A 230,686-nucleotide genomic window follows, 5' to 3' on the forward strand; every position below is an offset into this window, starting at 1 on the left:
TGACCTCGACAGTGAAGCGGTCACCCGCGGCGACGGCGACCGTGGCATTCGCGACAGCCGGATTGGCAGTCGTGCCGGTGGCGATGACCGCACTGTTCTGCTTGAGGCGCACGGCGATCGAGCTCGGGTAGTTTCCCGACGTCCAGGCGACGCTGGCAGCGACAGTGGCAGACGCCTTGGCGCCCTGGGCCACCAAGGCATTGGTATCCACGGCCGAGCCGGGGTAGTTCGTGGTGTCGGCAGTCCAGTTGATCACCTGTACCCAGGAGTTCTGCGTGTTGGGACCGGGCTGGTTCCCGCTCTTGTTCATTCCCGATGGCATGAACCCGGGCACAGCGGTTGCCGCGAGGCTGCCACCACCTGTCAACGGGGCGGAAACCGCTACTGGGGGAAAGGTTTGCACTCCGGTCGCGGTGGCCGTGCCGTGGAACGCCGACACCGCACCGGAATGCGGCACGACGGTGGCCGACAGCTCGCCCGCGCCGCGCGCAATCGCGTTGATTGCGGCCGCACGGCCATCACTACCGAACCCGGCGGAAACGAGCACCTTCGCCGAAAGACCTACCGCGACTTGGGCATGCGCCGAACCACCGCTTTCGAAGTCGACGACACCGGACTGGATCGGGGTGTACTGCGCCACCAATTGTCCTGATGCACTGCTGATTCCCTGTGCGGAGACCGACGCGATGGCCGACGCGAGCAGCGCACCGCCGCCTGTCGCATCCGCACGAATGAACGGCATCACCAAGGGAATGTATTTGCCCGCGATGAATGCTACCGGCGCCGAGGGCAACGCCGAGCTGCTGGCGGGCGACGCCGGGATAGCTGGGGTAGCCGATGGCGACACAGGCAGTCTCGCCGATTTGAATGCAGGGTCCGCCACAGCGACTTCCTTCGAAACGATTGGTATCCAATAATTCGCGTCCCCGGTGCGGCAATTTCCGAGGACCCTCACGCTGGGCCGGCCGAGGCCGGGGGACGAAGACCTCGGGAAACGAAGTGCCGCGCCCGACCATCGGTCGAGCGCGGCACCTAAGGCGGCAAGCGCCGCCCCGATTCGCCCAGGGTCGGGGCTGACTACCCAGAAGTGCTGGAGACAGCTGCCGTGGCGGTACCCAACGCGTAGAACGACGGCAACGCATCGCAGTGCATCGCGGCTTCTGCCGAAAGCTCGCCGATACCGTCGAAGGTGGTATCGGCTGCGACGGCACGGGTGTCGGCGTCGAACCACGCGTTCAGCACCACAGACCCACCGGAACCGATGACCACACGCGCTGTGGGGGACGCGGTGTCACCGAAACCGGAGGCGACCGATTGCGACGACCGCGTCACGGCCGTCAGCAGACCAGCTCCGCTGGAGGCAACCGCTGCTCTCGCGGACGGAGTGGACAGCGCGGCCGGTCCGGCGACGCCCCCGAAGGCCGCGTACACGAAGGCGGGAACGACTGGGACCCGCGCCCCGTCGATGACGGTGACCGGTGTCCTCGGCAGCACCCCCGCGCCAGCCGACGGCGCAGGAACGGAAAGGGCCACTGTCGGCGGTGCGGGCAGAGCCGCCGTGATCACTTGACCTGGTGGTGTCATCGAACTCTCCGATTCGCGCCGGTCAGCTCATGGTGAAGGTGGGGGTGATGAGCAGCGTGCCCTGGGCACCGAGGGTGGTGGAGGCGATGGCGACCTTGTCGATGAAGGTGCCGCCGTTGAGGGCGCTCCACAGACCCGCGTGGGTGTAGGTGCCCGCGGGCAGGTCGATGGTGACCTGGCTGCCGGTGATCTGGCCGTTGGCAGGGGCGGACCAGGTGGTGGCGACCCGCTTGTAGGCGGGAGACCCGCCGGACGCCTCGTTGGCGCCGTTGGTGCCCGGGTCGGCGGTGTGGACCGAGACGTAGACGGTGGTGGCGATGTTCGCGTAGGCGGTGCACAGCGCGTTCTTGGTCGAGGTGACGGCGATAGCCATGGTCGAGCTCCTTGTCGATATGGTGGAAACAGAGATTCATCGAATCCCGAAGGCCGGGAGAGACTTCGGATCTAGGTGCGGATTACGCTGCCCGCGTACCAGGCGTACGTGGTAGCCGGCGAAGTGGGGTAGGTCACCAGCATCGTGTACCGCGAATTGGTCGGGATCTCGTCGCAGGTCGCGGCGGGCACGGTCCAGGTCGCGGTGGTCGAGCCGACGATGGCCGACCATGCGCCGAGCGACGTGCCTCCCGGCGCGGTCAGCACGATGGAAACTTGTGTGCCCTCGGGAAATACGGCTCCATCGGAGGGCTGAATGGTCTGCACGAAGCTGGCGCCGGTGGTCAGTTTCAGCGGCTGGAGGGTGGGCTGATAGCCCAGGTATCCGGGATCGTTCGGTGTGCTCATAGGATTCCTCTGTTTTGTTCGACCTCGTCCAGGAGTTCGCTGGACAGGTTCGGTCAGGGGTTCGGCCTAGCTGCGGCCGATTCGATGCGGATCGCGCACACGGCGGCGCGCCGCAGTCGGGTAGGCGCTTCGGCAGGCGGACTCGACTCAGGAGAAGGAGCTGAGCGTCCCGTCGAAATAGGTGTGAGTACCGGACGGATCGCCGTACATTTGGTTGGTGCCGGCAATGTAATAGCCTGGTGCCCAAACACTTCCCGCGCCTGCGAAAACGACGAACGTCCCCGACACGCGGTAGACCGCGTCTCCGGTGGTTTCACCGCTGTTGCGAACGACCTTCCATTGCCCCTCGGGACTCGGCGCGGACCACAACGAGACGTTGTAGTTGTATCCGGTTCCACAGGGCTGGGACCATTGGGCGCCGACACTCATCACGTACCAGCCGGGTTTGGTGATCTGGATCTGGCCCGAAGGCAGGTTGAGGACGTTGACCTTGTTCGCCTGACGCACGGTGTCGAAGATGCTGCCGTAACGCACACTTCCCGCGCTTTGCGAGACCGACGTCGTGCTCTGGCGATACAGCGACCAGCCGGTGCCGACGACAGGCGGTGACGAGGTATCCGCCGCGGCGAAGGATTCGAGGTCGAAGCCGAAGTACAGGGTTGTGCTCGACCAGGTCGTGCTGACATGGCAGGCGCTGAAGAGCCCGACCCATCGATTGCCCGCGCCGACCGGGGACGTGACAGCCGTGTCCTGGTAGCCGAGGCTGCTGACGCCGTTGACGAGCACCTCGTAGGACGAGCCCGTCGCGGCGACCGTGACCGTATCCCCTGTGCTCAGGGATAGATTCGTCCTCTCGGTCCAGACCGTCACGGTCAACTGACCATTGACCATCGTCGCGCGCTGGAGGGAGAGCTTGCTCGTCCCGACCTGTACCAGTACGAAAGTCGACAGGTCGACAGCCGCACGGATGATGACACCGCTGCCGGTGAAGTATCCGGCCTGATTGGCGCGACCCAGCACCAATGACACCGACTGCGAGTCGGTCATGAGCGGCGTTTTGTACAGTGCGAAATTGCCGCCCGTACCGGTATTTCCGCTCTTTGCGATCCCCGCCTGGTTGTTGACGACGACCATGTCGGGGACGGTGTAACTTCCCTCCGCCCACTTCGCGACCGACCACTTCGTGGTGTCCCAGGTCTCGAAGCTGTCGGTGACCGCCGCCCCGCCCACCTCGCTCTGCGTCCGGTCGGTTTGCAGATTGGCGATCGCCGCCGCGTTGGATGCCGACGTGTTCTGCGCCGCGTTCGCTGTCGACTGTGCGTCGGAGGCATCGGTCTGCGCCGAAGTCGCCGCGTTGAGCGCACGGTTGGTCGCGGAGTTCAGGTTCGCGCCGATGGCGTCCACGCCTGCGAAGGACTGCATGACGTTGGACATGATCGACGCCTGCGCCGACGCCCAGGTGACCTTCTGCAGATTGCGGATCGAGCCCCCGGTGTAGGCGCCAGGAGGAATCTTCTTGTCGGGACTCGTCATCGGTCGCCACCGGACGCGACGCTGTCGGCATCGCCGACCTGCGCGTGGTTGAGGTCCAGCTCGCGCGGATCGACCAGATGCTTGAGCTCACCCGACTCGCGCAACTGCTCGACCAGATGCGCCCGCTCGTCCGGGGTCAACTGGGCCACATCGGGGGCCGATGTCTCCGGCGGCCGCGGCGCGCCCTTCTCGGCCCACTGGCCCGCGCCGTTGAGCCAATGGGTGACGCCACGCGCAGGCGGGATGTATTCCTTGGTCTGCTCGTCGGCGTAGTGTCGAAAACCGAGATCCCAGAGGTGTTTCGACCACTGCCGCAGTACGTCTGGATGCACCAGCAATGGTGAGTTGCGCGGGCCGGGCAACCCGACGAGGGCCCACACGAACGCGTCGTACGGATCGTTGGGATCGCAGTCCTCGTGCAAGGGAATAGGCATAGTTCTCTCCGGCAATAGAAATGAGATTTGGCGAGACCGCCCTGTTCGACCCTCCCGAGCCCGCAGTGCGGCGAGCTCGGCCGGGATTACATCTGGACGGCGAGAGCGTGGATGTCGTCGACGATGTCGGCGACCACCCGCATGGACTTGGCGAACGGCATGTCGTGATCGCGGTCCGAACCGATGGTGATCTGCCAGGCGGGACTGGCCGTGCGCGACCATGCGAGCTCGAGCTCGGTGACCTGGTCGACATAGATCGAGCCCTCTGGCATGCCCTTGACGGTGGAACCGACGCGGTCGCCGAGGAAGAAGTGCCCCTGGCCCTGATCGCCGATCAAGTACGGTTCGCCGTTCGCGACGGTGAACTTGTGCGTGAAGTGGCGTCGCGTCTTCCACAGGCCCTCACCGAGGGTGAGCAGCGAGCCGAGTGTGTACGCGCGATCGGCACTGTTCTCGAAATGCTCGTAGTAGTGCGACCAGCCCGAATTGTTCTCCCGCTGCGGCGATTTGAACTCCATCCAAGCCAACAGCGTGTCGGAGAGCAACGCCATCGCGATGGTGTCCACCACCGCGGTCGTACCGTTGGCGACGCCCGCCAGGATGGGACCGACGAACGGCACCTCGCCGAGTGCACCGGCCGTGACCATACCGACGAACTGGATCGCCGAGGAGATCGCCTCGTTCACGCCGGGCATCGAATGACCGCCTGTGAGGATCTGCACCGCCGACGACGGATTGACCACGAACTGCGACGTCTGGATACCCGTGTGCTCGTTCTGCCGGTACACCACCCACGGATTCGACGGCAGCGTGCCCATCCATCCCGGATTCTTGTACAGCTCAGGCGCATTCAGATCGGGCAGCACGTCCGGGCTGTAGTCGAGCAGGGTGTTGTCGAGCACCTGCATGGTGTGCTGCAGGCCGTCCCACATGTTTCCGCCGGTGCTGGTGCCGGTCCAGAATCCGGACTTGTCGACGATGTCGACCACCAGGCAGCCGTGCCGCAGGTCGGCGCCCGGCCACGGCTCCGGGTCGCCGCGGAGCCAGCGCCGGGTCACAACGGCCAGCTGCGCAGTCTCCAAGGTGCCTGCCGCGGCCTCGTGAAAGTTCCGGAACCGGGAACCGAAGATCGTCCACATCGACGTATCGGAGACGAAGTCACCGGGTTTCACGACCACTGCCCAGTTCGATTGGTCGAGGTTCCCCCAGCTGCTGACGTCCATGGGATCGTCGGGCAGTGTCCACCCCGCGGTTTCCAATCGCAGCAGGTTCAGGTGCAGTGCCGTCTTGAGCACCCACACACCGGGCCCGGCCAGCAGGAACTCGCGCGGGAACTGCACCGCCGCAGGCAGAAACGGATTCGACCAGCAATAGATGTGCTTGAGTTCCTGATAGGAGTGCATGAACAGCAGCTCCACCGTCGTGACGCCGTGGTCGTCGGTCTTGATGACCGCCTTCTCCAATCGGCCGTCCCAGCGCGCGCCGTCCTTGTCGACGGTGATGTGCACGTTCTGCTTCGTGCGGCCGTTGATGTCCACGGCCCACTTGGCCAGGTAGTAGTCGTAAGGCAGCACCAGCAAGCCGGTACCGGACTGGTTGAGCACCCACCGGAAGTCGGCGCTGATCTCCGCGCCGCAGACGCCGCGCAGATTCCAGTCACCGTCCCACAGCCGCACCAGCGGTCGCGCGTAACGCTGCTGCTTGCGAGTCGATTTGGCCAGCTGCGCGTCCGCGTAGAGTCCGGGCAGATCGAGCGCGGTGGTCACTGCAACCCCCACGGACGCGACCAGTTCCGCGGCTGCACGACCATCACCGAAGCGCCGGTCGGCGCGCCGGACACCTTCACGGGAACATCCGTGGCGGGGGTGTACGCGGGCACCGGGTAGAGGAAGCTGACGCCGTTCATCAACGCCCAGATCTGCGAACTATTCGCCGCGACGATCATCTCCTCCATCGGATCGGTGTCGACCGTCAAGTCTTGCCCGGCGTTGGTCATCGGCAGCGTGATGACGCGCGCCTCGTCACGATCGACCGCGCCCCACGAGAAGTCGGGCAGCGTCCATTTGCCCGGCGCCGAGCACACCCACTTCAGCCACATCGGCTGATCGGTCGGGTTGGCGATGCTGACTGTGCCTTGCTGGCTCACGTTCGCGCCCGTGGTGTCGATGGTCGACGTCCACGTGCTCGTCACATCCGACTCCACCCACCAGGGATTGCCTGCGACACAGGTCATCACGACCTTGCCCTGCCGCCTCAGATGCGGATCCTTGTCCGGCTTGAAGTCCGGCTGCTCGGACATCCGCAGCTTCAGCGACCTGGTGCCGTAGTCGGTCGTGATCGTCAGCGTCGCATCCCGGTCATAGGCCCATGCTTTGCGCCACGCGGAGTCAACCGCCTCCCACGACCGCCCCGCTGCTTCGAAGACATTGACCGCGAACACGATGTCGCGCTTGTTGGTCCGGTATCCACCGAACGACGAGCCGATCTGGAACGCCGACTGGTTCCAGATCGTCGTCACCGGAGCGTCGTACAGTCCGCTCGGCGACGTAGCCAAATCCACATCCTCACGACCACTGCCCTGGCCGGCGATCGTCCATGCCGATCCATCGACTCCGGTCACCGTGATCATCGCGGCATTCGACGCCACACCTCACCTCAATTCTCTCGAAAATCTGAAATAGACTCGCCAACAGGCGATCTCGAACCAGTCGGCGTCGATACCGCCTACCGGGAATTCATCAGCTCCCATTGCGTCGACAGCACTTTCAACCGCGCCACAATGTCCTCGGAACTCGACATGGAAATGTTCACGGTCGCGGCCCTACCGCCGGCCGCCGGAACGTACCCGCTGGCATTCGCATTGGCCCTCGCCGCCGCAGCAGCATCCCGCTGCTCGAGCATCTTCTGCAGGAAGAACGGGTCAGCGTTGAGTGCCTGCAGGAATGGACGGTTCACCGATGTCGAGCGTGCGTTCATGACGAACTCGCCGTCGGACAGCCACGCCGGAATCTTGTCGCCGATGGACGAACCGGGACCTCTGATGTCGCCGCCCGCCGCTCGCTGGACGGGATATTGCGGGTCGCCAGGGTAGTTCATGCGCACGGGGTAGTAAGTGACGGTCCGGTCCGTAACGACCTTCTCCGTGTCCTCATCGACCTTGGGGATGGCCCAGAACCCGTGGTAGACATTGCTGCTGTGGTAGTCGACGAAATCGGCGTCCTCGAAGTTCTGGTACCTCGGGTTGCCGTTTTCATCCTCACCGATACGCTGCCGCGCATTGCCATGGCCGGCGTAGACCATGGTGTGGCTGAGGAGCGGGGACCCGTCCTCGTTCTTCTCGCCGAAACTAACGAATACCAGATCACCGGGACGCAGTCCGGCATTGGTCAACGCGTTGGGATCGGGATTCCCGGTGATCGGATTGACGCTGATCGGTGCCAGCTGCGTTCCCGTCGGCCCACCGTTCGCATTTCCGTGTCCGTTGGCGATATAGCTGTACAACGCTTGAACATTCAGCCAGGGACGCGGCGCCGAATCACCTGCTTCATGCGGCGCCTCATTGCCGAGGTGGTTGTATTTCCGGTTGTAGGGATGCCAGCGGTCGGTCACCGCGAAACTGTCGTCGGCCCGCGAGGGATCGAACTGAAAACCTCCGGCGTGCAAAACCTGTGACGCGAAGCTCGTGCAGTCGCCGCCGCTCGCATCGTAGTTCGGATACTCCCAGTTGCTCATGATCGCCCAGTCATCGGCATATTTCACCGCAGTCTGACGATTCGGGTTCGGGTCCATGCCACCAGCAATCGGCACGGCGCCCTGCGCGGGGCGCAGAATCGAACCGAGGATCGAAGAACCGGCATTCAGCCACGAGTTCAGCAGCGCGGCAGGTTGATACGGCGAATCCAGCGTTGCGCTGATCGGCCGGATGCCAGAGTGGTCCTTCCAAGTCCACATCGTCGATAGCAAGGACTCGGCGCGCTGCCACTGCTTGTCCCTGACGCGATCTCGATAGCCCCTCGAATCCCCTTGCCCGAGGTCCTTGCCCTTGATCCACTCCAACACATTGTTATCGCCATCGGCATCGAACTCCGCATTGTACGCCGAGGCCAAGAATTGATTCAGGGTATACTTCTGCTTGATTTCGTCCGGCAGAGCCCCGGCATACGTTTCCTGCAAGTACTTGAGATAGTAGGCGGTAGTACGAACAGCCAGAGCGTCGTCGTTCGCGAGGTCGGACCATTCGTGATCATGAAATACGCTGGGATATTTCTCTTTGACTTTTTCGAAGGTGCGCTCTTTGACGTTGGTAATGCCCAGAGACCAGCCGGCCGGGTTAGTCATCCTGCCGACCCACGGGGTGTGGCCCTTCCCCCACTGATTCAAATCGTGCAGCGCTCCATCGTCATCGTGCTGGTCTGCCGCTTCCTCCAGCGCAATAGCCAGCACCAAGCGCGGATCGACCCCAGCCATCGAACCGCTGATCACCGAATCCCAGACCAGCGCGCGCTGCCCCGGCCGGAGCCTGTCCACCTTGCTCTGGTCCGGCTTCCTGTCGAAACTCGGCGGCGGCGTGTCCCACGTACTACTCATAGCTTTCCTCCTCACGGAATCCACCGCGCAACAACGAGATCAGTCAGATGGGCGGTCGAATGCGGCTGCGGCTATGCTGGCCGCGTGGAACGACTGGTCTTTGTCATTCCGTTGGTGTGCTGGCTGTTGGCGGCGCGGTCGCCGCGGTATCGCCTATGGGTAGGCGTCGCACTGGCGGCGATCGCGGTGACACAGCTGGTGGTGTCGTTCCTCGCTTGGACGCTGCGCGAGGTGCAGTACAGCGTCGAGGTGTTGCTGACCTTGGCTAGCATGGGCATCCTGGTGGCGGGTCTGATCGCCGACCGGCGAGCGGGTGGTATGGCTTCGCGTCGGACCGCGCTCGGTGGCGTTCTCGTCGTTCTCTACTGTGTGGCAAGCCCACTCGGTGTTTTGCTCATGCTGTGGTTCTGGTCGGACGGCTCGCCGTCCTATGGCGCGAAACCGGTTCCGGTGCCAGCCGCCGATCAGGTGCTGCCACTACCCGATGGCCTTGTGGTGCTCGCGGATTCGTCCTGGTGCTCGGAATCGCGACAAGGCCCGTGGTGCCACCGTGTCCTGTCCATCGGCAGTACCGACGGCACGACCGATAGCGGGGTCGCCGACCGCCTGCTGCAGCATCTGCGCGACTCCCGCGGATTGCCACTCGAGTTGTATTCCAGCGGTAGCGACGGCCGCGGATGGGACATGTGCAGGAACACGGGATGGTGGCTCGACCGTGCAGTCGAAACCATTGATCTCACAACGAGAACGCCCGGTCCGCAGCACGGGGCTTCAGCCACCGGCTGGCCCGAGGGCGCACCGGAAGGCTCGGTCACCGTGGTGACAATCGGTATGAGCCATCTGCAATGCGAAGCATGATGCCTCCTCATCGCGACGCTGGCGCGGCATGGTAATCGGACCAGTCCTCGGCGTTTCCAATCCTCTGTTCAGCTGATGAATACGTAGACGGTCAGTCCGGTTCCGACTGCCTGGCCGGCCCCGTTCTGGTGCATCTGCACATCGATCACGTCACCCATCAGCAGGACCGGCTGCGCCGTGATCGGGATGGAGATCGGAGATTCGGGGACCAGGTTCGTGCCCTCTGTTGTGGTAACGGCAGCGAAAGTCTGCAGGACCGTGCCATTGCGAATGTGGCGAACCGAGACGGTCACATTGTTGGTTGCCGCTCCGGTGATCGCCGAATAGCCCGGTGGGGCAACGAGTTCGACATCGGTAATGGTGTCGCCACTATAGAAGCCGGGGGAATAGACGCCAGCCAGGACCGTGGCGTCCGCGGCACCGGCCGCCTGAGCGGGCAAGATTGCCGAGAAGATCATCGGTCCTCCCAGGTGTATGCGGTGAATTGGTCAATGAGGGTTTGCATAGAGCGATCGCGATGTTCGTCGCGTACCTGATCCGCCGCGGTGACGGGGCGGGGCATGGGGCGGATGGCCGGCGGGTCGCCGCCTGCAGCTGCGATAACCGCGGCTTGCACGGCTTGCAGGGCATCGATGATCGAAAGCAGCAGGTAGGTATCGATCGTGTAGCCCTCGGGCGTAGGTCCAGCAGGCCTCGCCGATTCGTCCTCGTAGAGGTTGGCCGCTTCTTCGGCGATGACCATCTGTTCGGCAAGTTCGCGGTCCATCGACAGCGCCGAACGATACTGTGAACCGTGCGGCAGCCGGTCTTTGAACGCCCAGATGGTGCGCCAGTCGCGCGTGCGAATCGTGTTGGGCCCGAAGCAGTCCCGGACGTCGATGCCGCGCTCGAGCAAGTCGTAGTCGAGCGCGGCACCGAAGCGTTCCCAGAACTCTACGAGCCCGACGATCCCCCCGGCAGCTCCGAAGAGCCCTGGCCGAAGAGGTGGGCGTAGAGATCTTTCTGGAAGGCCAACCACTCATCCAGCGGCCGATCGGCGAAGAGCGCTTCGACGGCTTCGTACTGGCCACCCAGCACAATGGCCATCTGCTCGTCGTCGTTGTCGGTCCGGCGAAGGGCGAGCAGCTGGCCCCGGGTTACGGGCGGGATAGCGATGTCGTCGGTCAGGCGGTAGGGCGCGCGTCTGCGCGGGGCGAGCTCTTGCCGCAGCTCGTGGAAACGCCCGCCGACTTCGGCCTCGGTGGCCGCTTCGTGAGTGGTGGTCATGTCAGATCTCCGGGAATGTGTTGTGTTACTTGGATTTCGAAGTGCTGCGGCGTGAAGCCGCCTCTTCGACCTTGACCGCGTGGCCGAGCTTGTAGACGGCGTTGACGTACTCGGTGGCGCTGGAAACGATGTAGTCGTTCTCGCCGTCGGTCATCGTGACGGGGAATTCGCTGGGGATGGCGGACACTGGTGGACCCGCTTTCTTCTCCGGAAATATGGACAGGAAATGATGTGGGGCGTGCCATGACCGGAGACACATGACAGGCCCCACGCCCAGGCCGGAACCTGGGTGATCAGGGAAGGATTCGCGCTGCGACGAGCGGCGTCACGCCGCGGGGGCGATGCCGGTCTGCGCGACGATCTTCTTCCAGCCGAGGCCGCCGAAGCCGTGCGCGACGGCGTAGCCGGCGGTGTCGTCCTTGAACGCGACCATGGTCAGCTTCTGCGCGAGCACCTCGGTGGGGTTCCACTGCTCGCCGCCGAACTTGCTGACGGCGACCTTCGGCAGCACCTTGAACACGTAGATCGGGTCGGCGTCATTGCCGTCCTTGCCGATGATGATCGCCGAGTAGTAGGTGATCTGCTCCGAGGCGGGCTGCGGGAAGAACACCTCACCGGAGGCGGCGTTCGACTTGACCTGGGCCAGGTTCGCGCTGGTGGTCAGCTCGAGGGTCAGCGCGGTGGTCTGCTGCGGCTGGAACTCGATAGTGGTGATGTCGCTGGTGATGTCGTTGCGCACCGGCTGCAGTTCACCGTAGGCCTCGATCGGCGCTGCGGTGATGCCGCGGGCGAAGGCCACACCGGTCTTCTTGTCGATCAGGCCGACCGGCTTGAAAGCCGTGGGCAGCGTCTGCAGGGCGCCGCTGGCGTCGGTGAACGCCGTCGGCGCGGCGGTGTACCAGGGCGCGATGAACACCGCGGCGTCGAGCGGCTTGAGCAGCAGCGAACGCTGAGCGTTCTTGAGGGCCGTGAGGTTGGTGGCAGGCATGTGTCTCCATTCGAACGCCCGCGAATGCGGGCAGGGATTGAGGGAAAACGGCACTGCATGGTGCCGGTGAAAGGCCCTATCCGAGACAAGGTTTCGGTCCGCCTATTGGCGGCGGGCTTCGATCGAGAAGGCGATCTCGACCATCTGGTTGAGCGGATCGAGGTCGGGGACCTCGGTCAGACCGCGGCTGCGCCGCAGGATCGGCGGATGGAACTTCGGCTCGTCGGCCACGACCTCTTCGGCATAGTCGACGAGCACACCGTTGACACGGCTCGCGGGTGCGCCGAGCATCGCCGCACGGATCTGCACAGCGAGCTGCTGCGCCTGACCACGAGTCGTGCCGAAGGCGACGACGTTCACCTTCGCCTTGTAGGTGATCGCGTTGATGTCCAGTGTCCCGCCGACCTTGCGGACCCAGATCAGCGGCAACGCCGACTGCAACGCCGCTGACGTGGCGGGCAGCGTGGTGACGGTGGTGGCGATCGGGGTGAACAGGTCGATCATGAACTGTTCGAAATCGGGGAACTCGCCCGCAACTGGATAGGTCATCACACCGCTTCCGATGCCTGGCCGAGCGAAACGGTGGCGTCGAGGCTGCCCGCTGTCGGCTGCGGCGCGGGAACCGCCGCGTCGACGGTCATGGCTACGCCCTGTGCCAGGTTCGACAAGACGTCGATATCGGCTTTCAGGGTCGCGAGGCGGGCGACAACGGCCTTGATGTCGGTGACGATTTGTTCGACGAGGCCGAGAGAATCTTCGGTGGTAGGCACGATTTCTCCAAGAGTCGGGTTCACGGGTGCTCCGTGGAAACGAATACGTTCAGGTATGGGCCGATCCCTCGACGGACGGCGATCGGGGCCCCTCGGATTTCCAGGGATACGCGGTAGCTGGCGCATCCGCCCCGCGAACCCTGTTCTGGCACTGCGGATCACAGCCCGAACAGTGGCAGCAACAGCGGAATCAAATCGCTGATCAACTTGACGACGTCTGCGACGACGGTGAGCATTCTCATCACCCCCTCTCGGATCTCATCGCATGCGAAGAGAACAGGCGCGGCCCGCACAGAAACGGAATGATTTCTCGCGGTGCATGTTCCGGACGTCAGCGCACGTGAGACAGATATGTCAGCACGCGACTACTCAGCGCGTCTTTCGACGTTGTGGGGCCGTAGCCGTCGGATTTGATCACGTTGATGGTGGTGGTCCGGTCGATATCGGGACCGCCGCCGAGCCGCCCTTCGAGGGTGCGCAATTGCGGCTGAGACGCCATCGGCAATGGAGTGAGCCGTCGCAGCGCTTCGGCTTGCGTCGAGAACTGTTCGACGACGGCGCCTGCCATGCTGGTCAGCGCGGTGACGGCCGCGGTCGCGGCCGCGCCCGCCGGTCCGGTGACGGCACCGGCGAACGCCGCGACCGCTGCCTCCCCGCCTGCCGCTGTCACCTGGTCCCTGGTATTCCGGTAGATGTTGTACCAGCTGTGCCACTGCAGAAATGGGAAGAGCGAACCTGTTTGGGATGTAGACAGGAAGCCGCCGTCACTGCTTTCGGGTCCGTGCTCTTCCTCGACCGCACCACCCGCGGCGAACGCCTTCGGCTGGAGCGCCTTGGCCAGCATCTCGCCCCCTGTCGACGCTATGGTCGACCACTGGAGAAAGGGAGCCAACCTACCGGGACGCGTCGTCGCCAGAAACCCGTCGTCGAAATCTGGACGTCGGCCCTCCTCGACTTCCCCGCCGTCGGCAAAGCGTGGGAATTGCGAGCTGTTTCGCACGTCTTCGAAAAACATTGTTCAACCGTCCATGAGCTTCTACTCGTTACCGTGATTTCACTGCTTGGTTGGGATGCCCCACCCCCGGCTCGTAGCAAAACCGGGGGTGGGGCGGGCGCCCCGCGGCTCGGACCGTCTTCGACCGCGATTGCGTTGCGGGAGAAGGGAGCCTGCGAGGCGGGCTGGTAGTTCAGCGGGTGCGCGAGGAGTCGGGGACGATGCGCCCTTCCGCTATCAGGGTTCGCCGCGCTTGGTCTTTGCGGTGGCAGCAGTCGGTGGCGCATTCGCGGTGTACGCGCATGATCTGGTGGGCCAGGTCGACGGTGGGCGGCGTCGGGAGGGCGGTGTGAACGTTCAATTCCAGTAATTCACGGAGGGCGTCGTCGTCCATAGTTGCCTCCTCACGGGATGCCGACCGGACTCCAGTCGGTGGGATGGAGGCCCCGCCCCCGGCCTGGAGGGGCACGCCGGGGGCGGGGCGAACCCGGACGCCTGCGCCGTCTGCGACCGCGCACAGGGTGGCGGGAGACGGGCAGCGCGCCCGGGGCTATGCGGCAAGCTCTGCCCCGCTTGTCGATCGACATCGGAAGGGTTTCGGGGGCGTGCCGCATGTTCGATGGGAGCCAATAGCTCCGGTATGGCAGTGGCCCTGTTGCGTCCGAGGCTTCGAACACAACAGGGCCACGAGGAAATAGATCGAAAAGATCTGAGAGAGTGGAATTCCCAGTTGCTTCCGGGTGAAGGCGCAGCTCTGGCGCTGCACCAATCTTCACCTAAGACGATCCGGATGTCAACACACAATTTTCGCCTCGACGTGAAAAAGCTGGTGAGAGTGCATATTTTGGGCAGTGCGTGGCCTCGCAGGGTCTCGCGATTCACCGCTCATCGGTGCTCGGATCGTTCGATCGACCGGGCGATCATGTTGCGGCGTAGGTACGGCGTAGGACGAGCAGACCGTCCGTCGTCAGCCATCTCGACGGGAGCGCGGGAGATTTCGATGGTGCACATAGTTTTTCGATGCCGCACAGCGCCGGTGCTTATGTGAGGCGTGTGGTCGCTGCGTGCCGATCAGAGCCGGTGAGCGGCGTGAATTGCACTGGGGCGATCAGTGCGCCTTGGTAGGGCACGTGCGGACACCGGCTCAGTGATCCGACGGTTCCGGCCACGTCCTTTGGCATGAGGACCCAGGAAAAAGAAAATTGCCGCCAACCGGAGTAACCAGTTGGACGGCAACCATATTCAACAACGTAGGCACGGCGCGATCGTGGAACACGGGTCTAGCCGGCGCTGCTCCCCGCCTTGCGCCGCGACCTGCTGGGATAGGCGAGATGCTGGTCGAGAACCTCTCCCACGACGAACGTCTCGGGCCAGTCGGGAGCCCACGGGCCGGGCACGGGGGCGATCTTGCCCGCGTCGCGCAGCGTCTGAACGCGGCGGACTGTCAGGTTTCGGTATTCGGCCCCGAGTTCCTTCGCCAAGGTGGCGATGCCGGAGGCGTTGAGCCGGTGGGTGCGCGCCTGCTCGACCATCGAAGAATCGAAGACGCTATCGGTCGCCGGCGGGCAGACGATCATTGTCGCCGCGCGCACGGCCTGGCCGACTTCCTGTGGCGCGCTCGCGACGCCTTCGGTCATCGCGAGAGCGATCAGGTTCTTGTCGAGCCATCGCGACAGTCCGGCGGTGGTGGTCGAACCCGTGTAGTCGAGACCGCGTTGTTCGCAGACCAGCCGGACCCAGCCGACCAGCACCGCGTGCAGATGGTCCGCCGCGCGTGCGGCCGCCGGGTTGAAGGGCAGCGGTTGCTCGCTGGGGCGGTGGCGCATGCGGTAGTCGCCGCGGGCGCCGAGCTTGGCCTGCCGGGTCCGTGCTATCGCGAGATCCTCTGCGAGCTCCGGGATTTCGCGAAACAGTTCGGCGAGCTCGCGAATTTCGGCGCGGCTCAGATACAGCCGATTCGGCTCGTCGTTCACGCCCGGCCCCGCGGTGCGATTTCGGCATTGATCCGCTCGGCGAGCCGCTTGGCGTGGCCATGCCGGATGTAGTCCTCGGTGTGCCTGCCATCGAAGAGGTAGCCGCGAGCAAACGCCACGGCGCCGGACCAGCTTCGCCAATTCTGTGGCGACCACCAGCGTTGCAGCTGCCGCCGTGTGGCCCCGTCGAGCAAGCTCTGCCCCCACCGCAGCGCGTCCTGGGGAGACGACAGGCTGAAGTACGCGCTGAGGTCGGCGATCGAGCGCAGCGGGTTGCCCGCGGGCAGCGCGGTGATCGGATCACCGGGCGCGGCTGCCCAGTAGGTCGGGATGTTCGGCACATCGCGTTGGCCCGCGATGCCGTAGCCACCGGGGTCGACGCCGAGGCACTTACCCACCGGACGGAGCGGGTCGGCGATGAGCGCGCATGCGGCGACCCTAGAGAGCTCGTCTCGACCGAGCGAGGCCGCGAGGTCGCCCGCGATGGCGGCCCCTTGCGAATAGCCTGCCAGCACAAGGTGACCCGGCGACGCCTCGATCGCGGCGATCAGCGCCTTCCGACCTGCCACCAGGCTTTCCGCGTAGGGCATCGTCCTGCCGTAGTCCGCCGGATAGGAGACGATTCGCGGGCGGAAGCGCTTCGAGTCGAGGGCGTCGGCGAAGGCGGCGCTGATGCCGTCACCGTCTGGGTGCCACGTGCCCGGCACGATCAGAACGTCGAACGGCTCGGGTGCCGAGAGGGAATTCCACAGTGCGCGAATACCTTTGGTGCGCGACATAGTTAGACCTGCGACCTTTCATCGCTCGCGTGCGCGTCGGTGAGCCGATCCGAATCGGCGGCGCGCATTGCCCTGCCAGACCTCGCCATGCCGCCGAGTTCGGGCGAGGCGCCAAGCGTCGGGGTGTGCGGATCGCGGACGAGGACGAATGACTTCGCCCGCGTCGGGCAAACCGGTGCGGAAGCCTTCCGCTCGCGGGTTTTGGCCGCCTGCGCGAGCTCACCGAAGACACTCTCGAGCACGGCCGAGGCGGTAGCTGATCGATCGCCCGGCGAGCGAAATTTACCGTTCGACCGTGAGTGATTCCAGTCACAAAAGGTTTGAGAGATGTCAGGCGCGAAGCCTTTTGCACGTGTACGGGACCGCAACTGCCGGCCAGCGATCACTTCTCCCCCATCCCCGGGATCAGCTCGGCAGTCCGGCATCCAGCAAAGGCGGCGATGCGGGCGAGTTCGCAGAGTGTGAAGGAACTGTCTGCAACCAACCGCCGCTTCAGTACCGCGGCGGGTATGTCGACGTGTTTGACCAGGTCATTCAGACCGATCCCCCGCTTCGCAAGAACGTGTTGCACACGCTCCGCAACCATGTCATCCAAACGATCCATACGGGACACCCTAAGGTCCATATGGACCTCCTGCAATCCCAAACGGCACTTACATAGCTCCGCAAGCTTCGCCGCGAAGAGTAGATGAACCCTGCGACATGTCGTTTGCCAGGTAGCCATTCGGACCTCAGAATGGTCCATATGGGTGCGAAAGAGACGGCTTCGGGTATCAATCGTGCAGTGGGGAACGAGCTGCGAGCAGCGCGAGCGCGCCGCGATCTGACCCGCCAGCAACTGTCGGAACTGACCGGCCTCGCCGTCAGCACGATTCAGCGCTTCGAGAACGGCGAACGGTCACCCGACATGCAGCAACTGCACGCGCTGTGCCAGGCGCTGGAGATTCCCATGCGCGATTTCGTCACGATGGCGCTGAAAGACATCGAGCGCCCCGACTGAGCCACCACACCCACATCGATTACTGCCCGGGCCGACCTACGGTCCCGGGCAGTCGATCCCCGACCATGAAACGGTGCGTCGCACGGGGTCGAGCGACCCGCGCGGTATTTCAAGCGCAGCGCGAATCCGCCACGCCCTTGACCGCGGACTCGATAGCCACTTCGGCGTATTCGACCACGGCCTGGACCGTGTCGACGCCCATCACCCAGGAAGCAAGCACCACATCGCACAATGTCGCGGTGCCGTGCAGAATCCGTTGCGCCGCATCGTCACCGATCGCCGCGCCGAGTGCCGCCGCAGCGCCTACGCCCCGCCCCGTTTCCAACTCCGATACCGAGCCGATCTGGTCCACGACCACAGTTCCCCTTCATCTCAATGCTCGACTTCGAGCGCGAGCCTGGGACGAAAACTCCACTGTCGTCCCAGAATCACGGTAGTTATATCCCATCGCCGCGAACGAGGCTCACCAAAGTTGCCCTGCAACAGAATGTTTCGCCGATGAATCAGTGACAAGCGTCGCCTCGAGCCGGTAACTGACGGTTCGCGGTTGCCCTTCGTCGATCGACGCCGCCGCACTGCCCTCGGACCTTGTAACCCCAAATCCGGTCGGCCACAATGCTGAAGCCGCGCGGTTCGAAACGTCGCGACACCTAGAAGCGCCACATGCCCGACAAAACCGTCCATCCAAAGGCCTGTCCACATTCATCACCCATGCGCCCCCTCGACAAAGCGCCATTCTTGGCCTGAACCACATGTTCGCTCGGCAACCGACATGTACTGAGCCGTACCGTATTTCGCGCGCGCGGGATGCTCGCACCACCGCGCGAGCGACGTCGGACTGCGGTCCGATCACCCGAATCGCGATCGGAATTCCCCACCGAACACCACTCCCCAGCCTTCCTCGAACAACATCACCACAAGGATGCGCACCCCGGTGCGGCTCTCCGATGAACCCGACACCCCCTACGGCGGCCCGCCCACCCGAATCGGTTTCGCAAGCCGAAGCGGATCCCCATGGAAACCCGCGCCGCCCGTAAGGGTTCAGCATCCGTACCGCATCGACTCGAAGAGCCGGAATCCGCCGCCGGAACCGCCCGGCCCAACCGATGAGACGAACATACTCGTACATACGTTCGAATATCAATGGCGTGCGGCATTGGCGTTGAATTCGCTGGTGAGCACGCCGCACAGCGGCAACAGGGCAGCAAGCATGGACTCGCCGGCCGCCAATCAGCCGCCAGTCAGCCGCGAGGCAGCGGGTGGACAGCTGCCTGACCGGTACAGAGGGCGATCGCCGTTCGACCGTGCGCGGCATGGTTCGTGCCGATCGGTGAGCCGACCGGGGATGCTACGAAGCGGCGGCCGTGCGGCGCGAACAACCGGTGGGAAACCGGAATTCGCGCCTCGAAGCTCAGATCACGTAGGCGAATTCGACCGTGCCCGATCACTCGCACTTCACGACGGGAATCGGGTCGTACTTCACCGTCCGCGTCGCACGCGAGACCTCGCGCCCGGTCTTCCGATCCTTGATCACCCGGGTGTCGGAGATGGTGAAGCCCGGAGCGCCTTCGGAGGCGATGCAGTCCTTGCCCTTCGGCAGGGTGATGGTGTTCGGCTCGGTGGGCTTGGTCTTGTCGCCGGTGATCGATTCGACGTCGACCGTCTTGGTGCCCCAGAGGCGGACGGTGATCTCCGAGCCGGTGGCGAAAGTTTCGATGTAGACGCCGCTTTGGGTGTTGTTGCGGAATTTGAGGTCGATGGCGCCGTCGAAGACGGTCGCCTCGCGCGCGGCCGGGTAGCGGGAGATGTAGTAGCTGTGTTCGGTGTGGCCCGCGTCTTCGAGTCCGGCGAAGTAGGCGGCGTTGTAGAGGGTGGTGGCGAACTGGCTGATGCCACCGCCGACGGCGGTGCTCGGGCGGCCGTGGTCGATGATGCCGGATTCGACGTAGCCTTCCGCGGTGCCGCGCGGACCGGTGAAGTCGTTGAGCGAGAAGGTTTCTCCCGGCCGGACGACGGCGCCGTTCACCTTCTGGGCCACGGTGCGGATGTTGACGCCGGACGGTCCACTGAAGCCGCTGGTGGTGAACGTGCCCATCTGTTCGACGATGCGGAGCCCTTGCGCGGCCTCGGTGGTGAGCTTGGGTTCGATCTTCTCGTAGACGGCGGGCGCGCTGCGCTGCTGGGATGCCGCGAGCAGCGTGGACAGCTGTTCGAGGGTCTTCGGCCAGTTGATCTTTTCGCCGACGACAGCGGGTACCACCTGTGGCGCTCCGCCGCTCACCGCGAAAGTCGCGTCCTTGGGCTCCACCTCGGATTTCGCCAGCTGCGGGGCGAGAATGGCGGTCGCGGCGTTCAGGTCGTAGTTCGCGGCGAGACCACCCTGCCCATCCGGAGCGAAACTGAGTACGGTCGCGATCTGTTCGGGGGTGAGTCGTGCGTCGCCGTCTTTGCCCGCGAACACCACATCGTCGCGCACAGCGGGTTCGGCGATCTCGTGCAGCGCACGCTCGACGGACTCGGGCCGGACGGTGAGCGGCGCTGGGACGACGGGCAATTCGAGGGTGCCGCCCTCGACCCAATTGTCGATCAACTCGTTTCGCGCGGCGGGGGTGTCCAGCACGCGGCCCAGTACGGGCGGGACGGCGACCGGCTTGCCGTTCTGGAACTGGATGGTGCCCTCGACGGTCGGGCGATCGTGCACCCGCAGCGCGGTCAGCTGACGGTCCAGCGCGGCGTCGTCGACGGTGCTGGCCACCGGGACCTCGCGAGTACCGAAGAAGGAGACCAGGCGGGCGAAGGGGTTGATGGGCTGGCCGCCGATGCGGTCCCAGGTGCCCTCCCAGTCGACGGCGAGGCCGGCGGCGGAGGGGGTGAGCTCGGCTCGCACGTCGCCGATCTGGAGCGGCAGTTGCTGCCCGGCTCGGCTGTCGAGGGTGGTGTGGAGCTTGGCGTCGGCTTCATCGACGTCCATCCCCCCGATGTCGATCCCGGCGACGACCACTCCGCGCGGAACGTCGCCGGAAGAGAGCACGGCGTCCACGGCGTAGCCGAGGCCGCCCACAGCGATCAGGGCTCCCGCGGCGATTCCGGCGCGACGGATGGCGGGTTTCCGCCACCACTGCCCGGAGTCGGCGGGCTCCGGTCTCGGTCTGGATCTGCGCGCGTTCTCCCAGCGCCTTCTGTTCTCGGCGACCGGCTCGGCACCGGTCGTGTACACGGCTTCGGTGGGGTGGCCATCCGTGGCCGCCCGCGCAACGTTGCTCTCGTGTCCGGCGTTCGTGACCTGCGTGGGGTGGTTCTGCCAGCCGCCATCGTTCGCCCACGCGGGGTTGCTCGGCTGCTGTCCGGCGTTCATCGCCTGCGTGGGGTGGCTCTGCTGCCCTGCGTCGGTCGCCCACATGGCGTTGCTCGACTGCCCGGTGTTCATCACCTGCGTGGGGTGGCTGTCCTGCCCGGCGTCCGCCGCCCACGCGGCGCTGCTCGGCTGCCCGGCGTTCATCGCCTGCGTGGGATGGCTCTGCTGCGCGGCGTCGGTCGCCCACATAGCGTTGCTCGGCTGCCCGGCGTTCGAAGCCTGGGCGTGGTAGCCCCCGCCCCCGGCGCTGCCGCCCGTGGCGGCCGTTCCGGGCCCCCGCGATGGCCGCCGCAGCGGCGCTGTCGGTGTGGAGTCGCCAACCCACTGCGGCTGCTGACCCGGCTGGGTCACGGGAAGTTGTGTGGTCTTCGCCTCATCTAGCGATTCACGGTTCGATTCGAGTAGATGACGGAGTCCGACCTCGCCGTCCTGCTGTCGGTCGCGGCCGCGGTGTCCGGTGCTCGACTCGCTGGTCACGAACCGTCCTCCCAGATGAACGTGTATTTCTGGACCGCGCACGGTGCGGGTCACCATCCCACGATAGTTGCCTCCGCCGGGGACGTCCGTTCAGCTCGGACGCGCAGCAAACCTTGTGCAATGAACCGTCTAGAACGCGGAAGAGCCCCGCGCAGTTGCCGGGTCGGGGGTCTGGCAACTGCGCGGAGCCGATCTGTTTATCGGAGCAGCGCACCCCGCGTTACACACTTCCCGGGGACAATCGAGGACGACCCGCCAGACAGCTCGCACACACGAGGAGATGGACGGAATGCAGCTGGGAATGATCGGCCTCGGGCGGATGGGCGCCAACATCGTCCGCCGCATCGTCCGAGACGGGCACACCGCCGTCGGCTATGAACGCCAGCCCCACCACATTGACGAATTGCGCGCCGATCTGGGCGAAAATTTCCGGGGAAGCACCGACCTGCCGGAATTCGTGAACATGCTGGAGACGCCGCGAGTGGTGTGGGTGATGATCCCGGCCGGCGCGACCGGCGCGGTGATCGACCAGGTCGCCGAGCTGCTCGAACCCGGCGACATCATCATCGACGGCGGCAACAGCCGTTACCACGAGGACATCAGGCGGGCCGAGAAGCTGACCCCGAAAGGCATCCACTACCTGGACATCGGCACCTCGGGCGGCGTCTTCGGCCTGACCCGCGGTTACTGCCTGATGATCGGCGGCGAGGCCGAGCAGGTGAAGTACCTGGATCCGCTGCTGAAATCCATCGCGCCCGGCGTCGGCGCCGCACCGCGCACCCCCGGCCGGACCGGGGATCCTTCCACCGCCGAGCAGGGATACCTGCACTGCGGCCCCGCAGGCGCGGGTCACTTCGTGAAGATGGTGCACAACGGCATCGAGTACGGCGCCATGGCCGCCTACGCCGAGGGCCTGAACATCCTGCACAAGGCCAACTACGGCGCGACGCACAAGGGCGAGTTCTCGGCGGAGGAGACGCCGCTGGAGCATCCCGAGTACTACAGCTACGACATCGATGTGCCGGAAGTCACAGAAGTGTGGCGACGGGGTTCGGTGGTCGCCTCGTGGTTGCTGGATCTCACGGCGGGCGCGCTGTACGCGGACCCGAACCTCGATTCGCTCGGCGGGCGGGTCTCGGACTCCGGCGAGGGCCGCTGGACCCTGGACGCCGCGATCGACACCGGGGTTCCCGCGCCGGTGCTCTCGGCCGCTTTGTTCGCGCGGTTCTCCTCGCGCGGGGAGTCGCTGTACGCGGACAAGCTGCTCTCGGCGATGCGTCAGGCGTTCGGCGGACATTACGAGTTGCCGCCGAAGTAGATCGGAGCACGATCGTGTGTAATCCGCTGACCGGACCTTGATTTCGAGGTCTCGCCAACACATTCGATCGCATGTCTGCCGAAAAGGTCTGCACCCCGGCCGAACAGGTGAAGAACAGTCCTCGCTGGCCGTAGCGCTCTTCGCCGGGGCTGCAGCACCTGTGAGGCGTGGGATAGGTCTGCGAGGCCAGAATGGAAGGTGGAGATCGAAAACCACTGAGGGCGTGGTTATTCCGTCAGGTACGCAAAAGGCGGCATCCGGGAGACCGGATGCCGCCTTCGCGCGGGTCAGCGCTCCAGGATGGCGACGACGCCCTGTCCACCCGCGGCGCAGATGGAGATGAGGGCGCGGCCGGAGCCCTTTTCGGCGAGCATCTTCGCGGTGGAGGCGACGATGCGGCCGCCGGTCGCGGCGAACGGGTGACCCGCGGCGAGCGAGGAGCCGTTGACGTTGAGCTTGCTGCGGTCGATGGAGCCGAGCGCGCCGTCCAGGCCGAGGCGCTCCTTGCAGTACTGGTCGGACTCCCACGCCTGCAGGGTCGCGAGCACCACGGAGGCGAAGGCCTCGTGGATCTCGTAGTAGTCGAAGTCCTGCAGGGTCAGGCCGTTGCGAGCCAGCATGCGCGGCACCGCGTAGGTGGGCGCCATCAGCAGGCCGTCGGGGCCGTGGATGTAGTCGACCGCGGCGACCTCGGAGTCGACCAGGTGGGCGAGCACCGGCAGGTTGCGCTCGGCAGCCCATTCCTCGCTGGAGAGCAGCACCGCGGACGCGCCGTCGGTGAGCGGGGTGGAGTTGCCCGCGGTCATGGTGGCGTCGCCGAGCTTGTTGCCGAAGACCGGCTTCAGGGTGGCGAGCTTCTCGATCGAGGAGTTCGGGCGCAGGTTGTCGTCGCGGGTCAGCCCGAGGAACGGGGTGACCAGGTCGTCGAAGAAACCGCGGTCGTAGGCGGCGGCCATGTTCTTGTGCGACAGGTAGGCCAGTTCGTCCTGCGCGTCGCGCGCGATGCCGAATTCCTTGGCGGTGATGGCGGCGTGCTCACCCATGGACAGGCCGGTGCGCGGCTCGGCGTTGCGCGGGATCTCGATGCCGACCATGCCCGGGCGCAGCTGGCCGACCAGCTTCAGGCGGTCCTTGTTGGTCTTGGCGCGGTTCACGTCGAGCATCCACTCGCGCATGCCTTCGCTGACGCCGATCGGCGCGTCGGAGGTGGTGTCGGTGCCGCCGCCGACGCCCGCCTCGATGCGGCCCGCCGCGATCGCGTCGCCGACGGTGACGATCGCCTGCAGGCCGGTGCCGCAGGCGAGCTGCAGGTCGTGCGCCGGGGTGTAGGGCGAAAGCTTGCTGCCAAGAACGCTTTCGCGGATCATGCCGTGCTCGCCGACCCGCTTGAGTACCGCGCCGCCAACGACCATGCCGAGCCGCTCGCCCTGCAGGTTGAACCGGCTCACCAGACCGTCCAGCGCGGCGGTGAACATGTCCTGGTTGGACGCGTGGGCGTACGCCTTGTCGGAGCGAGCGAACGGAATCCGGTTGCCGCCAACGATCGCGACCGGACGCGTCGTCTTCGCGGTCTTGGCCGTGCTCTTGGTTGAACGGGCTTTGTTTGTCACTCGAGTCTCCAAGGTCTCGTCGGGTGGTCCGGCGCCCGGGGGCGGTCCTTCGCAGATCGGCGCCCCGCGCGTTGGTTTACATTAAACTTACTCTGGAGTAAGTTTGTTGTCGACACCGTACCCCGCAAATGTGCGCTGACACGCCCACCGCGCGGTGCCTGCCACGCAGTCCAGGCCCTCGCGGAAACGTGCGGAACACCAGGGGCGAACCAGACATCCGCGAAATTCGAGACAGAAAAGGTAGGAACAGTGGCAGCCAAGAGCAAGGGTGCACCCAACCTCTACGGATCGTTCGTCCACTCCGCCCCCGGCCAGTTCCTGGCGAGCAAGCTGGGTCTGCCGCAGCCGGCGCACCTGCGCCGCTACGTCAAGGGCGAGCCGCCGCTGGCGGGCCCGGTGCTCATCGGCGGTAAGGGCCGCGTCGCCGAGCCCGTGCGTGCGCTGCTGTCCGACTACGCCTTCGCTGATTCTTTGTCGCAGGGCACCAAGTACGGCGCGCTCGTCTTCGACGCGACCGGCATCGGCTCGATCGAGGACCTTTCCCAGCTGTTCGAGTTCTTCCAGCCCGCGATGCGCAGCATCACCCCGTCGGGTCGCGTCGTCGTCATCGGCACCACGCCGGAGCTGGCGGGCAGCGTCGACGGGCAGATCGCTCAGCGCGCGCTCGAGGGCTTCACCCGCTCGATCGCCAAGGAACTGCTGCGCGGCTCCACCGCCCAGCTGGTGTACCTGCACCCGGATGCCCCGGCCACCGCGACCGGCCTCGAGTCCACCCTGCGCTTCCTGCTGTCGGCCAAGTCGGCGTTCGTCGACGGCCAGGTGATCCGGGTCGGCAAGGACGACGCCACCGCCCCCGCCGACTGGGACCGCCCGCTGGAGGGCAAGGTCGCCGTGGTGACCGGCGCCGCGCGCGGCATCGGCGCGACCATCGCCGAGGTATTCGCCCGCGACGGCGCGAAGGTGATCGTCGCCGACATCCCGGCCGCGGGCGAGGCGCTCTCGCAGACCGCCAACAAGGTCGGCGGCACCGCGCTCGCGCTGGACGTGACCGCGCCCGACGCGGCGGACAAGCTCGCCGAGTTCGCCACCGAACGCTTCGGCGGCATCGACATCATCGTGCACAACGCGGGCATCACCCGCGACAAGCTGCTCGCCAACATGGACGAGGGCCGCTGGAACTCGGTCATCAACGTGAATCTCGCCGCGCCGCACCGCATCACCGAGGGCTTGGTGGCCAAGGGCGTGCTGAAGGAGGGCGGCCGCGTGATCGACGTGTCCTCCATCGCGGGCATCGCGGGCAACCGCGGCCAGACCAACTACGGCGCCTCCAAGGCGGGCGTCATCGGCATGGTGAACGCCGAGGCCCCGAAGCTGGCGGAGAAGGGCATCACCATCAACGCGGTGGCGCCCGGCTTCATCGAGACCGCGATGACCGCCGCCATCCCGCTCGGCACCCGCGAGGCCGGTCGCCTGATGAGTTCGCTGCTGCAGGGCGGCCAGACCGTCGACGTGGCCGAGACCATCGCGTTCTTCGCCAGCCCGGCCTCGAATGCGGTGAGCGGCAACGTGGTTCGAGTCTGCGGCCAGAGCCTGATCGGAGCATGATGACCGAAACCATCGCGCTGACCGAAACGCCCAAGAACAGCCGCCTTTTCGTGAAGGCAGCGCTTGGCGCGGTGCCGCTGCTTTCGGCGCGCAAGTCGACGGTGCCGGATCGGGTGATTCGGCTCGACGGGGTAAAGGTTGATCCGGACCACCTGGCCGCCTACTGCCGGGCCACCGGCCTGCGCTTCGGCGACTCGCTGCCGCTGACCTACCCGTTCATCCTGAGCTTCCCGCTGGCCATGCAGCTGGTGGTGGCCCGCGACTTCCCGTTCGTCGCGGTGGGTGCGGTGCACGCGCAGAACCTGATCGAACGCACGCGTGAGATCTCGGTGAGCGAGCCGCTCGACTTCCGCACCCACATCGAGAACCTGCGCGAGCACCCGAAGGGCCTGCTGGTGGACGCGGTGACCGAGGTGAGTGTCGGCCGCGAGCAGGTGTGGCGACAGGTCACCACCTTCCTGCACCAGCAGCGCACCTCGCTGTCGGACCAGCCGAAGGCCGAGCCGAAGGAGGAGGAAGTGCCCCCGCCGCCGCTGCGCGCCCTGCGGGTGGATCAGAAGATGATCACCAGGTACGCCAACGCGTCCGGTGACCACAACCCGATCCACACCTCGGCGTTGGGCGCCAAGGCATTCGGCTTCCCCAAGGCGATCGCGCACGGCATGTGGTCGGCGGCCAATGTTCTCAGCAACATCGAGGGCCGCGTTCCCGAGAAGGCCAGCTACTCGGTGAAGTTCGGCAAGCCGATCCTGTTGCCCGCCACGGTGAACGTGTACGCGGATCAGGTCGAGGGCGGCTGGGATCTGTCGCTGCTGCACCCGAAGAAGGGTTTCCCGCATCTGACGGCGACGCTGCGCTGAGCTCGCTTGGCGGACGCCCCCGAATCACTTTGATTCGGGGGCGTTTTCGTGTTCGTCAGCAGTCGCAGCAGCCGCCGCAACTGCAGCAATCGCCGCAGCCGGAGCAGCAGTTGGAGCAGTTGGAGCAGTCGCAGCAGGAGCTGCAGCCACAGTCGGGGAAGGCAGGGTGCGTGCACCACGCGTCCTTGCGTTCGCCGGTGCACGGACTGGTGTGGTCGGCGCAGCAGGCGTAACCGGTGCAGTAGACGCCGAAGACGATGGTGAGGGCTTGACCGAGGTTGGGGCGCCGGGTCGGGGGGCGGTGGTCGGTGCGGTGGGCGCGGGGGTGGTGGGCTGTTTCGGCGCAGGCCGGGCAATGCGTCGACCTACCGAGGGCGGGGGCGTCCGGGTGCTCGGTGAGAGTTGGCGCGCCGAGGAAGGGGGCCCGCGGGGGGTCGAGGCGAGTCGCCACGACGGGGGCCGGGCCGGATGCTGACGCGCTGCCGGTACCCGGCTTGCAGGTGCAGGTGTGGTCGGCGTGGGAGATCTGGCCGAGCCCAAGGCGACCGGGCGACGACGAGAGGCTGTCAGTACCCGGCGCGTGGGCGCAGGTGCAGTCGGCGGGAGAGATCTGACCGAGCTGGAGGCGAACAGGCGACGACGAAAGGCTGTCAGCACCCGGCGCGTGGGCGCAGGTGCAGTCGGCGCGGGACCCCTGACTGACCTCCAGTCGACCAGGCGACGACGGGCGGCTGCCGGTGCCGGACGGGTGGGCTGGTGCGTCGTCGGCGCGAGATACGTTGCAGGCGTGGGCTCGTACCGCACCGATACCTTTACCGAGCCGATGCACCAGTGCGTGCAGTGGATCGAGCAGCATCCAGCGGACGGTCGGGACGTCGGCCAGGCGGGCGGCGGCGAGGGCCCTGCGCAGCTCCGCGTCGGACTCGCGCACCAGCTCGTACGACTCGGCGAGGGTGGTGCCTGTCGCGGCGAGCGGATTGAAGCGGCCGTGCGCGGCGTCGTCGTCGAAATCCGCGATGGCGTCGGAGAGGTGCGCGATGCGGCCGAAATGCCTTCCTGCGGTGCGTAGTTGGTCGGCGTTCTCGGGACGGTTCGCCAGAATTGCCGTGTGGGCGAATAATTCGGCCGCGCACAGGGCCGCCGGGGCCGTGAGTTCGTCGAGCGTGACGGGCAGCTCGCTGGAAGCAGCGCTGGGACCGAGCGAGACAAGCGGCTCGCTGAAAGCAGCTTTGGGATCGAGTGTGACGGGCAGCTCGCCGGAAGCAGCTCTGATACCGAGCGAGACGTTCCGCTCACCGGAAGCAGCGCTGGGATCGAGTGCAGCAGAAGGACTTCGGTCAGATAGGCCTCTGCGCACGTCGCGGCGCCCGCCCGCGGTACTCGTCGCCGGGCGAGTCGCGGGCCGAAGGGCGGCAGCGCGGCTCTCCACGAGTTGCTGTGAATCGATCGCGGCCACAAGTGGTTCCACGTCGAAATCGATCAATGCCGCCTGCCTTCGAGCGCTGTCCGCCCAGCGCGTCGACATCCTGGCCATGGGCCGTCCCGCGAGCCGCGAAGCGTCACCGTCCGCGACGTGATCCCGCAGCTTGGCCGAGCCGAGCAGCAGCGACGCGGTCGACGCGAGCAGGACGCCCGGCGAATCGGCGGCGGCGACCTCGGCACGCTGCATGCCGCGCAGCGGGCAGCGCCCCGCGGTGGTGCGCGCCGAAGGAGCGGGCAGCTGCGCTTCGGTCAATACGCTGAGCAAGATCGCGTCGGTGTTCGTCGCGGTGCGCGCGAGCTGGCCGTGCCCGTCGCGCAGGCCGAGACACAACCCGCACATGTGCGCTCGCCATTCGGCCGCGTCGATTCCATACTTTTCGGCGCCGTGCGCGCACGGCCTGAGCATCCCGAACATTGTTCCCCGTTTGTCCCCGAGCCGCGCGGGCCCTCCAGCTGTGATCCCGACAGAGAGTGGCAGAGCGGCGCGCGGCTGGCAAACGGGTGCGCCGCTTACTCCGGCTTCTTGCGACCGGCCAGACCGCGCCAGGCCAGATCGTCGAGCAGGTCGACGGCCTCGGCGACCTCGATGCGCCCGCTGGCGAGCCGGTCGGCGATGGCCTCGCCCGCGCCGATCACCGCGACCGCGACGATGTCGAAGTTGGTGCCGGGTTCGGCGTGTTTGGCGCTGGACTCGAGCAGCTTGGCGGTGAGTTCGATGACCCGCTCGCGTGCGTTGTCGATCTCGGAGGCGAAGGCTTGCTGACCGATCGCTTGGCGATAGAGCACCTGCCAGGACTTGCGGTTGCGGTCGACGAACCCGAGGAAGCCCTCCAGCGCGGTGCGGACCTGCTCGTGCGGGGTGAGCAGCGGATTGCCCGCTGGCGCGACGGCCTCGATGAAGCGCATGCCCTCGCGCTGGATGCACGCGCGGAACAGTTCGTCCTTGGAGCCGTAGTAGAGATACAACATCGGCTTGGAGATCTTCGCCTCGGCGGCGATCGCGTCCATCGACGTATCGTGGAAACCCTTGCGTGCGAACACCTCGACCGCGGCGTCGAGCATCTGCTGCTCACGAACCGCCCGAGGAAGTCGCTTCGTTCCGCCCGCCATCCACTCTCCTACCGCATGGTGAATCTCTTATATTACTCCAAGGTAAGTTCCGTCGGACGGATTTGCTCACCAGTCGCCGGTATCGGCTGTGCGCTCCGGCCCCCGCGCACGCTGGGGGACGGCACCGCCCGACAGCGATCCCCTCAGGTGAGCCGAACCGGTCGACATCGCCCGTGGCGGGACCGTCTACGGAAACGCAGCGATACTACGGGGGTGCGGCGCGGAACCCGCCTGTACGTCATAAGGAGTCGCACCTCCGCCTTCGCTCCGGCCTATGCGCGGGGCTGTCGACGGACTGTGTCGGGCTGCGTTCACCAGGCGTGCTACGCCTCCGCTCCAGGCCATGCGCGGGGCTGTCGACGGACTGTGTCAGGCTCCGTTCACCGAGTCCACCGCCGCCTCCGCTCCGGCCGGGAGTTCGTCCGGCTGCCGGATCGGCCGTCCCGCTCAGCAGGGCGGCATCGCCCCCTTGTACGCGCCCATCCGCAGCACCGACCTGTCGACCTGGGCGGCGGGCAGCCTACCGCTGGCCATCGCCTCCTCGAGCTGGTCCAGCACGGTCGGGACCGCGTCGGTGGTGATCCACAGGGCGTTGTCGGCGCCCGCCACGAGAGCGGCCTCGACCGCGTCCTCGATGGTCATCCGGCTGGTGATGGCCGCCATGCCGCCGAGGTCGTCGGTGAAGATCGGACCGTCGAACGGGGCGGCTCCGTATCCGGTGCCTTCGCGCAGCAGCGACATCGCCTGCGGACTGATGCTGGCGGGCACGTTCGGTTCGGTCAGGCCGGGCACGTCCAGGTGGCCGACCATGACGGCCGCGCCGGAACCGATCAGGTTTCGGAAGGGCACCAGGTCAACCGTCTGGAGCTGATCCAGCGGCGGGGTGCGCACCGCGCCGGTGTGCGAGTCGCCCGATCCGGAGCCGTGGCCGGGGAAGTGCTTCATCACGGTGCCGACGCCTACCTCGCGCATGGCGCGGATGTATGCGTCGGCGTAGCGGGTGACGACCTCCGGGTCGTCCGAGAAAGAGCGGTCGCCGATGACGGTGTCGTCGGGCTGGCTGCTCACGTCCACATCGGGGGCGAAGTTGACCGTCACGCCGAGTTCCTTCAGATCCCGGCCACGGGTCACGGTGGCGTCGTAGAACTGCTCCGGGGTCATGGTCTGCGCGGTGACGCGGGCCGACGGGACCGGTCCGATGAGATCGCGGACCCGCGAGACCCGGCCGCCCTCCTCATCGATCGTCACCATCAGCGGCGTCGTCGCCAACGCCTTCACCTCGTCCAGCGCGGGACCGGAAATCAGCGACCGGTCGGTCCAGCCGCCCAGAAAGATGCCGCCGACCTGTTCGTTACGCACCACGCTGGCCGCGTCGCCGCCACCGGTCACGCCGACGGTCAGCAGCTGCGCGAGCTTCTGCCGGGGGGTGAAACGGGCGAGGTACTCCGCGTTGCAGTCACGTTTGGGTGGGCTGGTCGGGGACGCGGCCAGTGTTGTTCCGGGGGATTCGGCCGGCGCAGTCGTGGCAGGCGTCGGGGTCTCGCCGCCGGAGCAGGCGGTCGCGACCGCGGCGCAGAGTGCGAGCAGGACGAGAGGCGTCTTTCGCATGGGTCAACGGTAGTGCTGGGGTGGTTGGTGGGGAGCGTTGGGGGTGCGTTGGCGGGTGGGGCTGAACTGCGGTTTTGGTGATCGATGTGAAGGGGCGGCGCTCCGATCGGGTGGGGTTGGGTGCGTTTCGGAACGTGGGTCCGGGGGTTCGGCCTGCTGTTCACGCTTGGTCTGTGAGTAGGTTTCGTTCGGTCCGGGTGGTGCCGTTGGCGAACGGGGTTTCCGGTGGTGAATGTGCTACTCGCGCACGGCTTCCCAGGTTTTCCTCGAACGGTGCTGGGCGCGTTGGGTGGGGTACCCGGCTTACCTCCCGCAGTCGGGCACGCGTCGTTCGGCTTCCAGCGTGGTCGACCGGCTGTGGTTGCGTTCTTCGGAGGAAGGCCCTGCGCCATTTCTGACGTCACACACTTTTCGTACGCCTCACACAGGCGGTGCCTATGCGAAGCGTGCACGCGATGTGTGGGAACGTCAGCGGTGGGGCTGTTGGGGTTTTGATGCTGACCGGGCGGAGTTGCTCCTACAGCGGGAACGGTTGCGGGGTGGTGCGCAGATCGACGGGAGCCAAAGGGTGGCCGAATCGACGGTAGTCAAATGGCGGCTAATTGATCTTGAAATGCCACCAAATGACTACCGTCGAATCCATTTCTCTATCGACGGTAGTCAAATGGTGGTTGGAGGGTTGACAGGGTCGAGCTCTCTTTCCGCTTGCGCTCTCTGAACGCAACCACAGCCGGTCGACCCGGCCGGAACCGCAGCATCGCACCCCTACTGCGGGAGGTAAGCCGGGTACGGCAGACGACGTGCCCAGCACCGTTAGAGGAACACCCGGGTAGGTCTTCCTCCTGAAAACCGCGAGCATTGGGCACCGTCGACCAACCGCACGCACTCGCACGAAACCCAGCCCGTTTCAACGAAACCCGATTCGGCGCACCCATTGCGAACCGCGAACAATGGAACCGTCGACAAACCGGATATGCCGCACAACTGGACACTCTCACAACAACCGGACATTCTCACACCAGGACCCGAGTACGGCGGGCGAGATCAGAAATGCGCACACCGTCGTAACCCATTACGGCACTGTGCAACGTGTCATGGAAGGGATCGGTCCAGTGCGCGGGCATCCGTTCGGCGCCCACGAGGATCCCGGCGACCGAACCGGCGGTGGCGCCGTTGGAATCGGTATCGGCACCGCTTTGCACCGTGAGTGCGATGGTGCGAGTGAAATCGCCTGCGCCCCAGAGAAGTCCGGCCGCGACACGGCAGGCGTTCGGGATGGCGTGAACCCAGTTGTAGGCGCCGTGCCTGGTTTCGATGTTGTGCAGAGCTTGTTTCCAGGACAGCGCCTGATCGTGGTCGGCACGCACCTCGGCGAGGGCGACGGCTAGGCGTGAGCGCGGTGGGAGCATGTCTTGTGCAACTGTGAGCGCGGCGGACGGGCCCGAGGCCGTGAATGCGGCGGCGATCAGCGCGGCGGCCCACATAGCGGCGAAAATGCCGTTGCCCGTGTGGGATACGGCTGCCTCACGGGCAGCGAGGGCGGCGGCGCGTTGCGGGTTGCCCGGGTTGACGTAGCCGAAGATGTCGGCGCGGATCATCGCGCCGATCCACTCGCGGTAGGGGTTGCGGACGGTGGCTGTCGCGGGCGGACGCAGGCCGTCGACGAGATTGCGGTAGGCGACGCGTTCGGCGGTGTAGGTCTGGAGGAAGGGCAGGCGTTCCAGCCACAGGTTCGCGACGTCTTCCGGCGTGAAGTTCAGGCCGCGAGATTCCAGTAGATGCAGTCCGAGCACGGTGTAGTCGATGTCGTCGTCGCGCGGGGCGCCGTCGATGCGGCCGCGTGTCGACACCGGCCAGGTCGGGTTCAGCGGAAACGGGGGTGGGAGCACAACGGGGACGTAGCCGGTCAGCGGATATGCGTCCACCCGTTCCAGATACGTGCGGATGTGCTCGCGCGTCCACACGAATCCGTTCTCCAGCGGCTTCCCGAGCGTGCAGCCGACGCATCGTCCCAGCCAACCGCCGTGGATACGGTCCAGGAGTTCGTCATCCGGAGCGGAGGTGGTCGCCGCAGCATCCGGCACGGTGGAATCCGACGCCGCCGGGCCAGCGGACGCGGAATCGGCCGACGCAGAATCGAAAGCCGTTCTAGCTGTGGAATGTTCGGCTCCTCGCCCAGGAGCAGTCGCCTCACCGCCAGCCCCACTACCAGATGAAAAGCCGGTCGACGACGCACGGCCCGCCGGATCGGCAGGCCAGGAACCAGTCGGCGCCCCACCGCCGGATGCCGAACCGGTCGACGCCGCACCAGCCCCTGACCCGAGAGACGCGGCATCAGCCAACTCCCCCTCATCGAACCCCCACTCCGGATCGAACGGCGCCGACTCGATCTCCTCCCGCAGCGCCGAACACGCGTCCGCGTCGGCCGGGTCGGCGGTCGCCAGCGCCCGAACCGCGGACTCGAACCGGGCGACGAGGTGTCCGGATTCGAGACGCTGACGCCATTCGAAATACAGCAGGGCGCGGGGGTCGGCCTCGTGCCTGCCGTAGAACACCGCCTCGATCGTCGGGTCCATCGCGCTCCCGGTTTCTGCTGCTCAACCGTGCTCCTATGCCCGATTATCCCTGCGCGCCACACCGGCCGCGGGCCTGCGCGCGGGGGTAACCTCGGTTCCATAGCCAGGAGACTCCGACCAGGAGGTCACCGTGCCCTGCGATCTGATGCTCATCGCCTACGACGGCTCCGAGAACGCCAAGCGCGCCATCGAATACGCCGGCCGGTTTCTCTCCGCGAACCGGGCCGTGGTGCTGACGGCCTGGGAACCCATGGTGCGCCAAGCCGCTCGGCTCTCCGGCTTGTCCGGTGTGATGCAGCCCGAGTGGGTGCCCGACGAGGAGCTCGAAGACATCGCCTACGTCGACGCGCGCAACATCAACACCGAGGGTGTGCGGCTGGCCAGACTCGCGGGTCTGAACGCCGAGCCGCGCACGGCCGAATGCACCTCCACCATCTGGAACGCGATCGTGGAATGCGCCGACGACTTGGACGTGGACATCATCGTCGCGGGCACCCGCGGCGCCACCGGCATCCGCGCGCTGTTGCACAGCAGCGTGGCCGACGCTGTGCTCAAACACTGTCACCGTCCGGTGCTGATGGTCCCGCCAGGCAGAGAACCACAGCGCGAATTCTGACCCGGTGATCTCGGTCGCTCAGGCGCGCCCGTGGCGGTCGCGCGGGTCTATGGTCGAGGAATCATGAACCGATTCCTGCTCGCCCAGCCCAATGGTGTGATGCGCGCGACCGGGACCCGGATGACCTTCGACAACGCGGACCGCGCCCGCTCGGCATTGCGGGACGGCGCGGCGGAGATCGTCGTCGGGGCCTTGCCTTTCGATCCGGCTCGCCCCGCCGCGCTCGCCGCGCCGCAGCGATCCGAATACACCGCGGGCCCTTGGCGTCCCGCCGCGTTGCCCGAATTGCCGACGGTGCGGGTGGTCACCGAAATACCGAGTCCTGCGGAACACATCGCGCGGGTGACGAAACTGATCGAGCAGATCAACGATCCGGCGCAGCCGCTGCAGAAGGTGGTCGCCGCCCGTTCCGTGCTCGCCGAGGCGGACAGCGAACTCGACCCGGAGCTCGTCGCCGCGCAGCTGCTCATCAGGCACCCGCACGCCAACGTCTACGCCGTCGATCTGACGCCAGCGGGTCGCGCAGGGACTCTGATCGGCGCGACACCCGAGGTGCTCGTCGCGCGGCACGGCGCCACCGTGACGTTGCGTCCGCTCGCGGGCACCCTGCCGCGGCGCGCCGATCCGGATGCGGACGCCGCGCAGGCCGCCGAGCTGCTGACCAGCACGAAGAACCGCGACGAGCACGCGTTCGTCATCGAATGGATCCGGGAGCGGCTGGCGCCCGTCTGCGCCGAACTGACCATCCCGGACGGCCCGCAGCTGGTCAACACCCACGACGTGTGGCATCTGGCCACGCCGATCACCGGCACCGTGCGCGATCCCGCGACCACCGCGCTCGACTTGGCAATGCTGTTGCACCCCACCCCCGCGGTCTGCGGCACGCCCACCGCACTGGCCCTCGACACCATCAACCACGTCGAGGAGGATCGCGGCTTCTACGGGGGTGCGGTCGGCTGGTGCGACGCGCGCGGCGACGGCGAATGGGTGGTCGCGATCCGCTGCGCGGAACTGTCGGCGGACGGACGCGCGCTGCGTGCGTTCGCGGGTGGCGGCATCGTCGCGGCCTCCGAACCGCGGGCAGAACTGGACGAAACGACGGCCAAGCTGCGCACCTTCCTCGGCGGTCTGCGGTGCGCGGTGCCCGAGTAACGGGGGCCACGCGGAAATTGTGAGACGCCGGATTGTCACCTTGCTCACCCTGCGGGCGTGCCATGCGGTAGGTTGACCCGGAATGTGCCTGTTCCGATGTATTGGAGAGCCGCGATGAAGTTTGCTGTTCCTGGTGTTGCGAGTGCGGTCGCCGGTGCCGTGCTCGGCGCGATCGCGGTGTTCGTGATCACCGCGGCGGTGCAGCAGAACACGCGCCCCGAGATCGACCGCAGTGGCGATGCGGAATCCTCGCTACTCAACAACGTTGAGTACGGCAGCCGCTGAGCCGCTGACTGCCGCTTCATCCGCCGACTCGCTCGGCTCCTCCGGTGTGGCCTCGGATTCGTCCGAGGCCGCGCCGCTCGGTAGACGATGGTTCGCCGCGACGGTCGTCGTGGCGTTTCTACTGACCTTCCTGCAGGCGCCCGGACAGACGGTCGCCGACACGAAGTACGACCTGGCGCAGAATCCGCTGGGGTTCCTCGACCGCGCCGCGCACCTGTGGAGCAGCCAGGCCCCGATGGGCCAGGTGCAGAACCAGGCGTACGGGTACTTCTTCCCGCACGGCGCGTTCTTCTCGGCCGGAGATCTGCTGGGCCTGCCCGCCTGGGTGACGCAGCGGATCTGGTGGGCGCTGCTGCTGCTCGCCGGGTTCTGGGGCATCGTCCGGCTCTGCGAGGCGCTCGGCCTCGGCAGTCGCGGGTCCCGGATCGTCGCGGCGGTCGCGTACACACTGTCTCCGCGCGTGCTCACCACGCTCGGCTCGATCTCCTCGGAGACCCTGCCGATGGTGCTCGCGCCGTGGGTCCTGCTGGCGCCCGCCGCCCTCGGCACCGCGTACCGCCGTCACAAGCGCGGCGGCGCCGCCTCGCCTGCGGGCAGCGCGCTGGCCCTCGCGTTGATGGGCGCGGTGAACGCCGTGGCCACGGTCGCCGCGTTCCTGCCCGCCCTGCTCTGGTGGGCTTCCTATAAGCCGAACAAGCGCTGGTGGCGTTTCACCGCGGCCTGGATTCCGCTGCTCGTGCTCGCCACGTTCTGGTGGGCCGTGCCGCTGCTGCTGCTCGGCAGGGTGAGCCCACCGTTCCTGGACTACATCGAATCCTCCGGGGTGACCACGCAGTGGGCCTCGCTGGCCGAGGTGCTGCGCGGCACCGACAGCTGGACTCCGTTCGTCTCGCCGGAACGCATCGCGGGCGCGGTCCTGGTGACCCAGCCCGCCGCGGTGCTCGCCACCGGCTTGCTCGCGGCGGCGGGCATGGCCGGGCTCGCCATGCGGTCGATGCCGTACCGCGGGCGGCTGGCGCTGATCCTGCTGGTCGGACTGGTCGGGATCTGCGCGGGTTACGTGGGCGAGCTCAGCGGGCCGTTCGCGGACTCGGTGCGGATCTTCCTGGATTCGGGTGGCGCGCCGCTGCGCAACGTGCACAAGCTCGAGCCGCTCATCCGCATTCCGCTGATGCTGGGCTTGGCGCATCTGCTGGCTCGGGTGCCGCTGCCCGCCTCGGCGCCGCTGCCGGTGTGGCGCAGCGCGTTCGCGCATCCGGAACGCAATCGGATGGTCGCGGTCGCCGGGTTGATCCTGACCGCGCTCGCGCTCTCCACCTCGCTGGCATGGACCGGCAAGCTGGCTCCGCGCGGCTCCTACGACGAGGTGCCCGCCTACTGGCAGCAGACCGCGGACTGGTTGGCCGAGCACGCCGCCGACACCCGCGCGCTGGTGGTGCCTGGCGCGCCCTTCGGCAGCCAGGTTTGGGGACTGACCCGCGACGAGCCGCTGCAAGCGCTGGCGAGCACCCCGTGGGCGGTGCGGGACGCGGTGCCGCTGAACCCGCCGGGCACCATCCGCGCGATGGACTCGGTGCAGCGGCTCGTCGCGGACGGCCGCCCGTCGGCCGGGCTGGCCGCGACACTCGCCGACCAAGGCATCGGAATTCTGGTGTTGCGCAACGATCTCGACCCCGAAACCTCGCGGTCGACCAGGCCGCTGCTCGCGCACCGGGCGATCGAAGGGTCCCCCGGCCTGACGAAGGTGGCCGAATTCGGAGCGCCGATCGAGACGAACACCATCGCCGACGACCTGGTCGCCGACGGTGATCTGCGACCGGCGTATCCGGCCGTCGAGATCTACCGGGTCGAACCGCGCGCGCCCGTCGATGGCGTCGAAATCCGTTCCGGCACAGGGGCTCCCGAATCGTTCCCCGGTGCGTACACGGTTCCGCTCGACGCCGTCCCGATGGTGCAGGGCGGGCCGGAAGTGCTCGAAAGGCTACACCGCGACGGTGCGCCGCCGCACCCGACGCTGTTCGCGGCCGACGCCGCCCGCGCCGGTCTGCCGATCGGACCGGTCACCGTCACCGATACGCCGATGGACCGGGAGGCCGATTTCGGCCGGGTCGACAATCACAATTCGGCGCTGCGCGCTCCCGAAGACGGACGCCGCACCCACAATCTGGTGCCTGATTACCCGGTGCCCGGCGCGGAACCGGTGCGGGGCGAATGGTCCGGCGCGACCGTGACCGCGTCCAGTTCGGCCGCCGACGCCACCCAGCTCGGCGGCGCGGCTCCCGGCAGCTCGACCGCCGCGGTGGTGGACGGCGATCCCTCGACGGCGTGGATCAGCAACGGCACGGAACGCGCTGTGGGCCAATGGCTCCGGCTGGATCTGGACCGGCCGATCAGGTCGGGCCTGTTGCGGTTGACCACCAGTTCGGCGGCGATCGGCGATCCCGTGAAATGGGTCGAGGTGCGCACCGCGCACGGAAGCGTCTCGGCGCGGATCACCGAACCCGGTGAGTCGGTGTCGATTTCGCTGCCGGCAGGCAGCACCGACTGGCTGACCATCACCGCCATCCGCACCGAAGGCGGCACCGGCGGAGGTCAATTCGGCATCAGCGAACTGACCCTCGACGATTACAGCGTCCGCGACGCACCGGTGCGGGTGGACATCCGCCACCTCACGGTGTTGCCCGCGACGCCCGCCGGCGCGCAGGTGACGGCCTGGGATCTCGGCCAGGAATTCCCCGGGCGCAGTGCGTGTTTCGACGCGCCCGACCGGGTTCGATGCAGCAAGGGGCTGGCGCTGGCTCCGGAGGAGCCCGGTCCCTTCGAACGCACCCTCAGCTCTCCCGGACCCATGACGGTCGCTCCCGAACTCACCGTGCGCACCAGACAGGGCCCCGCCTTGGAGGCGCTGCTCACCGACGACAGCAGGCCGGTGGCGCGCGGCAAGGCCGATGTCGGCGATCTGCGCGGCTCCGCGTTCGCGGCGACCGACGGCGATATACGCACCAGCTGGACGGCGCCGGAAGACTCGGTGCGCAACCTCACCGGACCCAAACCGACCCTCACCATCGAGCTGCCCGAACCGGCGTTGGTGAACGGACTCGACATCACACCGTCGCTGGGCGGGCTGCCCGCGGCTCCCCTTACGGTGTCGGTGAACCTCGGCAACGGTCCGCAGGTGCGCGAGCTCGACGACCGTGTGCCCGGCGAAGCGGCGCGAATCCCGCTGTACCCGACGGTCACCGACCGCATCGAACTCAGCGTGCAGAGCTGGAAACCGGTGCTGGACAAGACCGCACTCGGCTTCGCCATGAGCCAGCCGCCCGGCATCGCCGAGGTCGCCGTGCTCGGGCCCGACTACCCCGAGCAGGCCGGGTTGGACCGTGAGGTCACCGTGCCCTGCGAGCTGGGCCCGACGATCGCCCTCGGCGGACGCACCGTGCGCACGTCCGTGACGGCGACCGTAGCGGAGTTGCGTTCCAGCGCACCGGTTCCCGCGCGAGTGTGTGATGCCGAGGACGGGACCCTCGCCGTGCCGGAAGGGCGGGCAGACGTAGTCGTGGCGCCTACCGAACTGTTCTCCGTCGACCGGCTGCGCCTGAACCGCACGGACTTCGAGCCCACCGCCCCTGCCACAGACCTCCGTCTGCTGGTGCTGCCGCTGAGCACGAACGTCGGCTGGGAGGCGCACACCGCCGACGGGCGTTCGCTCGAGCCGATCGTGGTGAACGGATGGCAGCAGGCGTGGTTGCTGCCCGTGGACGCCCAAGGACCCATCACCATCTCGTTCCCGGTCGATCGGTGGTATCGCCTGGGCATTTTCGGCGGGTTGCTGCTGCTCGTGCCGTTGGTGTTGCTTGCGATACCGCGGCGGATTCGGGTGGGGGGCAGGCGCGTTCGTGGTGCGGGATCCGGTTCCGAGTCGGGTGCTGATTCTCGTCGCGCGGCGGACGCGGGCCGGGCCGACTCGTCCCGCCTGGCAGGCGTGCCCGATACCCTCGCAAGCGATTTCGCTGCGGACACTCCACCACGCCCCTGGCGCAGCCGCATCGTCGGCGCGCTCGGCCTCACCGCTGCCGCGACGATCATCGCTGGACCTGTCGGCGCCGCGCTGACGGTGGCCGGGTTTGCCGCAATTCATTTCGCCGCGCGCGAGACTGCGCGGTACCTCGCCGCGGTAGCAGGCCTCAGCACGGCCATCTCGGCCGCCGCCCTGTCCACCGGGCCGTGGCGCGCGCCCGACGGGTACATGGGCCACTCGCTGTGGGTGCAGTTGCCTGCCCTCATCGCGGTGATCGCCGTCGGCCTTGCCGCCCTGCCCTCCTGTCGGCGGGAGTGAGCCTGCGCTGCACTCGCGCCTCCGAGGTGAGGCGGCGGCGCACAGCCCTCGGCGCTTTCGATGCGGCTACCCGCACAGGCTGAGCACGGCTGCGTATGGGAATACGGCAACGTCTATGACGGCGCGATAGCCCCTCGGCCGGTGGACGAACGGCTGAGCCGACCGATGATGACCGCAAGACGACCGCCGACGCATGTCGAACAGAATCGTTGTCGCCGCGGTACGGCCGTCGGTTGGGCCTCGCGGCATTGCCCGCACGTCGGCGGGGGGTGCGGACGACCCGGCGCAGAGCGCCCCGCTTGCGCGACCTCAGCCGACCCGGGGCGCTCCCGCGATCGCCGGATCCGGTAGTCCCTGCGGACTTGGCTCCAGCTCCGCGACCGCCGCAACCCTCCGCCCACTCTTCCTGCGATCCATCCGCCGCGCCAGCTTCCGCGCCGGCTCCTCGACCAGCGCGTAGCTGGCCGCCGCGACGGGCAGGGTGATGGCGACAGTCAATACGAGGACGTGGACGAAGTTCCCGTGGAACGGCAGGATGCCGAACACCGGGAAGACGATCGACAGCACCGCGAGGTGCCAGAGGAAGATGCCGTACGACCAGCGGCCGAGGGTTGCCGCGGCCGAGGATTCCAGCCAGCGGTGCTTCCGGTCGCCGAGCACCAGCGGTGCGAGCAGGCCGAAGCCGATGATCGAGCCGAGCGCCATCTTCGCGGCGTACTGCCACGGCTCGGCTCGAGTGAGTCCGGCGGGCCCGCCGAAATCGGTGGACGAGAGCAGGAAGGCGATCAGCGCGACGGTCCACATCAGCAGCTGGTTGCCCGCGACACGACGCCAGAGTGATAGCGGATGCACATCGTCGACAAGTTCTGCGAGCAATATTCCGGCGGCGAACCACGGCAGATAAGCGGGCAGCCAGTTGTCGGCGTGGATCGCGTCCGGAGTCGGCACCGGAAGGAAATTCCAACTCAGACTCACTAGCGCCAGTGCGAGCACCACGGGGACCCGCCAGCGCGCCGATTTCCCGCGCAGCCGGACCACCGCGAACGCCAGCAGCGGCAGCACCAGATAGAACGCCACTTCGACCGAAAGGCTCCACATCTGAGTGAGCCCGTCGGTGAGTGTCAGCGGCACGAAGACCTGGAGCAGCGCCAGGTTGGACGCCCACACTTGCAGGCCCGCGGTGTCGGACGCGCCAGGCAGCAGCAACAGCACCGCACAGACCACCGCCCAGTAGGCGGGCAGGATGCGCGCAGCGCGATGTCGCAGGTAGTTGCCGGTCGGCGGCGCGGTTCCGAGACCGCGGGCCGCCTGCGCGTGCGGGCGCCACAGCAGGAATCCGGAGAGCGCGAAGAAGACCGCGACCGCCATGTCGAAGCGTTCCCAGATCCGGCCGAGAACTGGCGTGTTCGTCGCTCCGGTCTGGAACGCGACATGGGTGAGCAGAACGCCGAGCGCCGCCATTCCGCGCATGCCTTCCAGCGCGGGCACGAAACCGCGCGACCGCGCCGAAGTCGTGGCCGTTGTGTCGGCGGCGAGAGTGGCGGTCATCGGGCTCCAGTCTGCCAGGGAATTTTCCAGGTGAGAACTACACGTTTCACTTTTCGCGCTAAACTCGGGCGATTTCTGGTCGGATTCCGGCCTCGGCACGGCATGCTACGCCAACGGACTGTTAGTGTCGGGGCTCACGAGTGCCGCGGGCTGCCCGCAGTACTAGTCGGACCGACCTGTGTTCTACGACGAGGAGTGTTTGCATGGCACTGAGTGCCGGTACCAGAAGGACGGTGGCCTGCCTGCTCGTAGGTCTCGGCGCGTTGCTGATCGTCATGGCGCTGCTGATCCCGACCTATACCGTCGACAAACTGGCCAAGACTCCTCTCGACCTCGAGATCACCACCATCGCGAACAGTCAGCAGGGCTCGGAGAGCCTGGTGCTCGACTCCAGGTCGCTCACCTCGCCCGAGGGCGCGGCCAAGGTGGACACCAACGTTCCGCTGATCTCGCAGCGGTTCGTCACGGTCGAAGAGCCTTCGGACGCCACGGAGATGACGATCCAGGCCGGCCAGACTCTGCGTCGCATCGACAAGCAGGGCGACACCGGCCTGCTCACCGCGCTCGTCGACCGGGTCACCATCGACCGCAAGACCGGCATGCCGGTCGACAAGGACCCGAACGGCTCGATCGCGGTCTCGGCCAACCCGCAAGGCGAGAGCATCGCCGACCCCGTGCATCGCACCGGCTTGCAGTACCGCTTCCCGATCGGCACCGAGAAGAAGTCGTACCCGTACTTCGACGTCAACGCGCGCAAGACCTTCGACATCGACTTCGTCGAAGAGACCGAGATCAACAGCTTGAAGGTCTACCACTTCCGGCAGTCCATCCCGGTCACCAACCTGTGGGACGTCGTGCAGGCGCCGACCAACCGCCTCTCGCTGCCCGCCGCCAAGTGGGGCCTCGAGGGTGAAGAGCCGGTCACCATGACCCGCTTCTACACCAACACCCGCGACCTCTGGGTGGAGCCGCAGACCGGCACCGTGATCAAGGGTGGCGAGCAACTCCACCTCTACTACGCGCGCAGCGGCGACAAGCCGGACGTCACCGCGCTGAAGTCGAACATCATCTTCGACGAGAACACCATCGAATCGCAGATGTCGGTGGCTCAGGACAACATCGACCGGCTCTCGCTGTACGGCCGCATCATGCCGATCGTGCTCGGTGTGCTCGGCGTGATCCTGGCGATCGTCGGCGTGATCCTCGGTATTCGCGGCGGCAGCACGCCCGCCCCGGCCCGTCCGATGCGCGGCGGCAACCTGCCCCCGAGCGGTGCGGCCACCCCGCCGCGCGGCTCGGCTCAGCGCGGTGCGGACGATGCTCCGACCGAGCAGATCAATGTGAAGAAGAACCTCTAGGCGCTAGCGGTTCCTGGACAGCGGCTCCCCGGCCATTCGGTCGGGGAGCCGCTGTCGTTTGCGAGGATCCCCTTCGGCTCCCGTAGCCAGGTCTGCCGCCATTTCTCTGCCGCCGATTGCGCCACCCGCTGCCTGGGCTGGTCGACCGACTGGTGCTGCGTCCACCCGCTGACTACGGAAGTCGATCAGCCTCGACAAACCACCCGGTAGTCGTCATGTCCGGACCGGCCTCTCCCGCGTCGGTCATGCGCGTTCGTCCGGCAGGTCGCGCTCGGGGGCGCTGAGTCACCATCGGCCACACGCTCTGCCTCGCCTTGGCCATTGCACGTCAGGCCCCTTCTCGGCTTTGCCGCGCTCGCCCCTAGACCCTCGGAACCTCCGCCCAGCCGCGCTCAATCCGCCGCAGGGTTGTGGTTTGGAGCCCGGGCCCGGACGCGCTCAATCCGCCGCAGGTGGAGATTCAGAGCCCCGCCCAGCCGCGCTCAATCCGCCGCGGGTAGAGATTCGGAACCTCCGCCCAGCCGCGCTCAATCCGCCGCGGGTAGAGATTCGGAACCTCCGCCCAGCGGCGCTCAATCCGCCGCGGGTTGCGGTTCGGCGGGTTCGGTGTGTTCGGCGGTGCGCAGGACGACGACCGCGACCAGGATCGTGGTCGCGGCGGCGACGGAGACGGCGGTGATGATCAGGGCCGGGACCGAACGGGCGAAGGAGACCATGAGGGTGACCTCGACGGCGAGGCCGAGCCAGGTGACGGCGGCCAGCGCAGTGCGATCGACCGCGATCGCGGAGAGCACGGCGCCCTGGAGTACCGCGAGGATCGCGCCGTGCAGGGCGAACAACCAGAGCAGGCCCTGGATCGGCGCGTAGTCCTGACCTGCGAGCACGGGGGCGATGGGCGCGGCGAGGGCGGCGCAGAGCACCGCGACGATGCCGATGGCGGACAACACCGCGAGGGCGTCGCGAATGGCGCGGGCCGAGTGGGTCGGCTGGGCCATCCGCGGATAGAGGACGACGCCCACCGCCTGCGGCAACCAGAATGCGATCTTGGCGGCGATGGCGCCGAGGGCATAGCGGCTGGCGTCGACCTCGTCGAGGACCATCCGCACCACGATCAGGTCGGCCGACGACAGCGCCATCAGCGCGGCCTGCACCTGCGCCGCGCGCAGCACCGGCAGGACGCCGACGGTGTGTCCGCCGGATTCGCCCTCCGGCGCGGGCGTACCCGCCAGGACGCGCGCGAAGACCGCCGCCGCGACCAACCCGAGCGCCGCCGCCCACAGTGCCGCCCCGGCCCCGCCGCCGAACGCGAGCACGACCAACGCGGGCGCCACTCGCGCCACGCCTGCCGAGCCGAGGACCACCGCGAGCTCGCGGAATCGTCGACCGCCCTGCAGAATCCCCTGCTCACCGGAAAGCAGGACCAGCGCGGGCGCGGCGCACAGCGCACCGGCACACGCGACCACGCCGACGTTCAACGCGACCGTCACGACCGGAACGAGCACGGCCACCACCACCGCGACGATCAGCGCGCACCGCCACTGCAATCCGCGCAGCGCCGTCACGTCGGCGCCACGCACCCGCTCGCGCGCGACCACGTTCTGCAACGCCAGCGCAGGCACTGCGCACAGCAACTGCACCGCGAGCAGGCTCGCGAACTCGCTGTATCCCGTGACGCCGAGCCAACGCCCGGCCAGCAATTGCAGCAGATATCCGGCCACGTTGGCGGTCATCGCCCCGGCGGTCACCAACGTCAGATCCGCCACCACAGGAGGACGACGAACCACGGACATCCCGCAATCGTCCCACCCAATCCGAAACACCCGCGCGCGGGCCTGGTCACGAGCTCTCGAGGTCGTCCAAATGCAGCGTGCAGCGCGCTTCGACGGCCTATCCGATCGACACCAAGACAACTGCCGGCCGCCCGCAGGCAGCTCCGTCCGCGCCGGAGGCGTTCGCCATTCACGGCAATACACAGACCGCCCCGAGCGGCAACCACCGACCGACCGCGCGCAGCCAATCGCAGGAGGTCACCGCTCGCAACCAACGACACGCCCACCCCGCAACAGACCGGCCTGCGGTCGGTACGAGCTCGAGCCTGATCGTTCGCGGCTCTCCGGACATCGACCCCGTCCGCGCCGTAGGGTTCTCATCCGTGGGTGACGGCGGTGCGGGTCTGCGGGTGCGGGTGGTCGCGGGCGCGTACAGCGCGGTGCTCGTGGCGGTGCTGGTCGGGCCGCTGCTAGGTCCCGGATATCTGCTGCTGCGGGACGCGGTGAGCACGCCGCGCTCTTATCTCACCGGCTCGGCCCTCGGGCTCGGCGACTCCGCGCCGCGGGCCGTACCACAGGACGCGCTGCTCGCGGCGGTGTCGCCGCTGGTGGACGGCGGGTTGATCGTGAAGGCCATTCTCGTGCTCGCGCTGTGGGCGGCCGGGTACGGCGCCGCTGTGCTGGTGCGGGAGTTGTTGCGCGCGCCGCTCGCCGCGCAATTGGTCGCGGTGACGGTGGCGCTGTGGAATCCGTACGTGGCCGAACGGCTGCTCCAGGGGCACTGGAGCCTGCTGGCCGGCTACGCGGCGCTGCCGTGGACGGCGCTCGCCGCCTACCGTTTACGGGGGTCATCACATACCTTCCACACGCTTCGCACAGGCGGTGCCTGTGTGAAGCGTGTGAAACCTATGTGGGAGTGGCGGGTACGGGGAGCTGCGAAGGCGAACGAGGGCCGAGGCAGATCGCGCCGGGGTGCGACTCGGCGACCTTACGCGGAAACGCTGGGTGGTTGGGCGGCGCTCGCGGGATGTTTCGCCGCCGCCGGGCTGACGCCGACCGGTGCGCTCCTCGCGGGCATCACCGCCACGGTGACGGTCCGCCGCCGACATCTCCCCGGCACGCTCGCGCTGCTGGTGGCGGCGTCGGCTCCGTGGCTGACCGCAACGCTGCTGTCGGGCGCGGGAGCGGAGCCATCGGACCCCGCGGGCATCCCCGCGTTCGCCGCGCGTGCCGAACCCGGGCTGGGCACGCTGGGTTCGCTGGCCGGGCTCGGCGGCATCTGGAACGCCGACGCGGTGCCGGATTCGCGCACCACGCCTCTGGCTTTGCTCGCCACCCTCCTGCTGCTCGCGATCGTCGTCTCCGGCATCAGCGCGGTCGCCACGGCCGAGACCGGCGGGCGCGAGAGCCTGCGCATCCGTCGCGCCCTGCTCGCGCTGGCTGGGGCGGCAGTTGTACTGCCCGCGCTCGCCGCCACCGGCTGGGGCATGGAGGTCATGGAGTGGTTGGTGGTGAACGTGCCGGGCGCGGGACTGCTCCGCGACACCCAGAAATACGTCGCGCTGGCCGTGCCCGCCTACGCGCTGTGCGCCGCCGCCGGATGCGGCGCACTCGCCTCCCGGTTCCGTCGAACATCAACTGCCGCAACGAAGTCCAACGAAACAACCGCCACGGCACTGGCCGCAACGGCGTTCATCGCATTCCTCGTTCTCCCGCTGTTCGATCTCGCGTGGGGCGTCGGCGGTGCGATGCGCACGGTCCACTATCCGCCGGGCTGGCGACACGTCGCCGAACGCATCGACACCCCAGGCGATGTCGCGGTTCTGCCCGCGGGCATGTTCCGCAGGTTCCCGTACAGCGGCGCGGCCCCGGTGCTCGACCCCGCACCGCGCATGCTGCCCAACGACGTGCTGCAAACCGGAGAGCTCCCCGTCCGCGGACGCACGGTTTCGGGCGAAGGAACCCGCGCCCGTGAAGTGGAAACGCTTCTGCTCCAAGGTGGTTCGGCGCAGGACTTGGCGCGCCTCGGCGTCGAATGGGTCCTGGTCGAACGCACCACCCCCGGCCCGCTCGGCGAATCGAAAACCACACTCGCCCAACTAGAACCGGTCTACGCCGACGACCACCTCGCGCTGTACCGAGTCCCGGGCCCCGACCCCACCCTCGCGACACCGGACCACCGCTGGCTCGCCGTCGCCGCCCACCTCCTCTGGGCCGTGATGTTGATCGGCGGCCCGACGCTCGCGGTGGTCGCGCAACGCATGTCCCGTATCGAAAATCGGCCGCCCGCCGTCGAACACTGAGGCAGCGCGGCAGATTTCGCCGATGCGCAACAACGCAGACCGCCCGAAGACGCGCGGCCATGGCGTCATCACGAACCCGCCGCGGCGATAGGCGAAAGCCGCACGCCCCCAGATCAATCCGCGGGCGCCGCGACCAGCCCCGACACGTGCTCCCCGCGCGACACCGCCGCGAGCACCTCGTACACGCCGTTGCCGGTCTGCTCCCAGGAGAACTCCCTTGCCCTCGCGCGCGCCTTCTCCCCCATCACGCCGCGTGCGGCAGAGTCCTCCAGCAGGTCGCCGACGGCGGTGGTGAGCTGGGCGACGTCGTCGACCAGCAGGCCGGTGACGCCGTCGACGATCGAGTCGGTGAGGCCGCGGGAGCTGCGGTAGCCGACGGTCGGCACGCCGTGCTGGGCGGCTTCGATGACGGCCAACCCCCAGCCCTCCTTGCGCGAGGGCAGCACGTGCACCCAGGCGCGGGCGAGCAGTTCGTGCTTGCGGCGTTCGTCGACGTGCCCGTGGAAGGTGACGGCGTCGGCGATGGCCAGCTCGCGCGCGGTGGCCTGGAGGTTCTCGGCCCACCAGCCGCCGCCGACGACGTCCAGGCGCAGGCCGGGGATCCGGTCGCGCAGCCGGGCGACCGCGGTGAGGGCGTCTTCGATCTGCTTGTGCGGCACGAGCCGGGACAGCACCACGACGCGCGGCTCGGACGTGCGGGTCGTCGCCGCGCCGGTGGGAGCGTCGACGGGCACGGGCTCGGCGCCGTTGCGGACCACCGCGATGCGCGAGCGATCCACGCCGAGGGTGGCCAGTTCCTCCGCCGAGGGCAGCGACACGGTCAGGTATTGGTTCTCGCGATGCACGCGCGGGGACAACCGCGACTCGATCCACCAGCCGATCCGGCCGATCAGCCGACCCGCGACGGGCCACTGCTCCCGATGCCCGTGGTGCACCAGCACCACCGAGGGTGCGTCGGTCGCGGCGGCCGCGAAGAAGGGGATGCCGTTCTGGGTGTCGATCACCGCGTCGGGCCGCACTCCGCGCAGCGGGCCGATGCCGAGCTTGCCGAGCGCTATGGCGGCGAGGGCCCGCGGGTAGACGGTGTAGCGTCCGCCGCCGCGGCTGATGTCGATGCCGTCGACGTGTTCCCGTTTCGGCGCGCCCGGGTAGCGAGCGGTGCGCAGCGTGACCTTGACCCCGCGCGCGGCGAGCTGAGCGCCGACCTGTTCCAGGTACCGCTCACTGCCGCCGCCCTGCGGGTGCCCGGTGTCACGCCAGCAGAGCAGGAGGACTTCGCGCACAGTGGAGCTTCTCTCGGTAGGTCCCGGCGGGACACGGATGGTCGGGCTACACAGTAATAGACGGGACCCCCCGTCAAGTGCCCTAGCGCACATCCTGGCACCTGGCCGTCGATTCGAAGGGATTTTCAGGCAATTGTCTGAAACGTCCACATTTCACAGCTGGATCTGGATACCCTCCCGCCACCCCCGATTTTCAGGGGCAGGCCGGTCGAAGGCAGGCCGGCCATCACGATGAGGAGAACACCATGGAAATGGCACGGACGAGGACCGGCGGTGGCACCGGAAACGGCGGCGACCTGGACGGCCTGCTCGGCATGATCCTGGCGCTGATCACGTCGTCCACCTCGACCGGAAGCGGCGCGAGCAGCGGCGTCGGCTGAGCCGACCAGAAGCGGCGGTCCGGTGCGCGCGGCGCCGGACCGCTTTCGCGTGAGCAAACCGCGCCCGTGAGGACAGCCTGCGGGCCGGGGATCGGCCTGTGCGAAACTCGGCGCCGTGCTGAGAGCCGAAATCACGTCTTCCGACGCGCCCCGATTCGCGCGACGCGCGACGCTGCGCCGGTCACTGCGACTACTCGGCAGCTTCCGTTTCGAACAGTCCGATCCCGCGCGCTTCTACGGCGGCCTCGCCACCGACACCGCCGAGATGATCGGCGATTTCTACACCGACATCGCCGGAGCCGGCCTCGCGGGAACAACGATTCTGGACGTCGGCGGCGGCCCTGGCTATTTCGCGGACGAATTCGCCAAGACCGGGGCGCGCTACATTCCCGTCGAACCCGACCCCTCGGAGATGCACGCCGCCGGACTGTCGGTGCCAGGCGCCGTGCGCGGCTCGGGCATGGCACTGCCGTTCCGGGACGACGCCGTCGACATCTGCTTCTCCTCGAACGTCGCCGAACACGTGCCGCAGCCTTGGGCCATGGCCGACGAGATGGTCAGGGTGACTCGCCCCGGCGGACTGATCGTGCTGTCCTACACGGTGTGGCACGGCCCGTTCGGCGGACACGAAACCGGGCCGTGGCACTACCTGGGCGGCGAGTACGCCGCCCGCCGGTACCGCCGCAAGCACGGCAAGGAACCGAAGAACCGGTATGGCACGTCACTGTTCGCGGTCCGGGCTTCCGAGGGATTGCGTTGGGCGGCAACGACTTCGGCCGACGTGCACACCATCTTCCCGCGCTACCACCCACACTGGGCGTGGTGGCTGGTGGGTGTTCCCGCGGTGCGCGAGCTCGCCGTGAGCAATCTGGTGGTCGTCGCGACGAAATCGGCCTGAGCGACCGCTATTTCGCGAGCCAGCCCCGGCGCCAGCGGCGCCCGCAGGATGCGTCGTGCTCCCACGGCGACTCCTGAATGGCCAACCCGACTGTCTCCAGGGTGGTCAATCCGACCTGGTCGGCGAGGATTCCGACGACGGCGACCGCCTCCGCGGCCTGCATCGCCGCCGTGGCCTGCTCGATCGTCAGCGTGCGCCCCGGTAGGAACGACACCACCCAGCCACCCGCGCCGACGCTCTTCGCCTGGTGTTCGGTCTGATCGCTGGTCATCAACGACCGGCCGATCACTTGCACCGCCATGACTCGTTCACCCCAATTACGGTCTCTGATCAATGCTGGTCGGCCGCTGATTCGGCCGGAAAACGCGGGAGGGAGCTGATGAGTAGCTACAGCATCCACCGTCCAGCAACAGAATGCAATAGTGCGTTCTCGGAAGAAGCGAACCGACGGGTTGGAATCCGACCTGGTCAGACGCTTGTAGAGAAAAGAAACTGAAACAGGTTACAGACAAGCGGGCGGTAAAACTGTAACGTGTTCCCATGCATTACGACAGCTTGTTCATCGGCGGCCGCTGGACCGCGCCAGCGGGCACCGAGCGCCTTCAGGTCATCTCACCGGCCACGGTCGAGCCGGTGGGCAGCGTCCCCGTGGTGGAGCGGGCCGACGTCGACGCCGCGGTCGCCGCCGCGCGGCACGCCTTCGACCATGGGCCGTGGCCCGTGACCCCGCCGCTGGAACGCGCCGCGGTGCTCACCAAGGCCGCGCGCCTGATCGAGCAGCGTTCGGCCGACCTGCTCGCGACGCTCACCGCGGAGATGGGCGCGCCGCAGATGATCGCCATGACCCTCAACCAGATACCGGCCACCGCCGCGCTGGACGCGTATGCCGCACTCGCGCAGACGTTTCCGTGGCAGGAGACGCGCGTCGGCGGGTTCGGAACCACGCGGGTAACCCGCGAACCGCGCGGCGTGGTCGCCGCCATCACCGCGTGGAACGTGCCGCTGTTCCTCGCGGTCAACAAGCTCGCCCCGGCCCTGCTCGCCGGCTGCACGGTGGTGCTCAAGCCGGCTCCGCTCACCCCGCTGACCGCCAATATGGTCGCCGACATCTTCACCGAGGCGGGCCTGCCCGAAGGCGTGCTTTCGGTGCTGCCCGCCGACGCCGATGTCGCGGAATACCTGGTCTCCCACCCCGGCGTCGACAAACTCACCTTCACCGGCAGCACCGCCGTCGGCCGCAAGATCGGCGCCATCGCCACCGGGCAGCTCAAGAGCGTCTCGCTCGAGCTCGGCGGCAAGTCCGCGGCAATCCTGTTGCCGGACATGGATCTCGCGGCAAGCATTCCGGTGCTCGCCTTCTCCGGGCTGATGAACAGCGGTCAGGGCTGCGTCGCGCAGACCAGGATCCTCGCGCCGCGCAGCCGCTACGACGAGATCCTCGACGCGCTCGTCGAGCACGTGCGCACGCAGAAGACCGGCGACCCCACTGATCCCACAGTCCAGTTCGGCCCGCTCATCTCCGAACGCCAGCGCGAACGCGTCGAGGGCTACATCGCCAAAGGCAAGGCGGAGGGCGCGCGGCTGGTGCTCGGCGGCGGACGGCCCGCCGACCTGGACCGCGGCTGGTTCGTCGAGCCGACGATCTTCGCCGACGTCGACAACAAGTCGACCATCGCGCAGGAGGAGATCTTCGGCCCGGTGCTCTCGGTGATCCCCTACGAGACCGAAGACGAGGCGGTGGCCATCGCCAACGACTCGGCCTACGGCCTGGCGGGCTCGGTGTGGACGACCGATATCGAGCACGGCGCGCAGATCGCGGCGCGGGTGCGCACCGGGACCTACGCGATCAACTGGTACGCCTTCGATCCGACGTCGCCATTCGGCGGCTACAAGGCCTCCGGGCTCGGCCGCGAGAACGGCCCCGAGGGTCTCGACTCGTTCTGCGAGCAGAAGTCGTTGTTGATGCCGCTCGGCTGGACGGGATAGGCGTACCTCCGCCTCCGCGCCGTGCGCGGGGGCGGTCGGGCTCCGGCCTATGCCGTTCGGACATGTTCGGACAGAGGACACGGGGGCTGCCCCTGCACGGCTCCCCCGGTTCACTGGTCGGGCATCACGATCCGCAGCGCCGCCGTGTCGCCTCGACCCGGCAGGATCCGCGTGTTCACGACCTCGACCCGCCAACCAGGCGGCAGCACCTTCTGAAGGCGGCCTGCCTGGCGATGCAGCGGCGTGCTCGCCACCGCGCCCTCCGCCCCGGTCACCGCCGGCGCTTCGCACGCGTCGAACTCGAGATCGGTCATGCTCCAACCACCTCTCACGCGTCTCTACGCGCCGCTCGCCGGGGGTCGCGACGGCGACAGGGAAGTAGTTCCTCCGATCGGACGGGCAGAGCGTCGAGGCGCCGATCGGTTGTGAAGCAGATATCGAAATTAGAATAGGACACGACGTGGCGCGGGTCACAGCCACGGGTGCGCAAGCGGTCAGCGGCGCAGCGAACGGCGATAGCCGGCCGGGGTCGCGCCCGTCGCGGCACGCAAATGCGTCCGCAACGCGGTGACGCTGCCGAAACCGGATTGCGCCGCAACGACTTCCACCGGCAGGTCGGTAGTCTCCAGCAATTCACGCGCCCGCGCCGTGCGCTGCGCCTCCAGCCAACGCCGCGGCGTCGCACCCACCTCCGCCTTGAAACGCCGGATGAACGTCCGCTCACTCATCAACGCATGCCGGGCCAACGCCGAAACATCCGGCGCCGCAGCGGGATTCGCCGCCGCCCAGGACATGGTCGCGGCCAACCCCGACGCGCCCTCGCCCATCCGGCCGTACGCATCCGGAATGTATTGCGCCTGACCACCTTCCCGATGCGGCGGCGTCACGTTCCAGCGCGCCAGCTCGGCGGCGAATCCGGCGCCGAGCTCGCGGCGCACCAAGTGCAGGCACAGGTCGAGACCCGCGGAGAGTCCCGCGGAGGTGAGCACGTCACCGTCATCGATGTACAGCGCGCCGGGGTCGAGCCGGACCGACGGGAAGAGCGTGGCGAACTCCTCGCAATACGCCCAGTGCGTGGTGGCGGGCCGCCCGTCCAGCAGGCCTGCTGCGGCGAGCACGAAGGCTCCGACGCAGATGCTCACCATCGTCGAGCCGCGCTCGGCCGCCGCGCGCAGCGCGTCGATCACCTCGGGCGGGGGCGGCAAGGTGGGCAGGCCGATGCCGGGAACGACCACGACGTCGGCCTCTTCGAGCAGCTCCAATCCGTGTTCGACGTGCAGGTCGAAACTGTTGGGCGTCCACACCGGCCCCGGCCGCACGCCGCAGGTCCGCATCTCGAAGCCGCGCCCCTCACCGGTCTTGCTCGGCCCGTGCCGGAAGGCCTGGACCGCGCAGGCCAGGTCGTAGGTCATGACGCCGTCCAGCGCGAGGGCGACCACCTGTTTCACGCCTCCAGTTTGGCATGAATCAGAGCATCACTGTCATTCACGCCACTGGCCGGGGCGCTGGACGGGCGGTTCACTGAAGCCACCGAGACGGAGGAGGTCGGCGTGGGTGCGCCAGCAGAAGACAACCGAGCGCCAGCAGAGGACAACCGAGCGCCAGCGGAAATCAACCGGGCGCCAGCAAAGATCAACGGAGCGCGAGCGAAAGACAACACAGCGCCCGCGGGTATGGGCATGGAATGGGCCACGGAAACCGGCGGCGCACTGACCAGCCGCCAGCGCAGGCAGCTGACCGGCAAGCTGGTCTCGGCGCTGCCTGGCATCGTTGCCGGGCAGGTCCGCCTCGCCCTCGGCCGCCGCGGCGCGGGTCGGGTCGACTTCACCGAACTGCGACTACCCGACTCCCGTCTCGCGCGGGCAGCGGAAGACGAAGCGCGCGAATGCCTTACGCCGCATGTTCTCGAACACTCCTACCGGAGTTACTTCTTCGGGCGCGCGCTCGCCGAGCTCGACGGCATCCGCTACGACGACGAACTGGTGTACGTGTCGTGCCTGCTGCACGACCTGAATCTCGAACACCCCACGCCGGGAAGGTGTTTCGCGGTCACTGGCGCGGAACGTGCGGTCGAGTTCGCCGAAGGAGCCGGCGCGACACCCGAACAGGCGCGCACCATCGGCGCCGCCATCGCCGCACACCTGACCATCGGCGTCGCCGACCGGCCGGACGACCTGGGCCTGGTCTCCGCCGGCGCGAGCGTGGACGTGCTCGGCCTGCGCATGGCCGACCTGGCCCCCGACTGGGTGGCCGAGCTGCTGGACCGCCACCCTCGCCACCACTTCAAGCGACACATGATCGCGGCCATGCGCGCCGAGGCGGCCGCCGTGCCCGACGGTCGCGCCCGGTGGCTGCTCTCGGTAGCCCAATTCGCGCCACTGATCCGGCTGGCGCCGTTTCCCGAGTAGCACCGACGAGCGAGACGGTGTGTGATCCTGTCGCGATCGACCAGCGCAAGACGCGCAATCGCCCGCACCCGAGAGGGGGTGCGGGCGATTGCGAAAGGGATCAGCCCAGGCGCTGCTTGAGGGCCTCGAACTCGTCGCGCACGCCCGAAGGCAGCTTGTCGCCGACGAACTCGAACCACTCCTCGATCAGCGGGATCTCCTTGCGCCACTCCTCGGCGTTCACCGCGAGCGCCTCGTCGACGTCGGCCGCGTCCACGTCCAAGCCGTCCAGGTCCAGCTGCGCCGCGGTCGGCACGTGGCCGATGGCGGTCTGCTCGGCCTGTGCGGAACCCTCGATGCGGCCGATGATCCACTCCAGCACGCGGGAGTTCTCACCGAAGCCGGGCCACAGGAAGCGGCCGTCGGCACCGCGACGGAACCAGTTGACGTAGAAGATCTTCGGCAGCTTCGCCGCATCGGCGTTCTTGCCGACGTTGACCCAGTGGCCCAGGTAGTCGCCCACGTGGTAGCCCATGAACGGCAGCATGGCCATCGGGTCGCGGCGCACGGTGCCGACCTTGCCCTCGGCCGCGGCGGTCTGCTCCGAGGAGAGCGTCGCGCCCATGAACACGCCGTGCTGCCAGTCGAAGGACTCGGTGACCAGCGGAACGGTGGTCTTGCGGCGGCCGCCGAACAGGATCGCCGAGATCGGCACACCCTGCGGGTCGTCCCACTCGGGAGCCAGGATCGGGCACTGCGACATCGGGGTGCAGTAGCGCGAGTTCGGGTGGGCGGCCAGCGTCTCCGTCTCGCGGAGGTGCCAGTCGTTGCCCTTCCAGTCGATCAGGTGATCGGGCTCGCCCTCGAGACCCTCCCACCAGACGTCGTTGTGGTCGGTCAGCGCGACGTTGGTGTAGACGGTGTTGCCCGCCTCCATGGTCGCCATCGCGTTCGGGTTCGACTGGCGGTTGGTGCCGGGCGCGACGCCGAAGAACCCGAACTCCGGGTTCACCGCGTACAGGCGGCCGTCCTTGCCGAAACGCATCCAGGCGATGTCGTCGCCGAGGGTCTCCGCGCGCCAGCCGGGAACGGTCGGCTGGATCATCGCGAGGTTGGTCTTACCGCAGGCGCTGGGGAACGCAGCGGCGATGTAGTAGGCCTTGTTCTCCGGGGAGATCAGCTTGAGGATCAGCATGTGCTCGGCCAGCCAGCCCTCGTCGTGCGCCATCGCCGAGGCGATGCGCAGCGAGTAGCACTTCTTGCCGAGCAGCGCGTTGCCGCCGTAGCCGGAGCCGTAGGACCAGATCTCGCGGTCCTCGGGGAAGTGGGTGATGTACTTGGTGTCGTTGCACGGCCACGGCACGTCCTGCTGGCCCTCGGCCAGCGGCGCGCCGACGGAGTGCAGCGCCTTCACGAACGGCCGGTCGGCGCCGAGCTTCTCCAGTGCGGCGGTGCCCATGCGGGTCATCACGCGCATCGAGACCACGACGTATTCGGAGTCGGTGAGCTCCACGCCCAGCTTGGGGTCCTCGGCGCCGAGCGGGCCCATGCAGAACGGCACCACGTACATGGTGCGTCCCTTCATCGAGCCGCGGTACAGCTCGGTCATGGTGGCGCGCATCTCGGCGGGGTCGACCCAGTTGTTGGTGGGGCCCGCGTCGGCCTCGGTCTTGGAACAGATGTAGGTCCTCGACTCGACCCTGGCCACGTCCGACGGGTCGGAGAGGGCGAGGAAGGAGTTCGGCTTCTTCTTCTCGTCCAGCCTCTTGAAGGTCCCAGCGGCCACGAGCTGAGCGGTCAGGCGTTCCCACTCCTCGTCGGAACCGTCCGCCCAGACCACGCGGTCCGGCTGAGTGAGTTCGGCGACTTCTTGTACCCAGGCGAGTAGTTCGCTGTGCTCGGTCGGCGCCTGGCCATCGGATCCACGAAGACCAGGAATGGTCGCTGAGGTCATGAAAACTCTCCTGAGATGGGCGGCTGTCCGATGCTTCGCCGCCTGGCCCAAGGCCCATGACCAGCGCGAACACACCGAGCGCCACCGTTGGCGGGAAGGCAACCCGCTACGACCAGTCGAAAGCGCGCCCCGGCTGGACGGCGTACATGGACGAAGCGGACGCCCAGGTTCCTGCTTAGAGGTTAACGCGATGTGACGACCAGTACGGAATCGGGTTCCTAACCATGTACCCATTCGGTTGCCTATTCAACAGGCACGATGTGCCTGTCGAGCAGAGCGACATCGCGTTCGCAAGCCGCCAGTTGCCCCGGCTGCTCGGCCGCGGCCCGCCGAATCCGGGCCTCGAGTTCCGCCACTCGGCGGTCGGTGTCGACGATGCGCGTGGCGCTCGCACGCACCACGCGATCGGCCAATTCTGTCTCCGCTTCCACCAGCGCGGTCGCCACCCGCTGTTCTAGCTGGGCTTTCACGTTCACGAGCGCGTCGGCGACCCACTGCCGGACGTGCGCGCGGTCGGCGACCTGCCGCCGCGCCCGCACCACCCACCACGCCACGAGGCCGCCGAGCAGCAATGTGAAGGGAATGCTTGCCACATCAAGCGCTGGCACCAGCGACAACGGCGCGACGAGCAGCCTGCCGAGGCCGACGCCCGCCGAAGCGCCCAGCGCGATCATGAGGTGATCTTCGACACCCCGGTGCCTCGGCTCCGGATCGGGGCCGACCCGCGGCGCCGGATCCCGCCTGCGATGCGGCGCGAGATCAGTGCGGCCCGCGCCGTCCAGCCGGTGCGCCAGTTCGGTGAGCCGGTGTTCGATGCTCGCGTCCACCGCGCCGGTCAGCTCGGTCACCGACTGTTGCAGGCGGTCCGGGTAGTCGCCGAGCTCGGCGGGGCGCACGCGGTCGAGCTCGGTGCGCGCGGCGGTGTGCAGCGCCCTGACGTGCCCGCCTACCTCGGTCATCAGGTCGACGCGCGCCAGGTGCAGCTGGCCGCGCAGTGTCGACATGGCGGTGGCGCGGCCGCCGTCGCGGCCGGCGAGCAGGGTGGCGCGTTCCTCGCGCCAGCGCGCGGGTTCCGCGCCCGAGCGCAGCGCGGCGACCTGCTCCACGACCCGCTTCCTGGTGTCGGTGAGCACCCGCGCGAGCACGGCGGTCAGCCGCTCGTCGCCGGACGCCTCCGCGCCCGCCGTGGCCGCGGTCAGTTCGGCGTGCAGCGCCGTCAGCCCGGAACGGTCGATCAGGCCCGCGTCGCCGCCGGTGCGTCCCGCGACGGCGAGGCGCGCCGAGACCGGGAGAATGTCCAGGTCGCCGAAGCCTTGGGCGGCGAGCAGCTCGAGATTGTGCGAACGCACGACGCGCCAGTCCTGGTAGGCGTGCACGCCGTTCATGACCAGCAGGATCAGGGTGCCGTCGGACCGCAGGCGCCGCACCACCTCCAGCGTGTCAGCGCCGAGGCTGGTGCCCGCGTCGAGCAGGACGAGCGCCACGCCCGAGGGCGCGCCACCGGAGGGGGCAGTGGATTCCACGGCCGCGTTGGCGTCGGTCATCGGATCGGTGAGATCGATGCGGGGTTCGAAACGCGCCAGCTCGGTGCGCAGCAGGGTGGTGTTGGCATCGTCCGGGCCGATCAGCGCGACGGTCGAGGCCGTTCCCGCGCCGCGCACCGCCTTCAACAACGCCATGCCCTGGGGATTCCAGCGCGCGATCACCGCCTCCACGTCCGCCGACAGCGGTTCCGGCGGGGCCGGACCCCGCGGCATCGGATCCGGTCGATCAGAGTCCGGCACTGCTCATTCGCTCCCATAGTCGGATGTATCCGTTGTGCACCCGCAGCGCCGCGCGCCGCGCCGCCGGCGGCATGTCGCTGGCGACCACGGCGCGCCAGCGCGCCGCCCTGCTCAACGCGTCGTCGGCGTCGGCGGGCGCCGGCGCCGGGTAGCCGGCGGCCAGATGCGCGACCGCGGGATTCGCCAGTCCGGCGCACAAGGCCAGCCACATCGCGTCGTCGCCGTACAGGTAGTCCTCCAGGATGTCCCTGGCCTGTCCCGCCTCGCCGGGCACCGCGCGGGCGGCCAGCCTGGCCAGCTCGTCGAGCAGTTCGCCGCCGCGCAGCGCCGAGACCTGCTCGTAGCGGCGGTGCAGCAGCCGGTGCAGTGCGTCGATGCCGCTGGCGGCGTGCAGCAGTTGCAGGATCGCGTGCGCGCCGAGCTCTGGATCGTGGCGCAGGGCGCTCAGCGCACAAGTGATGCCGTAGAGCTCCCAGCGGTGCAGCAGTTGCTCGCGTTCGGCGACGTCGGGGCCCGCGGTCGGTGAGACGAACAGGTCCGGCGAGAGCGTCAGCGCGGGGTCCGCGTCGGCGGCGAGCCTGCGCAACGTAGCCATATCGGCGTCGGTGACGGCTCCCGCCCGCGTGCGGACGGCCAGCGCGGCGACCACCGGCAGCGTGAGAATGCCCAGCTCCCTGGTGTACTGCTCGGCGGCGGCGACCGCGTCGCCCCAGCGCGAGCCGATGGCGTCGGCCTTGTTCAACACCACCACCGTGCGCTCGGCCGGCAGTTCGGCGAGCACCCTGCGATCCGCGGGCAGCGGCGCGCCCGCGAGGACATAGACCACGATGTCGGCGTCGAGCACCGGATCGGGCGCGCCCGGCTCGTCCACCGGACCGGTCTCCGCGGCCGACATCAACGCCAGTGCGTGCAGCACCGTGGTCCGGCCCGCGTGCGCGCGCCCGGTCACCTGGATACGCGGCGGCCTGCGCCACGCGTTGACCGCGCTATTGGCGTGATGACCGATCGCGGCGGTCCGCCCGCCCGCCGATTGCAGATCGACGAGAAGCCGATCCAGCTGATCCCGTTCGCGCGTCGGCACGCCCCGTTCCCGCATCTGCCCGTTGAATTCGGTGGCCGTCGGCATGGCTACCCACCCCCTTGTCGAGGCGCAATTCTGTCAGACCGAGCGGTAACCGGCAGTGCCGACCGCTCAGGAACCGGAGAAGTATTTGTTGGCCGCGCGGACGGCCCAGCTCGGGGCGTACTTCGCGGCGGCGGCCAGCAACTTCGCCTGCGTACCGATCTCGTAGTGCACACGGGGCAGCCGGGGGCGCTTGCTCGTCGCCTCCCAGATGCCGTCGGCGACGTCGGCCGCGGTCAGCCGCACGCCGAGCGATTTCGTCGCCCCGGTGTCCATGCCGTCCACCATCGCGGTCGCCACGAACAACGGCCACACCGCGATCACCCGGATGTCGTGCCGCGACCATTCGAGATCCAATGCCTCTGTGAGGCTTTTGACCGCCGACTTGGTCGCGCCGTAGCTGGCGAGCTCGGGCTGACCGTAGATCGCCGAGGCCGAGCAGAGATTCACCACCTGGGAGCGTCTGGTGTCGCGCAGGTACGGGAAGGCGTGGTGGGCGCCCGCCAGGACGCCGCCCAGGTTCACGTCCATGATCGCCTGGTGGGTGGCCAGGTCGATGTCTTCGAAGTGGCCGGAGCGCAGGATGCCCGCGTTGTTGATCAGGATGTCCAGCCGGCCCGTCTCCTCGTAGAACTCGGCGAGCCGCTCGGTCCAATGAGTGTTGTTCGTCACATCCAGCACCCCCGTGCGCACCCTGCCACCTGCGGCGTTGATGTCCGCGGCGAGCCGGGAGAGGCCGACCTCGTCGATGTCATAGGCGCCGATGTGGTACCCGTGCCCAGCGAAAAGCAGTGCCGTGGCTCGGCCGATACCGGCCGCCGCACCGGTGATGAACACGGTCGGTGAGCTCATGTCGGCAGTCTAGTGCCGCCACCGGTCCCTGCTACTTGGCTTCACACAGATGCCGGGCTTCACTTACTCTGCACTGGTGGTCGGCACCATCGGCGGTGCGCAGCTTTGCTTTTCAAGCAAGCGCTCCGGCCCGTCGAGGAGGTTGCGATGACCGTCGACGCCATCGGTGTTGTCGACTGTGAACCGGAGGCCGTCGGCCACCGGTCGGCCCGCGGCGCTCAGGCGCTGCCGCCCGGTGACAAGCCGCTGCTGCCGAGCGCTGATCCGTTCTACCGGCCGCCACGCGGTTTCGCCTCCAAGCCCGCCGGCACCGTCCTCCGCAGTCGCGCCATCGACCTCGCACTCTTCGGTCTTGTGCCGCAACAGGTTTCGGCCTGGCAGCTGCTCTACCGCAGCCACGACCTGCACGGCGCGCCCGAGGTGGCCGTGACCACCGTGCTGCTGCCAGACGGCGCCGACCCGTCGGAAGACCGTCCACTGCTGGCCTTTCAGACCGCCATGGACGCAGTCACCGAGAAGTGCTCGCCGTCCTACGCCTTGCGGCGCGGCTCCCGCGCGATCGGCGCGGTCACCCAGGTCGAGTGGCTGCTGGTCGCGAACGCGCTGCGCCGCGGCTGGGCGGTCTCGATCGCCGATCACGAGGGACCGCACGGCAACTTCGGCGCACCGCGCGAACCCGGCTACCGCGTGCTCGACGGCATCCGCGCTGCGCTCGGCTTCGCCCCGCTCGGCCTGCACGCCGACACCCCGGTCGGCGTCTGGGGCTACTCCGGCGGCGGCATGGCCAGCTCCTGGGTGGTGGAGATGGCGCCGACCTACGCGCCGGAGCTGAACATCGCGGGCGCGGTGCTCGGCGCACCGGTCGGCGACCCCGAGCAGGTGTTCCGCAGGCTGAACGGCGGCAGCTACGCGGGTCTGCCCGCCATCGTGATCGCCGCGCTGCGCAAGCTCTACCCAGCTCTCGGCGCGGTGATCGACAACGAACTCACGCCGGAAGGGCACCGTTTCGTCACCACGGCCGAGACCTCGACGCCGCTCGGTGCGATCCTCGCGCTCGCGGGCAAGAAGATGGACGACTTCCTTCAGCGCCCGCTGCAGGAGCTGCTGTCGACGCCCGAGTTCCGCGACCTGTTCGACGACCTGCGCCTCGGCAACTCCACCCCCACCTGCCCGCTGCTCGTGCTGCAACCCGTGCACGACCAGGTCATCCACATGGAGGGCGTGGACGGTCAGGTCGCCCGCTACCGCAAGGGCGGCGCGTCGGTCACCTACGTCCGCGACCGGCTCAGCGAGCACTTCTCGATGCTGCCGCTGGCCACCCCGATCAGCCTGGCGTGGCTGGCCGACCGGCTGGCGGGCGAACCGCCGACCGCCGACTCCGACTCCACCGTCTGGTCGGTGCTCGCCTCCCCGACCGGACTGCGCGGGCTGCTGGAAATGGCGACCACCACGGTGAAGGTCGTGCTCGGGCGGCCGCTGCGCGGCGAGACCCCGCCCGCACCGAAGATCGTCGCCGAACGCGCCGCCTGACCTCGCGAAGACCACGCGGTCGGGGTTCGATTGCCGTGCTGTTCGCCGGATGCTGGACAATGGACGCCGTGAACGACGCCGCCAACCACACTGTCGAGTCGGTTCCGGGCAGGCCGTCCACAGCATCGGCCCCGCTCGAAGCAGGCAGACGATCGCCCACCGGCTCCCGCCTCTACCCGAGGGTGACCAGCTTCCGCTCCCGCCGGGGCGCGCTGACCCCGAACCAGCAGGGCGCCTGGGATCGCATGTGGCCGAAGATCGGCCGCGAGGTATCCGACGCACCGCTGGACGCCGCCGCCTGGTTCGGCCGCGAAGCCCCGCTGGTCATCGAGATCGGCTGCGGGACAGGCACTGCCACCGCCGAGATGGCGCAGGCCGAGCCGCACCTGAACCTGATCGGGATCGAGGTGTACCAGCCGGGCCTCGCTCAGCTCGTGCAGCGCATCGAGCGCGAGGACATCGGTAACATCCGGCTGCTCCGCGGCGACGCCGTAGATGTGCTCGAGCACATGATTGCCAAGGAGTCGCTGACCGGTGTCCGGGTGTTCTTCCCCGACCCGTGGCCGAAGGCAAGGCACCACAAGCGGCGGCTGCTGCAGCCTGCGACCCTCGCGCTCATCGCGAGCCGCCTCCGGCCGGGCGGTGTGTTGCATGTCGCGACGGACCACGCGGGTTACGCGGAACACATCGCCGAAGTCGGTGCCGCGGAACCGCTGTTCATCGGCCTGAACGAGGCGACGGGCGGCGTCAGCGCGGACAACGAGGAGAGCGCCCCGATCGGCTTCGACCGCCCCGTCACCAAATTCGAAGGCAAGGCACATCGGGCGGGCAGCGCCATCACCGAGTTCATATGGGGCAAGATCGAATGATGAGCGAGCGCAGCGAGCGACCAGTTACCTCGGCCGTCATGACGGTCGTGAGACGGCCGAGCGTCAGCGAGGCGACGGCATGAGTGTGAGTGAGATGGCTCACGAGGTGGTGGACGTCACCGCGGAGGGGCACGGCAGCGGATCGGAAGGACTCGGCGGCGCCGCGCCCGACGTGCGCCGAGTACTGCTCGTCTGGGACGCGCCCAACCTCGATATGGGTCTCGGCGCCATCCTCGGCGGCCGCCCGACCGCCGCGTACCGTCCGCGGTTCGACGCGCTCGGCCGCTGGCTGCTCGCACGCACAGCCGAACTGTCGGTCGGCAGCGCGACCCGAGTCGAGCCCGAGGCCACCGTCTTCACCAACATCGCACCGGGCACCGCCGACGTGGTGCGCCCGTGGGTGGAGGCGCTGCGCAACGTCGGCTACGCGGTGTTCGCCAAGCCGAAGATCGACGACGACTCCGACGTCGACGCGGACATGCTCGCGCACATCGAGTTCCGCAGCCGCGGCGCGGGACTGGCCGGGATCATGGTCGCGTCCGCCGACGGTCAAGCCTTCCGCGAGCCGCTCGAACGATTGGCCGCGCGCGGAGTTCCCGTTCAGGTGTTGGGCTTCCGCGAGCACGCGAGTTGGGCCGTAACATCCGATACCCTCGAATTCATCGACCTCGAGGACATCCCGGGCGTGTTCCGTGAACCGCTGCCCAGGGTCAGCCTCGACTCGCTGCCCGACGAGGGCGCCTGGCTGCAGCCGTTCCGGCCGCTGTCGGCGCTGCTCACCTCTCGCCCCGCCCAAGGAGTCGCTTAGTGTTCACACGCTGGGGCGATCTGGTCTACCGGCTGCGCTGGGCCGTCATCGGCATCGTCTGCGCGGCCCTCCTGGCATTGGGAGGCTACGGCCTCGGCCTGGAACACCACCTGAGCTCCAGCGGTTGGGACGACCCGACATCGGAATCCGCGCAGGCCGCGCGCACCGCCGACGCGGCCTTCGGGCGCGATCACAACAGCGACGTGATCGTGCTCTACACCGCCCCCGACGGCAAGACGATCGACGACCCGCAGTTCCGGGACAAGATCGTCGACAGCCTGAACCGGCTGCCGAAAGAACACCCGAGCGAGATCGCCAAGGTCAACGGCGCCTACTGGCAGACCGAGACCGGGCCAGGCGTCCCGCTGACCTTCGGTTCGAAGGACAAGAAGTACACCTTCGCCTCCATCGCCATCGTCGGCGACAACGACACCGAGATGGTGCGCAACTACCGGAAAGTGAAGGACGTCTTCTACATTCCGGGCGTCGACGTGCAAGTGACCGGCCTGCAAGCGGTGTCGGGCACGCTCAACGACACCATGGCCGCCGACCAGAAGCGCATGGAGATGCTCGCCATCCCCGCGGTGGCGGTGCTGCTGTTCTTCATCTTCGGCGGTCTCGTCGCGGCGGGTCTGCCGCTGGTCGTCGGCGGCCTGACGGTGATCGGCGCCAACGGCATCATCATGTTCCTGACGAAGTTCACCGAGGTGAACTCGTTCGTCTCCGGCGTCGTCTCGATGATCGGCCTCGGCCTGGCCATCGACTACGGCCTGTTCATCGTCAGCCGTTTCCGCGAGGAACTGGCCGAGGGGTACGACACCCGCGCGGCCGTGCGGCGCTCGGTGATGACGGCGGGCCGCACGGTCGTGTTCTCCGCAACCATGATCATCGCCAGCCTCGGCGGCATGCTGTTGTTCCCGCAGGGCTTCCTGAAATCGGTCGCCTACGGCACCATCGCGACGGTCTCGCTGGCCGCGCTCACCGCGATCACCATCCTGCCCGCGATGCTCGGCGTGCTCGGCAAGCGCGTGGACATGCTCGGCCTCAAGCGCTTCCGCAAGACCAAGACCACGGAGGAAGTCGAGAACGGCTTCTGGGGCAAGACGACGCAGTGGGTGATGAAGCACCCGCTCAAGATCGCCGTGCCGATCTGCATCGGCCTGCTGCTGCTCATCATCCCGGTGAAGAACCTGGCCTTCGGCGGCATCAACGAGCGATACCTGCCGCCGGACAACAAGACCCGCGTGGCGCTGGAGAACTTCTACGAGGTCTTCCCGCTGCGGAAGACCGACCCGGTGCAGCTGGTGATGGTCTCCGATGACAGCGCCGCGGTCGGCAGGGTGTGGAAGGAAGCGAGCGAAGCGCCCGGCCTCACCGGCAAGTTCGAGGTGCCGAGCCGGTCCACCAGTGATCCCGACGTCTACCGGACCAGCGCGACACTGGAGGATTCGGAGAACTACGACCCGACCATCGAGTACCTGCGCTCGATGGACGTGCCCGACAACGTCGAGCTCTATGTCGGCGGTCAGCCGACGATCCAGAAGGACAGCATCGACGCGCTGCTCGACCGCATGCCGTTGATGATCGCGCTGGTCATCTTCGTGACCACGCTGCTGATGTTCCTGACCTTCGGCTCGCTGGTGCTGCCGATCAAGGCCGCGCTCATGAGCGCGCTCGGCCTCGGCTCCACGCTCGGCATCTTGACCTGGATCTTCGTCGACGGTCACGGGGCCGGCCTGCTGAACTTCACGCCGCAACCGATCATGTCGCCGGTGCTGGTGCTGATCATCGCGGTGATCTACGGTCTGTCCACCGACTACGAGGTCTTCCTGATCTCGCGGATGGTCGAGGCGCGCACGCAAGGCGCGTCCACCACGGAGGCCGTGCGGGCGGGCACCGCGCATACCGGACGCATCATCACCGCCGCCGCGCTGATCCTGCTCGTGGTTGTCGGCGCGTTCGCGTTCTCCGACCTGGTGATGATGCAGTACATCGCCTACGGCCTGATCGCCGCGCTGTTCATCGACGCGACCATCCTGCGCATGCTGCTGGTGCCCGCCACCATGAAGCTGCTCGGTGACGACTGCTGGTGGGCGCCCACCTGGATGAAGCGCATCCAGCAGAAGATCGGCCTCGGCGAGCCAATCCTCGACGACGAGCGCCCCGGTGGCGGCGAGGTGGTCGACCTGGTCAAGACCACCCCCATCACCGATCCGGTGACGATGCAGATGCCCGCGGTGTCGGCGGGCAAGCAGCCGCGCACTCCGCGCAGGCCGCGGACCATCGAGGAGATCGAGGCCGAAGCGCCTACGCAGAGCATCGATTCGGTTCCGCCACCCGCGCCGCGTCCGGCGGCTCCGGGGGCGCATTCGGCGCCGCCCGCCCCGCCGCGCACAGTCGCTCCCGGCCCGCACGACCCGACTCGGCCGCGCGCGAGTTCGCTGTCGGGGCTGCCTGATCCGAACCACAGCCGGTCGGTGCAGCCGACTCCGGCGGAGCCGCCGCGGCCGCGTGCCGTGCCATTCGCCGAACCGGCGCGGGCGCAGGAAACCGCAGGCTCGGTGGACGATGCGACCAGGCCGCTCGAATCAGGGGCGACCTCCAGGGCGCGCAACACCGCGCCCGACTCGCCCCCGCACGGGTCGAGCGCCTACGATCCGGCCGTCGGCGCAGGAAACCGCACCTTTGCCGAGGCGAACCACCAAACCGCCTCCGCGGCACCGGGTTCCACCCAGCATCGGGCGCCCTCGGAGCCTTCCCATCACACGGCCTCGGACGACAGTGCGTCGGAGATGCCGTCCGACAACCGCACCAGCATCGAGAACTGGATGGCCGAACTCCGCTCCGCCCGCCGCCACGTCGCCGACTCGGACGAGGGCAGGCACCACAGCGGCGACGGACGCTCGGTGAGCGTCAACGAACTCCTCCGCCGCCACGACGAGGACTGATCGCTCGAGCGGGCTGCGGCGCCGCCCGCCGACCGCTACCGGAGCTCCCGCTTCCGCGACGGCGGCTCGTCGCGAGTTCCCGTGAGCAGCAGGAGGATTCCGACCACCAGGAAGGCGGCGTCGCGTCACTCGGTGTCCAGGTCCGCACCTGAGTGGGCTTCGGCGCCGCCCGGCAATGCGCTGCCGCCGCTACCCGAGGCTCCCGCTTCGGCGAAGGCGCGCGCGTAGCGGGTTCCCGTGAGCAACAGGAGGATTCCGACCACCAGGAAGGCGGCGACGCGGATCAGGCCGTCCAGGGTGGCCAGGTCGAAGAGGAAGAGCTTGGCCAGTGCGGCGGTGGTGACCAAAAGGCCGGAGCCGAGGGCGACCTTGGCGATGGCGGCGGAGCGGGCGAGGTTGCGCAGGCCGTAGAGCAGGGCCGCGGTGGCCGCCACCATCCACACGATCGTCGCGACGCTGTGGCCGACGACGAACCCGTCCGCAGCGCCGGTGGCGACTCCGACCGCGACGATCGCGGCCGTCACCAGGTAGAGCGCCGCGCCGCTCGCGGCGATCCACAGCATCGATTCCTCCGCCCCGCCCTTCTGCGTGCCCGCGAGTCTGCGGACGGTCCAGACCGCCACCGCGACGACGGCCAGTCCGATGACCGCCGCCAGCGTGGTCGAGATGGACAGGTACTGCTCGGCGCGATGTTGCGACGCAAGGTTTTCCGGCGTCGCCATGGCCGCGAAGGCGAGGCCGCCGATCAGCGCGAAGGCGAGACCGAGGCCTGCGGCGGCGCCGGAACGCAGCTGGCCTGCCACCCCGAGGAAGCCCAGCGCGACCAGCAGCGTCGCGATCGGGAGGGTCTGGGTGCTGGTCACGCCGACGCACGACTCGAGCAGTGCGAAGGACCCCGCGATCGCGGCGGCGATGGCGGTGTGTCCCGGAATCTTCACGCGCGCATGCATTTTCGGCGTCAAAGCCGTCGCCGCGACGGACAGGAGAACGACCGCGTGCGCGGTCGCGATGATGGCGGCGATACGGCGGTCGAACAGCGCCACCGCCACGAGCAGCGGGGTGGTCGAGATCGCGAAGGCCAGCGTCGCGGTGATGTCACCGGCGCGTCTGCGCACCACAAGCACGGTCCCGGCCAGCCCGACCACCGCGATCGCGATCGATGCTTCCAGCAACCACAGCTCGCGCGCGCTGTCGGACGGCTCGACCAGCGCGATGAGGATGCCCACCAGGGTGGCCAGCACCGCGGGCACGGTCCGCACGACGTGCAGGAACGGCCAGTCCCGCCCGAATTGCACCGGAGTGCAAGCCAATTGCAGCACGATGAGGAATCCGAGCAGCACCAGATCGGCGGTCACGAACGGCGCCAGCAACGCCGCGCCCAACACCACGAGCACCGCGAGCGGCTGCGAATTCCACCGCATCGCGAGTCCGACGCCGCCCGCCGCGACGACCAGCGCCACCGCAAGCCCGAGCACCGGGTGCAACCAGTGATAAATGGCCGTCACAGCGACCGCGTCGAGGTATGCACCCGCCACACCGGTTGCCGCCAGGGCTATTCCGCCGACCCGCCCACCGGCCTTACCGAAGACCCGCGCACCCGCGCCGATCAGCACCGCCGAGAACACCGCTCCAGCAACAACTCTGGGCACCGGCCCGAAGAACCCGGCCTGCGCGGCGAGCACCAACAGCATCACCACACCGATCAACGTGACCGCCACGCCCGCCACGGCGAGCACCCGGCTGATCACCCCGTCCCGCTGCCACCACGGAACCTGCGGCTCCCGCCGCGGCGGCACGGACGGCATCATCCGCCTGCCCACGTGCGGCAGTGCCCCCGGCTGCATCGGCCATCCCTGCGGCACACCCGGTCGCCGGGGGAAACCCGGCGGTGGCACCGCACCCGGCGGGACCGTCGCACCCGTTCCGGGCACCCAGCCCCAATTCCGCTCCGCCGCAGCCGCGTACGCAGCCCCATAGGCGGGCTGCGATGCCGTCGGCGGCAGGAATGGTGGCGGAGGTGGAACAGCGGCCGCGCTCGAACCGCCACCCGCAGCCGACGCCACACCTGGCCAATCCGCCACACCCGAAGTCGAACCCACACCACCAGGCGCCCCACCCTCGGCACCGGCCGAGCCCGGCCCGGGCGCAGCACCTTCGACACCCAGCTTCGCAACAGCAGCCGGACTCGTGTCGCGCGCGGCTCTCCCGGAGCCGTGCTCTCCGGTCACGGACGGAGATTCATCCACATCGGCGCGCGAATCCTCTTCGGCAGCAGCCGGACTCGTATCCCGCGCCGCGCGCCCGAAAGCGAGCGCCGAGGCCGGGCCGCCCCGGAGCGCCGCCGGAATCCCCTCCGCGACGCCCGGGGCCGCCAGGTCGCCTGACGCGCCCGCGGCCGGGGCGCGTTCCGGGGCCACTTGGTCGTGAAGCAGCGCCAGGTCCCGACCGAGTGCACCCATCCGCGTCCCCAGCGCAGTGAACTCACCGGACAATCGCGAGATCAGCGCCGGATCGATAGATGAAGTCATAACCCCATGCTCGGCCCCTCATACGTACCGAACATGAGTAGAAACCCCCGGCCGAGGGCCGATATCTACCCGATCTCGGCCAGACCGACCCCCAACCGGATGCCGGGTGGGGGCCGGTCACGCCGGGCGGTCATGAGGCGGGCGCGGCCCGCATGCCGGTCACCTGGTGGATGGCGCCGATAACCGCCGAACGCGGCGGCATGCGCAGCACGCCGGGGGCGGGTTCGGCCGCCCAATGCCAGCCGAGGCGGGAGTCGGTGCTCGGTAGCAGCATGTGACGGCCGCCGGGAATCACGGTGACCTGATGTCCGGCCAGGCAGCGCCGGACGTGCACGTCAACGGGGGTGACGGGGCTGGGCGGGGTCACCAGGAACGTCCACGTGCGGTCGCCCGGGTCGGCGACCACCGGTGCGGTCATCTGACGGTCCAGTGTCGCAAGCACTTTCCTGCCGAGTTCCGGCGGCATGACGACGCCACCGAGCAGGCTGCCCGTTGTCACCACGGGTCGCCCGGCGAGCAGCTGGACCGGCAGTCCGTACCGATGTCGGAGCAAGTGCGCCGCCTCGTGCGGGCTGTGACAGCGTTCGAACATGATGCTTCCCCTCAAGCGATGACGTTGCTGTGGCAGATCGGCTGTCGGCGTAATAGGTCGTGCAGGTCACGGCCCCGCGGGCGCAACTGTTCGGGTCGAGCGAGAGAAACTTGCGACGCGGTCGCGCGATCGGCGCGCCGGGCTCGCACAGTGGTGTTCGGCATCGTGGTCATTGCCGCCGCCCTTTGCATTCTCAAAGTTGCAGAAAGGCAACGGTATTCCAACCAGCGGCCAACGAGTCGTACGCAATGTCCCACTTCGGGTGAAGTCCATCCCGTAGCGTCGTACTCTGAAACCCAGATTTAACAAAGGACTCGGGTACATGGACGAATCGTCGATCGGGGTGCGGATCCGGCGCTTTCGCGGCAAAGCGCTCACGCAGCGCCAGCTCGCCGACCAAGCCGGGGTGAGCGTTGATCTCGTGCGCAAGCTCGAGCAAGGTGGACGCCAGACGGCCTCCATCGCGAGCCTGCAGAAACTGGCGCGCGCGCTCGACGTCGACATCTCCGATCTGATCGGCAAGCGCCACGGGATACCGTCCGGCAACCCGGACGCGGGCATCGTCGCCATCCGGCGCGCGTTGACCCCCGTTGACGATCTGCTCGGCGAGGTGCCCGAGGAGGAGGCGGTGAGCCTCGACGACGGCCGTCGCGCGGTCGACTACGCATGGGGCGCGTACTGGGCGGGCCGCTACGAGTTGCTCACCACGATCCTGCCCGCGAGCCTCACCCAGCTGCGCGCGACCGTGCACGCCGCGCGCAACGGCGCGGTCGCACCGGCCAACGAGCTGCTCGCACGGATGTGCTGGGTAACCGGTTGCACCCTGGTCCATCTCGGGCACACCGATCCGGCGTTCCTCGCCATCCGCCAGGCGCTGGCCGCCGCCGAGCGTGGCAACGATCCGTTGCTGCTGGCGACCATCCGCGGCTCGGTGGCCTGGCAGCTGCTGGTGCAGGGCCGCTACGACGAATCGCGCCGGGTCGCGCTGCGCGCCGCGACGGAACTGGAGCCCGCGGGCGAGGTACCGCCCGCGCACCTGTCCGCCTACGGTTCCCTCGTGCTCCAGGGCGCGACCGCGGCGGGCCGAGCTCAGGACGTGCCGGAGGCGCTGTCGTTGATCGAGGCGGCGAGCGAGGTCGCGCTGCGGATCGGCGGCGACCGGCAGGACTACGAAACCTATTTCGGCCCTTCCCAAGTCGTCATGCAGACGGTGGACGTGAACGTCTCCTCCGAGCGCTACCCGGAGGCGCTGGCCGCGGCGAAGGAGATGCCCGCGAACAGCGGTCTGCCGCAGGCCTCGCGCGCGCGCCACCTCGCCGACACCGCGGTCGCCCTGACCAGGACCGGACAACACCAGCGCGCCCTGGACGCGCTGCTGAACGCCGAACGCGTCGGCGGCGTCGACTGGATCAAATACCAGTCCCTGCCCCGCCACATCGTTTCCGAACTCCTCGACCACGACCGCCGAGTCCCGCTGCGCGCCTTCGCCCGCCGCATCGGCGTCAACACCTGATCCCAGGCGAATTACCAAGTAACCTCGGGCAATTCGATGTCGATCGGAAACGGCCTATCGACGACGACGCGGGTCCGGTGGACTCCGGTCGGCGCATAACCGCCCTCCGGCAGCAGCTCGAAGGTGTAGACGACGATGGCGTTCGACTCGTTCTCTATGCGCCAGAAGCATTTGATTCCGGCTTCGGCGTACTGAGCGGGCCGAAGAATCCTGTCCGTGGTCCTCGTGCCCCGCGACACGACCTCCACCACCAGGTGAACATCTTCCGGCCGAAAGGCCAGTGAATCCGCGGTGACGACACTGCGGGACACCGCGAGCAGATCCGGCTCCGGAACAGTCGATCCCAGATCGACACCCTGCTCGCTCGCGATGACCGCCCAATCCGGAGCGATTCGGCGCAAGGCGAACTTCAGGATATCGATGACCTCGTTGTGCCAGTGGGTCGACGGCGCCATCATGACGACTTCACCGTCCAGGAGTTCGAACCGCGTATCGATCACTTCCATCAGTCGGGGTAGATCATGAGCAGTGAACCCGCCAGGCGGTGGAGTCGGAACCAGCACCATGTGACCCCGAATGGGCTCCTCGAAGTGCTCGGCGGCGGTCATATCAGGAGGCTACCTGCAGGTCGGGGCCCACGGCCAGGGCATGGCACATCAGTGCCCGAACAGTTTGCGCCAGTGGGCGACGAACGGGTGCTTGGCGGTCACCGAGCCGAAGCGGACGCGGCCGTGCACGACCAGATGGAGGGGGCCGAGTGGGGGACCGGTGCGGACCTTGTTGTTGACACTCGCGCCGATGAGGTCGAGACCGTTCATGTCGACGGTGGCCTCGGCGGGCACCACCAGGGTGAGCGAGCTGCAGTAGTCGTCGACGTTCAACTCGACCACCTGGGTGGACATCACCGCCTCGGTGAAATCGAGGGTGACGCCCGCGAACCAGTTGTTCAAGAGCAGCGAAGGCGCGACCTGCCACGGCCCGCGCCTGGTCACGTTCGACATGCGGCCGCGAATCACATTCCCCGCCGGGGCCGGCGGCATCGGCGGCCGATTCGGGAACGAGGGCGTCGAGTTCACGAACGTCGTCGGCTTGGCGGCCGGCTGGCCGATCAGGCGGACGCCGGGCAGGTCGATGAGCACGGCATTGAGTTCGCCGCGGGTCTTGGCGGCCAGGGCGGTGTCCATCCGCTCGGTGAACTCGCCGAGCGAGAGCATCCCGAGCCCGACCGCCCTCTGCAGCAGCTGACCGACGTGCTCGCGTTCGGCGTCGGAGACGCGCAGATCCCGATCGCCGATCACACCATCGGAGCCGACACCATTGGATACCGATTCGGGGCCGCCCATGGGTTCGAGGCTACCGAGAGGCGCCGGTCTCGGCATCAGGGCGATCCCCGATTCCGGCGCGCGTCCGGGTCCTCCGTTGGTCGGACGACCCGGCCTACTCGAGCCCCTGTTCGATCGCGTACCTGGTGAGTTCGACCCGGTTGGCCAGCTGCAACTTCCGCAGCGTCGCCTGCACGTGGTTCTCCACCGTCCGGTGGCTCAACCCGAGCCGCGACGCGATCTGCTTGGCGGACAATCCTTTCGCCACCATCCGCAGCACCTCGGTCTCCCGTTCGGTGAGCGCGGGCCGGTGCGGTTCGTCTGGCTCGGCGGGCGTGGTCGCCATCCGGCGATACTCGCCGAGCACCAACCCGGCCAGCCCGGGCGTGAACACCGGCTGACCGGCGGCGGTCGCACGCACCGCATCGATCAGTTCGGCCGCCGACGCGCTCTTGACCAGATAACCGGACGCGCCCGCCTTGATCGCCTCCAGCACGTCGTCGCGCTCGGCCGACGCCGACAGCACCAGCACCCGGCTCTCCGGCGAGACCCGCAGCACCTCGGCGGTGGCGACGGCGCCATTACCGTCGGGCAGCTGCATGTCCATCAGCACAACGGCGGGCCGCACCGCCGCGGCGCGCCTGGTTGCCGAGCCGACGCCGTCGGCGGTCGCGACGACGTCGAATCCGGCCTCGGCGAGATCGCGGGAGACCCCATCGCGCCACATCGGATGATCATCGACCACCATCACCGAAATGGTCCCGGCCGCACCGTCATCGGTCACCGCACCACTCCTTTCGCCGTACCGTTCATCGTGCCAGAAGCACCAGGTCATCGTGCGTCGCGCGGGATACGGAATTCCCATTCCACGCCCTCGCCCGCGCTGCCTTCGGTGAGCAGTTCCGCGATACCGCCGAGCGCGCCGATCCGCCCGACGATCGATCGCGAAACCCCCATCCGCCCTTCGGCCTCCGCCTCGGCCAACCTGCCCGCGGCGATGCCGATGCCGTCGTCGCGCACGCTGACGATCAGCTCGTCGCCCGTGTCCTCCAGCAGCACATAGGCTTTCGCGTCCGGTCCGGCGTGCAGCTCGACGTTGACCAAGGCGGTGGCGACGGCGGCGGCGATTTCTCCTGCGGCCCAACGCCCCACCCGCACCGGCTCGCCCGGAGTCGCGACGAACACCTTCGGCGTCGCGTGCACGGTCAGCAGCGGACGCAGATCCACCTCGGCGCCGCCCGCGTCCTCGCGCACGCCCTGCTCGGAGATCAACACACGAAGCGCCACCTCCTGCTCCCCGGCGCGCAATGCCAATTCCTCGGTGGGACCACCGATTTCGCTGCCACGTCGTTTGATGTAGCTGAGCACCTGGAGCACGCCGTCGTGCACTTCCCTGGCGAGCCGCTCGCGCTCCTCGGCCGCGGCGGTCAGCCGAACTGCGCGCTGCAACTGCTCCTGCGCGCGCCGGGCAGTGTTGGCGGCCAGCCCGAGCGCGAGGCCCACCGAGACGAGCACCGGCGCCGTCGCGTCCGCCCACACGTCCTGTCCCCACTGGTCGCGCACGGTGATGATCACCGCCGCGATCGACAGCCCGGACGCGATGCCCGCGACCGGACCGCGCAGGATGGCCGCCGAGATCACCGCGTTGGCCGCCCACATGGTCGTCGGCAGGGTCTGGTGCCCGTGGTACCAGTCGTAGTCTGCGACCAGCCGGGTGGCGGCGACCAGCCCGATCACCACGATGTGGTCGCCGATCACCACCCAGACCCGCACCCGGGCCACGTCGTCCCGCCACTGCGAGAGCATCAGCGCCGACAGCCCGGACCAGACCACCATCAGCGCGATGAACACCCAGCTCAGACGCTGGTTCTGGTAGTAGGGCACGGACGCGATCTGCTGGCCGACCGCGTACAGCAGCGTGACGAGCCGGAACGCCTGCACGGCCCGCCACAGCGGCGCGGTCGCCGCGTCGGCGGGGTCGAGCTCAGTCGGCGCGGTCGGGCTCATCGGCATCCCGGCGTCCGACGTCGGCGTCGCCGCCGCGCGCCTTGCTCAGCAGCGCGACTTCCTCGGCGAGCGTCGCCTCGACGTCGAACCTCCCCGGATCCGGCCGGTCCGGTTCCGCCGAATACAGCCGGTGCTCGGCCGTCTGCAACTCGCCGAACGCCTCCTCCGGGCTATCGGCGAGCAGCGATCGGATGGCCGTGTTCATCACCGCGACGAACGGCACCGCGAGCAGACCGCCCGCGATCCCACCGAGCACCACTCCGGCCGCGATCGCCAGCACCACCGCCAGCGGATGGATGCTCACCGCCCGGCCGAGCAGCAATGGTTGCAGCACATGGCTTTCCAGCTGCATCACCGCGATGATGATGCCGAGCACGATCAGCGCTGTCACCAGTCCCTTGGTGACCAATGCGATGAACACCGCGATGAATCCGGCGAGGAACGCGCCGATGATCGGGATGAACGCGCTGATGAAGACCAGCGAGGCCAGTGGCAGCGCCAACGGCACCCCGAGTATCGCCAGCCCGGCTCCTATGCCGATGGCGTCGACGGCCGCGACCACGACGGTGGCCCGCACGAAGCCGACCAGCGAGCCGAAGCCGAGCTGCCCGGCCAGCCGGACCCGTTCCCGGTGCGCGGTCGGCACGATCCGGGTGACGAACTCCCAGACCTGATCGCCGCTGTAGAGGAAGAAGATCAGGATGAAGAGCGTGAGGAAGGTTCCGGTCAGTATGTGCCCGATCACTGTGGCCGTGGTGAGCGCGCCGGAGGTGAGACTGGCCTGATTGGACTGGATCGTCTTGACGATGGTGTCGCCCGCGTTGCGAATCTGGTCGTCGCTCATCTGCGGCGGGCCGTTGATCAACCAGTCCTGGATCTTGTGGATGCTGCCGGTGAATTCGTCGGACAGCTGCGGCACGCCCGCGACGAACTGCTCGACGGCGAAGGTCAGAATGCCAGCGACCAGCCCCAGCGAGCCGACCAGCGAGACGAACACCCCGACCCATCTCGGTAGGCCTAGGCGCTGCATCCAGTCCACCAGCGGAGCGAGCAGCGCGGCCGCCAGCAGCGCGATGGCCGTTGGAATGACGACGGTCGCCAGCCGCTGCACGATCATCACCAGGGCGATCACCGCGGCGAAGATGACCAGCAGCCGCCATGCCCACTCCGCGGTCTGCCGGACGATCGGGTGCACCGCGTCCGCGGCGGAACCCCGGCGCGGACCTTCCTCGAGCTCGGTCACCTCGTCGAGGGTAACGGGCTACCGAGCCCGAAGCGGGAGACAGCCCCACGTGGACGAATGATCGAAACGCTAGATTAGGGGGCGTGTCAGCGCCCTTGGAAGCGGTCAAGCAGACCATGCATACGCGCTGGCCGCTTTACCTGACATCGATGCTGCTGGCCAACGCCTTCGGCGCGGTGCTGGTGTGGGCGTTCATCCAATACGGACTCCCCGTTCCGGAAGGCGAGGCGGCCGGTACCCGACGCACCGGTCTGCTCATCCCCGCACTCGTCTTCATCACCGGCGGACTGCTCAGCCTCGCCGCCTCGGCGCTGATGCTGCGCCCGGTCATGCGCTGGCAGATGCGCGGCGGTCCGCCGAGCCGCCAGGAACAGATGGCCGCACTGCACGCGCCGCTGCGCCAGGCGATCCTGCATCTGGCGCTGTGGTTGATCGGCGGCGCGGTGCTGGCCGGCCTCATCATCTCCGACACGCCCGCGCTGGCGGGCGCGGTGATCGTCACCGAGTGCATGGCGGCCACCATCGTGTTCGGTTTCACCTACATGCTCGGCGAGCGCATCCTGCGTCCGGTCGCGGCGCAGGCATTGACCGAGGGCACCTTCGATCACACCCTGACGGCGGGCGTCGGCACCAGGATGGCGATGACCTGGGGCATGGGCACCTTCGCGCCGACCATCGCCATCGTGCTGCTGTGCGTCACCCAGATCTCCTCGGACGTGAAGTTCTCGGCCCAGTCGCTGGCGATCTCGATCCTGCTGCTCTGCGGCGTGGTGATCCTGCAGGCGCTCGCACTGTCGATGCTCACCGGTTCGAGCATCTCCGACCCGGTGCGCCAGCTCAGCCAGGCCATCGACCGGGTGCAGGAGGGCGCCCGCGATGTGCAGGTCGAGGTGTTCGACGGCAGCGAGATCGGCCTGCTCCAGGTGGGCTTCAACCGGATGATGGAGGAGGCGGCCAAGCGCCGCGAGCTCCAGGAGCTGTTCGGTCAGCACGTCGGCGAGGAGGTCGCCCAGCGCGCCCTCGACTACGGCACCGAGCTGGGCGGCGAGACCAGGTTCGTCGCGGTGTTGTTCGTCGACATGGTCGGCTCGACCGCCACCGCCGCCGAACGGCCGCCCACCGAGGTGGTCAGCCTGCTCAACGAGTTCTTCCGGATCGTGGTCGACGTGATCGACCGGCACCACGGGTTCGTCAACAAGTTCGTCGGCGATGCCGCGCTCGCCATCTTCGGCGCGCCGCTGGACCGGCCGGACGCGCCCACCGCGGCGCTGGCGGCGGGTCGCGAACTCCGCGAAGCATTGCGCGAGGTCTCCGGCCTCGACATCGGCATCGGCGTCTCCGCGGGTTTGGCGGTCGCCGGAAATATCGGCGCCGCCAACCGCTTCGAATACACAGTGATCGGCGACCCGGTGAACGAGGCTTCCCGATTGACCGAATTGGCCAAAGATCAACCCGGCCGGGTACTCGCCTCCGGCAGTGCACTGTATTTCGCGGAGGAAAGCGAGCAGGAGTTCTGGGTGGAAGGCGAAGAGGTGCAGCTGCGCGGCCGCCGCCGGAAAACCCGATTGGCCTGGCCGAAAGAAGGCGCCGACCCGCGCACCGATGCCGACGCTCGAACAGCAGATTCGCTAGGCTGACGAGGTGACGGCCAACGGGGATACAGCGGGCGAGCCTGCACCGCGAACGTCCACCGTCGAGCAAGGCCGGGGCAAATTCTGGTGGGTCAAGTGGTTGCTGGGCGCCGCGCTGTTGGCCTTGTTGCTCGGTGAAGCCGTCTATCTGTGGCCGCAGCTCAACGAATCCTGGCAGAAGCTCACCGAAATTCATTGGGGCTGGGTCGCGGCCTGTATCTGGTTTCAAGCGCTCGCCATGAGCGGATTCGGCCGCGTGCAGAAACAACTGCTGCACGCGGGCGGCGTCGATGTGAGTCAGCGCAAATCCGTGGCGGTCGTGTACGGCGCTACCGCGATGTCGGTGACCTTGCCCGCGGGCCAGGTGTTCTCCACCGCGTTCACCTACCGGCAGACCCGGCGTTGGGGCGCGAGTCCGATCGTGGCGTCCTGGCAGCTGGTCATCTCCGGCGTGATCGCGACAGCCGGGCTCGCGCTGCTCGGCGTCGGCGGCGCACTGCTGGTCGGCAATCAGGTGGGACCGCTGAAGCTCGTGCTCTCGCTCGCCGCGGTGGCTGCACTGATCTGGGTGGGCAACTACATCTCGAGCAATCCCGGCTCGCTGGAGAAGGTGCTGCGGCGGTTGCTCGCGCTGGTCAACCGGGTGCGCAAGCGTCCCGCCGACCACGGCATGAGCAAGGTCGCCGAGATCCTGACCCAGCTCGAGTCGGTGGATCTCGGCAAGCGCGACGGCGTCTGGGTAGCGGCCTGGGCACTGGTGCACCGGTTCGGCGACGTCGCCTGTCTCGGCGCGGCCTGCTACGCCGTCGGCGCCGAACCGAAACTCGCCGGCCTGCTCATCGCCTTCACCGCTGGTAAAGCCGTCGGCTCCATCCCGTTCGCCCCCGGCGGCATCGTCTACGTCGACGCGACCCTGATCTACGGCCTCACCGCGGGCGCGGGTCTGCCCGCCGCCCAGGCGGTCGCCGCCGCGTTCGTCTATCGGCTGGTCAGCTTCGTCCTGGTCGCCATCGTCGGCTGGATCGTCTTCGCCTTCCTCTTCCGCACACCCCAGGCCGACGACGCCGCCTACGAGCAGGAATTCGAGACGCGCCGCACCCTCTGAACGGCGTCCGGCGTCCCGGCCGAGTGACTGACCAGGGCCAGTTTCGGATCGGTGTCGAGATCGAGATCGAAACGATGCCGCACTACGCTTGCGCCCGTGAAGAGACTGGTTCCGGTGGCGGTCGACGCATTGTTGGTGATCTTGTTCTGCGTCATCGGCCGGCGCAGTCACGACGAGGCGGTGATAGCCGGTCTGCTGAAGACGCTGTGGCCGTTCGCGATCGGACTGGCGATCGGATGGGCCGTGGCGATCGTGGTGGCGCGCCGCACGGGACGCGCCGACGGAACCCTGGTGTGGCCAACGGGAGTCCTGGTGTGGCTCTGCACGCTCTGCGGCGGCATGGTGCTGCGCGCGATCAGCGGACAGGGAGTCGCGTTCAGCTTCGTGCTGGTCGCGGCCACCGTGCTCGCACTGTTCCTGCTCGGTTGGCGCGCGGCGATCCAAGCGCTGAACTGATCGGCCGTCGGCCGCGCCGAGCGAACAAGCGGTCGGCGCGGATCGATCAGCGCGCTGACCCGAGCGCGGCGATCACGGCTCCGGCGCGGCCAGCGACTGCAACATCCTGGCGGCCATCCGCGAGGTGGCGTTCCCGCTGTCGATGTCGTTGATGTGCACCGCGAATGCCAGATCGCCCATGTTCGCGATGAGCCAGCCGTCCTCGCCTGCTTTCGCCGCGTAGGCGATCACGGGGTACGGCCGCAGCGGCGCCAGATCGGGGGCGCCGGTCGCTTCGCGCAGCATGGTGCGCAGCCGTTCGGTCAGCTCGCCGCCCAGCGGCGTCAGCTGCGCGTCGGTGCGGCCCGTGTTGGCGACCTCGATCTTCGGTGCGGGCACCTCGCCGCGCGCGATCGACGCCGCCGCGATCGCCATCCCGAAGGGGCTGGCCAGCACCGCGTCCGACCCGCCGCCCTGGCGCACCTGCTCGGCGCTGCGTCCGGCGATGGCCAGCCGCCCGGTCACCTCGTCCAGCCCGGGCACCTGGAAGTCGATGCCGATGCCGAGCCTGCTCGCAGCCTCCGCCGCTTCCTGCACCGAAACGTCCTGCGGGGCCTTGCCGTTACCGATGGCCGCGACAGCCCGGAACAGCTCGATGTTGCCACCCACCGGGTACAGACCGGTGAACGCGATCGGTCCGTGCTCGCTGGCCTGGCTGTTCTGCGCGACAGCGACCACCGCGCCGCTGGACGGCTGGATCGCCACGATGGTCGCGGGCGTGCCGACGCTCACTACCGCGTCCTCGGCGGCGCGCTGCAACCGCTGATCCATGGTGGCGATGATGTCCGGCCCCGGCGGTCCCTGGTAGCCGGCGACCTGGCTGATGAATCGCCCGTCCGGCTCGAAGATCTGCACGCCCCAGCCGGAGTGCTCGTCCTGGCTGGTCTCCCAGACCTTGCGCAGCGCGTCCAGCTGCGGCGACCAGACCCGGCGATCCGAGGAGATCAGCCGCGGGTGCTTCTCCATCACCACGCCGGGGATCGGCGCCATGCGCGGTTCCAGGATCGCGAAATCGCCCTCGCGCAGGTTGACCGCCACGATCGGCTTGCCCTGCGAGGACGCCAGCTGCTGCCTCAGCGCGGGGCCGGTGATCAGCGGCGCGACCGGCTCGATGGCCTTGGCCAGCGCGTCGGTGGAGGCGACCTGGTCCGGCATCTTCGACGGGTCGAGCTTGATCACGTTGATGACCTGCTCGTGCATCAACGGCGCTCCGACCATGTCGAGGACCCGCGGCGGCGGCTTCGGCGTGGTGCGCACCAGCTTCACGGTGCGGTTGCCTTGTAACTGCGGCATCACGACCGACGGCTCCCAGGAGATCCGCCAGCCGATCGCGAGCTTGCGCACCGTGCCCTGGATGCTGTAGCCCCAGTTCTTGTTCTCGCCGAAGCTCCAGTCGACGTCCATGCTGAAGATCGCCGATTGCGAGTCGAGGCCGATGAATTGGGTCTTCTGGTAGTCGACCTTGCCCGGATGCAGACCCTCGAACATTTGCTTCAGCGTTGCCGAAGCGGCGTTCGGGTAGGAGGTGAGCTCCGATGCCTTCTTGTAATCCTGGTTGTCGAGGAGTTCGGTGAAGCGCTCGACGACGGCCGCGGGCTCGTTGGGCTCCTGATGAAACCCGCAGGACCCCATGGTGATTGCCACAGCCGCCGCTCCCGCGAGTGCTAGTGCGCCCCTAACCCGAAAGCGGCGAAATCCCCTCACATCCATGTCGCCCACTCTTCACTCTTGTCACTCCAGCAACAAGACCACCGTACCTGAAATGAACCTCTTTGCGACGTCCCGGTGACCGGGCCGTTACCCATGCTCAGCATTGTCAATTGTGCCCGAAAAGTGCGTCCGAATGTCCCGATCCATAACGTCGTCCAGTCACAAGGCGATAACCGGCGCCGCTACCGTACCTGCCGAAACGCGAACGTGGGCGAGAACCCTCCCGGTCGGTGATCCGTCCCGGACAGCGCGCGCCCGGCACAGTACGACCTCCCTGGAATACCCCTTTCCCACCCTGTTCACACAGAGCGAAACCACCGCGCATCCTTGCGGCGTAATCTTGTAATCATTGCAAGAAATGCAAAGGAGATTCGTCATGAAGCACGAACATCGCGGACGAGGTTTCGGACGCCCCGGCGGCTGGCAGCAGGCCGACCTCCCCGATCCCGCCGATGTGCCCGACTGGTTCGCCGGAAGATTGCCCGGCGACTGGTTCGTCGGCAAACCGGTCATCGAGGTGGACCGCGACGAGATCGTGGTCATCGGCGAACTGCCGCTGCCCAAGCCCGAGACCGCCGACGCCGAGGACGCCGAAGCGCCCACCGAGAAGGTCCCCGCCGCCACGAAAGAGGGCGCCATCGCCCGCTTCCGCGAATCCACCCGCCCGGCGCGAATGCAGATCGCGGGCGAGGCCCAGCGCCGCTACGGCCGCAACGTGGCGTGGGGCGTTTCGGTGGACGGGGAACGAATCATGTTCACCCAGCTCGCCGTTCCGGTGATGACGCGGCTGCGCCAGCCGGAGCGCAAAGTGCTCGACACCCTGGTCGATTCCGGCGTCGCCCGCTCCCGCTCCGACGCGCTGGCCTGGACGGTGAAGCTGGCGGGCAAGCACGCCGAGGCGTGGCTCGAGGAGCTGCGCACGGCGATGCGCAAGGTCGACGATCTGAGGTCGGAGGGCCCGAAGGGTTTGTGAGCGGGGGTTGCGGGCGGGGCGGTCCGGCTCGGCCCGGGCGCGGTTCGGCTTGCGGCCGCGCCCATTAGGGTTGGCCCATGGCCGACACCGCCCCGATCCTGGTCCTCAACGGGCCGAACCTGAACATGCTCGGCACCCGCCAGCCCGAGGTGTACGGTTCGGCCACGCTCGACGACGTGGTCGAACTGTGCGAACGGACCGCGGCGAGGTTCGACAGGAAGATCGTCGCGTTCCAGTCCAATCACGAAGGCGCGCTGATCGATCGGATCCACCAGGCGCGCGGTGCCGAGTCGGCGATCGTCATCAATCCCGGCGGGCTCACCCACACCTCGGTCGCATTGTGTGACGCGCTGGTGATCCCCGAAGTGCCGATCGTGGAGGTGCACATCAGCAATGTGCACGCCCGCGAGGAATTCCGGCACCACTCCTTCATCTCTCCCATCGCCACCGCGGTGATCGCGGGCATGGGGATTCAGGGCTACGCCGCCGCCATCGAATTCCTCGCCACCCGCTGATTCACGCAATACGGAAGACCGGGAAACCCGGTGCGATGGCGGCCAGTTCGGCGTCGCTCGCGTCCTTGGTGACGCCCTCGAAGAAGCGGTTGACCTCCCAGCCCCACTTCTCCAGGTACAGCCGCAGCACCGGCACCTTGTCCGCGTCGGCCACCTCGGCGGCCGCGAACGGCTGCACCTTGCGCCCGAGCCGCAGCTCCCCTTCGCCCGCGACCCGCAGGTTCCGCACCCACTGCGTATGCCCGCGCGGCGCGACCAGGTAGCGCGTGCCGGTCTCGTCGACGAGCAGGTTCACCATCGTGGTCCGCCACTCCCCGCTCTTGCGGCCGCGCACGGCGAGCAGCCGGGATCCCGCGATGCTGATTCCGAGCTTGGGCAGCCAGTTGAAGACGCGGTTCATGATGGGGTCGAGGCCGGTGGGGGCGATGTAGCGGGTGGTGGCGTTCATGACGACTCCTTTGTGAGCACTGCTCTCTGTTGAGACCAATGGTCCACCCATGCGCGCACAAAGTCAAGAGCACTGCTCTCGTTTTCACGGGCCCGCCGTCCGTCAGAGATTGCGGTGGATGCACACGTAGACGTCCGGCGGACGCCGAGGGCGTGACGAGGGCCTGCCGGCGTCGGCACGAGCCGAGGCGATCGCGACCCGACTCGCTCGACCGGGGCTACGGAACAATCTCCGTGCGCCGTATGCCAGCGCTCCCGGATTCGCCGAGAACCCGAAAGATAAAGACCCACCAGCCGAATCGCACACCGACCGCTATTGTCAACGGCAGTACGCCGTAAATGCTTCGACCACCAGCGGCCGAATTCCCGCTCAGCCCTCGGGAAGTGGAATCAGTTCGAGATGCTCCGCGGTCCTCCGCTCGACGGCGCTACCACGTTCGGCGACCAAATCCACCCCACCACCGTGCGAGACCAGCCATCTACCGCACACGCAGCGCAAATAGCGAACAGAGCGATGCGAGGAAACGAGCATCGGCGAGGACCACGAGCAGGTGGGGCAGGTGTCGGGCATAGCTAAGGCTGAATAACGAAGAGCCGGAAGGCAACGACCAGCGCGGCGTGGCGTCGAACTGGATCGAAAAGCGGGCGGTGACCGGAGGGCGAGCGGCGGCATCATCGACGACCCGAGATACTTTGCCCTTCATAAGCTTCCGAAAACGCAGTGGCGAATGCGTTCGGTCTGTCGAATTTCGCCTCGCGCTCGGGCAGATTCGATGCGGCATCGCCACTGCGCGGCGAGTTCCGTTGCCAGCGGCTGGATATACGAGGCCGTGACGGTGAAGCAGGCGTGGAGGCGGCTGGCTGGTGACTGTTCAGCAGGCGCCCAGGTCATCGGTAAGCCAGTGCGCCAATCGGTTCCGAAGGCGGCGCCCCAGTAGCGCGCGGCGAAGGCCGGGTCGGTGAGCGCCCGCCACAGCTGTCGAGCAGCCTGCGACCACCATGATCGGCCGTCGAATAAAGCATTGTCCCCTCGGGATGTAGTAGTTATGCTACGAATCATCCGGTCCACACAACGGGAGGGTGCCATGACTGTGGGCGATGGCGTCGTGATCGACGTCGAGGGTCTGCGAATGCGGTACGGCGCGAAAGACGTCCTGCACGGTGTCGGCTTCCAGGCTCGGCACGGTGAAGTGCTGGCGTTGCTCGGGCCCAACGGCGCGGGCAAGACCACCACGATCGAGATACTCGAAGGTTTCCGCATCCGGTCGGCGGGCCGGGTCGAGGTGCTCGGCGCCGATCCGGCGCACGGCGGCGAGGATTGGCGCGCCCGCATCGGCGTCGTCCTGCAATCCTGGCGCGATCACGGCAAATGGCGTGTGCGCGAGCTGCTTTCGAATCTCGGCGGATACTACGCGCCGTACGGTACCGAGCGAATCCGCAGGCCGTGGGACACCGACGAACTCATCGAGGCCGTCGGCCTGACCGAACAGGCGGGCACGAAGATCATGTCACTGTCCGGCGGTCAGCGGCGCAGGCTCGACGTGGCCATCGGCATCGTCGGCCGCCCGGAACTGCTGTTCCTGGACGAGCCGACGGCCGGTTTCGATCCCCAGGCCCGGCGCGATTTCCACGACCTCATCCACCGTTTGGCCGACGACCTGCACACCACCATCCTGCTCACAACGCACGATCTGGACGAGGCCGAGAAGCTGGCCGATCGCATCCTGATCCTGGCGGGTGGGCGGATCATCGCGGACGGTTCGGCCGACGAGCTGTCCCGCCGCATCGCGGGCGAAGCCGAGGTGCGCTGGACCCGCGACGGCCAGCGCTTCGTGCACACCACCACCGAGTCGACCAAGTTCGTCTACGAGCTGTTCAAGCAGTACGGCGAGGAGATCGGCGAACTGGAGGTGCGGCGCGCGTCGCTCGAGGACACGTATATGACACTGGTGCGGCAGTTCGAATCCGGTCAGCTGGAGAACGAGGTCCACGCCTTGGAGGAGGTGACGCGATGAACCCGATCACGAACGCGGTCCGCGCGGGCTTGTCGCGCGGAGCGATCGAGTTGCGGCAGACGGTGACCAATGGCCAGGATCTGTTCGGCCTGCTGTTCTGGCCGGTCATCATGGTCGTCGTGCTGATCTTCATGCGCAACGCGACGTTCGGTTCGAGCAGCTTCGGGCTCGGGACGCTCGCGCTGCCGAGCATTCTCGGCATGCTGGTCTCGTTCAACGGCATCTTCGGCATCGCCCAGCTGCTCAGTCTGGAGCGCGAGGACGGAACCCTGTTGCGCGCCAAGGCGACTCCGAACGGGATGGTCGGCTACCTGGTCGGCAAAGTGGTCACGGTGTCGGGCTGGGTGCTCGTGCCGTTCGTCATCGTGCTCGTTCCCGGATTGTTCGTGGTGGGCGATGTCGCGCTGGACACCGCGGGCGCGTGGCTGTCGTTGATCGGCATCGTGCTGCTCGGCATGCTCGCGACCCTGCCCATCGGCGCGTGCATCGGTTCGCTGTTCGCCAGCCCGCGCGGGATCGGGTTCGCGTCCATGCCCATCATGGGTCTGGCCGCGGTGTCGGGCATCTTCTACCCGATCACCTCGATGCCGGGCTGGGTGCAGGGGATCGCCCAGTGCTTCCCGATCTACTGGCTCGGCCTCGGCATGCGCGCGGCGATGTTGCCGGACGAGGCGGCGACCGTCGAGCTCGGCGGCTCCTGGCGGCATGTGGAAACCATTGCGGTGCTCGGCATCTGGGCGGCGGCGGGATTCGCCCTCGCGCCGATCCTGTTGCGCAGGATGGCTCGGCGGGAATCGGGTTCCAGCGTCGCCGCCCGACGCGAGAAGGCCATGCACCGTGCCTACTGAGGTCATCTACAACCGGATCGCCATGCTGCGCGCCGAGCGCGGCATCTCCCGGCGCGAGCTGGCGGAGGCGCTCGGCGTGCACTACCAGACGATCGGTTACCTCGAGCGTGGCGAATACAGCCCGAGCCTGCACCTCGCGCTGCGCATCGCGGAGTACTTCGAGGTGGCGGTGGAGGTCGTCTTCTCCACCGCCCCGTTCCCCCGCCTCGGCTCCGGGTCCGAAACTGCCTGAGCAACAATTCTTTTCGTACGACACATGCTAGGCATCGGTGCCGCGAAGCAATCGGTACGTCGGCACCGGTCGTCCGGCACGTTCGCTTTCCGCCAGCACCCGATCCCAGATCGCCCGCGCCGATCGGAGCAACGCGGTGTCCACGCCGAGCTGGTCACCGGTCTCGACGACGTGCGCCGCACCCGCCGCCGAGGCCGATGACCGTCACCGAGCGGGCCGCGTCCGGCCGGTTCACACCCCGTCCGCCGCGCGCTCACCCAGCATGAGCTCGTAGGTGGAGACCGCCTTGCCGCGCTCCTCGCTGGCGGCGATGGCCTTGCGCCAGAAGGATTGAGCGGTGTGCGAGAAGGTGGCGTCGACGCCGACCTCCTCGCTGGCGTCGATGATGTGCTGCGCGCCCGCCTCCATCATCTTCAAGCTGGCCAGGTCGGCCCAGCCGCCCGCCTGGTTGGCGGCGGAGAACTCCTGCATGAAGTAGGGATAGGCCTCGCTGGACCGCACCGCGAACGGCACGAATTGGGCGACGTCGTGGCCCGACTTCGCGATCACGGCGGTGGCCTGGTCGAAGGCGAGCAGCCACGGGTGGAAGGTGATGAGCAGCGCCTGGTAGAAGATCTGGGCCAGACCGTCGTCCTCGCCGAGATACTCCTGCGGGCTCAGCGGGCGCAGCAGCTCGGCGTGCGCGTCGAACACCTCGCGCGGACCGCTGTAGAAGATGTAGGACGCGGGATGGGTGATGTTGTCGCCCGCCGACATGACGCCGCCCGAAATGAACTGGGCGCCGCGCTCGCGCACCCACGCCGCGCCCCGGCGGGCCTTCTCCGGCGAATCCGACGACAGGTTGGCGATCACCTTGCCCGCCAGCCGGTCCTCGGCCTGGCCGAGCACGTCGTACATGGCGGCGTAGTGGGTCAGGCTGACCACGGTCACCTCGTTGGCGTCGAGCGCGTCGGCGACCGTCGCGGCCCGCTTCGCGCCGAGTTCGACCATCGCGTCGACCTTGGCGGTGCTGCGATTCCAGACGGTCACCTCGACGCCCGCGTCGAGGAAGGCCCGCACCATCGCCTGCCCCATTGGACCGAGGCCGATGACGGAGACGGAACGGGTGGACTGCTCGGACATTATGTGCCCCTTCGGTTCTGGATTGCTGGTTCGCGGCGCCGGAACCGATAGTCGTCCGCGCAGGTAGAGTCGACAAGACCGTACGTCGAGGTGGGGATACTTACCTCGAAGTCCGAAATATGGTCAGGAGGTCGGCGATGAACGGCAAGAGTGACACGGATCACGATGCGTGCGGCATGTCGGTCGCGATCGACGTCGTCGGCGGCAAATGGAAGCTGCACCTGATGTGGGCGCTCGGCGCGGGCCCGCAGCGCTTCGGCGAAATCCGGCGCCTGCTGCAAGGCGTCAGCGAGAAGGTTCTCGCCGAGAATCTGCGCCAGCTGGAGTCCAGCGGCGTCGTGCACCGCGAGGTGTTCCCGGAGATCCCGCCGCGCGTGGAGTACTCGCTGACCCCGATCGGCCACGAACTCGCGGCGGCGCTGCGCCCGCTCGAAGAGTGGGGCGACAAGCACCGGGTGGAACTGCTCGGAAATCTCGCATCGGTCGGCTGAGCGGGATCGTCGGGAGACCAATGGCTGCTCCACGGGTCGGTGGGGTCTCTCGAACAACGCGGAGTGCCGTGACGCGCGGGGGTTCGGGCCTGCGCCGAGAATGTGGGAATGACCTCCGCGCCACGGGTGCTGCTCGCTCCCGACAAGTTCAAGGGCTCGCTGCCCGCATCGGCGGTAGCGGGAGCGCTGGCGGCCGGGATCGCCGCGGCGCGGCCGGACGCGGAGCTTGTGCGGGTTCCGGTCGCCGACGGCGGTGACGGCACCGTCGACGCATTCGTCGCCGCCGGATGGGAGCGGGTCGAGTCGATCGCTCCTGGGCCGACCGGCGCGCCCGCGCCCGCGTCCTACGCGGTGCGCGGCGATACCGCGGTCGTGGAGTTGGCCGAGGTCGTTGGACTGGCGAAACTGCCTGGGGGACAGTTGGATCCGCTCGACGCGGGGACGGAGGGGCTCGGTGTGCTCGTCGCCGACGCCCTGGAGCGCGGCGCCACGCACATCGTCCTCGGTTTGGGTGGCAGCGCGTCCACCGACGGCGGCGCGGGTCTGCTGCGCGCACTCGGCGTCCGTGTCCTCGATGCCGAAGGCCGCGAATTACCCTCGGGCGGAGGCGCTTTGGCGCGTGCGGTGCACGTCGATCGAGGTGGACTGCACCCCGCGGCGGCCGCGGCCCGCTTCACACTCGCCTGCGATGTGGACAATCCGCTGCTCGGGCCGAAGGGCGCGGTCGCGGTGTACGCACCGCAGAAGGGCGCCGACGCCGCACAACTAGCGATTCTCGAAGCGGCGCTGACGAATTGGGCGCGGCTGGTCGGACCGGAATTCGCCGAACGGCCGGGCGCGGGCGCGGCGGGCGGCACCGGCTTCGGCGCGCTCGCGATGCTCTGCGCCCAGATGCGCAGCGGCATCGAGGTGCTTCTCGAACTCCTCGACTTCCCGTCCCTGCTCCGCGACGGCACGCTCGTGGTGACAGGTGAGGGCTCGCTCGATGCCCAAAGTCTGCACGGCAAGGCCCCGATCGGCGTCTGCGCGGCGGCGCACGCGGCTGGCGTCCCGGTCGTCGCGGTCGCGGGCCGCGTTCAGCTCGAACCGGACGCACTGCGCACCGCAGGCTTCACCGCCTGCTACTCGTTGAGCGACGTCGAACCCGACCCGGCTCGCTCCATGTCGAACGCCGCCCAACTCCTCGAACAGATCGGCGCCCGCATCGCCGAGCAGCAACTCTGAATCGCTCACGACGCCAAGCTCATTCGGCATCCGTACGGTGCATTTCCGCGAAGCGACCTGTCCTGGGCACCACATCACGCTGCTCACCGCAACCCCCCGAAGTCGACCACGGCCAAGCGGCGGTGCTCGCCGGATCGTTCGACGGGAATCGACGGACGAACGGTGAGAGTGTCGGACGGCCGGTTACCACGATTCGATCAGCGGGACATCATGCTCCTGCCGCTGCCATTCCTCGGTGAGGCGATCGAGTCGGCCCGGGGCGGCGATGCCGCGCACGCCTGCGATCTTGTCGTCACGGATCTCCAGGATCACGAGGCCCACGACCCGGTCATCGAGCGTGGCGAGCATGGCCGGGCAGCCGTTGACCACGGCGGCATGGATCGCGGGCGAGCCACCGGCGAGTCTCCGCTTGGCCGGCGACGGTTTGAAGCCGGCCCGTATCGCGCTGGCGATCCGCTCCGGGGTCGAGTACCGGATCAGCTTCGCTGCCAGCCCCAGCCCGGCGCCGTCGGAGATGCCGGTCGCGTCGTCGGTCAGCAGCGCAACCAGCCGTTCGGTCCGGCCCGAGGAGGCGGCATCGACGAACGCCTCGACGATTCGACGCGCGGAGGCACGGTCGATGTCGGTGCCGTTGCCTGCGGCGGCGATTCGACGCCGGGCTCGGTGGATGTGTTGCTGACTTCCGGACTCGGTGATGCCGAGAATCTCGGCTATCTCGGCGTGGCTGTAAGCAAAGGCCTCGCGCAGCACGTAAACGGCCCGTTCGACCGGCGACAGACGCTCCATGAGCGTCAGCACCGCCAGGGTCACCGATTCGCGCTGCTCGACGGTGTCGGCCGGGCCCAACATCGGGTCGCCGTCGAGGAGCGGTTCGGGCATCCAGGCGCCGACCGCGCGTTCGCGCCGCACCTTCGCCGAACGGAGCCGGTCGAGCGCCAGGTTGGTGACGATCTTGGTCAGCCAGGCCTCTGGCACCTCTACGTATTCCCGGTCGGCGGCCTGCCACCGCAGGAACGCGTCCTGCACCGTGTCCTCGGCGTCGGCGGCCGAGCCGAGCAGACGGTAGGCGAGCGAGGCCAGCCGATTCCGGCTGGCCTCGAAACGCGCCACGGTGGCAGTGTCCATGAGCACCAATCTATGCCGAGACCCCGTCGAGCGAGTGCTCCCGGGTGGCGGTCAAGCGGTACTTGTGACTCGGCTTTCCGAAGGTCGGGTGGCTCACGGCCCAGGCGGCGGTATCGAGGATTGCCGACTTGACGCGTGCGGCCGTCCGGCCGCGTAGGGCCCCCGGCTTCGCTCGCGCGTCACCGTCGACCAGCTGGAAGAGCCCGTCGTTGCGGCCGAGGCTGATGTGGTTGCCGATATAGGACAACGTGGTCGGCGCGACCTTGCGGCCGGTCAGGTCCCCGATGATCGCGGCCGTCGCCTGTTTGCTGGTGGGTCCCGCCGAAGCGCAGGACATCGGGTACGGCAGGCCGTTGTCGCCGATGACGAAGACGCTGTCGCCTGCGGCGTAGACGTTCGGGTGCGAGACCGACCGCATCTGACGGTCGACCGTGATCTGTCCGTTGGGTTCCACCGCCAAGCCGCTGGCGGCGGCAATCGGGTGGACGGCGAAGCCGGCCGCCCACACGATCGCGTCGGAGGCGAAAACGGTGCCGTCGGCGGCGACCGCCACGGCCTTCTCGACGCGCTCGATGGCGGTGTGCTCATGGACCGTGATATCGAACCGATCGAAGGCACGCAGCATGTGACGGCGGGCCTTCGCGCCCAGCCAGCCGCCGAGTTCGCCGCGGGTGACGAGGCTGACCCGAAGTCCTGGACGAGATTCGGCGAGCTCGGTGGCCGCCTCGATCGCGGTCAGGTTGCCGCCGACTACCAGCACCTTCCCGTTCTCGCCCAGCTCGTCCAGGCGTGCGCGCAGGCGCAGCGCGGCCGGCCGCGCTGCCACGTGGAAGGCGTGCTCGTCGACGCCAGGAACACCGTTGTCGGCGGCGGTGCTGCCGAGCGCGTAGAGCAGGGTGTCGTATTCGAGCCGGTCGATGCCCTCGCCGTCGACGACGGTGACCGTCCGTTGCTCGGCGTCGATGCTGGTGACCCGCGCCACGCGCAGCTGGATGCCAGTACCCGCGAACACCTTCGCCAGCGGCCGGTGGCGCAGATCCTGCCCGGCGGCGAGCTGATGCAGGCGCAGCCGCTCGACGAAATCGGGTTCGGCATTGACCACGGTGATCTCGAAGTCGTCGGAGTGGAGTTGGCGGGCCAGGAATGTGGCGGAGAAGGCTCCGGCGTATCCGGCCCCGAGGACGACGATGCGATGCTTCATGGTTCGCTCCTGTCTGGTTCGCGTGCTCTCTGAACGAGACAGCCCCCGAATTCCTGACAGCATCGACCAGTGACGTGGATCACCCCCGAGGCTCGCCCAGCGGACGAACGCCATTCCGAACCACGCTCGCCCGAGAAGGTCCTCGACCTCATCGACGGGTTGCGCTCACGAACCGCGCAAAGTGTTCGACGCACACCGTTCCAGCGGCACGGGAAGTGCCAGATACTGCGAGTCAGGACAGGACCTACGTGCAGCCGGGACGCACGAGTCAGCGCACCCGGAAGCGAGAGCGATCCGGGTGCGTCACCGGGTCGGCAGTGGGGCCTGTTCGGCGTGGCTGACGGTGACCTGTCCGGTGCGCAGATAGGTGAGCACCGCGTCGTCGACCGTGGGGTTTCCACGGCCGAAGGTGCCGTGGTCGCCGCCTTCGACGGTGATCAGAGAACCCTGGAGCGCCCGTGCCATTGCCGGGCCGCCTTCGTACTGCGTGAGTGCGTCGTATCTGCTTTGCAGCAGTAGCGGTTTCGTGCGCAGGGCGGCGCCGCTCAACGGAACCGGTTCGGCGACCGGTCGCCAAGATCCGCAGCTGAGGCCGGCGCGGACCAGGTCGGCGCGGGCGTCCATCGCGTTGCCGCCGGAGGCGATGGTGCCGATGGCGGCGCCGAGCAGTTCCGGGCGGCCCGGCACCGCGTTCTCGTTGCAAGTGATGGCGGAGAAGACGAAGCGGCCGGTGGGGTCGGTGGCGGTGGCGCCCTCGATGGCGAGCAGCCGCTGCACGTTGGCGGGATCGGCGTTGGCGTCGGACATCGCCCGCGCGAAAGTCGGCCAGAACGAGCGAGTGTAGGTCGCCACCGCGGTCGCGCCGACCAGCGGCACCTGCGCCGAGCCGCCGCCGGAGATCAAGGTGCGCACCAGGTTCTGGAGTTTGCCGCCCTGCTCGACGGTGCCGTTGAAGCCGTCGCGGGCGAGTTCGGCCAGCGGCTCCGGCAGTTCGCCGGGCAGGTCGGCCACGCTCGCGGGCGGCGGCGTCAGGTTGGCGTACCAGCCGCCGCCCTGCGCGGAGACCAGCCGCACCCAGTTCTGGTAGACGCGCAAGGCCGTGTCGCCGAGCCGGTAATCGCCGTTGTGCTCGGCGATCCAGGCGAACAGGTCGTCGAGGCGCTGCTTGCCCGCGGCCTGTTGCTGGGCGAACTCCTCGGTCCACACCCAGTCCGGGTGCACGTTGGAGTCGAGCACCATGCGATCCACCCGGTCCGGGAACAGCGAGGCGTAGACCGCGCCGAGGTAGGTGCCGTACGAGGTGCCGAGATAGCTGATCCGGTCGATGCCGAGGGCGGCGCGCACCGCGTCCATGTCGCGGGCGGTGTTCTCGGTGGTGATGGTGTCCAAGTAGCCGGGCTGCGCGGCGTCGCAGGCCGCTTTGATGGCGTCACGGCTGCCGCCGCCGATCGAAACCTGCTGTCCCTCGGCGTTTTCCGTGCCGGACGCGCAGCGCAGCGGGGTGGCCCAGCGCAGGCCGCGCGGCTGCACCGCGACGCGGTCGTAGTGGGCGTTCAATTCGGCGGGCACGACCTCGGCGCGCTGTGCCCAGAATCCGAGCGCGTCTGCGCCGGGTCCGCCCGGGTTGGTGAAGATGACGCCGTGCCGTTCGCCGCTGGCGGCGATCCTGCTGACGGTGAGATCGATACGCGGGCCGTCGGGTTCGGAGTGATTCATCGGCACACTGATCACGGCGCACTGCGCGCTCGAGCCCGCAGGCACCGAACCTTCCGGGCAGGATCCGAAAACCGGTGCGGCGTCGGCGAATCCCGTCACCACCGATCCGGCGAGCAGTCCCGCCGCGGCGAGGGTGGCGGCCACCCGTGAAATACGCGTCCTCATCATGTTCGCACCTCCGCCGAGCCGCCGCCCTCGGCAAAGCGCACGACGCGACCAAGAGCATTCTGGTCGGGCCGCCGCCGGGTAGACAAGTCGAACGGCCGATTTCACACCGGGGTGCGTCGCGATGTCTCGCCAACGGGCACACCGGAGTAGCGTCGAGCCATGTCGACCGAGATCCGCAACAATATCGCCCTGGAACGCTTCGAGATCTACGTCGACGGTGCCATCGCCGGATACGCGGAGTACCAGGACACCGCGTCCGAGCGCGCGTTCGTGCACACCGAGATCTACCCGGACTACGAGCGACAGGGCTACGCCACGCAGTTGGTCGGCACGGCGCTGGCCGGCACTCGCCGCGAGGGATTCGGCGTGTTGCCGATGTGCCCCTTGGTCCACCACTTCGTGCAGACACATCCGGAGTACATCGCCGCGGTGCCGCAGTGGGCCAGACAGCGCCTCGGCCTACCCCAGTGACTCAGTAGTTCGCGACGGCGCCGTCGAGCGCGAGCTGTAGATCCGCGTGCACCAGCCGCGCGATCTCCGCGGGCTTGCCCGGCAGGTCGCCGATCGGCGACTGGAAGTAGAAGCTCGCCGACTTGGCCTCTTCCTTGGTCGGCTCGATCGTCGGGTCGGGACGCGGGCCGTAGCTCAGGCCGAGGCTGACCAGGGTGGGCTGCACGCCGAGCTTCATGGCGCGGAACGCGATGTGCCCGATGCCGCTGCCGACGGACTGCACCTTGGTCGGGTCGACGTCGTTGCACGTGCCTTCCGGGAAAACCGCGATGTGATCGCCGCGCGCCAGCCGTTCGGCGCAGATGTCCATCATGCGCTGCCCCGCCGCGTTCACCGCTCTGATGCCGTGATCCTTGCCGCGGAAGACCGGGATGCCGCCCATCATGTCGACCTTGCGCCGCTGGTCGGGGTCGATGAACAGCTCGTCCTTGGCCAGCACCCGCACCCGGCCGATGATCGAGCGCAGCGGGCTGCGCCATGCCGCCGCGGCGACCGTATACGGATCGTTCTGCGAGAGATGGTTGATCGCGAAGATGATCGGCTTGCCCGACTTGGTCAGCACCCGCACCGCTTCCTTGGCCCGCTCGGCGTAGCTGATCCGGGGATGGTAGCGGCGTCCCAGAAGGGCGTACGCGGCCATCGCCTTCAGCCGGTTCTGCTGGTGATCGCGGTAGTAGTCGTAGACGGCGTCACTGTTCTCGAGGATGACCTCGGGCGCTTCCATACCGCCGACTCTACGACGTCGCCGCGTATGCGCCACATCGGGCAGCCGACCCGCGAACGGGGCCGAAAAATTGACCCAGACAGTTGCCGCCCTTTTTGTCCCGAGGTGAACTTCGACCGAAATCCAGGGGCCTGGAAACGAGCACTGAGGCGCACAAACTGCGATGATGTGCGAGTGGCACGCGGAGACGACCCGGACGATCGGAAAACTCACGGCGGGCACGGTGACCGTCGCCGTCGCGATTTCCGGCGCGGCGAGCAGGCGGTGCGGGCGGGCACCCTGCTGCTGGCGACGACGGATCTGGTCGAGCCGACCTTCCGAAGAACGGTCGTGTACATCATCGAGCACAACGACTCGGGCAGTCTCGGTGTCGTGCTCAACCGCCCGACCGACACCGCGGTCCACGACGTGCTGCCGCGCTGGGCCGATCTGGCCGCCACACCGCGCACCCTCTTCAGCGGCGGGCCGGTGAAGAGGGACGCCGCCCTGTGTCTCGGCACCTTGAAGGCAGGCGCCACCACAGCGGGCGTGTCCGGCCTGCGCCGGGTCGACGGCCGCGTGGTGCTCGTCGACCTCGACGCCGATCCCGATCGGATCGCCCCGCTCGTCGAGGGTGTCCGCATCTTCGCGGGCTACTCCGGCTGGACCTTCGGTCAACTGGAGGGCGAACTGGAGAACGACGACTGGATCGTGCTCTCGGCGCTCTCCTCCGACCCGATCAGCACCGGCCGCTCCGATCTCTGGGCGCACGTGCTGCGCCGCCAGCCGCTGCCGCTCTCGCTGCTGGCCACCCACCCGATTGAACTGGAACGCAACTGAGCTCGTGTACTCCTCAGACGAGAAGGAGTCCACATCGTGAAGCGCAAGAACTGATCCGGTGAGTGCATGGACAACTCACCGGGCACGCCGGACCAACCTCGGCCGACCGACGCGGCGCACCGCGAGACCGCGGGCGCGGCGGGCGACCAAGCCGAATTGATGCGCGTGCTGTACCAGGAGCACGCGCCTGCGCTGTGGCGCTACACCCTCGGCCTGGTGCACGACGCCGGTCGCGCCGAGGACATCGTGCAGGAAACGCTGTTGCGGGCGTGGCAGCGCCCGAACGTGCTCGATCAGCAGACGATGTCGGCGCGCGCGTGGTTGTTCACGGTGGCCCGCAACCTGGTGGTCGACGAACATCGCAGCGCCCGCAACCGCAGGGAGTTCCGCACCGACAACCCGCCCGAACAACCAGCGCCGGATCAGGCTGATCGGACGTTGGACGGCTGGCTGGTCGCCGATGCGCTGGCCCGGCTCAGCAGCGACCACCGCGAGGTGATCGTGCGCGCTTACTATCGCGGCCTTTCGACCCACCAGATCGCGGCCGAACTGGAGATTCCGCCCGGCACCGTGAAATCGCGCATGCATTACGGTATGCGGGCGCTGCGGCTGGCTTTGCACGAAATGGGGGTGACGAACCGATGACGGACATCGCCGACGACTTCACGACCTGGGACGCGCCCTACGTCCTCGGCTCCCTCACCGGCAGCGAGCGCCGCGCATACGAGGAGCATCTGACCCAATGCCCCGACTGTCGCGCCTCCGTCGCCGAACTCGCCGCCATGCCAGGCATGCTCGCGCTGGTGCCGTCGGAGACCGCGCTCGGCATGATCGGGACACCGGACGGTTCGGTACCCGAAGCGTCGCCTCCGGTGCCCAACCTGCTGCCCAAGCTCGCCGCGGCCGAACGGCGGCGCAGGCGGCGCGGTCGATGGGCGGCGGTCGGTGGTGCGGTGGCGGCGGCCGCGGCCGCGGCTGTCGTGGCCATCGCCATGCCGGTGATCAGCACGACGCCCCAATCGGAACCGCCGGTCACCGAGCAGGTGATCGCGGAGCGGTCGATGAGCCCGCTCGAGCCCACCCCGATCTCGGCCGACTTCAAGCTGATCGCCGACGGCGATCGCGCCCGCGTCGTGATGACCTGCACCTACGGGCAGAGCGACCTGCAATACACCTACAAGTACACGCTGGTGGTGACCGGCGCCGACGGCAGCCAGGTCGAACTGGACCAGTGGCCCGCGGGACCGGGCACCGTGCTGACCGTCGACCGCACCATCGACATGCGACCCGAGCAGGTGCAGAAGGTGGAGATCAAGTCGTCGGCGACCAACAAGGTCGTGCTCACCGGGACGGTCTAGGACTTCGAAGCGTCAGCACGACGAATCCCCCGCCGGAATCTCCGGCGGGGGAATTCAGCTGCGCCGCAGCGTGATCAGGCGACCTGCTTGCGGAACCGCGACATCGCCCACACGTAGCCGACCAGGCCGAGGCCCGCGCACCAGGCGATCGAGACGATGCCGTTGGCGCCGATCTCGGTGCCCATCAGCAGCCCGCGCAGCGTCTCGGTCAGCGGCGTGAACGGCTGGTACTCGGCGAACTGGCGCATGCCGACCGGCATGGTGTCGGTGGCGACCAGACCGCTGCCGAGGAACGGAAGCATCACCAGGGGAAACGGCATGTTGCTCGCGGCCTCTGGCGTGGGCGCGACAAGCCCGATCGCCACTCCCAGCCAGGAGAACGCGAACATCACCAGGCCGATGAGACCGAACACCGCGAGCCATTCGACCGGGTTGGCGTTCGGGCGGAACCCGACCAGCAGCGCCACCGAGACCATGAGTACGACGCCGATCAGCGCCTGGATCAGCGCGCCGACGACCTGCCCGGCCAGCATCGATGACTGCGAGATCGCCATGGTGCGAAAGCGATTCACGATGCCCTTGGTCTTGTCGGTGGTGATGGACACCGCCACCGAGACCGTCAGGTAGGCCGGGAGCATCAGCATCATGCCCGGGGTCAGGTAGTCGATGTAGTTGCCGCCGGAGGACTTCTCCAGCGCGCCGCCGAACACGAAGGTGAACACCAGCATCAGCACGACAGGCATCACCAGAATGCCGAAGGTCATGGTGGGATAGCGTTTGACGTGCAACAGGTTTCGGCGCAGCATGGTCGCCGAATCGGCGAGCGCAAACGAGGTGGTACTCATGCCTGTGCCTCGCTGACGCTCGGCTCCGGCATGCGCATGGCGCGCTGGCACATGATTCGCTCTCTACGTTCGCTCATCGCACGGTCTCCTTCTCGGCGGTGGGGTGCCCGGTGAGGGCGAGGAATACGTCGTCCAGGTTGGGGGTGTGCACGGAGAGGCCTTCGACCTCGATCCGCGCCTCGTCGAGCCGATCGAGCACGGAGCGCAGCGATTTCACGCCGCCGTCGCTGGGCACGGCGAGAGTCAGCTCGCCGTCGCCCTCCGAATCGAGCACGCGGGAGGCCTCGCCGAGTGCCGACGCTGCCGCGGACAGCGCTGCGGCCGTGGCGAATTCGAGGCGGATGTGCCCGCCAGGCACCAGCTTCTTCAGCTCGGCGGCCGTGCCATCGGCGACGATGCGTCCGCCGTCGAGCACGGCGATCCGGTCGGCGAGCTGGTCGGCCTCCTCCAGGTACTGGGTGGTGAGGAAGACGGTCACGCTGTAGTCGTCGACGAGGGCCCTGATGATCTCCCACATGGACCGCCTGCTGCGCGGGTCGAGGCCGGTGGTCGGTTCGTCGAGGAAGATGACGCGCGGGTCGCCGACCAGGGTCATCGCCAGATCGAGACGACGGGTCATGCCGCCGGAATAGGTCGCCGCCGTCTTGTCGGCGGCCTCGGCCAGGTCGAAGCGCGCGAGCAGATCCTCGGCCAGCCGTTTGCCATCGCGCCGCGGCAGGTGGTGCAGGTCGGCCATGAGCAGCAGGTTCTCCCGGCCGGTGAGCAGTTCGTCGACCGCGGAGAACTGGCCGGTCACCCCGATCACCGACCGTACCGAGTTGGGCTCGGCGGCGAGATCGTGTCCGCCGACGCGGATTTCGCCGGCGTCCGCGCCGATGAGCGTGGTGAGGATCTGCACGGTGGTGGTCTTGCCCGCGCCGTTCGGCCCGAGCAGCGAGAAGATGGTTCCTTCCGGCACCGTGAGGTCGATGCCGTCGAGCACCACGTGCTCGCCATACGCCTTGCGCAGGCCGAGCGCCGAGATCGCCGGCACGCGATGACCGTTGATCATGGTGGTCCTTTCGTGAAAAATTCATCAGCGAATGCGAATAAATGCATATCTCACCCGCACCGCCGCCCAATGGCGGTGCGGTGTTGCTTTTCGAACGTGCTGTTCGGTTGTCGCGGTGCGCTTTTCGCGCTGGCTGTGCGTACCTCCGGCTTCGCTCCGGCCGTGCCGGCCCCGACCGCCTTTAGATGTCGAGGTCCTCGATCTGCGGATGGTCGGCGATGTCGGCGACGCGCTTGTAGAACTTGGCGGGCATCTTGTCTTTCAGTTCGGCGAGCGAGTCGGCGATCTCCAGGGCGAAGTCGCCCCAGTCCTGCTCGCCGACGCCGAGGACGCGGCGCCAGTGCCGCCAATCCTTGAAAACATTGGTGTCAGTGGGGAACTCGGACCAGTTCGAGTACTGCGCATGCAGCGCGTACTTACCCTTGCGGGTCCGAAACACCCGCAGATGCTCCGCGCGCTTGTCGTTCATGTCACGCCATTCACCGAGCAGGGTCCCGGCGAACCGCACCTGCCGGACGCCGTTGTGGCCAACCCGGAGAACCACTTCGTCGTACCCTTCCTGACGCCCCTCCTCCAGCTCGATGAAACGGCGCAGCGCCGTGGTCACCGCGCCGGAGAGATTGCCGCCGACCAGCTCCTGCGCGCGCTGGAAGAGCGGTAGATCGTCGTCGGCTACGTAGATGGTCTTGTTGGGCATGAACTCACTATACGTAGATGTATACGTACACGCAAGCGCCCTCGTCGAACGTCTTTCTCGCGCGCGAGGCGTTCGCCGTTGAACCGCCCGCCGGACTGATTCGTATTCCTCGTGTACGAGGTAGGTGGTCGACCGGTGTGCACGCGATCGGCCGACCTCCGCGGAAGGGAGCGTCCATGCCGAACAGGGTCGTGGATCATCTGGTTCGGGCGGTTTCGGCACTCGGTGTGCGGCATATCTTCGGCGTCGACGGCGCGAATATCGAAGACCTCTACGACGCGCTGTTCGACTCCGAGGTCACCGGAGTGGTTGCCAAGCACGAATTCTCCGCGGCGACCATGGCCGACGGCTACGCGCGGGTCACCGGCGGGCTCGGCGTCGTCGCGGCGACCTCCGGCGGCGGTGCGATGAATCTCCTTGCCGGACTTGCCGAATCGTATACGTCCCGGGTGCCTGTACTGGCACTCGTCGGCCAGCCGCCGACGGCGCTGGAGGGCCGAGGGGCGTTCCAGGACTCCAGCGGGCGCGCGGGCGCGATCGACGCGGTCCGCCTGTTCGGCTCCGTCAGCCGGTACTGCGCCCGCGTGGAGACGGCGGACCAACTGCCGGACAGTGTGGTCAGGGCAGTCGCCGCCGCCCGGCGCGGTGGGCCCGCAGTCCTGCTGCTACCCAAGGACGTGCAGCAGTCCGGACTCGACGCGGTCCCGCCGTTCCGGCTACCGCCGCGAGCGCACCGTCGCGATGTGAGCGGACTCGCCGCGGTGCGCCGCGCGCTGGGCCAAGCGCGAAGCACAGGGAAGATCGTGATCATCGCGGGCGATCAGGTCGCGCGCGACGACGCGCGCGACGAATTGGCGCGTCTCGCAACGGCTCTGGACGCCACCGTGGGCGTGACCCCGGACGCCAAGGACACCTACGACAACTTCGACCCCGGGTTCTGCGGCATCGCGGGCAGCATGGGTCATCCGGAACTCACCGCCGACCTCCGGTCCGCCGCGCTCTGCCTGCTGATCGGCAGCCGGCTGCCCGTCACCGCGCGCACCGGGCTCGACGATCTGCTCGCCGGCCTCACCGTCGCCAGCGTCGGGGTGGCACCGCCGTACCTGCCCTCGATCCACGCGACGAGCACCGATCTGTCGGTCACCCTCGGCGAGCTCGCCGACGAATTCGCCACTCCAGCAAGCACATCGCATGTCGCACCGGAGGCGGGCGCGCTGACGCCGCTCCAGGTGCCGGCCGCGAACGGGCCGGGGCTGCGCTATCGGGAACTCGTCGAGATCATCGGCGCGGCACTGCCCGATGGCACCGACGTCTTCGCCGACGCGGGCAATACCGGCGCCGCGGCGGTGCATCACCTGCGCGTACCGCGCGGCGGGCGCTTCGTCGTCGCCCTCGGCATGGGTGGGATGGGCTACGCATTCGGCGCGGGCATCGGCGCCGCGTTCGCCCGACGCAGGCCGGGACGCACCGTGGTGATCGCGGGCGATGGATCGTTCTACATGCACGGCATGGAGGTGCACACCGCCGTGCAGCACCGGCTGCCGATCACCTTCGTGGTGCTGAACAACAACGCACACGCCATGTGCGTCACCCGCGAACAGCTCTACTACCGAGACCGCTACAGCTTCAACCGCTTCCAGCCCGCGTTCCTCGGCGACGGCATCGCCGCCATGTTCCCCGATCTGCCCGCCTACACCGTCCGAACTCCGGCCGAACTCGCCGACGCGCTCGGCCGGTGCCTCGGCACAGCGGGGCCGTCGTTCCTCGCGATCGACTGCGACCCCGACGAGATCCCCCCGTTCACCCCGTTTCTCAACACACTCGAGAACTCCAGGAGGACCCCGTGACGACCAGCGCCCTGCCCGCGCTCAGCGACATCCCGGAAGACGCCGTACCCGGCGTCCTGCGGATCGAGAACTCCGACAAGGACGCGACCACCCCGATCATCATGGACATGCTGCGGTCGGTGTACCCGCACGACCAGATCTTCGGCGACTTCTGCCCGGTCCAGGGTTACATCGCCGCGCCGCCGCGCGAGGTCTACGACTACCTCGCCGACACCAGGTCGCTGGAGGAATGGACCTACAGCATGCGCGGATTCACCGAGACCGAGGAGCCAGGACTGTGGCTCGCCTATGACCGGCTCGGCGACTCGACCCGGATATTCACTCGCACGGTGGCCAATCCGGACGCGATGACCGTCGACTATCACTGCGCGTGGGATCAGGGCGAACACCTGTGGATGATCTACCTGATGCGGGTGGTCGACGCGCAGGTAGTGCTGCACAAGCCGGGTTCGGTTGTGCTGTGGACGAATTGCCGCCACCCGTTCTACGACGAGAACCCCTATCCCGAGACCGCGCCCGCCGGGCGACCGGTGTGGGTCGGCGACTTCTGGGAGATGTTCTCCGCCGGTCACCAGCTCGAGCTGGACAACCTCAGGGCGATCTGCGAATACCGGGCCGCGCACGGGCTGCCGATCAAACCCGAGTGGATGAAGTGATAGCGCCGATGTTCACTACCGACCCGATGCCGACCGTCAGCCTGGCCGATGTGGCCTCCTATTTGCCCGGCGATCCCGTAGACACCGAATACTTCACCCAGTTCGCCCGCTCGGACCGGATGGCCAAGAACGTGATGTTCCGCGCGCCGCGCGCTCGCCACCACGTGAGCAGGGAGGAGACGGCCGTCGACATGATCGAGCGCGCCGTCGAGCCGTTGCGGCAACGCCATGGGACGCACCTTCTTTCGAACGTCGACGTGCTGCTCACGCACACCCAGTTGCCGGACAATCCGGTGCTCGGCAGCGGTCCCGAGGTCGCCAGGCGACTCGGCATGCGGCCGCGCGTCGTCTACGACATCCACAACGGCGGATGCGCGGCGTTCGTGAACATGATGGCGTTGGCCCGAATGATCTTGCAGACCACCGACGCTCGCACCGCGCTCATCGCGGTCGCGCAGAATTGTGCGGGCCCGGTGTTCACCCAGACCGAGATCCGCAAACTCGCGCAGGCGCCCGTGCCGGGTGACGGTTGCGGCGTCGGTCTGCTGGTCAAGGACGACAGCGCGCCCGTCCTCGACATCGAATGCCGCACCTACCCGGAATTCGCCGGGGACATGGACTTCTCGACCAACGGCGAGCGCAAGTACTGGGAGCCGGGCGCGGGTCAGGCCTGCGTCAGCTTCACCGAATCCAAGGTCACCAAGGTGTTCACCCGTGGCAACCGGCTGGTGCCCGAGGTGGCGCTCGCGGTGTGCGACCGGATCGGCGTAAAGGGCTGTGACATCGACACTTTCGTCACCAACCAGCCGAACCGGCTGTTCCTGCGCAACTGGCACGACGCGCTGGAACTGCCCGCCGAGCGGCACCCGGACACCTTCGATCGGTGCGGAAATCTGTTCGCGGCGGCCATTCCCGTCACGCTGGATGTGGAGAACCGGGCCGGTCGGCTGCGCAACGGGTCGGTGGTGCTGATGTCCGCGTTCGCGCACGCGGGTGATTTCGCCGCCGCCGCGGCGGTGCGCTGGGGCGCGGCGGGATGAGCATCGGGTTCACCGAGGACACCCGGCCCTCGCGGAACCACCGCCGACCGCCCCCGCCGGTGACGTTCGACCTGTCACTGAGCGAGAATCCGTTCCCGCCATTGCCTTCCGTGCTGCACGCGGTCAACGAGGCGCTGGCGCACGCGAATCGGTATCCGGAGTTCCTGCCTCGGCAGCTGCCCGAGATCATCGCGCGGCATGTCGGCGTGCGGGAGGACCAGGTGGTGGTCGGGTCAGGCGCGACGGGGGTCGCCATGCAGATCATGCAGTCCGTCGCCTTCGACGGCGCGGAGATCGTCACCGGAACGCCGACCTTCGACGGATACCCGATCATGGCCGAGATGGTCGGGATGACTCTCGTACCCGTGCCGTTGGACACCGCGGGCAATCAGGATCTGGCCGCGACGAAGCGGGCCATCGACAAGCGGACGGCGGTGGTCGTGGTGTGCCGTCCGCACAATCCGACCGGCGCCATCCTGTCCGCGCGCGAGTTGAAGTCGTTCCTGAACGCCGTGCCGAACCGGGTGACGGTGGTTCTCGACGAGGCATACGCCGAATTCCTCGGACCCGAGGAGCGGGTGGACACTCTCGCGCTGCTGCGCAAGCACGCGAACCTGCTCGTGCTGCGCACCTTCTCGAAGGCGTACGGGCTGGCTGGTCTGCGCATCGGCTACGCGTACGGGCGGCGCGAGCTCATCGAACGGGTGCGGCGGCTGCAACTTCCGTTCAGCGTCTCCGCCAGCGCCCTCGCCGCCGTGTCTGCGTCCTATGCGGCCGAACCCGAGCTCACGGCCCGGATCCGGCATATCACGGGTGAACGCGAAGCGTTGCGCGACGCACTGCTTGCCTGCGGCCACGCCGTCCCGCGCAGCCACGCCAACTTCCTCTACCTGCCAGGGCCCGGCGTGGCGACGGCGTTGCGGCGGGAGCGGATCGCGGCGAAGGCGTACCCGGACGGCAGTGCCAGGGTGGCCGTCGGCGACCGGGAAGCTGGGCGCGCGGTGTTGGCAGCGGTGGCGGGATTGCGCTGAGCGGCGCTGCCACGTGGCGCCGGGCTGGTTCGATGGAGTGGTGAGAATCCCGCGTCTGCGCAGCCTGCAACCGAATGCCGCGCCCGCGTCCGGCACCGCGAGCCGGGTGCTGGCGCAGTTCACGGTGGGAGGACGCGACCTCCTGCTGCGGCAGACGGTGATCGAACCCGGCGGCACCAGCGGCTGGCATTACCATGACGGCACGCTGCTGGTGCTCGTCGCTCGCGGCACCCTCGACCACCCCGGCGCCGACGGCACACCGGTCACCTACCACCGCGGGCGCGTCTTCCGCGAGCCGAGCGGACCCGAATACCCGCACGTCGCCCGCAACCGCGGTGCCACCCCGGTCACGCTGCTCGTCCTCTACCTCAACCCGAAGGGCAGTCCGCTCTCCCGCCATGTCAGCCCACCGCCTGGGGGCGACTGACCCGAGATCGGCGGGAGAGAAATGGCGGTTCCCGGCGCCGATTCGTCCGCCATCTCACTACCGTCGAATCCATTTCTCTATCGGCGGGAGAGAAAAATGGTGGTCGGCAGCAAGCGATATCGAAGTCAGCCGTCGGGCACCGTGGGGCTGGCGCGCCGAGGCGACGAGGCCAGTGCCGAGCACCTGTGCGGTCGCGCGCAGACGACGAGATCAGCCGCCGCCGCAACCTCCGCCGCCACCACCGCAGCTGCTGCCGCCACCACCACCGCAGCTACTGCCACCACCATCGCTGCCGCTGTCGCCGCTGCCGAAGAAGGCCGCCCCACCGGCACCTGCCGCACCCCAACCGCTACCCCTGCGCCCGCGATGCCGCGACGAGGTGGGCAATGGCGCACGCCGCCGAAGCTTGACGACCCCGGCGACAAGGAAGATGGCGGCAACGCCGAAGAACGCGACCCCCGCACCGGACCCGAACGGCCCGGCGACGACCATCCCCGCGACGAAGATCACCAACGCGAACCCGAAATACATCCGAACCTCCCCCGGACAGAGCCACCGAACGGCGAGCTGTCATCCAGGGTACCGACGACCACCGACAGCAACGCGTGAATTTAAGGGTCAGAGCACGCGTCGCGGAAGCCAGGGGATCAGTTCGCGGGCTGGCAGGCGTCGCGCAGGGAGCACGCGCCGCAGGACTGGCCGCAGCCGCCCACGTCCTCGGCGGGCACCAAGCTCGCGATGGCCTCACCTGCCGCGTTCGCGCCCGCACCCAGGGTGAACAGGGCGATGACGGCGGCGGCGCCCGCGACGATCAGGGCGACCACGCCGCCGGCGGCGAAGGCGACCAGACCGCCGGCGAAGAGCAGCGCGCCGGCAGCGACCGAGGTGGGGGCGGCGACGCGGTTCGCGATGCGGAAGGTTTCTTCGGAGGTGAGAGCGGCTTCGGTGTGCACACCGACGAAGCGGTTGCGCGGGAGCCTGCCGGTCAGTCCGAGCACGCCGGTTGCGATGGCCACGGCGGCCAGCACGAACAGGGCGAGGGCTACGACGAACACCTATGCAGGCTAGCGCATGCGCACGCGGCCCGATTTTCGGTCCCTCGGACCGGACGTTCTACCCTGTAATACGAAGTTTGTCCAGGATCGGCGAGAAACAAGAAGGCAGGACCGTGCAGGACAGTCGTGCAACCGAAAGCGATGTACCCCAGCACCGGTACAACGCTGACCTCGCGGGCCGCATCGAGCGCCGGTGGCAGCAGAACTGGGCGGAGCGCGGGACCTTCCACGCGCCGAACCCGACCGGCCCGCTCGCCGGGGACACCCCCGCGGACAAGCTGTTCGTCCAGGACATGTTCCCGTACCCGTCGGGCGCGGGCCTGCACGTAGGCCACCCGCTCGGCTACATCGCGACCGACGTGTTCGCGCGCTACCACCGCATGCACGGCCGCAACGTGCTGCACGCGCTCGGCTACGACGCCTTCGGACTGCCCGCCGAGCAGTACGCGGTACAGACCGGCGCGCACCCGCGCGACACCACCGAGTCCAATATCGCCACCATGCAGCGCCAGCTGGATAGGCTGGGTCTCGGCCACGACCGGCGGCGCTCGTTCGCGACCACCGACCCGGAGTACTACCGCTGGACGCAGTGGATCTTCCTGCGCATCTACAACGCCTGGTACGACCTGGAGACCGGTCGCGCCCGCCCCATCGCCGACCTGGAGGAGCAGTTCGCCTCCGGCGCGCGGCCCGCGCCCGAGGGCAAGGACTGGTCCACCATGTCCGCCGCCGAGCGCGCCGCGGTGATCGACTCGTATCGCCTGGTGTACCAGACCGATTCGATGGTCAACTGGTGCCCGGGCCTCGGCACCGTGCTGTCCAACGAGGAGGTCACCGCCGAGGGCCGCAGCGAGCGCGGCAACTTCCCGGTCTTCCGTAAGCGCCTGTGGCAGTGGATGATGCGCATCACCGCCTACTCGGACCGCTTGGTCGACGACCTGGACGCGCTGGACTGGCCGGAGAACGTGAAGGCCATGCAGCGCAACTGGATCGGCCGTTCGCGCGGCGCCCAGGTGAAGTTCGACTCGGACGCCGGGCCGATCGAGGTATTCACCACCCGGCCCGACACCCTGTTCGGCGCGACGTACATGGTGCTGGCTCCCGAGCACGAGCTGGTCGACCGGCTGGCCGCGGCGCGGTGGCCGGAGAACACCGATCCGCGCTGGACCAACGAGGGCGCGGCAACGCCCGCCGACGCCGTCGCCGCCTACCGCAAGGCCATCGCGGCCAAGTCGGATCTGGAGCGCCAGGAGTACAAGGAGAAGACCGGCGTCTTCCTCGGCTCCTACGCCACCAATCCGGTGAACGGACAGCGGATTCCGATCTTCATCGCCGACTATGTGCTGATCGGCTACGGCACCGGCGCGATCATGGCGGTGCCCGGCCACGATCACCGCGACCACGAGTTCGCGACCGCCTTCGGCCTGCCGATCATCGAGGTCATCTCCGGCGGCGACGTCGCCAACGGCGCCCACGCGGGCGAGGGCGAGCTGGTGAATTCCGAGTACCTGAACGGTCTTTCGGTCGAGGAGGCCAAGGCCACCGTCATCGGCAGGCTGGAGGCCGACGGGCACGGCACGGGCACCATCCAGTACAAGCTGCGCGACTGGCTGTTCGCCCGCCAGCGGTACTGGGGCGAGCCGTTCCCGATCGTCTACGACGAGCAAGGCGCACCGCACGCGCTGCCGGAATCCATGCTGCCCGTGCGGCTTCCCGAACTGGACGACTTCGCCCCGGTGACCTTCGATCCGGACGACGCGAACTCCGAGCCGTCCCCGCCGCTGGCCAAGGCCACCGACTGGGTGCACGTCGAGCTGGACCTGGGCGACGGGCCGAAGAAGTACCGGCGCGACACCAATGTCATGCCGAACTGGGCAGGCAGCTCCTGGTACCAGCTGCGCTACGCCGATCCGACCAATACCGAGGCGTTCTGCGCCAAGGAGAACGAGGAGTACTGGCTCGGCCCGCGCACAGCGGAGCACGGTGCGAACGATCCGGGCGGCGTCGATCTGTACATCGGCGGCGTCGAGCACGCGGTGCTGCACCTGCTGTACGCGCGCTTCTGGCAGAAGGTGCTGTTCGATCTGGGTGATGTGAGCAGCAGCGAGCCGTACCGGCGACTGTTCAACCAGGGCTACATCCAGGCGCACGCGTACACCGACGAGCGCCGCGCGTACGTGCCCGCCGCCGAGATCATCGAGCGGGACGGCAAGTTCTACTGGATCGACGCGACCGGCGGCGAGATCGAGGTGTTCCAGGAGTACGGCAAGATCGGAAAGTCGTTGAAGAACGCCATCTCTCCGGACGAGATGTGCGACCTGTACGGCGCCGACACCTTCCGCTTCTACGAGATGTCGATGGGTCCGCTGGACACCTCACGGCCGTGGGCGACCAAGGACGTCGTCGGCGCGCACCGGTTCCTGCAGCGGGTCTGGCGTCTGGTGGTGGACGAGGAGACGGGCGCGCTGCGCGTCACCGACGCCGCGCCGTCGGACGAGACGCTGCGCCTGACGCACAAGACCATCGCGGGCGTCGACGAGGATCTCGCCGCACTGCGCGACAACACGGCGGGCGCGAAGCTCATCGAGCTGACCAACCATCTGACCAAGAACTACCCCGACGGCGCCCCGCGCTCGGTGGTGGAGCCGCTGGTGCTGATGTTGGCCCCGCTCTCCCCGCACGTCGCCGAGGAGCTGTGGGAACGGCTGGGCCACAGCGTTTCCCTCGCGCACGGCCCGTTCCCGGTCGCCGATCCGGCGCTGCTCGTCGAGGAGTCGGTGGAGTACCCGATCCAGGTGAACGGCAAGGTGCGCAGCCGGATTCAGGTTCCCGCCGACGCCGACAACGCGGCCATCGAGGCGGCCGCGCTGGCCGACGAGAAGATCGCGGCGCTGCTGAACGGCGCCGCGCCGCGCAAGCTGATCGTAGTGCCGGGCCGCCTGGTCAACATCGTCGCCTGACGTAGGAGAGGCGCCCACCGCACAACGGTGGGCGCCTTACCCTCGCCCCGGTCAGCCCCGGTCAGTCCTGGCAGACCGACTCCAGGATCTGGGTTCGGTACCCGGTGCCGATCTGGATGGCGTTGTAGTCGGCTTCCTCGCGGGTGCGCCCGCTACCGGTGGTGTATTCGACCGAGCCCCAACGGTCGTTCTTGGCGTCATAACTGGTCGATTGCACGAGCGCGCCGCAATATCCGCTGGGTATCCAGATCTGCCAGGCGCAGTCGCCGCCGGTGGTGTAGGGGCCCCCGGAGCCGGTGGCCGGATGGTGCACCACGGGGACCACTCTGTTGCAGGCGGCGACAGCGGCGTCGACGGCTTCCCTGGAGGACGGATAGTTCCAGGCGCTTCCGGTTCCGCCTGTCGATTCCGAGAGCGCGATCGCGGCGTAGCGAACGGTGTCCGCCGAGGCGGTGGCCTGCGAGGCGGTCAGAGCGACACCGATCGTCGCAGCGACGATGCCCCAGCGAGCGAAACGGGCGGCGGACCGCGATGACGAGTTCTTCATGATCGCAACAGTGCTGGACCGCGCTTGCCGAAAACTTAAGGAGCCCTGGGCACATCGCCGCTCCCGGCTCAGCGGGCGATGGGCCGCAACACTATTTCGGTCGGGTGCGCGTCGCGCGGGGTCTCCACCGCGTGCCGCACCGCGGTCGCGACCGTCTCGGCCGTGAGGAACTCCTCCGGCCGGTACTCGCGTCCCTCGCCCGCGGTGATCTCACGCTGCATGTCGGTATCGATCCGGCCGGGATGGATGGAGGTCACTCGCAGCGCGGGCTCCTCGAGCCGCAGCGCGTCGGCGAAGGCGCGCAACCCGAACTTGCTGGCCGCGTACGAGGCCCAGCCCGCGTTGGCCCGCAGACCCGCGCCCGAATTGATCAGCACCACATGGCCGTTCGCCGCACGCAACGCGGGCAGCAGCAACCTGGTCAGCTCCGCAACGGCGATGAGATTGGCCTCCAGGGTGTTTCGCCACTGCGCCACCGAGGATTCCGCGATGGTGCCGAGATCGGCGATGCCCGCGTTGTGCACGAGCACGTCCAGCCGCTGCACCCCGGCGACCGCCGTGGCGACCGCGTCGTAATCGGTGAGCTCCACCGGCCACGGCGTCGCCTCGGGCAGCTCGGTGAGGATGTCGCGCAGCGCGTCTCGCGAGCGCGCGCCGAGCAGCAGCTCGTGCCCTGGCGCGAGTTCGCGGGCGATGGCCGCGCCCAACCCTCGGCTGGCTCCGGTGATCAACGCGGTCGGCTTCGGGGTGCTGGTGACGGCGGCGTTCATGCGCCTCACCGTAGTGGGTGCGCGAAATCCGTAGCACTGCGCGGACTCGTAGCGATGCACGCATACGTCGGTAGACCAATCTCCACGGACGGGGCATGCGAGAGTGAGATCCGCCGAACACCTGATGAGCCAACGAGCAGAACTCAGCGCCACAGCGGGATACGGCGCCACGGCAGTATCGAGCACCGCCACCCGACCCGACGCAGCTGAGCGGGCATATCTCCGCGTGGGATCGCAGAATAGGGGGATGGCACATCCGGGTTTCACCCCCACCCAGCTCGCGGCCCGCGCCGCCTACCTGCTGCGGGGCAACGACCTGGGCACGATGACCAGCGCGGCGCCCCGGCTCTACCCGCACATGTGGAGCTGGGACGCGGCGTTCGTCGCGGTCGGCCTGGCTCCGCTCAGTGTGGAACGCGCTGTCGTCGAGCTGGACACGTTGCTCTCGGCGCAGTGGAAGAACGGCATGATCCCGCACATCGTGTTCGCCAACGGCGTCGACGGCTACTTTCCCGGCCCGGCCCGCTGGGAGTGCCGCAAGCTGGCCGCCAACGCGCCGGACGGACCGGACACCTCCGGCATCACCCAACCGCCGGTACACGCCATCGCCGTGCAGCGCATTCTCGATCACTCCCGCCGCCACGGCCGCAGCACCCGCGCGACCGCCGAGGAGTTCCTCAACCGCCGCTGGCCCGACCTGGTGCGCTGGCATCGCTGGCTCGCGCACGCCCGCGATCCGAAGGAGAACGGCCGGATCACGCTCTACCACGGCTGGGAATCCGGCATGGACAACTCGCCGCGCTGGGACCGGGCCTACGAGAACGTGGTCCCCGGCGACCTGCCCCCGTACCGACGCGAGGACGTGCTGGTCGTCGCCGATCCGACACAGCGACCCACCGACCGCGAGTACGACAGGTACCTGTGGCTGGTCGAGCAGATGCGCCGAGCCGGATATGACGACTACCTGCTGGCCTCCACCATGAGCTTCGCCGTGGAGGACGTGTTCGTCACCGCGATCTTCGCGCTGGCCTGCGAGGTGCTCGCCAATATCGGCGAGGAGTACAAGCAGCCGAACGCCGACGTGCGCGAGCTGTACTCGTGGGCCGACCGCTTCCGCGCGGGCGTCGTCGCCACCGCGGACGCCCGCACCGGCGCGGCCCGCGACTTCGACGTGCGCGCGCAGCGCTGGATCAACACAGAGACCCTCTCGGTTTTCGCCCCACTGCTGTGCGGCGGCCTGCCGCGCGACACCGAACGCAGTCTGCTTCGCCTGTTCGAAGGTCCGCGCTACTGCGGCCACCCCGACCTGCGCTACGCGCTGCCCCCTTCGGCCTCCCCCGTCTCCAAGGACTTCCGGTCCCGCGAGTATTGGCGCGGACCGGTGTGGCCGGTGATGAGCTGGCTGTTCTCCTGGGTCTTCGCCCGCCGCGGCTGGGCGGAGCGGGCGTTCATGCTGCGCGCCGAAGGGCTGCGGCAGGCGAGCGACGGCGCCTTCGCGGAGTACTACGAGCCTTTCACCGGTGAACCGCTCGGCAGCATGCAGCAGTCGTGGACCGCGGCGTCGGTGCTGGACTGGCTCGGCTGATCGCCGTCGCTACCGCCCATTGGTAAATAGTCAGCAAACGTTTCACACGTAGCGCTGATCCCATCGAGCGCGGCCACCTAAGGTCGAATGGCATGGATAGCACGCGCTGGAGAGCGACCCGCATTTTTGCGTTGTCCGCGATCACCGTGGGCAGCATCCTTTTGGCAACCGGACAGTCGGCGCCCGCGCCGGTCGGGCCGGATGTCTCGTCCTGGCAGCACATCGACGGGCGGCTGATCGACTGGTTCGCGGTCAAGCGATCCGGACACGATTTCGCCATGGTCAAGGCCACCGAGGGCATCAGTTACATCAATCCCTACTTCGTAGCGGACAGCTTGCTGATGCGGGCGGCGGGCATCGCCCGCGGCACGTACCACTACGCCCGGCCGCAGCTGCCACCGGAACCGCAAGCGGCGCTCTACGCCACGATCGTGCTGGGTCAGAACGGTCCGCTCGACCTGCCGCCGGTGCTGGATCTCGAGCATTCCGGCGGCCTCGATCCCGGGGCGCTGATCAATTGGACGCACCGCTACCTGAACACGGTGCAGGCGCTCACCGGCCGGGTGCCGATCATCTACACCTACCCGTACTTCTGGAAGACGGCGATGGCCAATACCAGCGAGTTCACCCGCTTTCCGCTGTGGATCGCCGATTACCGCGGCAACGACCAGCCCGAGGTGCCCGGCGGCTGGCCGGCCTGGACGTTCTGGCAGACCACCGACCGCGGCAGCATTCCCGGTATCGCGGGCCGCACCGATCTCAACGTGTACAGCGGCGCCCAAGGCGATTTCGCCCGCTTCGCCAACATGGGCTGAACCACCGGAAGCAGACGATCACCCCCGGGTGGCGAAACCACCTGGGGGACAACCTTTTACACGCCGATCCGGCCGCCGTCCTTCTTCCACACCACCGCCACCGACGGCCTCGGCTGCGCGGAACCGCCGTCGGGCCAGTGCGACAACGGGTTCTCCGGCGTGGCGTCGTCGGCCTCGCCAGGGTGCTGCACGCACACGATGACCCGCGATTCGGTGACGATCGGACCGCAGGTCTCTCCGCCACGCGGCACCGTCAGGAACTGTTTGGTCTCACCGCGATTCGCGCCGTCGAGCACCACCGAGAAGAGGCCGTCGTTGGACTTCAGCGCATTGCCGTCGGTGGAGATCCACAGGTTGCCGTACGGGTCGAAAGCCAGGTTGTCCGGGCAGGAGATCGGGCTCACCTTGGTCTTGTCGAAACCGGCGTAGTAGGTGTCGGCCGCGGCCGGATCGCCGCAGACCAGCAGCAGCGACCAGGTGAACTGGGTGCCGGTGTGGTCGTCGTCGATCTCGAGGACCTGGCCGTTCTTGTTGAGGTTGCGCGGGTTCGCCTCGTCCGCACCGGCCTTGCCCTCCTTGCCGCGGTTGTCGTTGTTGGTCAGCGCGACGTACACCTTGCCGGTGAAGGGGTTGGCCTCGAAGTCCTCCGGGCGGTCCATCTTCGTGGCGCCGACCTTGTCGGCCGCCAGCCGGGTGAACACCGCGACCTCTTCGGCGGTCATGCCGTCGACCAGCGACTTGCCCTTGCCCTGCGCGTCGGTCTCCAGCAGCGGAATCCACTGGCCTTTACCGGTGAAGCCGTTGTCCGACGGCTTGGCGCCGGTGCCGTCGATCTTGTCGGCGTGATCGCCGGTGAGCTTGGCGACGTAGAGGGTGCCCGCGTCGAGGATGGTCATGTTGTTCCGCCTGCTCGCCGCGCCGGAGCCGGACTGCACCTTGCGGGAGGACACGAATTTGTACATGTAGTCGAACTTTTCGTCGTCACCGGTGTAGGAGACGACGTCGCCGCCCTTGGTGACGTAGATGTTCGCGCCCTCGTGCTTGAGCCTGCCCATGGCCGAATGCTTGACCGGCGTCGAGTTCGGGTCCCACGGGTCGATCTCGACGACGTAGCCGAAACGATTGGCCTCGTTGGGTTCCTGCGCGAGGTCGAAGCGCTTGTCGGCGCGCTCCCAGAGGTTGGCCGTCGCGCCCGCGGTGAAGCCGTAGCGCTTGGCGCGCGCCACCGCGGCGTCGCCACCCGCGGGCTTGTCGCCGTTGGCGAAGTAGCCGTGGAAGTTCTCCTCGCCGGAAAGCACGGTGCCCCAAGGAGTCACACCGCCCGCGCAGTTGGCGAAGGTGCCGAGCACCTTGGTGCCGGTCGGGTCGGCGGAGGTCTTGGTGAACTCGCTGCCCGCGGCCGGCCCGGTGAGGGTGAACTCGGTGGTCGCGGTGATGCGTCGGTTGTACTTGCCGAAGACGGGCGTCAGCTTGCCGGTACCGGATTCACCCTTGACCTCGACAACGGTCAGGCCGTGCGCCGCCATGGTGATGGCGAGCTGCTCGGGCGTCGGGTTGGCTTTGTCGTAGCCGCGGAACATGTGCGGCGCGGTGGTGTACTCGTGGTTGACCACCAGCAGGTAGCTGTTGGCCTGGCCCTCGATGGGAAGCAGGGCCGCGAAGTCGTTGTTGTAGCCGAACTGCTCGGCTTGGGCCGCGGCGGTCTGCCGGTCGAAATCGAAGGCGGGCGCGTCGGCGAAAAGCGGGTCGCCCCAGCGGATCACGACCGACTGATCGTAGCCCGACGGGACGACGATGGCGTCTTCCTTGTTCGGGGCGACCGCGACGAAGTCGGTTCCGGTTCCGGGCGGGCCCGCCGGGCCGGCGCCGGTGGAGCCGGCCTCGGCGTCGTCACCGCACGCCGCAAGCGCGGAGGCGGCGCCGACGGCGAGTACCGCCGCCGCGCCGCCCCTGATCAGACCGCGCCGGTTCAGTGAGCTGACGATGTCGCCGAAGTACTCGCCGCCCGAGGTGTTGGGCGTCTCGTGGAAGCACGCGTTGGCACATTTGTACTCGCAGGTCACGGCGGCGCGCGCGGAGCGGCCGTCGTGCTGCACGAAGAGGGCGAGTGGTTTCAAGGTCACGATCACTCCTGGCTCGGTCTGTCGGCCGCACGCTAAACGCCCCAAGCTATTCCCAGGAAACGCGTGGGTGAACAGCCGACCAAGTCTCAGGCGTTCACCGGAACCGCGATGACGACCTCCTGCTCGTTCTCCGGCAAGTAGTGCACCTGAACGATCCTGCCCACCTGCACATTGCCGACACTGGCCGGAGGCAGAAACTTCTCGGCGCGAGTACGGAAGGTGCTGCCGTCAGGCCTGGTGACGGCAAGCCCGATCTCGACCTTGGAGTAGCCGTTGCGGATCTCGCCCGGCACCGAAAGCGACTGCACCACCGCCTGTGCCGCGATGCCGCGCGCCGCGATGTCGAGCTTGGCCTCGGTGGTGAAGCCCTTGCGGATCATGGATTCGTTCATCGCCTGCTGCGCCTCGACGCTGTCACCGGACAGATCCACCTCCACCTTGTCGGTCCGGTCCGGCAGGTACCGCACCGGAAGCACCACGCCGGGACGCAGCAGCGCCAGCTCGGTGAGCGGCACGATCATCTTGGCCGCGGACTCGAAGACCTTGCCGTCCACGCCCTCGACGCTGAACTCGATGCGAATCTGCGGCTGGTCGTTCACGGTGAGCCCGGTCTGCCGGAACGACTTCACGGTGCCGATGCCGAGCAGCCCGCCGCGGAATTCCGTGGAGTTGCGCCCGGTGAACGCGGACATGATGCCCTCGCCGGTGAAGGCGAAGACCATCACCACCGCGGTGAACGCGATGATCGGCAGGGCCATGAATCCGTTCACCCAGGCGATGAAGCCCGGTTCGTAGGGGCTGGTCGGCTCGTAGGTGAGGCCGTGCCAGAGGTAGGGGCCGATCGCGGCGATGGCGAAGACGATCGCGGCGGCGCGCAGTTTGGTTGCCATGGTGTACTCCTGAATTCTCGGTTGTCGGACGGACTTTCCGTATTCCGGGCAGCCCCGTCGTTCCGGCCTGGCGCACCCCTCGGTAGCGCCGGGCTCGCGGGACGACGGGGAGCCGAGCACGCGGACCGTCCGTCAGGCGCCGACGATGGTCGAGCAGGCGAAGGTGATGTCGAAGGTGGAGGTCGACGGGCCCGCGAGCGGGTTGCTCAGGTCAGGGGTGCCGACGCCCTCGCCGGTGACCTTGTAGGTGTTGCCGTCCTTGACGACCTTCGCCGAACCGCCCGGCTGGCCGTTGCCGTAGCCCACCGCGTAAGGCAGACCCGAGGAGCCGCCCTTGCTGCCCGCGATACCGACGGCCTGCACGGTGTCGGCGTCGGTGATGGTGGCACTGGCCGTCAGCTGCCCATAGGTGGCGTTGTTGTTGTCGGTCAGGGCGAGGGCCAGCGTGTTGCCCTGCTTCACGCAGGTGGTGTCGAACGTGCCTGCCAGCGCCTTGCCGTCGACCAGCGCCGCGGACTTGCCCGCGGCCGGCCCGGCGGGCGCGGCGGCGGTGGTCTGCTGCGAGGTCGCGGGCGAGCTGCTCGCGGAGTCGTCACCGCAGGCGGTGAGGAAGCCGGTCAGCGCGAGGGCGGCGATGGCGGCGGTGCCGGTGCGGAAGTACTTGGCGTTCATGGTGATCCGTTCTCTCTCTCGGTTGGTCCGGCCCGGTGGTCGGGCCGTTGAGAGAAAAGGTAGGAATCGCGCGCCGCCTACCGATCCCAGGTTTCGGCGGCCCGAACCGGCCAAAGGTCCGTTAACCTGGTCGAATGCGACGACCGCGCGCCATGGTGCTCGACGAGGTGTGGCGCAGGCTCGACGGCGTCGAGGCACTCAGCGGCCCGCACGGCGGACCGCTGCGCCGGACCGTCAAACTCCTGCTCGACCCTTTGGTGATTCGTCCCGTCCAGCATCCGAGCTGCGCCGGGGCGATCCTGACCGCGGACGGCGCGACGCTGCTTGCCTCGCGCATCTTCGCCGCCGCCGACGTGCTGCGGGCCACCGCGGCCTGGTTCACGCTGCTCAAACAGGTCCGCCGCGCACTGCGTATCACCGAGGGCAATCCCCAGGACCTCTACTTCCAGCGCTGTTTCGAGCTGGCGACGACGGCGGGTCATCCGGATCCGGTGCGCGACAGGCAAACCGCGGAGGCCGCACTGCGCGATATCCACGAGTTCGCCGCGGGGCGGACCACGCAGGCGCTCAAGGAGCACCTCACGGACCCGGAGGTGGCGCGGCAGCTGGGCGGGTTGATCGAGATCGCCTGGCGGCGACGGCCTTCGGCGGGCACGGGCAGCAATGAGCACACCGCGGCATTGGGCGATCTGCTCGACGCGTGCGCGACCAGCAGGGTGACCGGCGACGGGCAGCCCGAACTGGACAGCCTCGTTGCGGCGCGCGTCGGCACCCACTCCGGTATCGATCTCTGGCACAGGGCATCCGGCAGCAGTGCGAACGAACTCGGGCTCACTGCGCATCCACTCCCGCACTCGCCCGCGCTGGGCAAGTCGGCGTCCAAGGCGGACCTCGGGCTTCCGTTCGACCGCACCATCTACGAACGGGTCTTCACGGTCCTCCAGGCCTCGAGCGAGCGCGCCGAGCTGCCGCCGATCCCGGAACTCGTCACCGACGAAATCGCCCGTAGCTGTTCGCCGTGGGCACTGCTGGACGAGACGCTGCGAGTTGCGGCCGCTACCGGAGCTGCACTGGCCGTGGGTCTTTCGCCGTTCGGAACGGCGTCGAACGAGCGCATCGGTGCGGCAGGACGGGTGCGTCACTTGGCCGATACAGCGAGGTCCGAGCGTAGCGGCGTGGTGGACGTGGATCGCGGCGGCGTGGCGAACGCGGCACGGGCGGGCCTCGGCGGGACGGCGGATGCCACACAGGCGGACCGCAGCAGCGCGCCGGATGCCGCACAGGCGGACCGCAGCGGCCTCGCGAACGCGGTGCGGACGGACCGCGGCAGCGCGGTGGAAGCCACACAGGCGGATCGCGGCGGCGTGGCGAACGCGCGAGCAGATCACAGCGGCGCGGATGCCGCACGGGTAGCGGCGCCGGGCAGCGGGGCGGACGCCGCACGGGCGGTCGGGCGGGTCGCAGCGCCGGACGGTGTGGCGCGCGGGACTGCGGCACACCAGGCGATCAACAACCGCTGGCGGCGCGAAGCCTATGTGCTGCAAGCACGGCGGCTCGCGGTGCATGACACCGATCGAGCGAGCGGGCCCCTCGCGCAGATCGCCGCGGAACTCCGGACGCCGTGGCGGCCGTATCTCCGGCGGCTATGGGTTCGGTTGCACGGCCGAGATGTTCGCGCGGCCCCGGTGGTCGAACCCGACGAGCTGTGGGATCTGCTGGACGGCGTGGCCCGCTCGGTCATCCTCGATCACCGCACCAAGGTGAAGAACGCGCTGAGCGCTGATGCCGTTGCCGGAGAGATCGGTTCGACGGAATCGAGGGCGAGCTGATGAGCACGGTGCTGCTGCGCGAAGACAGCGACGGACTCTGGACCATCGCGCCGGCGGGCGCGCCGACCTTCTCGGCCGACGCTCCACCGCTGGACACCATGGTGCTGGAGGTGGTCGGCGGTCACCTCGGCTGGAGTCTGCTTGCCGGAGAACCGGTCCCGGCCGCCGTACTGCACGACGTCGACCAAGCGCAGGAATGGTTGTGGGCCGTCTACGGCGAGCGCGTCGCACTGACCGCCGCCGACCCGCAGGCAGTTGAGCTTCCGGTCGAACCCGCACTGCCCGCCCTGGTCGCTCAGGCCAGGAAGTTGGCGTACGCGCACTGGGCCGCCCGCTGGTGGCCCGCCTCCACCATCGACGGCATCCCGGCGCTGGACCAACGGCTGCTCGACACCGAGATCGCCACGCTCACCGAGGCGTGCGAGTTGATCGTGGCTGGCGCCGACGCTGACCTCGAGCCGACGCCAGCCGCTCCCGTCACGCTTGGCCGCGCGGAGGACTACGCGCTGGCCGCCGGTTCCGGTGCGCGACACGGCGAGCTGGTCTTCGGGCGGGGCAGCGGCGGCTGGGACTGGCGGCGCTGCCCGCCCGGCCTGGTCGATGCTTCCGAACACGCGGTGTCCTGGGAGTTGACCAGGGCGGAAGGGGCGACGCTCGTCCGGGTGCGGGCGGTGGCCGCGCCGCAACTCGATGCCCCACCCGCGCATCTGCATCCGCGCGCGCTGCTCGACACCAGCGTCGGCGCGATCGACACCGAACTCCACCTGGTCGGCGACACCTGGCAGGGGATGACGTCGACCTCTGCGGAAGCCGTTGCCGGAGTGCATGTTTACGTGCCCGGCGTGGGTCCGGATGCGCTCACCTCCGCCGACCACGACGAGCGCGCGCGGATTCGGGATCTGGTGGCTGCCCGGCTGCGCCGCGCCACAACGGACGACGACTCCTTACTCCTGGCCGAGATCGCCGCCGCCGCATCGGATTCGGACTTCTGATGACACAGGACGAAGCAGCGCCGCCCGGCCTGGAACTGCTCTACGAGGGTGCCGCGGCGTATCAACGCGGCGAGGTCGCGGAGGCACTGCGCATCTTCGAGCACGCCGTGCTCACCACCTCCGGCGGTGTACGCGTCAGCGCGCTGGTGAACGCCGCGAGCATGTGCGACGAGCTCGGCGACCACGCGGGCGCGGCCGTCCGGTTCCGGTCGGCGCTGGCGGAAATCCCCGGCGACGCCGTCGAGAAGCGCGCGTCCACGCTGGTCAACTACTCGCAGGCACTGCAGCATCTCGGCGACCTCGACGCGGCGCAGGACGCGCTCGAGCAGGCAAGGGCGCTGCTGGCCGACCATCCCGAATTCGCCTCGCTGCGGGTGCCCTGCCTGCTCTCGCTGACGGCGGTGGCGTTCCACCGCGCCCAGTGGGTGCGGGTGGTCGAATTGGCCACCGAAACCCTCGACGTCGCACAGCGTTTCGCGCCGCACCTGACCGGCCATCCGCTGATGAACCTGGCGGGCGCGTACTTCGAGACCGGGCGCAGGGAACTCGGCATCGACTTCGCCGAACAAGCGCTGGCCGCCTTCGAAGCGGCGGGCGACCGCAACGCGGTGGCCGAAACCCAGCAGAATCTCGCCACGCTCTACACCAGGGTGGACCGGTTCGACGACGCGGAAGAGCCGCTGCGGGTGAGCCAGCAATACTTCGAACAGGCCGGACTCGAGTACCGCGCCGGGGTCGGGCTCAGGATCATGGGATTCGTCGCAGAACAGCGCGACGACGAGCAGGCCGAGGCGCTGTACCGGCGTAGCTTGGCCTGTTTCGAGGCGTCCGGCGCAGCGCTGGATGTGGCGGCCGTCCAGACACGTCTGGCGACAGTGGCTTTCAAAAGGTTTCGGGTCGACGAAGGACAGGAGTTGCTCGCGGCCGCGTTCGAGGCGTATGCGTCGCGCGGCCTCGGATTGCATTGCGCGCAGGTCGATTTCTGGCATGCCGTGCTGTTGGAAGCACTCACCGACAGGGCGGACGCGCCGACCCCCGAACTGCTCGCGCTGGCTCGCGACGTGGCGGTGCCCGCGGCCATCGCCATCGATGCCGTGCGATACACATTGCCGAACGGCAATCAGCGCGCCCAGTGGAATCGCGAGATCGCCGACCCCGCGATGCGCCTGGCGTTCCGGTTCGCGTACCTCTGCGGGGACGGGCCCCTCATCGCGGACCTGATCGAAACACAATGTGCCGGTACCACCTTGGATGTTGCCGCGACGGACATCCAGCCGAGCCCGCAGCTACCGCTGGAGCCGCTCTCACCGATCGAAGCACCCGCGCAGGCCGAGGGCTCCACGCTGCACCTCGGTTCGGCGTTGGCCAAGGTCGCCGCAGCCGCGGGTCTGCGGGTGGCCCCGCCACCGCGACTGTCCGTGGCGCCGGACGGGCACATCGCGCTCGCCGGGTACATCACCGCCGCCGAACAGCGCTATGGGCGGTCAGTGCGAGGGGAATGGGTCTTGACGGTATGAGTGCGTCGTTGCCGCAGCCGACAGTGACAGTGCGGATGGCCGACGCGGGTGACGTCTACATGTCGTGGCGATGGGACGGCGATATCGCGCCGCGCGGGGCCGCGATGTTGCCGGGCGATCCGATCGCTGAGGCGGTGCGAGCGCTGGCCGATGCGCTACCCGATCCCACCGCGCCCGAGGGGATCGGCCGCGCGCTCACTACCGGTGCGTTCGCCTCGGTTGATGCGGAATATGCCCTGGCACAGCAATTGTCCCGCGCCCTGCTGCCATACGGGCTGGCTGTGCAGTTGCACGAGCTGTACACGCGCGGAATCCGGCCGCACCTCCGGCTGCAACCCTCGCCGCGTGTGGCGCAGGTGCCGTGGGAGATCATCGCGCCCGACCCGGCCCTGCGGCTCGTCGACATCGCCGACGTCAGCCTGCTCGCTCCAGCGGGCGTCGTGCACGCGCCGGGTCGGCGCGCGCGCAGCTGGTCGGCCGATCGCGAGCTACCGGTGGTCGCCGTCCTCGATCCGCGGGTGCCGGGATTTCGCGCCGACTCCGCCCTCGGCTCGGTGCTCGGACGGATGAACGGTGCGGGCGCACTCTCGGAGCGCGTCGCGGAACATATTGCGCGGCAACGCCTCCGGCCCGATGCGCCGGACGCTGTCGAGGTATTCCGCCGCACCGACCTGGACCGGACGTGGCTCTCCGAGACCCTTCGCGCTGGGGCTTCGCGGCTGATCTACGTCGGCCACGTCACGGCCGCCGCACCGGAGTCCGGTCAGAGCGAAAGCGCCGAACTCCACCTGGCCTGCACGGCCGATGCCACCGGTTTCGCCGAGCCGCTCCGCGCGCACCGCCCGCTCTCGGCCAAGGACCTCCTGCTCGGCACCCACACGTTGGACCCCGAACCCGTTGCGGGCCCGGACCTTTGGCCGATTCCGAGCCGCGTCGCCCTGATCGCCTGCGAGAGCGGCGGCGACCTCCGCTTCACCGAGGCGCTCGGCCTGGTCGCCGCCATGATCAACGGCGGCGCCGAACTCGTCACCGCCACCCGCTGGCCGCTACCCACCGACCTGGCGTTCCAACGCCTCGCGCGCGCCACCGCCACCCCCTTGCAAGACCTCATCTGCGCCATCGACGCAGCCCACGACCACCCCGACCCCCTGCACTCCCTCACCACCTGGCACCGCACCCACCTCACCACTTGGCGCGAAACCGGCACCATCGAACACTCCCCCCTCCTCTGGTCCGCCCTCGCCACCTTCCACACCTGATAGGCCCCTTGACCTATCAGCGATTCCGCGGACCGAGTCCTTGATTCGATATAACGTCTGTGTTATGAATTGGGGAGAGGTGGAGCTGGAACCAGAAGTCGTCCGATGGTTCAGATCGCTGAGCCACGACGACCAGGAGACCGCGACGTTCTACGTCGATCCGCTGGCGCAGCGCGGCGCACTGCTCGGCGAGCCGTATACGCGGCAGCTGAACGGGAAGCTACGTGAGCTCCGGTTTCATCTCCAGGGACGCGGTGCGGATTACCTACTGGATAGCGTCCGGCAGGCGCATCATCCTGCTGACGGTATTCCGCAAGCAGCAGATGCGCGAGACCGCTGAGATCGAGCGGGCCGTGCGGGCGATGTCGCGATGTATCGCGGAAGCTCACACGGCGGAGGAGGACTGATTCCCATGGGTGAACGGAAGAGCTGGGCCGAAATACGTTCCGAGGCCATGGATCGCCCGGGTGCCGGGGCCGCCTACGAGGCGGCGCGGATCCGGTTCGAACTGGGCGCCGCGGTTCGCGCGCGACGGGAGGCGCTGGGGATGACGCAGGCCGAGTTGGCGGAGCGGGCTGGGTTGAAGCAGCCCGCGGTGGCGCGGTTCGAGGCAGGCGGCACCATGCCGACGATCCCCATGCTCGAGCGGTACGCGGAAGCGCTGGGGCTGCGGCTGGAGGTGCGGTTGCGAGAGGCGGGGTAAGGGTGTATCTCCGCCTTCGCTCCGGTCATGCGCGAATTTTGGACGGACTTCGAGGGGCAGCGCTCATCAGAGGTCAGGCGCGCGCCTGGGATCAGTGTTCGTCGTAGTGGCCGTCGTGGGGCGCGTGACGGTGGCCGTCGTGGATGTAGTCGACGTGGTCACCGTGCGGGACGGCGACGTGGCCGCAGCCCTCGCCGTGCACGTGGTCGTGGGCCGTGGCTTCGGTGTGGCCGGAGGGCTCGCATTCATCGAAGTGGCCGTCATGGGCGCGGTGCAGATGGCCATCGTGGACGTAGTCGACATGGTCACCGTGCGGCACGGCGACGTGGCCACAGCCTTCACCGTGGGTGTGCGTGTGGCCGGTGTGCTCGGAGTGTGCTGCAGTCATCAGAAAACCTTCTTCCATCGCAATGGACAGGGTGAATCTGTGAACAAGCAAACATTAGCACGTGCGCATGAATGGAGATTGCCAGCTGTGCGCTGCCGCCCTCAGAGCACCTGCGCGAGGAACTTGCGCAGCCGCGGCGTCTCGGCGGCGTCGAACAGCGCGTCCGGCGTCCCGGTCTCCACCACCCGACCCTGATCCATGAACACCACGTTGTCGGAGACGCTGCGCGCGAATCCCATCTCGTGCGTCACCACGATCATCGACATGCCCCCGGACGCCAGATCGCTCATCAGCGCCAGCACGCCCTTCACCAACTCGGGGTCGAGCGCCGAGGTGGCCTCGTCGAAGAACATGATCTCCGGCCGCATGGCCAGCGCCCGGGCGATCGCGACCCGCTGCTGCTGCCCGCCGGAGAGGTTCGCCGGGCGCGCGTCGGCCTTGTTCGCCAGCCCCACGACCTCCAGTTGCTCGATCGCCAGCGCCCGCGCCGCGTCCTTCGACAGGCCACGCAGCCTGCGCGGGCCGAGCGCGATGTTGTCCGCCACGGTCTTGTGCGGGAACAGATTGAAATGCTGGAACACCATGCCGATGCGCTGGCGCAGCCGGTCCGGATCCTCACGCAGCACCGACTCACCATCCAGCAGCACGTCACCGCTGTCGGGCTCGTGCAGCCGGTTGAGCACCCGCAACAGGGTCGACTTGCCGGAGCCGGAGGGTCCGATGACGGTGGTGGTCGTGCCGGCGTCGACGTGAATGTCGATACCGCGCAGCACGTGGTTACGGCCGAGGGTCAGGTGCAGGCCGGTTCCGGTGAGAGATGCACTCATGGTTCAGCGCCCTTCGGTGATGGTGGCCTGCTCGAGTTCGTCGATCGGCTGATCCGGCCTGCCGGTGCGCATCCGATGGTCGATGTAGTTGACCAGGTGGGTGAGCGGGATGGTCAGCACCAGGTACATCAGGCCGGCGGCGACCAGCGGCGAGAGATTTCCGGTCTGCGCGTTGAGATCTCGGCCCACCGCGAACAGTTCGCGCTGGCTGGCCAGCAGGCCGAGGAAGTAGATCAGCGAGGAATCCTTGATGAGCGCGATGAATTGGTTCATCAGCGCGGGCAGCACCCGGCGCACACCCTGCGGGATCACCACCAGTGTCATCGCCTGCCGGTAGCCGAAGCCGATGGCGCGCGCCGCCTCCAACTGCCCGGCCTCGACGGATTGGATTCCGGAACGGAAGATTTCGCCGATGTAGGCCGAGGCGAGCAGCGCCAACGCGATCGCGCCGAGCCAATACGGATTGTTGCCGGTGATGTTGCGCGCCACCGGGCCGACACCGAGACCGATGAGCAGGATGATCACGACGGCGGGCAGACCACGGAAGATGTCGGTGTAAACCCGTGCGGGCCAGCGCAACCAGCGGGTGCGCGAGATTCCGGCGACCGCGAGCAGCATACCGATCGCGGTGCCGAGCACGCCCGAAACCAGCGCCAGGATCAGGGTGTTCGGCAGACCGGTCTTGATCAGATCAGGAAAAGCCTTGCGGTACAGGGACCAATCGAAGAATGTGTCGCCCAGTTGTTCCAGGGTCGACTTCGGCGGGTGCTGCTCCTGCTCTTCGTCCGTCTGATTCTCGGCGGCGATCGCGGCGAAGTCGGGCAGCTGCGGCGTCGGCGCGGCCTTGGAACCCGGCTTCCAGCCCGGCGGCAGCTGCCGCGGCACCCAGTCGCTGTAGAGGCGGGCGTAGGTGCCGTCCGCGATCACCGCGTCCAGGCCGCTGTTGAGCGCGTCGGTGAGCGGCTTGTTGTTCTTGTTCACCGCCCAGGCGGCGAAATTGTCCAGACTGAAAGCGTTCTGGACCACCGAGGTGCCGTCACCCGGCTTGATCGCGCCTTCGGCCTGCGCCGAGGGAGCCACCCAGGCGTCGACCTGACCGGTCTTCAGATTGGCGTAGGCGGTGTTGTAGTCCGGGAACTTCACCGGGTCCAGGTGCAGGGTGTTCACCACGTAGTCGTCCTGCACCGTGCCCTGCACGACGGCGATCCGGGTACCGGCACCGAGATCGGCGAAGCTTCGGATCGGACTCCCGTCGGCCACCACGAGGGCGAAGTAGCCGAAGTCGTAGCCGTTGGTGAAGCCGACCAGCTCGCGGCGGGCATCGGTGGTGGTGATGTTGGAGGAGCCGACGTCGAAGCGCGCGCCAGCCACCTGCGCGAGCAGGCCCGAGAATTCGGTGCCCGAGAACTGCACTCGCAGACCGAGTTTCGCGGCCACCGCGCGCAAGAGTTCGTTGTCGAAGCCGGTGAAGGTCCCCGCGGAGTTCACGCAGATGCTCGGTGGCGCGTCGGAGAGGGTGCCGACACTGAGCGTGCCGGGCGTGATCAACCCGAGCTTGTTCACGTCGATCGATTCGAGCGGGGCGGTGTTGGCGGTGGTGTAGCGGTCCGGTCCCGCGGTGGCGGAGGAGGCCAGATTCGTCGGCGCCGCGGACGCCGCGCTCAACCCAGGAGGCGCGCAGAGATCCTCGAGCTCGGAAGGTTCGTCGCCGGTACCACAGCCTGCCGCCGTCAGTCCGACGACGACCAGTATCGAGGTGATCAGGGCACGACGCCACGCTGCGGGCAGACCAGCCATGGTCGAGAACCATAGTGCGGACACACCGCAAATCCACAGTTACATGCGGCCGACGCGACGAGGGTCACTCTCCGTCCGGCGCCGCGCCTGTGCGAGAATCGCTCGGAAATTTGCCCCGGGTACGCGGACATTCTGTCGCCTGCCCTGCACGACCGGTCGGCGCGGCGTCGGCGGCTACCCGCTCGCGGGGCTTTTTCAAGGTTCACACCGATCGAAACTGCTCGACGTTCCACCGATGCAGTCGGCGACCGACTTCGCCTCGGCACCACCACGATCGGACAGCGCGCGATCACCGCTGTTACCGCTTCTCGAGACTGCGTCGGGACTGAAATCAGAACCGCGACCTCGAAAGGACACAGGGCTAGTGAACTACCTGGATTCATGTTCGGTCTCGGGCGGCTCCGCGTCGCGGACCGGGGGCGCCGCGTGACGACCGCCAACGAGATCATCGAGCTGACCGACGACGACTTCTTCCGCGACCCGCACGCCGTCTACCGAAGTCTGCGCGAACGCGGACCGATCCACCGTGTCCGCCTGGATGGGGTGCTGAGCTGGCTGGTCGTCGATCAGGACGTGGCCAAACAGGCCTTCATCGAGCCGAATCTCAGCAAGCGGATCACCTCACCCGAAGGCCAGGCCGCCATCGCCAAGAACGGCGCAGCCGAGAAGTTCGCGGGCGCCGTCAACGACAACATGCTCGTCGCCGATCCGCCGCAGCACACCCGGCTGCGCAGCCTGGTGGCAAAGGCGTTCGCCAGCCGCGCGGTTCGCGACCTCGGCCCCCGCATCACCGCGATCGCCGACTCGTTGCTCGACGAGCTGAGCGCCAAGGACACCGCCGACCTGCTCGACGACTACGCGGTCCCGCTGCCGATCATGGTGATCTGCGAGCTGCTCGGCGTGGCGGACGACGACAAGGGCGACTTCCGCGCCTGGACCGAGGTGGTGGTCGACGAATCGGCCGGCGTCGAGGAACGCATCAACGCCGGAATCAGCTTCTTCACCTACCTCACCGAACTGATCGCGGTGCGTACCGACAATCCCCGCGAGGACCTGCTCTCGGCGCTGATCGTCGCCAAGGACGACAACGACCGGCTCGATCAGCAGGAACTCATCTCGATGCTGTTCCTCCTGTTGGCCGCCGGGCACGAGACCACCGTCAATCTGATCGGCAACGCGGTGCTCGAGCTCCTGCGCGATCCCGTCACGGCCGAGCGATTGCGCGCCGACCCGACCGGCGTCCCCGCCTACGTCGAGGAGATCCTGCGTTGCCAGGGTCCGGTGCACATCGCGACAGCTCGGTTCACCACCGCGCCGATCACGTTGGGCGGCCGCGAGATCGACGCGGGCGAGTTCGTCATGATCTCGCTGGCGGCGGCCAACCGCGACCCGCAGCGGTTCGCCGAACCGGACGAGGTCGACGCCGCGCGCACCGACAACCGGCACATCGCCTTCGGCCACGGCATCCACTACTGCGTCGGCGCGGCGTTGGCCAGGATGCAGGCCACCATCGCACTCACCCGGCTGCTCGACCGGATCCCTGCGATGTCGCTCGACGGCGACTTCGACGCGCTGAGCTGGCGCAAGAGCCTGCTCATCCGCGGTCTCGCCGCGCTCCCCGTTCGCCTGTCGCTGCCCGTCGAGGGGGCAGCGGCGGAGATCGGCGAGCAGCAGTACTCGATGAACTGACCGCGGTGGAACCCGGAACCGGGCTCAGGCCAAGCCGGTGACCTGTTCCGGGTTCACCTCGTCGCGCCAGCGGATGGCCTGCTCGAGCTGGCCGAAGTCGTAGTCGGGCCCGCTCACGCCCACGGTGAACAGTCCGACCCCTTGCTCGATGAACGCGGGCGCCAGCTCCGCGCCCGGCCACGGCACCGACCGCTCGATGCGGGACGGGTCGGAGCCGATGGCGGCGGCGTGCTCGGCGAGCACCTGGTTCTTGCGCCGCAGCGAGCCGAGGTCGGCGAAGCTGTGCCAGATGTCGGCGTACTCGGCGACCAGGCGCAGCGTCTTGCGCTCGCCACCGCCGCCGATGAGGATCGGGATCTCGCGGGTCGGCTGCGGATTCAGCTTCCTCAGTCGCGCGGTCAGCCGCGGCAGACTCTCTTTGAGCAGGTTCAATCGGCTTCCCGCCGTACCGAATTCGTAGCCGTACTCGTCGTAGTCCTTACGGAACCAGCCAGCGCCGACGCCGAGGATCAACCTGCCGTCGCTGATGTGGTCGACGGTGCGGGCCATATCGGCGAGCAGTTCCGGGTTGCGGTACCCACCGCCGGTGACCAACGCGCCGATCTCCACCCGCTCCGTCTGCTCGGCGAACGCGGCGAGCATGGTCCAGCACTCGAAGTGCGCGCCCACCGGATCGCCGCTGAGCGGATAGAAATGATCCCAGTTGAACACGATGTCGACACCGGCGTCCTCGGCCCGCCGCACAGCATCGCGAATCAAGCCGTACTTGGGGGCGTGCTGCGGCTGCAGCTGAACTCCGATCCGGATCGGCCGACTCATCTCATGCCCTCCTCGTTCGCTCGCTGATCCCCGCGATCGAGGCTACCGGCGTCGGGTGGATCCGGCGGGGTGAAACCGTTCGCCGTGGCTCGAATGAACGCACATCGGTCGGGTCGATCGGAACCCCTGTGCGCCAGCCGCGTCTGAACGCCGCTGGGTCGGCTCGGCCGCAATACGCGACCGGCGATCGGCCCCGAAGACCAACCTTCCACCTCTCCGTGCACCGAGGGCCGACGGGACGGCACCGGACTCTGCTGCGGCGGAATTGGTCGACCGATACGATCGTCCGGACCGTCCGCACGCCGCGTGCGGCGGTGACCCCTCTACTCGGATCGTCCGGCACGTTCCTGCCGGTGAAGGGATGTGATCTGCCGTGGCAACGGTAACCTTCGAGCGCGCCAGCCGCCTGTATCCCGGCGCGACCAAACCCGCCGTCGACCAGCTGGATCTGGAGATCGCCGACGGCGAGTTCCTTGTCCTGGTCGGCCCGTCCGGCTGCGGGAAGTCCACCTCGCTGCGGATGCTGGCCGGGCTGGAGGAGGTGAACGGCGGGCGCATCCTGATCGGCGCGAACGACGTCACCCACGCGGAGCCGAAGGAACGCGACATCGCGATGGTGTTCCAGAACTACGCGCTCTACCCGCACATGACGGTGGCCGAGAACATGGGCTTCGCGCTCAAGCTGGCCAAGGTCGCCAAGGCGGAGAAGGACCAGCGCGTGCGGGAGGCCGCCAAGCTGCTGGACCTGGAGCCCTACCTGGACCGCAAGCCGAAGGCGCTGTCCGGCGGTCAGCGTCAGCGCGTGGCGATGGGCCGGGCGATCGTGCGTCAGCCGCAGGTGTTCCTGATGGACGAGCCGCTGTCCAACCTGGACGCGAAGCTGCGCGTGCAGACCCGCACCCAGATCGCCCAGCTGCAGCGCAGGCTCGGAACCACGACGGTGTACGTCACCCACGACCAGGTCGAGGCCATGACCATGGGCGACCGCGTCGCCGTGCTCAAGGACGGCCTGCTCCAGCAGTGCGCGACCCCGCGCGACCTGTACCGCGACCCCGCCAACGCGTTCGTCGCCGGTTTCATGGGCTCGCCCGCCATGAACATGTTCACCCTGCCGGTGTCCGACGGCGCGGTCGCGCTGGGCGGACACGCGCTGCCGATACCTCGTTCGGTCTCCGATGCCGCCGAGGGCAAGGTCGTGGTCGGCATCCGCCCCGAACACTTCGAGCTCGGCGACGGACTGGGCAAGGACGGCATCGAGATGGAAGTGGACGTGGTGGAGGAACTCGGCTCCGACGCCTACATCTACGGCCGCACCGTCGCCGAGGGACAGGTCAACGGTGCGGGGGAAACCATTGTGGCGCGGGCCGATTGGCGCAACCCGCCCGCGAAGGGCACCCGCCTGAAGCTGTCGACTACCCCGGAACACACGTACTTCTTCTCGGCCACGGACGGCCGTCGTTTGAACTGAGCTCCCACGGTGTGCCGCTCGGAGAGGCGCAAAAGCCCGGCCTGCGGGCAGCTGATGCTGCGCCGCAGACCGGGCAATCGCTCGATGTTCGGGGCGCGTTCGGTCAGCGCGTGTCGGGCGGGCGATCGGCGCCGAGCTCAGGCACACAGGTGAACACGAGCGAGCGTTCGGATTCGAATCCGCCGGCATGGACGAGCAAGGTGAGGCGGTGCGTGCCCGGACCCGGGGCATCGAACCATTCGTCTTCGCCGTCGCCGAGATCCTGTTCGTCGAGGATCCAGTGGTACATGGCGTCGGGCAGCGGCCTGCCGTTCGCGTGGGCGACCGAGCCTACGACGCGCAACGGGCCGCCGGCGACCAGGACCCCGTCGGGTTCCGGCCACAGGATCACCACTTCGGGCGCCGACATCGGAACATCGACCGCGACCGGGTCGGATACTGCGGTATCGAAGTCGTTGTGGACCATGATTCGCACGAGGGTGGGTCCGCCGGGCAGCGATGCGGCGTCGACAGTCGAATCCGGGTTCCTGATGCCGATCGCAAGACCTTCCCAGGTCGCGCCGTCATCGGTGGAATACTGCGCCCAGGCCACCAGATCGTCCTTCGGCTGGTCTGTCCGCCAATGTATTTCGATGCTGTCACCGGTGGCGTTCGCGTCGAATTCTGTAATCCTCGGCTGCTGCGCGGGGGCCCTGCGCCGCCACAGGACGGCACGCTCTGTGTCCTCGATGCGGAGCTCGGCGCCTCGGTCGGTGTCCGGGAGATACGCCTCGAAGAAGTATCCAGATTCATCGAACTCCGCTGCGTCCCAACTACTCTGGTAGATCGACCGGCGCAACGCCGCGCGCGCGATCATCTCGCCATCGGATCCGACGAGTTGGGCGATCAGGGTGGTGAGTTCGCCGCTCGGAGGCCCCACCACGGAAATGCGCACCACCGATTGCACCTCGATATGGCCGGTGACGTCCACGAACCCGCTGACGGCGATGACCGGCTCAGGTACAAGATCATTCTGAAAATATTGTCTTCCCGATGTGCCGGAGACACCTTCTCCATCGGTGTACCGCCGCATCCGTAAATCCCACTCCGGCGGGAAATCGACCTCGACGTCTTCCGGTGCGAGGCGACGGTGCTCTATGAGTGCTTTGTGCCGGAACAGCGACATCCACCTCGGCTGGCACCGCGACATGAAATCACTCGTCGAATCGGGCGGGAGAATCGTTCCGTCGGCCACGTCCAGGCCGTACTCCCCGATCGACGCGACAGGATACGGCTCGTACGAGGGGTAGCCGGAGTCGATGCAACCGGTCGCCATGCAACCGGTGGTGTGGCAGAAACCGAGCGCGTGACCCACCTCGTGCAACAGCGTCGACTGGTTGCCCGCCGCGCTCGCGCCGAGCCCGATCTGACCACGGCCGATGACGCTGCCGAGCGGGATGTCGGCTGGCAGCAGGCCGTAATACACCGTATCGACGCGATTGCCGTCGTTCTGGCGAGCAGCGTTCAACGCCGTCATGAGCGCCAGCCAATTCGGCGTTCCACCGGTGGCGGCGGGCGGATCGTCGAGCGGCAGATTCCACTGGATTGTTCCAGCGAACCCCAGGTCCGCCGTGCTCCGCACCGGCATGGCACGAGTAGCGAGAGCGGCGGTGGCACGGAGGTCGGCCAGCGTGGGAGCTGCGAGACTCACCGTGGAGGTCGCGGAAGACGCGGAGGCCGGGCCGTTGTAACTCACCAGAATCCCACGCAGCCGCAATGTCTGGCGGAGCGTCGCGTAGAGCAGAAGGGTCTTGCGGTCGAGCCTATTACCGGCGAGATCGGTCAAGGTGAGGGTGAGGCGCATGCGCCCGTGAAAGTTGTTCGCCGGGATCACGAAATTGAGCGTGTCATTGATCGAGCGACGTCGGTCGGCGTAGCCACCGGCGGAGGGCTCGATCGAGGAAGGCCAGCGCGGTGTCAAGGTGGCGGCGTGGTGGTAGCGGAAATCGTTTCCATAGTTCTCGACTTCCAGAAGCCCGCTCACGCGTCCGCCGAACAGGCCGGGATCGACGTAAACCCGAACCCACGCGGGCTTGGACGCCATCAACTGGACGGAATTGTCCGGCCCCTGATCTGCCGGGTCGCCGAGATGCTCGCTCGCCCGGAAGTATTGGATCGATTGTGTGACCTCCACGCCCGCCACGGAAGGCAGCAGAGGAAAGATGGTCACCGCTCGAATGGGGCGAATCAAATCCGGACGCAACAGAGACTGACGAACGACTTCGCTCACTCGTGGCAGCACACGATTCAAGCCGAGCATGTCGACTCCTAGGATCGGGACGTGATACTTCCGACTCTTCTGCGGGTCTCACTCGATCTGGCCGGATAACCCGGATTCGCAGCGGATATCGCTCTCGATTTGTGTCCCACCCCCGAGAAGGAGAGTACACACCGACCGCGCTCTCCGACCCGGAATCCAGCCGACGGTGTTCCCAGGGCGGCCGCGCGCCTCACTCGGCCGCGCGCTCCCGCCGTTCCCGCAGATAGTCCGCGTTCACCCGGATCCCGAGCTCCTCGAGCTCGATCTCCTTACCCGTCGCACTCCGCACCTCGACCCGCACCGGCGCCCCCGTCGCCTCTTCGACCAGCAGCAGCGGGGCCGGGCCCGGCTGTAGGTACGCATCTCCCCACTGCATCAGAGCCAGCACGGCCGGGAGCAGGTCGCGGCCCATCTGGGTGAGGACGTATTCGTGCCGGGTGCGTTTGCCTTCTTCCTGATACGGCCGCTTTTCCAGCAGACCGGCCTCGGTCAGCTTGCGGAGTTGGGCCGCCGCGGCCGCATCCGTGATGCCGACCCGGCTGGCGAAACCGTCGAAGCGGCGGGTGCCGTAGTAGGCCTCGCGCAGGATGAGGACGGCCGAGCGCGTGCCGATGAGATCCATCGCTTTGGCGATGGAGCAGTCGACGGCCTGCCACGAACTGAGATCGGCCAACGGTCCTTCCATTACGGCTGCCATGACGCACATCATATCCATGACTGACTTGAGTCAACTATACCCAGGCGGTTAACCTGACTATAAGCCAATAGAGCCAGGGCGTAGATGCCCCGGTCAGAGGAAGGATCCGCCATGAGAGACGCGGTCATCGTCGAAGCGGTGCGCACGCCGATCGGCAGGGGCAAGCCGAACGGAGCGCTGCACAACGTCCACGCGGTGGACCTGCTGGCGCACAGCCTGCGCGAGGTGGTCGAGCGCAGCGGCATCGACCCGGCGCTGATCGACGACGTGATCGGCGGCGTGGTCACGCAGGTCGGCGAGCAGGGCGCCAATGTGACGCGACGGGCGGCACTGGCCGCGGGCTATCCCGAATCGGTGCCCGCGACGACGGTGGACCGGCAGTGCGGCAGCAGTCAGCAGGCCATCCACTTCGCCGCCCAAGGCGTGATCGCGGGCGCGTACGACATCGTGGTCGCCGCCGGCGTCGAGTCGATGGGCCGAATCCCGATGGGCGCCAACCTTGTCGGCTCCGAGGATCTATCGGGTGTCGCGTTCGCCGAGCGGTATCCGGAAGGTCTTGTACCGCAAGGCATCAGCGCCGAACTCATCGCCGCGAAGTGGGGCCTGACCCGCACCCAGCTCGACGAATTCGCATTGACCAGCCACGAAAAGGCGGCACAGGCAACGAAGGACGGCCTCTTCGCCGCCGAGCTCGCCCCGATCAACGGACTCACGGGCGACGAGGGCATTCGCGTCGGCAGCACCCTCGACACCCTCGCCGGCCTGCGGCCCGCCTACTACGACCCGGCCATGGCCGAGCGCTTCCCACAGATCGGCTGGCAGATCACCGCCGCCAGCGCCAGTCAGGTCAGCGACGGCAGCGCCGCGGTGCTGATCATGACCAGCGAACGCGCCGCGCAGCTCGGCCTGCGCCCGCTCGCCCGCCTGCACAGCTTCGCCGTCGCGGGCGACGACCCGCTCATGATGCTCACCGCGGTGATCCCGGCGACCCGGAAGGTGTTGCAGCGAGCCGGTCTTCAGCTCTCCGACATCGACCTCGTCGAGATCAACGAGGCGTTCTCGCCGGTGGTGCTCGCCTGGGCTCAGGACACCGGCGCCGATATGTCGAAGGTGAACGTCACCGGCGGGGCGATCGCCATCGGTCACCCGCTCGGCGCGTCCGGCGCGCGCCTGATGACCACCCTGGTGCACGCCATGCAGGACCGCGGCGCCCGCTACGGCCTGCAAACCATGTGCGAGGCCGGCGGACTCGCCAACGCCACCATCCTCGAGCGGTTGTGAATCACCGGGCGCCCGGTACCCGCCGGGCGCCCGTTCGGCTCGGACGGAATTGCGTCAACGGAGTACCCGGCAGACAGAAACACGCGCCTCCATGCCAGCTCAGCTCGAACCCGCGCACTACCTCGAACAGACCCCGGCACCGCTCAAATAGAACCCAGCACCAGCGCGACGAGGCAGCCCAGCAACCATGACTCGATGATCAACGGAATCGCCACCAGTGGCGTCCACCCAATCGCACTGCGCGTCCGCAATTTCGAAACGACCAGTACCGCCGCCGCCACACCCGCCCCGGCGATCCCCGTCCACGCGATGCCGTAGGCGACCGGCAGATACCTGCTGCCTGGCTGTCCGTCTTCTACGAGAAACTCGTACAGGGGAACGAGAACTGCGGCTGTCCAACCGAATCCGAGGGCGAGGAGCGCTGCGAGACCAGCCCGCATCAAGTCCGCCAATTGCCTCGATACCGCCGACCCCATACGTCCCAGGGTGCCCGGCTGTCGACCGACCAACCAGGCAACCGCATGCCGCCGATCGCCAGCCGGGTCGGTATACGCGACTGCTCGTCTCGACGCCCACCCCGTAGGCTGGCCAACGATGACCGCCGACGCCTTCCCCGAGCCTGTCGTCTACGCGATTCCGCTGCGCACGCGGTTTCGCGGGATCACCGTGCGGGAGGGGATGCTGATTCCGGGGCCGCTGGGCTGGGGCGATTTCTGCCCGTTTCCCGAGTACGACGATCGGGAGGCGGCGGGGTGGCTGGCGACGGCGGTCGAGCAGGTGACGACCGGCTGGCCGGACCCGGTGCGGGAGCGGATTCCGATCAATTGCACTGTGCCCGCGGTGGATCCGGAGCGGGCGCACCGGATCGTCAGCTCCTCGGGCTGCCGCACGGCGAAGGTGAAGGTCGCCGACCATCCCGATTCTCTCGGCGAGGACCTGGCCCGGGTCGAGGCAGTCCGCGACGCGCTCGGCCCGGACGGCGGAATCCGGGTGGACGCCAACGCGGTGTGGGATGTGCACACCGCGATCACGCATATCGCCCGGATCGACCGTGCCGCAGGCGGTTTGGAGTACGTCGAACAGCCGTGCCGGACCATCGAGGAACTGGCCGAGGTACGCAGGAAGGTCGACGTGCGCATCGCCGCCGACGAATCCATCCGGCGCGCCGAGGACCCGCTGCGCGTTGCCGTGGCGGGGGCTGCCGACGTTGCGGTGCTCAAATGCACGCCCCTGGGCGGAGTTCGGCGCGCGATGGAGGTCGCGGCGGCGGCCGGACTGCCCTGCGTGGTCTCCTCGGCATTGGAGACCAGCGTCGGCCTCGGCGCGCAGCTGGCGCTGGCCGGCGCGCTCCCGGAACTCGACTTCGCCTGCGGACTCGGAACGATCTCCCTGTTCGAGGGCGACGTGGTGGCCGAATCCCTGCGCCCGGTGGACGGTTTCCTCCCGGTACCGCGCACACCCCTGACGCCCGACCCAGCACTGATGGACCGATACCGCCACCCCGACCCCGACCGCGTCGCCTGGTGGCACGCCCGCTACGAACGCGTGCGCGCCCTGCTCCCCTAGAGGCCGACGTTTCCCACACACCCACCACACGCCTCACATAGGCACCGCCTGTGTGAGGCGTACAGAAGATGTGTGGCGCTCTCTAGCCGATACGGACGCCGCAGCTGAGCATCGTGGTTCGCAGCACGAGGGCGGCTTCGGGGCCGATGATTCCGTCCACCAGTTCCAGGTAGCGGGTGCAGAAGCCGGGCCCGTGCGGGGCGACTTCGCCGGGCTCGGGTTCCAGATGGTGAGCCAGTTCGTGCAAGACCACCAGTTCGCGCAGAGCCCACGCGGTGCCGCCGGTGTGCAGCGGCACCGCGAGGACTGCGTCGGCCGCTTCATAGTGAGCGGCGGTCGCTCCGGCACGCGACCGCACCCGAACCGGCACCTCGGCTCTATCCCATTGGGCCCGAACCCAATTGAGGGCGAGCACCTTCTCAGCATAGGTCTGGACGGACGCCACCGAGGCGAAACGGCGTTCGACGGGCAACGTGATGTGCGAGCCGTACAGTTCGACGGTGCGGTTGCCGTACTCGTCGGCGCGCTCGAACATGCCTCGGACCAACTGCTCGGCGTCGTACACCTTGGCGCGCTGAGTATCTCGCACACTCATCGCGGAATACTCAGCACGCGACGGTTCACCCCTCCGCACCGGAGGTCAATTGCCCTCGGGCCCCGCCCAATTCGGGCGACGTGCCCAACCGCGCCGCCCGACCCGCGCGGTCTCCCGCGTGACGGGCCGCGGCCGAATGTCCGGCGGAGGCTTGGGGACCGCGCCAGGTTCCGCGGGCCTCCGAGGTGCGGCCGTAGAAGTCGGTGAGTTCCAGTTCCTTGTCACGCAGCGCGAGCGCGGTTCCCGTCGCCGTCTCCGGCGCCACCGCCTCGGCTTCGACCTCCGACTTCACCTCTGCCAGCCGTCGCCCGATGCGCGCGGCGAAGGCCATCTGAAAATTCAGCCGGGCCGTCACGGGGGCCGCGGGCGCCTGCACCCGGCGTCGCACGGTGCGTCCCCAGCGCTTCTCGCTGACGATCTTCTCGACGGTCGCCGTGCGGTACTGGCCCGATTTGATGTAGTGGTCGGACGCGCGCACCATCTGCACGAGCAGGCTGGTGTAGAGCGCCTCGCAGGTATCGATGTCGGTGTCGAAGCCGTAGGCGTAGACCTGGGTCGAGGTGCGCGCAACATCGCAGCGCACGTCGTTGGCGTGCGCGATCGCGACGAACAGCTGCACGTAGGTGCGCAGTCCCTTCTTGCCCGGCTCGCCGATCGGAATGACCCGCTGCACCGGCGTCGGCCTGCGTTCCCGCCCCGCGACGTGCGCCCGCGCCACCGCTAGATCGATCGAGGACCGGGTCGCCAACCGCTGCGCCGCGGCGAGGAAGGCCTCCGCCTCGTGCTCGTTGTCGGTCGCCTCTGCCTTGCGCAGCAGGCCGCCGACGCGTGTGAGCATCCGATCGGGAACCGCGTTGGGCGAAGTCATCGGCAGCCAGGGTAACGGCACGTCCCGGCACAGGTCATCGTGAGCTCGGGCGGTCGGCCCGCCGACCGGCAGCGAATGATCCGCTCAACGCGCCCAGCGACCGGCGACATCCGCCCGGCCTGGCCTTCTGTACCGCTCTTCGGGCGCGGCGGATGAACACCATGTATCTTCCGTTGTGCAACCGGCAGGGTGTGCTGCTGCTCACGTCGTACCCATGGAGTGTTCGCAATGGCTTTGAAGAAGGTGTCGTCCCTACGTTCGTCGCTCGTACCGCGGGCCGCGCTGGCGGCTGCCTCGGTCGCGCTGCTGACGGCGACCTTCACCAGCGCGTGCGCCAGCGACAACGGCGGCAGCCCGACCAGCCAGAACCTCACCGGCCGCGGTCCGATCACCTACGTCGAGGGCAAGGACACCACCGAGACCGGTGTGGTCAAGCAGCTCATCGAGCGCTGGAACGCCTCGCACCCGGACGAGCAGGTGACGTTCAAAGAGCAGTCGAACGACGCCTCGCAGCAGTACGACGACCTGGTCGAGCACATGCGCTCCAAGCAGTCCACCTACGACGTGGTCGCCCTCGACGTGCCGTGGACCGCCGAGTTCGCCGCCAAGGGCTGGATCCAGCCGCTGAAGGACTCCTTCGCCATCGACACCTCGACGCTGCTCTCGCCACCGGTCGCCAGCGCCACCTACAACAACACGCTCTACGCCGCGCCGCGCAACACCAACGGCGGGCTGCTGTTCTACCGCAAGGACCTGGTCCCGAACCCGCCGAAGACCTGGGGCGAAATGCTCGGCCAGTGCCAGGTCGCGCGTGACAACAACATCGGCTGCTACGCCGGGCAGTTCGCGCCCTACGAAGGCCTGACGGTGAACACCTCCGAGGTGATCAACGGCTTCGGCGGCACCTTCGTCGGCGCCGACGGCAAGACCCCGACCGTCGACAGCCCGCAGGCACGCGCCGGTCTGAACACCCTGGTCACCGCATACAACAACGGCGACATCCCCAAAGAGGCGATCACCTTCAAGGAGCCGGAATCGGCGAACGCCTTCACCCAGGGCAAGCTGATGTTCCTGCGTGCCTGGCCCTCGACGTTCGGTGACGCGGGCGCCGAATCCTCGCAGGTTAAGGACAAGTTCGCGGTCGCGCCGCTGCCCGGCGAGAACGGCGTCGGCGCCTCCACGCTCGGCGGCTACAACGCGGCCATCAGCGCGTTCTCCAAGAACAAGGCCACCGCGCTCGACTTCCTGCGCTTCCTGATCAGCGAGGACGCCCAGCACATCATCGCGTCCGGCGCCCTGCCCTCGGTGCGCGCCTCGCTGTACGACGACCCGGCGCTGATCGCCAAGATGCCGTACCTGCCCGCCCTCAAGGAATCGATCGCCAGCGCGGTGCCGCGTCCGGTGACCCCCTTCTACCCGGCGGTGTCGAAGGCCATCCAAGACAACGCCTATGCTGCCCTGACCGGAAACAAGTCCGTCGACGACGCGATCGTCGGGATGCAGAAGGGCATCGAGACCGCGGGTTCGTGAACGAGCGTCAACGAGTGAACCATGAACGCAGCGCGTGGTGGCGCAGCGGACCCGACCAACCCGTAGGAGTGAGATAACGGTGTCGGATCCTTCGGGAGCGGCCACGCGCCTGCCGAGCGACGAATTCCTTCCGCGTAAACGCGGTTTCGGCGCGAGCCTGGCCTGGGAGCTGCGCCGCTCCGGCAAGGCATGGGTCTTCGTGGCGCCGGTGCTGATCGCGCTGGCGGTCGTCATCGGTTACCCGGTGATCCGCGCGCTGTACATGTCCTTCCAGAAGGACCCCGGGCTGGACCCGAGCACGGGCATGTTCGTGGAGGGCGGCAGCGCCGGATTCTCGAACTACACGCACTGGCTGCTGCAACAGTGCAGCCTGCCGACCGGCGAGACCATCGCCTGCCCCACCGGCAATCTCGGCTCACAGTTCTGGATGGCCATCGGCGTCACGCTGTTCTTCACCGTGATCACGGTGGCGCTGGAGGCCACCATCGGCCTCGCGATGGCGATCGTCATGGGCAAGAGCTTCAAAGGCAGGGCGCTGCTGCGTGCGGCGGTGCTCATTCCGTGGGCCATCCCGACCGCGGTCACGGCGCGGTTGTGGGAGTTCATGTTCCAGTACGACGGCGTGGTGAACCGGGTGCTCGGCACGCGCATTCTGTGGACGTCGGACCCGTGGGCCGCGCGGTTCGCGGTGATCGCCGCCGACGTATGGAAGACGACGCCGTTCATGGCGCTGCTGCTCCTCGCGGGCTTGCAGGTGATCCCCAACGACGTGTACGAGGCCGCCAAGGTCGACGGCGCCTCGGCTTGGCAGCGGTTCACCCAGATCACGCTGCCGCTGCTCAAACCCGCACTGCTGGTGGCGATCCTGTTCCGCACCATGGACGCGCTGCGCATGTACGACCTGCCCGCCATCATGACGCTGAACAACCCGTCGACCCGCACGGTGTCGATCCTGGTGGTCGACCAGGTGCGCCAGGGACCGAACAGCGCCGCCGCCCTGTCCACCATCACCTTCCTGCTGATCTTCGCGGTGGCCTTCGTGCTGGTGAAGATCCTCGGCGCCAACGCCGTCCGCACCCAGGAAGCGCAGCGCGAAGGGACGGTGCGAGCATGACGACCAGCGACCAGGTGCGCACCGAGCAAGACAGTGGAGGCGCGCCGATGGCGACGAAGGAACCGGCCCCGGCCCAGGCGGTGCCGTGGACCAAGCGGTTCGGATCCGCGCGCATCTACCTCGGCGTGCTCATCGTGCTGGTGTGGGGACTCGGTCCGTTCTACTGGATGGCCGTCACCGCGTTCCGCGACCCGGACTACACCTTCGACAACACGCCGTGGCCGACGCACGTCACGCTGGAGAACTTCCGCGACGCGTTCGACACCAGCCGCGGCAACGACTTCGGCATGGCGCTGGTGAACAGCGTGATCATCGGCGCATGCACCACGGTGCTCGCGCTGCTCATCGGCATCTTCGCCGCGTACGCGCTGGCCAGGCTGACCTTCCGCGGCAAGTACGTGGTGGCCGGACTGATCCTGAGCGCGTCGATGTTCCCGGTGGTCGTGCTGGTGACGCCGCTGTTCCAGCTGTTCACCAACCTCGGTTGGATCGGCCAGTACCAGGCGATGATCATCCCGAACATCTCGTTCGTGCTGCCGATGACCGTCTACATCCTGGCCTCGTTCTTCACCGAACTGCCGTGGGAGCTGGAAGAGGCGGCCCGCATCGACGGCGCGAGCAAGATGCAGGCGTTCCGGCTGGTGATGCTGCCGCTGGCCGCGCCAGCGGTGTTCACCACCGCCATCCTGGCCTTCATCGCCGCGGTGAACGAATACCTGCTTGCCCGCCTGCTCTCCAGCGACGCGACCGAGCCGGTCACCGTCGCGATCGCCCGGTTCTCCGGCAACAACCCGCTTGTGCAGCCGTACGCCGCGATCATGGCGGCGGGCACGATCGTCACGATCCCGCTGGTGATCATGGTGCTGCTGTTCCAGCGCCGCATCATCTCCGGTCTGACCGCGGGCGGCGTCAAGAGCTGAATCTTTGGCGCGCTGGCGCGCGCGGGTTCGCGGCCCCTATTGTCTCGCTTCCCAGCGATCGAGACTCGCGACTGCGTCGCATGCGCTTCGATCGCTGGGAAGCGAGACGGCCGCGAACGGTCGCTCGTCGGGCTCGCTCCGTTGTGGGTGGGTGGGGCTCGGATGTTTCGTGGATTCAGTGCGCTTACGTCTGGCTTCCTTGCATAGGTCGGGATTCGGTTCGGTGCGCTGAGACTTTGGGGCGCTGGTGTGGAGGTTCGCCGCCTCGCTTCTAGCTGCACACCGGACGAGCTCGCGTCCATGCGCTGAGATTTCGACGTAGTGGCGAAGGCACGTACGCCGCCGCTTTTGCCTCGCCGACGGTCGCTCGTCAGGCTCGCTCCGTGGTGGGTGGGTGGGGGCTCGGATGTTCTGTGAGGTTCAGGGCTTGCGAGGTTTCGTGTGCGGGTGACGGCGGTTTCGGCTGCGGATGGCCCTGGGCGTGGGCGCGGGTTACTTTGCCTAAGAAGCGGAAGGGTGGGGATTGTGGGCCGACTCGACCGGGCTGGCGGAGTAGAGTCCGGTCGTAGCTCGTTTCGGCGATCGTTGTCAGTGCAGGTGGGGTTCGACCGACAACTCCGGGAGGAGATGATCGTGAGCTCGTTCGGCAAGCGAGGCGGTAAACGCGATGCCGGGGGCAAGCAATCGTCACCGCCGCACGCCTCCATCGCGGGCTTCCGAGAGCGGAACACACCGCATACCCGGGAACGGAAAGCGCAGGCGCTCAGGAAATCCCGGGTCGGCGGCACCGCGACGACGACGGATCCCGAGCGGCCGCCGCGCAGTCGCGCCGAACGCCTGCGGCGGCTCGCGCTCGCGCTGTTCATTCTGTTCGTCGCGATGCCCTCGCTGCTGTTCGTGCTGGTCTACTGGAGCGCCGAGATCCCCGATCCGGCTGCGGTGCAGACCAATCAGGTCGCCACCGTCCTCGCCGCGGACGGCAGCACGGTGATCGCGAAAGTGATTCCACCGGACGGCAATCGGATCCCGGTGCCGCTTTCCGAGGTGCCCGAACCGGTACGCAACGCGGTGCTCTCCGCCGAAGACCGCGATTTCTACACCAACCCCGGCTATTCCACGTCCGGCTTCCTGCGCGCGGGCCGGGACAATCTGCTCGGCAAGGACAACGCGGGCGGCGGCTCGACCATCACCCAGCAGTACGTGAAGAACGCTTTCCTCGGCTCCGAACGCACCCTCACCCGCAAGATGCGCGAGCTGATCATCGCGGCCAAGATGTCCAGGCAGTGGAGCAAGGACGACATCCTCGCCGCCTATCTCAACACCATCTTCTACGGGCGCGGCTCCTACGGCATCGCCGCGGCGTCGAAGGCGTACTTCGACAAGCCGCCCGCGCAGCTGACGCTCGCCGAGGGCGCGGTGCTCGCGGCCCTCATCCGCACGCCATCGATCCTCGACCCCGAAACACACCTGCCGGAATTGAAAGCGCGCTGGCAGTACGTACTCGACGGCATGGTCGAAATGGACGTATTGGCGCCGGGCGACCGGGATGCCACGGTTTTCCCGCGGATAGTGCCGATCACCGACATTCCCGACCGCGACGACGCTCGCGGTCCGGAGGGCTTGATCCGCACCCAGGTGCTGCGCGAGCTGCGCGCTTCGGGCATCAGCGAACGTGAAATCAACACCGGCGCACTGCAAATCACCACCACCATCGACGCCAGGGCGCAGCAGGCCGCGCTCACCGCCGTGCACGACCGGCTCGGCCCTCAGCCGCCATACCTGCGCGCGGCGGTGGTCTCGATCGATCCGCGCTCCGGCGCGGTGCGCGCCTACTACGGCGGCGAGGACGGCATCGGCTACGACTTCGCGCAGGCGCCGTTGCAGACCGGGTCGGCGTTCAAGGTGTTCGCGGTGATCGCCGCGCAGCAGCAGAGCATCCCGCTGACGCGCGTGCTGGACAGTTCACCGGTCACCGATCGCGGCATCAGGATCACCAACGTGGACGGCGAATCCTGCGGCAAATGCAGCATGGCCGAATCGCTGAAGCGCTCGCTGAACACCAGCTTCTACCGGCTCACCATGTCGATGTTCGAAGGACCGCGGGCGATCGCGGACGCCGCGCACCGAGCGGGCATCCCGGAGGAGATCCCCGGCGTGGCGGGCAAGACGCTCACCGAGGACGGCGGCCCTCCGCTCAACGGCATCGTGCTCGGCCAGTATCTGGTCCGCCCGGTCGACATGGCCTCGGCGTACGCCACCATCGCGGCCTCTGGCATGTACCACCAGCCGTACTTCGTGCAGCGCGTGGTGACCGGCGATGGAAGGGTGCTGCTCGATCGCGGCGCTCCCGAGCAGCAGGTCGGCGACCAGCTGCCGCCCGGCGAGCAGCGCATCAAGCCCGCTTTCGCGGAGAACGCCATCGCCGCGATGATGCCGATCGCCGCCTACTCCAACGGGCACGCGCTGGCGGGCGACCGGCCGTCGGCGGCGAAGACCGGTACGACCCAGCTCGGCGATTCCGACAACAACAAGGACGCCTGGATGATCGGCTTCACGCCGTCGCTGTCCACCGCGGTGTGGATCGGCAGTGAGCATTCGCAGCCGATTCGCACCGCCGGCGGCGCGGACATCTACGGTTCGGGCCTGCCCGCCGACATCTGGAAGCAGATAATGGACGACGCGCTGGAGGGCACGCCTATCGAGCAGTTCCCTACCGCACCCGCAGGCGGCCCTTTTGGCGGCAATCCGCCGAAGCCATCGAACAATCCCTACGACATCTTGAATCCGAACCCGAATCCATCGCGCGCACCGCAGCAACAACCAGAGCCGTCGATCATCATTCCGCCCGCGCCGCCGCAGCCGACGCAGGTCGAAATCTTTCCGGGATTGAGCGTTCCGGTGCCCGGCTGACGTGCGCGCGGTAGATAACTGTGCCCCGTACCATCTTGAATCGATCTTGTGACCTAGCGCGCCTCCGGGGAACGCATGACATGGCAGCATCGTTTTGCCAGAGTGAGAGCGCGGCCCAGCGGTGCCGAGGCGAACGAGGGGCGACGCCCGTCCCCCGGTGACGATGCGGAAGGATAAGCGCTCGAGCGACGACGGCAGCGGCGCGAGCGACCGGCCGACAGGCGGTAGCGTGCGGACCACAGAGGGGCCCGGAAGCGCCGCCAATTGAAAACAGACTAGACATAGGGGCTACGCCGGTGGATTTCAATGTCGTTGACCGTCCCGAGACGCTGGTGGCGGGCACGGTGCTTCGAAGCCCAGCGCTAGCGGTCGAGGGGCCGCGCCGCGCGAAGGTGGAGGAAGCGTGGAAGCGCATCCTCTCGCGCCGCCTACCCGGCCCCCCGACCACCGCCTATGTCGATCATGCGCCGGAGATCAACTCCTATCTGACCCACATCGTCGGCTACCGCTGTCGCAGCATCGAAGACCTACTGCCCGGCGACGTGCTGGCCAGGGTGCCCGGTGGTCGCTTCGCCCGATTCATTGCCAGCGGCGACGATCTCGGCGATACGATCGTCAGCATTTGGCGGGCGGTATGGGATGCCGAGGCGGCGGGCCGGTTCGTGCGCTCCTATACCGGCGACTGGGAGCACTATCCCGACGACCGCACCGCCGAGGTCTTCGTGGCGCTGGCCGACGAACCGAGCGACGGGTAGGACACAGCAGTGGATTTCGAGATCGTCACCCTGGACGAAAGCCTGGTCGCCGGACTGACCATCCCGCTGGCGGGCCGCGAAGTGGCCGCACGCGACCTCGATCTGGTGAACTTCACCTGGGATCGCTATCTCGCCAGGGAAAAGAGCGTGCCGCGCGTCGCGGCGTACATCGGCCAGAACGACCACGCCGTCGCCGTCCTCGGCTACGAGGTGGGTTCGCTGGACGACCTGGACCAAGGTGACGTGGTGACCCGCATCCCGCACGGCCGCTACGCGAAGTTCGTCGTCTCCGACAAGCCCTACGACCTGCTGCGCACCGCGTGGGCGCAGGTCGCCAAGGCCGAGAGCGCGGGCATCATCACCCGCTCGCACACCGCGGAGATCGAGCGCTACACCGGCCCGACCTCCGTCGAGGTCTACGTCTCGCTGGACTGAACCGGCTTCCAGACCGAGCGAGCTTCGAACCGATCGAGCTCCGGTCTGAACGAGCTCCGGTCTGAACAAGGTCAGCGCCGAAGCGGCGTGTCCGTGGCCCCTCCTACAGGGCCGCGGACACGCCGCTCGCGAATCCGGCCGACACTGCACACTGTGTCGGCCGCACCCTCATATGACCCGCGAGACCTGGTACGCGACCCCGCCCTCGATCAGGTATCCGGAACCGACGCAGACGATGTCGTTCAACCAGGCGTACTGCTTCGCGCCGGTCTCGAACATCGGTGTCGTCCGGAAGTAGTACCTGGCCGGGTCGACCTGGCGGCTCTTGACCGGGTCGGCGATGTCCTCGCGCAGTTCGGCCGGGACGATCCAACGACCGCCGTAGGACATGTACACCAAGGCGCCGTCGTGCGTGCGCAGCGTCAGCCGGACATCCACCGACATTCCTCCGTCGGAACGGAACAGCGCCCAGTCCCCGCCACCTGGGAGCACCTCTCCGCGCAGCTCAGGGCCTTCGAACGACCCGCCAGCCGCACCGAACAAGATCCGCTTGCCGAACGGACCGTCACCGATGTTCAGCCGGGGATCCAAGTCGACCGCGATGTCGAACAGATGCGTGGTCGCGATCTCGTCGACGACCTTCAGCCGCGGATCGGATTTCCTGCCATCGCTTGTACGTGTAATCGTCACGCGATTAAACGTACGACCCATCGTACGTTTTAACAAGACATGGCATGATGGAGACGATGAGCGAATTCGAGCAGCCGCACAGCGCACACGGGGAGACCCTTTCGGCCGAACGACCCGAACAGATGATCACCGATCAACGCCTCCTGCGCGGCGCGCAGACCAGGCGCACCATCGCTCGCCATGCCGTCGACGTCGCCTCACTGGAAGGACTCAACGGACTCAGCCTCGGCAGGCTGGCCACCGACCTCCGGCTCAGCAAAAGCGGCGTCCAGACACTGTTCGGGACGAAGGAGAACCTGCAACTCGCCGCGATCGACTGCGCGAGAGAGGAGTTCATCGAAGCGGTCGTGCGACCCGCCCGCGGTACACCGCACGGCGCGGCGCGGCTGCGCGCGCTGATCGAACACTGGATCGGCTATGCGGAGAAGCCACTGTTCCCCGGCGGTTGTTTCCGTGCGGCAAATATCGCCGACTTCGACAGCAGGCCGGGCCCGGTCCGTGACGCGCTGGTCCGCGATCAGACGGCATGGGTGGACCTGCTCGCGGCCGAGCTGCGCGCTGCAGCGGACGCGGGCGAAATCGCTGATCTCGATGTCGATTTCGCCGCCTTCCAGATCGACGCGGTGCTGTGCGCCGCGAACACGGCGCTGCGCCTCGGCGACGACGACGCACCACACAAGGTGCGCAGGGTCGTCGAAGGATTCCTCGCGCCCCCACGCTGAACTCACCGAGTTCGCCTGCGGCACAACGGTTCCGGTCCGGAAACCGCAAAAGCCGGTCGGAGAGTGGCTCTCCGACCGGCTTCCATCGTCGACGGATCTACTCCGCGCCGATGATGAACGCTTCCAGCTGGGCGCGGGCGATGTCGTCCGCGAGCTGCTGCGGCGGGGACTTCATCAGGTAGGCCGAGGCCGGGATGACGGGTCCGCCGATACCGCGGTCCTTGGCGATCTTGGCCGCGCGCACCGCGTCGATGATGATGCCCGCCGAGTTGGGCGAGTCCCACACCTCGAGCTTGTACTCCAGGTTCAGCGGCACATCGCCGAAGGCCCGACCCTCGAGGCGCACGTAGGCCCACTTGCGGTCGTCGAGCCAGCCGACGTGGTCGGAGGGGCCGATGTGCACGTCGTTGGCGCCCAGTTCCTTCTTCAGGTTGCTGGTGACGGCCTGGGTCTTGGAGATCTTCTTGGACTCGAGGCGCTCGCGCTCGAGCATGTTCTTGAAGTCCATGTTGCCGCCGACGTTGAGCTGCATGGTGCGGTCGAGCTGCACGCCGCGGTCCTCGAACAGCTTGGCCATCACGCGGTGGGTGATGGTCGCGCCGACCTGGCTCTTGATGTCGTCACCGACGATCGGGACGCCCGCGTCCACGAACTTCTGCGCCCACACCGGGTCGGAGGCGATGAACACCGGCAGCGCGTTGACGAAGGCGACACCCGCGTCGATGGCGCACTGGGCGTAGAACTTGTCCGCCTCTTCCGAACCCACCGGCAGATAGGACACCAGGACGTCGACCTTCGCGTCCTTCAGGGCCTTCACCACGTCGACCGGCTCTGCCTCGGAGAGCTCGATGGTTTCCGCGTAGTACTTGCCGATGCCGTCGAGCGTCGGGCCGCGCTGCACGACCACGTCGGTCGGGGGCACGTCGGAGATCTTGATGGTGTTGTTCTCGCTGGCGAAGATCGCCTCGGCCAGGTCGAAACCGACCTTCTTGGCGTCCACGTCGAACGCGGCGACGAACTTGACGTCGCGGACGTGGTACCGGCCGAACTTGACGTGCATCAGACCGGGCACGGTCGAGGTCTCGTCCGCGTCCTTGTAGTACTGCACGCCCTGGACCAAGGAAGAGGCGCAGTTGCCCACGCCCACGATGGCCACGCGAACTTCGGTGGCGTTCTCAGCCGTATTGATGTCACTCATGGCCGATGGTTCCCTCTTTCTGTGGTGCCGCCTTCGTTGATTGCTCCGCCGCAATCAACTCGTTGAGCCAGCGCACTTCGCGCTCGCTTGATTCCAGACCGAGTTGGTGGAGTTGCCGGGTGTAGCGATCCAGCGACCCGCTGGCCCGTTTGATCGCTTCCCGCAATCCCTCTCGGCGCTCCTCGACCTGCCGGCGCCTGCCCTCCAGGATCCGCATCCGCGCCTCCGCGGGAGTGCGGCTGAAGAACGCCAGGTGGACGCCGAAGCCGTCGTCGGTGTAGTTCTGCGGGCCGGTGTCCGCGAGGAGCTCCGTGAAACGCTCCCGCCCCTCCGGTGTCAGTTGATAGACCCGCCGTGCGCGGCGCATGGTGACGCCCGCGACGTTCTCCTCCGCGATCAGTCCGTCCGCCTGCATGCGCCGCAGCGTCGGATAGAGCGACCCGTAGGAGAAGGCCCGAAACGGCCCGAGCAGGCCCGTCAGCCGCTTGCGCAGCTCGTAACCGTGCATCGGCGCTTCGAGGAGCAGCCCGAGGATTGCCAGCTCGAGCATCGGGCGTCACCCCCTGACTGTTGTGCAGACCTAACCGATGGATGCGACTTCCGAGTATATCGCGCCGATATAACCGAGCACAGCGATGGGCGATATATGGGGCGTTCACCCAGGTCGGATCAGCGGTTGGGCGGGCGGACGTTCAGCGGTTCGCCGTCGAAGAGCACGGTCATGAAGCCCGTCTCGCTCTTCTCGTTCTGCACGTAGATCTGCACGTAGGGTTGCGCGTCCTTCTTGGCCTCGCGCTCGATGTTCACGTACGAGATCGGGCTGCCCGGCAGCAGCAGCGACTGCGGGGCGCCCGCGAGGAGGCGGGCGAGCACGGGCAGGTCGATGGCGCCCATGTCGACGGTCGGGGTGTCGGGCTTGCGCGACCGTGGATTGCCGAACACGGAGAAATCGCCGTCGAAGTGGTAGTAGACGGACTTGCCCTTCTCGTTGCGATAGAAGAGGGCGTAGCCCGGATAGACGGTGACGTCGTCGGCGATCGTCTCGCCGAACTCGGCGCGGTACCGGTCGATGAAGTAGGCCAGGCCCGCACCCGTGGTCAGGTCGGGTAGCGGGTCGGCGACGACCCGGTCAACCGCACTGTGCGCGACGCAACCGACCAGCCCGCCCGCGACGAGGGCCGCGGCCAGGATCGCCGCGGGAATCCAGCGCGTCCGCCCGCGGCCGCCGCGCACCACGGGCGCGTCGACCATTTCGCCGGGGATCTGCAGGTCGTCGATCAGCTTGTCGAGTTCGCCGAACGACTTGGCGCGCATCGCAGTTCCGGTGCGGCCTGCGTGCTCGGAATCGGTCAGCTGGCCGTCGGCCAGCGCGGCGTCCAGCAGTCCGCAGACGTCGGCGCGATCGCGGTCACTGGCCCGCAGCCGGGTGTTCTTCGACGCCGTCATCCGACCTCCCTGACCTTCAGCACCTCGCCCGACGGCGAGATCAGGACGCTGCCGTGCTGGCTGCGATCGTTGCGCACGCGGATCTCGACGACGGGCCTGCCGTTGCCCGCAGTCGAATCGTCGGCGGAGATCTCGATGGAATCGACGACACCGCCGGGCACCTCGGTCATCGCGGGCGCCGTGGCCAGCACCGCGCCGATGGCCTCGATGTTCAGCGTGGCCAGGTCCACGATCGGCGCATCCGGCCTGCGCGTGGTGATCAGGTTGTCGTGCTTGGTGAATCCGCCCCAGTAGTCCCAGTCGACCGACCACCGCGGCCCCTCCGGCGCGATGCGCTGCACCGATGCGAAATCCTTGTGCAGCCACAACTCGTCGACGAGGGTGTCGCCGAACTTCTCCCGGTATTCGTCGCGGTAGAGGGTCATCCCCGCGACGGTGTACAGCTCCGGCCTCGGCAGCACCAGCGGCTGCACCGTGCCCGGCTCGACGGGGGCGGCCTGCGCCGAGACCGCGCGATCGTCGCGCCCCGCGGCGAAATACCCGGCCCATACCCCGAGCACGGCCGCGACGCCCACCGCGGCACGGAACCGCAGGTTCCGGCTCGAACGCGGGGGGCTCGGCGGCGGCGCTTCGGCGACGCGTTGCACATCGGCCACCAACGCACCCAGCTCGCCCAGGGTTTTCGCCTCGGAAGCCAGCTCGGTGAGCGCCTGGTGCTCGTCCGCGTCGAGCTGCCCTTCGCCGTGCGCGTCATCGAGCACCCGAATCGTGTTGGCGCGATCGGCATTCCGCGCCCGGGTGTGGTCCGGATAACTCGCGCGGGTTCGGCTTCGGCGCGAGGGTTTCCGCGTCTTGGCCGACCCGCCCGGCACCAGGTCGCGCGCGGCGGCGGGAATTTGCAGATCACTCGTCAGCCGCGCCAGCTCCCCAACGGTCTTGGCGCGCCCCGCTTTCGCCGTCCGCTCGCGATACTCGTCGGCTCCGAGCTGGCCTTCCGCGTAGGCCGCATCCAGCAGACCGCATGCATTCACGCGGTCCAGATCACGCGCTCGCATGCGCCCCTTGCTACCGGTGGACACACACGAATCGTAAACAGAACATGCCCGCCGAGAACGGTTCCCGCGAAACCGAACGAGGCGAAGACCACGCACGGCGCCGATTCGTGCACGTCGCCTCGGAAAATAGGGAGCGATCGGGCAACGAGCGAGTCCGGCGCCGACCTCCGCAAGGCCCCTGTACACCACGGAAACGGATCGCCTTGTCCTGAACCACCGTCTAGTGCGGACGGCAGATGCCGAGCGAAATGACGCGACATGTGCAATAAATGTCACGGATCTGCGCCACTCACGGACTGGACAAGCCGAGCAGAGCGAGGCGTCCTCGCTCGGCGACAAGTTGAAAGGCGCAGGTCGACCCGGGAAGCAGAGCGCCCCGGATCGGGAACCAACCTCCGGTGCGGCCAATGCAAGCCGAGCAGCGCGAGGCGTCCTCGCCCCCCGAAACATTGAAAGGCGCAGGTCGACCCGGGAAGCGGAGCGCCGCGGGTCGCGAACCGACGTCCGGTGCGGGCGACGAAAGCCGAGCGGAGCGAGGCGTCGTCGCCCGCACCCCGCTACTCTGGTTGGCGTGCGAATTCAGCGGCAGGTGGTCGACTATGCGCTCCGGCGCCGGTCGCTGCTGGCTGACGTCTATGCGGGCCGGGTCGATGTCGCCGAGGTATGTGATGCAAATCCCTATCTCCTGCGTGCGGCGAAGTTCCACGGTCGGGGGAGCGAGGTCACGTGCCCTATCTGCCGGAAAGAACAGCTCACCCTCGTATCCTGGGTCTACGGCGACGGCCTCGGACCGGTGGCTGGTTCGGCTCGCACACCGGAGGAGCTGATGCGGCTCGCCGAGACTCGCGAGGAGTTCTCGGTGCATGTCGTCGAGGTATGCCGGACCTGCAGCTGGAATCATCTGGTTCAGTCCTATGTGCTCGGCAGTGCCCCCGCGCCCACGCGTCGCCGTACGGGTACGCGAGCGAACCGACGTACCGCCGCCGAGTGATGTGCCTGGTCATCTGCCAGTCGGGTGACATGCGGAGCCTGCACGTGTCCGCCGCGGTGCCCGTGACCGCACCGAGCCAACCTGACCGATACGAGTTATGGAGATCTTGTCAGTGAATTCGCCTTACGAGACTTCCCCCCACGGCGATGAACCGCACGGCGGCCGTACTCAGCGAAGTTCACATCCGTCTCCGAACCCGACTTCCGGCCAGCGTCAAGCGCCCCCACCCGGTTTCCGTCCGCTGCCGCCGGGCGGTCCGCGCCCGGGTGGCCCGCAGGGCGGCCCGCGTCCCGGCGGACCGCAGGGTGGACCCAACGGTGGTCCGCGCGGTCAGCAACCGCCGCATCGTCCCGGCCCGCCGCCGCAGGGTCGTCCCCCGCAGGGTCGTCCTCCGCAGGGTCGCCCGCCGCAGGGTCGTCCCCCGCAGGATCGTCCGCAGCCGAACGGCACACCCGGCGGCGCCGCGGGCGCGACCCAGCGCATCGAGCGCCCCGGCCAGAATCCGCAGGGCGCGCCCCGGCCCAACTCGCTGAGCGAGGCGATCGCCGAGCGCGACCGGCGATCCGGTCCGAGCGCCGCCGTCCGTCCCGCGGGCGGCGCGCGGCCGAACACGGGCCAGCGGCTCGCCGTCGACCGCGACCGTCGTCCGCACGGTCCCGCCACCGGCGAGCGCCGCGCGCAGTCCGGCCAGCCGCCCTCGGGTCCGCCGCCGCGCCGCAACGGCGGCGGTGACGGTGGTTCCGGCGGGGCGGGCAAGCGGCCTGGTGCGAAGAGGGTTCCCTGGAAGATGATCCGCAGGACGCTCTACGTGCTCATCGCCCTCGCCATCGTGGTGCCGAGCGCCGTCTTCCTGGTCGCCTACTCCACGGTGTCGGTGCCGCAACCGGGCGATCTGAAGACCAACCAGGTCGCGATGATCTACGCCGCCGACGGCAGCACGGTGCTCAGCAAGGTGGTCCCGCCGCAGGGCAACCGCACCGACGTGACGATCGAGCAGATCCCGCCGCACGTGCGCAACGCCGTGATCGCGGCCGAGGACCGGGATTTCTACACCAATCCTGGCTTCTCCATCTCCGGCTTCGTGCGCGCGGCCCGCGACAACGTGCTGGGCAAGGAGAGCGCTGGCGGTGGCTCGACGATCACTCAGCAATACGTGAAGAACGCGCTGGTCGGTGACGAGCGCTCACTCACCCGAAAGATGCACGAGCTGGTCATCTCCGCGAAGATGGCGCGGCAGTGGAGCAAGGACGAGATCCTCGCCGCCTATCTGAACACCATCTACTTCGGTCGCGGCGCCTACGGCATCGACGCGGCGGCCAAGGCCTACTTCAGCAAGCCGGTGCAGGATCTGACCGTCGCCGAGGGCGCGGTGCTGGCCGCCACCATCCAGCTGCCCTCGCTGCTGGATCCGGAGAAGAACCCGGAGGGCGCCAAGACGCGCTGGAACTACGTGCTCGACGGCATGGTCGACGGCGGCAACCTGAAGGCCACCGACCGGCAGGGCATGCAGTACCCGCAGGTGAGCCCGCTCGCGCAGACCCAGGACAAGACGCTGGATTCCGGACCCGAGGGCCTGGTCAAGACCCAGGTGCTCGAGGAGCTCGCGTCCGCGGGCATCAGCGAACAGCAGCTCAACACCGCGGGCCTGCAGATCACCACGACCATCGATCCGAAGGCGCAGCAGGCCGCGGTCGACGCAGCGACGAGCAAGATGCAGGGCGAGCCCGAGCAGCTGCGGACCGCGGTGGTGTCGATCGATCCGCGCACCGGCGCGGTGAAGGCGTACTACGGCGGTAACGACGGTCAGGGCTACGACTTCGCCAACGCGCCACTGCAGACCGGCTCCTCGTTCAAGGTGGTCGGCCTGGCCGCCAACCTCGAGCAGGGCATTCCGCTGTCGCAGATGTACGACAGCTCGCCGCTGACGGTGAACGGCATCAAGATCACCAACGTCGAGGGCGAGTCCTGCGGCATGTGCACCATCGCCGAGTCGCTCAAGCGTTCGCTGAACACCAGCTTCTACCGGATGCAGCTGGACATGGGCAACGGTCCGCAGAAGATCGCGGACATGGGCCACAAGCTCGGCATTCCCGAGGAGCTGCCCGGCGTCGGCAAGACGCTGTCCGAGCCGGGCGGCGCAGGCCCGAACAACGGCATCGTGCTCGGCCAGTACCAGGCCCGCGCGCTCGATATGGCCTCCGCCTACGCCACGCTGGCGGCCTCCGGCATGTACCACGCGCCGCACTTCGTGCAGCGGGTGGTGACCGCCGACGGTCAGGTGCTGCTCGACCGCGGCGACGTCGCGGGCGAACAGCGCGTCTCGGCGGCGGTCGCCGACAACGTGACCGCGGCGATGAAGCCGATCGCGGGCTACTCGCGCAACCACGGCCTGGCAGGCGGTCGCGAATCGGCGTCCAAGACCGGCACCGCCCAGCTCGGCGACACCGGCGAGAACAAGGACACCTGGATGGTCGGTTACACACCATCGCTGTCCACCGCCGTGTGGGTCGGCAGCGTGGACAACTCGCCGCTGCGCAACTACGCGGGCGCCATGATCTACGGTTCCGGCCTGGCGTCGGACATCTGGAAGTCGACCATGGACGGTGCGCTGCAAGGCAGCCCGACCGAGACCTTCCCGAAGCCGGCGCCGATCAAGGGCCAGGCGGGCGTTCCCGAGTGGACCGCGCCGTACACCCCGCCGTCGACGGTCGACGCCCCGTCACCGCCGGTCGTGATCGCGCCGACCCAGGTGGAGATCCTGCCCGGCATCACCATCCCGGTCCCCGGCGTGCAGCCCAACCCGCGCCCGCAGCAGCAGCAACAACGTGAGCAGGACCCGGGCCCGCTGCCGGGCCAGCCGGTCGCGCCGACCGACGGCAGCTCGCCGACCCAAACGGGCTCGCCGCGTCCTGGCGGAACCGGAAACGGAAACAGCGGCCAGGAAGAGGGCTCGAACAGCTCCCAGCCGACGCGCAGCCGCTAGTCCGCACAGCGGACGACGTTCGTCGCGTAGTCCACACCCCGCCCCGGGTGGTGCCAACCGCCCGGGGCGGGCCTGCGTCTGGGGGTCGTTCGGCCGGACCTATTAGGCTCGGGTTCCGTGACCGATCAGCAAGTGGTGGACGTGCGGACAGGCCAGGCCGTGCGCTCCGGCGGGGGCTCGGGCGGCGGGACACACTACGCGGCGCCCGCGCCGTTGGCGCCCGACCTGCGCTCGGCCGATGCGCGGGATCGCCCGAGCCGCAACGATTCCCTCGCCGCGCAACTGAGCACCGTCGTCGGCGGGCCGGTGGGCGATCACGCGCTGATCGGCCGGGTCCGCTTCTGGACGCCGCTGCGGGTGATCCTCGCCTTCACCGTGGTGTTCCTGGCGCTGGGCTGGGCCAGCAAGGCGGGTTGCATCCAGCAGACCGAGGCGGGCAACGGCTCGCTGACGCTGGATTGGAACAACGGCCGCCAGTACGTCGCGATGTGCTATTCGGACACGGTGCCGCTGTACGGCGCCGAACGCCTCGACGAAGGCGCGTTCCCGTACAAGAAGGCCTGGGTCGAGCAGACCCCGGACGGCGGTCGCGAGACCAGGTACATGGAATACCCGGTGCTTTCCGGCTTGTACCAGTACGTGTCCATGCAGCTCGCCAAGACGTGGGACGCGCTGCCGCTGCCCGGCGCGCTACAGGTGGTCATCTACTTCAACGTCGTCGCGTTCGGCCTCGCCGTGGCCTGGCTGGTGACCGTGTGGGCCTCGGCGCTGCTCGCCGGGCGCCGGATCTGGGACGCGGCGCTCGTCGCGTGCTCGCCGCTGGTGATCGTGCACGCGTTCACCAACTTCGACCCGCTGGCGACCGCCTTCGCCGCCACCGGACTGCTCGCCTGGGCGCGGCGCAGGCCCGTGCTGGCCGGTGTGCTGCTCGGACTCGGCGGCGCGACGAAGCTCTATCCGCTGCTGCTGCTCGGCCCGATCGTGATGCTGTGCCTGCGGGTCGATCCGATGCACCGGGTGCCGAGCACCAGGATCGGACTGCGCATCCGCGATATCGACAGCCTGCGCGCGGCGCTGACCTGGCTGCGCGAAACGCCCTCCCGCATCCAGTTCTTCGGCTTCCGTCCGCTGGGCGCTGCCATCATCGCGGTGGTGGCCGCGGCGGCCACCTGGCTGACGGTGAATCTGCCGATCGCGCTGCTGTATCCGAACGGCTGGCGGGAGTTCTTCCGGCTCAACACCACCAGGCACGCCGACCCGGACTCCATCTACAACGTGATCACCTCGTTCACCGGCTGGCCCGGTTTCGACGGCGAACTCGACCACGGTGAGCCGCCGTCCATTCTGAACGCGGTCTCGCTGCTGCTGTTCGTACTGGCCTGCGCCGCGATCGCCTACATCGCCCTCGCCGCGCCGCGCCGCCCGCGCCTCGCCCAGCTGTGCTTCCTGGTCGTCGCGGCGTTCCTGCTGACGAACAAGGTGTGGAGCCCGCAGTATTCGCTGTGGCTGGTGCCGCTGGCCGTGCTCGCGCTGCCGCACCGCCGAATCCTGTTGGCCTGGATGACCATCGATGCGCTGGTCTGGGTGCCGCGCATGTTCTACTACCTCGGCCTCGACCGCAAAGGCCTGCCCGAGCAATGGTTCACCGGGACCGTCGTGCTGCGCGACCTCGCGGTGATCGGACTGTGCGCGCTGATCGTCCGCCAGATCTACCGGCCGGGCGAAGACCTGGTGCGCCGCGATTTCGTGGACGACCCGATCGGCGGCGTATTCGATCGCACCGCCGACCCACTGCTGCCTTGGCTGCCGGAGCCGTTGCGCCCCAAGGCGACTCTGGCGCGCACCGGCTAACCGTCACCGCACCGGCTGACCCGTCATCGCACCGGGTGACCTCTCACCCCAGCGGTTGACCCGTCACCACACCGGCCGACCCGTCAGCCGCAGCGGATCACCGTTGCAGCAGCGGCACGGCCGTGTGTCTGCGAGCGCGTCGGCGCCGCAAGCGGATTCGCGATGCGCCGACCGGCGAACGCGACCGCGCCGCTACTCCGAGCGCAACAGCTTCGCCGCCAGCTGCGGATCCCGCGGCAGCAGATCGAGTTCCAGCTGCCACGCGCTGCCGGTCCACGGATCGAACAGCGGCGTGTCCTCGACGGTCGGCAGATGACGGCAGGCCTGCGAGAGCGCCGCCACGGTACCGTCCGGCGATTCGGATTCGTCGCTGCCGACGATCACGATGGACAGCCCGATCAGATCGCCGCGCAGGGTCAGCGCGGAAATGCGTTGGGCGTCGGAGGCCTGGTACCCGTGCGGGAAGTCGGCGGCCAGCAGCACCCGATGCTCGGCGGGCGGGGTGAAAGCACCACTGGTGTAAGCCATCTCGGCCAGCTCCGCCGCGTCGACCAGGGCTTGCAGGCGCGGCGAGATCTCGCCGTGGTCGGTGATCGGCGGACCGTTGAGCACCGGCGCGAGCGGCGCGAGCAGTCCGGTGAACGCACCGGTCAGGTCGATGACATCGATGCGGGTGCGCTTGCCGGGATCGGATGCGAGCAGCCGGGCCAGCAGCGCGCCGACCACCGGAACCACCGCCGCCGACCGCTCCGTGTCGATCCACAGCGGCCGGGTCAGCGGCACCGGAACGCAGTACGGAATCCGCAGCGGGCCGCGTTCGAGCGCGTACAGCTCGCCGAGGCGGATGCCATCACTGACCTTGGCGTTGCCCTCCCATGCCGGTGACGACCAGGAGGCCAGCGCGGGCGGCAGCAACCGGTCGGCGTCGGCGAGCTCGCGCATCAGATGCTCGCTGTCGCGCCGGTGATTGCCTTCGGCGACGGCAACGAGTTCGTCGCTGCGCCGTTGCGCCTCACTGCGTTTCGCCTCGGCGATCGGCGTGTTCCTCGTCGCGGGATCGGAGACCGCGGCGGAGAGCTCCTCGTCCAGCCGTTTGGCGGCGTAGTCGCGTGCCGAGACGAGCGCCGCGGCCGAGCGCGCCGCGTCCTCGAAGATCATCCACAGCCGTTCCAGCCCGTGCGAGACCTCCAGCACGGGAGTCTCGGCCGGATGCTGGGACTGCCGGGGGCTTGCGATGGCCGCGCGGTCGCCCTCGGGATGCGGTGCGTGCGCGCTCGCGTCGGCTCCGCCGGACACCGCGACGCCGTGCGCGGGCAACAAAACCGGCAGCCCGCCCGCGTAGCCCTGACCGACGGCACGAACCTTCCACGCGTCGCCGCGCCGATAGACCTCGAGGCAAATCATTGCCGCCTCGCCAGCGGCGGGCAGGATTGCGAATTCGGCGGTGATCGTGCCGTTCTCGGCCAGCGACGCGGTCACCGGACCGAGCTCGCCGCCGCCAGGCGCGGCGGCATCGGCGCTGACCACCAGCAGCACCGCCTTGGCGTCGGCGCGCACCTCGGCCAGGGTGATGGTCACCTCGTCACCGGTCAGCGCGACGCCGCCGGTGCTCGGCTGGTTGTAGAAGACGAAGTCGACCGCGTCGAGAACGCGCAGGTTCTCCGCCACCACCAGTGCGGAAACATCCAGCGCGGTACCGGCTTTCACGCCGAATCGAAGCACCTCACCGGAAAGCGGGATGTTCTGGCCTGCCTTCAGCTGAATCACGTTGTCTGCCATGCTCTTCGCGAGTTACCCGGACAAGCCTTCCTCAGAGGAAGCGGCCCAGCTGGGGAATCGCCTCGCCGGGATGCTTGGCCGGGAAGCCCTCGCCGAGCGCCTGCATCTTCCAGTCGCCGCCGACCCGGAACACCTTCGCCATCGCCATCGCGGTGAACGCCATACCGCCCGCCATGGTGTACCTGGCGAGTTCGGCGTTGTTGGATCCGTCGACGAGGCGGCAGAAGGCATTGCGCACCTGCTCGAAGGTGTGGCCCTTGTAGGAGGTCACGATGAATATCAGCGAGGTGATGTGCGCCGGAATCCTGGTCAGGTCGACCAGGATGACCTCGTCGTCGCCCTCCCCCTCGCCGGTGAGGTTGTCGCCCTGGTGACGCACCGAGCCGTCCTTCGAGGACAGCTGGCCGTAATAGGCGTAGTCGGCCGGGTTGGCGTCGGCGAACATGATCACCGAGGCGTCGAGATCGATGTCGACCGTGCGGTTGCCGAACATCCCGCGGCTCTGCACCGGATCCCAGCCGAGACCCATCTTCACGAAGGTCAGCGCCTGGCCGCCTTCCTTGCGCAGCGTGACGCGCTGGCCCTTCTGCAAACTGACCGGGCGGTCCTTGCTCAGACTCACCTCGCCGGTGGGCTGCTGCGCGGTGGCCGGTCCGGGCGGCGGCGGGTAGCCACCGCCAGGCGGGGGCGCGTACCCGGGTCCGGGCGGCGGCGGGTAGGAACCGGTGGCCGCGGGCTGCGGCGACTGCTGGGCCGGGGACGTCGGCGGCGGATTGTGCGTCGGCTGTGCGACCTGGGTCTGCTGCGCGGTCTGGGTCGGCTGCGGCGGCGCCGCGGGCGCCTCGTCGACGGTGACGCCGTGGTCGGTGACGAGCGCGGCGAAACCGCCCGCGTAGCCCTGGCCGACGGCGCGCACCTTCCATGACCCCTGGCGGCGGTACAGCTCGAGCGCGATCACGATGGACTCGGAGGCGAGCCCTTCGATCCGGTACTCGTACAACTGATTACCGCTGGAATCGGAGACGACGGCGGTCGGCGGCGCGGACCTGCCGAAATTGCTGGAGGCGTCGTCGAGGGTGATCACCGCGCGGATCTGGTCGATATCGGCGGGCACCGCGTTCAGCGACACGGCCAACGAGGCGGGCTGGCCCGCCGGTGCGGGCTGCAGGTTCACGCCGGGGCCGGACGGCTGGTTGAAGAAGACGAAGTCCGCGTCCGAGCGGACCTTGCCACGCTCGGTCACCAGCAGCGCGGACAGGTCCGCCGGTGCCGACAACTGGACGGAGATCACCACGTCGTTGGTGGCCAGTGGACCGTTCTGGCCCTTGGCGAGTGTTGCGGACAAGGTCGACCCTTCGCTTGTCGGTGCGTACGGTTGCCACTCTACGAGAAACGGCCCGGCCACCGCCGGAGTAAACGCCGCGCACGGCGCAGCGAACCGCCTGTGTCCGTTACAGTGACCGCTGGCAGCGGAACGTGACGACGACCCATGTTCCCGAAGAGACAGCAGGGCAAACCCCAGATGGCACAACTTTTCGAACAGTCGAAGAAGGTGGTCGAGGCCCATCTCGCCGGAACGAGTGTCCGCGCGATAGCCGGGTCGATGATCGCCTACGAGGGAAACGTGCAGTTCAAGGCCGCCGGGTTCGGCGGAGGCGACGGCGTGCTCGCCGGGCTCAAGCGGCGCGCCACCGGCGAGAAGCTGTCGCTGATGGAATGCGGCGGGAACGGCAGGGTCTTCTTCGCGGTGAACGGCCAGCACGTGTCGGTGGTGAACCTGAACGGCGAAACCCTGCAGGTCGAATCGCAGCAGTTGCTCGCCTTCGCCGGGAACCTGCGCACCGACGTGCGTTTCGCGGGCTTGCGCGGCGCATCGACGGGCGCCGGGTTGTTCACCACCACCGTCACCGGGCAGGGCCAGGTCGCGCTGCTCTCGGCGGGCGGGCCGCTGATCCACCTCGAGGTGTCGCCGCAGTATCCGCTGGTGGTCGATCCGGACGCGTTCGTCGCGGCGCAGGGCAATCTGAACCAGTCCTTCGTCACCGACGTCTCCTGGCGGACCATGGTGGGTCAGGATGCGGGCGAGGCATTCTCGCTGCGCTGGGAAGGCCAGGGCGTCGTGTTGATCCAGCCCGCGGAACGGTAAGGGGCAGGGGATGTTCGAGAAAGTCAACGGCAAGGTCGTCAAGGTCGACGTCGGCATGGCGGGCGGCGTGGTCGCCCGCAGCGGCGCGATGCTGTTCTACAGCGGCGACATCTCCTTTGCGCCGCACCAGATTCCGGGTGCGCAGGGCATGGGCGGCGGCGGCCTGATGGGCATGGCGGGCCGGATGATGGCGGGTGAGCACGAGCGCACCATGCTCGCGCAGGGCAACGGCCAGGTGCACTACGGCTTCGCCGGGCTCGAGGTGCACGTCGTGCAGATGCAGCCGGGCGCGTCGCTGCGAGTGGAAGCCTCACGGCTGCTTGCCAATACCGCGGGTCTGCAGAGTTCGATCGTCTCGGTGGCGAGTTCCGGCGGCGGCGGCGGTGGCGGCGGGCTGATGGGCGCGCTGCGCGGCGCGGCGTCCGGCGCGCTGACCGGACAGGGCATGTTCACCACGCAGTTGTCCGGGCACGGCGCGGCGGTGCTGCTCGCGCACGGCGGATTCCTGGAACTCCAAGTGGGCGGGCCGAATCCGGTCGTGGTCGACCCGCAGGCTTTCGTCGCCGCGTACGGCAATGTGCAGACCGAATTGAAGACCGCGCTGAGCTGGCGTGACGCGGTCGGGCGCGGCTCCGGCGAGGCGATGCAATTGCATTGCGTCGGACAGGGAGTCGTCTACGTGCAGGCATCGGAAGAGAAGCTGTGACCATGGCCCAGATCCACAACCCGATGACGCTCGGCGAGAGCGACAACATCCCCGGAAACAGCTACGCCTACTGCATCGACCTGAACAAGCCGTGGTTCATGCGCAAGGGCGCGATGATCGCCTACTACGGCCAGATGAACTTCCAGCTGCTCACCCACGGCCTGCACGGCGGGCTGATGCACATGGTGTCGCAGCAGTTCTCGGCGCCGCTGTTCACCAACGACTACGTGGTGGCCGAGGGCCACGGCAAGCTGATCATCGGCGACCGCGGCTACGACATCAATTCCTTCGACCTCGACGACGGCAACCTCACCATCCGCGCGGCCAACCTGCTCGCCTTCGAGCCGGGTCTCGCGCTGAAGCAGTCGATCGTGCCCGGGTTCCTCACTCTGATCGGCACCGGCAAGTTCCTCGCCTCCTCCAACGGTCCGGTGATTTTCGCCGAGCCGCCGCTGCGGGTGGACCCGGAATCGCTGGTCGGCTGGGCCGACTGTCCCTCCCCCAGCCACCACTACGACCACCAGTGGGTCTCCAGCTTCCTGGCGGCGGGTGCGGCGCGCTTCGGCGTGAACTCCGGCGAGGAGCGGCAGTTCGACTTCACCGGCGCGGGAACGGTGCTCATCCAGTCCAGCGAGAAGGTCATGAGCGACTCGGCGCTGGTGCGCACGATCGAGGGCCAGCTGCAGAGCGGCGTCACCGTCGGCGGCCTGCAACGCCTCCAGGGTGTGATCGCCCAGCAGCTCGCGGGTCAACAGCAGCACTACTGAGTTCACGGACCGGCGCGACGTCCGAGCCGCGCCGGTCAAGTGCCGCGAGCATTGTCGGACGAGGTCCGACCTCGAAACCCGCCGCGGACGGCCGGGAACGATGCCGGAGCTATGTCTCGGCGGCGGGCGCCGACTTGATGAACCAGTTGATTATCTCCTCGCCCGCGAGAATGCCGCTGGCGCGGGTGATGGTGAGGTTCGGACTGGTCCAGTTGAGTTGCTCGAGTTCGCCGTGCCGGGGCCGGATGGCGGAGTCGGCGGCGCGGAGCATTTCGGCGTCCAGCGCGCCGTCGCCCGCGGCGAAGGTCTTGGCCACGTCGGTGAGCTCGCCGGATTCCATCAGGCGGCGGCGCACCTCGGCCACCGCGATGCTCTTGCACACCGTTTGCGGCATCGTGTAGATCTTGCGGCCCTGTTGGGAGGCCGACCAGCCGCGCTCGCGGCACCAGTCGTCCCATTCGGCGAGGAACCCCTCGGGCACCGCCTTGGGTTTGACCACCAGATAGCAGAAGAGATGGTCGGCGACGCGGAATTTGGTGACCCACGACTCGTCGATCCTGGCGCGCAGTTCCGCGCTCACCTCGGAGAGGGTGGCGCCGCTCTGACGGACCTTCACGTCGATGTCGATGCGCCAGCGCATGTCGGGGACGCCGTCGACCAGGATGTTGCCGCCGTTGCTCGTGATGGCGTAGCGCCAGGGCGCGCCCGGCAGCTGAATCCGGTTGAACTGCTTGATGGTCCGCGTGGTCGTCGGGATGACGGCCGCCGGTTCGGTGAGCGTCTGCATGCGCAGCGCCGCCGCCGTCGTCATGAACGACAGCGGCGCGCCCTCCAGATGCTCGACGCACACCGTCGGCACCTCCGCGGCGGTGCTGAAAGCGTTGCGCGAGTAGATCATCGTGCGGTCGAGATCGGTGGCGACTAGCGCTTGTCTTCGCGGTCTTACCAAGAGCATCTACTTCGGTACTTCCTTGATCAGTCCCATGCACGAGTACGCCAGATCGGGAACGACCTCGACAGGCACACCGCGCGCGGCGGCGAGCATTCGGATGTGCGCGTGCTCGGGGGCGTCGGCCGCACGGACCAGCACCCGCCACGGCACGCGCCGCAGCAGCACCCGGGTGGTCTCGCCGACCCCCGGCTTCACGAAATTCACACTGGTGATGCCGTATTCGGCACGCACCTGCTCCACCGAGGCCCAGCCGGTCCAGGTGGGCGTCCGGTCGGAGCCGAGCACCGCGGCGAGCTCGGCCGGCACCAGGGGGCGCACGGCGTCGAAGGCTCCTTCGACGGCCTCGAGCAGCCGATTCGAGACGTCGTCGCCTGCGAGTTCGCGGTAGAACTTCGCGCCGTGGAAATCGCCGGGACCGATGAGCGTGTCGTTCAGCACGGTCCGCGAAATAAGGCCCGACACAGTGGAATTCAGGCACGCGGAGGCGATCAGGAAATCGTCGCGGGTGCCGTAGGTCCGCACGCAGTGACCCGGGTCGGCAAGCACGGCCAGCCGGTCGTCGAACCGCGCGCCGCCCGCCGCGTGGTAGGCGTCGAGCGCCTCGGTCAGTTCCTTGGCGATCGCGCCCTTGCCGGTCCAGCCGTCGACGAACACCACCGAGGCCGGATCGTGATGGTGGGCCAGGTAATCCAGCGCGACCGCGTCGATGCCGCGGTCGCGCACGATGGACACCGCGTAGTGCGGCACGTCCAGACTCGGCAGCTGCGCGCCGCGCCCCGAGCGCAACCAGCGCTTCATCAGGATCCCGACCGGCGTGCCCGCGCGCGCGAGCGACACCAGCACAACATCATCGCCGCGCTCGGCGACCACCAGTTCCGAGACGGTCGCCACGGCGAGCGCCAGCCGTTCGGCGCTCTCGGCGAGCACCTGGTCGAAGAGGCTGCGATAGGCGGCGTCCGGCTGGTACTCGATCGGCAGCGATTCCGCGTAGTGCGCGACGCCCGCTTGGATGCGGCGCTCCCGCTCGGCCACGTCGGCCTCGAGATCGGCGTCGGACAGATCTTTGAGCAGCCAGCGCACCTCGCCGGCCGCGTACGACCCGAACTCGGGCCCGTACAGGGGGGCGGGGAACGGCCCGGAGAGCCGGGGTTCCCGTGTCGCTTCCGTCATCGTCTCCAATCCCACCGCGCTGTTCGTCTCGACCTCCCTGCCGACGGCGGCGACCTGCGCTTTCGCACGCCGCTCGACGTCCAACTTACGCGGATCGGCGCCGGGCACGAGCGCGACGAGCACATCCGCTCCCGACGCGGTGAGCACGTCGACCAGGCCGCCGTCGGCGATCAGCTCCGGCGTGTCGGCGGGCGGGTCGAGCACCACGATCAGGATCGGCTCGGCGGAGCGACCCTCCGAAGCGGGCTCTCCGTCGCCGCCGGCCGCGTCGAACGAGCCGTCGGCCGCATCGGCCGAAGTCAGCTCGCGCAGTTCCGCGTCGAAATCCTCTGGCCAGCAGGCGTTGTAGAGGTAGCGCGGCGCTTCGGCATCGGGTTCCGGTGCGACGAAACGGAATCCGCGCCGCAACGGGTACCCGGGCTCGTCCAGCACGTAGGCGGGCGAACGGGTGGTGGTCTGGTACCGGGTCGGAATGCCCGACTCGGCCAGCGCCGCCGCCAACCGCAGCGGCAGATACATCAGCTCCTCGTGGCCGAGCACGATGACCGGCCGATCCGGCGCGTCGATCGCGAGGCGCGCGGTCAGCACCGCGACCGCCCCGGCGACGGCCGATTCGAAGGCCGCGGTCTCCGCGTGCAGGATGCCGTGCCGCCCGCCTTCCGGCACCGAAGCAGGCCAAGGCAATTCGATTCTCCCGAACGAACCGCGCTGCGCCGTCACCGGATTCAACGCCGGATCGGGCATCGAGGTGACGGCTTCGACCAGACCGTCGGGCAGCTTGGTCAAACCCGAAGCCAGACACACGGTGTCGATGCGGGCGCCGAGCTCGGCCGCCGCGATCTCGAACCGGGCGCGGTCCTCGGCGGTGCGCATGTCCACCAGCGAGGCGAGCACGTAGTGCGAGCGCGGGGAGAACTCGTGCAGCGCGCGCACGGCGTCGATCGCCGTTGCGCCGGTGGAGATTTCGTCGTCCACCAGGACCAGCGGCAGCTCGTTGCGGAAGATCTCGGCGGGCGCGGGTTGCAGCAGGTGCGAGGTGGCGTGCGAGTGGCCCTCCTCGAAACCTGTCAGGGTGTCGGCCTCCGGCACGTCACGGCGCGTCGAATGCAGATAACACCTCGCGCCGATCCGCGCCGCCACCGTGTGGCCGAGACCCGTTGCGGTCTCGGCGAATCCGAGCACGACGGCATCCGCCGTCGCTCCGCCCGCGCGCTCGTCGAGTACAGCGCGCACCAGATCACCGAGTCGGTTGCCCGCGTCGAGCACCACCCTCGGGTCGGTGGGCAGGTGCTTGCCGAGCACCGTCGAGACCAGCAGGTGCGCCCGGCGCGGATTGCGCCGCAGGCCGGGCTCGATCAGCATCTCGATCGACAGCTCCGCGGGCAGCACGCCATCGGAGCTCGTGCCGTGGCAGGACAGGTGATGCAGTTCGATGCCGAGTGTTCGGGTAGCCCAGGGTCCACTCATACCTTCACCAACGCCGTGAGCAGATCCACGAACGACACTCCCTTGTTCGCCACGCCGAACACCCTGGCCCGCAGCAGCGTCTGGCGGGCCCAACTGCGGTGCGGGCGCATTTCGTTCATCTTGTTGCGGTAGCCCGAGGCAGCCACGCCGCCCACGTCGACCTGGAGGATGTCCAGCGCGTCGGAGTACTCCTCGTGCGACACCACCGACAGCGCGTGCACCGCGGCGACGTGCGACGGGTGGATCACCGTCTTGCCCTGGATGCCGTTGGCGCGGTCCAGCGTGATCTCGCGCAGCAGGCCGTCCAGATCCCGGCTGACCAGGTACTGCCGGAACGGCACCGCGTCGGACTCCTCGAACGGCGCGGTGCGCAGCAGCGGGCGGAACATCCGCTCGTGATCGGCGAAGTACTCCCACACCGGCCCGGTGATGACGAATCCGGTTCCGTCGGCGCGGCCCAGGTAGTTCACGATGTCGGCGATGACGTCCGCGACCACGCGCACGTCGTAGATGGTCAGGTCGCGGTCGCGGCGGATGCCGAAAGTCGAGCACATGTCGGTGGCGCCGACCCGCACCGCGAGCACCCGCTCCCGGTGTTCGGCCAGCATGGCCGCGATGTGCGTCAGCTCCTGATCGCGGGTCTGGCGGTGCACCAGCGCCGCCGACTCCAGCACCGGCATGCCGTAGAGCGGCCGCCGCAAACTCTCGACCGCGGACTCGAGCGCCTCCAAGTAATCCAGGCCGGTGCGGCTGTCGAACTTCGGGAAGACGAACCCGGTGAGCGCGGGCGCACCCGCCCCGAGCCGATCGACGATCTCGTCGATGGCGCCGGCCTCGCGCACACGAATGAACAGCAGCGGGTTGGGTTCCGGGCTCGCCGCCAATTCCGCCAGCGCGGTGACCGCCTGGCTCTTGGCGAATTCCACCTCGTGATCGGCGACGGCGTCTTCCAGATCGATCACCATCGAGCAGACGCCGCGCTCGGCGCGGCGTCTGATGGTCTCGGCGAGGTCGGGTCTGGTGGCAGGCGCGTACAGGGTGGCGCCCAGCCCGTACGCGAGCAGATCCCGGTCGGTGTTGTCACCGAACGGCTCGGGCTGCCGGTGGAACAGATGTCTGGCATCGGGGCCTTGCAGCTGCCGAAAGTGGCGCAGCGGCAGTCGCTTCCGCAGGGATACTTCCTGCTGGACGGCGACGGGAGCGGTCATCGGTGCTCCGTCCTCATTCTCGTCGTGGTCCTGCTTGCTTTCTCATTCGATCCACTACCCCGGCTATGAATTCGGTGACGGCATCGAGTTCCGCCACATAGGCCCAGTAATCGGGGTGCCGCCCCGACAGTGTTTCGGTGATTCTTTCGATTCGCTCGGCCTGGGCGTCCAGCACAGACCCCCATTCGCCCGCGAGGCCGCGACTCACCGCGAGCATCTGCGCGTCTCGCAATCTGAATCGTACGGCTTTGGCCTTGTCTTGCGGGTCCTCACGAACCGAGCGCAACAGCTCGAGCCGCTTGGTGACGGCGTCGATCAGCTGCTCGGCCCTGGCGAGGTTCCCCCGCGCGGTAGCGGTCAATTCAAGGGCTGACTCCGGGTTCTTCGCGACCGATGCGGCGCGCGCGCCGACGAGAGCTTCGGCGGCGGCATCGATGGCTTGCTGGCATTCCCGCCCATTGTTGGCCAGATCCGCCGAACTCGCAGCATTGAATTCCCGCAGCAACGCCGAGTAGGCGGGCCCGACCCCCTCGGCCCGGTTGCGCACCGCGGACAACCTGGTATCCACCGAGGTGAGCGCCGTATTCGCCGCCCCGAGCCGAGATGGGGCCTGCGCCAACGCTTCTGCCAATTCCTTGGTTGCGGCGTCCAACCGATTCGCGGCCGCGCGGACCGCACCCGATCCCGATCCGGCGCCGCTGCCGGCCGATTCCAGTGTGACCAGCGCCTCATCGACGGCGGCCGCGCGCAGGCGCACCGACGGATACTCGGCGTACTCGGAGTCGGCGGCCTGGCCGCGCACCGCGGCGGCCGCCACCTTCACCTGCTGCGCCAGCTGCGGCACCGACCGCACGATCGCGACGGCGTCCTCGAGACCGGCCTGATTGCCGCGATAGAACTCGTCCACCGCGCGGGCCGCGTCGACCAGCTGCCCGGTGACGGTATCGGCCCGCCGCTGACCGTCGGCGATCTCGGTCCCGTCCCGCTGCGCCGCCTCGAGTTCCTCGGTCAGCGCCAGATACGCGCCCGCCGCGTCGTAGCAGCGCGCACGCACCGGTTCCCACGCAGCGGGCAACCCGCGTTCGGGGAAGACTTCCCCCGACGCGTGCACCGCGGCCTCCGCCGCGCTCTGGCGCCGGTCCATGTCGAGGAACGCGTCCGCGAGTCCAGCCCGCGCGCGCTCGATCCATTCGCTGTTCCCGGACGACCGGAACCAGCCCCGCCTGCGCCCTACCACGCCCCGATGGTAGGAGATCTTCCTGTTCTCCGGGGTTGCCCCAGTTCCTACGCAAGTTCGCCGAAACCTACTACTGTCGTAGGTCGTACCCGGCGATTCGGACATGCTGGGAATCACAGACGGACTAATGAAAGGGATCCCGCATGGGTGTCAGTTTGTCCAAGGGCGGCAACGTCTCGCTGACCAAGGAGGCGCCTAACCTTACTGCTGTTTCCGTCGGCCTGGGGTGGGATCTTCGGTCCACTACCGGTACCGACTTCGACTTGGACGCCAGCGCGATCGCGACCGGCGGCGACAAGAAGGTGCTGAGCGACCAGCACTTCGTGTTCTTCAACAACCTCCGCTCCCCGGAGGGCGCCATCGAGCACGCGGGCGACAACCGCACCGGTGAGGGCGAGGGCGACGACGAGGTCATCAACGTCGATCTGGCCAACACCCCGCCGACCATCGAGAGCATCTTCTTCCCGGTCTCGATCTACGACGCCGACACCCGTCAGCAGTCGTTCGGTCAGGTGCGCAACGCCTACATCCGCGTCGTCGACCGCAGCAACGGCACCGAGCTGGCCCGCTACGACCTGAGCGAGGACGCCTCGACCGAGACCGCCATGGTCTTCGGTGAGCTCTACCGCAACGGCGCCGAGTGGAAGTTCCGCGCCATCGGCCAGGGCTACGCCTCCGGTCTCGCCGGCATCGCTCGTGACTACGGCGTGAACGTCTAACGAAGACACGCTCAACACGAGGGGGCTCGCACGACGAGCCCCCTCGTCGTGCAACCGGGGCAGCTATCGTGCCGGGCACATTCGTTGGACATCCGGCGGTCCAACGGCCACGCTGGTATCAATCTCGCCGTTTCAGCTCCCATTCACGAAAGGTCCACGCGTGGTCCTGCGCATCTTCGGCCTGTCCGGCCTCGTCACCGTGGTGTCCCTGGTGGTGGCGTTCTTGTACGGTGGCCCCACGGCCCTGGCGCTCTGCGCGATCCTCGGCATTCTCGAGGTCTCGCTGTCGTTCGACAACGCTGTCATCAACGCAACCGTCCTGCAACGGATGAGCGATTTCTGGCAGCGCATCTTCCTCACCATCGGCGTCCTGATCGCGGTCTTCGGCATGCGCCTGGTGTTCCCGCTGGCGATCGTGTGGATCACCGCGGGCCTCGACCCGGTGCGCGCGCTCGACCTGGCGCTCAACCCGCCTGCCGGCGACGCGCCCTACTTCCCCGACGGCAGCCCGAGCTATGAGACGTTGCTCACCGACGCGCACCCGCAGATCGCGGCGTTCGGTGGCATGTTCCTGGCGCTGCTGTTCCTGAACTTCATCTTCGAGGAGCGCGAGATCACCTGGCTCGGCTGGCTGGAACGGCCGCTGGCGCAGGCGGGCAAGCTAGACATGCTCTCGGTCGTCGTCGCGGGCATCGGTCTCGTGCTGACCGCGGAGTTCATCGCCCCCGACGACAAGCGCGCCACCGTGATGGTCGCGGGCGTTCTCGGCATGATCGTCTACATCGCGGTGGACGGGCTCGGCTCGATGTTCCACACCGAGGAACACGAGGGCGGACCGTCCGAGCTGGCCAAGGCCACCGGTAAGGCGGGCTTCTTCCTGTTCCTCTACCTCGAAGTGCTGGACGCCTCGTTCTCCTTCGACGGCGTGATCGGCGCGTTCGCCATCACCTCCGACCCGATCGTCATCGCGCTCGGCCTCGGCCTGATCGGCGCCATGTTCGTCCGGTCCATCACGGTGTACCTGGTGCGCAAGGGCACGCTCTCGGAATACGTGTACCTGGAGCACGGCGCGCACTGGGCGATCGGCGCGCTCGCGGCGATCCTGCTGATCTCCATCGGCGTGCACGTCAACGAGCTCGTCACCGGCATGATCGGTGTGGCCTTCATCGGCGCCGCGTTCATCAGCAGCGTGATTCGCAACAAGCGCGAGGGTGGCGACGAGGAAGAACTCGAGAGCGAGCGAGCTGTCACCCCGGTAGGCTGATTTCCGGCAGACAGCCGACGAACTCGAAGCGGCAGCGGATCCTCCCCGGAGGAAAGCCGTTGCCGCTTCTCTTTTCCGAGGGGGATCGCGCATGGCGTCCGAGCAGCAGTCCGGCGGTGTGAATCTGCCGAAGGTGACGTTGTCCAAGGCCACCCCGAGCATCAACCTCACCAAACCCGGTGAGCAGCAAGGGGTGTTGCGGGTCAATCTGAACTGGTCACGTGGCGCGAAGGGATTCCTCCGCAGATCCAAGCCGGTCGATCTCGATCTCGGCTGCCTCTACGAACTGGCCAACGGCGCCAAGGGCGTCGTGCAGGCGGTCGGCGAGAATTTCGGATCCCTGCGCGGCGAGCCGTATATCCAGCTCGATGGCGACGACCGCAGCGGCGCCATCGCGGCGGGCGAGAACATGCAGATCGATCTCGCGCGACCCGAATTGTTCAAGCGCATCCTGATTTTCGCCTTCATCTACGAGGGCGTGCCGAACTGGGCCGCCGCCGACGGCGTGGTCACCCTCTTCCCCAGCAACGGGCCGCAGGTGGAGGTGCGCCTCGATTCCCCGGTGAGCGGCGCCCGTTCCTGCGCCGTCGCGCTGCTGCAGAACAACGGCCCCGGCATCACGGTGCACCGAGAAGTGCAGTACATCAACGGAACCCAGCGCCATATCGACGAGGCGTACCGCTGGGGCATGCAATGGAACAGCGCGAGCAAATGATCCGGCGGGTCGTTGCGGCCTTTCGCGCGCGGCACGCGTCGGACTGATCGCGGCCTGAGCGCGGACTCACAGCATCCGGCGCGGCCTGCTCATCGCCTTGGCCCGACGCACGGAGACACGCGACCACACGGCCTGCTGAAACGCCAGGGTCGCCCATCCCGCCAGCGCCATGCCCGACAGATTCAGCATGAGCTGCAAAGCGCTCCCCAAGATCGCATCGCCGACGCCGAAAGCCACTCCGAGCGCGATGTTTCCGGCGGCGGGCACCGTGGTCACCGAGATGAAGACACCGGCGAGCCCGGACGCCTTCGCCGAGGTCAGCGCGAGCACGCCCGCGGCGGCAGCGATCACCGCGACGATGAACGACCATTTGTCCGGCGTGTAGATGAACGCCGTGCCCGGCCGCGGCCCCGTCACGTCCTCGATAGTGATCCAGCCGAGCCCGCGGCCGATCAGCACCAGTAGGAATGTCACGACGATGGCCGCCGCGAAACCGAGCAGCAGGGTGCGCACCGCGTGGCCGAACAGTACGGAACGGCGGCGCACCAGCGCGACGCCGAGCGCGGCGATGGCGCCGAACTCCGGGCCGAGCACCATGGCGCCGATGACCAAGATCTGTGAATCGAGCACGATCGCGATGGCGGCGATCATCGTCGCCATCGTCATGAAACTCAGGTAGGTCCAGTTGAGCTCGGTTTCCTCGTAAGAGCGCTGCGCGACCTCGGCCCACACCACCGCGTCCGCGCTGCTGCCCGGCGTGCGCATCTCGGCATCGAAACCGCTGCGCGACAGCCAGGTTCGCACCTGGTCGACTTCGATGCTGCCTTCCCGGTGCACCCCGAGCGCGCGCAATTCGTTGATGACGTCGTTACCCGCTTCCCGCGCGACTTCCGCCAGCACCAAATCGCCGGGCGGCTTCAGCGAGGAGCCGCGCACCACGGCCAGCCCACTCACCCCGGTGTCCCGGTCGAGGATGTCGATCACGTCGTCGGTCATCGCCGCCGGCGACAGGATCCGCATGTGCAGCATGGGCCAAGTGTGCCTTGTGGCAAGGCTTCCAGCGCGGCGACCGGCCCGATCAGGCGGCCACCAGGTCCCCTCGGTCCGTGGTCGTCCGCTCCGCCCGCACGCCCGGCCCGCGCAGGTCGGCCCGGATGAACAGGAAGAACAACGCGACAAGCAGGAGCGCGCGGCCCCACACGCCGAACTGAACGATGGCCTCCTGCACTTCGAACGGTGCGCCCGAACCCATGGCGTAGAAGTAGCGGAACACGCCGATCCCGATGGCCGCGTCGGCGAGCAGATACGCGCCGATCACCTGCCACGGCACCGCGAGCAGCACCAGGAAGGGAATCAGCCACAGTGTGTACTGCGGTGAATGCACCTTGTGGAAAACCAGGAATCCACACAGCATCGCACCGCTCACGCCGATCCACGGGAAGACCCCGGTCGCGCGATAGCGCTTCCACCCCAACCAGACCGCCAGCGCGAAGGCCAGCAGGATCAGGGTCGGCGAGGCGATGGAGACTCCCTCGTGCCAGGTCGTACTGGTCTCGGCCGCCCGCCCGTACAGCAGGTGATGTCCCCAGTACCAAATGGAGTTGGTGGTGATGTCGGCTTGGCGCAGCTGCTGGAAAGTGATCGACGCACGCCAGCCCTCGTAACCGGCCAGCGCGAACGGCAGGTTCACCGCGACGACCGTGCCGATGGCCGCGCCCGCGGTCAGCAGCGCGCCGCGCACGTCGAGGCCGCGCGCGTCGTCCGGATCGCGCTCGGCTCCGCCGGTGAGCACGTAAATCATCAGCGGCAGCACGAAGATGCCCGGATAAAGCTTCAAACAGAAGCCGAGGCCGAGCAGCACGGCGGCCAGCACACCGCGGGTCCGCAACGAATATCGGGTCGGCACGGTCACCACGTAGACCGCCGCGACCGCCGCGCAGACCACCGGCAGCTCCCAGTTGTGGAAGGCATAGAGCACGAGCGGCGAACCGATCGCCCACAGCAACGCCGCCCGTCCGGCGAGCCGGGCCAGGAACCAGGCCGTGAGCAGCGCGAAGGGCACGAGCAGTAGCGCCGAGAGGCGCAGGAAGTCGGCGTCGGTATGCGCGCCGATCGCGCCGACCCACATGAGGGTGCCGCTGAGCACCGGGTATTCGACCGCGCCGCCGGTCAGCAGGCCGTCGTCGGTGATGCCGCCGTCCACATACGGGAAGACGTGTCGATCGATGTCGCGGCCGAGCCAGAGGAACTGGATGTCGGAGTAGCAGACGTCCGAATCCTTGATCACGTCGAAGGCCGTGCTGCGACCGTTGTCGTAGAACGGGGCGCCCGCGCAGCGCGCCTTGTTCGCGTACGCGAGCGCCAACGTCAGCCCGCACAGCAGTACGACCACCACGGCAACCGCTGTGTGGCGGGACGCGCGCCGCGCCTGCACCGCGTTGGCGGCGGGTACGGTCGACATGCTGACCACCTTATGTGCCCCGGCGGCACGGCGTCATGGTGTACGGCGGCCGGATATCGCGGGCGACACGGAGGCCCGGGGGCGGATTTCGCAGGTCAGCAGGCGCTCATGTAGCCTTACCGGGTTGCTGACGCAACGAACCCTCCTGCCACGGACCGTCCGTGGCCGTTTCCTAGTCCACAGGAGGTGATTGGTCCGTGCGTCATTACGAAGTGATGGTCATCCTCGACCCCAGCCTGGACGAGCGCATTGTCGGTCCGTCGCTGGACACCATGCTCAGCGTCGTGAAGACCGAAGGCGGCAAGATCGACAAGGTCGACATCTGGGGCCGTCGTCGTCTCGCCTACGAGATCCGCAAGCAGGCCGAAGGCATCTACGCGGTGGTCGATCTGACCGCCACCCCGGCCACCGTGAGCGAGCTCGACCGCCAGCTGGGGCTCAACGAGTCGGTGCTGCGCACCAAGGTTCTGCGCCACGACAAGTAGTTCCACCGCACTCGTCAGCGTCGGTGCCTGTCTCTAGGCTCTAGCGCAACAGCGAGTGCACTGCGAATCGCGGCCGACGAGGCGTCAGCTCATGCGGCCACGCAGGCCCGCGAGAACGCAGAACTGGCACTGCACACCGAGCAGGAGGAACCCATGGCAGCAGGCGACACGGTCATCACCGTCATCGGAAACTTGACGGCCGACCCCGAACTGCGATTCACGCCCGCGGGGCAGGCGGTTGCGAACTTCACCGTCGCGTCCACCCCCCGCGTGTTCGACCGTAATACCAATGAATGGAAAGACGGCGAAGCGCTCTTCTTGCGCTGCAACATCTGGCGCGAAGCCGCGGAAAATGTCGCCGAAAGCCTGACCCGAGGCGCTCGCGTCATCGTGAGCGGACGGCTCAAGCAGCGCTCCTACGAAACCCGCGAGGGTGAGAAGCGCACGGTCGTCGAACTCGAGGTCGACGAGGTCGGCCCCTCGCTCCGCTACGCCACGGCGAAGGTCAACAAGGCCAGCCGCGGCGGCGGTGGGGGCGGCGGCTTCGGTGGTGGCGGCGGTGGCGGCTACGCCTCCTCCGGTGCGGCAAGTGGTGGTGGCGGCGGCAGTCGTTCCGGCGGCGCCGAGGACGACCCGTGGGGCAGCGCGCCCGCGGCAGGCTCCTTCGGGGGCAGCCGCATGGATGACGAACCGCCGTTCTGATACGGCTTCATAGGCCCGGATCACTTGGGCCACAATAAATTTGGAGTAAAAGACCATGCCTAAGGCGCCCGCGCGCGAAAAGGTGCTGAAGAAGAAGGCTTGCGCCTTCTGCAAGGAAGCCAAGTCCGGCACCGTTTCGATCGACTACAAGGACACGACGCTGCTGCGCAAGTACGTCAGCGACCGCGGCAAGATCCGCGCCCGCCGGGTGACCGGCAACTGCGTGCAGCACCAGCGTGACATCGCCGTTGCCGTGAAGAACTCGCGTGAGGTGGCCCTGCTGCCCTACGTGTCGACGGCTCGCTGAGTAAGGGAGGCACGCAAATGAAGTTGATTCTGACCGCTGATGTGGACAACCTCGGTGCCCCTGGCGACACCGTCGAGGTGAAGGACGGCTACGGCCGCAACTACCTGCTGCCGCGCGGCCTGGCCATCGCCGCCAGCCGTGGCGCGCAGAAGCAGGTCGAGGGCATCCGCCGGGCGCAGGACGCCCGCCGCGTCCGCGACCTGGACCACGCCAACGAGCTGAAGCAGGCCATCGAGGGCCTGGAGTCGGTCTCGCTGAGCGTGAAGACCGCAGGCACCGGCAAGCTGTTCGGCTCGGTGACCCAGGCGGACGTCGCCGCGGCCGTCAAGACCGCCGGCGGCCCCGTGGTCGACAAGCGCAGCATCGAGCTGCCGAAGGCGCACATCAAGTCGACCGGCAAGCACGGCATCGTGGTGCACCTGCACCCGGACGTGGTCGCCAAGTTCGACCTGCAGGTCGTCGCCGCGAGCTGAGTCCGCGCCGCCCCCGAGGCGGCGGATCACGCGCACGTTCGAAGACCACCCCTGTGATCACACGGGGGTGGTCTTCGACCTGCCCTGTCGTGCCACACCGACGCATTAGCTAGGCATTCGCCGAGGTCGGGACGCGGTGAGCTGGGACACCGCGGGTCGCGTCGGCCATGGCGCTTCACCTCCGGTTATTCAACCTGTGGATTACTGCGCAAACCGACCGATCGCTATGTGACGTAGCTCATACCGGGTACACGCACTGTTTACCCAACACGCCCGGCCGTTCATCCGGAGCGACACGCCGAGACTAGATCTATCCACACGTGCACAGATGCGGAAACTCGCATTCATCAGCGCATTTAGGCGATGTGATCTGGGTTTTCCCCAAGTTGTACACAGGGGGTGCACACGGTTTGGTTAACAGTCCCCAACTTATCCACAGTTGTGTGCACAGCTCGGTTTGGCGCCGCCCCATCGGGTCGCCTAGGTTCGTCGCATTGTCCGGAACGGGCCGCCCGTGCGGACACGATCCAGCGCTGTCGCGATGGTTGCTGCAACCGGTCGCAGCGGCCGCGGCGAACGTGTTCGTTGCTGTGTCGAAACGTGTCACAGCCTCGGAGTAGAACGAGTCATCGATACGGTGAGAATCCGGTCGTGGGGTAGAGAGGACGGTCGAGTCTGGTGACAGCCACCGATGACCGCGGGCACACGGACTTCCCGCCCGAACCTCCCGGCGAAGACTTCGGACGCCAACCACCGCACGACATGGCGGCCGAGCAGTCCGTCCTCGGCGGCATGCTGCTGAGCAAGGACGCCATCGCCGACGTCGTCGAGGTCCTCCGGCCCGGCGACTTCTATCGCCCCGCGCACCAAGCGGTCTACGACACCATCCTCGACCTGTACGGCCGCGGCGAACCCGCCGACCCCGTCACCGTCGCCGCAGGCCTGGACCGCCGCGGCGAGCTCAAGCGCATCGGCGGCGCCCCCTACCTGGTTACCCTCACCCAGACCGTCCCCACCGCGGCCAACGCCGGCTACTACGCCGAAATCGTCGCCGAGAAGGCCATTTTGCGTCGCCTCGTCGAGGCAGGCACCCGCATCGTCCAGTACGGCTACGCGGGCGCCGACGGCCAGGACATCGCCGAGGTCGTCGACCGCGCCCAAGCCGAGGTCTACGAGGTCACCGAACGCCGCACCACCGAAGACTTCCTCCCCCTCGAGGAACTCCTCCAGCCCACGATGGACGAAATCGACTCCATCGCCTCCCGCGGCGGCATCTCGCTCGGCGTCCCCACCGGCTTCACCGAACTCGACGAAATCACCAACGGCCTGCACCCGGGCCAGATGATCATCGTCGCGGCCCGTCCTGGCGTGGGCAAGGCGCTCGCCCTGGACACCCCCCTGCCGACCCCCACCGGCTGGACCACCATGGGCGAAGTCCAGGTCGGCGACGAACTCCTCGACGCCGACGGCCGCCCCACCCGCGTCCTCGCCGCCACCGAAGTCCTCACCGAACGCCCCTGCTACGAGGTCGAATTCTCCGACGGGACCGTTCTCGTCGCGGATGAGCTGCATCAGTGGGTGACCCGATCGGCATTGGACGTGGCCAGCCCGGTCGCGGTCCGCACCACCGGCGAGATCGCCCACACCCTGCGTGATCTCACCGGCGATCTCAACCACGCCGTAAGCGGCACAGCCCGTTCCGCGCCGCGCCGAATCGTCGACGTACGAAAGATCGACACCGTCCCGGTGCGCTGTGTCGAGGTCGACAACGCCGATCACCTGTATCTCGCCGGGCGCTCGATGGTCCCGACGCACAATTCCACGCTCGGCATGGACTTCATGCGCAGCTGCTCGATCAAGCACGGTCTGGCCAGCGTCATCTTCTCGCTCGAGATGAGCCGCACCGAGATCGTCATGCGTCTGCTGTCCGCGGAGGCGAAGATCAAGCTCGGTGACATGCGGTCGGGCCGGATGAGCGACGACGACTGGACCAAGCTTGCTCGGCGCATGAGCGAGATCAGCGAGGCGCCGCTGTTCGTCGACGATTCACCCAACCTGACCATGATGGAGATTCGCGCCAAGGCGCGGCGTCTCAAGCAGCGCCACGACCTGAAACTCGTTGTGGTCGACTATCTCCAGCTGATGACCTCAGGTAAGAAGGTCGAATCCCGTCAGCAGGAAGTCTCGGACTTCTCCCGAAACCTGAAGCTGCTGGCCAAGGAACTCGAAGTCCCGGTGGTCGCGATCAGCCAGCTGAACCGCGGTCCGGAACAGCGAACCGACAAGCGCCCCATGGTGTCCGATTTGCGTGAATCGGGATCGCTCGAGCAGGACGCCGACATGGTCATCCTGCTGCACCGCCCCGACGCCTTCGAACGCGACGACCCACGTGGCGGCGAGGCCGACCTGATCCTCGGCAAGCACCGTAACGGCCCCACCGCCACCATCACCGTCGCCCACCAGCTGCACCTGAGCCGGTTCGTGGACATGGCTCGCGGCTGATGCGCCGGTTTGTAGAGTCTCAGATTCGGCTGCACTTTCTCAACTGGATCTGCACTTCGATTGCACTTGTGCAGTTCGACTGAGATCACCCGAACCGGTTTCGCGCCTGACGCTGCGGTGGTATGTCTGTGTCCATCGAATCGAGCGGATGCGGGAAGGCAACCGACGTGGGCCAATCGGTGAAACCTGGATCGGCTTCCGCCGCAACACGTAGCTCACTCGACGGCTCGGTCAGGAGCACACCCTGGGACCAGGTAGAGAGTTGCAGGCTCGCCTCCGTGTCACCATGGAGGAACTTCCGATGGCGCAACGGACAACGGCACTACTCGGGAACATACTGGTCCTCAACTGGCTGCACGCACATCATTTACGAGTCCCGCTTGGAACTAGCTCGGCTGCTCTTCGCGGACTTCGATTTGGATGTGAATCACATTGTGGCGCAACCATTTCTGCTCAGCGCCGAAGTCGATGATCGACCACGAAAGCACATCCCGGACTACATGCTCTTCGGGTCTGGGTTACCGACAGTGGTAGATGTGAAACCGCAGTCTCGATTGGCCAAGGCACAGTTTACATTCGGGTGGACTCGTGAGCTGGTAGAGCAGCGGGGTTGGCGTTACCAAGTATGGACTGAGCCTACGGATACCGAGCTGGCCAACGTCCGGTTCCTCGCTGGCTTTCGTCGCTACCAATTATTCGACCCCCAGTTGTTAGAGCAGGTGCGCGCAGCGGATCTTGACGGCGTAGCCTTCGCCGAAGCATGCCGATCGTTCCCTGACTTTAGTGTGCCGCTTGTGCGTTCAGCCCTCCTCCACTTGTTCTGGACCCAATACTTCACCGTTGATCTGGCGCGGCCGCTGCAGTCGTCTGCCGTTCTACGGAAGAGGAATTGCGTATGAACCACGCACGGGTTCGAGTAGGTATCGGCACACGGATGTTCTACGACGGTGAGATCGCCGAAATAGTCGAGGTGACCGCGACCGAAGCAGGCATCAACATTGTGCTGCGATTGGGCCCGCGCGGACAGCGGGTTATCAGGGTTGCGCTGAGCGAACTGCTGGGCAGTGACCGTGCTCGACTCATTCCGGATGGACTCGCTCCAGACGATCCGCAAGAACTTGCCAGCGTGGTCCTCGCCGAACTCTCAGATCTGGCGCGAAAGAGCGTTGTTGAACGGGCAGGACACATCAGAGAGACACTGACCGGATATCGATCGGGCAGCGCCGAGCTCGCAGATCCCAGCGAACCCCGGCCAGCCTTCGATCCGAATCTGCCTTTGACCACTAGATACGAGGCGAAAGCAGCTGAACTCGGAGTGTCACTACGCACCATCAAACAGTGGGTGTCCGACTTCCGGGCCAATGGTGAGGCAGGACTTGCGCGCGCGAAGGGGCCCAAAGGCCTTGGCGCTCTGGGAAATACCGATCAACGCTGGGTAGACACAGCTGTCGAAGTAATAGTGGAACATTCGGATCAGTCGCGACCTTCACGGACCATGGTTATCGACCGGACCAATGCGCGTGTGGTGGCCAGGTTCGGACCAGATGTGGTGCAGGCACCATCGCGAGCGACGGCGTTTCGGGTGCTGGCGGAGCTCGAACGGCAGCATCCAACGTTTCGGTTGAGCACGAAACGTAACCGGGATATCGCAGGTCGCCCGACCGAAACCTACGGCAAGTTGCGACCAACACGCCCAGGTGAGTACCTGCTGATGGACACGAATCGGCTGGATGTGTTCGCGCTCGATCCGGTCACGTTGCGGTGGATGCAGGCCGAGTTGACTGTCGGAATGGACTGGTACACAAGATGTGTCACCGGTATCCGGGTGACGCCGGTATCCACGAAGTCGGTGGATGCCGCAGCGATGTTGTATCAGGCGTATCGACCACGCCCGCCCGGCCGAGACTGGCCCGCTCACGCGGTTTGGCCTGAACACGGGATCCCACGCGCAGTACTGATGGACGTTGACGCAGTGGACGGTCCGGTGGTCGGGGCTTCAGGGCCAGCGATCGTCCCGGAGACCATCGTGATCGATCATGGGAAGATCTTCGTTTCCGAGCATCTGACCAGCGTGTGCCAGCGAATGGGGATTTCGATCCAGCCTGCGCGGCTTCGGACCGGCCGCGATAAGGGCCCAGTGGAACGGTTCTTCCGCACCATCCGTGAGGACCTGCTGCAGGCGCTGCCCGGCTACAAAGGTCCGGATGTGCATTCGCGCGGCCTGGATCCCGAATCGGAAGCGTTCTTCTATCTCGACGAGTTGGAGGCAATCATCCGGGAGTGGGTGGCCGTCGTTTACCACCATCGCCCACACGATGGATTGGTTGACCCTCAGGTACCCGGATTGCGGATGTCGCCAGCAATGATGTTCGAGCACGGTATGGCTCGCGCCGGCTACATCGAGGCGCCTCGGGATCCTGACTTGGCGTACGAGTTCCTCAAAATCGAGTGGCGCACGATCCAGCACTACGGCATCGAGCTTGGTGGCCGTCGCTACAACGGCCGCGGCCTGGACCCTTACCGCAACATGGTCAGCACCTATACAGGAAAGGCTAAGGGCCGCTGGCCCATCCACCATGATCCAGACGACATCGCCCGGGTCTATTTCCGTGATCCCGAAACTCACTTCTGGCACATATTGATGTGGGAGCACGCTCCATCGATGGACATGCCCCTGAGCGAGGATGCCCTACGATTCGCTCGGCAACTCGCCGCGTCGAGGTACACCTATCCAGATGACCGGATCGCGGTCGCCGACCTGCTCGAACGTTGGGACCTCGGACTCGGCGCATCAGTGGTCGAGCGGCGAATGGCGTTGCGGCTGTCTCGCGAATCAGCACTTCTCGAAGACGTCCCGACCCACGAAGTCGTGGCGACACTGCCATCGGTGGCTCGTGTCCTGGCCACGCCTACACGCGCCGCTGACCAGAGCGCCGAAGCCAATGCGGAGGAAGCCGTCCCCGAAATAGGTGACGATGACGACTTCGACGATGACGACTTCTACGCCGATGCTTTGGAGGATGTGTGAGCCGAACTGCGGCCGCGCCCACTGAAGACACCGCGCGGCTGGATAACCTGACCCTGTCGCGGAAAGAGGGCTGGCGCAGCTTCGTCGAATCCCCAGCCCGGACTCAGCCAGAAATATTGAGCCGCAAGAGGCTTAAGGCGTTGGGTGAAGATGACCTAATTGACTACAACAGACGTCGCCGCGCGTGGCATGCCAATCTCGGTCCGCTGAAGACGCCACAACTGGCCGAACTGCACGAAGATCTTTGGGACATCATCGATTCCAATGCCCAAGACGGCGACAAAGCCAAGGGGGCTGTGGGCATCGATGCCTTCCCGGGGTTAGGCAAAACGACGTCGGTGCTGGCGTTCGCCAAGGAGTTTCATCGCCGTGAGGCAGTCGAAGCAGGTCAGTTCACCAGCAGTGGTCACGAGCGTTGGCCCGTGTGCAGGGTTGGGCTGACCGGCAGCACGGGGATGAAGGATTTCAACCGAGCGATGCTGAAGTTCTACGCCCACCCCGGAACAGAGCGCGGTACCGCTGCCCAATTCGCCGACCGTGCGTTGGATTGTGTCCTCTCGTGCGAGACGAAGCTGCTAATCGTGGATGACCTGCACTTTCTGAAGATGCGGGAGAAATCCGGCGTGGAGATCAGCAACCACTTCAAATACATCGCCAACGAGTTCCCTGTAACGCTACTATTCATCGGTGTTGGACTGGCCGCGCGCGGGCTGTTCTCCGAAGGCTCGTCCTATTCCGATTCAGTGCTCGGACAAAGCGGACGCCGCACCACACCGCTGGGTATGCGACCGTTCACCGTCGAGAACAACGCTGCCCGCCGCGAGTGGCGACAGATACTGTTGGCGATCGAGCAACGACTGGTCCTGGCTGACAAATATCCCGGCATGCTCGCAGATGACCTGTCCGACTATCTGTTTGAGCGCAGCACCGGCCACATTGGATCTCTAATGACGGTCATCAACCGCGGCTGCCAACGCGCGATCCGCACCGGTACCGAAAAGCTCGACACCGGGCTGCTGGATGGGGTAAAGGGCGACGCGGCGGCTGAGCAAGGACGCCACGAACTGCAGGCCGCGATCCGATCCCGGCGTATCACCACGACGCCGAAGACCCGCGCCAGATGACGTCCGTGCGGACGCTGCCGATCCGGGTGGCCCCGATCGAGGGTGAGGCGTTGGATTCGTGGCTGTTCACGATCGCGCACCGCACAAAGACGACATGGGCGGACCTGCTGACTGCACTGGCCCCAGCGGGACCGCAGCCACCAGAGCAGATGCGCACCCGAGGTAACTGCATCGTCTATCTGTATCCGGCCGAAACCGAGGCGATTGCGGCGGCCACCGGGATCACCGATACGGCAGTGGTCGATGCGATGACGCTGGCTCGGTTCGACGGCACGGCGTTGTCTATCAACCGGGACCGCCGCATGGTAATCCACGGATTCCCGTGGGGACGCAGCCGCGGGTCGCGGTACTGCCCGCAATGTTTGATCGATTCTGGGGGTCGGTGGCAGCTGCAGTGGCGGCTTGGCTGGGTATTCGCCTGCCTGACACATCACTGTCTGCTAGTCGACGACTGTCCGCACTGCCTGCAGGTATTACAGCTGAAAACAGTGGGCGGGATGGCGATCCCGAGACCCAGTCATTGCACACGCCCTGCCCCTGGCGCGACCGGCATTGCCGCACCTCGTTGTGACGGCGCGCTTGCCATCGCCCACACAGTGCATCTGCCAGCAAACCACCCCGCCCTACGCGCCCAGCAGGTCATACTCGATGTCATCACCAGCGGCACAGGATCATTCGGTGTGTATGCCGACCGGCCACTACCTGCACGGACGGTTTTGTCCGATGTGCGGGCCGTGGCCCGACGCGTCCTGGACTACGCCAGCGTCGAGCACCTTTCCGCTTGCCTACCTGCCGACCTCGTCGCCGTCTATGACTCCACCGGAGGCGAGCCTCAGCAGACCCGTATGACGGGACTGGCGTCTCCGGCGCGGGCGGTGACCACTGCGATCGGAGTGACCGCAGCGTTGGATGCGCTGACCGCACCTGACATCCCGACCGCAGGTGCGCGACTGCGGTGGCTGATAAGCCTGAGCAGGACCAAACACCAAGCCATGAACGCCAGCAGCGCCACGGGATGGGGCAATGGCACCTCTGCAATACTCGCCGCGGTGCAGTTGAGCGCGTTGGTGCCGTTCATGGATGTCAGCGACGTGCTGCGCTACCGCAGCCACACCGCCATGCCACGCCATCCCCAGCGTGAGGACACCAGTGCGATCCCGGATCACCGGGTGCCGACGCTGCTGTGGCCTCAATGGGCGCTGCGGTTCGCGGTACCGACTTGCGGATACTCGCAGATTCGGCGTGCACTTCCGGCAGCGATGCTGGTCGTCGGTTCGCGGCGCACATTGACCGCAGCAATCGCCCTGACCGAGGCGAGGATGCTGCCATCTGGCGTGTCACGCTGCCTTCGGCTGCTACGCAATAGCCTGCAGTGGAATGCTGTATTGACCGCGTTGACCCGGCTCTCAGACTACTTGAGTGCTCATGACATCCCTATCGACTATCGACGCCGCCGCAGCCTGGACTATCGGTGCTTGCTGTCCGAGGCTCGATGGCTGCAAATCTGCGGGCACACAGCCACAGCGCCAGGTACCGGCCACAGACTGGCTGTGATCCGGTCGTGGCTGTTCGAACGGATCAGTGGTCTGCCCGCCGAACGATCGCCCTTCGCCGAGAAGAAATCATGGTTCGACGCCCAGCTGTCGCTGTTGCCGCGGCAGCTGACCCCGCAATTAGTAACACATCTCGACCTCGCTGCACGCGAGTTTCTTGATCGTCACGGTGCGATCGACGAACCTCTCACCTGGCATCCACCCCGGCAACTCCTCAACGGGCTTGCCCTACCCGGCCCGGACCCGGACACGGTCGATGTCAACGAACTCCACAGGTTGATCCGAGTAGAGCAGTTGTCACTGACGGCTGCGGCCGAACAGCTGGGGGCCCGCGTCGAGGCGGCACGGTTCGTGCTGGAAAATAGTCCCGCCCCGGAAGCCTTGACTACCGCCCAGCGGCGGGCCCGGGGCAATATCTTCGGCGCGACCGCGGCGGCGCTGTCGCAATCTGAATTGCTCACCTTGTACTACGACAGCCACATGAGCATCAAAAAGATCGCCGACGCGATGGGCGTCAGCAAGCAAACGATCACTCGGCTGGCCGCACACTACGAGGTAGTGCTCGACCCGGAGCTGCGACGCGATCAGCATGGCATCAACCGGGACTGGCTGTATGAGCAGTACGTCACCCGTCGCCGAGCGCTGCCGGACATCGCCCGCGAATGTGGGATTAGTACAGCTAACCTCGCCCGATGGGCCAAAGTCCACGACATACCGATGCGGCCGCGCGGCGGCCCCAGTCAGACCGCAAATCTCAACGCGGCCATCGCTGCAGAATCGGCGGCAGATGTACTGCGACCGGCACTCGCTGGCATAGGAGGATGGCGACGTCTTGAACGTTTCGCTGCCGCCAGCCGCTATCCCACCCTTACCCTGGCCGCAAAAGCCCTCGGCGCCAGCGAATCTGGTCTCGTCACCCAGATCACCCGACTCGAACAAGAACTCGGCGGCAAACTTTTCGTACGTGCCGAACGGAACCGTCCGATGAAAATCACCCCGTTCGGGACGGAGGTCATCGCTGCCATAGAAGGCACGCGCGACTCGGCCCGATAGCGAATGAGCTCAATCGCTGTGGTGCGTCCACGTGGCACTACTGCGCCCTGTCTTCCGGTACGGGCAAGCCGTCCATTAGCTGGCCGGGAGTCGTCTTCAGCCCGGCCGCGAACCTCATGATGTTCTCGACTCGCGGACTACGCCGACCACGCTCTACCTGTCCGAGGTAGGTCCAGTGCACGCCACAGGCATGGGCCGCGACTTCTTGACTCCATCCGAGCTCGGTTCGCCGGGCACGCACTCGTGCTCCAAACGCCTTAGCGGTCGGATTGAGCGGAGGTTTGACGGGGCTGGACATACACGGCCAACCCCATATGTCCAGCGCGTATTGATCCAGAGCGTAAACGTCCTATGCACTTCCATCCCATGCGCAAACGTCGTACTATGCTCAACTCGATCGCCACGTGCGGCCCTCTCGACCGGACTATCTGGTAGTCCGCGCATCGGACTCGGCGGGCGGCCACCTAAGACCGACTCGCTTCGAGTGAATCGCCACATCACACGACGAGATCGGAGCTTTAGCGTTGTCCACAGTGATTCTGAAAGGACGCAATGAGGGCGTCGACCACGCGGCGGAATCGTGGCTGGCTACAACAGAACTAGCCGGAAACGCCGACGCCGCACTGCGTTTGTCCCGAGCGATTGACCCGATTCGCTACGGCTTCATCAAACGTGAGCCGTTGAATCTGGCAGACTGCATCGGGACCGCCGCCGACATCGTCATCGAACTGCTCATCGCGGGTCAGGTACCCACTCCATGCGCGATACGGGCCGCTGTGACGAACCCGCCGAATATGAAGTCGGCTGAGGCAAGGGAGGAAGAGCGAGCGGAGGCGAAGCTCCTTAAGGCGATGGTTAGCGCCGACTACGACACGCTCGGTGAGAAGTTGTCCTCCGCTGTCGCGCTCCATTGGGTCAACCATGGGATCGGTCCGACCTGGCAGGAGGCATGGCAATCCGATGCCGTCGTGAACTGGTGGATCTCCGGACTCGGCGAGGTGCCCGAGTACCGGCTGGCCCGCAATCCAATGTTTGCGATCCTCGATCGGGCTGGATGGCTCGCGTCGAATCGCAGTCCGCGTTCGCTGTGTGCCGGCCGACGGTTTCACGTTCGCTTCTATGGCGACCATGTCTCACTTGCCCCCGCGGCCACCGTTGGTTACCTGGTCGCCCGGCACATCGGGATCTATCGGCGGCTTCACGACGACCACAGCCCGACCTGGGACGAGTTAGCAGCCGCCGCCACTGACGCGAAAGGAATTCCCTTGTTCTTCAACACCAATGACGGCCGAGCCCAGCAGCGGTGGCTAGTGACCCAAGGGTGGGTACGCATCGAGAAGGACCAACTTCGGCGAGGCGACCGAGCGAAGGCTGAAACCCGACGCCGTACTGCTCTCCGAAAAGCTGCGGCGGCAGCGTTGCAAGCCGCCTGAATGCCGTGGTCATTGGCAGCACGTATCTTCGAGAGGAGCCGCCCGCCGAGTTTGCGGGGCTCGGATCGTGGTGTGGTGCTGCCAATGCCGACCGTGTTTCGTCGCTTCCGCCTCGCGTGGCCTCATGTGGCCACGTGATCCACCTGCGTCATTTTGTTCGATCAGTGAACGCTCTTGGTGATGAAGTGGATCTGGTGTCGGGTAAGCGTCGTGCGCCACGGTTGGGGTTCGCATTGTTGCTGCGCTTCTACACCGAAGTGACCCGGTTTCCGCGTAGCGGATTCGAGATCTTGGACGCGGCAATCGAAGTCGTTCTCGGTGAGCTCGATGATCTCGGGGTCCGAGACCCTGCCGCGCCCCTCCCGGACCCAGCGCGTGACGCACTCGATGGCCTCCACAGAAGCTGGGACGGCAGACAGCGTGGCTACCAGAACACTGGCAGGGCACTGATGTCGGCGGCGCGTTCCTTCTGCTCGGCCTCAGCAAGCTTGGGGAATTTGGCCACCCATTCGTCGCGACTGGGGAAGCCCGGGCGCCGGGTAACGCCGCCGTACTGCTCGTCCAATATGTCCCACTCGGCTCTCCACCTGCCGCTGGGCCTCCTGCCCCTACCCTGTCCCGTTATCAGCCTGCGTGGCATACCTTTATGTCATGGCGGATGGCACCGGCATTGAGTGGACAGAAGCGACATGGAACCCGACGACCGGCTGTGACCGCATCAGCCCCGGTTGCGACAACTGCTACGCCCTGACGCTGGCGAAACGCCTGAAAGCAATGGGTAATCCGAAGTATCAGCGCGACGGCGACCCGCGGACTAGCGGTCCAGGCTTCGCGATAACAGAGCACCCGTCCACGCTGGACATCCCTCGCCGGTGGTCGGCTCCGCGAGTAATCTTCGTCAACAGCATGTCCGACCTGTTTCACGCGCGCGTTTCGTCCTCCTTCATCCACGACGTCTTCCAGGTGATGGAGGAAACCCCACGGCACACTTACCAGCTGCTGACGAAACGCCCTCGGCGAGCGGCGAACATGGCAGCCGCGCTTCCCTGGCCGAGTAACGTCTGGCTCGGGGTCAGCGTGGAGACAACCGAGCAGCTGTGGCGCCTCGACGAACTACGCCGCGTGCCAGCCGCCACCCGCTTCGTGTCAGCGGAGCCTCTGCTCGGCTCACTTGCAGGGCTCGACCTGAGCGGCATGCACTGGCTTATCGCAGGCGGCGAGAGCGGTCCGAAGCATCGCGAGCTCGACGTGGAATGGGTCCGCGAGCTGCGGGACGCATGCCGCGACCAGAACGTCGCATTCTTCTTCAAGCAGTGGGGTGGACGGACGCCGAAGAGCAACGGTCGCGAGCTCGACGGGCGGCTGTGGAGCGAGATGCCGACGCCTACGCGGGCTTGAGCGGCAGACGCCACAGGTCCTTTGCACCCTTGGGGTCCGTCGTCGTCTTCCCCTCCTTCAGTACCTTGTTGATGGCCGCGCGAAAGTGGAGGGTACGGACGACCCCAGCAAGGTCACCGAGCACTTTCGGCCGCTCGATGATGCAGAACGTCTCGCCCTTCTCCAGCTCACCGCTGAGTCGGTCAGCGAGCATGTCGACCCATTGCGTCTTCAGGATCTTCTCTTGCTCTTTCCAATCCGCCTCCCACGCATCGTCATCGCCGAACAGCGTGCCGTCGGCGGCGACCTTGGCGAGGTACTTCCGCCAGGCCTCCAGGCCGAGCGACGCAGAATCACCGAAGGTGACCATGCCGTCGATGTACCGCGTCGCGAAGATGAGGTAGTAGACAGGCTTCAGATCGGCGCGCGGTCGTACATCGATGATCCAAGTGCCAGCGCCGCCCGCTCGGCTGCGGAGCTGCTTGGCGTACCCGACCACCACAGCTTCCTCAGCCGCCATCTTCTCGTCCTCCGAGGCATTCTTGGTAGGACACTTCTCGAGCCACGCGTTCCGCCACCATTCCCCGCCACACACCGCGTCGATGCGCCTCAAGGAAGCCTCTACCGGTGTGGCGCTATGCAGCATGCCGCCGAAACGACGCAGATGTGCGGTGAGGTTGATAAGGACCTCGGTTGCTGGGGCACCAGGACCGCTCGGTCGGTCGAAGATGCTGGCGACCTCATCGAGCGGGATGGGCAGCCCGCACGGGTCGAGATACGTGAACAGCGGGATGCCTTCGGCGGACTTCAGTAGCTTCGGAAGATGTGTCGAGATATCGCCATCGTCGATGGTGTACTCGACACCCGCGCCCTCCGCAGCGGCTACCTCGCGGAGCCGCTCCACGGTCGCCTCGTCGTCCTCCACGAAGTGGCACTCGACCTGGCGCGGGAAATGGGCCATATCGCGCGCCTTGCGGAGCAGCATGGCGCCGGACCCTTCCTCACCGTCCTCATAACGACCTGGTCCGGCATACCCGTCGATGAAAGCCACGCGATGATCGAGCGAAGTCTTGCCGGTCTTGCTCGCGAAGGGCGTCGCGTACTGGTCGAGGATCGCGTGCTTCAACACCGCCGCCGACTTCTTCGTCTTATGGAAGTTGTTCAAGTCCTCCCCCAGGAAAGCGATCCGCCGTGAAGTCTCAGGCTAGCTCGTCGGTCTTCGGCATGCCGACCAATCTCATCGGCCGCCAACTACTCTGTCGCGCAGCCAAACCCAGCGAGTCAGCTGTCACGGGATGCCCATCGATGCCGCGGTCCACATCGCCCGGGTGTACTCGATGGCCGGTGTCGCCGACGAAGCTGACGGCCTGCGCCGCCAGTAGTGCAGCTGCGACGCCGGCCCCGCACAGGCCGGGTTCCGATGGCGGTGCACATCGCCGACTTCCTCACCGACCTTCACAACGCCAACGCACTGGCGAACACGATCCGCGCCTACCGCGGAGACCTGACCGCCTTCGCCGAATACGTCGATTCGACCTCGCTCAGCTCGACGTGACGTCGGTGCGGGCGTTTCTGTCCGGGATCGCCAAGCAGGCCCCGGCTACCCGCAAACACAAACGCGCCGCGGTCTCAGCGTTCTGCCGGTGTCCGTGCGACACGACTTCCTGCCCGCGAACCCGATGGACCGGGTGGACACGCCCACCGTGCCCAAGCGGCTGCCGCGCCCAGCCGCAACCGCCGAGGAGACTCTGTACTAGTACTCCAGCCAACTCTTTCGCTGGTAGTACCGGTCCATCTCCTCCTCCTCTTCCTGTGTTGGCTCGCGGCTCTTCAACGGCAAGTTGGGGTGGCCCGCACTACGGCTCGACGGTGGTGGAGGTGGCGGGAAGTCCGATGGTGGCGGTGGCGCGACGCGCGTGACCGGCTTCTCTGGCCCGAGTGATACCTGGCTGAAGATTCGCGGGGTCGACGAAGGAGGCACTACCGGAGCAGATTGTTGAGTGGCTGAATTCAGGAGGCGGGGCTGGGACACTGGAATCGGTGATGGCGCCGGAGGGGTTTCAGGGGCTGGGAGGCGCTGGTTCAGCGCGTCAGTGCTGCGTTCGATGAGCGCTTGTAGTCGAGGATCGTTCTCGATCTCGGTGATCGCCGCGGAAATCGCTTTGCGGGATTCGATGAGGGCTTCGGCGTGTAGACGCACGATCTCGGCGCACAGCGTGTCGGGATCGAGTCGTCGTCCCATGTCGGTCAGGTGGATCGCTTGCAGTCCACCATCCTCGCCGACTTCGATTCGTGCGACTTGGCTTTCGGGTCTGTGACGTGCAGATTGAAGCGATGCTTGTAGCTCGTTGATCTGTCCGGTGAGCGGGTCGATATCGGACATGCAGCGAATCCTCCCCGGTCGTGCTTGACCTGTCCGCAGTTTATAGTGGCCGTGAGCGGGATACACCTGATCGACCTGAGGGGGCAGGCGTGGGCGCGTACGACGATCTAGAGCTGGATCCGGCGGCCGTTCGAGCATTGGCTGACGGACTTGGTACCAGCGGTCAAGACATCGGTGTTATCGGCCGTGGCGGTGCGGTCGCTGATGGGGTATTGGACGGATTCCCTGGCGCGGACGTCGGGTCAGCATGCCGAGACGGTGCACGGTCGGCAGACAAGGCGATGGGGGCGGTCGGTACTGCCCTGATGGAGATGGGCGGCTCCGCAGTGGCCGCGATTGTCGCCTTCCAGCAACGTGATTCGGCGAACGCGCAGGCGGTCACGAACGCGGAGGAGGGGATCCGTTGAGCAAGCATCTGACCGTGCCGCAAGTGTTGGAGTGGCGGCCAGAGGCTCTTGCGGCACAGGCGAGTGAGTGGGATCGGCAGGCCAACGACCTGCGTACCCGGCTAGACGCTCAGTGGCGGGCGGTGGATGGGTCGCATGAAACGTGGAAGGGCGCCTCGGGCGAGGCGATGCGGGCCCGTTTCGAGCAAGTACGCAGCCAGACACTGAAGGTTCTCGACGCGCTCGAACGGGCGCGTGACGCGGCACGGTTGGCCAATCTGAGTTTCGCGTCCGCGCGGTCTCGGGTGCAGTCGACCAAGGCGACCGCCGAGAGCAAGCTTCTGGAGGTCAAGCCGGACGGCACCTGCGAGATCCCCGAGCGCGTCAAACAGGCGATCTATTCCGCGGTCAATGGCGACGCGAACCGGTACAGCACCGCCATTGCCGCACTGATCGTCGACGCCGACACCCAAACCGCCGCCATGAAGCAAGCATTGGCTCATGCCGCCGACGCCGACACCGCGGCCAAGCAAGCTATCGAGGCAGCGTTCGCGAACCTCCCGAGTTCGGAGGCGCTCGGGAACAGCTCGCCGACTGTGAAACCGACGCCGAAGGAACCTCCGAAGAACGGAACCCCTGAGGAGAACCGGAAGTACTGGGATTCGCTGACCAATGAAGAGAAAGCTCTCATGCTCAGCACTCAGCCTGCCTCGATCGGCAACCTCGATGGGCTTCCGGCCGATGTCCGGGACCAAGCCAACCGTGAGGTACTCCGTACCGAGCAGGCCCGGCTCCAGCGCGAGGTCGACACGCTGACCAGCCAGGTCAACGCGAACCCGAAGGCCGTGGGCTTGGCGCAGCAACTGGAGGATCGTCAACGGCGCCTCGCAGACGTCAAGGCGATCCAGGCCGCGATCAACCCGACCTCCACACCTGATGGCACCCCTCAGACGCCACGGAAACTGCTGCTACTCGACACCGAGAGCGGGCGGCAGGTCCGCGCAGCTGTCGCGGTCGGTGATCCCGACAATGCCGACCACATATCCGTCACGACGCCGGGGTTGAGTACGAACGTACGCGAATCTCTCGGCAGCATGGTGGGCGAAGCTGAGACGCTGAAGCGGGAGTCGGAGCGCCAGTTGAGCCAGGACGGTCGGCCGGGTGAAACCGTGGCTACGGTCGCATGGATCGGTTACGACCCGCCGCAGAAGACCGCACTGGACATCGGCAACGTCGCACTCGAAGGGCGAGCTGATGAAGCCGCCAAACCATTGGCGAACTTCTATGAGGGTCTCGATACCGCGAGCAATAAGAACGACCCGCATCTCACGGCCCTGGGTCATTCGTATGGATCGCTGACAACCAGCCAGGCTCTGCAAGAGAACGGCAACGCCGTCGACGACGTCGTTTTCTACGGCTCACCAGGACTCGGCGCGGACGCACCTGTACCCACACAACTTGCGCAACCGTTGGGATGGTTGTCCAACGCCACGGGAATCAACGACGAAGTCGACTCCCCAGCCGATCTTGGTCTGCAGCCGGGGCATGTCTATGAGATGACCGAGCGGATAGACCCTGTTGCGAATGCCAATGGATTCGGTCGAAGTCCGAACCAGATCCCATGGATCACCCATCTGGGTACCGGTGAAGTGACTGTGGATGGCACCACCTACACAGGCGCGTCTGGTCATTCGGAGTATCCCCGGACCGACCCATCGACGGGGCAGCTGCACCGGTCGGGATACAACCTCGCTGCTGTAGTGGCAGGGATACCGGACAATGCCACGAACCCCAGCCGCTCGCGATGACGAAGAAGACCACAGCAATTCTGTTCGCGGTGGCAGCCATAGCAATAGCGGCTGTGCTGTCATTGGCGCTGATCGTAGGAGTTTGGGTGGTATCCGACAGCTCAGTAGAACCAACAGGCGAGAAGGAAACCGCCGAGGCAGCCGAAGCGTTGCTTGCCAGACCAACTTTGGAATCGTCGGTTGACCAGGTGCGGTCGGTAGTCGAGCAGATCGCTGCGGCGGGCTCGGAGATCGATCCGCGCCTGCAGTTCCGGTGGATACGCGAAAGCAGTTCCGTAGACTGCGCCAAACCATTCGACGGGACGAATGGCAAAGTCGCTCATTTGCGGGATCTTTACGCGGATGCCGTGGTGCCAGAGATCTCGTGGAGCGAGTTCCTCGAACGTGCGCGGAAAATAGCCGCGACGGTCGGAGCGACAACCTCTGAGGTGATGGCAGATACTCCGGCGGAGGGCGATCGGCCCGCATCGCATGACGTGTGGTTCACGAGCGCGGACGGGATCATCATCAAAGTCGCCAGCAAGCGGGCTACGGTCATTTCCGGATCGACCGGCTGCCGCCTGAAAGGTAGCGACTTCAGTTCGCCGATTCGGCCGAAACCGTAACCATTAGGAATGGAGGGCTGACGTCATGGATGTCGGAAGCAGCGCTGCGGCAGAGTTGTGGCAGGCCGCATCAGAGGGACGGTTCCGACTGAGTCCTGAAGCGGCTCGCGAGTGCGCTGCTCACTTCGAATGGTTCGCTGGGACTGTCGCCGAGCGGCAACGTGAGGTGCGCGACCTGGAACGACTCACGGGGTTCGGCGGCTTCGATTCAGCTCAGCAGCTGCAACAAGGGTTCCAACGCAAAGCCAACCAAGCTGTGGACGCACTTAAAGCAACCGAAGAGGCCGCCTGGCGTATGAAAGCGGCGGTTCTGCGCGCCGCTGGCCTGTTGGAAGAGGTAGACGCAGCGAATGCGGGCGCACTACGCGCGATCGAAGGGGCGCAATCATGAGAGTGCCTGCGTCTGTTGCAGTCATCGCCTTCGCCCTCATCTTCGGCGCCGCCTCGGGATGCTCCTCGCCGGATTCTGACGGATCCGCTGGGCCGAACGGAACGACGCCCGACTCGCCTTCATCGCAGGCGCGCCCAACCCTGACCGCATCGAAACTTCAACCGCCGGCACAGGACAGCCGATTCGCCGACCCCAGCCGCCATGACGTTGTTGTCGACCCATGTACGTGGATCGATGACAGTACGATTCAATCCGCAGGCTTCGAACCTGGAACTCGCAAACGAGGCAACGACATCGTTGCCGAATACACTTTCTTGGTTTGCCAGTTCAACTCCAGCACTCGGCTGCTGACGATCGAGTCTGGCAACGTAAGCCTGGACGAGGTGCGGCAGAAGTACACCGGACAGACTCGAGAAACGAAGGTCAACGACCGTGAAGCGTTGATCACCAGCAAGTCTGGCGACACTTGCTCTGTGGATATGCGGACTGATGTCGGATATCTAGGGATAGCCTTCCTGTTGACAAATCAGGGTAAGGAATCGCTGAAGCCGTGTGACGGCATCGTCGAGGCAGCAAACAAAATTGAACCGAGTATCGGCAAGGGGAATTAGCTCATGGGGGGCGACGAGTCGAGGCCAGGTATCCCGGCGATACAGATGCCCATCCTCTCGGGCAACGCGGGCTTGGATCCCAGTGTGGTCCCGGCTTTTCAGGGCGCACAGAGCTTCCAGCAGCGGGCGCGTGAGGCGGCCGAGGCGGTCGATCACGGTGGGCAGGACCCGGCTTACATCCAGGCGATGGAAGAGTTCGGCGGGATGTCGCACCAGGAGATCTATGACAAGGCGCAGCAGATGCAGCCTGGCGTGATGCATGAGGCTGCCAATGTATGGCGCAAGATCGCCGACGGTCTGCTGTTCAGCACCATGGGGTTGAACGGCCGTGTGGCATCCACCATCGCTCAGGGATGGGAGGGCGCGGCAGCCGACGCATTGCAGACGGCCACGAAACGCTTCATCGCGCAGGTCACCGATGTTCACAATGTCGCCCAAGGTGTCTCGTCGCGGATCGAATCAGCAGCTTTCGCAGCGGAAGTGGTGAAAGCGTCTGTCCCCGCGGTGCCGCCTCCTCTTCCGATCCCGATCCCGGCCGGCGCCGAGAATCCGGCAGACGCGACCGCGCAAAGCAGGCGCGAAAGCGATGCCCACCAGACCGCGATATGGGCGATGCGGAACAACTACGTGCCAACCTATGAACCTGCCGGTCAAGGAGTTCCGACGTTCGTCGCACCCCGGACCAATGACAGCGGTCTTGGCATTCCTGGCTCGCCCGGTGCGAACGTGCCCCCAGGAGGCTCGACACAACCGTCAGACATGGGCAACACGCCGACTCCATCTGGGAGCAGAGACGATTCGAGCCCTGCAACGCCTGCGGGCAGGCCGGATGATTCGTCCACCGATCCGTCGACGAACCCCACCGCGGCTTCGACCACCCCTGACGGCTCCGATCAAACGACGCCGAGCGGATTGAACTCGAACACAACACCCAGCAGCGTCAATCCTGGACAGCCCGTTGGTCCAGGATCGAATCCCACTCTCGGCAATCCCAACGCACCGGGTTCCCCAGGCGGCCCAGGCCCAGGGGGAATCGGAGCTCCGTCCACGCCAGGTGGACCTGGATCGGCGGTGAAGCCAGGTCCCGGACTTCCGTTGGCCGGAAGTCCATTGACCGCGCCAGGATCTGGATCATCCGGCACGCCGCATCGCACGGGCCGAGCCGGATCGCCCGGAATGATGTCGCCTGCCGCCGCCCGGCGACAGGAGGATCGCGAGTCCGAGCACAAGATTCCAGAATGGATGATCACCCAACGTAACGGCGAGGAGTTGATCGGTCCGCGCAATCCGACGGTCCCTACGGTCTTCGGTGCCGACCAAGCTCCACCCGACGATGGATGGGTCAACGTCAGAGCCACGCCACAACCGCCCACCAGCCAGGCTCCGTCCGGAATTCCGTCGATCTTCAACACGGATGCCGCAGGAGCCACGGACGGTTGGGCAAGCGAGCGACCACCAGCTGACCGCGAGCGGGGCGAATCATCTCGATGAGGTGGGAATTCACCCCCGATGAGTTCATCTACCTGTGGACAGCGATCGGATCGGATCGCTACCCGGCACCACTTAGCCTTCTCGCCTCAGCATGCTGGCGGCACGAATGGGAAGCAACCGAGCGCGACCTACGCGAGCGCCTCCCAGTCCTGGACGATCCCGACCTTTTTCCGGTACTGCGCACCGCCGCAAACCCAGACACCTCAGCCGTGCTGGTAGGAAACCGAAAGCGTCCACTTCGCGCGTACGGGGCGGTGATCGCCGACATCGGAGTAACGATTGTGCAGCGGGCTGGCACGGACCACCGGCATGGCGGAGCCGTCATCGTGCAGGTTGGGTCCGCGTTGCTCGTGCCTAAGGTGCTCACCGCGGTAGCAGGCGACTGCCCGCCGGGCCGTGCCGCCAGTATGGTCGAAACCTATGAACGCCTCCGATACCCACCCTCGTCGCACGAGTGGGGTTCCGAGGAAGCCACTACAGCCCAGAGAATGCGTCAGATCCTGGCGGCATCACGAACGGGCAACGGACACATCGAAATCCAGACAGAACGACGTACCGAAAAGCCGCCGCCGCCACGGTATCTGAGCTGGTTCGATGTCCACAACGATGGCCGATACGTCTACATGCGACGCTACAACGACTTCCACATCGATCCCTGTAGCAGTGATGGGCTCCGACATGGACTCACCCGCCTGATGGACTTGACCTGACGGTGTGACGCTGAGCGGCGGCTGGAGAAGCCGGAAGCCGAGAATGCCCGTGGGCATACCGGCCGCCGAATTTGAACAGCAGAAGGCCCGCCACTCACCCGCTGAGCGGGCCAACGCGCTCACCTCGTTGCAGCGAAACACTTTGCTAAGCGGCGTGTTCCGCCCGTCGGGAAACGATCGTTCGCGCGACGTGCTGCGTGACCGGACGTTTCCTGCAGGCGGCGCCTGTAACGCTCGCCCACCATCTACCGACACCTCCGCGGAGCACTCTGGGGTGGAGCTGCTCTGAAATGCGCGGCGGGACAAGAGCGTATGATCGAAAGCTCACCCTCGCGCGGGTTTTCCGTCTCGCGTGCGAGGAGCAAGTGTCCTCCTGATCCACCCACACCAGAGGCCGCAAGCTGCAGGAGAAGCAGGCGGGTCGACATGCTTTCGGAATGCCCCCATACAACTTTCCCTGAACTCTTTCGCCCTGATGAGGAGTGCTGGCCCTAGTGACGCGGATCTTCGACAACATCAAATCTGACCTGGGCACACACCTTCAGCAGACGCTCCATGTATCTGATCGCATGGATGTAGCGGTCGGATATTTCAATCTCCGTGGCTGGGCAGCGTTTGATGCGTTGGTCAAAGACAAAGTTGCTGCTGGCATGGCCGGTCCAGTGGTGCGGATCCTGATCGGCATGGTCATGAACGGCCCCCAACAGGAAGCGTTGGACGACCTGCAGGCCACCGTGGATGGGACGCCTCAGAACGACGCCGACGCGAACGCTGCCCGTGAGCGCAAAATGCAGCTGCTCGATCAGCTGCGGACCCAGCTGATGCGGGGACTACCGAGCAACGCGGACCGCGCCGCGCTGCAGTCGCTGCGGAACCTGCTTGATCAAGGTGCGGTGGAGATCAAGGTATTCACCCGACGCCCGCTGCACGGCAAGACCTACATCTGTCACCGTGAGGATCTGAACAACCCGATCACCGGGTTCGTCGGCTCCTCCAACCTCACCGCGCCGGGACTCTCCCACAACTACGAGCTCAACGTCGATGTCGTGGATACCGTCGGCGCCGCAACGCTGGCCCAATGGTTCGAGGACCGTTGGAGCGACCGGTTCAGCCGCTCGGTCACCGCCGATGTCCTGGATCTGCTCGACAAATCGTGGGCGCGCCGCGAACCTCGCCGACCATACGAGGTGTTCTTGAAAGTCTGTTACGACCTCTCCCGCGACGTTCGTGAGGGATTAGCCGAGTATTCTGTGCCGTCCGAGATACGCAAGCAGCTGCTTGATTACCAGGCCACGGCAGTGCAGACCCTGGCCCGGCGGATCATGACCAAGCGCGGCACAATGCTTGGCGACGTTGTCGGCCTCGGTAAGACACTCACTGCTATCGCGGTCGCACTAATGCTGCGCGACGAGCACGGATACATGCCATTGGTGGTGTGCCCGAAGAACCTGGTCTCGATGTGGGAAGACCATTTCGAGGCATACGACCTGCACGGACGCGTCGTCCCATACAGCATGGCGCACGCGATCCTGCCGGATCTGCGCCGGTACGCGTTTGTCATCGTGGATGAGTCCCACACTCTGCGCAACGACACCCGGCGCGACTACAAAGCGATCCAGGACTACATCCACGCCAACGACAGCAAGGCTCTGCTGCTCACCGCAACACCGTACAACATCCGATTCCAGGACGTGGCCAACCAGCTCGCCCTCTACATCGACGACGACGACGATCTCGGGATCTCGCCGGTCAACGCCATGGCCGCCGATCCCCGTCTGGTCGATAAGGTCGACGGCAAGACCACTACGATGGCCGCGTTTCGCCGCTCGGAAGACCCCGACGACTGGAAGCGGCTGATGAGTGAGCACCTGGTGCGGCGCACCCGCACCTTCATCAAGAGCAACTACTCGCTCATCGGCGAGGACGGCCGGCCGTACCTCGAGTTCGCCAACGGTGCCCGCTTCCAGTTTCCGCAGAGGATCCCGAAACCGGTCGACCATTCCTTCGGCCCGGACGATCCGGCCGCACTCATGGCAAGCGACACCACCCTGGACACGCTGACCGCTCTGATCCTGCCCCGCTACGAGCTTGGCAACTACATCTCCAAGACCGCGGTTCTCACCGAGGAAGAACAAGAGTTCGTCGACAACCTCACCCGCGGTCGCGGTCACGTCGCCGGATTCGTGCGTACCACCTTCTACAAGCGTCTGTCCTCGTGCGGGCACTCGTTCACGCTGTCCCTCAAACGGCACATTGCCCGCAACGAACTGTTCTGCTATGCGATCGATCACGGTCTTGCGATCCCGACCGGAACGATCGCCGAAAACACGTTCGGCGAAGACGAGGACCCCAATACCGACGACTTCTCCACCCCCGACAGGGTCAGCGAGGAACCCTCGCGGCGCTATGAGGCCCTGGCAGCTGCGATTCCTGCCAGTGTGAAGTGGATTCGGCCCGAGATCTTCACACCGGACTTGCGCAAAGACCTACACACGGACACCAACGCGCTGTGGTCGCTGCTCGCCTCCTTCGGCGACTGGGAACCCAGCCGGGACTCCAAGCTCGACGCCCTGGTCACCCTGCTCCGCAAGGAGCATCCCGACGAGAAGGTCCTGATCTTCACCGAGTACAAGGACACCGCTGACTACATCGGTGCCACATTGCGGTCGGCCGGCATCGACAAGGTCGGTGTGGCGACCGGAGACAGCGAGGACCCTACGCACCTCGCATATCAGTTCTCCCCCCGCTCGAACACCCTGCCCGGGCACGAACCTGTCACCGGTGTCGACGGTGAGCTGCGGATCCTCATCGCCACCGACGTGCTTAGCGAAGGCCAGAACCTGCAGGACGCGCACGTCGTGGTCAACTACGACCTGCCATGGGCCATCATCCGGCTGATCCAGCGCGCCGGCCGCGTCGACCGTGTCGGACAGACCTCCGATCAGGTGCTGTTGTACTCGTTCTTCCACAAATCGGTCGACAACGTCATCGCCCTGCGCCAACGCATCAGCGCCCGCCTTCACGCCAACGCCGAGACATTCGGCTCCGACGAACAGTTCTTCGGTAGCGACACCGAAGTTAAAGCCATCTCCGACCTCTACAACGGGACCCTCGACGACCAGGACACCGCCGACGATGTCGACGCATCCAGCCTTGCCTACCAACGCTGGAGCCAGGCACAAAAAGAAGACCCGGACCTCGCCGCCAAGATCGCGGCGCTACCAGACATGATCTCCGCCACCCGCGCCCGCCGACTCACCGACAGCGATGACGGCGTAATCTGCTATGTGCGAACAGATTCCGGCGTCGACGGCTTCGGGCGGGCAATCATGGACGGTCAGACACGGTTGCTCACCGGACACGAAGTGCTTAAAGCCTTCGAAGCCACTCCCGAAGAGCGCGGCCTTGAACACAGCGACGCCCACGACAGCCTGCTCGAAGCCCTCGTACGCGGTCCCCTCGCCACTCCGCATGTGGCAGCTGGCCGTCTGCGCGGGGTGCGCCGCACCCTGTGGCGGCGGCTCGGGGAAACCATGCACGACCATGAGGCCGACACTCAGGCCGCGCTCGATGACCTGTACCAGCACCCCCTGGCCAGGGACGCCGAGCACCGGCTGCGGCGTGCCCTCCGCAACGGGGCCAGCGACGACGACCTCGCCACCTTCGTCACCGCCTTGCACCGCGACGGACATCTCGTCATCACCGCCCGTACTGGTAAAGACCCGATTCGCATCGTTTCCAGCATGGGAGTTCGCTCGTGACCGAAAACCGCCTTCTCGACCTTGTCGACACCCGCGACTTCCGCACCCTGTTCATCGACGAACTCGGCTGGGACAACCCCGACCAACCCAATCTCGTCCTCGTCGTCGACGACGACACCTTCACCCTCACCCAGGTCGCCGGATACAAGGGAATGAGGATCTGGCACTGCCCCGTCCTCCCACCACGGAAGACACAACGGCTGATCGACGTCCTCGTCGGCAAGGACAACCACGAACGTCTTGTCATCTTCAACAACCAGCATAAGCAGGAATGGCGCTGGCCGCGCCGCGCCCAACTCGGCAGTGCCAACGCCAAACTCCTTGTACACGAACACATCGTCGGCGACCGCACCACGCACCTGGCCCAACGGTTAGAGGCGATTCGACTTGACTTCGACGATGACATCACCCTCGTCGCTCTGCTCGACAAGATGCGCGACGCGTTCGACCATGAAGCCGAAACCGCCTCCGTCGCCGCTGCCCGTCTCATGGGCACTCTCTACACCGAACTCGAAACTACCGGCGTCGACGAACAAGACGCCACCCTGCTCCTCGCACGGCTGCTATTCCTGCTCTTCGGCGACGACGCCGAGATGTGGAAGCCAGAAGGGCTATTCGAGCGGTACCTCCGTGAGCACACCACCGCACAGAGCCTTCACAAAGACCTGCAGCACCTATTCGCGGTCCTCGATACCGACGAGAAGAGGCGCGATCTTCCTGCCGACAGCCCCTATACACCGTTCCGCTACATCAACGGTGGCCTCTTCCACGACACCCTTCGGCTGCCCGCACTGACCTCTGCGTTCCGTGACGCGCTTGTCGATGCATGCAAGTTCGACTGGTCGATCATCTCCCCCGCCGTGTTTGGGTCGATGTTCCAGACGGTCAAGAGCAAGGAGGCCCGTCGGCACGGCGGTGAGCACTACACCAGCGAGGAGAACATCCTCAAAACGATCCGCCCGTTGTTCCTTGACGAATATCGCGATCGGCTAGAACGAGCCTGGGACGACAAGGCACAGCTGACGAAGCTGCACAACGAGCTGGGCCGACTGCGCTTCCTCGATCCAGCTTGTGGCTGTGGCAACTTCCTCATCGTCGCCTATCGCGAACTCCGCGCTCTAGAGCTCGAGATCCTCAGACGACGCCGTGACCTCGACATGCCAGATGTAGCGTCCAAGCATATCGAGAGAGCCCAGCTGAGCCTCGATATTTCCGGAGACATCAAAGTCACTCTCGACCACTTCTACGGAATCGAGATCGACGAATGGCCAGCCCGGATCGCCGAAACCGCCATGCTTCTCGTCGATCACCTCGCCAACCAACAGATGTCCGTCGAGTTCGGCGTTGCCCCCGATCGGCTTCCGATCGCGATCGCGCCGACTATCGTCCACAAGAACGCGCTGCACATCGATTGGGCTTTGGTCGTACCACCAGATGACAACGTGGTAATTCTGGGCAACCCCCCCTTTAGCGGTCGCGGTGACCGAAGTCCTGTGCAGACAGCAGATCAGAAGCTGGTCTGGGGAACGCGTTACAACATCAACCTCGACTACGTGACCTGCTGGTTCCTGAAAGCTATTGAGTACTACGAGGATCGCAATGGCCGTTGGGCATTCGTCTCAACTAACAGCACCTGCCAGGGTGAGCCGACAGCCGATCTGTGGAAGCCGATTCTCGACGCCGGCTGGCGCTGCCGATTTGCCCACCGATCATTCAGCTGGCAGTCCGAAGCCCGCGGCAAAGCGGTGGTTCACGTCTCCATCGTGGGTTTCGACCGAGGCAAGATCACACCGAAGCCGACCTTATGGACCTATCCCGACGGAGGCAAAGGCACGGCAACCGTTGGGACGGTTCGAAATATCAATCCGTACTTGATCGACTTTCCCAACATCCTCGTCGTCAAGCGGAGTAAGCCACTCTCACCCTCACTGCCAGAAGCAAGTTTCGGCAGCATGCCGAATGATGGCCGCGGCAACCTGCTTGTTAGCGTGGATGAGTACGACACGGTTGCTGCCGATCCGATTGCACGCAAATACCTTCGTCGGTTCATCGGGGCTAAGGAACTCCTTCACGACCGAATGAGATGGTGCCTCTGGCTTACCGAACTGGACCCCGAAGACCTCGGTCGAAGTCTATTGCTGCATGATCGTATTGAAGCTGTACGTATGGCGCGCGCCAGCAGCGATAGCCCCACGACCAGTACCCGCAATCATCCACCACACTTATTCGGCCAGATTGCTCAGCCGAGAACTTCTTATCTCGCAATACCACGCCATGTCAGCGAGCTCCGTCGGTTCTTTACCGTCGCACGGTACGACTCGGATGTCATCTGTGGCGATGCCAACTTCCTGATCCCAGATCCCGACGGGTTCGCTTTGGCTATTCTGTCTTCGTCGATGTTCATGGTATGGCAGAAGGCTATTGGCGGCCGAATCAAGTCGGATCTGAGATTCTCAAAGACATTCACTTATAACACTTTCCCCTTACCTCATGCGACTGATCGACAACGTCTGATGATTACAGACGCCGCAGCCGGGATTATCACAGCACGTGAAAGTCACCCAGGTACTTCGCTTGCGAAGCTGTACGACCCGCTAGTTATGCCTGATGATCTTCTCAAGGCACACAGCGTTCTCGACAGTGCCGTCGACGAACTATTTGGCAACGGCAACATGACCACTGAATCGAGCCGTCAGGAGATCCTCTTCCGGAGCTACGTAGCACTCACTGGCCAGGACACCCTGCTCTAACTCTGCGTCCCAGACTGGTGAGCTCGCCAGTCGAGCCTTGCGCGCCCCCGCAACCGCGCACAGCGGGGTCGCGAGTGTCGGGTGCCCATACGGCCGTGGGCAGGTGCCATGTCTGACAATGGCGATTTGCGTTGGCGCGCTCGCTATTTACCGATTTCGATTGGGGCATCGTCGGCAGCGTCCCTTCTACGTGCACCGACCAGAGCCAGCCGTGACGGTGTGCACCAACTTCCGGCTGGTGATCGATCGAATACCACCGGCGACTGACACGGCGGTACACCGTTACCGCAAGTCCGCTTCTGAGCGGCTGCACCGACCAGCGCTCCGTCCGCTGATGATGCTGAGTTTCCAAGGCTGGGACACCGACTTGCTCTTGTGGCGCAGCCGCTTTCGGACACCAGTTCGAGTGCATCGATCTCACCGGCCACACCCAGCGGCGACAGTCGAACCTTCGACGCGAGGATAGGAAATGAAGCGCTTCGTGAGACAACAGAAATCACGATGCAGTGAGACAAGATGAAGAAAACACTTGTCACAGCGTTAGCAGATGAAGTCAGCGCTGAGACCCTACACGGTTGTAGGGTCTCAAGAAATGTGACAACTGTGTGGTCTAGTCCGGTATCTTGTCCGTCCGACACGGCCCACAGGGGGCGCGGCGTCACGCGGTAAGGGCGCGGGTCGGCTCGGCGGTGGTGATGTGGCGGGTCGGCGGCCTGGTAGGCCGTAGGGACTCCCGAGGCGCAGGACATGCGCAGCGGATCGCCGTTCGCCCCGGGAGCGAGCGCGGCATCGCCGACGGCGTAGACGTCGGGGTGCGAGACCGACCGCATCGTGTCGTCGACGACGATCTGCCCGGTCGCGGACACCTGCAGGGTGGTGGCCGCGGCGATCGGGTGGACGGCGAAACCGGCTGTCCATACGGTCATTTGGGCCGGGATCGTGCGGCCGTCGATGGTGACCGCGCCGGTCCGCTGGACGCGGGCGATCTCGGTGTTCTCGTGCACACTGATGCCGAGCCGGTCGAACGCTTTGCGCAGATGCTGTTGAGCCTTCTCGCTCAGCCAGTCGCCGAGGCCGCCGCGAGCAGCGAGGGCGACCTCGAGATCCGGTCGGGCTTCAGCGATTTCGGTGGCCGCTTCGATACCGGTGAGACCACCACCGACGACCAGGACGGCCACACCCGCTCCCAGGCTCGCCAGACGCTCGCGCATCCGTAGCGCGGACTGCTTGCCGGCGATGTCGTAGGCGTGTTCGGCCACACCGGGCACGCCGCAGTCGGCGGCTGCGCTGCCGAGGGCGTAAACGAGAGTGTCGTAGGCGATCTCACGTGAGCCATCGGCGGCGACGATGTCTACCGTCTTGCGGTCGGCATCGACCGCGGTCACCCGCGCCGGCTGCACTCGCACGCCCGTGTCCGCGAAGACGTCGGTCAGCACGCGGCTCTTCAGCTCCTGACCTGCCGCCAGCTGGTGCATGCGGACCCGCTCGACGAATTCGAGATCGGCGTTGGCGAGGGTGATTTCGACATCGGCGGGGTGCAGCCACCTGGCGAGGCGACCGGCGGCGTTGGCTCCGGCGTATCCGGCGCCGAGAACGACGATGCGGTGGGTCATTGAGCACCAGCCGACACGGCTCGAAGTCGACCGCTGCTGGCCGCTGCCGCGAACCGCTACGCCGCCGCCCGCACCGACTCGCATGACCGACGCGAGATGTTGCGTGTCTCAGGTCACAGAAATGGACTGTCACGTTCTCCGGACCTGCCCTGTCCCATAGCCGACCCCAACGAACGAGCCCCCAGGGAGCGAGCGATGAGCACCACCACTGCCCACGAGATAGTTGTCCTCGGCGCCGGCTACACCGGCCTGATCGCCACGGCTCGGCTGGCCCGCTACACCCGCAAGCTGAACACCCGCATCACCCTCGTGAACCCCTCGCCCCGCTTCACCGAGCGGCTGCGCATGCACCAGGTCGCCACGGGCCAGGAACTGACCGACTTCCAGATCTCGGACCTGCTGAAGGGCACCGACGTGGAATTCCACCAGGCCGCCGCCACCGCCATCGATACCACCGACCGCATCGTCACCCTCGACGACGGTGGGGTCCTCTACTACGACACGCTGGTCTACGCCCTCGGCAGCGCCACCGACACGAGCACCGTCCCCGGCGCGGCGGATCACGCTTGGACCCTCAACGATCCCCGTCTGGCGCACCACTTCTCGCAGCGGCTGACCGAGATCGCCGCCGTGGGTGGCACGGTCACCGTCTGCGGTGGCGGACTCACTGGAATCGAGGCGGCCGCCGAAATCGCCGAGGCACACCCCGGGCTGACCGTCAACCTGGTCAGCGCGGCCGAACCCGGTTCCATGATGGGCGAGAAGGCCCGCGCCTACCTGAACCGTGTCCTCGACCGGCTGGGTGTGGTGCGCATGGTCGGGGTGAAGGTCACCAAGGTGCTGTCCGACGCCGTGCGTCTGGACACCGGTGAACTCGTCCCCTCGGACCTGATCCTGTGGACCACCGGGGTGCGAGTGCCGCCGCTCGCCATCCAGGCCGGAATCGCCACCGACGCGAAGGGACTCATCATCACCGACCCCACCCTGCGCTCGGTGTCGCACCCGGAGATCCATGCCATCGGAGATGCCGCCCTGGTGCGGCAGGCCTGGGGGCAGATCCACGGCACCTGCCAGAGCGGCGTGGTCACCGCCGACTACACCGCCACCGTGATCGCTCGGCTGTTGCGTGGAAAGACGGTGAAGCCGTTGCGCTTCGGCTACTTCCACCAGCCGGTGAGCCTGGGCCGCAAGGACGCGGTCATCCAGTTCACCAACGCCGATGACACCCCGAACCGGTGGTACCTCAGGGGCAAGGCCGCGGTCATCTACAAGGAGCAGGTCAGCGGCACCCCGCCGGTGGCCGCAAAGATGAGCCGCTACGTGAAACTCCCGGTGCAGCTGTCGAAGGGCGGCCGCGCCACCCGTAAGACCGCACGATGATCCGGGGCCGGGGCCGAGGAACCACCAGGTTTCTCGGCCCACTGGACGCCCGAGCTTCCGATCGATAGGTGTGATTCCCATTCAGGATCCGAATACCGACGAGCCGACCCTGACGCCCGAGCCCCGCGACGCGACGATCGACCCGTTCGTCGAACACCGCCGGCTGCTCTTCGGCACCGCCTATCACATGCTGGGCAGCGTCGCCGACGCCGAAGACATCCTGCAGGACGCCTGGCTGAAATGGCATGTGATGGACCAGGATTCGGTGGAGCATCCCAAGTCCTACCTGGTGCGCACCGTCACCAACCTCGCCCTGAACCGCCTCACCTCCGCCCGGGCCACCCGCGAAACCTATATCGGCCCATGGCTTCCCGAACCGCTGATCACGGCACCGAACGCCGCCGAGGAGACCGAAATGGCCGATACCGTGTCGACGGCCATGCTGGTCGTCCTCGAAACCCTCAGCCCCACCGAGCGCGCCGTATTCGTGCTGCGTGAGGTATTCGGCTACTCCTACGCCGACATCGGCGCCTTCCTCGATCGCGCCGAGGCCACCGTCCGCCAGATCTCGCACCGCGCCCGCTCGCATGTGCAGGCTCGCCGCCCCCGCTTCGAAGCGGATGACGCGGCGCGCCAAGAGATCACCGAGAAGTTCATGGCCGCCTGTCACGGCGGCGACCTCAACGCCCTCATGGAACTGCTCGCCCCGGAGGTGACGCTGTGGAATGACGGCGGCGGCATCGTCACCGCCGCCCGCCGCCCGCTGCACGGCCCCGACCATGTGGCGCGCTGGCTACTGGGCGTCATGGCCAAACCGGACTCCGTCGGCATCCGACTCGAATCCGCGGTCGTCAATGGCGAATTGAGCATTGTCGGCATGATCGGCGACTACCCCATCGGCGCACTCACCTACGACATTCATGACGGCCGCATCGAGAACATCCGCTTCCAGGTCAATCCCCATAAGTTGGGTGGTATCCGAGCGGCGGGCGGCGGTTTGTAGGGTCTCTCGTGTTCTCGGTGTGCGTGGCAGCGATCGACGGCCTAGGCACCCTGCGTCGGCGCGAACCGCAGGGCTTGTCTTAGATGTCGCGGACAGCGGCGAGCGCCCGGTCACAGAGCCGTTCGAGTTCCTCGATCCCGCCCTGGCCTTCGCACTCGAGCCAGATGGCGGTGGCTGCGTCGAGGCACGCCAGCGCGGTGGCCACGATCGCTTGGCCGCGTAGACCGGGCGGGTCATCGCTGTCGCCGAGTCGCCGTTCGACCTCGGGTGCAAGTTGTTCCTGCCATCGCAAGTGCTTCTCGAGGTGGGCGGCCCGTAGACCCGGACTGGCGGCGACCAGCCGGGCGATCGCGAGACCGCGCTGGGGTGTCGCCCGGATGTTCAGCGCGGCGAACGCGTGCCGCAGTGCCTCCCAGACCGATTCGTCGTCAGGGCGCGCACGCAGCGCTTCGAGGATGACGGGGCCTTGCTCGGCCAGATCACCGAAGACGATGTCCTCCTTCGTGCCGAAATAGCGGAAGAAGGACCGACGGGAGATCCCGGCCGCGGCGACGACCTGGTCGACGGTGGTGTTCTCGAATCCCTGGTCCAGAAACAGCGTCAGAGCGACATCCACGATCTCCTCGCGAACACGAAGGCGGGTCCGCTCCCACATCCGGCCCGTGGTCGTCGCCTCCGGCCGGTCCTGATGCCTCGTCACACCTCAACCGTATCTGATGTGATGCCTGCCTGAACCTGTGCGCCTAGCTGGCATCAGATGCTACGCTGGCACTCGATGCCAGCTAAGGAGTTCGTATGCCACTCGACCACCACGGCGCGCTGACGCTCGTTACCGGCGCCAGCTCCGGAATCGGCGCGGAGTTCGCCCGTCAACTCGCCCGCCGCGGCTCCGACCTCGTCCTCGTCGCACGCCGCGAGGACCGGCTCGAGGCACTGGCCGCCGAGCTGGAGGCCGCGCACGGCGTCGCCGTCACGGTGCTCGCCTGCGACCTCACTGAACCGGGCGCCGCCGCACGCCTGGCCACCCAGTTGCACGACCGTGGTCTGCGGCTGACCGGGCTGGTGAACAACGCCGGCTTCGGCACCCACGCGCCGTTCATCCACGAAAACCTCGAACAGATCCGTACCGAGATCGCCCTCGATGTGCAGGCCGTCGTCGAACTGACCAGGACCTTCATCGATGATCTGCGCACGTCCGATCGCGGTGTCCTGGTCAATGTCGCGAGCATGGCCGCCTATACCCCCATCCCACGGATGGCCGTCTACGGCGCCGCGAAGGCATTCGTGCTCAGCTTCACCGAGGCCCTCTGGTACGAACACCGCAATACCGGGCTGCGGGTGCTCGCTCTGTCACCGAGCGCCACCAGGACCGAGTTCTTCGACACCGCCGGCCCGCAGGCGGCGGCCGGTCAGCGGCTGCAGACGCCGCAGCAGGTCGTCGAGACCGCGCTGCGCACGCTGGATCGGCGCAACCCGCCACCCAGCATCGCCGTCGGCAGGATGAACCGGCTGGCCGTGGCGCTGGGCCGACTGGCCAGCCGCAAGCGGTCGGTCATGATGATGGGTGCGCTGACCGCCCGCGCCGCCGCGACGGCGAGCGCCCGGTGAGCGTGGCGCTCGTGCTCGTCGTCGGCGGCGTAATCGGGCTGGTCGGGCGGTTGCGATGACGTCCCAGCCGTGTCGCGCGTACTAGGCGGAGACGTCGAGACAACGTTGCGCGACGCCTCGACGATGAGGACGGTCTTGGCGCTCATGCCCGGACCGCCGACGCGAGAGTCTGCTCGCACCACTCGCGGAAGCTCGTCGGGCTCGCGGTCGCATCGGTGCGCGGCACGCCGTAGTCGAGGCCGTTCTACCGACACCATCGATGGCGGGCCGCCTCGGCACAGTCCGAGGCGGCCCGCCATCGATTTCAGTCGAGTACGGCGAACGCCTCGACCTCGACGAGAACGTCGGGCTCGAACAGGTAGTCGACGCCGATCGCCGACAAGGGCGGCAACGGCCGCGGTATTCCGAGCTCGTCTGCGACGCGCTCGATACCTGCGATGAAGTCGTCGTACTTGTCCGGGCTCCAGTGTGTGACGAAGAACCGGAGGCGTACGACGTCGGCGAAGGTTGCCCCGGCGCCCGCCAGGCCGCGTGCGGTATTGCGCAGCGCGTGTGCGACCTGGCCGGCGAGATCCCCTGTCGCGACAGGATTGCCCTCGGCGTCGCGTGCGATCTGGCCGGCCACGTGCACCTGGCGAGCGCCTGTGCTGATCGAAACGTGGTGGTACGGAACGGGAGCGAACATGCCCTCCGGGGTCAGCAGCTGCACTGCCATGGGGTGCCCTTTCGTTGCCAGAGTAGGTATCCAATGAATACCTGGTATTCCAAGGGAACTTCAACGAGACTAGGTGTCATGCCGGAAACTGGTCCACTACCGTCGGACAGCCCTCAGCTCACCGAGCAACACCGCGAGCTGCTCGACCAAGTCCTCGACAAGTGGTCGCTCCAAATCCTCGACGCATTGTGCGAAAAGCCGTTGCGCTTCAACGAGCTCCGTCGGGCGATCCCAGTGGTGACGCAGAAGTCACTGACGGCCGCGCTTCGACGCCTGGAGCGCAATGGAATGGTCGAGCGCATCGTCACAGATACGCGCCCTGTCGCCGTCGAGTACCGCATCGCGCCACTCGGAAGGTCTTTGCAAGACCTCATCGACGCACTCCTGCATTGGACGACTACCACGTTGCCGAGCGTCGAGCTCGCCCGTGCGCGGTTCGACGACCAGGTTCGGACTGCAGAAACGCCATCGCTGTGAGACTGGAAGCAGTGCCGGTGGCGTGAGACCACAACGCCAGAACAGCGCCTGCGAGCGGTGACCATGGAAGCCGCGACGATCTGCGGTGCGCACCGCGCCGGTAGTCGCCCTGTCCATGGGCTACTTCTCGATGGCTTTGTTGCGGCGGAGCCACGCGGTCGAAGCCCCCAGCGCCGTTCGCCCGGTCGGCGCAACGGACCCGCACCGGTGGGGGATCTCGCGCTAGCCTTTGACGAGTTGGGCGAGACGGTCCCATGCCGGGGATGAGACTCCGGCCCGGGATAGTGCTGCCAACCGAGCGATGGTCGGGTTGGGGGCGGGGCTGGTCTCGGATGGGCTGTGGTGGTCGGCGTACCAGGTCCGAGTACGGTCCGCGAGGGCGGGGAGGCGGGGATCGTTCGGCGACCAGTCGAAGGCAGCGTCGTGTTCCAGGTAGAGGGCGCGGTGTTCGGGATCGGTGAGGAGCTCACGCTTTTCGGCGATCCACGCGGCGGCGTCCTCGGGTGAGGCTGTTTGCATGAGGATCCAGCCGTCGCGTTCCAGACGCAACTGGCGCTCGCTGACGCCGATTTCGCGTAGCTCGTCGAGATAGTCGGCGACTTCAGGGGAGACGAAAAGCCGGTCGCCGCCGCGCAACTGGGCGAGTTGATCGCGGGTTCGCCGCAGCTGCGCGATGCGGTCTCGGAGGTTGCGGTCGATTTCGGTGATGGCTGCCGTGAGCGCGTCCTGGTCGGCGTCGAGGAGATCCTTGATGTGCGCAAGCGGCACGCCCGCGTTGGCCAGTGTCCTGATCTTGACGAGGGTGATGGCGTCTTGGGCGGTGTAGCGCCGATAGCCGGACGAGTCGCGGTCGGGCTCGGCGAGCAGACCGCGCTCGTGATAGTGGCGGATGGCTTTGATGGTCACCCCGGCGTAGTCCGCGAGCTGGCCGATCGTGATCATGTTCGACATCCTCGCACTCGGCCGTCGGGTCGTTCGGAACGGTCAGGCCCGTCGGGTCAGGCGGCCGCCGGCGTTGCGGAAGCGCGCTCGACCGTCGCGGACGTCGTGGTAGGAGACGAGCAGCAGTCGCAGGTATCCGTCGAACGCCTCCAGCGGGTATCCGGCGGGCGCGAAGAGGCCGGGCCGGATCGGCACGTAGCGCTGCGGCGGGGCGGCGGTCATGCCGCCGGCGAACTCGGTGAAGATGCGCTCCTGCGATGCGTCGGCCGGTTCGTAGGTCACCCGCTCCTCGAGCTGACCGTCGACGATGTCGACGTCGACGCGGAGCTGATTGGAGCGATAGGTGCCCACGTACGGGGTCAGGTCGACATCCTGTGCCACTTCGGTGATGAGAGTGGGGATCTGGACGCCGAGATGCTCGCTCACGAGCCACTGCAGCAGTTGGTCCTGCAGCATGATCGCCCCCGGGGTATTGCCGAAGGCGGTGAAGACCAAGTCGTGTTCGGGCACGACGCACAGGAGGGACACGCCGCCGGGCGATGCGCCCGACATGGCGAGAACGGTCGTCTCGCCGAACGGATACAGCACCCAGCCGAGACCGATCGGTGGGACGTTCGGGCTGGCCATGTCGTAGGCGACTTGCCGCATCAGCGCGGTCGACTCGGTCGAGAGGACGCGTGCGCCGGTGGGCGACACACCGCCCGCCAGGTGGGTGCGTCCGAAGGCGAGCAGGTCGGCGATGGTGCCGATCGGCGTGCCGCCTGCCGGTCCCCAGGTTTCGGGCAGTGTGAACATGCCGGTGGGCTCGGCTGCCATGGTCGCGGGGTCGTTGAAGTGGCCGACCGCGGTGCTGCGCAGTATGGCCTGCTCGGCGGAGGTGCTGGAGTCCTTCATGCCGACGGGTCCGTAGATATCGCGCGCGAGCAGTTCGGGGAAGGGCAGGCCGGTGACGACTTCCAGTAGGCGGCCCGCGACGATCATGCCGCCGTTGGAGTAGCTGAGCTGCTCGCCGGGTTCGAACAGGGTGCCGCCGCTGCTCGCGAGGCCGTCGACGTAGATCTTCAGTGCGTCGCGGCCCTTGGCATCGGGAAAGAACAGGTCGGCGTCGATGCCGTTGGTGTGCGAAATCAGGTGCCGGACCAGGATCTCGTCCGTCGTGCCCGGAGCGGCCAAGGCGAATTCGGGTAGGTACTTCACCACCGGCATGTCGAGGTCGAGGAGTCCGCGCTCGACCTGCTGAAGGACCAATGTGGTGGTCAGAACCTTGGTGACGGAGCCGAACAGGAATCCGGTGTCTTCGAGCATCGGTGCGCCGGTGGCGACGTTCGCGGTGCCGTGGGCGACTACGACCTGCTCGCCCGCGTGGTAGACGCCGACGAGGAAACCGGGGACGTTGTTGGACTCGCAGTAGACCTTGGCCTGCTCGCGGATCTGGGCTTCGACGGTGTGCAGTGCGTTGTTGTTCATGCGTAGCATCGTCGAACCTTGACCTAGGGGCAAGGTCAAGTCCGATGCCATCGACCGTAAGACCCTGCGCGAGGCGGACTTCGCCACCGCCCCTCGGACGAAGGCGGCTGAGCGCCCCCGCGCGATCTCGCCGCATTCCCGGTCAGGTGGACGTTGCGGCCCTCGAGGCGAGGGGAATCGAGGTGCGGGCCGGGATCGCCGGAAGGCCCAGCGAGGTTTCGGCCCGCGCGCGGGTGGGGATTCGTTCCAGCACTCCTCCCGCGAACACGTCGTAGAGCGGCAAGGTTTCCAGGTGGACGTAACCGATGTGGCAGTCGCATTCGGCGCGGGGACAGGGGCGGGGGGCGAGGGCGGATCGGTAGGAGCCGTCGTAGAGGTTGCCCAGGATGGCCGGAACGAAATGGCAGCGGCGGACGTCGCCGTCGCCGTTCACCGAGATGACCGAGGAGCCCGTGCGGCACGGGAGACCGGCCGAGGGATGGGGATGGCGGCTGAAGGGGAAGAGAGGGTCGAGAGCGGTCCAGCCGGCCGCCGCAGTGTCGGTGTAAGTGTGGCCTTCGGCGGCGTTGACCCAGAGATAGACGTGCTCGGGTAGGTCGGCGCGCAGGCGGCGGGCGTGCTCGAGATGTTCTGGGAGGCCGACGATTCCGACGCTGAAACGGACACCCGCGCACGCTAGTCGAGCGGTCTTGTCGAGAAAGCGGTCGTACGGGGTCTGGCCGGGGTGGTAGGTGCACCAGAGGGCGACGGTACCGAGGTCGGCGTCGGCGAGCCATTCGGTACGGCAACTCAGGTTGGTCTGGATGGCGACGCGGTCGATGTGCGGTTGGTGCGACAGCTCGATCATGGCGCGGCGATACCAGGACCGCACGAGCCCTTCGCCCCACGGGGTGAACAGTATCGAGAGGCGGTCGCCGGTCTGCGCGCACGCCCACCTGGTGAATCGTTCGAGGGCGGCGCGGTCGGCGCGGAGCTGGGCGGTCGAGTCGCGGCGTTTGGCGAAGGGGCAGTACGGGCAGTCGTAGTCGCAGGAAGCCAGCGGTCCGCGATAGAGAATGGTGAGATCCACTGCGGATCACCGGTGTTCGTAGGCGGCCATGGCGGCGCGTACCGCGGGGGAGAAGAACTCGGGGCCGATGGCGTCGGAGTTGGCCAGACCCTCGGCGGTCAGCCGCAAGTGGCCCGATCGCGGGTCGGCCAGCCAGCCCCGTTCGGCGAGAGTGTCCAGTTCGGCGGCAAAGCTGTCGTGTGGTTCGTGGCCGAAACGCATCCGGTAGTCGTCCACCGCGAAACCCTCGGCTTGGAGCAGCGATTGCAGCAGATAGCGTCGCTCGGGCTCATCGCCGTCGATCACCATTCCGTACCCGGCGTGGGTGAAATCCGTTGTGGCCACGTAGGTGTCGATGATCGCGCGCACTTCGCGCGGGGCGACGGCGTAATCGAAGGAGTAGTGCGTCGTCGAGGTGTATGAGCGCGCTCCGCAGCCGAGGCCGATCATGCCGTCGGTCTGGCAGGCGTAATCGTCCGGTCCTTGGGGCGGCGCGTCGACGCGGCGGAACATGCGCATGGAGACCTGCTCGTAGCCCTCAGTAAGGAGGTGGTCGCGACCCTCGGCGTAGAGCCGCAGCCGCTGTTCGTCCCAAACTCGTTCCGCCACAGCCGGATCGGCCTGCCGACCGAGCCCGGTCAGCGGGCGGACGTAGAGCGGGTAGAGGTAGATCTCCTCGGGTCGCCACGCCAGTGCGGCATCGAGCGACTCTCGCCAGGTCGCGGCGGTCTGACCGTCGATGCCGTAGATGAGGTCGATATTGAGCACCGGGATGGCGGTGTCCCGGATTCGACCGAGCGCGGCCTCGACATCGGCGCGTCGCTGCGGCCGAACGGCGGCGCGCGCCTCCTCTTCGACGAAACTCTGCACACCGAGGCTCAGCCGAGTCGTCCCGCGCTCGGCCAGGACCGCGAGACGGTCGGCGGTCGCGGTGCCGGGCGAGGCCTCCACCGAGAGCGGGATCGTGCGCAGGTCGGAGCCCATGATGTTTTCGGCGATGTCACACAAACGGGTCAGCTCGTCCGCTTCGAGGAAGGTGGGCGTGCCGCCACCGATCGCGGCGGTGGCGAAACGCGGGGTTTCGGCATCACCCAGGGCCGCACGAACGGCCTCGGCTTGGCGGGCGAGCGCGTCGAGGTAGCGGCCGGTGAGACCGTCGGGCGCGCCGACGCGGGTGAACAGATTGCAGAAGCCGCAGCGCACCTCGCAGAACGGGATGTGCAGATACAGCGAGAGCGCGCGCCGCGATTGCCCGGCCCACAGGTCGGTGAGCGCGGGCCGCGGAGCGAGTGCGCGGTAGGCGGTCTTGTGCGGATAGGCGTAGACGTAGTTCTGATACGGCCGGGGCAGGGTGCTAGTGCGGGTCATGCGGGTGGCTCCAGGAAGAAATGTCCGTAGGGGACGGTCCATACCGATTCGTGTCCGAGCCGGTGGCCGGTGAAGCCGTCGTCGCCGTAGGCGGTGCCGTGATCGGAACACACGATGGCGAAACAGCGTCGCCGCGAACGCATCACGTCGAACAGCCGGCCTATGTGCCGGTCGATGTATTCCAGCGCTGCCGCGTGGGTGGCGCGGTTGTCGCCCGACTCGCGGGTCGCGCCGGGCAGATGGAACCAGTTGGGCTGATGCAGGGCGGAAGCGTTGACGAACAGGAACAGTCGCCGCTCGGCGGGTAATGCCACTATCACCCGCGCGGCGCAGGCCACCTGCGCCTCGAAGGAGGTGGGCGAGGCGACGGAGAACTCGGGTTCCCAATGGCTCTCGGCGAACATCCCCGGCAGGACACTGCCCAGCGCGCCCTGCTTGTTGAAGAAGCCGACGCCACCGATGCAGGCCGTGTGATAACCGCGCGCGGCCAGCGCCGTGACCAGATCGGGCTCGTCGAAGACGAAAGTGCGCTCGGCGGTGGTCTCGCTGCCCGCGAAACGCGCGGCGAACAGCCGTGGGTGCGGCCCCGGTGTCGCCGGTGTCGGCAGGAATCCGGCGAAGATGGCGTGATGTGCGGCGTAGGTGAAATTGCCTGGGGCGTGGCGTTTCTGCCAGCCGCCGCCGGGGAGGTGTGCGCTCAGATTCGGTAGCCTGCCCGCCGCCGCGAGTTCGGACGCGACGTCGTAGCGCAGGGTGTCGAGGGTGAGCAACAGGAGATCGTCTCGGCCGATCACGGTGTTCATGTCCGGCTCCGGGGCCTGCCAGATCTTCACAGCGGGACTCCCGTCCGCGAATCGGATTGCCGGGCACCGTGATAGCGAGTTCTCGCGGCGACGACCTGAGCCGTGTAGGTATCCAGTCCGGCGGCCGGACCCTCCGGCAGGCCGGAGAGCCGGGGCAGCAGATCCCCGAAGGCGTTGACCTCGGCGACCATGAACCGTCGCCATCCGACGACGGGCAGCAGATCGACGCCGACACACAGCGTCGCCGGAAAACAAGCGGCGGCCTGCTCGCAGATCGACAGCGCCGCGGCCCAGTGCTCGCCCGCGGCGGCGCGGAAGTCCGCCAGATCGCCGCGCGCACCGCCCAGGTGCAGGTTGGTCAGCGGTGTGCGGCTCGTCCTGACGACGGCGTGCGTCGCGTGCCCGCCGATCACCACGACCCGCAGGTCGGCGGATCGGCCGCCTTGCGAGACCTTGGGAATCCATCGCTCCATGTGCAGTCCGTCCGGTGCGAGCCGGTCGACGATGTGCGCGATCTCCCGTTCGGCGGTGTAGCGACGCACGCGCAGCGAGTTGTGCAAATGACCCTCCGGCGTGATCTCCACCGAGGTGGTCGCGCGCAGCCGTCCGTCGCGGGTGGATTCGATGGCAAGCACGCCGGAGGCCGATGAGCCGTGCGCGAGTTTGACGAACACGCGCGGCATCTCGGCCTCGCGCATGAGGCTCCGCACATCCGCCCAGCCGCGCACCGAGGCGCGTCCGCCGGAGGTGGGCGAGGACGGCACCGGCACCCCCGCGCGCGACAGCCGCGCATGGCACAGCCGCTTGTCGAACAGCACGGCCAGGTCATCGGTGTCGTCGAGCCGGAACCCGCCGCGCAACGAGCGCGCCGCGTCGAGGAACCGCGCGTACCAGCGGGCCGAACCCTCCACCCGGGTCGGCTCGGAACTCCCCCGCAACAGCCGATCGACCTCGGGGTTCTCACCGGGCGAATCCAGCCGCACGATCTCGTCGTCGCTGAAATCGGCGCCGCCCTCGCTCAGTACGTCACGCCATTCGACCACTCGGATTTCCGCCGACCCTGCGGCGCGGGCGGCGTCGGTGAACATGCCGACGCGCCGGTTCTCGCCGTTACCGACGATCACCCAGCGCGGCGGTGTCGAGGCGGACACGGCTCATTCACCGACGGAGACGAACCGCCAGACGGTTCCGTCTTCCTCGTCGCTGTCCTCCTCGGCGTCGTCGGAGTCGAGTTCGAGGCGGACTCCGGCGGGCTCCAGCGTCTCGCGCAGCCGAGTTCGCATCTCGTCGGACAGATAGTTGTAGTGCATGTCGAGCACGCTCAGATGGCTCAACGGCTGACCGGACAGCAGCGCCGCCACGCCCTCGTCGGTGAGGACGCCCATCGAGATGTCCAGGCTCTCCAGCCGGGCCACCACGGGCGCCGCGGCGAGGGCGGCGCAGATGTCGTCCTGGGTCTCGCTGTTGCGCAGGGCGAGATGCTTCAGCGCGGGCAGCCGGTCGCCCGACAGGATGGGCGCGAGGTCGGCCACCTCGCTGTCTCCGCCGTACTCCGACGTGCCGAGCCACAGGTCCAGGTGCGCGAGTGCGGGCAGGTCGCTGGCCCCGATGCCGCGCACAACGTCGGCGGGCAGGCCGCCGCTCTCCACGACGAGCGTGTGCAGGCGTTCGTGGCGCACGGCGGGGAACTGCAGGTTCTGACCGCCGCGAACGCCGAAAACCTCCAAGCCGGAGAAGGTTTCGAGCACCGGGGTGACCAGGCCCTGGTTGATCCAGGAGATCTCGCACTCCTCCATGACGATGTCGCCGAGGAACAGGGCGCGCAGCGCGGGCAGCCGATCCTTTGCCGCGCACAGGGCCTCGATCACCTCGCCGGGCCCGTTGTCGTACACGTCGTCCCAGGTACCGACGATCAACGCGGTGACCTTCGCCGTATCGACCGCACCGAGGAAGCGAGCGAAGCCCTCCGCCCATGTCTCCTGTGCGTCATAGGTTTCCACGCTCAGACGCCACGCGACCGCGTCCGGCTCCGGCAACACAACGCTTTTCGGCTTCTTTTTCTTCTTCGCGTCCGTCTCAGGGGAATCGGGGAAGGCGAAAGCGGGCAGGCCGCCGAAGTCCTGCAAGTGGTCGCCGATGGTCATGTGATGTCCCCGCCCCTTCTGGCAGTGCCGTGATTGTCAAGAGGTTTCTACCAAGCCGCACCGACATCGGGGCGAGCCGGGCAGTTTGTCGGTGCCCGTCGCTACGGTCTCGGGTGAACGGCGCCGAACTCGCGCCGTGACGGGAGGAACTTCATGTATCGGCAAGGCGATGTCCTGATCGCGCCTCTTGCGGAAAGCGCTGTACCGCAGGGACTTCTGCACGCCCCTTCGGTGGCGCGCGATCCACGCGGGCGGTTGGTGCTCGCACTCGGCGAGGTCACCGGGCACGCGCACGCCGTGCAGGGGCCGGGCAGGCTGATCCGCGCATCCGGTGCGACCGGACCGATGCTGCTGCATCTGCCGGAGGGTGGACGCGTCGTCCACGAGGAGCACGCGGCGATCACGTTGCCGAAGGGGTGGTTCCGGGTGGTCCGCCAGCGCGAGTACGTGCCCGGCTCGGTCCGCATCGTCGCGGACTGACACAGTCGAAAGGCGTTCGATGACAACAGAAGTGAGTCAGCGTGTGACGAAGCGTGATGAATGGCGATCGGTGGCGGCGGCCACCGGGCCGGGGGACCGGGCGGTGGCCGAGGACGCGGTGCGGGCGGCCTACCGGCAAGCCGGACTCGCTACGCCCGAAATCATCGCGTGGGCACGCTCTCCCTTGGAGGCGGTGCGGATACTGCGAGCTGCGCAGGACACCGGCGAATCGGTCCGCGAGGCGCTGCGCAACGTCCCGCTGGCGGCCGAACGCGCGCGCGTCAACGCCGAACTCGGCCACACGGGTTTCAGTGCGCACTGGCGCGAGACGGGCGCGGACCTCTGGGAGCTGACCGCCACCGTGGTCGACCGAATCCGGACCGGTGTGATCGACGAGGTGGGCGGTAACCGCAAGGAGCAGAACGCGGTTCGCCTGCTGCTGCTCGATGCCGTTCTCGGTCAACACGATGCCGCGTGGCTGTCGGCGTTCGGTACCGAACCCGGTGAGCCGTTGGCGGCGGCGGCAATCGTCGCCCACGAGGCGGGCTGGTGGTGGCCCTACGAGAAGATCGCGGTGATCAGCGAACGACCCACCGCACTGCACCGCGACGAAGCGGGACGGCTCGACAACGGAGACGGCCCAGCCCTCGCCTACGCCGACGGATTCGCCCTGTTCGCCTGGCGCGGCATGCCGATCCCCGCCGAATTCCTCGACGATCTGCGCGCATTGACGGCCGAGCGCATCCGCGACGAGGAGAACGCCGAACTGCGCCGAGTGATGCTCGAGTACTACGGCTACGACCGCTACCTCGACGAATCCGGTGCGCGACCGATCCACCGCGACGAGACCGGCGTTCTCTGGCGCATCGAACTCGACGGCGACGAAGACATCGTGATGGTCGAGGTGATCAACTCGACCCCCGAACCCGACGGCACCAGTCGCACCTACTGGCTGCGGGTGCCGCCGGATACCGAGACCGCGCGCGCCGGCGTCGCGTGGACTTTCGGACTCAGCGCCGAGGAGTACGAGCCGCTCCGGCAGACGTAGACACCTCGGCCCGGGAACCGTGGGCCAGAAATGCCACGAATTCGGGATCGACTCCGGTGGCCGCACGGTGAGACACGTGCACGGCCGTCGCCGGAATGAACGGGCCATACCGAAAGCACGAAAGAATTTCGGCGGCGGATGTCGAGAACGAGGTGACGACTCCGTCCCAGTGGTGAGCGACCAACTAGGGTCGCAAGCCGAAGGGAGAATGTCATGGCCAAGTACCTGCTGCTCAAGCACTATCGAGGCGCGCCGGCAGCCGTCAACGACGTGCCGATGGATCAGTGGACGCCCGCCGAGATCGAAGCGCACCTGCGGTACATGAACGACTTCGCGGCCCGCTTGGAAGAGAGCGGCGAGTATGTCGACGGCCAAGCCCTTGCACCGGAGGGCGCCTGGGTCCGCTACGACGGCGAGGGCAAGCCTCCGGTGACCGACGGCCCGTTCGCGGAGACCAAAGACCTGATCGCGGGCTGGATGATCATCGACGTGGACTCGTACGAGCGCGCCGTCGAGCTGGCGGGCGAGTTGTCCGCGGCGCCCGGTGCCGGCGGCAAGCCGATTCACGAGTGGCTCGAGGTTCGCCCGTTCCTGACCGCTCCGCCGACCGTCACCGAATGATGGCCGCCGACGCGGTGGACGAGGCACAGCTCCGGGACCTGATTCCCGGTGTCCTGGCGGCCCTCGTCCACCGCGGGGCGGACTTCGCGACCGCCGAGGACGCGGTCCAGGAAGCACTGGTCCGTGCCGTCGAGACGTGGCCGAAGCAGCGCCCCGGCGATCCCAAGGGCTGGCTGATCACCACGGCGTGGCGTTGCTTCGTCGATCTCGCCCGCTCCGACGTCGCGCGACGCCGCCGTGAGGTGCGGGTCTCCGACGAGCCGCCGCCCGGGCCTGCGGCCTCCGTCGATGAAACGCTCGAGCTCTACTTTCTGTGCGCACATCCGGACCTCACCCCCGCGTCGGCCGTCGCACTGACGCTGCGGGCCGTCGGCGGCCTCACCACCCGCCAGATCGCCCAGGCGTACCTGGTACCCGAAGCGACGATGGCGCAGCGGATCAGCCGGGCCAAACGCACCGTGAGCGACGTCCGGCTGGATCGTCCCGGAGACCTGCGCACCGTGCTTCGGGTGCTGTATTTGGTGTTCAACGAGGGGTACAGCGGCGACGTCGACCTCGCCGCGGAGGCGATCCGGTTGGCCAGGCAGCTGGCCGCGACCACCGACGACCCGGAGGTCGCGGGACTTCTCGCACTGTTCCTGCTCCACCACGCGCGACGCCCGGCCCGCACCCGCGCCGACGGGAGCCTCGTGCCGCTGGCCGATCAGGACCGCGCCCTCTGGCGGCGGGATCTGATCGCCGAGGGCGTGGCCGTGCTCCAAGCCGCGCTGGCCCGCGACCGGCTCGGGGAGTACCAGGCACAGGCCGCGATCGCGGCCCTGCACGCCGACGCGCAGACAGCCGACGAAACCGACTGGGTGCAGATCGTCGAGTGGTACGACGAGCTGGTCCGTCTCACGGACAGCCCGGTCGTGCGGCTCAATCGCGCCGTCGCGGTCGGCGAGGCGGACGGACCGCGGGCGGGGCTCGCCGAACTCGCCGAACTCGACCCGAAGCTCCCGCGATACACGGCTTCGGCCGCCTACCTCCACGAGCGGGCCGGCGACGTCGCCGCGGCGGCGCAGCTCTATGCGGAGGCCGCCACGCAGGCGCACAACCTCGCCGAGCGCAATCACCTGACGCTCCGGGCGGCCACCCTTCGCCACCGTATCTCGGGCGAAGGCGGCTGAGCGGCCACTTACGGTCTCGGCGCCTTTCTACGACGCATGGTTGCGGGGGCATTCCCAGACCGCACCGCGTGAACGACCGCGGCGGGCCGTTCGCTCAGCGCTGGGGCGGTGGCGCCGAGTACTCCTGCTCGGGCCGTCCGGTGCTGCCATAGCGCAGGCGCATGCGCACGGCGCCGCTCGCGACGAAGGCGGCGAGGTAGCGTTGGGCGGTGGCGCGGGAGACGCCGATGGCAGTGGCCACCTCACCCGCGGACAGCGGCCCGCCTGCCTCGTGAATGGATTGCAGGACAAGGTCTTTCGTGGGGGACGAGGCAGCAGAGGCCGGCGCGGTCGTGGCAGCGGCGGGACGTAATGCGTGCAGCGCGGCGGACACCCGGGCGTTGTCGATCTGCGGTGTGGCGAGAATGCGCCGGTAGCGGGCGTACGCGGCCAGCCGCGCGGCCAGTTCGGTGTGCGGAAACGGCTTGATCAGGTAGGCCAGCGCGCCCGCCGCGATCGCCGCCCGCACGGCGTCGCTCTCCGTGGACGCGGTGAGAATCATAGCGTCGCAACCGATCTCGCGGACGAAGTCGATCCCGGATCCATCCGGCAGGTAGACGTCCACCAGGGCGAGATCGATCGGTTTCGCCGCGACGAGTTCCCGCGCGGCTGCGAGGGTGTTGGCGGTGCCCGCCACGGTGAAGCCCGCGATGGACTCCACGATCCCGGCGTGCAGGTTGGCGACCCGGAAATCGTCGTCGACGACCAGGACGGTCAGAGCTGTCACGGTCATGGCACCTCGCTTTCCACAAGCACTCCGGGGATGCGCGCGATGAATTCGGCGCCGGTGAGCGGCGGCTGTCCGCCGCCGGGACTGGACAGGCGCACGTCGCCGCCGTGGGCGCGTGCGATCTGGCGGATCAGGGCCAGACCCACCCCGCGCCCGCCGGGTACGTTGTGGTCCTCGCGGGTCGAGGCGCCCTCGGTGAACAGCGCATCGACCAGATCCGGCGCCACTCCGTCACCGCTGTCGGCGACCGTGATGTGCAATGTCGAATCCTCTTGCAGTAGTTCGACTTCCACCTGCCGGACCAGGCGGTCACGATCGCGGACGGCCTCCATCGCGTTGTCCAGCAGGTTGCCGAGCACGGTCGTCACGTCCACCGGATCGGCGAGGCTGCCCTCGACCCAGGTGTTGGGTCCGAGCACGAGTTCGACGCCGCTCTCCCTGGCGTGCGCCGCCTTGGCGGCCAGGAACGCCTGGAGGTACGGGTCGTGGATGGCGTCGATGCCCGGCGTCGCCGGGCCGAGCGGGCCGGCGCCGATCAGCTCATCGATCGATCGGGACGCCTCCTCGACTCGTCCGATGTGCAGAAGGCCGCTGATCAGGTGCATTTTGTTGGAGAATTCGTGCCGCTGGGCGCGCAGCACCGTGCTCATCGACTGCACCGCGTCCAGCTGCCTGGTCAATGACTCGACGTCGGTGCGATCGCGCACGGTGAGCACCGCGCCGAGATCGCGCCCGTCCCGGGTGACCCGCCGCGCCGAGGCGATGACGATGTGCGAGCCGACCGTCGCAGGCGCGGGCTGTTCGTCCAGGTTGCGGAACGCCTCCAGCACGCGCGGGGTCAGCCCGATCTCGTCCACCGGTCGCCCGATCTCGGGATCGATGCTCAGCAGCCTGCGCGCCTCGTCGTTGACGAAGGTCGTGCGCCACGAGGCGTCGACGGCTAGCACACCACCGCCGATGCCGTGCAGCACCGCGGCCTGGCCGCGGACCAGTTCGGCCAGCTCGTCCGGCTCCAGCCCGAGCGTCAGCCCGCGCCACCGCCGGGCGAGCAGGACCGAGCCGACGATGCCGACCAGCAGCGCCGCGCCGACCAGCACGCCCGCGGTGCGCAGATCGTTCAGCAGTTGTTCGTGCACCGCGTCGGTGGAGATGCCGACGCTCACCGCGCCGACGACGCGGCCGGAATCGGATTCGAGCACGGGGACTTTCGCGCGGACCGAGTCGCCCAGGGTGCCGCGTTCTTCGGTGATCGATTCGCGGCCCGCGAGAGCTTCGGACGGGTCGGTGCTGACGCGTTCGGCGAGCCGGGTCGGATCGGGATGCGCTAGCCGGATGCCCGCGTCGTCGGTGATCACCACGAACAGCGCGCCATTGCGCTGCGTCGCGTCGACCGCGAGCCGTTCCAGGGGACCCGAGGCGAGTTCCTTGCGCACCGCGGGGTCGTCGGCAACCGTCCCGGGCGCGTACCGGGCCACCTCCGCGCGCACCACCGGGTCGGCGGCGACGGTGCGCGCGATGGCCAGCGCGCGCTGGCCGTAGGTATCGCGCAGCCGCTGATCGCTGAGGTAGCCGAACACCGCGAACGCGACACCGAGCGTCAAGGCGACGACCACGATCTGCGACAGCAAAACCTGGGTCCGCAACCGCACGGCCCGCGCGCCCTCAGTGGCCATAGTCGCAGCATATGCGGCGGCCTTTACTTCGCTCGACCTCGGCGCCGGTGGCGGACAAGGCTCGCCCTACGGCGCTCATCAGACCGACCACAGCACGTGAGCAGAATGCGCAAAACCTGCGAATCCCGCGTTTGTGGCGGTTGTGCGCACAAGCTCTGACATGTGACGCAGGACACGTACGGTCGCGTTATCTCCATCTCGCAAAAGTAGGAAGCAATGACGCAATCACTCATCGAGCTGCGGAGCGCGACGAAGCGCTTCCCCGGCACGGGCGGCGGCATCCACACCGCCGTGCGGAATTTGAATCTCGAGGTGCGGCCCGGCGAATTCGTCGCCGTCGTTGGCCCGACCGGATGTGGCAAGTCCACCACGCTCTCACTGGTATCCGGGCTGGAGCCGGCGTCGGCCGGGCGGACGCTGGTGCGCGGCAAGGACGTTCAGGGTATCCCGGACGGGATCGGCTACATGTTCCAGCAGGACGCGGTGCTGCCGTGGAAGAGCGTGCTGGACAACGTCGCGCTCGGTCCGCGCCTGCGGGGGGCGTCGAAAGCCGAGGCGCGTGCGAAGGCGGCGGCGTGGGTGCGCAAGGTCGGCTTGACCGGGTTCGAGCGCTACTACCCGCACCAGTTGTCCGGCGGTATGCGCAAGCGCGTCGCGCTGGCGCAGACGCTGGTCAACGAGCCGGAGATCCTGCTGATGGACGAGCCGTTCAGCGCACTGGACGTGCAGACCCGCCAGCTCATGCAGGACGAGCTGCTGCGGGTCTGGGCGGGCACGAACGCGGCGGTCATCTTCGTCACCCACGATTTGGAGGAGGCGATCGTGCTCGCCGACCGGGTGGTCGTCATGACCGCGAGCCCGGCCACCGTCTGCGGCGACTTCACCGTCGGGCTGGAGCGCCCGCGCAGTGTCGAGGACGTGCGGCTCACCGTCGAGTTCCGCGACATCTACAAGGAAATCTGGGAAACGCTGCGCGACGAGGTCGAGGCGGCGCGGGCGAAGGGAGCCTCCCGTGTCGCATGACGTGCTGGTCGAGGACGCCGTGAAACAGACGGTGGTGGAGAACGAGACCCAAGAGCAGATTCTGGCCCGAGTGCGGACCAACGCCCGCCGCGCCCGCCTGCGCACCTGGGGGTTGCGCGCCGCGCTGGTCGCGCTGTGGCTCGGCGCGTGGGAGCTCACCGCGACGGTGTGGATCGACCCGTTCTTCTACTCCAAGCCATCGCTGATCTGGGCTCGGCTGGTCGAATGGTTCACCGAGGGTACCCAGTTCGGCTCGATCTGGCTGCAGATCTACACCACGGTGCAGGAGGCGGTGCTCGGCTTCGTGATCGGCACGGCGGCCGGTGTGGTGCTCGGCGTGCTGTTGGGCCGCAGCCAGTACTGGTCCGAGGTGCTCGCGCCGTTCATCAAGGCGCTCAACGCGGTTCCACGTATCGTGCTCGCCTCGTTGTTCATCATCTGGTTCGGTCTCGGGCTGAGTTCGAAGGTCGCGACGGTCGTGGTGCTGGTGTTCTTCGCGGTGTTCTTCAACGCCTTCACCGGGGCGCGCGAGGTGGACGGCAACGTGATCGACAATGCCCGCATCCTCGGCGCGAGCCGCAGGCAGGTGCTGGTGTCGATCGTGTTGCCGAGCGCGACCACTTGGATTCTGTCCAGCCTGCACACCGCCTTCGGCTTCGCCCTCATCGGCGCGGTGGTAGGCGAATATGCCGGTGCGAGCAAAGGTTTGGGCCTGCTGATCAGCAACGCGCAGGGCACCTTCGACTCGGCGGGCATCTACGCGGGCATGATCATCATCACCGTGATCGCACTGATCGCGGAGTGGGGGATCGGCATGGCAGAGAACCGGTTGCTGAAATGGCGGCCGTCCCAGGCGAACTCGAACCACGGGATCTGATCGTGAAGCATCGCAAGCATTGGGCGCTCGTCGTCGTCGCGATCGCGGCACTGCTGCTGACCACCGGATGCCGGGACTCCCGCGTCATTCCGATGGCCGACGGCCGCCCGCAGATCACCATCATGGTGGGCGGGCTGGAAAAGGTGATCTACCTGCCCGCCATGCTGACCCAGCAGTTGGGCTTCTTCGAGAGCAACGACATCGACGTGAAGCTGCTCAGCGAGCAGTCCGGCGCCACCGCGGAAACCGCGCTGCTCAGCGGCGACGTGCAAGGCGTTGTCGGGTTCTACGACCACACCATCGACCTGCAGGCCAAGGACCAGTGCATCCGCTCGGTGGTGCAGATGTCGGACGTGCCGGGCGAGGTCGAACTGGTGTCGAAGGCCGACGCGGCTACCATCACCTCGGTTGCCGACTTGCGCGGCAAGAATCTGGGCGTCACCTCGCTCGGCTCCTCGACCGACTTCCTCACCCAGGCGCTCACCGGCAGCGAGGGCATGTCCACCGCGGACTACACGCGGGTGAAAGTCGGTGCGGGACAGACGTTCATCGCGGGCATGAACCACGATGGCATCGACGCGGGCATGACCACCGACCCTACGGTGGCGCAGATGGTGAACTCCGGCGAGGCCCGGATCCTGGTCGACATGCGCACCGAGGCGGGGACGAGGGCCGCCCTGGGTGGGTTGTATCCGGCGACGTCGCTGTACATGAGCTGCGCGACCGTCGACGCCCACCCGGAGATCGTGCAGAAGCTCGTCACCGCGTTCGTGCAGACGTTGCAGTGGATCGAGACGCATACTCCGGAGGAGATCGCGGACAAGATGCCCCCGCAGTACGCTCGCGCGGGCAAGGACCTCTACGTCCAGTCGATCCGCGACTCGATCGGCATGTTCAACGGCGACGGACTGATGAAAGCCGAAGGCGCGCAGAACGTACTGGATATTCTCGGCAAGTACTCGAAGAACGTGCGCCCCGTGCACGATCGCATCGACCTGTCCGAGACCTACACCACGAAGTTCGTGGAGGAGGCATTGCGCGCGCCGCGGCAGTAGCGCGTGGAGCCGCCCCGGGCAGCATCGCCCTCGGGCGGCTCCAGGCTTTCTCAGGCCTGAAGACCCGAGCCACCATTTCGAGAACACCCTCCTGGCCACTTTGCGAGCGCGGGCGCCGCCGCGCGCAGAGAGCTGATGGGCAGCGGCCGCGCGCTGGGGTCGATGGCGACCTCTACTCGCCCGCTGCCTGTTCGATGACCGCCGCGACCGCGTCCGGCTGGGAGACGAGGGCCGCGTGCGATGCGTTCAGCTCGCTGGTTCGCGCGCCGATGCGCTGGGCCATGGCTCGTTGCGCGCTGGGTGGGAAGATGCGGTCCTGACCGGAGACCACGTACCAGTTGGGTGTCTTGGTCCAGGCCGCGGGGCCGGACAGTTCGATGTTGGCGATGACCGCGAGGGAGTGCTGATGGGCGAGCATGTCGGCGTGCGTGTCACCTAGAAAGTACGGCGGCGGAGACTGCCCCCGCATCGAGACCTGAGACGTGGAACACATCGCGTCCGGAACCGGGCCCTCTCCAATCGGGTAGGCGCGTGCGCGATCCGGGCTGAGATACGGACGAATCGATCACAGTAACGCTCGCGATCCCGGCCACGACGTCCTTGGTGACACATGGCCCGTCGGGGGGCCTGTCCACCTGTCGGTAATGGAATGGGATCGGGACATGGCTTTTCGCGAGTTCTTCGCGCGGCATCGTATTGCTTCGGCCGTCGCTGCACCAGCGGTCTTGGGGGTGGCGGCGATCGTCGCTGCCTCGTTCGCGGTGACGTCATCACCGCGTACCGCGGACACGCAGCTCAAAGCGTCCGTCACGGAATGCCACGACATGGTCACCATCTCGGTGGCCGGTCGCGGCGACACGCCCCAGGCGGGGACCACGAAACTGCTGGTCGACGCCAACGGGAACGAGTTGCCTGCCGCGCTGGCCGGTGACCACAACAGTCGCTGGGTCGACCCGGTCGTGAACGCTCCGGCCGACGACGTCGACCCCGGCTCGTATGCCGCGGTCTACATCGCGTACCCGGCCAACATGGCCACCTACGAGGACGCCGTCAACGCGGGCGTCGAGAACACCCAGCAGGTGATGCGGGAGATCTCGGAGGCCTGCCCCGACACCAAGTTCTCGATCGTCGGTTACAGCGAGGGCGCCGACGTGGTCCGCCGCGTGGCGATGAACATCGGGCACCAGGAGGAGGGCGGTCAGGAGATCGTCGATCCGGACGACGTGCTCGGCGTCGTCATCCTCGCCGACTCGGGTCGCTCGGCGGGCGACGGACCGTTCCCGGGTTCCGAGGATCCCTTCCGCAACCCCGACGGCTTCGACCAGCAGTATCAGGACGGCAGGAAGCCCACCTCGGGTCAGGGCGCGCTGCCCGGCACCAGCGGTGACTTCGGTGCGCTGAACGGCAAGATCGCGTCGTTCTGCTCCGAGGGCGACCTCACCTGCGCGGCGCCGGAGAACATCTCGCTGCTGCAGCTGGTGGTGAATGTCGGCAGGCAGTTGAACGTGGACCAGCTCGAGCGCGAGGGACTCAATCCGACGACCGGTATGGACGTCGCCGTGACCCTCGGCCGCATCGCGATGGCGGCGTTCGCCGACATCCAGTCGCAGCCGAACTGGATGGCCAGCGACGAGACCTTCCTCGAGGTCCTGCTGCGCGTCTCCGATCCGGAATACAAGCCGGGTGAGCAGCCGAAGGAGCCCGCGAAGACGGACTCGATCTCGACCGAGCAGATGTCGCCGCTGGCCTACCTGCCGCAGAAGGTGCTGAACGAGGTCATCGGCCTGATCGTGACCAATCAGAACACCATCCCCGTGGTCATGAGCGACCCGTACAAGCTGACGCTCGGACCGGACCACACCGGTCACCACTTCGACTACTGGCGCGACGCCAACCCCGGCGAGGGCAGGCCGCTGACTTCCGCCGAGTACGCGGCCGCGTGGTTGACCCACTTGGCGAAGCAGGCCCAGGCCGGCGAGACGGTCGACAAGGCTTCCGAGCCCGAGGCCGCCGATTTCGCCGCCGCGCGGGAGGCCGTGGAGTCGGCGACGAAGCCAAAGGCCGCCTCGACCACGACGACGTCTTCGGCCGCGCCGACCACGACCGCCGCGCCGACGAAGACCGGCGCCACCGTCGCATCGACGACCGCGGCTCCGACCACCACGGCTCCGACCACCACGGCGCCGACGACCACGCCTCCGGCCGAAACCCCCAGCGCGACAACCGCGCCGGAGACGACCAACCCGCAGGCGCGGACTTCGGTCGCCGCACCCACCGGAACCGTGGCTCCTGCCGAGCCCGTTGCACCGACCACCACCCAGCCGACAACAACCCAACCCACCACCACAACCCCAGCGCCAACCACCACCGCCGCCCGATAGCTAGGCCGATATCGGCGGCCGCCCGAACGGCCGTCGACATCTCCCGCCAACGCCTTCACGATCGTCCACCGATCGTGAAGGCGTTGTGCGTTGTGGATCGATGTCGCGAACCGACCCTGAACACAAAGGCACTGGCTGAGGCGTATGTGCACTCTCGAGTTTCTCCGAGTCGGCGGCAGCATCGGCGCGCCACATAGTCATTCGACGCTTCACATAGGCACCGGCTCTGTGAAGCGTGTGAAAAGTGTGTGGCGCAAGGGCCGGCAGGCCGGTGGCGAGATGCGATATCTCAGGCCGGCCGGGCAGGCGCGGGTTCGCAGGGGGTTTCGACGCCTCGCAGGGGTTGCAGGGTCTGCTAGGCGTCGGGAGGGTCTGTGAAGTGCGGTGTGGCGTCGGTCGGTACGAGGTCAGGACGGGGTGTGGATGGTCGCTGGGCGAGGGGGGCGGGGTAGGCGTCCGGTTCGCACGGTTCGGATCAAGCCTGGGCCGCTGTGCATCGGGATGTCGCGGGTGGTGAAGCCTTGGAAGCCGCAGGCAATCAAGGCGGCGGCCAGGATGGCGGAGACAATCGGGGCCCAGGGGGAGACGGGTTCGGAGGGGGTGCGGCCCACCCACTCCAGTGGGGAAAGGTGGCGGACCCATTCGGGGAGGCGGAGGGTGTCTGCGAGGGTGGCGATGACTGCTACGGCGACGAAGACGCCCCAGCTCGAGCCCAATCCCGCGGGGCGAATTCCATAGAGCGCGACCGCGATTCCCAGTAGCACCAGAACGGCAGGCAGGTAGGTGAGCGTGGCGAGCGTCAATCGCGCGACGGCTGACGAATCGCCCACTGCCAGCGCATCGCTCACACCGAGCGCCAGTCCGCTGACCCCCGCGACCACCGCGGTGCCGCAGCCGACGGTGAGCACTTCGGCGGTCAACCACCGTACTCTCGAAATAGATCCGGCCAGAACAGGTTCGAGGCGGTCACCCGGTTCGTCCTCCGCGATCCGGCCGACCCCTTGCACCGCGAATCCGGCGCAGATCAAGGCGAGCAGCACCGCGACGAACGACAGATACGCGTCCGGATCCGAGCTCCCACCGCCGAAGACGTCCTGAAGGGCGGCGTTGTCCCCCATCACCGTGCGGATGGCGTCGGCGAGGGCGCCGAAGGAGATGGCGACGAGTGCGCCGATCACGCACCATGCGAGGATGCCGCCGCGGTGCCTGCGCAGCGCGAATCCCCAGGGCCGCAGCAATATCGGTGACGCCGTTGCGGGACCCCGACGGGCGGCGAGCACCCCCGCGCCGTGGTCGCGCCGCCCAGCGACCCAGCAAGCCGCGCTGAACAGCACCGCGGCGAAACCCAGCCCGAGCAGCACGGGCCACCACCGGGCCGCACCGAACGGGCGCGCCTGCTCCGCCCAGCCGATCGGCGAAAGCCACACCAGTCCGTTGCCGCGCACGTCGCCGATGCCGCGAAGGAGGAATGCCACGATCAAGACGGCGAGACAGATTCCGAGCACGTTCCGTGCCGACGCGACCACCTGCGCCGCCAGCGCCGCGATCGCGGCGAAGACGCAACCGAGCGACATCAGCGCCGTTGAATAAAGCAGCGCGCCAGACCATTCCAGCCCGATCACCAACAGCGCCGCAACCATCGACACGGAAACCAACACCAGCGCGGAGCCGGTCAGCACGACCGCCGCGTGGACACCGGCGACACGGCCGACCGATCCGGCACGCAACAACTCCGCCCGCCCGGATTCCTCTTCGCGCCGCGTCATCCGCGTCACCAGGTGAATTCCCATGAGCGGAAAGGCGAGCGCGCTCATGAACCCGAATTCGTAGGCGATGACCCCACCGAGATCATCCAGTCCGTAAGGCCTGCCGTTGATCGCGAACAACGCCGTGCCCGATTCGGTGGCCGCCCGGTAGCTCGCCAACTCGGCGGGCGTGGAGTACAGGCTGTCCAACGACCACACGGTCCCCGCGAAGACGGCCGCGAGCCCGAGCACCCAACAGAGAATCTGCCGGCGACTGCCACGCAAGCCGACGCCTGCCATCACCGTGAATCCACGCACCGCTACACCTCCACCGTTTCGGCGTCCTCGGCGGACGCGTAGTTGCGCAGGAACAACTCGTCCAGGCTCGGCGGATTCGCGGTGATCGACACCAACCCCGCCGCGTGCAGCGCGCCGACCGCAGCGCCGACGTGCCTGGCATCGACGCCGAACGAGACCGCGTAGCCCACGCCATCACGCTCGATGCGCACCGCACTCACCCAGGGCGCGTCGTCCAGCCTGCCCGGCGGCGCGGTGGTGACCGCGTGCACATGAGTCGTTGTGTGACGGCGCAATTCGTCCAGCGTCCCGGTCGACACCGTCCGCCCTTGCCGGATGATGCTGACCCGGTCGGCGAGCGCCTCGACCTCGGCGAGGATGTGACTCGACAGCAGCACGGTGCAGCCCTCGGCCTTGCGTTCGGCCAGCGTCTGCTGGAACACCTGCTCCATCAGCGGGTCGAGCCCGGACGTCGGCTCGTCGAGGATCAGCAGCTCGCTGTCGCAGGCGAACGCGGCGACCAGCGCGACCTTCTGCCGGTTGCCCTTGGAATAGTCCTGGCTCTTCTTCCCTGGATCCAGTTCGAACCGTTCGACGAGGGCGTCGCGGCGGGCGCGGTCGAACCCACCGTGCGCGGCGGCGAGCACGTCGAGGCATTCGCCGCCGGTGAGGCCGGGCCACAGCGAGACGTCACCGGGGACGTAGGCGATGCGGCTGTGCAGCCGCACGGCGTCGCGCCATGGATCGCCGCCGAGCAGGCGCGCGGTGCCGCCGCTCGACCGGATCAGTCCGAGCAGGATCCGGATCGTCGTCGATTTTCCCGCGCCGTTCGGCCCGAGGAATCCGTGCACTTCGCCCGCCTCGACCCGCAGGTCGAGCCCGTCGAGGGCGGTGAAGTCGCCGAACCGCTTACGCAATCCGATCGTCTCGATGACGGCGTCGGCCATAGCCGCTCCCACCTTTCAGAATGTTGGTGTGCACCGATGGTACACACTAGAGGTGCGCACGCCTAGGCCCTAGGATGTGACCATGCCGCTTCCCCGCTTCACCCGGCTTCCCGCCGACGAACAACGCCGCATCCTGGATGTCGCGCAGCGGATCTTCGCGGAGGACGGCGTGGACACCGCCTCCTACAACCAGATCATCGCGGCGGCGGGCATCTCGAAATCCTCGGCGTACAACTACTTCGACGGCCGCGAAGACCTGCTGTACACCGCACTCGACGACGTCGCGGCCCGTCTCGCAGACGTACTCGGCACGTGGCAGCGAGTCGCGGACGACGCCGAGTTCTGGTCCCAGCTGAAGACCATCGAGCAGCGGCTGCGCGCCCACATCGAGACCCACCCCGCCGACCTCGCGCTGATCGATCCGGCCTTCCTGCTGCGCGAACAGGGCGCGTTCATGTCCTGGATCGCCGATTTCGTGGCGAACGGGATCGCCATCGGAATCATCACCGTCGACACCGACCGCAACTTGCTGGTCGCCGCGACCGCCGCAGTCCTTCGAGCGGTGGACGGCTGGGGCGCCGCCGAGATGCAAGCGGGCCGGACGCCCGACCCGGATCAGGCCTGGATCCTGCTGCGCAACCTGTGGGGCACCCCGCGCGCTTGACCCACCGCACCCGGCTCACCACGACGGCGCTACCCGCCGGTGTCGCCACCGCGCTCCGGCGGCGCGCCGCACCGTGGCGATGTTGCCCGACGGTATAGCGACCGCGTTGCGGCCGCGCCGCGGCTCAGGTGGCGGTACTGCCCGACTGGTATCGCCACCGCGCTCCGGCCGCGCCGCGGCTCACCGTAGCGGTACCGCCCGCCGGTGTCGCCACCGCGTTCCCGCCGTGCCACGGCTCACCGTCATGGTGCTGCCCGGCGCCACTGCGCCGAGCAGCACACGACTCCGCGGACACGGACGCGCCGAACAGCCGCCGCATGGTTGGATTTCCGAGGTGGGAGTAGAGGCGTTGCTGTTCGACGTGCAGGGCACGGCGACGGATTTCCATTCGACGGTGCTCGGCGCGTTGCGCACGGCGAGCGCGGGCAGGCATCCGGGAGTCGACTGGGCGGAGTTCGTAGACCGTTGGCGCGCGGCGTATTTCGATGTGCTGCGAAAGACGAAGACCGACAAGGACGAGTGGACGACGGTGCACTCGGTGTACCGCGACGCACTGGATCGGCTGCTGATCGACTACGGGGTAACGGATTTCGACGACACCGAGCGAGAGGACCTGGCGCGCGCCTGGCAGCGAATCGTGCCGTGGCCGGACGCCGTCGCAGGCCTCGCACGGCTGAAGATGCGGTACACGCTGGCTACCTTGTCGAACGCGGATGTCGCTGCGGTGGTGAATATTTCGAAACTGAGTGGGCTGCCGTGGGACGCGATCTTCACCGCTGAGATGGCGGGGGCGTTCAAGCCGGACCCGGCGACGTATCGGATGGCCGCGACCTACCTGGGGCTTGCTCCGGAACAGATCATGATGGTCGCCTGCCACAAGTACGACATCCGGGCGGCGGGCGCACTGGGCTTCCGCACGGCGTTCGTGGCGCGGCCGCTGGAGTTCGGCGCGGGCGGCATCGTGGATGTGGAGTACGAGGACGAATTCGACGTCAACGCGCGCGACTTCCTCGACTTGGCGGATCAACTCGGCTGCTGACAGCGAAAGCTATTGTGGCCCAGCGCCTTGCCCGAGATACCGTGGGAAGAAGTGCCCGGAGCAGGTCGGCGGCGTCGTATCCGGTGAGTCACGGTAGCCGTGGCGAAATCGGATCTGTCGGATCATAGGATCACCCATTAAGCTCCTCGTGGATCGAAAGCGAGCGAGAGCATGAAATCTGCGGCGATGACTCGGGGGACGGCGCGATGACCAGGCGCGGTTGGCTGCTGTTCCTGGCGATGGGCGTGATCTGGGGTGTGCCGTACGCGATGATCGCGGTCGCGGTCGATGATTTCGATCCGGTGTTCGTCGCCTTCGGCCGCACACTGATCGGCGGCCTGCTGCTGTTGCCGGTCGCCCTGTACACCGACGCGCTGCGCCCGGTTCTCCAGCGCTGGCGTCCGCTGCTGCTCTACACGCTGGTGGAGATCTCCGGCCCGTGGTTGTTCATCGGGTACGCCGAGACCACCCTGAACAGCTCCACCGTCGGGCTGCTGATCGCGGCGGTGCCGTTGATCGCCGTGCTGATCGTGACCCGCCTCGGACACGAAACCATCGACGCGCGAAGGATTCTGGGCCTGATCGTCGGATTCGCCGGCGTGGCCGCGCTGGTCGGCCTGGACGTGGATCTGTCCGCCCCTGCCGCGATCGGAGCCATCGCGCTGACGACGATCGGCTACGCCGTCGGCCCGATCGTCATCAATCGGCAGCTGGCGGATCTGCCGCCGATGGGCGTGGTCACCGCGTCGCTGCTGTTGGCGGCGGTGCTCTACCTGCCGTTCGCCGTGCTGCGCAGGCCAACGTATTTCGCCGCGGATGCCGCGCTCTCGGTGCTCGGCCTCGCGATCGTCTGCACCGCGGCGGCGTTCCTGCTGTTCTTCGCGCTGATCGGCGAAGTGGGTCCGGCGCGCGCGACGGTGATCACCTACATCAACCCGGCGGTGGCTATCGTGCTCGGCGTGACGCTGCTCGACGAGCCGCTCACCGCGGGCATGGCGATCGGCTTCCCGCTGGTCGTGCTCGGATCGTTCCTCGGGACGAGGCGCCCCGGCATCACCGAACCGCGCGACGAGCTGGCGCCCGCCGCGCCGACCTGAGTTCGAATACCGTTTCAGCGAAGGAGTTCCAGGCTTGATCACCGAAGACGTCGACGCCACCCGCTCGGCCTACGACGATGTTGCCGAGCTCTACACCGATCTCGTCCGCGGCCATCTGGAGACCAGGCCCTTGGACCGAGCCATGCTGGGTGCG

At 67.4% G+C, this 230,686-nt stretch carries 209 protein-coding genes (2 of these 209 cut by a window edge); 106 read left to right on the top strand and 103 right to left on the bottom strand.

Annotated elements, in window-relative coordinates:
• Window positions 1-745, bottom strand: partial view of a hypothetical protein gene (locus AB0H50_RS07140; RefSeq protein ID WP_357448139.1) — the 5' portion only. 74 nt of this gene lie to the left of the window's left edge; 745 of the gene's 819 nt are visible here — the first part of the coding sequence; its start codon is at window positions 743-745; the stop codon falls past the left edge of the window.
• Here AB0H50_RS07140 and AB0H50_RS07145 point away from each other — a divergent pair.
• Window positions 732-917, top strand: coding sequence for a hypothetical protein (locus tag AB0H50_RS07145; RefSeq protein WP_357448141.1), 186 nt, complete (start codon window positions 732-734; stop codon window positions 915-917). The two genes, AB0H50_RS07140 and AB0H50_RS07145, sit on opposite strands and share 14 nt — an antisense overlap.
• 160 nt (window positions 918-1,077) lie before the next feature.
• Here the strand turns inward: AB0H50_RS07145 and AB0H50_RS07150 are convergent, their stop codons facing one another.
• The 8 genes from AB0H50_RS07150 to AB0H50_RS07185 form a co-directional block, all read right to left on the bottom strand.
• Window positions 1,078-1,245: a hypothetical protein gene (locus AB0H50_RS07150; RefSeq protein ID WP_357448143.1), complete on the bottom strand. Its 168-nt coding sequence runs from the start codon at window positions 1,243-1,245 to the stop codon at window positions 1,078-1,080.
• 361 nt (window positions 1,246-1,606) lie between these two features.
• The gene (locus tag AB0H50_RS07155; protein ID WP_068058968.1) at window positions 1,607-1,957 is read right to left on the bottom strand and encodes a hypothetical protein; all 351 of its coding nucleotides are present in this window, start codon (window positions 1,955-1,957) and stop codon (window positions 1,607-1,609) included.
• A gap of 71 nt (window positions 1,958-2,028) precedes the next feature.
• Window positions 2,029-2,364 (bottom strand): hypothetical protein, encoded by a 336-nt coding sequence (locus tag AB0H50_RS07160; RefSeq protein ID WP_357448145.1) that lies wholly within the window; start codon window positions 2,362-2,364, stop codon window positions 2,029-2,031.
• A 147-nt stretch (window positions 2,365-2,511) separates the two neighbouring features.
• Complete coding sequence (locus AB0H50_RS07165) at window positions 2,512-3,897, bottom strand: hypothetical protein (RefSeq protein WP_357448147.1); 1,386 nt, start codon at window positions 3,895-3,897, stop codon at window positions 2,512-2,514.
• Window positions 3,894-4,331 carry a DUF2744 domain-containing protein gene (locus tag AB0H50_RS07170; protein ID WP_357448149.1) on the bottom strand — a complete coding sequence of 146 codons (438 nt, stop codon included), beginning with the start codon at window positions 4,329-4,331 and terminating at the stop codon, window positions 3,894-3,896. The genes AB0H50_RS07165 and AB0H50_RS07170 overlap by 4 nt, the downstream gene beginning before the upstream one ends.
• Window positions 4,332-4,417: 86 nt before the next feature.
• Window positions 4,418-6,097 carry a phage tail protein gene (locus tag AB0H50_RS07175; RefSeq protein WP_357448151.1) on the bottom strand — a complete coding sequence of 560 codons (1,680 nt, stop codon included), beginning with the start codon at window positions 6,095-6,097 and terminating at the stop codon, window positions 4,418-4,420.
• Window positions 6,094-6,960 (bottom strand): phage tail protein, encoded by an 867-nt coding sequence (locus AB0H50_RS07180; RefSeq protein ID WP_357448153.1) that lies wholly within the window; start codon window positions 6,958-6,960, stop codon window positions 6,094-6,096. The genes AB0H50_RS07175 and AB0H50_RS07180 overlap by 4 nt, the downstream gene beginning before the upstream one ends.
• A gap of 95 nt (window positions 6,961-7,055) precedes the next feature.
• On the bottom strand, window positions 7,056-8,918 hold the full coding sequence (locus tag AB0H50_RS07185; protein WP_357448155.1) for an amidase domain-containing protein: 1,863 nt from the start codon (window positions 8,916-8,918) through the stop codon (window positions 7,056-7,058).
• A 231-nt stretch (window positions 8,919-9,149) separates the two neighbouring features.
• Between AB0H50_RS07185 and AB0H50_RS07190 the strand changes: the two genes are divergently transcribed.
• Entirely contained in the window at window positions 9,150-9,776 is a 627-nt protein-coding gene (locus AB0H50_RS07190; RefSeq protein ID WP_357448157.1) for a hypothetical protein, read from the top strand.
• Between the two features lie 68 nt (window positions 9,777-9,844).
• On the opposite strand, the gene AB0H50_RS07195 is transcribed toward AB0H50_RS07190, so the two are convergent.
• The 12 genes from AB0H50_RS07195 to AB0H50_RS07250 all read right to left on the bottom strand — a co-directional run bounded on the left by AB0H50_RS07195 (window position 9,845) and on the right by AB0H50_RS07250 (window position 17,150).
• Window positions 9,845-10,234 (bottom strand): hypothetical protein, encoded by a 390-nt coding sequence (locus tag AB0H50_RS07195; RefSeq protein WP_357448159.1) that lies wholly within the window; start codon window positions 10,232-10,234, stop codon window positions 9,845-9,847.
• A complete protein-coding gene (locus AB0H50_RS07200) occupies window positions 10,231-10,671 on the bottom strand; it encodes a hypothetical protein (RefSeq protein WP_357448161.1) in 441 nt (146 codons plus the stop codon). The genes AB0H50_RS07195 and AB0H50_RS07200 overlap by 4 nt, the downstream gene beginning before the upstream one ends.
• Before the next feature lie 38 nt (window positions 10,672-10,709).
• Entirely contained in the window at window positions 10,710-11,042 is a 333-nt protein-coding gene (locus tag AB0H50_RS07205) for a hypothetical protein (RefSeq protein WP_357448163.1), read from the bottom strand.
• Between the two features lie 25 nt (window positions 11,043-11,067).
• Window positions 11,068-11,229 carry a hypothetical protein gene (locus tag AB0H50_RS07210; protein WP_357448165.1) on the bottom strand — a complete coding sequence of 54 codons (162 nt, stop codon included), beginning with the start codon at window positions 11,227-11,229 and terminating at the stop codon, window positions 11,068-11,070.
• A 138-nt stretch (window positions 11,230-11,367) separates the two neighbouring features.
• Window positions 11,368-12,030: a hypothetical protein gene (locus AB0H50_RS07215; RefSeq protein WP_357448167.1), complete on the bottom strand. Its 663-nt coding sequence runs from the start codon at window positions 12,028-12,030 to the stop codon at window positions 11,368-11,370.
• 102 nt (window positions 12,031-12,132) lie between these two features.
• On the bottom strand, window positions 12,133-12,579 hold the full coding sequence (locus AB0H50_RS07220) for a hypothetical protein (RefSeq protein ID WP_357448169.1): 447 nt from the start codon (window positions 12,577-12,579) through the stop codon (window positions 12,133-12,135).
• A complete protein-coding gene (locus AB0H50_RS07225; RefSeq protein WP_357448171.1) occupies window positions 12,579-12,800 on the bottom strand; it encodes a hypothetical protein in 222 nt (73 codons plus the stop codon). Before AB0H50_RS07225 ends, AB0H50_RS07220 begins: the two co-directional genes overlap by 1 nt.
• Window positions 12,801-13,131: 331 nt before the next feature.
• The gene (locus AB0H50_RS07230; protein ID WP_357448173.1) at window positions 13,132-13,644 is read right to left on the bottom strand and encodes a hypothetical protein; all 513 of its coding nucleotides are present in this window, start codon (window positions 13,642-13,644) and stop codon (window positions 13,132-13,134) included.
• Between the two features lie 343 nt (window positions 13,645-13,987).
• Complete coding sequence (locus tag AB0H50_RS07235; protein WP_357448175.1) at window positions 13,988-14,188, bottom strand: hypothetical protein; 201 nt, start codon at window positions 14,186-14,188, stop codon at window positions 13,988-13,990.
• Between the two features lie 886 nt (window positions 14,189-15,074).
• Window positions 15,075-15,767, bottom strand: a complete 693-nt coding sequence (locus AB0H50_RS07240) for a hypothetical protein (RefSeq protein WP_357448177.1) — start codon at window positions 15,765-15,767, stop codon at window positions 15,075-15,077.
• A complete protein-coding gene (locus AB0H50_RS07245) occupies window positions 15,764-16,546 on the bottom strand; it encodes an alpha/beta fold hydrolase (RefSeq protein WP_357448179.1) in 783 nt (260 codons plus the stop codon). The genes AB0H50_RS07240 and AB0H50_RS07245 overlap by 4 nt, the downstream gene beginning before the upstream one ends.
• Window positions 16,547-16,928: 382 nt before the next feature.
• Window positions 16,929-17,150, bottom strand: coding sequence for a helix-turn-helix domain-containing protein (locus tag AB0H50_RS07250; protein WP_357448181.1), 222 nt, complete (start codon window positions 17,148-17,150; stop codon window positions 16,929-16,931).
• A gap of 141 nt (window positions 17,151-17,291) precedes the next feature.
• Here AB0H50_RS07250 and AB0H50_RS07255 point away from each other — a divergent pair, with 141 nt between their 5' ends.
• The gene (locus AB0H50_RS07255; protein ID WP_357448183.1) at window positions 17,292-17,546 is read left to right on the top strand and encodes a helix-turn-helix transcriptional regulator; all 255 of its coding nucleotides are present in this window, start codon (window positions 17,292-17,294) and stop codon (window positions 17,544-17,546) included.
• A gap of 109 nt (window positions 17,547-17,655) precedes the next feature.
• Here the strand turns inward: AB0H50_RS07255 and AB0H50_RS07260 are convergent, their stop codons facing one another.
• Entirely contained in the window at window positions 17,656-17,904 is a 249-nt protein-coding gene (locus AB0H50_RS07260) for a hypothetical protein (RefSeq protein ID WP_357448185.1), read from the bottom strand.
• A gap of 1,086 nt (window positions 17,905-18,990) precedes the next feature.
• Complete coding sequence (locus tag AB0H50_RS07265) at window positions 18,991-21,378, bottom strand: VanW family protein (protein ID WP_357448187.1); 2,388 nt, start codon at window positions 21,376-21,378, stop codon at window positions 18,991-18,993.
• 289 nt (window positions 21,379-21,667) lie between these two features.
• Between AB0H50_RS07265 and gnd the strand changes: the two genes are divergently transcribed.
• On the top strand, window positions 21,668-22,696 hold the full coding sequence (gene gnd, locus AB0H50_RS07270; RefSeq protein ID WP_357448189.1) for a phosphogluconate dehydrogenase (NAD(+)-dependent, decarboxylating): 1,029 nt from the start codon (window positions 21,668-21,670) through the stop codon (window positions 22,694-22,696).
• A gap of 287 nt (window positions 22,697-22,983) precedes the next feature.
• Here gnd and AB0H50_RS07275 read toward each other — a convergent pair whose 3' ends face one another.
• Window positions 22,984-24,306 carry an acetyl-CoA C-acetyltransferase gene (locus AB0H50_RS07275; RefSeq protein ID WP_357448191.1) on the bottom strand — a complete coding sequence of 441 codons (1,323 nt, stop codon included), beginning with the start codon at window positions 24,304-24,306 and terminating at the stop codon, window positions 22,984-22,986.
• Between the two features lie 249 nt (window positions 24,307-24,555).
• Here AB0H50_RS07275 and AB0H50_RS07280 point away from each other — a divergent pair, with 249 nt between their 5' ends.
• Both AB0H50_RS07280 and AB0H50_RS07285 read left to right on the top strand, forming a co-directional pair.
• Window positions 24,556-25,911, top strand: coding sequence for a 3-oxoacyl-ACP reductase (locus AB0H50_RS07280; RefSeq protein ID WP_357448193.1), 1,356 nt, complete (start codon window positions 24,556-24,558; stop codon window positions 25,909-25,911).
• On the top strand, window positions 25,911-26,771 hold the full coding sequence (locus tag AB0H50_RS07285; protein ID WP_357448194.1) for a MaoC/PaaZ C-terminal domain-containing protein: 861 nt from the start codon (window positions 25,911-25,913) through the stop codon (window positions 26,769-26,771). The genes AB0H50_RS07280 and AB0H50_RS07285 overlap by 1 nt, the downstream gene beginning before the upstream one ends.
• Before the next feature lie 55 nt (window positions 26,772-26,826).
• Here AB0H50_RS07285 and AB0H50_RS07290 read toward each other — a convergent pair whose 3' ends face one another.
• The 4 genes from AB0H50_RS07290 to AB0H50_RS07305 form a co-directional block, all read right to left on the bottom strand.
• Entirely contained in the window at window positions 26,827-28,659 is a 1,833-nt protein-coding gene (locus AB0H50_RS07290) for a DUF5685 family protein (RefSeq protein WP_357448196.1), read from the bottom strand.
• A 104-nt stretch (window positions 28,660-28,763) separates the two neighbouring features.
• A complete protein-coding gene (locus tag AB0H50_RS07295; RefSeq protein ID WP_357448198.1) occupies window positions 28,764-29,363 on the bottom strand; it encodes a TetR/AcrR family transcriptional regulator in 600 nt (199 codons plus the stop codon).
• Between the two features lie 447 nt (window positions 29,364-29,810).
• Window positions 29,811-30,971 carry a glycoside hydrolase family 3 N-terminal domain-containing protein gene (locus AB0H50_RS07300; protein ID WP_357448199.1) on the bottom strand — a complete coding sequence of 387 codons (1,161 nt, stop codon included), beginning with the start codon at window positions 30,969-30,971 and terminating at the stop codon, window positions 29,811-29,813.
• Window positions 30,972-31,984: 1,013 nt separating this feature from the next.
• A complete protein-coding gene (locus AB0H50_RS07305; RefSeq protein WP_357448201.1) occupies window positions 31,985-33,547 on the bottom strand; it encodes an ADP-ribosylglycohydrolase family protein in 1,563 nt (520 codons plus the stop codon).
• A gap of 130 nt (window positions 33,548-33,677) precedes the next feature.
• On the opposite strand from AB0H50_RS07305, the gene AB0H50_RS07310 reads away from it, so the two are divergent.
• From AB0H50_RS07310 to AB0H50_RS07325, 4 genes are all read left to right on the top strand, one after another.
• Window positions 33,678-34,163 carry a universal stress protein gene (locus AB0H50_RS07310; RefSeq protein ID WP_357448203.1) on the top strand — a complete coding sequence of 162 codons (486 nt, stop codon included), beginning with the start codon at window positions 33,678-33,680 and terminating at the stop codon, window positions 34,161-34,163.
• Window positions 34,164-34,226: 63 nt separating this feature from the next.
• The gene (locus tag AB0H50_RS07315) at window positions 34,227-35,315 is read left to right on the top strand and encodes an isochorismate synthase (RefSeq protein WP_357448205.1); all 1,089 of its coding nucleotides are present in this window, start codon (window positions 34,227-34,229) and stop codon (window positions 35,313-35,315) included.
• Between the two features lie 114 nt (window positions 35,316-35,429).
• The gene (locus tag AB0H50_RS07320) at window positions 35,430-35,600 is read left to right on the top strand and encodes a DUF2613 domain-containing protein (RefSeq protein WP_084510388.1); all 171 of its coding nucleotides are present in this window, start codon (window positions 35,430-35,432) and stop codon (window positions 35,598-35,600) included.
• Window positions 35,601-35,646: 46 nt separating this feature from the next.
• On the top strand, window positions 35,647-39,936 hold the full coding sequence (locus AB0H50_RS07325; protein WP_357449343.1) for an alpha-(1->3)-arabinofuranosyltransferase: 4,290 nt from the start codon (window positions 35,647-35,649) through the stop codon (window positions 39,934-39,936).
• 309 nt (window positions 39,937-40,245) lie between these two features.
• Here AB0H50_RS07325 and AB0H50_RS07330 read toward each other — a convergent pair whose 3' ends face one another.
• A complete protein-coding gene (locus AB0H50_RS07330) occupies window positions 40,246-41,484 on the bottom strand; it encodes an acyltransferase (RefSeq protein WP_357448207.1) in 1,239 nt (412 codons plus the stop codon).
• A 203-nt stretch (window positions 41,485-41,687) separates the two neighbouring features.
• Between AB0H50_RS07330 and AB0H50_RS07335 the strand changes: the two genes are divergently transcribed.
• Window positions 41,688-42,842, top strand: a complete 1,155-nt coding sequence (locus tag AB0H50_RS07335; RefSeq protein ID WP_357448209.1) for a porin PorA family protein — start codon at window positions 41,688-41,690, stop codon at window positions 42,840-42,842.
• 572 nt (window positions 42,843-43,414) lie between these two features.
• Here the strand turns inward: AB0H50_RS07335 and AB0H50_RS07340 are convergent.
• On the bottom strand, window positions 43,415-44,632 hold the full coding sequence (locus AB0H50_RS07340; protein ID WP_357448211.1) for a polysaccharide biosynthesis protein: 1,218 nt from the start codon (window positions 44,630-44,632) through the stop codon (window positions 43,415-43,417).
• Between the two features lie 362 nt (window positions 44,633-44,994).
• Here AB0H50_RS07340 and AB0H50_RS07345 point away from each other — a divergent pair, with 362 nt between their 5' ends.
• Window positions 44,995-46,914: a hypothetical protein gene (locus tag AB0H50_RS07345; RefSeq protein ID WP_357448213.1), complete on the top strand. Its 1,920-nt coding sequence runs from the start codon at window positions 44,995-44,997 to the stop codon at window positions 46,912-46,914.
• A gap of 113 nt (window positions 46,915-47,027) precedes the next feature.
• Here the strand turns inward: AB0H50_RS07345 and AB0H50_RS07350 are convergent, their stop codons facing one another.
• Complete coding sequence (locus tag AB0H50_RS07350; RefSeq protein ID WP_357448215.1) at window positions 47,028-48,197, bottom strand: glycosyltransferase family 4 protein; 1,170 nt, start codon at window positions 48,195-48,197, stop codon at window positions 47,028-47,030.
• Window positions 48,198-48,442: 245 nt separating this feature from the next.
• Here AB0H50_RS07350 and AB0H50_RS07355 point away from each other — a divergent pair, with 245 nt between their 5' ends.
• On the top strand, window positions 48,443-48,577 hold the full coding sequence (locus AB0H50_RS07355; RefSeq protein ID WP_357448217.1) for a hypothetical protein: 135 nt from the start codon (window positions 48,443-48,445) through the stop codon (window positions 48,575-48,577).
• A gap of 115 nt (window positions 48,578-48,692) precedes the next feature.
• Window positions 48,693-49,475, top strand: a complete 783-nt coding sequence (locus AB0H50_RS07360; RefSeq protein ID WP_357448219.1) for a methyltransferase domain-containing protein — start codon at window positions 48,693-48,695, stop codon at window positions 49,473-49,475.
• Between the two features lie 7 nt (window positions 49,476-49,482).
• Here the strand turns inward: AB0H50_RS07360 and AB0H50_RS07365 are convergent, their stop codons facing one another.
• Window positions 49,483-49,776 (bottom strand): hypothetical protein, encoded by a 294-nt coding sequence (locus tag AB0H50_RS07365; protein ID WP_357448220.1) that lies wholly within the window; start codon window positions 49,774-49,776, stop codon window positions 49,483-49,485.
• A 239-nt stretch (window positions 49,777-50,015) separates the two neighbouring features.
• Between AB0H50_RS07365 and AB0H50_RS07370 the strand changes: the two genes are divergently transcribed.
• Complete coding sequence (locus tag AB0H50_RS07370; RefSeq protein ID WP_357448222.1) at window positions 50,016-51,461, top strand: aldehyde dehydrogenase; 1,446 nt, start codon at window positions 50,016-50,018, stop codon at window positions 51,459-51,461.
• Between the two features lie 110 nt (window positions 51,462-51,571).
• Here AB0H50_RS07370 and AB0H50_RS07375 read toward each other — a convergent pair whose 3' ends face one another.
• On the bottom strand, window positions 51,572-51,775 hold the full coding sequence (locus AB0H50_RS07375) for a hypothetical protein (protein WP_357448224.1): 204 nt from the start codon (window positions 51,773-51,775) through the stop codon (window positions 51,572-51,574).
• A gap of 180 nt (window positions 51,776-51,955) precedes the next feature.
• Window positions 51,956-52,909 (bottom strand): helix-turn-helix domain-containing protein, encoded by a 954-nt coding sequence (locus tag AB0H50_RS07380; protein WP_357448226.1) that lies wholly within the window; start codon window positions 52,907-52,909, stop codon window positions 51,956-51,958.
• Between the two features lie 225 nt (window positions 52,910-53,134).
• On the opposite strand from AB0H50_RS07380, the gene AB0H50_RS07385 reads away from it, so the two are divergent.
• Complete coding sequence (locus tag AB0H50_RS07385; RefSeq protein ID WP_357449345.1) at window positions 53,135-53,869, top strand: phosphohydrolase; 735 nt, start codon at window positions 53,135-53,137, stop codon at window positions 53,867-53,869.
• 100 nt (window positions 53,870-53,969) lie between these two features.
• Here the strand turns inward: AB0H50_RS07385 and AB0H50_RS07390 are convergent, their stop codons facing one another.
• From AB0H50_RS07390 to AB0H50_RS07405, 4 genes are all read right to left on the bottom strand, one after another.
• Window positions 53,970-55,802, bottom strand: coding sequence for a phosphoenolpyruvate carboxykinase (GTP) (locus tag AB0H50_RS07390; RefSeq protein WP_357448228.1), 1,833 nt, complete (start codon window positions 55,800-55,802; stop codon window positions 53,970-53,972).
• Window positions 55,803-56,044: 242 nt separating this feature from the next.
• Window positions 56,045-57,559, bottom strand: a complete 1,515-nt coding sequence (locus AB0H50_RS07395; RefSeq protein WP_357448230.1) for a hypothetical protein — start codon at window positions 57,557-57,559, stop codon at window positions 56,045-56,047.
• Between the two features lie 13 nt (window positions 57,560-57,572).
• A complete protein-coding gene (locus tag AB0H50_RS07400; protein WP_357448232.1) occupies window positions 57,573-58,712 on the bottom strand; it encodes a hypothetical protein in 1,140 nt (379 codons plus the stop codon).
• A gap of 66 nt (window positions 58,713-58,778) precedes the next feature.
• Window positions 58,779-59,561 (bottom strand): SDR family oxidoreductase, encoded by a 783-nt coding sequence (locus AB0H50_RS07405; RefSeq protein ID WP_357448233.1) that lies wholly within the window; start codon window positions 59,559-59,561, stop codon window positions 58,779-58,781.
• Between the two features lie 147 nt (window positions 59,562-59,708).
• Here AB0H50_RS07405 and AB0H50_RS07410 point away from each other — a divergent pair, with 147 nt between their 5' ends.
• From AB0H50_RS07410 to AB0H50_RS07425, 4 genes are all read left to right on the top strand, one after another.
• On the top strand, window positions 59,709-61,091 hold the full coding sequence (locus AB0H50_RS07410) for a lipase family protein (RefSeq protein ID WP_357448235.1): 1,383 nt from the start codon (window positions 59,709-59,711) through the stop codon (window positions 61,089-61,091).
• A gap of 59 nt (window positions 61,092-61,150) precedes the next feature.
• Window positions 61,151-61,960 (top strand): tRNA (guanosine(46)-N7)-methyltransferase TrmB, encoded by an 810-nt coding sequence (gene trmB / locus AB0H50_RS07415; RefSeq protein ID WP_357448237.1) that lies wholly within the window; start codon window positions 61,151-61,153, stop codon window positions 61,958-61,960.
• Window positions 61,961-62,039: 79 nt separating this feature from the next.
• Entirely contained in the window at window positions 62,040-62,768 is a 729-nt protein-coding gene (locus tag AB0H50_RS07420; RefSeq protein ID WP_357448239.1) for an NYN domain-containing protein, read from the top strand.
• Window positions 62,768-65,716 carry an MMPL family transporter gene (locus AB0H50_RS07425; protein ID WP_357448241.1) on the top strand — a complete coding sequence of 983 codons (2,949 nt, stop codon included), beginning with the start codon at window positions 62,768-62,770 and terminating at the stop codon, window positions 65,714-65,716. Before AB0H50_RS07420 ends, AB0H50_RS07425 begins: the two co-directional genes overlap by 1 nt.
• Window positions 65,717-65,841: 125 nt before the next feature.
• Here the strand turns inward: AB0H50_RS07425 and AB0H50_RS07430 are convergent, their stop codons facing one another.
• The gene (locus tag AB0H50_RS07430) at window positions 65,842-67,560 is read right to left on the bottom strand and encodes a DUF2339 domain-containing protein (protein ID WP_357448243.1); all 1,719 of its coding nucleotides are present in this window, start codon (window positions 67,558-67,560) and stop codon (window positions 65,842-65,844) included.
• 814 nt (window positions 67,561-68,374) lie between these two features.
• On the bottom strand, window positions 68,375-68,797 hold the full coding sequence (locus AB0H50_RS07435) for a hypothetical protein (protein WP_357448245.1): 423 nt from the start codon (window positions 68,795-68,797) through the stop codon (window positions 68,375-68,377).
• 361 nt (window positions 68,798-69,158) lie between these two features.
• Here AB0H50_RS07435 and AB0H50_RS07440 point away from each other — a divergent pair, with 361 nt between their 5' ends.
• Window positions 69,159-70,349 (top strand): helix-turn-helix transcriptional regulator, encoded by a 1,191-nt coding sequence (locus AB0H50_RS07440; protein WP_357448247.1) that lies wholly within the window; start codon window positions 69,159-69,161, stop codon window positions 70,347-70,349.
• 11 nt (window positions 70,350-70,360) lie between these two features.
• On the opposite strand, the gene AB0H50_RS07445 is transcribed toward AB0H50_RS07440, so the two are convergent.
• The 5 genes from AB0H50_RS07445 to AB0H50_RS07465 all read right to left on the bottom strand — a co-directional run bounded on the left by AB0H50_RS07445 (window position 70,361) and on the right by AB0H50_RS07465 (window position 74,921).
• Window positions 70,361-70,957: a Uma2 family endonuclease gene (locus AB0H50_RS07445; protein WP_357448249.1), complete on the bottom strand. Its 597-nt coding sequence runs from the start codon at window positions 70,955-70,957 to the stop codon at window positions 70,361-70,363.
• A 48-nt stretch (window positions 70,958-71,005) separates the two neighbouring features.
• A complete protein-coding gene (locus tag AB0H50_RS07450) occupies window positions 71,006-71,644 on the bottom strand; it encodes a DUF1707 domain-containing protein (RefSeq protein WP_357449347.1) in 639 nt (212 codons plus the stop codon).
• Window positions 71,645-71,786: 142 nt separating this feature from the next.
• Window positions 71,787-72,419, bottom strand: coding sequence for a response regulator transcription factor (locus AB0H50_RS07455; RefSeq protein WP_357449349.1), 633 nt, complete (start codon window positions 72,417-72,419; stop codon window positions 71,787-71,789).
• An 83-nt stretch (window positions 72,420-72,502) separates the two neighbouring features.
• Window positions 72,503-73,684 carry a DUF5931 domain-containing protein gene (locus AB0H50_RS07460; protein WP_357448251.1) on the bottom strand — a complete coding sequence of 394 codons (1,182 nt, stop codon included), beginning with the start codon at window positions 73,682-73,684 and terminating at the stop codon, window positions 72,503-72,505.
• Window positions 73,656-74,921 carry an AI-2E family transporter gene (locus tag AB0H50_RS07465; RefSeq protein WP_357448253.1) on the bottom strand — a complete coding sequence of 422 codons (1,266 nt, stop codon included), beginning with the start codon at window positions 74,919-74,921 and terminating at the stop codon, window positions 73,656-73,658. The genes AB0H50_RS07460 and AB0H50_RS07465 overlap by 29 nt, the downstream gene beginning before the upstream one ends.
• A 116-nt stretch (window positions 74,922-75,037) precedes the next feature.
• Between AB0H50_RS07465 and AB0H50_RS07470 the strand changes: the two genes are divergently transcribed.
• From AB0H50_RS07470 to AB0H50_RS07480, 3 genes are all read left to right on the top strand, one after another.
• Complete coding sequence (locus AB0H50_RS07470) at window positions 75,038-76,558, top strand: adenylate/guanylate cyclase domain-containing protein (RefSeq protein WP_357449350.1); 1,521 nt, start codon at window positions 75,038-75,040, stop codon at window positions 76,556-76,558.
• A 4-nt stretch (window positions 76,559-76,562) separates the two neighbouring features.
• On the top strand, window positions 76,563-77,657 hold the full coding sequence (locus tag AB0H50_RS07475; RefSeq protein ID WP_357448255.1) for a YbhN family protein: 1,095 nt from the start codon (window positions 76,563-76,565) through the stop codon (window positions 77,655-77,657).
• A gap of 96 nt (window positions 77,658-77,753) precedes the next feature.
• Window positions 77,754-78,113 (top strand): DUF3054 domain-containing protein, encoded by a 360-nt coding sequence (locus AB0H50_RS07480; protein ID WP_357448257.1) that lies wholly within the window; start codon window positions 77,754-77,756, stop codon window positions 78,111-78,113.
• 72 nt (window positions 78,114-78,185) lie between these two features.
• Here the strand turns inward: AB0H50_RS07480 and AB0H50_RS07485 are convergent, their stop codons facing one another.
• Entirely contained in the window at window positions 78,186-79,796 is a 1,611-nt protein-coding gene (locus AB0H50_RS07485; RefSeq protein ID WP_357448259.1) for an NTF2-like N-terminal transpeptidase domain-containing protein, read from the bottom strand.
• 442 nt (window positions 79,797-80,238) lie between these two features.
• Between AB0H50_RS07485 and AB0H50_RS07490 the strand changes: the two genes are divergently transcribed.
• Window positions 80,239-80,835, top strand: a complete 597-nt coding sequence (locus tag AB0H50_RS07490; protein ID WP_357448261.1) for a hypothetical protein — start codon at window positions 80,239-80,241, stop codon at window positions 80,833-80,835.
• Between the two features lie 77 nt (window positions 80,836-80,912).
• Complete coding sequence (gene aroQ / locus AB0H50_RS07495; RefSeq protein WP_357448263.1) at window positions 80,913-81,350, top strand: type II 3-dehydroquinate dehydratase; 438 nt, start codon at window positions 80,913-80,915, stop codon at window positions 81,348-81,350.
• Window position 81,351: 1 nt separating this feature from the next.
• Here aroQ and AB0H50_RS07500 read toward each other — a convergent pair whose 3' ends face one another.
• Together AB0H50_RS07500 and AB0H50_RS07505 are read right to left on the bottom strand one after the other, a co-directional pair.
• On the bottom strand, window positions 81,352-81,798 hold the full coding sequence (locus AB0H50_RS07500) for a nitroreductase/quinone reductase family protein (protein ID WP_357448265.1): 447 nt from the start codon (window positions 81,796-81,798) through the stop codon (window positions 81,352-81,354).
• Between the two features lie 478 nt (window positions 81,799-82,276).
• Window positions 82,277-82,501, bottom strand: a complete 225-nt coding sequence (locus AB0H50_RS07505; protein WP_357448267.1) for a hypothetical protein — start codon at window positions 82,499-82,501, stop codon at window positions 82,277-82,279.
• A gap of 381 nt (window positions 82,502-82,882) precedes the next feature.
• On the opposite strand from AB0H50_RS07505, the gene AB0H50_RS07510 reads away from it, so the two are divergent.
• From AB0H50_RS07510 to AB0H50_RS07520, 3 genes are read left to right on the top strand one after another with little or no spacing between them, the layout of a single operon-like run.
• On the top strand, window positions 82,883-83,812 hold the full coding sequence (locus tag AB0H50_RS07510; protein ID WP_357448269.1) for an ABC transporter ATP-binding protein: 930 nt from the start codon (window positions 82,883-82,885) through the stop codon (window positions 83,810-83,812).
• On the top strand, window positions 83,809-84,660 hold the full coding sequence (locus AB0H50_RS07515) for an ABC transporter permease (RefSeq protein WP_357448271.1): 852 nt from the start codon (window positions 83,809-83,811) through the stop codon (window positions 84,658-84,660). Before AB0H50_RS07510 ends, AB0H50_RS07515 begins: the two co-directional genes overlap by 4 nt.
• The gene (locus AB0H50_RS07520) at window positions 84,650-84,892 is read left to right on the top strand and encodes a helix-turn-helix transcriptional regulator (protein ID WP_174555485.1); all 243 of its coding nucleotides are present in this window, start codon (window positions 84,650-84,652) and stop codon (window positions 84,890-84,892) included. Before AB0H50_RS07515 ends, AB0H50_RS07520 begins: the two co-directional genes overlap by 11 nt.
• Window positions 84,893-85,123: 231 nt before the next feature.
• On the opposite strand, the gene AB0H50_RS07525 is transcribed toward AB0H50_RS07520, so the two are convergent.
• Window positions 85,124-86,014 (bottom strand): NAD(P)-binding domain-containing protein, encoded by an 891-nt coding sequence (locus tag AB0H50_RS07525; RefSeq protein ID WP_357448273.1) that lies wholly within the window; start codon window positions 86,012-86,014, stop codon window positions 85,124-85,126.
• Between the two features lie 137 nt (window positions 86,015-86,151).
• Between AB0H50_RS07525 and AB0H50_RS07530 the strand changes: the two genes are divergently transcribed.
• Window positions 86,152-86,505 (top strand): helix-turn-helix domain-containing protein, encoded by a 354-nt coding sequence (locus AB0H50_RS07530; RefSeq protein WP_357448275.1) that lies wholly within the window; start codon window positions 86,152-86,154, stop codon window positions 86,503-86,505.
• Window positions 86,506-86,613: 108 nt separating this feature from the next.
• A complete protein-coding gene (locus AB0H50_RS07535; RefSeq protein ID WP_357448277.1) occupies window positions 86,614-87,729 on the top strand; it encodes a glycerate kinase in 1,116 nt (371 codons plus the stop codon).
• A gap of 183 nt (window positions 87,730-87,912) precedes the next feature.
• Here AB0H50_RS07535 and AB0H50_RS07540 read toward each other — a convergent pair whose 3' ends face one another.
• From AB0H50_RS07540 to AB0H50_RS07550, 3 genes are all read right to left on the bottom strand, one after another.
• On the bottom strand, window positions 87,913-88,854 hold the full coding sequence (locus AB0H50_RS07540; protein ID WP_357448279.1) for a sigma-70 family RNA polymerase sigma factor: 942 nt from the start codon (window positions 88,852-88,854) through the stop codon (window positions 87,913-87,915).
• Between the two features lie 10 nt (window positions 88,855-88,864).
• Window positions 88,865-90,055, bottom strand: a complete 1,191-nt coding sequence (locus AB0H50_RS07545) for an FAD-dependent oxidoreductase (protein WP_357448281.1) — start codon at window positions 90,053-90,055, stop codon at window positions 88,865-88,867.
• Between the two features lie 303 nt (window positions 90,056-90,358).
• Window positions 90,359-91,939: an alpha/beta hydrolase gene (locus AB0H50_RS07550; RefSeq protein WP_357448283.1), complete on the bottom strand. Its 1,581-nt coding sequence runs from the start codon at window positions 91,937-91,939 to the stop codon at window positions 90,359-90,361.
• 159 nt (window positions 91,940-92,098) lie between these two features.
• Here AB0H50_RS07550 and AB0H50_RS07555 point away from each other — a divergent pair, with 159 nt between their 5' ends.
• Complete coding sequence (locus AB0H50_RS07555) at window positions 92,099-92,410, top strand: GNAT family N-acetyltransferase (protein ID WP_357407118.1); 312 nt, start codon at window positions 92,099-92,101, stop codon at window positions 92,408-92,410.
• Window position 92,411: 1 nt separating this feature from the next.
• Here the strand turns inward: AB0H50_RS07555 and AB0H50_RS07560 are convergent, their stop codons facing one another.
• Window positions 92,412-93,173: a 1-acyl-sn-glycerol-3-phosphate acyltransferase gene (locus AB0H50_RS07560; protein ID WP_357448285.1), complete on the bottom strand. Its 762-nt coding sequence runs from the start codon at window positions 93,171-93,173 to the stop codon at window positions 92,412-92,414.
• A 174-nt stretch (window positions 93,174-93,347) separates the two neighbouring features.
• On the opposite strand from AB0H50_RS07560, the gene AB0H50_RS07565 reads away from it, so the two are divergent.
• From AB0H50_RS07565 to AB0H50_RS07575, 3 genes are all read left to right on the top strand, one after another.
• Window positions 93,348-93,992, top strand: coding sequence for a YqgE/AlgH family protein (locus AB0H50_RS07565; protein ID WP_357448287.1), 645 nt, complete (start codon window positions 93,348-93,350; stop codon window positions 93,990-93,992).
• Between the two features lie 66 nt (window positions 93,993-94,058).
• Window positions 94,059-94,637, top strand: coding sequence for a sigma-70 family RNA polymerase sigma factor (locus tag AB0H50_RS07570; protein WP_357448289.1), 579 nt, complete (start codon window positions 94,059-94,061; stop codon window positions 94,635-94,637).
• Complete coding sequence (locus AB0H50_RS07575; protein ID WP_357448291.1) at window positions 94,634-95,350, top strand: zf-HC2 domain-containing protein; 717 nt, start codon at window positions 94,634-94,636, stop codon at window positions 95,348-95,350. Before AB0H50_RS07570 ends, AB0H50_RS07575 begins: the two co-directional genes overlap by 4 nt.
• 74 nt (window positions 95,351-95,424) lie before the next feature.
• On the opposite strand, the gene AB0H50_RS07580 is transcribed toward AB0H50_RS07575, so the two are convergent.
• The 3 genes from AB0H50_RS07580 to AB0H50_RS07590 all read right to left on the bottom strand — a co-directional run bounded on the left by AB0H50_RS07580 (window position 95,425) and on the right by AB0H50_RS07590 (window position 97,943).
• Window positions 95,425-96,195 (bottom strand): ABC transporter permease, encoded by a 771-nt coding sequence (locus AB0H50_RS07580; RefSeq protein WP_357448293.1) that lies wholly within the window; start codon window positions 96,193-96,195, stop codon window positions 95,425-95,427.
• A 73-nt stretch (window positions 96,196-96,268) separates the two neighbouring features.
• Entirely contained in the window at window positions 96,269-97,246 is a 978-nt protein-coding gene (locus tag AB0H50_RS07585) for an ATP-binding cassette domain-containing protein (protein ID WP_357448295.1), read from the bottom strand.
• 181 nt (window positions 97,247-97,427) lie between these two features.
• On the bottom strand, window positions 97,428-97,943 hold the full coding sequence (locus AB0H50_RS07590) for an EXLDI protein (protein ID WP_357448297.1): 516 nt from the start codon (window positions 97,941-97,943) through the stop codon (window positions 97,428-97,430).
• A gap of 176 nt (window positions 97,944-98,119) precedes the next feature.
• On the opposite strand from AB0H50_RS07590, the gene AB0H50_RS07595 reads away from it, so the two are divergent.
• The 5 genes from AB0H50_RS07595 to AB0H50_RS07615 are packed head-to-tail and all read left to right on the top strand — an operon-like array spanning window position 98,120 to window position 102,944.
• Window positions 98,120-99,790, top strand: coding sequence for a thiamine pyrophosphate-binding protein (locus tag AB0H50_RS07595; RefSeq protein WP_357448299.1), 1,671 nt, complete (start codon window positions 98,120-98,122; stop codon window positions 99,788-99,790).
• Complete coding sequence (locus AB0H50_RS07600) at window positions 99,787-100,446, top strand: SRPBCC family protein (RefSeq protein WP_357448301.1); 660 nt, start codon at window positions 99,787-99,789, stop codon at window positions 100,444-100,446. Before AB0H50_RS07595 ends, AB0H50_RS07600 begins: the two co-directional genes overlap by 4 nt.
• Window positions 100,447-100,472: 26 nt before the next feature.
• The gene (locus AB0H50_RS07605; protein WP_357449352.1) at window positions 100,473-101,486 is read left to right on the top strand and encodes a 3-oxoacyl-[acyl-carrier-protein] synthase III C-terminal domain-containing protein; all 1,014 of its coding nucleotides are present in this window, start codon (window positions 100,473-100,475) and stop codon (window positions 101,484-101,486) included.
• Window positions 101,483-102,517 carry an aminotransferase class I/II-fold pyridoxal phosphate-dependent enzyme gene (locus tag AB0H50_RS07610; RefSeq protein ID WP_357448303.1) on the top strand — a complete coding sequence of 345 codons (1,035 nt, stop codon included), beginning with the start codon at window positions 101,483-101,485 and terminating at the stop codon, window positions 102,515-102,517. Before AB0H50_RS07605 ends, AB0H50_RS07610 begins: the two co-directional genes overlap by 4 nt.
• A gap of 40 nt (window positions 102,518-102,557) precedes the next feature.
• On the top strand, window positions 102,558-102,944 hold the full coding sequence (locus tag AB0H50_RS07615) for a cupin domain-containing protein (protein ID WP_357448304.1): 387 nt from the start codon (window positions 102,558-102,560) through the stop codon (window positions 102,942-102,944).
• Between the two features lie 210 nt (window positions 102,945-103,154).
• Here the strand turns inward: AB0H50_RS07615 and AB0H50_RS07620 are convergent, their stop codons facing one another.
• Entirely contained in the window at window positions 103,155-103,475 is a 321-nt protein-coding gene (locus AB0H50_RS07620; protein ID WP_357448306.1) for a hypothetical protein, read from the bottom strand.
• 116 nt (window positions 103,476-103,591) lie between these two features.
• Window positions 103,592-103,999 (bottom strand): SdpI family protein, encoded by a 408-nt coding sequence (locus AB0H50_RS07625; RefSeq protein WP_357448308.1) that lies wholly within the window; start codon window positions 103,997-103,999, stop codon window positions 103,592-103,594.
• 113 nt (window positions 104,000-104,112) lie between these two features.
• On the opposite strand from AB0H50_RS07625, the gene leuS reads away from it, so the two are divergent.
• A complete protein-coding gene (gene leuS / locus AB0H50_RS07630) occupies window positions 104,113-106,959 on the top strand; it encodes a leucine--tRNA ligase (protein ID WP_357448310.1) in 2,847 nt (948 codons plus the stop codon).
• A 61-nt stretch (window positions 106,960-107,020) separates the two neighbouring features.
• Here leuS and AB0H50_RS07635 read toward each other — a convergent pair whose 3' ends face one another.
• The gene (locus AB0H50_RS07635; protein WP_357448312.1) at window positions 107,021-107,506 is read right to left on the bottom strand and encodes a DUF4189 domain-containing protein; all 486 of its coding nucleotides are present in this window, start codon (window positions 107,504-107,506) and stop codon (window positions 107,021-107,023) included.
• Between the two features lie 68 nt (window positions 107,507-107,574).
• On the bottom strand, window positions 107,575-108,276 hold the full coding sequence (locus AB0H50_RS07640; RefSeq protein ID WP_357448314.1) for an SDR family oxidoreductase: 702 nt from the start codon (window positions 108,274-108,276) through the stop codon (window positions 107,575-107,577).
• A 247-nt stretch (window positions 108,277-108,523) separates the two neighbouring features.
• Here AB0H50_RS07640 and AB0H50_RS07645 point away from each other — a divergent pair, with 247 nt between their 5' ends.
• Both AB0H50_RS07645 and AB0H50_RS07650 read left to right on the top strand, forming a co-directional pair.
• Window positions 108,524-109,861, top strand: a complete 1,338-nt coding sequence (locus tag AB0H50_RS07645; RefSeq protein WP_357448316.1) for a glycogen debranching protein — start codon at window positions 108,524-108,526, stop codon at window positions 109,859-109,861.
• Window positions 109,862-109,953: 92 nt separating this feature from the next.
• On the top strand, window positions 109,954-110,676 hold the full coding sequence (locus AB0H50_RS07650; RefSeq protein ID WP_357448318.1) for a glycoside hydrolase family 25 protein: 723 nt from the start codon (window positions 109,954-109,956) through the stop codon (window positions 110,674-110,676).
• Window positions 110,677-110,732: 56 nt separating this feature from the next.
• On the opposite strand, the gene AB0H50_RS07655 is transcribed toward AB0H50_RS07650, so the two are convergent.
• The 3 genes from AB0H50_RS07655 to AB0H50_RS07665 all read right to left on the bottom strand — a co-directional run bounded on the left by AB0H50_RS07655 (window position 110,733) and on the right by AB0H50_RS07665 (window position 114,361).
• On the bottom strand, window positions 110,733-112,799 hold the full coding sequence (locus AB0H50_RS07655) for a PhoX family phosphatase (RefSeq protein WP_357448320.1): 2,067 nt from the start codon (window positions 112,797-112,799) through the stop codon (window positions 110,733-110,735).
• A gap of 86 nt (window positions 112,800-112,885) precedes the next feature.
• Window positions 112,886-113,689: a hypothetical protein gene (locus AB0H50_RS07660; protein WP_357448322.1), complete on the bottom strand. Its 804-nt coding sequence runs from the start codon at window positions 113,687-113,689 to the stop codon at window positions 112,886-112,888.
• A gap of 132 nt (window positions 113,690-113,821) precedes the next feature.
• A complete protein-coding gene (locus tag AB0H50_RS07665) occupies window positions 113,822-114,361 on the bottom strand; it encodes a lipoprotein LpqH (protein WP_357448323.1) in 540 nt (179 codons plus the stop codon).
• 134 nt (window positions 114,362-114,495) lie between these two features.
• Here AB0H50_RS07665 and AB0H50_RS07670 point away from each other — a divergent pair, with 134 nt between their 5' ends.
• The 6 genes from AB0H50_RS07670 to AB0H50_RS07695 all read left to right on the top strand — a co-directional run bounded on the left by AB0H50_RS07670 (window position 114,496) and on the right by AB0H50_RS07695 (window position 120,661).
• Window positions 114,496-116,190 carry a hypothetical protein gene (locus AB0H50_RS07670; RefSeq protein WP_357448325.1) on the top strand — a complete coding sequence of 565 codons (1,695 nt, stop codon included), beginning with the start codon at window positions 114,496-114,498 and terminating at the stop codon, window positions 116,188-116,190.
• Window positions 116,190-117,182, top strand: a complete 993-nt coding sequence (locus AB0H50_RS07675) for a hypothetical protein (protein WP_357448327.1) — start codon at window positions 116,190-116,192, stop codon at window positions 117,180-117,182. Before AB0H50_RS07670 ends, AB0H50_RS07675 begins: the two co-directional genes overlap by 1 nt.
• Window positions 117,182-118,699, top strand: a complete 1,518-nt coding sequence (locus AB0H50_RS07680) for a tetratricopeptide repeat protein (RefSeq protein ID WP_357448329.1) — start codon at window positions 117,182-117,184, stop codon at window positions 118,697-118,699. Before AB0H50_RS07675 ends, AB0H50_RS07680 begins: the two co-directional genes overlap by 1 nt.
• On the top strand, window positions 118,696-119,958 hold the full coding sequence (locus AB0H50_RS07685; protein WP_357448331.1) for a CHAT domain-containing protein: 1,263 nt from the start codon (window positions 118,696-118,698) through the stop codon (window positions 119,956-119,958). The genes AB0H50_RS07680 and AB0H50_RS07685 overlap by 4 nt, the downstream gene beginning before the upstream one ends.
• A gap of 64 nt (window positions 119,959-120,022) precedes the next feature.
• The gene (locus tag AB0H50_RS07690) at window positions 120,023-120,298 is read left to right on the top strand and encodes a type II toxin-antitoxin system RelE/ParE family toxin (protein ID WP_357448333.1); all 276 of its coding nucleotides are present in this window, start codon (window positions 120,023-120,025) and stop codon (window positions 120,296-120,298) included.
• A gap of 72 nt (window positions 120,299-120,370) precedes the next feature.
• Window positions 120,371-120,661: a helix-turn-helix transcriptional regulator gene (locus tag AB0H50_RS07695; RefSeq protein ID WP_357448335.1), complete on the top strand. Its 291-nt coding sequence runs from the start codon at window positions 120,371-120,373 to the stop codon at window positions 120,659-120,661.
• Window positions 120,662-120,752: 91 nt separating this feature from the next.
• On the opposite strand, the gene AB0H50_RS07700 is transcribed toward AB0H50_RS07695, so the two are convergent.
• From AB0H50_RS07700 to AB0H50_RS07710, 3 genes are all read right to left on the bottom strand, one after another.
• Window positions 120,753-121,049: a hypothetical protein gene (locus tag AB0H50_RS07700; protein WP_357448337.1), complete on the bottom strand. Its 297-nt coding sequence runs from the start codon at window positions 121,047-121,049 to the stop codon at window positions 120,753-120,755.
• A gap of 101 nt (window positions 121,050-121,150) precedes the next feature.
• The gene (locus AB0H50_RS07705) at window positions 121,151-121,876 is read right to left on the bottom strand and encodes an amino acid ABC transporter ATP-binding protein (protein WP_357448339.1); all 726 of its coding nucleotides are present in this window, start codon (window positions 121,874-121,876) and stop codon (window positions 121,151-121,153) included.
• Between the two features lie 3 nt (window positions 121,877-121,879).
• Window positions 121,880-123,673: an ABC transporter substrate-binding protein/permease gene (locus AB0H50_RS07710; RefSeq protein ID WP_357448341.1), complete on the bottom strand. Its 1,794-nt coding sequence runs from the start codon at window positions 123,671-123,673 to the stop codon at window positions 121,880-121,882.
• Window positions 123,674-124,099: 426 nt separating this feature from the next.
• On the opposite strand from AB0H50_RS07710, the gene AB0H50_RS07715 reads away from it, so the two are divergent.
• Window positions 124,100-125,362 carry a cytochrome P450 gene (locus tag AB0H50_RS07715; RefSeq protein WP_357448343.1) on the top strand — a complete coding sequence of 421 codons (1,263 nt, stop codon included), beginning with the start codon at window positions 124,100-124,102 and terminating at the stop codon, window positions 125,360-125,362.
• 24 nt (window positions 125,363-125,386) lie between these two features.
• Here the strand turns inward: AB0H50_RS07715 and AB0H50_RS07720 are convergent, their stop codons facing one another.
• Window positions 125,387-126,181: an LLM class F420-dependent oxidoreductase gene (locus AB0H50_RS07720; protein ID WP_357448345.1), complete on the bottom strand. Its 795-nt coding sequence runs from the start codon at window positions 126,179-126,181 to the stop codon at window positions 125,387-125,389.
• Between the two features lie 373 nt (window positions 126,182-126,554).
• Here AB0H50_RS07720 and ugpC point away from each other — a divergent pair, with 373 nt between their 5' ends.
• Window positions 126,555-127,649, top strand: coding sequence for a sn-glycerol-3-phosphate ABC transporter ATP-binding protein UgpC (gene ugpC / locus AB0H50_RS07725; RefSeq protein WP_357448347.1), 1,095 nt, complete (start codon window positions 126,555-126,557; stop codon window positions 127,647-127,649).
• 103 nt (window positions 127,650-127,752) lie between these two features.
• On the opposite strand, the gene AB0H50_RS07730 is transcribed toward ugpC, so the two are convergent.
• Both AB0H50_RS07730 and AB0H50_RS07735 read right to left on the bottom strand, forming a co-directional pair.
• Window positions 127,753-129,858, bottom strand: coding sequence for a hypothetical protein (locus AB0H50_RS07730; RefSeq protein WP_357448349.1), 2,106 nt, complete (start codon window positions 129,856-129,858; stop codon window positions 127,753-127,755).
• A 280-nt stretch (window positions 129,859-130,138) separates the two neighbouring features.
• Complete coding sequence (locus AB0H50_RS07735) at window positions 130,139-130,645, bottom strand: helix-turn-helix domain-containing protein (RefSeq protein ID WP_357448351.1); 507 nt, start codon at window positions 130,643-130,645, stop codon at window positions 130,139-130,141.
• 111 nt (window positions 130,646-130,756) lie between these two features.
• On the opposite strand from AB0H50_RS07735, the gene AB0H50_RS07740 reads away from it, so the two are divergent.
• On the top strand, window positions 130,757-131,926 hold the full coding sequence (locus tag AB0H50_RS07740) for a thiolase family protein (RefSeq protein ID WP_357448353.1): 1,170 nt from the start codon (window positions 130,757-130,759) through the stop codon (window positions 131,924-131,926).
• A gap of 143 nt (window positions 131,927-132,069) precedes the next feature.
• Here AB0H50_RS07740 and AB0H50_RS07745 read toward each other — a convergent pair whose 3' ends face one another.
• The gene (locus AB0H50_RS07745) at window positions 132,070-132,402 is read right to left on the bottom strand and encodes a hypothetical protein (RefSeq protein ID WP_357448355.1); all 333 of its coding nucleotides are present in this window, start codon (window positions 132,400-132,402) and stop codon (window positions 132,070-132,072) included.
• A gap of 118 nt (window positions 132,403-132,520) precedes the next feature.
• On the opposite strand from AB0H50_RS07745, the gene AB0H50_RS07750 reads away from it, so the two are divergent.
• Window positions 132,521-133,492: an o-succinylbenzoate synthase gene (locus AB0H50_RS07750; protein WP_357448357.1), complete on the top strand. Its 972-nt coding sequence runs from the start codon at window positions 132,521-132,523 to the stop codon at window positions 133,490-133,492.
• An 82-nt stretch (window positions 133,493-133,574) separates the two neighbouring features.
• On the opposite strand, the gene AB0H50_RS07755 is transcribed toward AB0H50_RS07750, so the two are convergent.
• Together AB0H50_RS07755 and AB0H50_RS07760 are read right to left on the bottom strand one after the other, a co-directional pair.
• Entirely contained in the window at window positions 133,575-134,087 is a 513-nt protein-coding gene (locus tag AB0H50_RS07755; protein WP_357448359.1) for a TIGR04338 family metallohydrolase, read from the bottom strand.
• 25 nt (window positions 134,088-134,112) lie between these two features.
• Window positions 134,113-134,955 carry a DUF2786 domain-containing protein gene (locus AB0H50_RS07760; RefSeq protein ID WP_357448360.1) on the bottom strand — a complete coding sequence of 281 codons (843 nt, stop codon included), beginning with the start codon at window positions 134,953-134,955 and terminating at the stop codon, window positions 134,113-134,115.
• A 228-nt stretch (window positions 134,956-135,183) separates the two neighbouring features.
• Here AB0H50_RS07760 and AB0H50_RS07765 point away from each other — a divergent pair, with 228 nt between their 5' ends.
• From AB0H50_RS07765 to AB0H50_RS07790, 6 genes are all read left to right on the top strand, one after another.
• The gene (locus AB0H50_RS07765; RefSeq protein ID WP_357448362.1) at window positions 135,184-136,485 is read left to right on the top strand and encodes an ABC transporter substrate-binding protein; all 1,302 of its coding nucleotides are present in this window, start codon (window positions 135,184-135,186) and stop codon (window positions 136,483-136,485) included.
• A 157-nt stretch (window positions 136,486-136,642) separates the two neighbouring features.
• Window positions 136,643-137,599: a sugar ABC transporter permease gene (locus AB0H50_RS07770; RefSeq protein ID WP_357449354.1), complete on the top strand. Its 957-nt coding sequence runs from the start codon at window positions 136,643-136,645 to the stop codon at window positions 137,597-137,599.
• 47 nt (window positions 137,600-137,646) lie between these two features.
• On the top strand, window positions 137,647-138,519 hold the full coding sequence (locus tag AB0H50_RS07775) for a carbohydrate ABC transporter permease (protein ID WP_357449356.1): 873 nt from the start codon (window positions 137,647-137,649) through the stop codon (window positions 138,517-138,519).
• A gap of 627 nt (window positions 138,520-139,146) precedes the next feature.
• Window positions 139,147-141,429: a transglycosylase domain-containing protein gene (locus tag AB0H50_RS07780; protein WP_357449358.1), complete on the top strand. Its 2,283-nt coding sequence runs from the start codon at window positions 139,147-139,149 to the stop codon at window positions 141,427-141,429.
• A 296-nt stretch (window positions 141,430-141,725) separates the two neighbouring features.
• Window positions 141,726-142,184: an effector binding domain-containing protein gene (locus AB0H50_RS07785; RefSeq protein WP_357448364.1), complete on the top strand. Its 459-nt coding sequence runs from the start codon at window positions 141,726-141,728 to the stop codon at window positions 142,182-142,184.
• A gap of 9 nt (window positions 142,185-142,193) precedes the next feature.
• Window positions 142,194-142,619, top strand: a complete 426-nt coding sequence (locus tag AB0H50_RS07790; RefSeq protein ID WP_068068120.1) for a GyrI-like domain-containing protein — start codon at window positions 142,194-142,196, stop codon at window positions 142,617-142,619.
• Between the two features lie 168 nt (window positions 142,620-142,787).
• On the opposite strand, the gene AB0H50_RS07795 is transcribed toward AB0H50_RS07790, so the two are convergent.
• Window positions 142,788-143,309 carry a DUF3237 domain-containing protein gene (locus AB0H50_RS07795; protein ID WP_357448366.1) on the bottom strand — a complete coding sequence of 174 codons (522 nt, stop codon included), beginning with the start codon at window positions 143,307-143,309 and terminating at the stop codon, window positions 142,788-142,790.
• A gap of 122 nt (window positions 143,310-143,431) precedes the next feature.
• Between AB0H50_RS07795 and AB0H50_RS07800 the strand changes: the two genes are divergently transcribed.
• A complete protein-coding gene (locus tag AB0H50_RS07800; protein ID WP_357449360.1) occupies window positions 143,432-144,031 on the top strand; it encodes a TetR/AcrR family transcriptional regulator in 600 nt (199 codons plus the stop codon).
• Between the two features lie 97 nt (window positions 144,032-144,128).
• Here the strand turns inward: AB0H50_RS07800 and AB0H50_RS07805 are convergent, their stop codons facing one another.
• From AB0H50_RS07805 to AB0H50_RS07820, 4 genes are all read right to left on the bottom strand, one after another.
• A complete protein-coding gene (locus tag AB0H50_RS07805; protein WP_357448368.1) occupies window positions 144,129-145,229 on the bottom strand; it encodes an inositol-3-phosphate synthase in 1,101 nt (366 codons plus the stop codon).
• A complete protein-coding gene (locus tag AB0H50_RS07810; RefSeq protein WP_357448370.1) occupies window positions 145,222-145,779 on the bottom strand; it encodes a PadR family transcriptional regulator in 558 nt (185 codons plus the stop codon). Before AB0H50_RS07810 ends, AB0H50_RS07805 begins: the two co-directional genes overlap by 8 nt.
• A 119-nt stretch (window positions 145,780-145,898) precedes the next feature.
• Window positions 145,899-146,675, bottom strand: coding sequence for a DUF1707 domain-containing protein (locus AB0H50_RS07815; protein ID WP_357448371.1), 777 nt, complete (start codon window positions 146,673-146,675; stop codon window positions 145,899-145,901).
• Window positions 146,672-147,754 carry a DUF1707 domain-containing protein gene (locus tag AB0H50_RS07820; RefSeq protein WP_357448372.1) on the bottom strand — a complete coding sequence of 361 codons (1,083 nt, stop codon included), beginning with the start codon at window positions 147,752-147,754 and terminating at the stop codon, window positions 146,672-146,674. The genes AB0H50_RS07815 and AB0H50_RS07820 overlap by 4 nt, the downstream gene beginning before the upstream one ends.
• A gap of 547 nt (window positions 147,755-148,301) precedes the next feature.
• Here AB0H50_RS07820 and AB0H50_RS07825 point away from each other — a divergent pair.
• The 3 genes from AB0H50_RS07825 to AB0H50_RS07835 all read left to right on the top strand — a co-directional run bounded on the left by AB0H50_RS07825 (window position 148,302) and on the right by AB0H50_RS07835 (window position 153,555).
• A complete protein-coding gene (locus tag AB0H50_RS07825; RefSeq protein ID WP_357448374.1) occupies window positions 148,302-148,721 on the top strand; it encodes a DUF5318 domain-containing protein in 420 nt (139 codons plus the stop codon).
• A 787-nt stretch (window positions 148,722-149,508) separates the two neighbouring features.
• Complete coding sequence (locus AB0H50_RS07830; protein WP_357449362.1) at window positions 149,509-151,704, top strand: transglycosylase domain-containing protein; 2,196 nt, start codon at window positions 149,509-149,511, stop codon at window positions 151,702-151,704.
• A 159-nt stretch (window positions 151,705-151,863) separates the two neighbouring features.
• Window positions 151,864-153,555 carry a glycosyltransferase 87 family protein gene (locus tag AB0H50_RS07835; protein WP_357449364.1) on the top strand — a complete coding sequence of 564 codons (1,692 nt, stop codon included), beginning with the start codon at window positions 151,864-151,866 and terminating at the stop codon, window positions 153,553-153,555.
• Window positions 153,556-153,747: 192 nt separating this feature from the next.
• Here the strand turns inward: AB0H50_RS07835 and AB0H50_RS07840 are convergent, their stop codons facing one another.
• On the bottom strand, window positions 153,748-155,334 hold the full coding sequence (locus AB0H50_RS07840; protein ID WP_357448376.1) for a TerD family protein: 1,587 nt from the start codon (window positions 155,332-155,334) through the stop codon (window positions 153,748-153,750).
• A gap of 31 nt (window positions 155,335-155,365) precedes the next feature.
• A complete protein-coding gene (locus tag AB0H50_RS07845) occupies window positions 155,366-156,679 on the bottom strand; it encodes a TerD family protein (protein ID WP_357448378.1) in 1,314 nt (437 codons plus the stop codon).
• 177 nt (window positions 156,680-156,856) lie between these two features.
• On the opposite strand from AB0H50_RS07845, the gene AB0H50_RS07850 reads away from it, so the two are divergent.
• Genes AB0H50_RS07850 through AB0H50_RS07860 form a run of 3 tightly spaced genes read left to right on the top strand, consistent with a single transcriptional unit; the run spans window position 156,857 to window position 158,953 of the window.
• On the top strand, window positions 156,857-157,480 hold the full coding sequence (locus tag AB0H50_RS07850; RefSeq protein WP_097246425.1) for an AIM24 family protein: 624 nt from the start codon (window positions 156,857-156,859) through the stop codon (window positions 157,478-157,480).
• A gap of 10 nt (window positions 157,481-157,490) precedes the next feature.
• Complete coding sequence (locus AB0H50_RS07855) at window positions 157,491-158,186, top strand: AIM24 family protein (RefSeq protein ID WP_357448380.1); 696 nt, start codon at window positions 157,491-157,493, stop codon at window positions 158,184-158,186.
• Window positions 158,187-158,188: 2 nt separating this feature from the next.
• A complete protein-coding gene (locus tag AB0H50_RS07860; RefSeq protein WP_357449366.1) occupies window positions 158,189-158,953 on the top strand; it encodes an AIM24 family protein in 765 nt (254 codons plus the stop codon).
• 109 nt (window positions 158,954-159,062) lie between these two features.
• On the opposite strand, the gene AB0H50_RS07865 is transcribed toward AB0H50_RS07860, so the two are convergent.
• From AB0H50_RS07865 to AB0H50_RS07880, 4 genes are read right to left on the bottom strand one after another with little or no spacing between them, the layout of a single operon-like run.
• Window positions 159,063-159,908: an HAD family hydrolase gene (locus AB0H50_RS07865; protein WP_357448382.1), complete on the bottom strand. Its 846-nt coding sequence runs from the start codon at window positions 159,906-159,908 to the stop codon at window positions 159,063-159,065.
• Window positions 159,909-162,542, bottom strand: coding sequence for a phosphoribosyltransferase (locus AB0H50_RS07870; protein WP_357448384.1), 2,634 nt, complete (start codon window positions 162,540-162,542; stop codon window positions 159,909-159,911).
• Window positions 162,539-163,750, bottom strand: a complete 1,212-nt coding sequence (locus AB0H50_RS07875; protein ID WP_357448386.1) for an HpcH/HpaI aldolase/citrate lyase family protein — start codon at window positions 163,748-163,750, stop codon at window positions 162,539-162,541. The genes AB0H50_RS07870 and AB0H50_RS07875 overlap by 4 nt, the downstream gene beginning before the upstream one ends.
• Before the next feature lie 13 nt (window positions 163,751-163,763).
• Window positions 163,764-164,987 (bottom strand): hypothetical protein, encoded by a 1,224-nt coding sequence (locus AB0H50_RS07880; protein ID WP_357448388.1) that lies wholly within the window; start codon window positions 164,985-164,987, stop codon window positions 163,764-163,766.
• A gap of 143 nt (window positions 164,988-165,130) precedes the next feature.
• Between AB0H50_RS07880 and AB0H50_RS07885 the strand changes: the two genes are divergently transcribed.
• The 3 genes from AB0H50_RS07885 to AB0H50_RS07895 all read left to right on the top strand — a co-directional run bounded on the left by AB0H50_RS07885 (window position 165,131) and on the right by AB0H50_RS07895 (window position 167,685).
• Window positions 165,131-165,706: a TerD family protein gene (locus tag AB0H50_RS07885; protein ID WP_357448390.1), complete on the top strand. Its 576-nt coding sequence runs from the start codon at window positions 165,131-165,133 to the stop codon at window positions 165,704-165,706.
• Between the two features lie 160 nt (window positions 165,707-165,866).
• A complete protein-coding gene (locus tag AB0H50_RS07890; protein ID WP_357448392.1) occupies window positions 165,867-166,970 on the top strand; it encodes a DUF475 domain-containing protein in 1,104 nt (367 codons plus the stop codon).
• A 91-nt stretch (window positions 166,971-167,061) separates the two neighbouring features.
• Window positions 167,062-167,685, top strand: coding sequence for a Tellurium resistance (locus AB0H50_RS07895; protein WP_357448393.1), 624 nt, complete (start codon window positions 167,062-167,064; stop codon window positions 167,683-167,685).
• A gap of 66 nt (window positions 167,686-167,751) precedes the next feature.
• On the opposite strand, the gene AB0H50_RS07900 is transcribed toward AB0H50_RS07895, so the two are convergent.
• A complete protein-coding gene (locus tag AB0H50_RS07900; RefSeq protein ID WP_357448395.1) occupies window positions 167,752-168,714 on the bottom strand; it encodes a DUF389 domain-containing protein in 963 nt (320 codons plus the stop codon).
• A gap of 49 nt (window positions 168,715-168,763) precedes the next feature.
• Window positions 168,764-170,146 carry a hypothetical protein gene (locus tag AB0H50_RS07905; RefSeq protein ID WP_357448397.1) on the bottom strand — a complete coding sequence of 461 codons (1,383 nt, stop codon included), beginning with the start codon at window positions 170,144-170,146 and terminating at the stop codon, window positions 168,764-168,766.
• Between the two features lie 197 nt (window positions 170,147-170,343).
• On the opposite strand from AB0H50_RS07905, the gene rpsF reads away from it, so the two are divergent.
• From rpsF to AB0H50_RS07950, 9 genes are all read left to right on the top strand, one after another.
• Window positions 170,344-170,631, top strand: a complete 288-nt coding sequence (gene rpsF / locus AB0H50_RS07910; protein WP_357448399.1) for a 30S ribosomal protein S6 — start codon at window positions 170,344-170,346, stop codon at window positions 170,629-170,631.
• Between the two features lie 153 nt (window positions 170,632-170,784).
• Window positions 170,785-171,333, top strand: a complete 549-nt coding sequence (locus AB0H50_RS07915; RefSeq protein WP_357448401.1) for a single-stranded DNA-binding protein — start codon at window positions 170,785-170,787, stop codon at window positions 171,331-171,333.
• A 55-nt stretch (window positions 171,334-171,388) separates the two neighbouring features.
• Window positions 171,389-171,640 carry a 30S ribosomal protein S18 gene (rpsR, locus tag AB0H50_RS07920; RefSeq protein WP_067786801.1) on the top strand — a complete coding sequence of 84 codons (252 nt, stop codon included), beginning with the start codon at window positions 171,389-171,391 and terminating at the stop codon, window positions 171,638-171,640.
• A gap of 17 nt (window positions 171,641-171,657) precedes the next feature.
• The gene (rplI, locus tag AB0H50_RS07925) at window positions 171,658-172,113 is read left to right on the top strand and encodes a 50S ribosomal protein L9 (RefSeq protein WP_357448403.1); all 456 of its coding nucleotides are present in this window, start codon (window positions 171,658-171,660) and stop codon (window positions 172,111-172,113) included.
• A 678-nt stretch (window positions 172,114-172,791) separates the two neighbouring features.
• Window positions 172,792-174,615, top strand: coding sequence for a replicative DNA helicase (gene dnaB, locus AB0H50_RS07930; RefSeq protein ID WP_357448404.1), 1,824 nt, complete (start codon window positions 172,792-172,794; stop codon window positions 174,613-174,615).
• 122 nt (window positions 174,616-174,737) lie between these two features.
• Window positions 174,738-175,514: a TnsA-like heteromeric transposase endonuclease subunit gene (locus AB0H50_RS07935; protein WP_357448406.1), complete on the top strand. Its 777-nt coding sequence runs from the start codon at window positions 174,738-174,740 to the stop codon at window positions 175,512-175,514.
• Window positions 175,511-177,643, top strand: coding sequence for a transposase (locus AB0H50_RS07940; RefSeq protein ID WP_357448408.1), 2,133 nt, complete (start codon window positions 175,511-175,513; stop codon window positions 177,641-177,643). Before AB0H50_RS07935 ends, AB0H50_RS07940 begins: the two co-directional genes overlap by 4 nt.
• Window positions 177,640-178,767, top strand: coding sequence for an ATP-binding protein (locus AB0H50_RS07945; RefSeq protein WP_357448411.1), 1,128 nt, complete (start codon window positions 177,640-177,642; stop codon window positions 178,765-178,767). Before AB0H50_RS07940 ends, AB0H50_RS07945 begins: the two co-directional genes overlap by 4 nt.
• A 5-nt stretch (window positions 178,768-178,772) precedes the next feature.
• Window positions 178,773-181,373 (top strand): TniQ family protein, encoded by a 2,601-nt coding sequence (locus tag AB0H50_RS07950; protein ID WP_357448413.1) that lies wholly within the window; start codon window positions 178,773-178,775, stop codon window positions 181,371-181,373.
• A 37-nt stretch (window positions 181,374-181,410) separates the two neighbouring features.
• Here AB0H50_RS07950 and AB0H50_RS07955 read toward each other — a convergent pair whose 3' ends face one another.
• A complete protein-coding gene (locus AB0H50_RS07955; RefSeq protein ID WP_357448415.1) occupies window positions 181,411-181,671 on the bottom strand; it encodes a helix-turn-helix transcriptional regulator in 261 nt (86 codons plus the stop codon).
• Between the two features lie 235 nt (window positions 181,672-181,906).
• Here AB0H50_RS07955 and AB0H50_RS07960 point away from each other — a divergent pair, with 235 nt between their 5' ends.
• Window positions 181,907-182,806, top strand: a complete 900-nt coding sequence (locus AB0H50_RS07960) for a hypothetical protein (protein ID WP_357448417.1) — start codon at window positions 181,907-181,909, stop codon at window positions 182,804-182,806.
• A 651-nt stretch (window positions 182,807-183,457) separates the two neighbouring features.
• Window positions 183,458-184,204 carry a phage Gp37/Gp68 family protein gene (locus tag AB0H50_RS07965; RefSeq protein ID WP_357448419.1) on the top strand — a complete coding sequence of 249 codons (747 nt, stop codon included), beginning with the start codon at window positions 183,458-183,460 and terminating at the stop codon, window positions 184,202-184,204.
• Here AB0H50_RS07965 and tcmP read toward each other — a convergent pair.
• A complete protein-coding gene (tcmP, locus tag AB0H50_RS07970) occupies window positions 184,191-185,348 on the bottom strand; it encodes a three-Cys-motif partner protein TcmP (protein ID WP_357448421.1) in 1,158 nt (385 codons plus the stop codon). The two genes, AB0H50_RS07965 and tcmP, sit on opposite strands and share 14 nt — an antisense overlap.
• Before the next feature lie 255 nt (window positions 185,349-185,603).
• Here tcmP and AB0H50_RS07975 point away from each other — a divergent pair, with 255 nt between their 5' ends.
• Entirely contained in the window at window positions 185,604-185,738 is a 135-nt protein-coding gene (locus AB0H50_RS07975; RefSeq protein ID WP_357448423.1) for a hypothetical protein, read from the top strand.
• A 198-nt stretch (window positions 185,739-185,936) separates the two neighbouring features.
• Here AB0H50_RS07975 and AB0H50_RS07980 read toward each other — a convergent pair whose 3' ends face one another.
• A complete protein-coding gene (locus AB0H50_RS07980; RefSeq protein WP_357448425.1) occupies window positions 185,937-186,566 on the bottom strand; it encodes a hypothetical protein in 630 nt (209 codons plus the stop codon).
• An 89-nt stretch (window positions 186,567-186,655) separates the two neighbouring features.
• Here AB0H50_RS07980 and AB0H50_RS07985 point away from each other — a divergent pair, with 89 nt between their 5' ends.
• The 9 genes from AB0H50_RS07985 to AB0H50_RS08025 all read left to right on the top strand — a co-directional run bounded on the left by AB0H50_RS07985 (window position 186,656) and on the right by AB0H50_RS08025 (window position 199,079).
• The gene (locus tag AB0H50_RS07985; protein WP_357448427.1) at window positions 186,656-186,973 is read left to right on the top strand and encodes a hypothetical protein; all 318 of its coding nucleotides are present in this window, start codon (window positions 186,656-186,658) and stop codon (window positions 186,971-186,973) included.
• A complete protein-coding gene (locus tag AB0H50_RS07990; RefSeq protein ID WP_357448429.1) occupies window positions 186,970-188,760 on the top strand; it encodes an alpha/beta hydrolase in 1,791 nt (596 codons plus the stop codon). The genes AB0H50_RS07985 and AB0H50_RS07990 overlap by 4 nt, the downstream gene beginning before the upstream one ends.
• Window positions 188,757-189,365, top strand: a complete 609-nt coding sequence (locus AB0H50_RS07995) for an LppA family lipoprotein (protein WP_357448431.1) — start codon at window positions 188,757-188,759, stop codon at window positions 189,363-189,365. The genes AB0H50_RS07990 and AB0H50_RS07995 overlap by 4 nt, the downstream gene beginning before the upstream one ends.
• A gap of 25 nt (window positions 189,366-189,390) precedes the next feature.
• Window positions 189,391-189,756, top strand: a complete 366-nt coding sequence (locus AB0H50_RS08000) for a hypothetical protein (protein ID WP_357448433.1) — start codon at window positions 189,391-189,393, stop codon at window positions 189,754-189,756.
• Window positions 189,753-190,367, top strand: a complete 615-nt coding sequence (locus tag AB0H50_RS08005) for a DUF3558 domain-containing protein (RefSeq protein ID WP_357448435.1) — start codon at window positions 189,753-189,755, stop codon at window positions 190,365-190,367. Before AB0H50_RS08000 ends, AB0H50_RS08005 begins: the two co-directional genes overlap by 4 nt.
• Window positions 190,368-190,439: 72 nt before the next feature.
• Window positions 190,440-191,858 carry a hypothetical protein gene (locus AB0H50_RS08010; RefSeq protein WP_357448437.1) on the top strand — a complete coding sequence of 473 codons (1,419 nt, stop codon included), beginning with the start codon at window positions 190,440-190,442 and terminating at the stop codon, window positions 191,856-191,858.
• Window positions 191,855-192,568 carry an ESX secretion-associated protein EspG gene (locus AB0H50_RS08015; protein WP_357448439.1) on the top strand — a complete coding sequence of 238 codons (714 nt, stop codon included), beginning with the start codon at window positions 191,855-191,857 and terminating at the stop codon, window positions 192,566-192,568. Before AB0H50_RS08010 ends, AB0H50_RS08015 begins: the two co-directional genes overlap by 4 nt.
• A 494-nt stretch (window positions 192,569-193,062) precedes the next feature.
• Complete coding sequence (locus tag AB0H50_RS08020; RefSeq protein WP_357448441.1) at window positions 193,063-196,329, top strand: helicase-related protein; 3,267 nt, start codon at window positions 193,063-193,065, stop codon at window positions 196,327-196,329.
• Window positions 196,326-199,079: a DNA methyltransferase gene (locus AB0H50_RS08025; RefSeq protein ID WP_357448443.1), complete on the top strand. Its 2,754-nt coding sequence runs from the start codon at window positions 196,326-196,328 to the stop codon at window positions 199,077-199,079. The genes AB0H50_RS08020 and AB0H50_RS08025 overlap by 4 nt, the downstream gene beginning before the upstream one ends.
• A gap of 143 nt (window positions 199,080-199,222) precedes the next feature.
• On the opposite strand, the gene AB0H50_RS08030 is transcribed toward AB0H50_RS08025, so the two are convergent.
• Window positions 199,223-200,776 (bottom strand): FAD-dependent oxidoreductase, encoded by a 1,554-nt coding sequence (locus AB0H50_RS08030; protein ID WP_357448444.1) that lies wholly within the window; start codon window positions 200,774-200,776, stop codon window positions 199,223-199,225.
• A 111-nt stretch (window positions 200,777-200,887) separates the two neighbouring features.
• On the opposite strand from AB0H50_RS08030, the gene AB0H50_RS08035 reads away from it, so the two are divergent.
• Both AB0H50_RS08035 and AB0H50_RS08040 read left to right on the top strand, forming a co-directional pair.
• Window positions 200,888-202,072 (top strand): FAD-dependent oxidoreductase, encoded by a 1,185-nt coding sequence (locus tag AB0H50_RS08035; protein WP_357448446.1) that lies wholly within the window; start codon window positions 200,888-200,890, stop codon window positions 202,070-202,072.
• Between the two features lie 70 nt (window positions 202,073-202,142).
• Entirely contained in the window at window positions 202,143-203,075 is a 933-nt protein-coding gene (locus AB0H50_RS08040) for an RNA polymerase sigma-70 factor (RefSeq protein WP_357448448.1), read from the top strand.
• Between the two features lie 79 nt (window positions 203,076-203,154).
• Here AB0H50_RS08040 and AB0H50_RS08045 read toward each other — a convergent pair whose 3' ends face one another.
• Window positions 203,155-203,775, bottom strand: a complete 621-nt coding sequence (locus tag AB0H50_RS08045; protein ID WP_357448450.1) for a TetR/AcrR family transcriptional regulator — start codon at window positions 203,773-203,775, stop codon at window positions 203,155-203,157.
• Between the two features lie 95 nt (window positions 203,776-203,870).
• Between AB0H50_RS08045 and AB0H50_RS08050 the strand changes: the two genes are divergently transcribed.
• A complete protein-coding gene (locus AB0H50_RS08050; protein WP_357448452.1) occupies window positions 203,871-204,683 on the top strand; it encodes an SDR family oxidoreductase in 813 nt (270 codons plus the stop codon).
• A 304-nt stretch (window positions 204,684-204,987) separates the two neighbouring features.
• Here AB0H50_RS08050 and AB0H50_RS08055 read toward each other — a convergent pair whose 3' ends face one another.
• The gene (locus tag AB0H50_RS08055; RefSeq protein WP_357448454.1) at window positions 204,988-205,398 is read right to left on the bottom strand and encodes a RidA family protein; all 411 of its coding nucleotides are present in this window, start codon (window positions 205,396-205,398) and stop codon (window positions 204,988-204,990) included.
• A 78-nt stretch (window positions 205,399-205,476) separates the two neighbouring features.
• On the opposite strand from AB0H50_RS08055, the gene AB0H50_RS08060 reads away from it, so the two are divergent.
• A complete protein-coding gene (locus tag AB0H50_RS08060; protein ID WP_357448456.1) occupies window positions 205,477-205,875 on the top strand; it encodes a helix-turn-helix domain-containing protein in 399 nt (132 codons plus the stop codon).
• Window positions 205,876-206,097: 222 nt separating this feature from the next.
• Here the strand turns inward: AB0H50_RS08060 and AB0H50_RS08065 are convergent, their stop codons facing one another.
• The 7 genes from AB0H50_RS08065 to AB0H50_RS08095 all read right to left on the bottom strand — a co-directional run bounded on the left by AB0H50_RS08065 (window position 206,098) and on the right by AB0H50_RS08095 (window position 213,647).
• On the bottom strand, window positions 206,098-206,817 hold the full coding sequence (locus AB0H50_RS08065) for a MerR family transcriptional regulator (RefSeq protein WP_357448458.1): 720 nt from the start codon (window positions 206,815-206,817) through the stop codon (window positions 206,098-206,100).
• A 42-nt stretch (window positions 206,818-206,859) separates the two neighbouring features.
• Window positions 206,860-208,284, bottom strand: coding sequence for a serine hydrolase domain-containing protein (locus AB0H50_RS08070; protein ID WP_357448460.1), 1,425 nt, complete (start codon window positions 208,282-208,284; stop codon window positions 206,860-206,862).
• 142 nt (window positions 208,285-208,426) lie between these two features.
• Window positions 208,427-209,353: an STM4011 family radical SAM protein gene (locus AB0H50_RS08075; RefSeq protein WP_357448462.1), complete on the bottom strand. Its 927-nt coding sequence runs from the start codon at window positions 209,351-209,353 to the stop codon at window positions 208,427-208,429.
• A 6-nt stretch (window positions 209,354-209,359) separates the two neighbouring features.
• The gene (locus AB0H50_RS08080) at window positions 209,360-210,700 is read right to left on the bottom strand and encodes an STM4012 family radical SAM protein (protein ID WP_357448464.1); all 1,341 of its coding nucleotides are present in this window, start codon (window positions 210,698-210,700) and stop codon (window positions 209,360-209,362) included.
• Window positions 210,697-211,533, bottom strand: coding sequence for an STM4013/SEN3800 family hydrolase (locus tag AB0H50_RS08085; protein ID WP_357448465.1), 837 nt, complete (start codon window positions 211,531-211,533; stop codon window positions 210,697-210,699). Before AB0H50_RS08085 ends, AB0H50_RS08080 begins: the two co-directional genes overlap by 4 nt.
• A complete protein-coding gene (locus AB0H50_RS08090; RefSeq protein ID WP_357448467.1) occupies window positions 211,530-212,654 on the bottom strand; it encodes an STM4014 family protein in 1,125 nt (374 codons plus the stop codon). The genes AB0H50_RS08085 and AB0H50_RS08090 overlap by 4 nt, the downstream gene beginning before the upstream one ends.
• Before the next feature lie 3 nt (window positions 212,655-212,657).
• On the bottom strand, window positions 212,658-213,647 hold the full coding sequence (locus AB0H50_RS08095) for an STM4015 family protein (RefSeq protein ID WP_357448469.1): 990 nt from the start codon (window positions 213,645-213,647) through the stop codon (window positions 212,658-212,660).
• Window positions 213,648-213,800: 153 nt separating this feature from the next.
• Between AB0H50_RS08095 and AB0H50_RS08100 the strand changes: the two genes are divergently transcribed.
• The 4 genes from AB0H50_RS08100 (at window position 213,801) to AB0H50_RS08115 (ending at window position 216,965) form a co-directional block, all read left to right on the top strand.
• Window positions 213,801-214,127, top strand: coding sequence for a hypothetical protein (locus AB0H50_RS08100; protein WP_357448471.1), 327 nt, complete (start codon window positions 213,801-213,803; stop codon window positions 214,125-214,127).
• Window positions 214,128-214,170: 43 nt separating this feature from the next.
• Window positions 214,171-215,175, top strand: coding sequence for a DUF6745 domain-containing protein (locus AB0H50_RS08105; protein WP_357448473.1), 1,005 nt, complete (start codon window positions 214,171-214,173; stop codon window positions 215,173-215,175).
• A gap of 213 nt (window positions 215,176-215,388) precedes the next feature.
• Window positions 215,389-215,796, top strand: coding sequence for a YciI family protein (locus AB0H50_RS08110; protein WP_357448475.1), 408 nt, complete (start codon window positions 215,389-215,391; stop codon window positions 215,794-215,796).
• Window positions 215,796-216,965: a DUF6596 domain-containing protein gene (locus tag AB0H50_RS08115; protein ID WP_357449368.1), complete on the top strand. Its 1,170-nt coding sequence runs from the start codon at window positions 215,796-215,798 to the stop codon at window positions 216,963-216,965. Before AB0H50_RS08110 ends, AB0H50_RS08115 begins: the two co-directional genes overlap by 1 nt.
• A 94-nt stretch (window positions 216,966-217,059) precedes the next feature.
• On the opposite strand, the gene AB0H50_RS08120 is transcribed toward AB0H50_RS08115, so the two are convergent.
• Together AB0H50_RS08120 and AB0H50_RS08125 are read right to left on the bottom strand one after the other, a co-directional pair.
• Window positions 217,060-217,737: a response regulator gene (locus AB0H50_RS08120; protein WP_357448477.1), complete on the bottom strand. Its 678-nt coding sequence runs from the start codon at window positions 217,735-217,737 to the stop codon at window positions 217,060-217,062.
• A complete protein-coding gene (locus tag AB0H50_RS08125; protein WP_357448479.1) occupies window positions 217,734-219,407 on the bottom strand; it encodes a sensor histidine kinase in 1,674 nt (557 codons plus the stop codon). The genes AB0H50_RS08120 and AB0H50_RS08125 overlap by 4 nt, the downstream gene beginning before the upstream one ends.
• A gap of 216 nt (window positions 219,408-219,623) precedes the next feature.
• On the opposite strand from AB0H50_RS08125, the gene AB0H50_RS08130 reads away from it, so the two are divergent.
• The 3 genes from AB0H50_RS08130 to AB0H50_RS08140 are packed head-to-tail and all read left to right on the top strand — an operon-like array spanning window position 219,624 to window position 222,362.
• Window positions 219,624-220,430 carry an ABC transporter ATP-binding protein gene (locus AB0H50_RS08130; RefSeq protein ID WP_357448481.1) on the top strand — a complete coding sequence of 269 codons (807 nt, stop codon included), beginning with the start codon at window positions 219,624-219,626 and terminating at the stop codon, window positions 220,428-220,430.
• On the top strand, window positions 220,420-221,307 hold the full coding sequence (locus AB0H50_RS08135; protein ID WP_357448483.1) for an ABC transporter permease: 888 nt from the start codon (window positions 220,420-220,422) through the stop codon (window positions 221,305-221,307). Before AB0H50_RS08130 ends, AB0H50_RS08135 begins: the two co-directional genes overlap by 11 nt.
• A gap of 2 nt (window positions 221,308-221,309) precedes the next feature.
• A complete protein-coding gene (locus AB0H50_RS08140) occupies window positions 221,310-222,362 on the top strand; it encodes an ABC transporter substrate-binding protein (RefSeq protein ID WP_357448485.1) in 1,053 nt (350 codons plus the stop codon).
• A gap of 172 nt (window positions 222,363-222,534) precedes the next feature.
• On the opposite strand, the gene AB0H50_RS08145 is transcribed toward AB0H50_RS08140, so the two are convergent.
• Complete coding sequence (locus AB0H50_RS08145) at window positions 222,535-222,855, bottom strand: alpha/beta hydrolase (RefSeq protein WP_357448487.1); 321 nt, start codon at window positions 222,853-222,855, stop codon at window positions 222,535-222,537.
• A 169-nt stretch (window positions 222,856-223,024) separates the two neighbouring features.
• Here AB0H50_RS08145 and AB0H50_RS08150 point away from each other — a divergent pair, with 169 nt between their 5' ends.
• Complete coding sequence (locus AB0H50_RS08150) at window positions 223,025-224,743, top strand: cutinase family protein (RefSeq protein ID WP_357448489.1); 1,719 nt, start codon at window positions 223,025-223,027, stop codon at window positions 224,741-224,743.
• Window positions 224,744-225,150: 407 nt separating this feature from the next.
• Here AB0H50_RS08150 and AB0H50_RS08155 read toward each other — a convergent pair whose 3' ends face one another.
• Together AB0H50_RS08155 and AB0H50_RS08160 are read right to left on the bottom strand one after the other, a co-directional pair.
• The gene (locus tag AB0H50_RS08155) at window positions 225,151-226,806 is read right to left on the bottom strand and encodes a hypothetical protein (RefSeq protein WP_357448491.1); all 1,656 of its coding nucleotides are present in this window, start codon (window positions 226,804-226,806) and stop codon (window positions 225,151-225,153) included.
• A 2-nt stretch (window positions 226,807-226,808) separates the two neighbouring features.
• Entirely contained in the window at window positions 226,809-227,732 is a 924-nt protein-coding gene (locus AB0H50_RS08160; protein WP_357448493.1) for an ABC transporter ATP-binding protein, read from the bottom strand.
• Between the two features lie 82 nt (window positions 227,733-227,814).
• Between AB0H50_RS08160 and AB0H50_RS08165 the strand changes: the two genes are divergently transcribed.
• From AB0H50_RS08165 to AB0H50_RS08180, 4 genes are all read left to right on the top strand, one after another.
• Complete coding sequence (locus AB0H50_RS08165) at window positions 227,815-228,396, top strand: TetR/AcrR family transcriptional regulator (RefSeq protein ID WP_357448495.1); 582 nt, start codon at window positions 227,815-227,817, stop codon at window positions 228,394-228,396.
• Window positions 228,397-228,721: 325 nt separating this feature from the next.
• Window positions 228,722-229,435: a haloacid dehalogenase type II gene (locus AB0H50_RS08170; RefSeq protein ID WP_357449370.1), complete on the top strand. Its 714-nt coding sequence runs from the start codon at window positions 228,722-228,724 to the stop codon at window positions 229,433-229,435.
• Between the two features lie 206 nt (window positions 229,436-229,641).
• Window positions 229,642-230,532 (top strand): DMT family transporter, encoded by an 891-nt coding sequence (locus AB0H50_RS08175; protein WP_357448497.1) that lies wholly within the window; start codon window positions 229,642-229,644, stop codon window positions 230,530-230,532.
• Between the two features lie 34 nt (window positions 230,533-230,566).
• A protein-coding gene (locus AB0H50_RS08180; protein ID WP_357448499.1) for a class I SAM-dependent methyltransferase crosses the window boundary here: on the top strand, window positions 230,567-230,686 show its 5' portion. It continues 531 nt past the right edge of the window; the window shows 120 of its 651 coding nt (coding positions 1-120); the start codon lies at window positions 230,567-230,569; its stop codon lies beyond the right edge, outside the window.

This window comes from Nocardia sp. NPDC050793, from assembly GCF_040654065.1.
In the GTDB taxonomy this organism is placed as follows: Bacteria; Actinomycetota; Actinomycetes; order Mycobacteriales; family Mycobacteriaceae; genus Nocardia.

Bases quoted from the DNA above. Each gene is read 5' to 3' on its own strand.
- AB0H50_RS07145 (WP_357448141.1), top strand. From the start codon at position 732: ATGAACGGCATCACCAAGGGAATGTATTTGCCCGCGATGAATGCTACC.
- AB0H50_RS07155 (WP_068058968.1), bottom strand. From the start codon at position 1,957: ATGGCTATCGCCGTCACCTCGACCAAGAACGCGCTGTGCACCGCCTAC.
- AB0H50_RS07160 (WP_357448145.1), bottom strand. From the start codon at position 2,364: ATGAGCACACCGAACGATCCCGGATACCTGGGCTATCAGCCCACCCTC.
- AB0H50_RS07165 (WP_357448147.1), bottom strand. From the start codon at position 3,897: ATGACGAGTCCCGACAAGAAGATTCCTCCTGGCGCCTACACCGGGGGC.
- AB0H50_RS07170 (WP_357448149.1), bottom strand. From the start codon at position 4,331: ATGCCTATTCCCTTGCACGAGGACTGCGATCCCAACGATCCGTACGAC.
- AB0H50_RS07180 (WP_357448153.1), bottom strand. From the start codon at position 6,960: ATGATCACGGTGACCGGAGTCGATGGATCGGCATGGACGATCGCCGGC.
- AB0H50_RS07185 (WP_357448155.1), bottom strand. From the start codon at position 8,918: ATGAGTAGTACGTGGGACACGCCGCCGCCGAGTTTCGACAGGAAGCCG.
- AB0H50_RS07195 (WP_357448159.1), bottom strand. From the start codon at position 10,234: ATGATCTTCTCGGCAATCTTGCCCGCTCAGGCGGCCGGTGCCGCGGAC.
- AB0H50_RS07205 (WP_357448163.1), bottom strand. From the start codon at position 11,042: ATGACCACCACTCACGAAGCGGCCACCGAGGCCGAAGTCGGCGGGCGT.
- AB0H50_RS07215 (WP_357448167.1), bottom strand. From the start codon at position 12,030: ATGCCTGCCACCAACCTCACGGCCCTCAAGAACGCTCAGCGTTCGCTG.
- AB0H50_RS07220 (WP_357448169.1), bottom strand. From the start codon at position 12,579: ATGACCTATCCAGTTGCGGGCGAGTTCCCCGATTTCGAACAGTTCATG.
- AB0H50_RS07230 (WP_357448173.1), bottom strand. From the start codon at position 13,644: ATGCTGGCCAAGGCGCTCCAGCCGAAGGCGTTCGCCGCGGGTGGTGCG.
- AB0H50_RS07235 (WP_357448175.1), bottom strand. From the start codon at position 14,188: ATGGACGACGACGCCCTCCGTGAATTACTGGAATTGAACGTTCACACC.
- AB0H50_RS07245 (WP_357448179.1), bottom strand. From the start codon at position 16,546: ATGTCGCGCACCAAAGGTATTCGCGCACTGTGGAATTCCCTCTCGGCA.
- AB0H50_RS07250 (WP_357448181.1), bottom strand. From the start codon at position 17,150: ATGGATCGTTTGGATGACATGGTTGCGGAGCGTGTGCAACACGTTCTT.
- AB0H50_RS07255 (WP_357448183.1), top strand. From the start codon at position 17,292: ATGGGTGCGAAAGAGACGGCTTCGGGTATCAATCGTGCAGTGGGGAAC.
- gnd (WP_357448189.1), top strand. From the start codon at position 21,668: ATGCAGCTGGGAATGATCGGCCTCGGGCGGATGGGCGCCAACATCGTC.
- AB0H50_RS07285 (WP_357448194.1), top strand. From the start codon at position 25,911: ATGACCGAAACCATCGCGCTGACCGAAACGCCCAAGAACAGCCGCCTT.
- AB0H50_RS07290 (WP_357448196.1), bottom strand. From the start codon at position 28,659: ATGCTCAGGCCGTGCGCGCACGGCGCCGAAAAGTATGGAATCGACGCG.
- AB0H50_RS07295 (WP_357448198.1), bottom strand. From the start codon at position 29,363: ATGGCGGGCGGAACGAAGCGACTTCCTCGGGCGGTTCGTGAGCAGCAG.
- AB0H50_RS07300 (WP_357448199.1), bottom strand. From the start codon at position 30,971: ATGCGAAAGACGCCTCTCGTCCTGCTCGCACTCTGCGCCGCGGTCGCG.
- AB0H50_RS07305 (WP_357448201.1), bottom strand. From the start codon at position 33,547: ATGGACCCGACGATCGAGGCGGTGTTCTACGGCAGGCACGAGGCCGAC.
- AB0H50_RS07315 (WP_357448205.1), top strand. From the start codon at position 34,227: ATGAACCGATTCCTGCTCGCCCAGCCCAATGGTGTGATGCGCGCGACC.
- AB0H50_RS07320 (WP_084510388.1), top strand. From the start codon at position 35,430: ATGAAGTTTGCTGTTCCTGGTGTTGCGAGTGCGGTCGCCGGTGCCGTG.
- AB0H50_RS07330 (WP_357448207.1), bottom strand. From the start codon at position 41,484: ATGACCGCCACTCTCGCCGCCGACACAACGGCCACGACTTCGGCGCGG.
- AB0H50_RS07335 (WP_357448209.1), top strand. From the start codon at position 41,688: ATGGCACTGAGTGCCGGTACCAGAAGGACGGTGGCCTGCCTGCTCGTA.
- AB0H50_RS07340 (WP_357448211.1), bottom strand. From the start codon at position 44,632: ATGTCCGTGGTTCGTCGTCCTCCTGTGGTGGCGGATCTGACGTTGGTG.
- AB0H50_RS07355 (WP_357448217.1), top strand. From the start codon at position 48,443: ATGGAAATGGCACGGACGAGGACCGGCGGTGGCACCGGAAACGGCGGC.
- AB0H50_RS07365 (WP_357448220.1), bottom strand. From the start codon at position 49,776: ATGGCGGTGCAAGTGATCGGCCGGTCGTTGATGACCAGCGATCAGACC.
- AB0H50_RS07370 (WP_357448222.1), top strand. From the start codon at position 50,016: ATGCATTACGACAGCTTGTTCATCGGCGGCCGCTGGACCGCGCCAGCG.
- AB0H50_RS07375 (WP_357448224.1), bottom strand. From the start codon at position 51,775: ATGACCGATCTCGAGTTCGACGCGTGCGAAGCGCCGGCGGTGACCGGG.
- AB0H50_RS07385 (WP_357449345.1), top strand. From the start codon at position 53,135: ATGGGCATGGAATGGGCCACGGAAACCGGCGGCGCACTGACCAGCCGC.
- AB0H50_RS07390 (WP_357448228.1), bottom strand. From the start codon at position 55,802: ATGACCTCAGCGACCATTCCTGGTCTTCGTGGATCCGATGGCCAGGCG.
- AB0H50_RS07395 (WP_357448230.1), bottom strand. From the start codon at position 57,559: ATGCCGCGGGGTCCGGCCCCGCCGGAACCGCTGTCGGCGGACGTGGAG.
- AB0H50_RS07400 (WP_357448232.1), bottom strand. From the start codon at position 58,712: ATGCCGACGGCCACCGAATTCAACGGGCAGATGCGGGAACGGGGCGTG.
- AB0H50_RS07405 (WP_357448233.1), bottom strand. From the start codon at position 59,561: ATGAGCTCACCGACCGTGTTCATCACCGGTGCGGCGGCCGGTATCGGC.
- AB0H50_RS07410 (WP_357448235.1), top strand. From the start codon at position 59,709: ATGACCGTCGACGCCATCGGTGTTGTCGACTGTGAACCGGAGGCCGTC.
- trmB (WP_357448237.1), top strand. From the start codon at position 61,151: ATGGACGCCGTGAACGACGCCGCCAACCACACTGTCGAGTCGGTTCCG.
- AB0H50_RS07420 (WP_357448239.1), top strand. From the start codon at position 62,040: ATGAGTGTGAGTGAGATGGCTCACGAGGTGGTGGACGTCACCGCGGAG.
- AB0H50_RS07430 (WP_357448243.1), bottom strand. From the start codon at position 67,560: ATGCAGCCGGGGGCACTGCCGCACGTGGGCAGGCGGATGATGCCGTCC.
- AB0H50_RS07440 (WP_357448247.1), top strand. From the start codon at position 69,159: ATGGACGAATCGTCGATCGGGGTGCGGATCCGGCGCTTTCGCGGCAAA.
- AB0H50_RS07445 (WP_357448249.1), bottom strand. From the start codon at position 70,957: ATGACCGCCGCCGAGCACTTCGAGGAGCCCATTCGGGGTCACATGGTG.
- AB0H50_RS07455 (WP_357449349.1), bottom strand. From the start codon at position 72,419: ATGGTGGTCGATGATCATCCGATGTGGCGCGATGGGGTCTCCCGCGAT.
- AB0H50_RS07460 (WP_357448251.1), bottom strand. From the start codon at position 73,684: ATGCCGATGAGCCCGACCGCGCCGACTGAGCTCGACCCCGCCGACGCG.
- AB0H50_RS07470 (WP_357449350.1), top strand. From the start codon at position 75,038: ATGCATACGCGCTGGCCGCTTTACCTGACATCGATGCTGCTGGCCAAC.
- AB0H50_RS07490 (WP_357448261.1), top strand. From the start codon at position 80,239: ATGAAGCACGAACATCGCGGACGAGGTTTCGGACGCCCCGGCGGCTGG.
- aroQ (WP_357448263.1), top strand. From the start codon at position 80,913: ATGGCCGACACCGCCCCGATCCTGGTCCTCAACGGGCCGAACCTGAAC.
- AB0H50_RS07500 (WP_357448265.1), bottom strand. From the start codon at position 81,798: ATGAACGCCACCACCCGCTACATCGCCCCCACCGGCCTCGACCCCATC.
- AB0H50_RS07505 (WP_357448267.1), bottom strand. From the start codon at position 82,501: ATGAAGGGCAAAGTATCTCGGGTCGTCGATGATGCCGCCGCTCGCCCT.
- AB0H50_RS07510 (WP_357448269.1), top strand. From the start codon at position 82,883: ATGACTGTGGGCGATGGCGTCGTGATCGACGTCGAGGGTCTGCGAATG.
- AB0H50_RS07515 (WP_357448271.1), top strand. From the start codon at position 83,809: ATGAACCCGATCACGAACGCGGTCCGCGCGGGCTTGTCGCGCGGAGCG.
- AB0H50_RS07525 (WP_357448273.1), bottom strand. From the start codon at position 86,014: ATGTCCGAGCAGTCCACCCGTTCCGTCTCCGTCATCGGCCTCGGTCCA.
- AB0H50_RS07530 (WP_357448275.1), top strand. From the start codon at position 86,152: ATGAACGGCAAGAGTGACACGGATCACGATGCGTGCGGCATGTCGGTC.
- AB0H50_RS07535 (WP_357448277.1), top strand. From the start codon at position 86,614: ATGACCTCCGCGCCACGGGTGCTGCTCGCTCCCGACAAGTTCAAGGGC.
- AB0H50_RS07540 (WP_357448279.1), bottom strand. From the start codon at position 88,854: ATGGACACTGCCACCGTGGCGCGTTTCGAGGCCAGCCGGAATCGGCTG.
- AB0H50_RS07545 (WP_357448281.1), bottom strand. From the start codon at position 90,055: ATGAAGCATCGCATCGTCGTCCTCGGGGCCGGATACGCCGGAGCCTTC.
- AB0H50_RS07550 (WP_357448283.1), bottom strand. From the start codon at position 91,939: ATGATGAGGACGCGTATTTCACGGGTGGCCGCCACCCTCGCCGCGGCG.
- AB0H50_RS07555 (WP_357407118.1), top strand. From the start codon at position 92,099: ATGTCGACCGAGATCCGCAACAATATCGCCCTGGAACGCTTCGAGATC.
- AB0H50_RS07560 (WP_357448285.1), bottom strand. From the start codon at position 93,173: ATGGAAGCGCCCGAGGTCATCCTCGAGAACAGTGACGCCGTCTACGAC.
- AB0H50_RS07570 (WP_357448289.1), top strand. From the start codon at position 94,059: ATGGACAACTCACCGGGCACGCCGGACCAACCTCGGCCGACCGACGCG.
- AB0H50_RS07575 (WP_357448291.1), top strand. From the start codon at position 94,634: ATGACGGACATCGCCGACGACTTCACGACCTGGGACGCGCCCTACGTC.
- AB0H50_RS07580 (WP_357448293.1), bottom strand. From the start codon at position 96,195: ATGAGTACCACCTCGTTTGCGCTCGCCGATTCGGCGACCATGCTGCGC.
- AB0H50_RS07585 (WP_357448295.1), bottom strand. From the start codon at position 97,246: ATGATCAACGGTCATCGCGTGCCGGCGATCTCGGCGCTCGGCCTGCGC.
- AB0H50_RS07590 (WP_357448297.1), bottom strand. From the start codon at position 97,943: ATGCCCAACAAGACCATCTACGTAGCCGACGACGATCTACCGCTCTTC.
- AB0H50_RS07595 (WP_357448299.1), top strand. From the start codon at position 98,120: ATGCCGAACAGGGTCGTGGATCATCTGGTTCGGGCGGTTTCGGCACTC.
- AB0H50_RS07605 (WP_357449352.1), top strand. From the start codon at position 100,473: ATGCCGACCGTCAGCCTGGCCGATGTGGCCTCCTATTTGCCCGGCGAT.
- AB0H50_RS07610 (WP_357448303.1), top strand. From the start codon at position 101,483: ATGAGCATCGGGTTCACCGAGGACACCCGGCCCTCGCGGAACCACCGC.
- AB0H50_RS07620 (WP_357448306.1), bottom strand. From the start codon at position 103,475: ATGTATTTCGGGTTCGCGTTGGTGATCTTCGTCGCGGGGATGGTCGTC.
- AB0H50_RS07635 (WP_357448312.1), bottom strand. From the start codon at position 107,506: ATGAAGAACTCGTCATCGCGGTCCGCCGCCCGTTTCGCTCGCTGGGGC.
- AB0H50_RS07640 (WP_357448314.1), bottom strand. From the start codon at position 108,276: ATGAACGCCGCCGTCACCAGCACCCCGAAGCCGACCGCGTTGATCACC.
- AB0H50_RS07645 (WP_357448316.1), top strand. From the start codon at position 108,524: ATGGCACATCCGGGTTTCACCCCCACCCAGCTCGCGGCCCGCGCCGCC.
- AB0H50_RS07650 (WP_357448318.1), top strand. From the start codon at position 109,954: ATGGATAGCACGCGCTGGAGAGCGACCCGCATTTTTGCGTTGTCCGCG.
- AB0H50_RS07660 (WP_357448322.1), bottom strand. From the start codon at position 113,689: ATGGCAACCAAACTGCGCGCCGCCGCGATCGTCTTCGCCATCGCCGCG.
- AB0H50_RS07665 (WP_357448323.1), bottom strand. From the start codon at position 114,361: ATGAACGCCAAGTACTTCCGCACCGGCACCGCCGCCATCGCCGCCCTC.
- AB0H50_RS07670 (WP_357448325.1), top strand. From the start codon at position 114,496: ATGCGACGACCGCGCGCCATGGTGCTCGACGAGGTGTGGCGCAGGCTC.
- AB0H50_RS07675 (WP_357448327.1), top strand. From the start codon at position 116,190: ATGAGCACGGTGCTGCTGCGCGAAGACAGCGACGGACTCTGGACCATC.
- AB0H50_RS07680 (WP_357448329.1), top strand. From the start codon at position 117,182: ATGACACAGGACGAAGCAGCGCCGCCCGGCCTGGAACTGCTCTACGAG.
- AB0H50_RS07685 (WP_357448331.1), top strand. From the start codon at position 118,696: ATGAGTGCGTCGTTGCCGCAGCCGACAGTGACAGTGCGGATGGCCGAC.
- AB0H50_RS07690 (WP_357448333.1), top strand. From the start codon at position 120,023: ATGAATTGGGGAGAGGTGGAGCTGGAACCAGAAGTCGTCCGATGGTTC.
- AB0H50_RS07695 (WP_357448335.1), top strand. From the start codon at position 120,371: ATGGGTGAACGGAAGAGCTGGGCCGAAATACGTTCCGAGGCCATGGAT.
- AB0H50_RS07700 (WP_357448337.1), bottom strand. From the start codon at position 121,049: ATGACTGCAGCACACTCCGAGCACACCGGCCACACGCACACCCACGGT.
- AB0H50_RS07705 (WP_357448339.1), bottom strand. From the start codon at position 121,876: ATGAGTGCATCTCTCACCGGAACCGGCCTGCACCTGACCCTCGGCCGT.
- AB0H50_RS07710 (WP_357448341.1), bottom strand. From the start codon at position 123,673: ATGGCTGGTCTGCCCGCAGCGTGGCGTCGTGCCCTGATCACCTCGATA.
- AB0H50_RS07720 (WP_357448345.1), bottom strand. From the start codon at position 126,181: ATGAGTCGGCCGATCCGGATCGGAGTTCAGCTGCAGCCGCAGCACGCC.
- AB0H50_RS07735 (WP_357448351.1), bottom strand. From the start codon at position 130,645: ATGGCAGCCGTAATGGAAGGACCGTTGGCCGATCTCAGTTCGTGGCAG.
- AB0H50_RS07740 (WP_357448353.1), top strand. From the start codon at position 130,757: ATGAGAGACGCGGTCATCGTCGAAGCGGTGCGCACGCCGATCGGCAGG.
- AB0H50_RS07745 (WP_357448355.1), bottom strand. From the start codon at position 132,402: ATGGGGTCGGCGGTATCGAGGCAATTGGCGGACTTGATGCGGGCTGGT.
- AB0H50_RS07750 (WP_357448357.1), top strand. From the start codon at position 132,521: ATGACCGCCGACGCCTTCCCCGAGCCTGTCGTCTACGCGATTCCGCTG.
- AB0H50_RS07755 (WP_357448359.1), bottom strand. From the start codon at position 134,087: ATGAGTGTGCGAGATACTCAGCGCGCCAAGGTGTACGACGCCGAGCAG.
- AB0H50_RS07760 (WP_357448360.1), bottom strand. From the start codon at position 134,955: ATGACTTCGCCCAACGCGGTTCCCGATCGGATGCTCACACGCGTCGGC.
- AB0H50_RS07765 (WP_357448362.1), top strand. From the start codon at position 135,184: ATGGCTTTGAAGAAGGTGTCGTCCCTACGTTCGTCGCTCGTACCGCGG.
- AB0H50_RS07775 (WP_357449356.1), top strand. From the start codon at position 137,647: ATGGCGACGAAGGAACCGGCCCCGGCCCAGGCGGTGCCGTGGACCAAG.
- AB0H50_RS07780 (WP_357449358.1), top strand. From the start codon at position 139,147: ATGATCGTGAGCTCGTTCGGCAAGCGAGGCGGTAAACGCGATGCCGGG.
- AB0H50_RS07800 (WP_357449360.1), top strand. From the start codon at position 143,432: ATGATCACCGATCAACGCCTCCTGCGCGGCGCGCAGACCAGGCGCACC.
- AB0H50_RS07805 (WP_357448368.1), bottom strand. From the start codon at position 145,229: ATGAGTGACATCAATACGGCTGAGAACGCCACCGAAGTTCGCGTGGCC.
- AB0H50_RS07810 (WP_357448370.1), bottom strand. From the start codon at position 145,779: ATGCTCGAGCTGGCAATCCTCGGGCTGCTCCTCGAAGCGCCGATGCAC.
- AB0H50_RS07815 (WP_357448371.1), bottom strand. From the start codon at position 146,675: ATGACGGCGTCGAAGAACACCCGGCTGCGGGCCAGTGACCGCGATCGC.
- AB0H50_RS07830 (WP_357449362.1), top strand. From the start codon at position 149,509: ATGATCCGCAGGACGCTCTACGTGCTCATCGCCCTCGCCATCGTGGTG.
- AB0H50_RS07840 (WP_357448376.1), bottom strand. From the start codon at position 155,334: ATGGCAGACAACGTGATTCAGCTGAAGGCAGGCCAGAACATCCCGCTT.
- AB0H50_RS07850 (WP_097246425.1), top strand. From the start codon at position 156,857: ATGGCACAACTTTTCGAACAGTCGAAGAAGGTGGTCGAGGCCCATCTC.
- AB0H50_RS07855 (WP_357448380.1), top strand. From the start codon at position 157,491: ATGTTCGAGAAAGTCAACGGCAAGGTCGTCAAGGTCGACGTCGGCATG.
- AB0H50_RS07860 (WP_357449366.1), top strand. From the start codon at position 158,189: ATGGCCCAGATCCACAACCCGATGACGCTCGGCGAGAGCGACAACATC.
- AB0H50_RS07865 (WP_357448382.1), bottom strand. From the start codon at position 159,908: ATGCTCTTGGTAAGACCGCGAAGACAAGCGCTAGTCGCCACCGATCTC.
- AB0H50_RS07870 (WP_357448384.1), bottom strand. From the start codon at position 162,542: ATGAGTGGACCCTGGGCTACCCGAACACTCGGCATCGAACTGCATCAC.
- AB0H50_RS07875 (WP_357448386.1), bottom strand. From the start codon at position 163,750: ATGACCGCTCCCGTCGCCGTCCAGCAGGAAGTATCCCTGCGGAAGCGA.
- AB0H50_RS07885 (WP_357448390.1), top strand. From the start codon at position 165,131: ATGGGTGTCAGTTTGTCCAAGGGCGGCAACGTCTCGCTGACCAAGGAG.
- AB0H50_RS07895 (WP_357448393.1), top strand. From the start codon at position 167,062: ATGGCGTCCGAGCAGCAGTCCGGCGGTGTGAATCTGCCGAAGGTGACG.
- AB0H50_RS07900 (WP_357448395.1), bottom strand. From the start codon at position 168,714: ATGCTGCACATGCGGATCCTGTCGCCGGCGGCGATGACCGACGACGTG.
- AB0H50_RS07905 (WP_357448397.1), bottom strand. From the start codon at position 170,146: ATGTCGACCGTACCCGCCGCCAACGCGGTGCAGGCGCGGCGCGCGTCC.
- AB0H50_RS07915 (WP_357448401.1), top strand. From the start codon at position 170,785: ATGGCAGCAGGCGACACGGTCATCACCGTCATCGGAAACTTGACGGCC.
- rpsR (WP_067786801.1), top strand. From the start codon at position 171,389: ATGCCTAAGGCGCCCGCGCGCGAAAAGGTGCTGAAGAAGAAGGCTTGC.
- rplI (WP_357448403.1), top strand. From the start codon at position 171,658: ATGAAGTTGATTCTGACCGCTGATGTGGACAACCTCGGTGCCCCTGGC.
- AB0H50_RS07935 (WP_357448406.1), top strand. From the start codon at position 174,738: ATGTCTGTGTCCATCGAATCGAGCGGATGCGGGAAGGCAACCGACGTG.
- AB0H50_RS07940 (WP_357448408.1), top strand. From the start codon at position 175,511: ATGAACCACGCACGGGTTCGAGTAGGTATCGGCACACGGATGTTCTAC.
- AB0H50_RS07955 (WP_357448415.1), bottom strand. From the start codon at position 181,671: ATGTCCAGCCCCGTCAAACCTCCGCTCAATCCGACCGCTAAGGCGTTT.
- AB0H50_RS07965 (WP_357448419.1), top strand. From the start codon at position 183,458: ATGGCGGATGGCACCGGCATTGAGTGGACAGAAGCGACATGGAACCCG.
- AB0H50_RS07975 (WP_357448423.1), top strand. From the start codon at position 185,604: ATGGCGGTGCACATCGCCGACTTCCTCACCGACCTTCACAACGCCAAC.
- AB0H50_RS07980 (WP_357448425.1), bottom strand. From the start codon at position 186,566: ATGTCCGATATCGACCCGCTCACCGGACAGATCAACGAGCTACAAGCA.
- AB0H50_RS07995 (WP_357448431.1), top strand. From the start codon at position 188,757: ATGACGAAGAAGACCACAGCAATTCTGTTCGCGGTGGCAGCCATAGCA.
- AB0H50_RS08000 (WP_357448433.1), top strand. From the start codon at position 189,391: ATGGATGTCGGAAGCAGCGCTGCGGCAGAGTTGTGGCAGGCCGCATCA.
- AB0H50_RS08005 (WP_357448435.1), top strand. From the start codon at position 189,753: ATGAGAGTGCCTGCGTCTGTTGCAGTCATCGCCTTCGCCCTCATCTTC.
- AB0H50_RS08015 (WP_357448439.1), top strand. From the start codon at position 191,855: ATGAGGTGGGAATTCACCCCCGATGAGTTCATCTACCTGTGGACAGCG.
- AB0H50_RS08030 (WP_357448444.1), bottom strand. From the start codon at position 200,776: ATGCGAGTCGGTGCGGGCGGCGGCGTAGCGGTTCGCGGCAGCGGCCAG.
- AB0H50_RS08035 (WP_357448446.1), top strand. From the start codon at position 200,888: ATGAGCACCACCACTGCCCACGAGATAGTTGTCCTCGGCGCCGGCTAC.
- AB0H50_RS08050 (WP_357448452.1), top strand. From the start codon at position 203,871: ATGCCACTCGACCACCACGGCGCGCTGACGCTCGTTACCGGCGCCAGC.
- AB0H50_RS08055 (WP_357448454.1), bottom strand. From the start codon at position 205,398: ATGGCAGTGCAGCTGCTGACCCCGGAGGGCATGTTCGCTCCCGTTCCG.
- AB0H50_RS08060 (WP_357448456.1), top strand. From the start codon at position 205,477: ATGCCGGAAACTGGTCCACTACCGTCGGACAGCCCTCAGCTCACCGAG.
- AB0H50_RS08065 (WP_357448458.1), bottom strand. From the start codon at position 206,817: ATGATCACGATCGGCCAGCTCGCGGACTACGCCGGGGTGACCATCAAA.
- AB0H50_RS08070 (WP_357448460.1), bottom strand. From the start codon at position 208,284: ATGAACAACAACGCACTGCACACCGTCGAAGCCCAGATCCGCGAGCAG.
- AB0H50_RS08080 (WP_357448464.1), bottom strand. From the start codon at position 210,700: ATGACCCGCACTAGCACCCTGCCCCGGCCGTATCAGAACTACGTCTAC.
- AB0H50_RS08095 (WP_357448469.1), bottom strand. From the start codon at position 213,647: ATGACCATCGGCGACCACTTGCAGGACTTCGGCGGCCTGCCCGCTTTC.
- AB0H50_RS08100 (WP_357448471.1), top strand. From the start codon at position 213,801: ATGTATCGGCAAGGCGATGTCCTGATCGCGCCTCTTGCGGAAAGCGCT.
- AB0H50_RS08110 (WP_357448475.1), top strand. From the start codon at position 215,389: ATGGCCAAGTACCTGCTGCTCAAGCACTATCGAGGCGCGCCGGCAGCC.
- AB0H50_RS08115 (WP_357449368.1), top strand. From the start codon at position 215,796: ATGGCCGCCGACGCGGTGGACGAGGCACAGCTCCGGGACCTGATTCCC.
- AB0H50_RS08120 (WP_357448477.1), bottom strand. From the start codon at position 217,737: ATGACCGTGACAGCTCTGACCGTCCTGGTCGTCGACGACGATTTCCGG.
- AB0H50_RS08125 (WP_357448479.1), bottom strand. From the start codon at position 219,407: ATGGCCACTGAGGGCGCGCGGGCCGTGCGGTTGCGGACCCAGGTTTTG.
- AB0H50_RS08130 (WP_357448481.1), top strand. From the start codon at position 219,624: ATGACGCAATCACTCATCGAGCTGCGGAGCGCGACGAAGCGCTTCCCC.
- AB0H50_RS08145 (WP_357448487.1), bottom strand. From the start codon at position 222,855: ATGTGTTCCACGTCTCAGGTCTCGATGCGGGGGCAGTCTCCGCCGCCG.
- AB0H50_RS08150 (WP_357448489.1), top strand. From the start codon at position 223,025: ATGGCTTTTCGCGAGTTCTTCGCGCGGCATCGTATTGCTTCGGCCGTC.
- AB0H50_RS08160 (WP_357448493.1), bottom strand. From the start codon at position 227,732: ATGGCCGACGCCGTCATCGAGACGATCGGATTGCGTAAGCGGTTCGGC.
- AB0H50_RS08165 (WP_357448495.1), top strand. From the start codon at position 227,815: ATGCCGCTTCCCCGCTTCACCCGGCTTCCCGCCGACGAACAACGCCGC.
- AB0H50_RS08175 (WP_357448497.1), top strand. From the start codon at position 229,642: ATGACCAGGCGCGGTTGGCTGCTGTTCCTGGCGATGGGCGTGATCTGG.